Annotated in this window: 211 protein-coding genes, 1 tRNA gene, 12 pseudogenes and 1 riboswitch (2 of these 225 running past the window's edge); of the genes and pseudogenes, 186 read left to right on the top strand and 38 right to left on the bottom strand. The window is 42.5% G+C overall.

The window, feature by feature from the left end; translation table 11 throughout:
- A protein-coding gene (jag, locus tag NQ489_RS17560; RefSeq protein WP_015526551.1) for an RNA-binding cell elongation regulator Jag/EloR crosses the window boundary here: on the top strand, window positions 1-920 show its 3' portion. Its footprint begins 88 nt before the window's first position; 920 of the gene's 1008 nt are visible here — the last part of the coding sequence; its start codon lies beyond the left edge, outside the window; the stop codon is at window positions 918-920.
- A gap of 81 nt (window positions 921-1001) precedes the next feature.
- On the opposite strand, the pseudogene NQ489_RS17920 reads toward jag, so the two are convergent.
- A pseudogene (locus tag NQ489_RS17920) lies at window positions 1002-1223 on the bottom strand (DUF6783 domain-containing protein).
- On the opposite strand from NQ489_RS17920, the pseudogene NQ489_RS17915 reads away from it, so the two are divergent.
- The 8 genes and pseudogenes from NQ489_RS17915 to NQ489_RS17525 form a co-directional block, all read left to right on the top strand.
- A pseudogene (locus NQ489_RS17915) lies at window positions 1161-1298 on the top strand (DUF6783 domain-containing protein); the annotation flags it as partial. The pseudogenes NQ489_RS17920 and NQ489_RS17915 sit on opposite strands and share 63 nt — an antisense overlap.
- Before the next feature lie 117 nt (window positions 1299-1415).
- Window positions 1416-2792, top strand: coding sequence for a tRNA uridine-5-carboxymethylaminomethyl(34) synthesis GTPase MnmE (gene mnmE / locus NQ489_RS17555; protein ID WP_021651307.1), 1377 nt, complete (start codon window positions 1416-1418; stop codon window positions 2790-2792).
- Between the two features lie 846 nt (window positions 2793-3638).
- The gene (mnmG, locus tag NQ489_RS17550; RefSeq protein WP_021651030.1) at window positions 3639-5528 is read left to right on the top strand and encodes a tRNA uridine-5-carboxymethylaminomethyl(34) synthesis enzyme MnmG; all 1890 of its coding nucleotides are present in this window, start codon (window positions 3639-3641) and stop codon (window positions 5526-5528) included.
- A 45-nt stretch (window positions 5529-5573) separates the two neighbouring features.
- Entirely contained in the window at window positions 5574-6293 is a 720-nt protein-coding gene (gene rsmG, locus NQ489_RS17545; RefSeq protein ID WP_021651031.1) for a 16S rRNA (guanine(527)-N(7))-methyltransferase RsmG, read from the top strand.
- Between the two features lie 303 nt (window positions 6294-6596).
- Window positions 6597-7667: an ABC transporter ATP-binding protein gene (locus NQ489_RS17540; protein WP_021651032.1), complete on the top strand. Its 1071-nt coding sequence runs from the start codon at window positions 6597-6599 to the stop codon at window positions 7665-7667.
- Complete coding sequence (locus tag NQ489_RS17535; protein ID WP_015526545.1) at window positions 7664-8527, top strand: ABC transporter permease; 864 nt, start codon at window positions 7664-7666, stop codon at window positions 8525-8527. Before NQ489_RS17540 ends, NQ489_RS17535 begins: the two co-directional genes overlap by 4 nt.
- A gap of 13 nt (window positions 8528-8540) precedes the next feature.
- Window positions 8541-10070 carry a GldG family protein gene (locus NQ489_RS17530; protein WP_044961237.1) on the top strand — a complete coding sequence of 510 codons (1530 nt, stop codon included), beginning with the start codon at window positions 8541-8543 and terminating at the stop codon, window positions 10068-10070.
- On the top strand, window positions 10070-11626 hold the full coding sequence (locus tag NQ489_RS17525) for a DUF4340 domain-containing protein (RefSeq protein ID WP_021651034.1): 1557 nt from the start codon (window positions 10070-10072) through the stop codon (window positions 11624-11626). Before NQ489_RS17530 ends, NQ489_RS17525 begins: the two co-directional genes overlap by 1 nt.
- 147 nt (window positions 11627-11773) lie before the next feature.
- Here the strand turns inward: NQ489_RS17525 and NQ489_RS17520 are convergent, their stop codons facing one another.
- Entirely contained in the window at window positions 11774-12061 is a 288-nt protein-coding gene (locus NQ489_RS17520) for a hypothetical protein (RefSeq protein ID WP_021651035.1), read from the bottom strand.
- 232 nt (window positions 12062-12293) lie between these two features.
- Window positions 12294-15959 (bottom strand): YhgE/Pip domain-containing protein, encoded by a 3666-nt coding sequence (locus tag NQ489_RS17515; protein WP_227945559.1) that lies wholly within the window; start codon window positions 15957-15959, stop codon window positions 12294-12296.
- Between the two features lie 581 nt (window positions 15960-16540).
- Between NQ489_RS17515 and NQ489_RS17510 the strand changes: the two genes are divergently transcribed.
- The gene (locus NQ489_RS17510; RefSeq protein ID WP_015526541.1) at window positions 16541-17131 is read left to right on the top strand and encodes a TetR-like C-terminal domain-containing protein; all 591 of its coding nucleotides are present in this window, start codon (window positions 16541-16543) and stop codon (window positions 17129-17131) included.
- A gap of 247 nt (window positions 17132-17378) precedes the next feature.
- On the opposite strand, the gene NQ489_RS17505 is transcribed toward NQ489_RS17510, so the two are convergent.
- On the bottom strand, window positions 17379-18332 hold the full coding sequence (locus NQ489_RS17505) for an alpha/beta fold hydrolase (protein ID WP_015526540.1): 954 nt from the start codon (window positions 18330-18332) through the stop codon (window positions 17379-17381).
- Window positions 18333-19098: 766 nt separating this feature from the next.
- Complete coding sequence (locus NQ489_RS17500; protein ID WP_044962418.1) at window positions 19099-19548, bottom strand: SseB family protein; 450 nt, start codon at window positions 19546-19548, stop codon at window positions 19099-19101.
- Window positions 19549-22866: 3318 nt separating this feature from the next.
- Between NQ489_RS17500 and NQ489_RS17495 the strand changes: the two genes are divergently transcribed.
- The 28 genes and pseudogenes from NQ489_RS17495 (at window position 22867) to NQ489_RS17355 (ending at window position 46683) form a co-directional block, all read left to right on the top strand.
- Window positions 22867-23634 carry a ParA family protein gene (locus tag NQ489_RS17495; RefSeq protein WP_015526537.1) on the top strand — a complete coding sequence of 256 codons (768 nt, stop codon included), beginning with the start codon at window positions 22867-22869 and terminating at the stop codon, window positions 23632-23634.
- Window positions 23634-24566, top strand: coding sequence for a ParB/RepB/Spo0J family partition protein (locus NQ489_RS17490; protein WP_021650157.1), 933 nt, complete (start codon window positions 23634-23636; stop codon window positions 24564-24566). Before NQ489_RS17495 ends, NQ489_RS17490 begins: the two co-directional genes overlap by 1 nt.
- An 8-nt stretch (window positions 24567-24574) precedes the next feature.
- Window positions 24575-25096: a DUF4446 family protein gene (locus tag NQ489_RS17485; RefSeq protein ID WP_015526535.1), complete on the top strand. Its 522-nt coding sequence runs from the start codon at window positions 24575-24577 to the stop codon at window positions 25094-25096.
- Between the two features lie 44 nt (window positions 25097-25140).
- Complete coding sequence (serS, locus tag NQ489_RS17480) at window positions 25141-26436, top strand: serine--tRNA ligase (RefSeq protein ID WP_015526534.1); 1296 nt, start codon at window positions 25141-25143, stop codon at window positions 26434-26436.
- 33 nt (window positions 26437-26469) lie between these two features.
- On the top strand, window positions 26470-27345 hold the full coding sequence (locus NQ489_RS17475) for a DUF3881 family protein (protein WP_021650156.1): 876 nt from the start codon (window positions 26470-26472) through the stop codon (window positions 27343-27345).
- Window positions 27346-27447: 102 nt separating this feature from the next.
- Window positions 27448-27521: transfer RNA gene (locus tag NQ489_RS17470), tRNA-Arg, on the top strand.
- 285 nt (window positions 27522-27806) lie between these two features.
- Window positions 27807-28232: pseudogene (locus NQ489_RS17465) on the top strand (GNAT family N-acetyltransferase).
- Window positions 28233-28260: 28 nt separating this feature from the next.
- Entirely contained in the window at window positions 28261-29139 is an 879-nt protein-coding gene (locus tag NQ489_RS17460) for a LysR family transcriptional regulator (RefSeq protein WP_021650153.1), read from the top strand.
- Window positions 29140-29265: 126 nt separating this feature from the next.
- A complete protein-coding gene (locus NQ489_RS17455; RefSeq protein ID WP_005426704.1) occupies window positions 29266-29736 on the top strand; it encodes a flavodoxin in 471 nt (156 codons plus the stop codon).
- A 28-nt stretch (window positions 29737-29764) separates the two neighbouring features.
- Window positions 29765-30532, top strand: coding sequence for a carboxymuconolactone decarboxylase family protein (locus NQ489_RS17450; RefSeq protein ID WP_015526521.1), 768 nt, complete (start codon window positions 29765-29767; stop codon window positions 30530-30532).
- A gap of 10 nt (window positions 30533-30542) precedes the next feature.
- Window positions 30543-31547 (top strand): aldo/keto reductase, encoded by a 1005-nt coding sequence (locus NQ489_RS17445; RefSeq protein WP_021650152.1) that lies wholly within the window; start codon window positions 30543-30545, stop codon window positions 31545-31547.
- Window positions 31548-31568: 21 nt separating this feature from the next.
- Window positions 31569-31760, top strand: coding sequence for a hypothetical protein (locus NQ489_RS17440; RefSeq protein ID WP_015526519.1), 192 nt, complete (start codon window positions 31569-31571; stop codon window positions 31758-31760).
- 387 nt (window positions 31761-32147) lie between these two features.
- Window positions 32148-32874, top strand: a pseudogene (locus NQ489_RS17910) (DUF6017 domain-containing protein); the annotation flags it as partial.
- Window positions 32875-32883: 9 nt separating this feature from the next.
- Window positions 32884-33180 carry a hypothetical protein gene (locus NQ489_RS17425; RefSeq protein WP_021650148.1) on the top strand — a complete coding sequence of 99 codons (297 nt, stop codon included), beginning with the start codon at window positions 32884-32886 and terminating at the stop codon, window positions 33178-33180.
- Between the two features lie 7 nt (window positions 33181-33187).
- Window positions 33188-33592, top strand: a complete 405-nt coding sequence (locus NQ489_RS17420) for a hypothetical protein (RefSeq protein ID WP_021650147.1) — start codon at window positions 33188-33190, stop codon at window positions 33590-33592.
- Between the two features lie 134 nt (window positions 33593-33726).
- Window positions 33727-34704 carry a choloylglycine hydrolase gene (gene bsh, locus NQ489_RS17415; protein WP_044960396.1) on the top strand — a complete coding sequence of 326 codons (978 nt, stop codon included), beginning with the start codon at window positions 33727-33729 and terminating at the stop codon, window positions 34702-34704.
- 38 nt (window positions 34705-34742) lie between these two features.
- Entirely contained in the window at window positions 34743-35423 is a 681-nt protein-coding gene (locus NQ489_RS17410) for a GTP pyrophosphokinase (RefSeq protein ID WP_005360232.1), read from the top strand.
- Window positions 35424-35458: 35 nt separating this feature from the next.
- Complete coding sequence (gene cls / locus NQ489_RS17405) at window positions 35459-37018, top strand: cardiolipin synthase (protein WP_021650145.1); 1560 nt, start codon at window positions 35459-35461, stop codon at window positions 37016-37018.
- Window positions 37019-37216: 198 nt separating this feature from the next.
- The gene (locus tag NQ489_RS17400; RefSeq protein WP_015526513.1) at window positions 37217-38650 is read left to right on the top strand and encodes a phospholipase D family protein; all 1434 of its coding nucleotides are present in this window, start codon (window positions 37217-37219) and stop codon (window positions 38648-38650) included.
- 18 nt (window positions 38651-38668) lie between these two features.
- Complete coding sequence (locus NQ489_RS17395) at window positions 38669-39340, top strand: response regulator transcription factor (protein ID WP_021650144.1); 672 nt, start codon at window positions 38669-38671, stop codon at window positions 39338-39340.
- Window positions 39340-40383 (top strand): HAMP domain-containing sensor histidine kinase, encoded by a 1044-nt coding sequence (locus NQ489_RS17390; protein WP_021650143.1) that lies wholly within the window; start codon window positions 39340-39342, stop codon window positions 40381-40383. The genes NQ489_RS17395 and NQ489_RS17390 overlap by 1 nt, the downstream gene beginning before the upstream one ends.
- 33 nt (window positions 40384-40416) lie before the next feature.
- The gene (locus NQ489_RS17385) at window positions 40417-41481 is read left to right on the top strand and encodes an FUSC family protein (protein ID WP_021650142.1); all 1065 of its coding nucleotides are present in this window, start codon (window positions 40417-40419) and stop codon (window positions 41479-41481) included.
- Window positions 41471-42043, top strand: coding sequence for a CDP-alcohol phosphatidyltransferase family protein (locus tag NQ489_RS17380; RefSeq protein ID WP_021650141.1), 573 nt, complete (start codon window positions 41471-41473; stop codon window positions 42041-42043). The genes NQ489_RS17385 and NQ489_RS17380 overlap by 11 nt, the downstream gene beginning before the upstream one ends.
- 221 nt (window positions 42044-42264) lie before the next feature.
- Entirely contained in the window at window positions 42265-42675 is a 411-nt protein-coding gene (gene tnpA, locus NQ489_RS17375; RefSeq protein WP_180211310.1) for an IS200/IS605 family transposase, read from the top strand.
- Window positions 42676-42692: 17 nt separating this feature from the next.
- Window positions 42693-43949 (top strand): RNA-guided endonuclease InsQ/TnpB family protein, encoded by a 1257-nt coding sequence (locus NQ489_RS17370; RefSeq protein WP_015526510.1) that lies wholly within the window; start codon window positions 42693-42695, stop codon window positions 43947-43949.
- 650 nt (window positions 43950-44599) lie between these two features.
- A complete protein-coding gene (locus tag NQ489_RS17365) occupies window positions 44600-45625 on the top strand; it encodes a molybdopterin-binding protein (protein WP_021650138.1) in 1026 nt (341 codons plus the stop codon).
- A gap of 106 nt (window positions 45626-45731) precedes the next feature.
- Entirely contained in the window at window positions 45732-45977 is a 246-nt protein-coding gene (locus tag NQ489_RS17360; RefSeq protein WP_044960393.1) for a hypothetical protein, read from the top strand.
- On the top strand, window positions 45946-46683 hold the full coding sequence (locus NQ489_RS17355) for a molybdopterin-binding protein (RefSeq protein ID WP_015526508.1): 738 nt from the start codon (window positions 45946-45948) through the stop codon (window positions 46681-46683). The genes NQ489_RS17360 and NQ489_RS17355 overlap by 32 nt, the downstream gene beginning before the upstream one ends.
- A 117-nt stretch (window positions 46684-46800) precedes the next feature.
- Here NQ489_RS17355 and NQ489_RS17350 read toward each other — a convergent pair whose 3' ends face one another.
- Window positions 46801-47505: a formate dehydrogenase accessory sulfurtransferase FdhD gene (locus tag NQ489_RS17350; protein ID WP_227945558.1), complete on the bottom strand. Its 705-nt coding sequence runs from the start codon at window positions 47503-47505 to the stop codon at window positions 46801-46803.
- 222 nt (window positions 47506-47727) lie between these two features.
- Between NQ489_RS17350 and NQ489_RS17345 the strand changes: the two genes are divergently transcribed.
- The 5 genes and pseudogenes from NQ489_RS17345 to mobA all read left to right on the top strand — a co-directional run bounded on the left by NQ489_RS17345 (window position 47728) and on the right by mobA (window position 50799).
- Complete coding sequence (locus tag NQ489_RS17345; RefSeq protein WP_015526506.1) at window positions 47728-48183, top strand: MOSC domain-containing protein; 456 nt, start codon at window positions 47728-47730, stop codon at window positions 48181-48183.
- Window positions 48173-48658: pseudogene (gene moaC / locus NQ489_RS17340) on the top strand (cyclic pyranopterin monophosphate synthase MoaC). The gene NQ489_RS17345 and the pseudogene moaC (NQ489_RS17340) overlap by 11 nt, the downstream one beginning before the upstream one ends.
- 1 nt (window position 48659) lies before the next feature.
- Window positions 48660-49634, top strand: a complete 975-nt coding sequence (gene moaA, locus NQ489_RS17335; RefSeq protein WP_044960389.1) for a GTP 3',8-cyclase MoaA — start codon at window positions 48660-48662, stop codon at window positions 49632-49634.
- 6 nt (window positions 49635-49640) lie between these two features.
- Window positions 49641-50129: a MogA/MoaB family molybdenum cofactor biosynthesis protein gene (locus NQ489_RS17330; RefSeq protein WP_015526502.1), complete on the top strand. Its 489-nt coding sequence runs from the start codon at window positions 49641-49643 to the stop codon at window positions 50127-50129.
- The gene (gene mobA / locus NQ489_RS17325) at window positions 50116-50799 is read left to right on the top strand and encodes a molybdenum cofactor guanylyltransferase (RefSeq protein WP_049946973.1); all 684 of its coding nucleotides are present in this window, start codon (window positions 50116-50118) and stop codon (window positions 50797-50799) included. The genes NQ489_RS17330 and mobA overlap by 14 nt, the downstream gene beginning before the upstream one ends.
- A gap of 162 nt (window positions 50800-50961) precedes the next feature.
- Here the strand turns inward: mobA and NQ489_RS17320 are convergent, their stop codons facing one another.
- From NQ489_RS17320 to NQ489_RS17305, 4 genes are read right to left on the bottom strand one after another with little or no spacing between them, the layout of a single operon-like run.
- Window positions 50962-51825, bottom strand: coding sequence for a TylF/MycF/NovP-related O-methyltransferase (locus tag NQ489_RS17320; RefSeq protein WP_021650132.1), 864 nt, complete (start codon window positions 51823-51825; stop codon window positions 50962-50964).
- Entirely contained in the window at window positions 51822-52847 is a 1026-nt protein-coding gene (locus NQ489_RS17315; RefSeq protein WP_021650131.1) for an XdhC family protein, read from the bottom strand. The genes NQ489_RS17320 and NQ489_RS17315 overlap by 4 nt, the downstream gene beginning before the upstream one ends.
- A gap of 31 nt (window positions 52848-52878) precedes the next feature.
- On the bottom strand, window positions 52879-53952 hold the full coding sequence (locus NQ489_RS17310) for a histidine phosphatase family protein (protein ID WP_021650130.1): 1074 nt from the start codon (window positions 53950-53952) through the stop codon (window positions 52879-52881).
- Window positions 53945-54877, bottom strand: a complete 933-nt coding sequence (locus NQ489_RS17305; protein ID WP_021650129.1) for an NTP transferase domain-containing protein — start codon at window positions 54875-54877, stop codon at window positions 53945-53947. Before NQ489_RS17305 ends, NQ489_RS17310 begins: the two co-directional genes overlap by 8 nt.
- A 208-nt stretch (window positions 54878-55085) precedes the next feature.
- Between NQ489_RS17305 and NQ489_RS17300 the strand changes: the two genes are divergently transcribed.
- The 8 genes from NQ489_RS17300 to NQ489_RS17265 all read left to right on the top strand — a co-directional run bounded on the left by NQ489_RS17300 (window position 55086) and on the right by NQ489_RS17265 (window position 64252).
- Window positions 55086-55346, top strand: a complete 261-nt coding sequence (locus tag NQ489_RS17300) for a hypothetical protein (RefSeq protein ID WP_021650128.1) — start codon at window positions 55086-55088, stop codon at window positions 55344-55346.
- 36 nt (window positions 55347-55382) lie between these two features.
- The gene (locus NQ489_RS17295) at window positions 55383-58145 is read left to right on the top strand and encodes a molybdopterin-dependent aldehyde oxidoreductase (protein ID WP_021650127.1); all 2763 of its coding nucleotides are present in this window, start codon (window positions 55383-55385) and stop codon (window positions 58143-58145) included.
- 101 nt (window positions 58146-58246) lie between these two features.
- Window positions 58247-60541 (top strand): pyridine nucleotide-disulfide oxidoreductase/dicluster-binding protein, encoded by a 2295-nt coding sequence (locus NQ489_RS17290; RefSeq protein ID WP_044960384.1) that lies wholly within the window; start codon window positions 58247-58249, stop codon window positions 60539-60541.
- On the top strand, window positions 60541-60762 hold the full coding sequence (locus NQ489_RS17285; RefSeq protein ID WP_005427475.1) for a DVU_1557 family redox protein: 222 nt from the start codon (window positions 60541-60543) through the stop codon (window positions 60760-60762). Before NQ489_RS17290 ends, NQ489_RS17285 begins: the two co-directional genes overlap by 1 nt.
- Window positions 60763-61296: a class I SAM-dependent methyltransferase gene (locus NQ489_RS17280; protein ID WP_021650125.1), complete on the top strand. Its 534-nt coding sequence runs from the start codon at window positions 60763-60765 to the stop codon at window positions 61294-61296.
- A 3-nt stretch (window positions 61297-61299) separates the two neighbouring features.
- Window positions 61300-61734 carry a DVU_1555 family C-GCAxxG-C-C protein gene (locus tag NQ489_RS17275; protein ID WP_021650124.1) on the top strand — a complete coding sequence of 145 codons (435 nt, stop codon included), beginning with the start codon at window positions 61300-61302 and terminating at the stop codon, window positions 61732-61734.
- Complete coding sequence (gene trsS, locus NQ489_RS17270; protein ID WP_021650123.1) at window positions 61731-63056, top strand: radical SAM (seleno)protein TrsS; 1326 nt, start codon at window positions 61731-61733, stop codon at window positions 63054-63056. Before NQ489_RS17275 ends, trsS begins: the two co-directional genes overlap by 4 nt.
- A gap of 20 nt (window positions 63057-63076) precedes the next feature.
- Window positions 63077-64252 (top strand): DVU_1553 family AMP-dependent CoA ligase, encoded by a 1176-nt coding sequence (locus NQ489_RS17265; RefSeq protein WP_015526491.1) that lies wholly within the window; start codon window positions 63077-63079, stop codon window positions 64250-64252.
- A 33-nt stretch (window positions 64253-64285) separates the two neighbouring features.
- Here NQ489_RS17265 and NQ489_RS17260 read toward each other — a convergent pair whose 3' ends face one another.
- Complete coding sequence (locus NQ489_RS17260) at window positions 64286-65017, bottom strand: DUF5714 domain-containing protein (RefSeq protein WP_044960380.1); 732 nt, start codon at window positions 65015-65017, stop codon at window positions 64286-64288.
- A gap of 330 nt (window positions 65018-65347) precedes the next feature.
- On the opposite strand from NQ489_RS17260, the gene NQ489_RS17255 reads away from it, so the two are divergent.
- Window positions 65348-65590 (top strand): cation-transporting P-type ATPase, encoded by a 243-nt coding sequence (locus tag NQ489_RS17255; RefSeq protein ID WP_015526489.1) that lies wholly within the window; start codon window positions 65348-65350, stop codon window positions 65588-65590.
- A gap of 30 nt (window positions 65591-65620) precedes the next feature.
- Here NQ489_RS17255 and NQ489_RS17250 read toward each other — a convergent pair whose 3' ends face one another.
- Window positions 65621-65824, bottom strand: a complete 204-nt coding sequence (locus tag NQ489_RS17250) for a hypothetical protein (RefSeq protein WP_044960377.1) — start codon at window positions 65822-65824, stop codon at window positions 65621-65623.
- 177 nt (window positions 65825-66001) lie between these two features.
- Here NQ489_RS17250 and NQ489_RS17905 point away from each other — a divergent pair.
- The 5 genes and pseudogenes from NQ489_RS17905 to NQ489_RS17230 all read left to right on the top strand — a co-directional run.
- A pseudogene (locus NQ489_RS17905) lies at window positions 66002-66070 on the top strand (LPS biosynthesis protein); the annotation flags it as partial.
- A 123-nt stretch (window positions 66071-66193) separates the two neighbouring features.
- Window positions 66194-66631, top strand: coding sequence for a radical SAM mobile pair system MarR family transcriptional regulator (locus NQ489_RS17245; RefSeq protein WP_005608550.1), 438 nt, complete (start codon window positions 66194-66196; stop codon window positions 66629-66631).
- Window positions 66628-67317, top strand: a complete 690-nt coding sequence (locus NQ489_RS17240) for a radical SAM mobile pair protein A (protein ID WP_021650119.1) — start codon at window positions 66628-66630, stop codon at window positions 67315-67317. The genes NQ489_RS17245 and NQ489_RS17240 overlap by 4 nt, the downstream gene beginning before the upstream one ends.
- The gene (locus tag NQ489_RS17235) at window positions 67305-68213 is read left to right on the top strand and encodes a radical SAM mobile pair protein B (RefSeq protein WP_021650118.1); all 909 of its coding nucleotides are present in this window, start codon (window positions 67305-67307) and stop codon (window positions 68211-68213) included. The genes NQ489_RS17240 and NQ489_RS17235 overlap by 13 nt, the downstream gene beginning before the upstream one ends.
- 63 nt (window positions 68214-68276) lie before the next feature.
- The gene (locus NQ489_RS17230; protein ID WP_008392833.1) at window positions 68277-68486 is read left to right on the top strand and encodes a DUF6219 family protein; all 210 of its coding nucleotides are present in this window, start codon (window positions 68277-68279) and stop codon (window positions 68484-68486) included.
- 262 nt (window positions 68487-68748) lie between these two features.
- Here NQ489_RS17230 and NQ489_RS17225 read toward each other — a convergent pair.
- From NQ489_RS17225 to NQ489_RS17210, 4 genes and pseudogenes are all read right to left on the bottom strand, one after another.
- Window positions 68749-68997 (bottom strand): annotated as a pseudogene (locus tag NQ489_RS17225) (ATPase); the annotation flags it as partial.
- A gap of 36 nt (window positions 68998-69033) precedes the next feature.
- Window positions 69034-70794, bottom strand: coding sequence for a diguanylate cyclase domain-containing protein (locus NQ489_RS17220; protein WP_084449113.1), 1761 nt, complete (start codon window positions 70792-70794; stop codon window positions 69034-69036).
- A gap of 163 nt (window positions 70795-70957) precedes the next feature.
- Window positions 70958-71176, bottom strand: a complete 219-nt coding sequence (locus NQ489_RS17215) for a hypothetical protein (RefSeq protein ID WP_021650115.1) — start codon at window positions 71174-71176, stop codon at window positions 70958-70960.
- Complete coding sequence (locus NQ489_RS17210; protein ID WP_021650114.1) at window positions 71173-71457, bottom strand: transposase; 285 nt, start codon at window positions 71455-71457, stop codon at window positions 71173-71175. Before NQ489_RS17210 ends, NQ489_RS17215 begins: the two co-directional genes overlap by 4 nt.
- 106 nt (window positions 71458-71563) lie before the next feature.
- On the opposite strand from NQ489_RS17210, the gene NQ489_RS17205 reads away from it, so the two are divergent.
- The 9 genes from NQ489_RS17205 (at window position 71564) to NQ489_RS17165 (ending at window position 77133) form a co-directional block, all read left to right on the top strand.
- Window positions 71564-71956, top strand: a complete 393-nt coding sequence (locus NQ489_RS17205) for a hypothetical protein (protein ID WP_021650113.1) — start codon at window positions 71564-71566, stop codon at window positions 71954-71956.
- 25 nt (window positions 71957-71981) lie between these two features.
- Window positions 71982-72587 (top strand): DUF1349 domain-containing protein, encoded by a 606-nt coding sequence (locus NQ489_RS17200; protein ID WP_021650112.1) that lies wholly within the window; start codon window positions 71982-71984, stop codon window positions 72585-72587.
- Window positions 72588-72681: 94 nt separating this feature from the next.
- Complete coding sequence (locus tag NQ489_RS17195) at window positions 72682-73494, top strand: alpha/beta fold hydrolase (protein WP_044960374.1); 813 nt, start codon at window positions 72682-72684, stop codon at window positions 73492-73494.
- A gap of 72 nt (window positions 73495-73566) precedes the next feature.
- Entirely contained in the window at window positions 73567-74322 is a 756-nt protein-coding gene (locus NQ489_RS17190; RefSeq protein WP_021650110.1) for a 4Fe-4S binding protein, read from the top strand.
- 298 nt (window positions 74323-74620) lie between these two features.
- On the top strand, window positions 74621-75091 hold the full coding sequence (locus tag NQ489_RS17185) for an LURP-one-related/scramblase family protein (RefSeq protein WP_021650109.1): 471 nt from the start codon (window positions 74621-74623) through the stop codon (window positions 75089-75091).
- 45 nt (window positions 75092-75136) lie between these two features.
- A complete protein-coding gene (locus NQ489_RS17180) occupies window positions 75137-75355 on the top strand; it encodes a hypothetical protein (RefSeq protein ID WP_015526477.1) in 219 nt (72 codons plus the stop codon).
- Between the two features lie 26 nt (window positions 75356-75381).
- The gene (locus tag NQ489_RS17175; protein ID WP_015526476.1) at window positions 75382-75744 is read left to right on the top strand and encodes a YccF domain-containing protein; all 363 of its coding nucleotides are present in this window, start codon (window positions 75382-75384) and stop codon (window positions 75742-75744) included.
- A gap of 434 nt (window positions 75745-76178) precedes the next feature.
- A complete protein-coding gene (locus NQ489_RS17170; protein WP_021650107.1) occupies window positions 76179-76448 on the top strand; it encodes an AAA family ATPase in 270 nt (89 codons plus the stop codon).
- Window positions 76449-76515: 67 nt separating this feature from the next.
- On the top strand, window positions 76516-77133 hold the full coding sequence (locus NQ489_RS17165) for a sugar O-acetyltransferase (RefSeq protein ID WP_015526473.1): 618 nt from the start codon (window positions 76516-76518) through the stop codon (window positions 77131-77133).
- 129 nt (window positions 77134-77262) lie between these two features.
- Here NQ489_RS17165 and NQ489_RS17160 read toward each other — a convergent pair whose 3' ends face one another.
- Window positions 77263-78099, bottom strand: coding sequence for an AIM24 family protein (locus NQ489_RS17160; protein WP_021650106.1), 837 nt, complete (start codon window positions 78097-78099; stop codon window positions 77263-77265).
- A 227-nt stretch (window positions 78100-78326) separates the two neighbouring features.
- Here NQ489_RS17160 and NQ489_RS17155 point away from each other — a divergent pair, with 227 nt between their 5' ends.
- The 10 genes from NQ489_RS17155 to NQ489_RS17110 all read left to right on the top strand — a co-directional run bounded on the left by NQ489_RS17155 (window position 78327) and on the right by NQ489_RS17110 (window position 83991).
- Window positions 78327-78455 (top strand): hypothetical protein, encoded by a 129-nt coding sequence (locus NQ489_RS17155; RefSeq protein WP_021650104.1) that lies wholly within the window; start codon window positions 78327-78329, stop codon window positions 78453-78455.
- Window positions 78456-78493: 38 nt separating this feature from the next.
- Window positions 78494-78709 carry a hypothetical protein gene (locus NQ489_RS17150; RefSeq protein ID WP_015526469.1) on the top strand — a complete coding sequence of 72 codons (216 nt, stop codon included), beginning with the start codon at window positions 78494-78496 and terminating at the stop codon, window positions 78707-78709.
- A gap of 21 nt (window positions 78710-78730) precedes the next feature.
- On the top strand, window positions 78731-79147 hold the full coding sequence (locus NQ489_RS17145; protein ID WP_021650102.1) for a hypothetical protein: 417 nt from the start codon (window positions 78731-78733) through the stop codon (window positions 79145-79147).
- Window positions 79148-80114: 967 nt separating this feature from the next.
- Window positions 80115-80525, top strand: a complete 411-nt coding sequence (locus NQ489_RS17140; RefSeq protein ID WP_015526465.1) for a peptide deformylase — start codon at window positions 80115-80117, stop codon at window positions 80523-80525.
- 56 nt (window positions 80526-80581) lie between these two features.
- The gene (locus NQ489_RS17135) at window positions 80582-80950 is read left to right on the top strand and encodes a VOC family protein (RefSeq protein WP_021650100.1); all 369 of its coding nucleotides are present in this window, start codon (window positions 80582-80584) and stop codon (window positions 80948-80950) included.
- Window positions 80951-80960: 10 nt separating this feature from the next.
- Window positions 80961-81416: a YaiI/YqxD family protein gene (locus tag NQ489_RS17130; RefSeq protein ID WP_021650099.1), complete on the top strand. Its 456-nt coding sequence runs from the start codon at window positions 80961-80963 to the stop codon at window positions 81414-81416.
- Window position 81417: 1 nt separating this feature from the next.
- A complete protein-coding gene (locus NQ489_RS17125; RefSeq protein WP_021650098.1) occupies window positions 81418-81759 on the top strand; it encodes an arsenate reductase family protein in 342 nt (113 codons plus the stop codon).
- A gap of 18 nt (window positions 81760-81777) precedes the next feature.
- Entirely contained in the window at window positions 81778-81987 is a 210-nt protein-coding gene (locus NQ489_RS17120; protein WP_021650097.1) for a DHHA1 domain-containing protein, read from the top strand.
- A gap of 42 nt (window positions 81988-82029) precedes the next feature.
- Complete coding sequence (locus NQ489_RS17115; RefSeq protein ID WP_044960399.1) at window positions 82030-83556, top strand: Y-family DNA polymerase; 1527 nt, start codon at window positions 82030-82032, stop codon at window positions 83554-83556.
- A gap of 15 nt (window positions 83557-83571) precedes the next feature.
- Window positions 83572-83991 carry a hypothetical protein gene (locus NQ489_RS17110; RefSeq protein WP_021650095.1) on the top strand — a complete coding sequence of 140 codons (420 nt, stop codon included), beginning with the start codon at window positions 83572-83574 and terminating at the stop codon, window positions 83989-83991.
- A 116-nt stretch (window positions 83992-84107) separates the two neighbouring features.
- Here the strand turns inward: NQ489_RS17110 and NQ489_RS17105 are convergent, their stop codons facing one another.
- Window positions 84108-84989, bottom strand: coding sequence for an AraC family transcriptional regulator (locus tag NQ489_RS17105; protein ID WP_021650094.1), 882 nt, complete (start codon window positions 84987-84989; stop codon window positions 84108-84110).
- Window positions 84990-85099: 110 nt separating this feature from the next.
- On the opposite strand from NQ489_RS17105, the gene NQ489_RS17100 reads away from it, so the two are divergent.
- From NQ489_RS17100 to ilvD, 5 genes are all read left to right on the top strand, one after another.
- Complete coding sequence (locus tag NQ489_RS17100) at window positions 85100-86455, top strand: MATE family efflux transporter (RefSeq protein ID WP_021650093.1); 1356 nt, start codon at window positions 85100-85102, stop codon at window positions 86453-86455.
- A gap of 3 nt (window positions 86456-86458) precedes the next feature.
- On the top strand, window positions 86459-87088 hold the full coding sequence (locus NQ489_RS17095; protein ID WP_021650092.1) for a sugar O-acetyltransferase: 630 nt from the start codon (window positions 86459-86461) through the stop codon (window positions 87086-87088).
- Between the two features lie 595 nt (window positions 87089-87683).
- Window positions 87684-88688, top strand: coding sequence for a zinc-binding dehydrogenase (locus tag NQ489_RS17090; RefSeq protein WP_161206385.1), 1005 nt, complete (start codon window positions 87684-87686; stop codon window positions 88686-88688).
- 1 nt (window position 88689) lies between these two features.
- Window positions 88690-91254 carry an alpha-L-rhamnosidase gene (locus tag NQ489_RS17085; RefSeq protein ID WP_044960367.1) on the top strand — a complete coding sequence of 855 codons (2565 nt, stop codon included), beginning with the start codon at window positions 88690-88692 and terminating at the stop codon, window positions 91252-91254.
- 129 nt (window positions 91255-91383) lie between these two features.
- Window positions 91384-93066, top strand: a complete 1683-nt coding sequence (gene ilvD / locus NQ489_RS17080; RefSeq protein WP_021650088.1) for a dihydroxy-acid dehydratase — start codon at window positions 91384-91386, stop codon at window positions 93064-93066.
- 143 nt (window positions 93067-93209) lie between these two features.
- Here the strand turns inward: ilvD and NQ489_RS17075 are convergent.
- Window positions 93210-94328: pseudogene (locus tag NQ489_RS17075) on the bottom strand (IS110 family transposase).
- Window positions 94329-94622: 294 nt separating this feature from the next.
- On the opposite strand from NQ489_RS17075, the gene NQ489_RS17070 reads away from it, so the two are divergent.
- The 14 genes from NQ489_RS17070 to NQ489_RS17005 all read left to right on the top strand — a co-directional run bounded on the left by NQ489_RS17070 (window position 94623) and on the right by NQ489_RS17005 (window position 108280).
- Window positions 94623-95285 carry a bifunctional 4-hydroxy-2-oxoglutarate aldolase/2-dehydro-3-deoxy-phosphogluconate aldolase gene (locus tag NQ489_RS17070; RefSeq protein WP_044960365.1) on the top strand — a complete coding sequence of 221 codons (663 nt, stop codon included), beginning with the start codon at window positions 94623-94625 and terminating at the stop codon, window positions 95283-95285.
- Between the two features lie 7 nt (window positions 95286-95292).
- Complete coding sequence (locus NQ489_RS17065; protein WP_044960363.1) at window positions 95293-96390, top strand: sugar kinase; 1098 nt, start codon at window positions 95293-95295, stop codon at window positions 96388-96390.
- 27 nt (window positions 96391-96417) lie between these two features.
- Complete coding sequence (locus tag NQ489_RS17060) at window positions 96418-97164, top strand: amidohydrolase family protein (RefSeq protein ID WP_021650083.1); 747 nt, start codon at window positions 96418-96420, stop codon at window positions 97162-97164.
- 6 nt (window positions 97165-97170) lie between these two features.
- Window positions 97171-98334 carry a HAMP domain-containing protein gene (locus NQ489_RS17055; RefSeq protein ID WP_021650082.1) on the top strand — a complete coding sequence of 388 codons (1164 nt, stop codon included), beginning with the start codon at window positions 97171-97173 and terminating at the stop codon, window positions 98332-98334.
- Window positions 98335-98478: 144 nt separating this feature from the next.
- The gene (tnpA, locus tag NQ489_RS17050) at window positions 98479-98892 is read left to right on the top strand and encodes an IS66 family insertion sequence element accessory protein TnpA (RefSeq protein WP_198013380.1); all 414 of its coding nucleotides are present in this window, start codon (window positions 98479-98481) and stop codon (window positions 98890-98892) included.
- Window positions 98886-99230, top strand: coding sequence for an IS66 family insertion sequence element accessory protein TnpB (gene tnpB, locus NQ489_RS17045; RefSeq protein ID WP_009246070.1), 345 nt, complete (start codon window positions 98886-98888; stop codon window positions 99228-99230). The genes tnpA (NQ489_RS17050) and tnpB overlap by 7 nt, the downstream gene beginning before the upstream one ends.
- A 150-nt stretch (window positions 99231-99380) precedes the next feature.
- Entirely contained in the window at window positions 99381-100997 is a 1617-nt protein-coding gene (locus NQ489_RS17040; RefSeq protein ID WP_021650231.1) for an IS66-like element ISRgn2 family transposase, read from the top strand.
- Window positions 100998-101045: 48 nt separating this feature from the next.
- Entirely contained in the window at window positions 101046-101687 is a 642-nt protein-coding gene (locus NQ489_RS17035; RefSeq protein ID WP_021652528.1) for a sensor histidine kinase, read from the top strand.
- A 2-nt stretch (window positions 101688-101689) separates the two neighbouring features.
- Window positions 101690-103279, top strand: coding sequence for a response regulator transcription factor (locus NQ489_RS17030; RefSeq protein ID WP_021652527.1), 1590 nt, complete (start codon window positions 101690-101692; stop codon window positions 103277-103279).
- 205 nt (window positions 103280-103484) lie between these two features.
- Complete coding sequence (locus NQ489_RS17025; RefSeq protein WP_044962128.1) at window positions 103485-104783, top strand: ABC transporter substrate-binding protein; 1299 nt, start codon at window positions 103485-103487, stop codon at window positions 104781-104783.
- Between the two features lie 2 nt (window positions 104784-104785).
- Entirely contained in the window at window positions 104786-105667 is an 882-nt protein-coding gene (locus NQ489_RS17020; protein WP_021652525.1) for a carbohydrate ABC transporter permease, read from the top strand.
- A 13-nt stretch (window positions 105668-105680) separates the two neighbouring features.
- Window positions 105681-106532, top strand: coding sequence for a carbohydrate ABC transporter permease (locus NQ489_RS17015; RefSeq protein WP_021652524.1), 852 nt, complete (start codon window positions 105681-105683; stop codon window positions 106530-106532).
- A 4-nt stretch (window positions 106533-106536) separates the two neighbouring features.
- Entirely contained in the window at window positions 106537-107619 is a 1083-nt protein-coding gene (locus NQ489_RS17010) for a Gfo/Idh/MocA family protein (protein ID WP_021652523.1), read from the top strand.
- 463 nt (window positions 107620-108082) lie between these two features.
- Window positions 108083-108280 (top strand): ThiF family adenylyltransferase, encoded by a 198-nt coding sequence (locus NQ489_RS17005; protein ID WP_227588502.1) that lies wholly within the window; start codon window positions 108083-108085, stop codon window positions 108278-108280.
- A gap of 96 nt (window positions 108281-108376) precedes the next feature.
- On the opposite strand, the gene NQ489_RS17000 is transcribed toward NQ489_RS17005, so the two are convergent.
- The 3 genes from NQ489_RS17000 to NQ489_RS16990 form a co-directional block, all read right to left on the bottom strand.
- Entirely contained in the window at window positions 108377-108781 is a 405-nt protein-coding gene (locus NQ489_RS17000) for an HI0074 family nucleotidyltransferase substrate-binding subunit (RefSeq protein WP_021652518.1), read from the bottom strand.
- Window positions 108762-109043, bottom strand: a complete 282-nt coding sequence (locus tag NQ489_RS16995; protein WP_021652517.1) for a nucleotidyltransferase family protein — start codon at window positions 109041-109043, stop codon at window positions 108762-108764. Before NQ489_RS16995 ends, NQ489_RS17000 begins: the two co-directional genes overlap by 20 nt.
- A 137-nt stretch (window positions 109044-109180) precedes the next feature.
- Window positions 109181-109696: a helix-turn-helix domain-containing protein gene (locus NQ489_RS16990; RefSeq protein ID WP_015526458.1), complete on the bottom strand. Its 516-nt coding sequence runs from the start codon at window positions 109694-109696 to the stop codon at window positions 109181-109183.
- Window positions 109697-110175: 479 nt separating this feature from the next.
- Between NQ489_RS16990 and NQ489_RS16985 the strand changes: the two are divergent.
- From NQ489_RS16985 to NQ489_RS16945, 9 genes and pseudogenes are all read left to right on the top strand, one after another.
- A pseudogene (locus NQ489_RS16985) lies at window positions 110176-110499 on the top strand (GNAT family N-acetyltransferase); the annotation flags it as partial.
- 160 nt (window positions 110500-110659) lie between these two features.
- Entirely contained in the window at window positions 110660-111472 is an 813-nt protein-coding gene (locus tag NQ489_RS16980; RefSeq protein ID WP_022427082.1) for a purine-nucleoside phosphorylase, read from the top strand.
- A gap of 37 nt (window positions 111473-111509) precedes the next feature.
- Entirely contained in the window at window positions 111510-112700 is a 1191-nt protein-coding gene (locus NQ489_RS16975; RefSeq protein WP_015526454.1) for a phosphopentomutase, read from the top strand.
- Between the two features lie 12 nt (window positions 112701-112712).
- Window positions 112713-113381, top strand: a complete 669-nt coding sequence (gene deoC / locus NQ489_RS16970) for a deoxyribose-phosphate aldolase (RefSeq protein WP_021652514.1) — start codon at window positions 112713-112715, stop codon at window positions 113379-113381.
- Window positions 113382-113639: 258 nt separating this feature from the next.
- The gene (locus tag NQ489_RS16965; RefSeq protein ID WP_021652513.1) at window positions 113640-114329 is read left to right on the top strand and encodes an MBL fold metallo-hydrolase; all 690 of its coding nucleotides are present in this window, start codon (window positions 113640-113642) and stop codon (window positions 114327-114329) included.
- Window positions 114330-114344: 15 nt separating this feature from the next.
- Window positions 114345-116975: an SF1B family DNA helicase RecD2 gene (recD2, locus tag NQ489_RS16960; protein WP_021652512.1), complete on the top strand. Its 2631-nt coding sequence runs from the start codon at window positions 114345-114347 to the stop codon at window positions 116973-116975.
- A gap of 266 nt (window positions 116976-117241) precedes the next feature.
- Window positions 117242-117376: pseudogene (locus tag NQ489_RS16955) on the top strand (hypothetical protein); the annotation flags it as partial.
- Entirely contained in the window at window positions 117339-118436 is a 1098-nt protein-coding gene (locus tag NQ489_RS16950; RefSeq protein WP_114002953.1) for an RNA-guided endonuclease TnpB family protein, read from the top strand. The pseudogene NQ489_RS16955 and the gene NQ489_RS16950, both read left to right, overlap by 38 nt.
- A gap of 242 nt (window positions 118437-118678) precedes the next feature.
- Window positions 118679-120034 (top strand): MATE family efflux transporter, encoded by a 1356-nt coding sequence (locus NQ489_RS16945; protein WP_044961387.1) that lies wholly within the window; start codon window positions 118679-118681, stop codon window positions 120032-120034.
- A 232-nt stretch (window positions 120035-120266) separates the two neighbouring features.
- Here the strand turns inward: NQ489_RS16945 and NQ489_RS16940 are convergent, their stop codons facing one another.
- A complete protein-coding gene (locus NQ489_RS16940; protein WP_021651233.1) occupies window positions 120267-121463 on the bottom strand; it encodes an MFS transporter in 1197 nt (398 codons plus the stop codon).
- Between the two features lie 307 nt (window positions 121464-121770).
- On the opposite strand from NQ489_RS16940, the gene NQ489_RS16935 reads away from it, so the two are divergent.
- The gene (locus NQ489_RS16935; RefSeq protein ID WP_227945556.1) at window positions 121771-122646 is read left to right on the top strand and encodes an AraC family transcriptional regulator; all 876 of its coding nucleotides are present in this window, start codon (window positions 121771-121773) and stop codon (window positions 122644-122646) included.
- A gap of 82 nt (window positions 122647-122728) precedes the next feature.
- On the opposite strand, the gene hcp is transcribed toward NQ489_RS16935, so the two are convergent.
- On the bottom strand, window positions 122729-124303 hold the full coding sequence (gene hcp, locus NQ489_RS16930; protein WP_021651230.1) for a hydroxylamine reductase: 1575 nt from the start codon (window positions 124301-124303) through the stop codon (window positions 122729-122731).
- 149 nt (window positions 124304-124452) lie between these two features.
- On the opposite strand from hcp, the gene NQ489_RS16925 reads away from it, so the two are divergent.
- The gene (locus NQ489_RS16925) at window positions 124453-125145 is read left to right on the top strand and encodes a Crp/Fnr family transcriptional regulator (RefSeq protein ID WP_022427006.1); all 693 of its coding nucleotides are present in this window, start codon (window positions 124453-124455) and stop codon (window positions 125143-125145) included.
- Window positions 125146-125302: 157 nt separating this feature from the next.
- Window positions 125303-125773, top strand: a complete 471-nt coding sequence (locus NQ489_RS16920; protein WP_021651228.1) for a GNAT family N-acetyltransferase — start codon at window positions 125303-125305, stop codon at window positions 125771-125773.
- 60 nt (window positions 125774-125833) lie between these two features.
- Here the strand turns inward: NQ489_RS16920 and NQ489_RS16915 are convergent, their stop codons facing one another.
- Window positions 125834-127594 carry a diguanylate cyclase domain-containing protein gene (locus NQ489_RS16915; RefSeq protein WP_084449148.1) on the bottom strand — a complete coding sequence of 587 codons (1761 nt, stop codon included), beginning with the start codon at window positions 127592-127594 and terminating at the stop codon, window positions 125834-125836.
- A gap of 254 nt (window positions 127595-127848) precedes the next feature.
- On the opposite strand from NQ489_RS16915, the gene NQ489_RS16910 reads away from it, so the two are divergent.
- Together NQ489_RS16910 and NQ489_RS16905 are read left to right on the top strand one after the other, a co-directional pair.
- The gene (locus tag NQ489_RS16910) at window positions 127849-129204 is read left to right on the top strand and encodes an MATE family efflux transporter (RefSeq protein WP_021651226.1); all 1356 of its coding nucleotides are present in this window, start codon (window positions 127849-127851) and stop codon (window positions 129202-129204) included.
- A 28-nt stretch (window positions 129205-129232) separates the two neighbouring features.
- Window positions 129233-130570 (top strand): MATE family efflux transporter, encoded by a 1338-nt coding sequence (locus NQ489_RS16905; RefSeq protein ID WP_044961383.1) that lies wholly within the window; start codon window positions 129233-129235, stop codon window positions 130568-130570.
- 84 nt (window positions 130571-130654) lie between these two features.
- Here NQ489_RS16905 and NQ489_RS16900 read toward each other — a convergent pair whose 3' ends face one another.
- Together NQ489_RS16900 and NQ489_RS16895 are read right to left on the bottom strand one after the other, a co-directional pair.
- Window positions 130655-132796 (bottom strand): HD domain-containing phosphohydrolase, encoded by a 2142-nt coding sequence (locus NQ489_RS16900; RefSeq protein ID WP_227945555.1) that lies wholly within the window; start codon window positions 132794-132796, stop codon window positions 130655-130657.
- On the bottom strand, window positions 132721-133446 hold the full coding sequence (locus NQ489_RS16895; RefSeq protein WP_021651223.1) for a hypothetical protein: 726 nt from the start codon (window positions 133444-133446) through the stop codon (window positions 132721-132723). The genes NQ489_RS16900 and NQ489_RS16895 overlap by 76 nt, the downstream gene beginning before the upstream one ends.
- Before the next feature lie 306 nt (window positions 133447-133752).
- Between NQ489_RS16895 and NQ489_RS16890 the strand changes: the two genes are divergently transcribed.
- The 6 genes and pseudogenes from NQ489_RS16890 (at window position 133753) to NQ489_RS16870 (ending at window position 136691) form a co-directional block, all read left to right on the top strand.
- On the top strand, window positions 133753-133974 hold the full coding sequence (locus NQ489_RS16890) for a hypothetical protein (protein WP_015526439.1): 222 nt from the start codon (window positions 133753-133755) through the stop codon (window positions 133972-133974).
- Window positions 133975-133976: 2 nt separating this feature from the next.
- Window positions 133977-134189, top strand: coding sequence for a hypothetical protein (locus NQ489_RS16885; protein WP_021651222.1), 213 nt, complete (start codon window positions 133977-133979; stop codon window positions 134187-134189).
- A pseudogene (locus NQ489_RS17900) lies at window positions 134188-134272 on the top strand (branched-chain amino acid transporter AzlC); the annotation flags it as partial. The gene NQ489_RS16885 and the pseudogene NQ489_RS17900, both read left to right, overlap by 2 nt.
- Window positions 134248-134511 (top strand): branched-chain amino acid transporter permease, encoded by a 264-nt coding sequence (locus tag NQ489_RS16880; RefSeq protein WP_021651221.1) that lies wholly within the window; start codon window positions 134248-134250, stop codon window positions 134509-134511. The pseudogene NQ489_RS17900 and the gene NQ489_RS16880, both read left to right, overlap by 25 nt.
- The gene (locus NQ489_RS16875; protein WP_021651220.1) at window positions 134433-134840 is read left to right on the top strand and encodes a hypothetical protein; all 408 of its coding nucleotides are present in this window, start codon (window positions 134433-134435) and stop codon (window positions 134838-134840) included. The genes NQ489_RS16880 and NQ489_RS16875 overlap by 79 nt, the downstream gene beginning before the upstream one ends.
- Window positions 134841-135173: 333 nt before the next feature.
- Complete coding sequence (locus tag NQ489_RS16870) at window positions 135174-136691, top strand: CoA-acylating methylmalonate-semialdehyde dehydrogenase (RefSeq protein WP_021651218.1); 1518 nt, start codon at window positions 135174-135176, stop codon at window positions 136689-136691.
- Between the two features lie 152 nt (window positions 136692-136843).
- On the opposite strand, the gene NQ489_RS16865 is transcribed toward NQ489_RS16870, so the two are convergent.
- Window positions 136844-137608, bottom strand: a complete 765-nt coding sequence (locus NQ489_RS16865; protein WP_015526435.1) for a DeoR/GlpR family DNA-binding transcription regulator — start codon at window positions 137606-137608, stop codon at window positions 136844-136846.
- Between the two features lie 210 nt (window positions 137609-137818).
- Here NQ489_RS16865 and NQ489_RS16860 point away from each other — a divergent pair, with 210 nt between their 5' ends.
- The 8 genes from NQ489_RS16860 (at window position 137819) to NQ489_RS16825 (ending at window position 145818) form a co-directional block, all read left to right on the top strand.
- Window positions 137819-138235: a Fur family transcriptional regulator gene (locus tag NQ489_RS16860; RefSeq protein ID WP_015526434.1), complete on the top strand. Its 417-nt coding sequence runs from the start codon at window positions 137819-137821 to the stop codon at window positions 138233-138235.
- Window positions 138232-139182 (top strand): metal ABC transporter substrate-binding protein, encoded by a 951-nt coding sequence (locus tag NQ489_RS16855; RefSeq protein ID WP_021651217.1) that lies wholly within the window; start codon window positions 138232-138234, stop codon window positions 139180-139182. Before NQ489_RS16860 ends, NQ489_RS16855 begins: the two co-directional genes overlap by 4 nt.
- Window positions 139183-139220: 38 nt before the next feature.
- Window positions 139221-139883 (top strand): metal ABC transporter ATP-binding protein, encoded by a 663-nt coding sequence (locus tag NQ489_RS16850; protein ID WP_015526432.1) that lies wholly within the window; start codon window positions 139221-139223, stop codon window positions 139881-139883.
- Window positions 139880-140677, top strand: coding sequence for a metal ABC transporter permease (locus tag NQ489_RS16845; RefSeq protein WP_015526431.1), 798 nt, complete (start codon window positions 139880-139882; stop codon window positions 140675-140677). Before NQ489_RS16850 ends, NQ489_RS16845 begins: the two co-directional genes overlap by 4 nt.
- A gap of 96 nt (window positions 140678-140773) precedes the next feature.
- Window positions 140774-142243 (top strand): S1C family serine protease, encoded by a 1470-nt coding sequence (locus NQ489_RS16840; protein WP_021651215.1) that lies wholly within the window; start codon window positions 140774-140776, stop codon window positions 142241-142243.
- 214 nt (window positions 142244-142457) lie between these two features.
- Complete coding sequence (locus NQ489_RS16835) at window positions 142458-142664, top strand: hypothetical protein (protein WP_021651214.1); 207 nt, start codon at window positions 142458-142460, stop codon at window positions 142662-142664.
- Complete coding sequence (locus tag NQ489_RS16830) at window positions 142661-143218, top strand: TIGR00730 family Rossman fold protein (protein ID WP_015526428.1); 558 nt, start codon at window positions 142661-142663, stop codon at window positions 143216-143218. Before NQ489_RS16835 ends, NQ489_RS16830 begins: the two co-directional genes overlap by 4 nt.
- A gap of 80 nt (window positions 143219-143298) precedes the next feature.
- Window positions 143299-145818 (top strand): beta-mannosidase, encoded by a 2520-nt coding sequence (locus NQ489_RS16825; protein WP_021651213.1) that lies wholly within the window; start codon window positions 143299-143301, stop codon window positions 145816-145818.
- A 126-nt stretch (window positions 145819-145944) separates the two neighbouring features.
- Here NQ489_RS16825 and NQ489_RS16820 read toward each other — a convergent pair whose 3' ends face one another.
- A complete protein-coding gene (locus NQ489_RS16820; protein WP_044961378.1) occupies window positions 145945-147357 on the bottom strand; it encodes an alanine/glycine:cation symporter family protein in 1413 nt (470 codons plus the stop codon).
- A 1-nt stretch (window position 147358) separates the two neighbouring features.
- Window positions 147359-147466, bottom strand: a riboswitch (glycine riboswitch).
- A 170-nt stretch (window positions 147467-147636) separates the two neighbouring features.
- Window positions 147637-148536 carry a LysR family transcriptional regulator gene (locus NQ489_RS16815; protein ID WP_044961377.1) on the bottom strand — a complete coding sequence of 300 codons (900 nt, stop codon included), beginning with the start codon at window positions 148534-148536 and terminating at the stop codon, window positions 147637-147639.
- Between the two features lie 331 nt (window positions 148537-148867).
- Between NQ489_RS16815 and NQ489_RS16810 the strand changes: the two genes are divergently transcribed.
- The 16 genes and pseudogenes from NQ489_RS16810 to NQ489_RS16735 all read left to right on the top strand — a co-directional run bounded on the left by NQ489_RS16810 (window position 148868) and on the right by NQ489_RS16735 (window position 165866).
- Complete coding sequence (locus tag NQ489_RS16810; protein ID WP_021977661.1) at window positions 148868-150133, top strand: SLC13 family permease; 1266 nt, start codon at window positions 148868-148870, stop codon at window positions 150131-150133.
- 220 nt (window positions 150134-150353) lie between these two features.
- The gene (gene ttdA / locus NQ489_RS16805) at window positions 150354-151259 is read left to right on the top strand and encodes a L(+)-tartrate dehydratase subunit alpha (protein WP_021651209.1); all 906 of its coding nucleotides are present in this window, start codon (window positions 150354-150356) and stop codon (window positions 151257-151259) included.
- Window positions 151260-151279: 20 nt separating this feature from the next.
- A complete protein-coding gene (ttdB, locus tag NQ489_RS16800; protein WP_021651208.1) occupies window positions 151280-151912 on the top strand; it encodes a L(+)-tartrate dehydratase subunit beta in 633 nt (210 codons plus the stop codon).
- A gap of 341 nt (window positions 151913-152253) precedes the next feature.
- A complete protein-coding gene (locus NQ489_RS16795; protein WP_044961376.1) occupies window positions 152254-152895 on the top strand; it encodes a YczE/YyaS/YitT family protein in 642 nt (213 codons plus the stop codon).
- A 540-nt stretch (window positions 152896-153435) separates the two neighbouring features.
- Window positions 153436-154731, top strand: coding sequence for an aminotransferase class V-fold PLP-dependent enzyme (locus NQ489_RS16790; protein WP_021650073.1), 1296 nt, complete (start codon window positions 153436-153438; stop codon window positions 154729-154731).
- Between the two features lie 75 nt (window positions 154732-154806).
- Window positions 154807-155199 carry a beta-galactosidase trimerization domain-containing protein gene (locus NQ489_RS16785; protein ID WP_044960345.1) on the top strand — a complete coding sequence of 131 codons (393 nt, stop codon included), beginning with the start codon at window positions 154807-154809 and terminating at the stop codon, window positions 155197-155199.
- A gap of 101 nt (window positions 155200-155300) precedes the next feature.
- A complete protein-coding gene (locus NQ489_RS16780) occupies window positions 155301-155822 on the top strand; it encodes a cysteine hydrolase family protein (protein ID WP_044960348.1) in 522 nt (173 codons plus the stop codon).
- Window positions 155823-155853: 31 nt separating this feature from the next.
- Window positions 155854-157854, top strand: a complete 2001-nt coding sequence (locus tag NQ489_RS16775) for a CHAP domain-containing protein (protein ID WP_021650076.1) — start codon at window positions 155854-155856, stop codon at window positions 157852-157854.
- Between the two features lie 208 nt (window positions 157855-158062).
- Window positions 158063-158179 (top strand): annotated as a pseudogene (locus tag NQ489_RS16770) (sugar phosphate isomerase/epimerase); the annotation flags it as partial.
- 251 nt (window positions 158180-158430) lie between these two features.
- Window positions 158431-158910, top strand: a complete 480-nt coding sequence (locus tag NQ489_RS16765; RefSeq protein ID WP_015526406.1) for a PTS sugar transporter subunit IIA — start codon at window positions 158431-158433, stop codon at window positions 158908-158910.
- Window positions 158911-159023: 113 nt separating this feature from the next.
- Entirely contained in the window at window positions 159024-160496 is a 1473-nt protein-coding gene (locus NQ489_RS16760) for a PTS transporter subunit EIIC (RefSeq protein WP_021650078.1), read from the top strand.
- A gap of 191 nt (window positions 160497-160687) precedes the next feature.
- Window positions 160688-161788: a YibE/F family protein gene (locus NQ489_RS16755; RefSeq protein WP_044960354.1), complete on the top strand. Its 1101-nt coding sequence runs from the start codon at window positions 160688-160690 to the stop codon at window positions 161786-161788.
- Window positions 161785-162531, top strand: coding sequence for a YibE/F family protein (locus NQ489_RS16750; RefSeq protein ID WP_021650080.1), 747 nt, complete (start codon window positions 161785-161787; stop codon window positions 162529-162531). The genes NQ489_RS16755 and NQ489_RS16750 overlap by 4 nt, the downstream gene beginning before the upstream one ends.
- A 418-nt stretch (window positions 162532-162949) precedes the next feature.
- Complete coding sequence (locus NQ489_RS16745) at window positions 162950-163387, top strand: Hsp20/alpha crystallin family protein (RefSeq protein WP_021650081.1); 438 nt, start codon at window positions 162950-162952, stop codon at window positions 163385-163387.
- A gap of 489 nt (window positions 163388-163876) precedes the next feature.
- Window positions 163877-164839, top strand: a complete 963-nt coding sequence (locus NQ489_RS16740) for a nucleoside hydrolase (RefSeq protein WP_021650274.1) — start codon at window positions 163877-163879, stop codon at window positions 164837-164839.
- A gap of 70 nt (window positions 164840-164909) precedes the next feature.
- Window positions 164910-165866: a 3'-5' exonuclease gene (locus NQ489_RS16735; protein ID WP_021650273.1), complete on the top strand. Its 957-nt coding sequence runs from the start codon at window positions 164910-164912 to the stop codon at window positions 165864-165866.
- Here the strand turns inward: NQ489_RS16735 and NQ489_RS16730 are convergent.
- A complete protein-coding gene (locus NQ489_RS16730; protein ID WP_021650272.1) occupies window positions 165843-167132 on the bottom strand; it encodes a D-alanyl-D-alanine carboxypeptidase family protein in 1290 nt (429 codons plus the stop codon). The two genes, NQ489_RS16735 and NQ489_RS16730, sit on opposite strands and share 24 nt — an antisense overlap.
- Before the next feature lie 792 nt (window positions 167133-167924).
- Between NQ489_RS16730 and ileS the strand changes: the two genes are divergently transcribed.
- Complete coding sequence (gene ileS / locus NQ489_RS16725) at window positions 167925-171089, top strand: isoleucine--tRNA ligase (protein WP_044960556.1); 3165 nt, start codon at window positions 167925-167927, stop codon at window positions 171087-171089.
- The gene (locus NQ489_RS16720) at window positions 171089-173551 is read left to right on the top strand and encodes a glycogen/starch/alpha-glucan phosphorylase (protein WP_021650270.1); all 2463 of its coding nucleotides are present in this window, start codon (window positions 171089-171091) and stop codon (window positions 173549-173551) included. Before ileS ends, NQ489_RS16720 begins: the two co-directional genes overlap by 1 nt.
- 99 nt (window positions 173552-173650) lie before the next feature.
- On the opposite strand, the gene NQ489_RS16715 is transcribed toward NQ489_RS16720, so the two are convergent.
- On the bottom strand, window positions 173651-174145 hold the full coding sequence (locus NQ489_RS16715) for an HD domain-containing protein (protein ID WP_021650269.1): 495 nt from the start codon (window positions 174143-174145) through the stop codon (window positions 173651-173653).
- 288 nt (window positions 174146-174433) lie between these two features.
- Between NQ489_RS16715 and NQ489_RS16710 the strand changes: the two genes are divergently transcribed.
- The 3 genes from NQ489_RS16710 (at window position 174434) to ltrA (ending at window position 177604) form a co-directional block, all read left to right on the top strand.
- The gene (locus NQ489_RS16710; protein ID WP_021650267.1) at window positions 174434-175000 is read left to right on the top strand and encodes an HD domain-containing protein; all 567 of its coding nucleotides are present in this window, start codon (window positions 174434-174436) and stop codon (window positions 174998-175000) included.
- Window positions 175001-175070: 70 nt separating this feature from the next.
- Entirely contained in the window at window positions 175071-175730 is a 660-nt protein-coding gene (locus NQ489_RS16705) for a hypothetical protein (RefSeq protein ID WP_021650266.1), read from the top strand.
- A 482-nt stretch (window positions 175731-176212) separates the two neighbouring features.
- Window positions 176213-177604 carry a group II intron reverse transcriptase/maturase gene (gene ltrA / locus NQ489_RS16700; protein WP_021650934.1) on the top strand — a complete coding sequence of 464 codons (1392 nt, stop codon included), beginning with the start codon at window positions 176213-176215 and terminating at the stop codon, window positions 177602-177604.
- A gap of 85 nt (window positions 177605-177689) precedes the next feature.
- On the opposite strand, the gene NQ489_RS16695 is transcribed toward ltrA, so the two are convergent.
- The gene (locus tag NQ489_RS16695) at window positions 177690-178235 is read right to left on the bottom strand and encodes an NADH peroxidase (RefSeq protein WP_015526390.1); all 546 of its coding nucleotides are present in this window, start codon (window positions 178233-178235) and stop codon (window positions 177690-177692) included.
- A gap of 107 nt (window positions 178236-178342) precedes the next feature.
- Window positions 178343-178747, bottom strand: a complete 405-nt coding sequence (locus NQ489_RS16690; protein WP_015526389.1) for a Fur family transcriptional regulator — start codon at window positions 178745-178747, stop codon at window positions 178343-178345.
- 381 nt (window positions 178748-179128) lie between these two features.
- Here NQ489_RS16690 and NQ489_RS16685 point away from each other — a divergent pair, with 381 nt between their 5' ends.
- The 15 genes from NQ489_RS16685 (at window position 179129) to NQ489_RS16610 (ending at window position 195824) form a co-directional block, all read left to right on the top strand.
- Window positions 179129-179722, top strand: a complete 594-nt coding sequence (locus NQ489_RS16685) for a DUF3793 family protein (protein WP_022426572.1) — start codon at window positions 179129-179131, stop codon at window positions 179720-179722.
- Between the two features lie 30 nt (window positions 179723-179752).
- Window positions 179753-180178, top strand: coding sequence for a flavodoxin (locus NQ489_RS16680; protein WP_021653092.1), 426 nt, complete (start codon window positions 179753-179755; stop codon window positions 180176-180178).
- Window positions 180179-180430: 252 nt separating this feature from the next.
- Window positions 180431-181186, top strand: a complete 756-nt coding sequence (locus NQ489_RS16675) for a threonine/serine exporter family protein (RefSeq protein WP_021653091.1) — start codon at window positions 180431-180433, stop codon at window positions 181184-181186.
- Between the two features lie 145 nt (window positions 181187-181331).
- Window positions 181332-181778, top strand: a complete 447-nt coding sequence (locus tag NQ489_RS16670) for a threonine/serine exporter family protein (RefSeq protein WP_021653090.1) — start codon at window positions 181332-181334, stop codon at window positions 181776-181778.
- Window positions 181751-181960, top strand: coding sequence for a hypothetical protein (locus NQ489_RS16665; protein WP_044962486.1), 210 nt, complete (start codon window positions 181751-181753; stop codon window positions 181958-181960). The genes NQ489_RS16670 and NQ489_RS16665 overlap by 28 nt, the downstream gene beginning before the upstream one ends.
- A gap of 314 nt (window positions 181961-182274) precedes the next feature.
- The gene (gene metG, locus NQ489_RS16660; protein WP_044962484.1) at window positions 182275-184242 is read left to right on the top strand and encodes a methionine--tRNA ligase; all 1968 of its coding nucleotides are present in this window, start codon (window positions 182275-182277) and stop codon (window positions 184240-184242) included.
- Window positions 184243-184254: 12 nt separating this feature from the next.
- Window positions 184255-184734 (top strand): cyclic pyranopterin monophosphate synthase MoaC, encoded by a 480-nt coding sequence (moaC, locus tag NQ489_RS16655; protein ID WP_021653088.1) that lies wholly within the window; start codon window positions 184255-184257, stop codon window positions 184732-184734.
- Window positions 184734-185723 (top strand): GTP 3',8-cyclase MoaA, encoded by a 990-nt coding sequence (gene moaA, locus NQ489_RS16650; protein ID WP_044962482.1) that lies wholly within the window; start codon window positions 184734-184736, stop codon window positions 185721-185723. Before moaC (NQ489_RS16655) ends, moaA (NQ489_RS16650) begins: the two co-directional genes overlap by 1 nt.
- Before the next feature lie 3 nt (window positions 185724-185726).
- Window positions 185727-186215 carry a MogA/MoaB family molybdenum cofactor biosynthesis protein gene (locus NQ489_RS16645; protein WP_227945553.1) on the top strand — a complete coding sequence of 163 codons (489 nt, stop codon included), beginning with the start codon at window positions 185727-185729 and terminating at the stop codon, window positions 186213-186215.
- Window positions 186216-186589: 374 nt separating this feature from the next.
- A complete protein-coding gene (locus NQ489_RS18010) occupies window positions 186590-187798 on the top strand; it encodes a TatD family hydrolase (RefSeq protein ID WP_021653059.1) in 1209 nt (402 codons plus the stop codon).
- Window positions 187799-188145: 347 nt separating this feature from the next.
- Window positions 188146-189150, top strand: coding sequence for a glycosyltransferase family 2 protein (locus tag NQ489_RS16630; RefSeq protein WP_044962450.1), 1005 nt, complete (start codon window positions 188146-188148; stop codon window positions 189148-189150).
- Window positions 189147-190793 (top strand): glycosyltransferase, encoded by a 1647-nt coding sequence (locus tag NQ489_RS16625; RefSeq protein WP_021653057.1) that lies wholly within the window; start codon window positions 189147-189149, stop codon window positions 190791-190793. Before NQ489_RS16630 ends, NQ489_RS16625 begins: the two co-directional genes overlap by 4 nt.
- On the top strand, window positions 190786-192630 hold the full coding sequence (locus tag NQ489_RS16620; protein ID WP_021653056.1) for a glycosyltransferase: 1845 nt from the start codon (window positions 190786-190788) through the stop codon (window positions 192628-192630). Before NQ489_RS16625 ends, NQ489_RS16620 begins: the two co-directional genes overlap by 8 nt.
- A complete protein-coding gene (locus NQ489_RS16615) occupies window positions 192627-194972 on the top strand; it encodes a polysaccharide pyruvyl transferase family protein (protein WP_021653055.1) in 2346 nt (781 codons plus the stop codon). The genes NQ489_RS16620 and NQ489_RS16615 overlap by 4 nt, the downstream gene beginning before the upstream one ends.
- Before the next feature lie 6 nt (window positions 194973-194978).
- On the top strand, window positions 194979-195824 hold the full coding sequence (locus NQ489_RS16610; RefSeq protein ID WP_021653054.1) for a UDP-galactopyranose mutase: 846 nt from the start codon (window positions 194979-194981) through the stop codon (window positions 195822-195824).
- 40 nt (window positions 195825-195864) lie between these two features.
- On the opposite strand, the gene NQ489_RS16605 is transcribed toward NQ489_RS16610, so the two are convergent.
- Window positions 195865-196953 carry a pyridoxal phosphate-dependent aminotransferase gene (locus NQ489_RS16605; protein ID WP_021653053.1) on the bottom strand — a complete coding sequence of 363 codons (1089 nt, stop codon included), beginning with the start codon at window positions 196951-196953 and terminating at the stop codon, window positions 195865-195867.
- Between the two features lie 294 nt (window positions 196954-197247).
- Here NQ489_RS16605 and NQ489_RS16600 point away from each other — a divergent pair, with 294 nt between their 5' ends.
- The 15 genes from NQ489_RS16600 to NQ489_RS16530 all read left to right on the top strand — a co-directional run bounded on the left by NQ489_RS16600 (window position 197248) and on the right by NQ489_RS16530 (window position 212238).
- Window positions 197248-198192 (top strand): ketopantoate reductase family protein, encoded by a 945-nt coding sequence (locus tag NQ489_RS16600; protein WP_021653051.1) that lies wholly within the window; start codon window positions 197248-197250, stop codon window positions 198190-198192.
- A 115-nt stretch (window positions 198193-198307) separates the two neighbouring features.
- Window positions 198308-198874 carry a LemA family protein gene (locus NQ489_RS16595; protein ID WP_021653050.1) on the top strand — a complete coding sequence of 189 codons (567 nt, stop codon included), beginning with the start codon at window positions 198308-198310 and terminating at the stop codon, window positions 198872-198874.
- 56 nt (window positions 198875-198930) lie between these two features.
- Window positions 198931-199872 carry a TPM domain-containing protein gene (locus NQ489_RS16590; protein ID WP_049947034.1) on the top strand — a complete coding sequence of 314 codons (942 nt, stop codon included), beginning with the start codon at window positions 198931-198933 and terminating at the stop codon, window positions 199870-199872.
- A gap of 274 nt (window positions 199873-200146) precedes the next feature.
- Window positions 200147-200821, top strand: coding sequence for a TMEM165/GDT1 family protein (locus tag NQ489_RS16585; RefSeq protein WP_044962442.1), 675 nt, complete (start codon window positions 200147-200149; stop codon window positions 200819-200821).
- Window positions 200822-200910: 89 nt separating this feature from the next.
- Complete coding sequence (gene spoIIID / locus NQ489_RS16580) at window positions 200911-201168, top strand: sporulation transcriptional regulator SpoIIID (protein ID WP_021653046.1); 258 nt, start codon at window positions 200911-200913, stop codon at window positions 201166-201168.
- Window positions 201169-201351: 183 nt separating this feature from the next.
- Window positions 201352-201756: an ACT domain protein gene (locus tag NQ489_RS16575; RefSeq protein WP_021653044.1), complete on the top strand. Its 405-nt coding sequence runs from the start codon at window positions 201352-201354 to the stop codon at window positions 201754-201756.
- Between the two features lie 484 nt (window positions 201757-202240).
- Entirely contained in the window at window positions 202241-204763 is a 2523-nt protein-coding gene (locus NQ489_RS16570; RefSeq protein WP_021653040.1) for a YfhO family protein, read from the top strand.
- 203 nt (window positions 204764-204966) lie between these two features.
- The gene (gene rpsL, locus NQ489_RS16565) at window positions 204967-205386 is read left to right on the top strand and encodes a 30S ribosomal protein S12 (RefSeq protein ID WP_015526360.1); all 420 of its coding nucleotides are present in this window, start codon (window positions 204967-204969) and stop codon (window positions 205384-205386) included.
- Between the two features lie 229 nt (window positions 205387-205615).
- Window positions 205616-206086, top strand: coding sequence for a 30S ribosomal protein S7 (rpsG, locus tag NQ489_RS16560; RefSeq protein WP_059086633.1), 471 nt, complete (start codon window positions 205616-205618; stop codon window positions 206084-206086).
- A 75-nt stretch (window positions 206087-206161) separates the two neighbouring features.
- Complete coding sequence (gene fusA, locus NQ489_RS16555; protein WP_044962444.1) at window positions 206162-208228, top strand: elongation factor G; 2067 nt, start codon at window positions 206162-206164, stop codon at window positions 208226-208228.
- Window positions 208229-208354: 126 nt separating this feature from the next.
- Window positions 208355-209548 carry an elongation factor Tu gene (gene tuf, locus NQ489_RS16550; RefSeq protein ID WP_015526359.1) on the top strand — a complete coding sequence of 398 codons (1194 nt, stop codon included), beginning with the start codon at window positions 208355-208357 and terminating at the stop codon, window positions 209546-209548.
- A gap of 328 nt (window positions 209549-209876) precedes the next feature.
- On the top strand, window positions 209877-210548 hold the full coding sequence (locus NQ489_RS16545; protein WP_227945552.1) for a hypothetical protein: 672 nt from the start codon (window positions 209877-209879) through the stop codon (window positions 210546-210548).
- Between the two features lie 52 nt (window positions 210549-210600).
- Window positions 210601-210822, top strand: coding sequence for a hypothetical protein (locus tag NQ489_RS16540; RefSeq protein ID WP_044960621.1), 222 nt, complete (start codon window positions 210601-210603; stop codon window positions 210820-210822).
- A gap of 56 nt (window positions 210823-210878) precedes the next feature.
- On the top strand, window positions 210879-211490 hold the full coding sequence (locus tag NQ489_RS16535) for a class I SAM-dependent methyltransferase (RefSeq protein WP_021650335.1): 612 nt from the start codon (window positions 210879-210881) through the stop codon (window positions 211488-211490).
- A gap of 142 nt (window positions 211491-211632) precedes the next feature.
- The gene (locus NQ489_RS16530) at window positions 211633-212238 is read left to right on the top strand and encodes a helix-turn-helix domain-containing protein (RefSeq protein ID WP_227945551.1); all 606 of its coding nucleotides are present in this window, start codon (window positions 211633-211635) and stop codon (window positions 212236-212238) included.
- Window positions 212239-213067: 829 nt separating this feature from the next.
- On the opposite strand, the gene NQ489_RS16525 is transcribed toward NQ489_RS16530, so the two are convergent.
- Window positions 213068-213610 carry an SMI1/KNR4 family protein gene (locus NQ489_RS16525; RefSeq protein WP_015526348.1) on the bottom strand — a complete coding sequence of 181 codons (543 nt, stop codon included), beginning with the start codon at window positions 213608-213610 and terminating at the stop codon, window positions 213068-213070.
- Between the two features lie 225 nt (window positions 213611-213835).
- Between NQ489_RS16525 and NQ489_RS16520 the strand changes: the two genes are divergently transcribed.
- From NQ489_RS16520 to NQ489_RS16485, 8 genes are all read left to right on the top strand, one after another.
- Window positions 213836-214624: an electron transfer flavoprotein subunit beta/FixA family protein gene (locus tag NQ489_RS16520; protein ID WP_021650628.1), complete on the top strand. Its 789-nt coding sequence runs from the start codon at window positions 213836-213838 to the stop codon at window positions 214622-214624.
- A gap of 13 nt (window positions 214625-214637) precedes the next feature.
- Window positions 214638-215828, top strand: a complete 1191-nt coding sequence (locus NQ489_RS16515) for an electron transfer flavoprotein subunit alpha (RefSeq protein WP_015526346.1) — start codon at window positions 214638-214640, stop codon at window positions 215826-215828.
- 3 nt (window positions 215829-215831) lie between these two features.
- On the top strand, window positions 215832-217250 hold the full coding sequence (locus NQ489_RS16510) for an FAD-binding oxidoreductase (protein WP_021650627.1): 1419 nt from the start codon (window positions 215832-215834) through the stop codon (window positions 217248-217250).
- Between the two features lie 18 nt (window positions 217251-217268).
- Window positions 217269-218438 carry a YkvI family membrane protein gene (locus tag NQ489_RS16505; protein WP_044960932.1) on the top strand — a complete coding sequence of 390 codons (1170 nt, stop codon included), beginning with the start codon at window positions 217269-217271 and terminating at the stop codon, window positions 218436-218438.
- A 290-nt stretch (window positions 218439-218728) separates the two neighbouring features.
- Window positions 218729-219580, top strand: a complete 852-nt coding sequence (gene licT, locus NQ489_RS16500; protein WP_015526343.1) for a BglG family transcription antiterminator LicT — start codon at window positions 218729-218731, stop codon at window positions 219578-219580.
- A gap of 123 nt (window positions 219581-219703) precedes the next feature.
- On the top strand, window positions 219704-221590 hold the full coding sequence (locus tag NQ489_RS16495; RefSeq protein WP_021650624.1) for a beta-glucoside-specific PTS transporter subunit IIABC: 1887 nt from the start codon (window positions 219704-219706) through the stop codon (window positions 221588-221590).
- Between the two features lie 70 nt (window positions 221591-221660).
- A complete protein-coding gene (locus NQ489_RS16490; protein ID WP_015526340.1) occupies window positions 221661-223088 on the top strand; it encodes a glycoside hydrolase family 1 protein in 1428 nt (475 codons plus the stop codon).
- Window positions 223089-223269: 181 nt separating this feature from the next.
- Window positions 223270-224940, top strand: a complete 1671-nt coding sequence (locus NQ489_RS16485) for a diguanylate cyclase (RefSeq protein WP_021650623.1) — start codon at window positions 223270-223272, stop codon at window positions 224938-224940.
- A gap of 170 nt (window positions 224941-225110) precedes the next feature.
- Here the strand turns inward: NQ489_RS16485 and NQ489_RS16480 are convergent, their stop codons facing one another.
- Window positions 225111-226601: an RNA-binding domain-containing protein gene (locus NQ489_RS16480; protein ID WP_021650622.1), complete on the bottom strand. Its 1491-nt coding sequence runs from the start codon at window positions 226599-226601 to the stop codon at window positions 225111-225113.
- A gap of 157 nt (window positions 226602-226758) precedes the next feature.
- On the opposite strand from NQ489_RS16480, the gene NQ489_RS16475 reads away from it, so the two are divergent.
- From NQ489_RS16475 to NQ489_RS16460, 4 genes are all read left to right on the top strand, one after another.
- Window positions 226759-227256: an RNA polymerase sigma factor gene (locus NQ489_RS16475; RefSeq protein WP_044960930.1), complete on the top strand. Its 498-nt coding sequence runs from the start codon at window positions 226759-226761 to the stop codon at window positions 227254-227256.
- Window positions 227240-228028, top strand: a complete 789-nt coding sequence (locus NQ489_RS16470) for a zf-HC2 domain-containing protein (protein ID WP_021650620.1) — start codon at window positions 227240-227242, stop codon at window positions 228026-228028. Before NQ489_RS16475 ends, NQ489_RS16470 begins: the two co-directional genes overlap by 17 nt.
- A 108-nt stretch (window positions 228029-228136) precedes the next feature.
- Window positions 228137-228490, top strand: a complete 354-nt coding sequence (locus NQ489_RS16465; RefSeq protein WP_015526336.1) for an arsenate reductase family protein — start codon at window positions 228137-228139, stop codon at window positions 228488-228490.
- Complete coding sequence (locus NQ489_RS16460; RefSeq protein WP_015526335.1) at window positions 228487-229341, top strand: YitT family protein; 855 nt, start codon at window positions 228487-228489, stop codon at window positions 229339-229341. The genes NQ489_RS16465 and NQ489_RS16460 overlap by 4 nt, the downstream gene beginning before the upstream one ends.
- Before the next feature lie 63 nt (window positions 229342-229404).
- Here NQ489_RS16460 and NQ489_RS16455 read toward each other — a convergent pair whose 3' ends face one another.
- On the bottom strand, window positions 229405-230686 hold the 3' portion of the coding sequence (locus tag NQ489_RS16455) for an NCS2 family permease (RefSeq protein WP_015526334.1). It continues 101 nt past the right edge of the window; the window shows 1282 of its 1383 coding nt (coding positions 102-1383); its start codon lies off the right edge, out of view; it ends in the stop codon at window positions 229405-229407.

Raw genomic sequence — 230686 nt, 5'->3', positions numbered from 1 at the left:
TTGATATTCAGGTTATCAGTGAAGGCAGCTCCGGATTCTTCGGAATCGGCAGCAAACCTGCCGTGATCAAAGTTCGCAGAATCGAGCCAGTTTCTGATATGCAGGAAATCGATGAACTGGTAGAGTCCGTGAAACTGGACGCTATCAAAGAAGAGAAGAAATTAGAAAAGCCTTTTACTCCGGATGTAAAGAAAGAATCTGCACCGAAAGCAGCTCCTGCAGAGGAGAAGAAGCCGGTGAAGAAAGAAGCTGTACAGGTGGAGAAGGCATCCGAAGAAGCACCTGCAAAGGCAGCAGCACCAAAGGAAAGACCTGCAAGGGATTTCCAGGGCAAAGCAAAGCCTGCACGTGAGAAACAGCCAAGAGCTCCAAAGGAGCGTCAGCCGAAGGAAACACGTGAGAGAGCACCGAAGCAGGGCAGACCGATAGAAATCCTCAGCGATCCGGAGAAGATCAGAGAGGTTGAGGAGAGAGCAGTCGTATTTCTTCGTGACGTATTCGGCTCCATGGATCTTGGAGAAGTGGAGATCACATCGAAATACAACACTGCAGACGGTTCTCTGGATGTGGATTTTGAAGGTGAGGATATGGGTATCCTCATCGGAAAAAGAGGCCAGACACTGGATTCTCTTCAGTATCTGACAAGCCTTGTGGTAAACAAAGGCGAGTCTACCTACATTCGTGTAAAACTCGATACCGAGGACTACAGACGCCGTCGTAAGGAAACTCTGGAGAACCTTGCAAGGGGAATCGCCTTCAAGGTAAAGAAAACCAGAAAACCGGTAGTTCTGGAACCGATGAATCCGTACGAAAGAAGGATCATCCATGCATCTCTGCAGGGCAACCGCTATGTAGAGACAGTCAGTGAGGGAGAAGAACCTTACAGACATGTAGTAGTAAAACTGAAACGCAATAATTGATGATCCGCCGGTAAAGCCATAAGCCGTATCCCGGAGCGTAAGCTCCGTGGGTACGGCTTTTTTATATGGAACTGAAAATTATCATTGCAATCTCTGTAACAATTCTTTATAATCATTGAAGAGCAAATAACAAAAGATATTTCTGCAGCGGACATCCGGAATGCAGAGATTAGAGCGTATTTGAAAAATCATTCCCGCAATCTGCACGCCCCACTTTGCGGTATATTTTGCCCGAATTCAGTTGCCGTAGCCCGCTACGGCGCCTTCATCCGGACAAAATCTCCCACAAATTGTGACGCACATCTTGCAGAAAGCCTTTTTCAAACACGCTCTAGCATTATAAATATGGAAACTGACAGAAGATGTTATTCTAGGTGAAAGCGTGAATAACACGTGTTTTTTGCGTGTAAAAAGCTTTTCCGGAGTAACATTTTTGCGTTTAACCGGATGCTTTTATCCGAATGCTTTTATCCGTTTGACAAAGGAGAGTGAAAAATGGAAGAGACAACGATTGCTGCGATTTCCACAGCCATGAGCGCATCGGGAATCGGGATCGTCAGGATCAGTGGCCCGGAGGCTTTTGAGATCGCATCCGGAGTATACCGTTCCAAGGGTGGAAAAAAATCTCTGAAAAACGTCCCAAGCCACACCATCCATTATGGATATATTTATGATAACGAAGAAATGGTAGACGAAGTGCTGGTCATGGCCATGCGCGGACCACGGACATACACAGGAGAAGATACCATAGAAATCGACTGCCACGGCGGCGTTTTAGCCATGAAAAAGGTACTGGAAACTGTGTTGAAAAACGGAGCCATTATTGCCGAGCCGGGAGAATTTACCAAGCGTGCATTCCTCAATGGAAGGATCGATCTTTCCCAGGCGGAGGCCGTTATGGATGTGATACAGTCCAAAAATGAGTACTCATTAAAGAATTCTGTAGGACAATTAAAAGGTTCAGTCCGAAATACTGTACAACAGATCAGAGAAAAACTACTGTACCATATAGCGTACATTGAATCGGCATTAGACGATCCGGAGCACTATGATCTGACAGGATATTCGGAAGAATTAGGACAGATCGTAGCAGAAGAAAAAGAAAAAATACAGAACCTGTTAAAAACAGCCGGAGACGGAAAGATCATACAGGAAGGTATCCGGACCGTGATCCTGGGTAAGCCGAACGCAGGGAAATCTTCTCTGCTGAACCTGCTTCTGGGAGAGGACAGAGCCATCGTGACCGATATCGCAGGAACCACCAGAGACGTACTGGAAGAGTATATCAACCTGCATGGGATCACATTAAAGATCGCTGACACAGCCGGAATCCGCCAGACAGAAGACATCGTAGAGAAAATCGGCGTATCCAAAGCCAAAGAAATGGCAGCAGACGCAGACCTGATCCTCTATGTCGTAGATTCCTCCGTACCGTTAGATGAAAACGACGAAGAAATCATAAAAATTTTGCAAGAGAAAAAGACAATTGTCCTCTACAGCAAGACAGACCTTGAATCTGCTATAGATATAGAGGATTTAAAGAGCAGAATAAACCAGCCGGTGATCCCAATCTCCGCAAAAGAAGAAACCGGGATCACAGACCTGGAAGAAAAAATCCGGGAAATGTTCTTCAGTGGGGAGATTGACTTCAATGATGAAGTCTACATCACCAATGAACGCCACAGACAGGAGCTTTTAAAAGCACAGGAAAGTCTTTCTCTGGTAGAAAATAGCATAGAAAGCGGAATGCCGGAGGATTTTTATTCCATAGACCTGACAGATGCATACGAAAGTCTGGGACGGATTCTGGGAGAATCACTTGGGGAAGACCTTGTTAATGAGATATTTTCTAAATTTTGTATGGGGAAATAATAACCGCATGGGCTGCGGAGGCCCCGGCCGAATGCCCGCATAGATTGCGGAACTCCGGTCGTATAACCGCATAGATTGCGGCTCCCTGCTGTATGCCACATGGACTGCGGAAGCCCGCAGAGGGTAGATCACATTGGAATGTGAGAAAACCGCAAAGGGGCACAAGGCCGCGCCCCTCTGCACACCCCTGGGCCTTTTTTATATAGTGCAGCGATTGTGGAATGCTGAAAGAAACTAACTTGTGTCTGTATGCTTCTGTATCGGCAATTCGACACTGAGCCGAAATGTATCAAACGGAACTTTGTATATTTCTGTAGGATATATTGTTGCATAATATAGATTGCGGAGACCTCGCCGCATATGCCGCATGGGCTGCGGCTCCCTGCTGTACGCCACATGGACTGCAGAATTCCGCAGACGTGCATCGCACGTCGAGAACCTCATTACAGTTCCACTGCAACCCCCTCGGCACAACGTTCCGCATCCAATACCGAAGCATACAGACAAAAGTCAACACCGTACCCCACACCACAACCCAAGAACTCAAAACAACCTCGGCACAACGTTTCACATCCAACACCGAAGCATACAGACAAAAGTCAGCACCGTATCACACACCACAACCCAAGAACTCCTAAAAAAAAGCCCGAGGGGTGTGCAGAGGGGCCGTGGCTTTACGGCCCCTTTGCGGTTTTCCACAGCTTCCCAAAGCAAAAAAACCAGGCCTTCTGCCAAGCAAGAAAGTAAAAATAAAACCAAAAATCAACCACACAATAAACAAAGAAAAAGAAAATCACAAAGAAAAATAAAGAAAAAGAATAAGAGAAAAAATAAAGGAGAAAAAGCATGAAAAATCTGGAACAGTTTTTCGACATCATAGTAGTAGGCGCCGGCCACGCAGGCTGCGAAGCATCACTGGCATGCGCCCGCTTAGGGCTCAACACAGTCATGTTCACAGTCAGCGTAGACAGCATCGCCCTTATGCCCTGCAACCCCAATGTAGGCGGCAGCTCCAAAGGGCATCTCGTCCGTGAGCTGGATGCTCTCGGTGGGGAAATGGGTAAAAACATAGACAAAACCTTCATCCAGTCCAAAATGCTCAACCAGTCCAAAGGCCCTGCAGTTCATTCCCTTCGTGCACAGGCCGATAAACAGGCCTACAGCACAGAAATGAGAAAGACACTGGAAAATACAGAGAACTTAACCATCCGCCAGGGTGAAGTGACCGAGCTTCTGGTAGAAGACGGGCATATCACCGGTGTAAAAACCTTCTCAGGAGCCACCTACCACGCAAAAGCTGTAGTCCTCTGTACAGGAACCTACCTCAAGGCCCGCTGCATTTACGGCGACGTCAGCAACTATACAGGACCGAACGGCCTTCAGGCAGCCAATTACCTTACGGATTCCCTGAAAAAGCTGGGGATCGAAATGTTCCGCTTCAAAACAGGAACTCCGGCCAGAATCGCCGGAAACACCATTGATTATTCTAAGATGGAAGAGCAGTTCGGAGATGAAAGAGTCGTACCGTTCTCTTTTTCCACAGACCCGGAAGCTGTACAGATCGAGCAGAAATCCTGCTGGCTGACCTATACAAACGAAAAAACACACGAGATCATCCGTGCAAATCTGGACAGATCCCCCCTTTATTCCGGAATGATCGAAGGAACCGGACCACGTTACTGTCCGTCCATTGAGGATAAAGTAGTTCGTTTTGCAGACAAAAAACGCCATCAGGTATTTATCGAACCGGAAGGTCTTTACACAAATGAAATGTACATCGGCGGAATGTCCAGCTCTCTGCCGGAGGATGTTCAGTACGAGATGTACCATTCCGTACCGGGTCTGGAGAACGCTAGGATTGTAAAAAATGCTTACGCTATTGAGTATGACTGCATCAATCCGCGCCAGCTCTATCCCACACTGGAATTCAAAAAGATCAAAGGCCTTTTCAGCGGCGGACAGTTTAACGGAAGCTCCGGATATGAGGAAGCAGCCGCTCAGGGCCTCATAGCGGGAATTAATGCAGCTATGGAGGTAAAAGGCCGGGAACAGCTGATTTTGGACCGCTCAGAGGCATATATTGGCGTTCTCATCGATGATCTGGTAACAAAGGAGAACCATGAGCCGTACCGAATGATGACAAGCCGTGCTGAGTACCGTCTGCTGCTCCGCCAGGACAACGCAGATCTTCGTCTTCGCAAAAAAGGCTGGGAGGTCGGCCTGATCGATGATGAGACATACCATAAATTACAGGAAAAAGAGCGCCGGATCCAGGAAGAGATCGAGAGAGTGGAACATGCAACCGTAGGTGGTTCTGCAGAGGTACAGAGCCTTCTGGAATCTCTGAACAGTACCCTTCTGAAATCAGGAACCACCATTGCAGAGCTGATCCGTCGGCCGGAGCTTAACTATAAGGTGCTTGCACCCATCGATAAAGAAAGACCGGAGCTTCCGGAAGATGTATGTGAGCAGGTAGAGATCAACATCAAATATGATGGCTACATCCGCCGCCAGATGAAGCAGGTAGAGCAGTTTAAGAAACTGGAGCAGAAAAAGCTTCCGGAAGACATTGATTACGAAGATGTAGGAAGCCTCCGCATTGAGGCACGCCAGAAGCTGGAAGCCTACAGACCGGTGTCCATCGGCCAGGCGTCCCGTATCTCCGGTGTATCCCCGGCTGACATTTCCGTGCTTCTTGTATATCTGGAAAGCAGATCCGAACATAAACACAGATAATACAAAGAATAACAATAAAACACAGAAAATAAGAGAGGAAGCTGCATGTACAATTTAGAAATCCTGGAAAAAGGCTGCGAGGAGCTTGGGATCACACTCAGTGACACGCAGAAAAACCAGTTTATCCGGTTCTACGAATATCTTGTAGAAAAAAACAAAGTCATGAACCTCACCGGTATCACAGAATTTGACGAGGTTCTCGTGAAACATTTCCTGGACAGCCTCTGCTGCGTCAAGGCTGTAGATATGGGTAAGATAAAAACCGTTATGGACATCGGAACCGGTGCCGGATTCCCGGGTGTTCCCCTGAAGATCGCCTTCCCGGAGGTGGAAGCCTGCCTTCTGGACTCCCTTAATAAAAGAGTAAAATTCCTGGAAGAAACCTTTGCGCTCCTGGGCCTGGAGGGGATTTCCGCCATTCACGGAAGAGCTGAAGAATATGCAAAAAACAAAGTCTACAGAGAAAAATATGATCTCTGCGTATCCAGAGCAGTATCCGGACTGGCAACCCTGTCTGAATACTGTCTCCCGTATGTAAAAGTCGGAGGGCTTTTTGTTTCCTATAAATCCGGTTCTGTAAAGGAAGAAGCAGAAGCAGCAGAGAAAGCAGTAAAAATCCTTGGTGGAAAGATCAGGGATATTCAGTACTTTGACCTTCCGGGATCTGAGATCGGCCGCTCCCTGGTCATTATCGAGAAGGTAAAGAACACCCCGGGCAAATATCCGAGAAAAGCCGGAACACCGCTCAGAGAGCCACTGGCATAAGATACCTCCTGTCGAACAAAGGCAAAATCTGTCCGACAGGAGATTTCTTTGTCCGGGAGTTTCACAAAATTATCACAAATTTATCCTACTTTTATCACAAATTACTTTTACACTATAATCCGATAGAGATGCCCCTGGATTTCCCCCATTCTCTGTTTCATCCAGGGGCATTTTCTATTGGTGTTGAAAAGACGCCAGAGTCAAGGGCTTCAGTTTCAGGACCTTTTGCCTCTGGCATCTTATAAAATGGGAAATCGATAATTAAAAAAAGTATTTCCCTGAAAATAAAAGGAGGAGAGTAAAGTGATCGAAGTAAGTAATCTGGTCAAAAAGTATGGCGATCATACTGCAGTTGACCATCTTTCCTTTCAGATCGAAAAGGGGAAAATTTACGGATTCCTGGGCCCCAACGGTGCAGGAAAATCAACAACTATGAACATGATCACAGGATACATTGCTTCCACAGAAGGAAAAGTGATGATCGATGGTCATGATATTCTGGAGGAACCGGAGGCAGCCAAGAAATGTATCGGCTATCTGCCGGAAATGCCGCCGCTCTATTTTGACATGACTGTTCTTGAGTACATGAAATTTGCGGCTGATCTGAAAAAAATCCCAAGAAACCAAAAAGACAAGCAGATAAAAGAAGTCATGGATATGGTAAAGATCACAGACATGAAAGACCGTCTGATCAAAAACCTTTCCAAAGGTTATCGCCAGAGAGTGGGTCTTGCACAGGCAATCCTAGGATATCCTGAAGTGATCATCCTGGATGAGCCGACAGTAGGACTTGACCCGAAGCAGATCATCGAGATCCGTGACCTGATCAAAGGCCTGAAGCAGAAGCACACGGTTATCCTAAGCTCCCATATCCTTTCCGAGGTAAGAGCAGTGTGTGATTATGTTCTGATCATTTCCCATGGAAAGCTGGTAGCCAGCGATACACCGGATAATCTGGAACGTCTGGCAGCAGGCTCCAACAGCCTCCTTATGAAGGTAAAAGGCGAGAAAGACACGATTCGAAAAGCTCTGGAAACGATCGAAGGCGTAACCGGAGTGGAAATGTCCTATGACAGCGATGAAAAATTGTGGAAAACAAAACTTTCCATTCAGGAAAATGTGGACATCCGTGAAAAAGTCTTCTACGCTATGGCAAAAGCGAACTGTCCAATCTACGAGATGCAGGTTAAGAGAGTTTCCCTTGAGGATGTATTCCTTGAGCTTACCGAAGGAGAGAAAAAATCCGCCGGAAAACCGGAAAGCTCACAGTGGAAACCGGTAGAAGACAGATCATCGGAAGAAGAAAAAACTCAGGAAGAAAAAAACGGGGAACCAGAGAAGGCTTCTGATGAGAAAGAGGGGGATCAGTCATGACAGCGATTTTTAAAAGAGAACTGAAAAGCTATCTGACCTCCATGGTTGGATATCTCTTCATATTTTTTGTCCTGGTGCTGACCGGAATTTATTTTTCCGCATATCAGCTTTCAGGCGGCTATTCAAAATTTGAAACTACCTTAAGCGCACTGACCTTTGTGTTCCTGATCGGTGTGCCGATCCTTTCCATGCGTGTACTTGCAGAAGAGCGCAAGCAGAAAACGGATCAGCTTCTTTTGACCGCACCGGTATCTGTATGGGATATCGTATTTGGAAAATATCTTGCACTGGTAGCTGTGTTTGCCATTCCGGTTGTGATCATGTGCGTTTATCCGCTGATCATGAGTAAGTTCGGAACGATTTCCTATGCTTCCGCATACACCGGGATCCTGGGATTTTTCCTTCTGGGATGCGCGAATCTGGCGATCGGTGTATTTATGTCAGCACTTACAGAAAGCCAGGTAATTGCAGCAGTACTTACTTTTGTATTCCTGTTCGCCTTCTATATGATGAACGGAATTTCCTCATTCTTTTCACAGACCTCCATGTCAACCGCAGTGGCATTCGGACTTCTGATCGTGGCGATCGCTATCATCATTTATACCATGATCAAAAATGTCCTGATCTCTGTAGTGATCGGAGCTGTGGGAGAGATTGCCCTTGTGATCGTATACGTTGTAAAATCCAGTATTTTCCAGGGTGGTATCCAGAAGGTACTGAACGTATTTAACCTGAGCGGACATTATGATAATTTTACAAAAGGCGTGTTTGACGTGACAGGAATCGTTTATTTTATTTCTGTTATTGCGATCTGCCTGTTCCTTACCATGCAGTCCATTCAGAAGAGACGCTGGAACTAGGGGGTGAATGGAAATGAAATTCAGTGAGAAATTTAAGAAAAATAAAGGCGAGGCAGCCGTACCGGAGACCGCACAGGACTCCGGCAAAAAGAAACATAAACCGGATCCGAAAAAGCTGGTAGGCACCATCAGCAAAAAACATATCAAAAATGGTTCCTACAGCATGGCTATGGCAGCAGTCTTTATCGTGATCGTGGTTGTGATCAATATGATCGTCGGTGCGATCCCATCCAAATATTCACAGCTGGATGTAAGCTCATCCAAGCTTTACACCATCGGTGATGAAACAAAGAAGGTACTGAAGGCACTGGATAAGGATGTTACCATTTATCAGATCGCGGCAAGCGGTTCTGAGGACGACACGATCTCCAATCTGCTTTCACGTTATAAAGATGAGTCCAAGCATATTAAAGTTGAGGTAAAAGACCCTGTTGTAAATCCGAAATTTGCATCGGAATATACAACCGATGATCTTGCGTCAAACAGCTTGATCGTAGTCTGCGGCGACAGAAACAAGGTTATCAATTACAACGATATGTATTCCTCTTCAGTAGACTATAATACCTGGCAGCAGACTACTACCGGATTTGATGGAGAAGGACAGATCACAAGTGCGATCGGCTATGTGACATCCGAGGATCTTCCGATCATGTACACCTTATCCGGACACGGAGAAAAAGATCTGGATTCCAGCTTTAAAGAAGATATCCAGAAAGCAAACATTGATATCAAGGAGCTGAACCTTCTCACAGAGGGAAAGGTTCCGGATGATGCAGACTGCCTGATGATCGTATCTCCGACCAGCGATATTTCCGAGGAAGAAAAAACAGAGCTCCTGGATTATCTGGAGGCAGGCGGAAAAGCTATGATCTTCTCGGATTATACACAGGATGATCTGCCGAACTTTGATGCGGTTCTTGAAAACTATGGTGTAAAGTGTGCCGAGGGAATCGTATTTGAGGGTGATAATCAGCATTATGGAATGCAGATGCCATATTATCTTGTACCAACAGTCAACAGCACAGATGCAAGCTCTGAGACAGCTTCTGCAGGCTCCTATGTACTGGCACCATATGCGCAGGGCATTCAGAAAACAGATGATGTAAGAGATACCGTAACCATCGACAGTATCCTGACAACCTCTGACAAGGCTTACTCCAAAACAAATATGCAGAGCAGCAATATCGAAAAGGAAGACGGAGATGTAGACGGACCGTTTGATCTTGGGGTTGCCATCACTGAGAAACTGGATGATGATAAGGAAACACAGATCGTTTACTACTCCACAGCAAATCTGATGGAGAGCCAGATAAACCAGATGGTATCCGGCGGAAATGAAAAGCTCCTTCTGGAGTCCTTAAACTGGATGACCAGCACAGACGACAGTAATTCCGTTTCTATTCCATCCAAGAGCCTTGAGTCCACAAGCCTGACAGTAACCGATTATGATGCAGCCTTCTGGAAGATCTGTACCATTGGTCTGATCCCGGGAGTGTTCCTTGTTGCAGGATTCCTGATCTGGCTTAAGAGGAGAAAAGCATAATGAAAAAATCGACCAAACTTGTTTCAGCAGTTGTTGTTCTGGCAGTTCTCGGCGGCGTTTATGTGGGACTGAACACCTACGTATCCAAAGAAGAAAAGACAGAGAGCAGCGAAGAGGAAAGCAAAACAGAAGTGTTTTCCGTGAAAACGGATGACATTAAATCCCTGGAATTTATCGTAGACAAGAAGGAAGTGACCTTTGAGAAAAAAGATGATTCCTGGGTGAAAAAGGATGAGACTGCTTTTCCTGTAAATCAGACAACTCTGGATTCCGCAGCTTCCGCCATCGAAACGGTGGAAGCGGACAGAGTCCTGGAGGATGTGGAGGATCTTACGGAATACGGACTGGATTCTCCATCGAACACAGTAACCGTTGATACCGCTGACGGGACAACGAAGTTCAACATCGGAGATGAGAATACGTCTACGAATCAGTATTACATTTCCAGGGATGATGATGACAGCACGGTATATGTAGTGGCAGCGGATACAGTGTCTCCGTTTATGAATTCCCTTTACGATTATGCACAGGGAGAAGATTTCCCAACAATTGATTCTTCCACAGTGAAAAAGGTCCAGGTCAGTGAGAATAAAGATTCCTATGTCTTGGAAGAAAATTCCGACGGAGCTACCTGGAATGTTTCCGGTGACGGAAGCAGCGATAAAGAGTCTGCCGATACAACGGCAGCAGGAAATGTAACCTCCGGACTTGGAAGCTTTGCATTTGACCAGTTTGTAAACTACGATGCAGAGGATCTTTCCCAGTATGGCCTTGATAAGCCCTATGCGACGATTACAGTGGATTATCAGGAAGAGGTGAAGGATGACAGCGCAGACAGTACAAAATCCGGAGAAAACGATTCTACGGCCTCTGAGAGCGATTCTGAGAGCGGTGACACTACTGACACGGGCAGCAGCTCAGAAGATGCAGACAGCAAGACAACCACAGTGGATAAACAGCTTGTCATTTATGTTGGTGATGAGGCAGGAGATGGCAGCAGATATGTAACGGTAGATAACAAACAGATCTATACAATGTCAACGGATACACTGAGCGCAGTTATTGACAAGACGCCGTCAGATCTCTGGTCACTGATCGTCAATTATCTGTCTGTAAAAAATCTGGATCAGCTCCAGGTTACTTACGGTGAAACAACAAGTACTGTAAATGTTTCACGTGAAACATCCACAGATGATGACGGAAACGAGAAAGAAACAACAACTTATCAGCTGGATGGTAAGGAAATAGAAAGTACAACCTTTACCACCTTTTACAACAAGCTGATAAACATGGCAGGACAGAAGAGACTGACAGACGCTTATACACCGGCTGCAGATTCGGAGATGACCGCTGTATTCACAGACTCTGACAAGAACCAGACAACCGTTACCTTCTACACATATGACACAAACTATTATGCAGCTGTCGTTGGAGACAAGGTATTTCTTGTAAACAAAATGACAGTAAAAGAAATGTTCAATGCATATGAAACCATGGTAAACGGTGAAACAGAGACAGAAGCCACAGCAACACCAACAGCTGAGACGGAAAAATAAAATATTAAGAAAATAAATAAAAACACCTTGGAGATCCGTAAATAATAAGGTGATCTCCGAATATCCGCTTGATGATCAGATATTCGGAGACACCACACAGATCAGGATTTTCCGGGGTGTTTTTATGTTGCTATTATTTTACGGTCCTTACAGATGAATAAGGTCCGTATATTTTTTTACCGTTTGTGATGCGGTATGCACGGATACGGTATTTGGTTGCGGTGCCTGGCTTTTTATCGGTGTAGGTTGTATTTTTTGTATTGCCGATAGCTTTCCAGGTTTTACCATGAAGACGGTAAATGGTGTAGCATAGGTGATGATTCCGTCTGTTTTTGCGGTCAGTGGATTAGATGCATACCAGGTTGCTTTTCCATTGAAAACCGCAGGCTTGCAGTCAGAAAGAGCTCCGGTTTGTGAGTAGATCTGAGAAGTCATATTGCCGCTTCTTCTGAATCTGACAGGAGTGTTTCTGAACTGAAATCTGCTGCATAGGTCAGGCACGGTGTACTGGCGAGCTTGATTTTCTATAACTGCTATAATTATAGCGTGGAGAATTGACGAGGACAATATAAAAAAACTGTACAGAAGCTCATCTGAGCAACTGTACAGTTTTAATTTTTCTATATCTAACAGAAGGTTCGGGGGAGCTTCTGTCAGTAACTAAGTATTATGCAAGACCTCTTTCTTCCAGCCAGTCGAAGAGAACAACTTTTTCTGCTTTCTTTCTCTTGGTCATGTGATTGAACTGAAGGATCGTCAGGATCGTGAAGATCACTAACAGTGCAACCATTACAATGATGGAAGTGGTAATGCTTCGGCCACCGCTGATCGTTGCACGGAATGCGTCGACCGTATAAGTAAACGGAACGTATGCATGGATCTTTGCAACGAATGAAGGTGAAACCTCAACCGGATAAGTTCCGGCAGATCCTGCAAGCTGAACGACCATGAATACCAGCATCAGGAAGCTTCCTACTTTACCAAGAGTAATGTTGAAGAAGTACATGATAGAGGTAAAGGTCATTGATGTCAGGCAGGCGAAGAGTACGGTTTTGCCCATCTCTGCAGGTGTGAATCCGTTAAATGCACGTAACAGCAGGATCAGGCAGATTCCCTGAAGGATCGCTACCGGATAAAGGACGGAAGCCTTGCTTGCCCACCATGCGAAACCGGATTTCAGTTTGCCCTTATACTGAGCCAGAGGATACATCAGGCAGAATGCCAGTGCGCCGACCCAGAGGCCTACAGACATCATGTAAGGTGCCATTGCGTGTCCGTTATTCGGGACATCGGTAAGTTTTGTTTCATCGCTTACAACAGGAGTTGCGAACATTTTGATCGTTTCATCACTTGCTGAATTGTCTTTTACAGTGGTAGCTCCATCGCTGAGGCTTGTGGTCAGTGTCTTGGAACCGTCTTTCAGTTCTTTCATACCGCTTCCAAGCTTCTTGGATCCATCATACAACTGAGAGGAACCGCTCTGGATCTGGGCAGCGCCATCTGCAAGCTGTTTTGCACCATTGTTAAGTGTGCTGTTGTTGCTTACAAGCTTCTCGGTACCGCTGAGAAGCGTTGAGGTACCGTTTGCTAATGTCTTAGTTCCGTTTGCAAGAGTAGTAGCACCGCTGGAAAGGGTTTTGGCTCCTGTTGAGAGCTTTTTGGTACCGTCTGTAAGAGCGGAGCTGTTTTCGGAAAGCTTAGCAACACCATCGGTGTAGGTTGTGATTCCGGTTGTCAGTGTTCCGGAACCATCGGCTAATGCTTTTGTTCCATCTGCAAGAGTAGCAGCACCGCTGGAAAGAGCATTGGCTCCTGTTGCCAGTTTCTTGGTGCCGTCTGTAAGAGCAGCACTGTTTTCGGAAAGCTTTGCAATACCATCGGTGTAAGTTGTGATTCCATCTGTCAGTGCCTTAGAACCATCTGCCAGCTGACCTGCACCGGATTTGATATCCGGAAGTGCGTCAGTGATCTGTTTGCCGGCTGTTTTCAGATTCTTTGCACCGTTGTTGAGCTGCTTATCATAAGATGTCAGTTGGTCAAATCCATCGTTCAGAGCTTTGATTCCTGCTGCTGCAGCCGGGAAGGCTTCGACTGTGCCGTCTTCCAGAGACTGAAGTCCTGCGGAAACGTTCTTGGTTCCTGTGTTTACAGCCTGTGCACCCTGATACAGCTGGGTAACACCTGCAGAAAGCTGAGCGATCAGATCTGTAGGAAGCTGACTTGTAGCTGCAGATAACTGCTCTGCACCTGCGCTCATGGTTGTTGCACCTGCACTCATCTGGTTTGCACCATCTGTCATGGTTGTTGCACCCTCAGAAAGTGTGCCGGCACCCTGAGTCAGTCCTCCGGAGATCTGAGTCAGTCCGGAAGCTGCTTCGTTAAGCTTGGAAGCAACAGCATTCAGATTTTCCTGAGTAGAAGAGAGCTGACCGGATACACCAGCTGCAAGCTGTGAAACCTGATCAGAATAGCTGCTCATGTAAGAACCGTCCACGCCAGTCATTCCACCGGCTACGCTGTTTAAAGCGTTGATCACATCATTCAGAGCTGCTGCGGAAATGGTTCCGTCCTCAGAAGCGGTTGCCTGAATCGCCTGAAGCTGTGCTGCTAAATCGGTCATTGTCTGTCCGGCAGTACCGATCTTGGTATTTGCATCAGTAAGTGCCTCCGTTGTCTGCTGTCCGTATCCTGTAAGGATGTTGCTGACCTGATCACCTACCTGTGAGAACTGTGTGCCTGCATTCTGGAGAGCAGGGATCAGACTGTCTGTGATACTGCTGCTGGTCTGACTTGTGATACCTGCGGCCTGAGTGATATATCCGGCTGCGTTGTTGATTCCGTCTGCCGCATTGTTCATACCAGCTGCAGCACTGTTCATACCAGCTGCGGCTGTGTCCATACCATCCTTTGCGGAAGTAAGGCCGGCTGCAAGCTTGTTGATGGATTCCTGTGTTGTTCCCTCTTTCAGAGCAGAAACCTTATCGTTCAGGGCTTTCAGTCCATTTTCCAGCTGCTGTGTTCCGGATATCAGTGACTGTGAGTCATCGGTTCCTTTGGTAACACCGGTATTCAGCTGAGAGATACCATTGGAAACTGTTGTGAGTCCGTCTTCAAGTTTTGCAAGCTCTTTGGCACCGGCTGCGAGTTTGCCAGCACCAGCCACATAGGTGGTAGTTCCATCTGCAAGAGTGTCAGCACCAGCTACATACTGTGTTGCTCCGTCGGAAAGAGTATCAATACCTGCACTTAATGCATTTGCACCGGATTCCAGGCTGCTTGCGCCGGATTTCAGCGTATCAGAATTTTTATTAAGCTCATCCACACCAGCGGTGTACTGCTGAACACCTTCATCCAGAGTATCTACACCGGTTGTCAGCTCAGGAACCTTTTCTGTCAGAGCTGCAACGCCGCTGTTCAGCTGGTTTGCACCGGATTCCAGGCTGCTTGCACCGGATTTCAGTGCATCAGAATTTTTATTAAGCTCATCCACACCAGCGGTGTACTGCTGAACACCTTTATCCAGAGTATCCACACCGGTTGTCAGCTCAGGAACCTTTTCTGTGAGGGTTGCAACGCCGCTGTTCAGCTGATCTGCACCATCGTCCAGGCTCTTTGCACCATCGTTAACCTTTGCAACACCATCGGTGTAGGTCTTAAGACCTTCGGTGAGACTGTCAGCACCGCTTACGAAAGTAAGAGTACTGGTGGAAAGCTTCTTAAGGTTTTTGGTAATTGTTTTGTTACCATCAGCTGCTGTATTCAGTCCGTCTTCGATCTTTCCGGATCCGTCTGCAGCTTCCTGCATTCCGTCACCTGCTTCTGAGATAGAATCAAAAACGGTTTCTGTATAGGTTTCCGTAACCTTGGAAGCAATGTTATCACGAAGCTTCAGCATTGCTGTTTCACTGAGCTTGGAGGCGATATAGTTGGTTCCAGGGTTTGTCTCATAGGATAGCTCCATTTGCTTTGGCTCGTTGTCCATTACAGTGGCTGCGTTTGCGGAGAAATTTTCCGGAATTTTGATAACCATGTAATAGGTTCCATTGGCCAGACCGTCCTCTGCTGTCTTGCTGTCTACAATGTTAAATGCCATTGAGTCGTTGTCTTTCAGCTCATCCGTCATGTCCTTACCTATGCTTAAGGTCTTGCCATTATACTCGACAGGTTTGTCTTCGTTTACCACGGCCACTGGCAGGCTGTCTACGTTTCCGTAAGGATCCCACATGGATTTCAGAAACAGACCTGCATAGATGATCGGGATTACGATAATGGCGATTACGACGATAAGCATGAGCTTGTTACGAAGTAAGCTTTTCCATTCGTTTTTGATCATATTACCTATCCCTTTCTTATTAAATTGTATTATCAAACATAGTTGATTAATCAAACTTTATTCCAGTAATGGCGACGAGATCTATTAATCATATTAAAATCTATTAATAGCTTTATATTCCATTATCAAACAAAGTGTTGATTTTCTTTACGTGATGTATTATACTAAACACATACCACAGATACAACCATTAAATCTTTACTGAATGTATATTAATAGACGGAAATAATGGAAGTGTCTATTACAAATAAAAAACTGCATAATAGACAAAAAGTACGTTATTTCCTTTGAATTTATGTGCAGTTGGTAATATTAAATGCAGACAGGATTCCTATGTTTCAACACAAATATGCAGCAGATATCTGGTATCGTGTAGGTCGGCGTCGTTAACAATTTTGATCTTGTCAATTCTTAACAACAGCAGATATCTGGTATCATACAGATCGGCGTAGAGAAAGCGAATGCTTTTATTCGTTTGAAGGATGCATTATCATTGTATGACAGTTGCAGAGTATCGTAAGTGACAGGTGATTGAGGCGGAGGAAACGTGCTTGCTTTTTTGAATTGCAGGGGGAATTAAGATGGCGGAAAAAGTTGACAGAAGAGTACGTAAGACCAAGGCACAGTTGCGAGCGGGGCTTGCCCGTCTTATGCAGAAGAAGAGCATTAAGGAGATTACGGTAAAGGAACTGGTGGAAGAAGTTGATATCAACCGCTCCACATTTTATCTTCACTATACAGATATCTATCAGATGCTGGAATCCATTGAGGCTGAATTGATGGAGGAAATCACGCATCTGGTGGCAGACTATCCTCTGGATCCTCTTAATAATAAGGAGAGCTCGTATCCTTTTATTGAGCAGATATTTACGATCCTGGATCATAATAAGGATATTTGTATCGCACTTCTTGGAAAGAATGGAGATATGGCTTTTGTGAATCGTATAGAAAAACTGATCGCAGATACAGTGCTGCATCGCTTGTCAATTCGTCTGCCGAAAGACAACCGTGATATTGAGTATGCGTATGCGTTTTGTCTGAATGGATGCGTGGGAATGATCAAGACATGGCTGTCTTCTGAGAATCAGGAGAGTACACAGCATATGGCAGAGCTGACACATAAGCTGATCGATAATACAACACACATGTATCTGGAGCAGGCACTTAGATAAGAGAAATGTCCGGATGCATGCTGTGAGTCTGGTAAAAAATAAAGAGTATTGTTTCACGTTTGTTTGAGGGAAAACTCATGTTTCACGTGAAACAGTACTCTTTTTTTATTGGCTTTTTGTTGGTTTATAGCATTTCCACAAATTACTGCATGAAGCTCAACGGCTCCGAACATGAACAATGTTCTTTTGATACGTTGATTTCCAAAATTACTATAGATAAATTTTGATGCCGGATCATAAGTTGTTTTTACAGGAAAATAGCTACCTGTTCCAGGAAATGTTCCGGATCTTCCAGATGAGGAAGATGTCTGGTTTCCGGGATCACAGCGGTTTCAATGGAAGAATTCAGCTTCTGGTATTCCTCTGCGATAAGAGAAGCGGAAGCTTCTTTTTCTCCGGAAATAATATAGATGCATGCATCGGAAGATTCTACGGCATTATTAATGCTGATATTCAGGTATTTGCCAATGTAGCTGGAATACAGATATTTGGCGTTGGAACCACCCTTGTGAGCGGATTCATAATAGGTGTCTACCAGTGTATCTGTTACATGGAAGGGATTGTAGAACAGCTTTTCCATAAACAGACTGCTGATGGATTCGCGGGAAGCTACCATATGATAGATCAGAGTTCCGAAAATCGGAAGCTCGATAAAATACTTAAAGAGCTTGTTGTCTTTGCAAGGTGCCTGCTTCAGGGAACTGAAGCTTGGTGGATTGACCAGCATGATCTTGCGGAAATGGTCGGAATTGTTACGGTAAGCCATGATCGCAAAAGAACCTGAGAAACCACTGGCAATAACATCGGTTTCCTCACGAATCACATTCTTGGCAAAATCACAGAGTAACTGAGCAAATACAAAATTGGTATAAGTAATATCCGGTTTTTCGGAACGTCCACATCCAAGAAGATCAATGGTGTAAACTGTATGTTCGGTTGCGAGCTGCTTCTCTATGGCATTCCATTCATAACCGGAAGCGCCTGGCATGATATCATGAATAAGAAGAATAGGGGTGCCATGTCCCTGTTTTGTATAAAAAATCTTTCCAAAACGCCAGTCATAGGTTCTACTGTGTGGCTGTTCCAGCATATCTTTAAGCTGAGATGTGGCATCTATGAAACGGTTAGCAATATGAATAACACCTGCGGCAGTTCCGACTAAAGCTGCAAGAGTAAGTAGTCTGTGTCCATTTTTCTTCATTAAAAAGCCTCCTGGAATTCGTAAAAATAATCAGGACAGATGTAACGTAATTCAGGTATCTGATCTGATTTTTTCTGAATATTTCTTTGCTTTATTATACGACAGGAACGAAAAATTTACAATGCTTTTGTGGGAACCCTAACCTTGTTATTGTATGCTGACGCTACTGTCCATTCTGTTCTTGGCGATGATTGCTAAGTTGCTGTTCGTTCTGCTTTCAGTAACGCGCTTCGCAATGCAAAGAATTTATGTTGATCGCATAAATTGGTGCGGTATGGCTTCGGGCTTTCTGCGGCCTTTGTTCACAAAAAAAACTTACGGAATTTATCGTTGAACAGTAACGCTCGCTAAGTTGCTGTTCATTCTGCTTTCAGTAACGCGCTTCGCAATGCAAAGAATTTATGTTGATCGCATAAATTGGTGCGGTATGGTCTCGGGCTTTCTGCGACCTTCGTTTATAAAAAAACTTACGGAATATTATCAGTGAACAGTAGCATAGCCAATATGCTTCATGATACATAGAAATCAGATTTCGAACCGAATCAAGTAAGTTCCTTGCTTTAATTGCGAAGAGCAATAAGCAGAGGGTGGGGACTTACTTGTATCAGGAGAAAGAAAAACTCCTTCTGATAAACGGCGAAGCAGTTATTTGGTTATGAGCAAGTAGCGAAGCGGATGCTGTTATCCGCTGGAATGCTTTTATACTTCAGTAAAATACCAAGTGTTTCACGTGAAACATTGGACTTGTTATCCGACAGAGCTGATGCTATACAGGATTACCGAGGATGATGTTGATAAGGGTTTTGTTCAGCATCAGTGTGCGGTTCCATGGATTGAGAATTACTCCCTCAACAGACGGCTCTTGCAATGCAGAAGCAAAAATCTTATCAATATCTGCGGTAAATGTGGACATGATCTTATCACTGCCTTTTAACTCTTCGTCAAAGCTGGTAAATGCAGCCCACCATTGCTTTCCATCGTTGGTTTTGATCGCATGAAGAGAAATTTTTCCATCACCTTTTGGAGGTTCTACAGCAATGATCAGCTGTGCCTGCTCCTGCATTCTGTGACGAATCACGGTGAGAGTATGAGCAAGCATTTCTTCGGTTGCTTCTTTTTGGAGTGCTGCAATGGCAGTTTCGATCTTTTCATTGCCATTTAAAGTCTTGTCTAATTGTTCTTTATAGAAATCGTTGCGATTATTTGTGGTGTTCATGTATAAAATATTCCTTTCGATCAGATGATAAATGACTAGTACATTGTTTTCGAAATAACTATACCAATTACTTATTGGTGAATCCGACTGCACAGCTCTAAAAGCCTCAGCATAGCCAGCTACGCCTGCATTTTTATACCTGCACACTCGAATCCACATCCCACGCGATTGGTATAGTTATTTACGAAACAATGTATTAGCCGCAAACTGCAAGGAGTTTGCGAATGCTTTCTTTATGGATTATAGCATTTCAGGGGAAAATGAGGCAAGAGAAGAAGTGTTTTTAACTGAATCAAATAAGTCCCCTGGTTCGATTGCGAAAAGCAATAATCGGGGGAACTTGCTTGCATCAGGAGAAGTGCAGGCTCCTTCTGATAAACTGCGAAGCACTTATTCGGTTATGAGCAAGTAGTGAAGCGGATGCTTTTATCTGCTTGAATTAAATCAAAAAGTTTCCTGATTACTGATCACTTCGTTCTTGGTAATACACTTCGCGATGCACAGAAATTATGCTAATCACATAAATTTGCATGGTATGTCCAGGGCTTTCAGTGGTCTTTGCGCACAAAAAACTCGGAGGATAATATTACCAGTTAACAGTAAGTCCCCTGCTTCAATTACGAAAAAGTAATAAGTAATAAGCAGTGGGGGGCGTGTATTAGGAAGAATGCAACGGCGTTTAGAAGCAGGGAAAGGAATAGTGGGCATGTCTGAAAACAAGGTACTGCACTAATTCATGTGGCCATTGTTATGGATACATTGTAAGCAGGTCCTGATAAATTGTAAAGTAGCTATTGGGCGTAGAACTGCGTAGCGAATACGGGTATTTTTATTCGTTTGATCCCAAATTGGATAGATATGTTTGCGCACTTGAAGGTGAGTTCCCAGATACTGTCATCAGTATTCTCCATGATTTCGGTCAGATGCTTTTGTGAACTGGATGGGAAATTAACAAGTTAAGTGAATGTAGTAAAAATGTGTATTTATATGAAAAATGGAGGGTAAGGCGGAAAATATGGGGGATTTTATAGAAGAACAATATAAGAGTAAGGATGAAATAAAGAGAAATAAGAGATTATTTCTGTGAAGAGAACACTATGATAATGATAATAACACAAACGTTAAGTACGATAAAAAGGACTTTATAAAAGAAAATACTGGCAAATAAAGAGAAATAATAGGATATTTACGAATAAAAAAGCATTAAAGTACAAATTATAGTACTTTAAATAAAAAAAGTACGATAAAACGCACTTTGCACGTATACACATATAAAAAAGCCTTAAAATGCAAAATGTGCACCTGCACACATGTAACAAAAAGATAAAATATAGAGCCGTTCCTACTTTAAACATGTAAAATTTTGATTGATCGAATAAAAGAAAGCAGCTGCTTCGATTACAAAAAAACAATAAGCTGTGGGTGGGAAAATACTTGTACTCTTCCTGATAAACTGTAAAACAGCTATTTTGTGTAAAACTATGATCGAATGCAAAAATTTTTGTCCGCATGACTGGGATAAAGGGAAGACAGGGAAGTCTTTTACGGCTTGATTTAGAAGAAAAAGCCTATTAAGTGAAATTTATTTTATGCCAGTTCTATGCCGGAACTTTATTCAGATACATTTTATATTGGATATTACAAAATGAAACTATGCTTGAAAAAGCCTTTAGTTAACATGTACATAACGAATATATAACAGGATTGGAAGAAAAATGAAATAAATACGCAAATCTTTCGTAAACATAATAAAATAAACAAAAATCGAAAATTTCAGTTTCATAATATTACATTTTTTTCACGAGAGATACATGCATTTCACGCTATAAAAACACTCCGGGAAAAGAAGTTTCCATTTACTATATATAGATGCTTTTGGGGAATATAAAGATAACAGCCACATTATTTTGTGGATGGAGTTTCTTGTATTTTTTACATGCTTTCGTGATACAGATAATGCCAGAGAGAATATATCGGAGTATTTTTTTGATATTTCTCATTGATTTTATAATGTGTTCGTAACTGTTCAGTACCCTTGCAGTTACAAGTCAAACCGTGTCCTGGATCGATTTCGTTGATGGCATTTTTAACCGGATCGAGGAAGTCACTTGCTTCAATTATGAATATTGGTTTGATAATCTGTCTTCGGATGTTTCACGTGAAACATCCGAAGACAGATTAAGAATAAAGAGTTATAACCCCATCTTTGACAATTGCAGAAATAAAAAACAGCTGTAGTTCGTGCTTATGTGTTTTATGGTAGGCTTAATATAGATTTTAATCGAATCAAGTAATTCACCTGCTTCAATTGTGAACTACAATAAGCAGTGGTTGGGGACTTGCTTGTATCAGGAGAAGTACAGTCTCCTTCTGATAAACTGCGAAGCATTTATTAAGCTATGAGCAGTAGTGAAAAGGATGTTTTTTTACGCTTGACTTAAAAAATGTTTCGCAACAATGACAACTCATATGCGCTTTACGGTAGCGAGATATAGTTTTTAATCGAGCCAGGAGGTCCCCTGCTTCAAGTGTAAGAAGCAATAAGCAGTGGTTGGGGACTTGCTTGTATCAGGAAGAGTACAAGCAAGTTTTAATAAACTGCGGGGCAGTTATTCGGTGTAAAGCTGCGTAGCAACTGCGGATACTTTTGTTTGTATGACTCGAATCAGGAGTTTCCCCCTGTTTTTTGCTTCAATTGCAAGAAACGATAAGCAGTGGTTGAAGAACTGCTTCTTATCAGGGAAGAGTAGCTTGTAGTCCTTTTTGGTAAATCGCGAAGCTATTCAGTGTAGAACTGCGAATGCGTTTACAGATGCTTTTATTCACTTGATAATAATAGTAATGTTTTTAGTGTTCAGATAAAATTTGAAAATGCTATAAATGCTGTAAAAGAAAGGGATTTCGATGCCTATGTAGTAGTGTGCAAGGTTCCATAAAAGATAATATCTATACCGAGAAAATCGAATTATTTTCGAGATTACGATAAATCAGAACAATTTCAGCAAAATATCTATAAATGGGAACTTCATTTCTCGGTACGTTTTTATGGCGTAATGGCGTAAAATATATAGTCTGATTGACAGCAAATAAAACTGGAAGTTTATGCGGAGTTGATGGACTTTATAATCGATGTACTGTTACTGTCAAACTTTTGTTTAGTCCGGAATGAGTTTGGGTATACTACACAATAAATAAAATAATTCAAAACCTATTTTCTATTGTTTCACGTGAAACATTATGTGGCAGTTTAAAAATAAAAGTGTTATAATGATATCCAATGAGTAAAAATCCCTTAAAAAAATAAAAAGGAGGGGTACAATGGGACGAATCATTGCAGTTGCCAATCAGAAAGGCGGGGTTGGAAAATCAACGACAGCCATCAATCTATCGGCCTGCCTTGCTGAAAAAGGGAAAAAGGTTCTTGCCATCGACATTGATCCGCAGGGAAATACGACCAGTGGACTTGGCGCAGACAAGAATGCAGTAGAAAACACCCTTTATGAGCTGCTGCTTGGAGAAGCAGAGACCAAGGATACCATTATAAAGAACGTTGTAGATAATGTTGACCTGATACCATCGAATATGAATCTTTCCGGTGCAGAAATTGAACTGGTTGATCTTGAGGATAAAGAATTTATTCTGAAAAAGATCACGGATAAACTTCGCCGGAAATATGATTACATAATCATGGATTGTCCGCCGTCACTGAGTATGCTTACAATTAATGCTTTGACAGCCGCAACCTCCGTTCTGGTGCCGATTCAGTGTGAGTATTATGCATTGGAAGGTTTGTCACAGTTGATACATACCATCGAACTGGTAAGAGACCGATTGAATAAGAGACTGAAGATCGAAGGCGTGGTCTTTACTATGTATGATGCCAGAACAAATCTGTCACTTCAGGTTGTAGAAAATGTAAAAGAAAACCTGGACCAGAATATATACAAAACGATCATACCGAGAAATGTACGACTTGCAGAGGCACCAAGCTATGGAAAACCGATCAATCTGTACGATTCACGATCTACAGGAGCAGAGAGTTATCGCCTCCTGGCAGAAGAAGTTATAGGCAGGGAGGACGAGTGATGGCTGGAAGAAGAACAGGAGGCCTTGGAAAGGGTCTTGACGCACTGATCCCGAACAAAGCAGGCGGTCCGTCAAAGGAACCTGCAAAAAAGACAAGATCTGCAGTTGTAAAAAAAGACAAAACAACTGAAAAAGATAATCCGGCCGCAGAACGACTTGTGAAAATTTCCAGCGTAGAACCAAATCTGAATCAGCCCAGAAGACATTTTGATGAGGATGCGCTGCTGGAGCTTTCGGAATCCATTAAACAGTACGGTGTTCTTCAGCCGTTGTTGGTATCCGATAAGAAGGATTATTTTGAGATCATTGCAGGCGAACGCCGCTGGAGAGCTGCCAAGATGGCAGGGCTCAAGGAAGTTCCTGTTGTTGTAAAAGAGTTTACAGACCAGGAAATCGTAGAAATTTCCTTGATCGAGAATATTCAGCGGGAAGACCTGAATCCTATAGAGGAAGCGATGGCATACAAACGTCTGATGGAAGAGTTTCACCTGAAACAGGATGAAATCGCAGACAGAGTTGCCAAAAGCAGAACTGCAGTAACTAATTCCATGCGTCTTCTGAAGCTTTCTTCAAAAGTTCAGGAAATGGTAATTGCAGATATGATCTCAGCTGGTCATGCGAGAGCACTTCTGGGAATTTCTGATGAAGCTCTTCAGGAAACAACAGCCATGAAGGTTTTTGATGAAAAACTCAGTGTTCGTGAGACGGAAAAACTTGTAAAGAATCTGGTTTCTCCTGCGAAAAAAGTAAAAACAGAGAAAAACACAGCAGAAGATGCCATTTATGAGAGCCTGGAAGAAAAAATGAAAGGTATCATGGGAACAAAGGTATCCATTCAGCGAAAGAAAAACAACAAAGGTAAAATTGAAATTGAATATTATTCCAGAGATGAACTGGAGAGGATCATTGATCTGTTCGAATCTATCAGATAGGAGGCAGAATGAGCGGGATTTTTGAAAGCATGGGAATTGATTCCGGGATTGTGATCATTGTTTTGCTGATCCTTACCATCATTCTTCTGATCAATGTGGTGAGTAGCAATATGCGTCTCAGCCGTTTGGAACGGAAGTACAAGATGTTTATGAGAGGCGGAGATGCACAGTCACTGGAAAAAGTTTTTGTAAGAAAATTTGCACAGATCGATCGGCTGTATGAAGCAAAGGAAGATCATGATCATGACATCAGCTTTATCAAAAAAAATATGAATGTAATGTTCAGCAAATATGGCGTTGAAAAGTATGATGCATTTGATGATGTAGGTGGAAAACTCAGCTTTGCACTGGCGCTTCTTGATAAAAACAATACGGGTCTGATCTTGAATGCGGTTCACAGCCGCGATAACTGTTTCCTTTATTTAAAGGAGATCGTAAAAGGTGAGTCCTATGTTGTACTTAGTCAGGAAGAAGTGGAAGCTTTGAGAAAAGCAGTAAACTTTGGCCTTGGTGAGATTGAGAAGGAATAAAAAACTGCAAAGAGTAAGAATATTTTTAATACAGGAGGAATATCATGTTAGACATTAAGTTTGTGAGAGAGAATCCGGAGGTTGTAAAGCAGAATATCCGCAATAAGTTCCAGGACAGCAAACTGGAGCTGGTTGACAAGGTTCTCGAACTTGATAAAGAAAACAGAGAGATCAAGCAGGAGGTTGAGGCTCTCCGTGCTGAGAGAAACAAGATCTCCAAACAGATCGGTGCTCTTATGGGCCAGGGAAAAAGAGAAGAGGCAGAAGAGGTTAAAAAACAGGTTGCTGCATCCGGAACTCGTATTGAGGAACTTTCTCAGAGAGAGAAAGAGGTTGAGGAAGAGCTTCTGAAAGATATGATGGTGATCCCGAACATCATCGATCCTTCTGTACCGATCGGTAAAGACGACAGCCAGAACGTAGAGATTGAGAAATTTGGTGAGCCGGTTGTTCCGGATTTTGAAGTTCCGTATCATACAGATATCATGGAGAATTTTGATGGAATCGATCTTGACAGCGCAAGACGTGTTGCCGGTAACGGATTCTATTATCTGATGGGTGATATCGCACGCCTTCATTCCGCAGTAATTTCCTATGCAAGAGATTTCATGATCAACCGGGGATTTACTTACTGCGTACCGCCTTTCATGATCAGAAGCAACGTTGTTACAGGCGTTATGAGCTTTGCGGAGATGGATGCTATGATGTACAAGATCGAAGGTGAGGATCTTTACCTGATCGGAACAAGTGAGCATTCCATGATCGGTAAATTCATTGACCAGATTATTCCGGAGGAAGAGCTTCCGAAGACACTTACAAGCTATTCTCCGTGCTTCCGTAAAGAGAAAGGTGCTCATGGACTTGAGGAGAGAGGTGTTTACCGTATCCATCAGTTCGAGAAACAGGAGATGATCGTTGTCTGCAAGCCAGAGGAGAGTAAGATGTGGTTCGACAAGCTGTGGCAGAATACAGTAGATCTGTTCCGTTCTCTTGATATTCCGGTTCGTACGCTTGAGTGCTGCTCCGGTGACCTTGCTGATCTTAAGGTAAAATCCCTCGATGTTGAGGCATGGTCTCCACGTCAGAAGAAATACTTTGAGGTAGGAAGCTGCTCCAACCTTGGAGATGCACAGGCACGTCGTCTGAAAATCCGTGTAAACGGCAAAGATGGCAAGAAATATCTTGCTCATACATTAAACAATACAGTAGTAGCACCTCCGAGAATGCTCATTGCTTTCCTGGAGAATAACCTGAATGCAGATGGATCTGTAAACATTCCAAAAGCTCTGCAGCCATATATGGGCGGTATGACAAAGATTGAGAAAAAGACACGCGCGTAAGAGAAACGCAGGCTTTTTCAGGGAGGTGTTCTTGTGCACAGTTATTTAAAGACCGTTGGTTTTTCACAGATTACCAGAAGAAGTGAAATAAAAGAGATCATCCGTGATGTGATCGCAAGCTACGATGAAAAGGTTTGCGTGGAAAATCATCCGGAAGGCGTATTTGTACAGTTTTCCAAGAATTATGGCTGTGACTGTGGAATCAGCGTTTGTGGTCAGTACGATGAGAACGGTGAGTTTCACGTGGAATATTATTTCCCATTTTTCAGGGGAACAGGAATCACATCCAAGGAAAAAGTGACTGTTGAACGTCATACAGATAAGGAATCTTATGCAGGAGCATGTGATGATTTGCGTATTGGCGTGACTATGATCTTTTATCTGCAGAATCTGGCAGAATATATGCAGGAGAAATACAAAGGCCTGAAAGACCCGGGGGACCGTCCGGTGACGGTTTCCGGTCTGGCTTCTGAGGGAAAGATCCTGTTTCCGCTGCAGAAGGATAAGGAAGCGGTAAAGGTGGAGAGAGAGCTTTCCAAAAACAGGACTAATCTGATCGCAGCAGCGCGTAATGGTGATGAGGAAGCTATGGAGAGCCTTACAATGGAGGATATGGATACTTACTCCATGATTTCCCAGAGAATTGTTACAGATGATGTTCTCACGATCGTGGATTCTTATTTCATGCCTTATGGAATCGAATGTGATCAGTATAATGTTCTTGGTGAGATTCTGGATATCATGAAATTTAAGAATATCCTGACAGGTGAAGAAATCTGCCAGATGACTATAGAGAGCAATGATATACAGTTTGATATCTGCATCAACAGCAAAGATCTTCTCGGTGAACCGGCAGTTGGACGCCGCTTCAAAGGAACAATCTGGCTGCAGGGTCAGCTGCACTATTAAGTTTTCGAATTTAGAATTAATTCTTGTAATTTCAAAATAAATATAGTAAAATAATGGTTGTGAAACTTTTGGAAGTGTTCGAAATGTTTCACAACTATATATGTCCATATAGCTCAGCTGGATAGAGCACTCGCCTCCTAAGCGAGGGGTCGGAGGTTCAAATCCTCTTATGGACGGGCTTCAAAGCGTTCGAAAATGTTAGCTGGATTAGCTGACAACGAACGCTTTTGTTATTTTCTAATCACGTTCGTGACACAAAATTCCATTCAAAAGGATCAATTTCCAGCTAACATTTTAGTTTTGCTCTGTATGTGTACCCCTCTATATAACGAAACGCTCAGAGGCTGTTTTACAGTGGAGGAAAAGAAAAAATATCAAAAAAATGATGATTAATGGTGAGCTTGTGATAGAATAGATAAAAGAGAAAAGCATAAAGGATGTTGTTGTGGAGAATATTTGTTATGATTAGAAAGTTGCTGAACAGAGATATCGATAGAGTCGCTGACATATGGTTAAAGACAAATCTGAAAGCACATTATTTTATTTCCAATCAATACTGGAAAAGTAATTATGAATTAGTGAAAGAAATGCTGTCACAATCCGAAGTTTATGTGTTTGAAGCAGATAAAATGATACAAGGATTTGTAGGACTAAATGATGAATATATCGAATGTATTTTTGTCTCTGATGAAATGCAGTCATGTGGCATAGGTAAGCTTTTATTGGATTATATTAAGGATAAAAAAGTCAGCTTACGATTAAATGTATATCAGAAGAATGCCAGAGCAATTTCTTTTTACCAAAGAGAAGGGTTCATTATTTAATGTGAAGGTTTGGATGAAGATACTGGTGAAAAAGAGTACACTATGCTATGGAAACAAAAATAGAAATCGGAAGTTGTGGGAATAAAAAAATATGGAATTAAGATTATTGCGCTATTTTCTGACGGTGGCAAAAGAACAGAGCTTTACAAAAGCAGCAGAACAATTGCATATTACCCAGCCAACGCTATCCAGACAAATGGCGGCATTTGAAGAGGAGCTTGGAGTAACATTATTTATTCGAAGCGGGAAGAAAATTTCGCTTACTGAAGAGGGGATTTTATTAAAAAGGCGTGCCCTGGAGATCCTTAATCTTGAGGAAAAAACACTTGAGGAACTGAAAGGAAAAGAAGATGTTGTAGAGGGAAATATAACCATTGGATGCGGTGAATTTGCAGCGGTGGAGACATTGGCGGAGATATGTAAAACATATAAAGAAAAATACCCGCTGGTTCAGATTGTATTGCATACTGCAACAGCAGATGCAGTGTATGAGATGATGAACAAAGGACTTGTAGATATTGCATTATTCATGGAGCCGGTGGACACCGAAGGGCTGGATTATATCCGGATCACAGATTGCGATCACTGGTGTGTTGGAATGCGGCCGGATGATCCGCTGGCAGAAAAAGAGTTTATAAGAAAAGAAGATCTTATTGGAAAACCATTGATCCTGCCGGAAAGAGTAAATGTTCAAAGTGAACTTGCCAATTGGTTTGGAAAAGACTTTTCGAAACTGCAGATTGCTTTTACAAGTAATCTTGGAACGAATGCCGGAGTTATGGCAGCAAATGGACTGGGCTATCCGGTATCCATCGAAGGTGCTGCAAAGTATTGGCGGGAGGATATTCTTGTACAGCGAAGAATTTCTCCTGAAATCACAACAAGTACTGTGATTGCCTGGAGACGAAACATTCCATATTCTCTGGCGGTCAGTAAAATGATAGAAGAAATAAATGCTTTTCAGGCATAGAATGGAATTCAATATAAGCATTAGACATAATAAAAATATCAGGTATAAAATAGATGTATAAGAGAAATTCAAATCTTATACATCTATTTTTATACGAAAAATTCGCAAAGAAAGGGGATTTTTATTATGAGTAAAAATTTAGTCGCATTTTTCAGTGCAAGCGGGACAACAAAAAAAGTAGCAGAAATGATTGCAGAGGAAGCAAAAGCGGATTTATTTGAGATTGAGCCAAAAGTTCCATATACAAAGGCTGATCTTGACTGGATGAATAAAAAATCCCGCAGCAGTGTGGAAATGAGTGATAAGAAATACAGACCGGAGATTATGAAGAAAAAGATGGATATGAGTTCTTATGATGAGATCCTTCTGGGATTCCCAATCTGGTGGTATGTAGCTCCGACAATTGTCAATACATTTTTGGAAGCCTATGATTTCAGTGGCAAAAAGATTGTGCTCTTTGCAACATCCGGTGGAAGTGGATTCGGTAATACTGTAAAGGAATTACAGCCATCTGCACCGGATGCGGTTATCACAGAAGGCAGCCTGTTAAACCGTGGAACAAAACAGGAAATCAGTGAGTGGGTAAAATCTTTATAAATAACAGTGCTATGGAGGTATACAGAAAATGGGAAAAATAGTACAGACAGCAGGAAGAAATACACTTGGTGAATTCGCACCGGAATTTGCACATTTTAACGATGATGTACTTTTCGGCGAAAACTGGAATAACCAGGACATCGACGTAAAAACAAGAAGTATCATCACAGTGGTTGCTCTGATGGCTTCCGGAATTACAGATTCTTCTTTAAAATATCATCTTCAAAATGCAAAAAATCATGGTGTAACACAAAAAGAGATTGCCGCAGTAATCACACATGTCGCATTTTATGCAGGATGGCCAAAAGCATGGGCTGTTTTCAATCTTGCAAAGGAAGTGTGGGAGGCAGGTGAAGGAGATTTACCATACGAAGAGGAAGCAATGCGGGCGCATGCAAAAGAGATGGTATTTCCAATTGGTGCACCAAATGATGGCTTTGCACAGTATTTTTCTGGCAGAAGTTTTCTTGCACCGATTTCCACTTCTCAGGTTGGCATTTTCAACGTGACATTTGAACCCGGATGCAGGAATAATTGGCATATTCATCATGCAAAAAGCGGTGGCGGGCAGATCTTAGTATGTGTAGCCGGCCGAGGGTTTTATCAGGAAGAAGGCAGGGATGCGGTAGAAATGAAACCGGGTGACTGTATTAACATTCCGGTAGATGTAAAGCACTGGCATGGGGCCGCTCCGGATGAATGGTTTTCCCATCTGGCAATTGAGGTGCCGGGAGTGGATTGTTCCAATGAGTGGTGTGAGGCGGTATCGGAGAAAGAGTACGCTGGATTAAGATAAGGAGAGCACTATGGAATACGGTAAACTCGGAAATACAGATATAGAAGTGTCAAAATTATGTGTGGGCTGTATGAGTTTTGGGAAAGCTGGAACCATGCATGACTGGACGTTGGATGAAGCTGAAAGTGAGAATGTTATCAAGCATGCACTTGATTTGGGATATAACTTTTTTGATACAGCAAATGGATATTCAGCAGGAACAAGTGAGGAATATTTAGGTAAAGCATTGAAGAAAAATGTAGCGAGAAATCAGGTTGTGATTGCATCCAAGGTATATTTTAATGAAGGTCGTTTATCAAGACAGGCAATCATGAGGGAAATAGATGGAACTCTGTCACGTCTTGGAACCGACTATCTTGATTTATATATCATCCATAGATTTGACTATGATACACCAATTGAAGAAACTATGGAGGCACTGCATGATCTGGTAAAAGCAGGAAAGGTCAGGGCACTTGGTGCATCTGCCATGTATGGATATCAGTTTTATAATATGCAGTTAGCCGCAAGAGACAATGGATGGACACCATTTTCTGCGATGGAGAATCATTATAATTTGCTTTACAGAGAGGATGAGAGAGAATTGCTACCAATTTGTAAGCAAATGAAAGTTTCGTTAATGCCGTATAGCCCTCTTGCAGCCGGACATCTGGCAAGACCACAGTGGAAATCAGAGTCTCTTCGTGGAACCACGGATAGGGTTGCCATGGGAAAATATGATAAGACTGAAGCGGAAGACATGCAGATAGTTAAACGTGTAGCGGAGCTTGCCGAAAAGTATAACTGCAAAATGTCCCAGATAGCCATTGCATGGCAGTGGGCAAAGGGAATTCTATCGCCTATTATTGGGGCAACCAAAACGCAGTATCTGGATGATTCAGCCGGAGCATTTGACATTAAATTAACTGCCGAAGACCTTGCATATCTTGAAGAGCCATATGTTCCACATGAGATAGTTGGTGCAATTGATAAAAATCCGGCACAAGGTGTTATTTTGCTTGATGAAAAGAAATAATAAAGAACTAGGTGTAGCCATATGAAGAAATATTTATCAGTTATTCTGGAAATTATCCTCACAGCCTGTCTGGTTGCATGTGGTAGTTCTAACAAGGATTCCGTGAACGATGATAAACAAGAGGTAAGACTGGGAAAAATGAATATGCCAGAGCGTGAGGTTGTAGAATTGCTGAGTAACGGAGACGTAGAATTAAAAATTTCGAAAGAATGAAATTACTGTTTTTCTATACGAAGAGCTCGACAGATTTTAGATAATTGCGATCTGTGAAGGATTTGCAATTTTAGGAATGATATTTTTGATTATCAGTTGATAGTCAACTTCCAGTTTGTTGAATTAAAAATGAAATAAAGTTTCAGTAATCATAGAGTGTATGGATTCAATTCCATATGCTCTTTTTCTTTTACTTAATTTCAAGAAAATGCAGAAATCTAATGTTACGAGCTTCTTACGAGTGGCATTAAAAAAACTCGCAAGAAAACTCGTAAGAAAAAAAGTAAAAAAATTTGCTTTTGACCACTGTAAAACAGGCTCTGAGCGTTTCGTTATATGAAGGGATAATTTTTCTTTCATAATTCAAAGAAAAGAGGACAAAGAAATGTCAGAGAACTGGATGACGAAACAGGAATTGGTCTGATTGAGAAACGCAGACAGGGATTTGGAAAGGTGAACGTTATCTACGTGAAAACCTTTATGCCTGAGAAAACAGATAAGAAAAAATTTGAAGAGGAATTAAAGAAGTTTAGAAAACAAACTTCTGTGGAAAATGAGGAATCTACAGAAGTTTACATTTCAAACTTCGTGAAGTCCCAAAATCAAACTTCTAGAAATCCCGAAAACAAACTTCAAGAAGTTTACATTTCAAACCCTAATAATACTAATCTATACTGAAATGAATGATAATAAATCTAATCAAATCGTATCTGCAGATGAGAATCGATCCGATGGCGATAATTCCACTGAGGAATATCAGGCTTATGAAAAACTGGTCAAAGAGACTGTTGATTATGAATCACTGGAAGTAACCCATCATGACGATATGCGACAGGTAGATGAAATCGTGAACCTGATTGTAGAGACTGTGATGTGTAAAAATGACAAGATCTTGATTGCCAGCAACTGGTATCCGGCATCACTGGTGAAGAAAAAATTTCTGATGCTGACCTATTCACATATCGAGTATGTCTTACACTGTATGAGTGGTAACACCACAAAGGTGAAGAACATCAAGAAATATTTATTAGCAGCCCTGTTTAATGCACCGTCAACGATGAACGGGTATTATCAGGCAGAGGTGAACCATGATATGCCAGGACTGGTAAGATAGGAGGTGCACATGTTTATTTTAAAACTTGCTGGAAAGATATTATTACTGCCGGTATGGCTGATCCTTTTTGTGATCGGCCTGGCAGTGAAGATGACAGTACAGACTTATGCGGTTGTAAGGGGAATCCTTGGTTTTATATTCGCTTTGTTGATTATAGCAACTGCATACTGTTACCATGACTGGGTACAGGTTGTATTCCTGTTTGCGCTGAGTGTTATTCTGTATCTGATCCTGTTTGCAGGAGTGTTCGTAGATACTGTACTGGACATGACAAGAGAACGTATTATTGATTTTATTATATCGTGAGGAGGATATGAAAATGAGCGAAAACAATGATTATATTCAGTTACCACCACTTAAAAAAGACACACCGTCCGATGTGGTAGCATTTATGTGGGAGTACATGAAAGTACCGGAGAATTCAAGAGAAAAAGTTAAGAATCTGCTTAAAGATGCAAATGAAAATGGCGTAAAATTAAGTCATCAGGCACCAACACTGTATGATGTTGTCCCAAAAGAAGAAATTGCTGAATTTGAAGAGCTTATGCGCAAAACCATAGCTGACATTGTATCAGAAGCCAGTAGCGTTGCCTGTTGGGTGTATGTGCAGAAATATGTGAAGCACAAAACCCTAAACGAAATGCTGCAAGAATTGCCAGACGTAGGTCAATTCATCCTAGCTATGGATACCTGGTTTGAAAAACTGATGGAGAAATAATCTAGGAAAATAGTTTAAAGTTTACATGTTATGATCATGTATGAAGTTGGAACAGAATAAAAGATTGTGCTATACTATTGTTCAAGAAAAAAACTCATTGACATATTTCAATCTATTTAGGAGGATAAATGATCATGTGTACAGCAGCAACTTATAAAACAAAAGATTTTTACTTTGGACGAACCCTCGATTATGAATTCTCTTATGGTGATCAGATAGTAATTACACCACGTAATTATGCGTTTAATTTTCGCCATGTTGACGATATGAAAAATCATTATGCAATTATTGGAATGGCTCATGTTGCAGAGGATTATCCTTTGTATTATGATGCTATGAATGAAAAAGGAGTGGCAATGGCAGGACTGAATTTTGTCGGAAATGCTGTTTATGCCGCGATTAAGCCAGATGTGGAAAATATTGCACAGTTTGAATTTATTCCGTGGATTTTAAGTCAGAGTTCTTCTTTAGTTGAAGTTCGCGAGCTTCTTGAACGAATTAATATTGTTAATACTCCTTTCAGCGAGCAATTACCATTAGCACAATTACACTGGATCATTTCTGATGAGAATGAGTCAATTACGGTAGAATCTATGTCGGATGGTTTGCATATTTATGACAATCCAGTAGGAGTGCTTACGAATAATCCGCCATTTCCACAGCAGATGTTTCAACTAAATAATTATATGCATTTATCTCCTAAACAGCCCAGAAATACTTTCTGCGAAAATTTGGCTCTTGATGCATATAGTAGAGGTATGGGAGGATTAGGTCTTCCGGGAGATCTCTCATCTGCCTCACGCTTTGTACGTGTAGCTTTTACAAAGGTAAATGCAATTTCAGGTGAATCAGAGGAAGAAAGCGTTAGCCAATTCTTCCACATTCTCGGATCTGTGGATCAGCAACGAGGATGTTGCGAAGTAGCGGATGGAAAATATGAAATCACATTGTATACGTCGTGTTGTAATGTTACAAAAGGTATTTATTATTACAATACTTATGAAAACCATCAGATCAGTGCAGTAGATATGCATGTAGAAAATCTGGATAGTGATAAAATGATTTGTTATCCAGTAATTCAAGGAGAACGAATCAACTATCAAAATAAATAATGTTTTGAAATCAGGGATGAGGTAGAAAGGAAAGTTCCATGACAAAAGATGAAGTAAAAAAACTCAGGATGAACAGTCCGGAATCACTACAGTTTTTAAATAATGCTACAAAATTTTATAATTTAATGATGATGTATCGTTGTGCTATTAGGGAGATACAAACTAAACTTGAGGTTTTGGATGATGAATTTTCAGTTGAGAACAATCGAAATCCTATTTCTTTTATAAAAACAAGAATTAAGCAGCCCAATAGTATTTACGATAAATTGCAGAAGATGGGATATGAATTTACAACAGAAAATATACAGACATATCTCAATGATGTAGCAGGCGTTCGAATAGTTTGTGCGTTTATTGACGATATTTATATGATATCAGATTTGATTACCCAACAGGATGATATTAAAGTTATTGAAATAAAAGATTATATAAAAAATCCAAAATCGAATGGTTATCGAAGCTATCATATGATTGTCGAAATACCAGTATTTTTTGCTAAGGGTAAAACACCTATGCGTGTAGAATTACAGATTCGAACCAATGGTATGGATTTCTGGGCAACATTGGAACATCAACTTCGCTATAAAAAAGGAATTGAAGAAATGCCTGGCTATGATGAGATAAGTGAAGAATTACTTCATTCTGCAAGAGCTATCATTGAAGCAGATAATGAAATGCAGAGAATAAAAGACAAAATTGGTATGTTCCACGAAATTTAGGGAGAAAACTGAGCAAGTAGGAAGGTGGAATATATATGAAACAAGATACTTTAGAGGGCAAAGCAAAAACAAAAAATGGGGTAAAACGACTGTGTTTTTCTATAATCTGCATTCTTCTGGAAGTGATTTTTATTATTACTATCGTAACACGCTTGAATGAATATGCAGAAATCATAAATTTATTTACAAGGATTTTGAGTGGGATCTTGGTTTTGGGATTGTACGCATCAAATAAGACATCCTCTATGAAAATGCCTTGGGTCATCTTAATTCTAATTTTCCCAATTATGGGTGTAGGCCTGTATTTGTTGATTGGTTTGAATGGTGGCACACATAAAATGCGTGAGCGATATGCAGAAATTGATAGCAAATTGTTACCAATGCTTCCGGACGGTCAGGAGTGTTTGAGCAAAATAAAAGAAACAATTCCGAAAGCAGGAAATATAGCAAGTTACATACAAAGAAATTCGCAGTATCCAATCTATCAGAATACGGATATTGTGTATTTTGATGAAGCAGTGAAAGGATTAGAGGCACAGCTTAAGGATTTGGAGAAAGCACAGAAGTTTATCTTTATGGAATATCATGCGATAGAAGACGCTGAAGCATGGCATAAGATTCAAGATGTTCTGGAAGAGCGAGTAAAAGCAGGTGTGGAAGTTAGAGTATTCTACGATGATATGGGTTCTATAGGCTTTATTAACACAGATTTTGTGAAAAAGATGGAGGCAATAGGAATTCATTGCCGTGTATTCAATCCGTTTGTGCCAGGTTTAAATCTGTTTTTGAACAATCGTGATCATAGAAAAATAACAGTTATTGATGGAAAAGTCGGATTTACAGGTGGATATAATCTAGCAAACGAATATTTTAATTACACACACCCGTATGGACAGTGGAAAGATACAGGTATTCGTTTAGAAGGAGATGCTGTTCAGTCGCTTACGGTGACATTTTTGGAAATGTGGAATGCAGTAAGTGATAAGGATGCTAATGATTCTGATTTTAGTAAATACCTTTTCCACTATGATTATGCGGCACAGCAAACTGGGTTTGTTCAACCTTATGCAGACAGCCCTATGGATAATGAGCAAGTAGGAGAAGAAGTTTATATCAGTATGATAAATAAAGCTGAAAAATATTGTTGGTTTATGACTCCATATCTAATCATAACAGATGAAATGACGCATGCGTTATGTCTGGCTGCTAAGCGAGGGGTAGACGTAAGAATTATCACACCTGGTATCCCTGATAAAAAATTCATTTATAATATAACTCGTTCTTTTTATCATGGATTAGTTAAACATGGTGTTCGTGTTTATGAGTGGACTCCTGGTTTCTGTCATGCAAAAATGAGTGTGGCAGATGACTGTATGGCAACTTGTGGAACAATTAATCTGGATTATCGAAGTTTATATCACCATTTTGAAAACGGCTGTTTTATGGCAGATTGTCAGGCAGTTGTGGAAATAAAAAATGATCTGATAAGAACGCTGGGAGAATGTCGTGATGTGACAGACCAATATCAAACCGGACGAAGTGCATATTTGCGACTGGGACAATTATTTATGAGATTATTTGCTGGATTGCTATAAGAATCTGATGAAACGACCTTTCAAAAAACAGTTGATTTAGAAGTTAACTGTTTTTGAAAGGCCGTTTTTGCTATATCTAACAGTCTGTTGTACAAAGAAGATTTTGCATGGATGAAAAAAACAAACCTTGTTGAGGTTAAATTGAGATTGACTTTGTATTGTATAAGTATGAAATAAAAAGGAATCAGGTGATGTACAATGAAAAAGCATAAAATATGTAAAATCCTTCTTGTTATACTGGCAATTTTTTTATGTGTGGCTTTTTATGAATTGCTCGGAATCTGCGTTGCATATAAAAAGCAGCCGGAAGTGTCCAATACAACCAAAAAAGAAACAAAAAATGGGTCATGGAACGAATGCAGTGAAAATACAGAACGGGCAGTAATCATAGAAAAGAATCCAGAAGCACTTTTACAAAGAGTGCGTTTGATCAAGAATGCAAAAAAGGAAATTATTCTTTCTACTTTTGCATTTCAATCCGATGAAAGTGGAAAATTGATTTTAGGAGCACTGCATGATGCGGCAGACAGAGGTGTACATATTCGTCTGTTAGTAGATGGAATGGAGAGCTGGATTGATATGGAAGGAAATCCGTATTTCTATGGATTATCTTCCCATGAGAATGTTGAAATTAAACTGTATAATAAGGCCAATCCGTTGAAACCGTGGAAAATGATGGGTAGAATGCATGATAAATATTTGATTGCAGATGGAAAGAGATATATTCTTGGGGGAAGAAATACATACAATTATTTCCTGGGTGATTTTCCGGGACATAAGAACTATGACAGAGACGTGTTAGTGGTTTGCGATGAACCTGAGAAAGAAAATTCAGTTAACCAGTTGTCAGAGTATTTTGAAACCATATGGAATCAGGAAGACTGTGGTTATTTTCATAACAATAAAAAACTGGCAAATAGAAAATCTGTAAAGAACGCAGTTTTAGAGCTGCAGAACAGCTATCAGAAATATTTTGAAGAGAATAAGGAAAGAATCTGCGAGACCAATTATACGGACGAAACTTTTGAGACAGAAAAGATTACATTAGTGTCAAATCCTATTCACACAGGTTCCAAAGAACCAGTAGTGTGGTATCAGTTGGGAGAATTGATGAAAAATGCAAAAAATCGTGTGAAGATCCACACGCCATATATTATCTGTAATGATATGATGTATAATACATGGGAGGAAATTGCAGAGAACGTTTCAGATTTTTCTATCATGACAAATTCAGTTGCGAATAATGGGAATCCATTTGGGGCTGCCGATTATGCGAAAAACAGAAATAGAATCTTAAGTACAGGAATTAATATCTGGGAATATGAAGGCGGTTATTCATACCACGGAAAAAGTATTCTGATTGACGATGATCTGTCTGTAATCGGTTCCTTTAATATGGACATGAGAAGTGCATATCTGGATACGGAACTGATGCTTGTAATTCGCAGTAAAGATATTAATAAACAGTTGGAAGAGGGCATGATGGAATATGAAAAAGTGTCCCGCCAGATATTAGAAGGCGGAACTTATAATGATCCATATCATGTAGAGCCAATCGAATTAACAAAGAAACGTCAGAGAAACGTACTTTTGGTACAGCATCTGCTTGGATGGGCAAGATATCTGTTCTGATAAAGGAGGAAGAAGATCGTGTTTCAAATATTAATTGTAGAAGATGATAAAGAATTAAGCCAGCTATTCCAAAAAGTGCTTGAGAAGAATGGATATCAGGTCAAAAGTGCATCGGATGGAGCACTGGCATTAGAAATATTGGATAAAGAGTATATTGATCTGATCATTTCCGATATTATGATGCCGGTTATGGATGGCTATGAACTGGTGTCAGAACTTCGTTCAGCAGGATATCAGATACCGGTACTTATGATCACTGCGAAAGGTTCCTTTGATGATATGCGCCAGGGATTTCTTTCGGGAAGTGACGATTATATGGTAAAACCGGTAAATGTGAATGAAATGGTTTTAAGAGTCGGAGCACTGCTTCGCCGTGCACAGATACTGAATGAACACAAAATTGTGATCGGTTCAACAGAGTTTGATTATGATGCAATGACGATTACAACTGATAAGGAAAGTCTTGTTTTGCCTAAAAAAGAATTCCTGCTTTTATATAAGCTTGCAGCTTCGCCAGGCAGAACATTTACAAAACAACAGTTGATGGATGAAGTATGGGGATACGAGACGGAGGCAGACCCACATACAATAGAGGTACATATAGGAAGAATCAGAGAGCGTTTTAAAGATACCCCGGATTTTGAAATCGTAACAATGCGTGGAATTGGATACAAGGTGGTGAAAAAATAATGGAACAAAAGAAAGAAAAAGGATTGCGGATCCGATCCTGTCTGACTGGTGCAATCTGGCTGGCACTTGTATTTTCAACAGTCATATCTGCGTTATTATTTGCTTTTTTGAATCATTTTTTTAATCTGCCTGGCAGCATACCTGTGCTTGGCTGGCTTTTGATTTTCAATACATTGATTGCAGGGCTGATTACTTCCTTTATCAATGCAAGGTTGCTGGAACCAATTACCAGACTCAGTAAAGCAATGAAGGAAGTTTCGCAGGGAGATTTTGAACAGCACTTGGAAACGAACAGCCGTATCGCAGAAGTTGGAGAATCTTACCAGAGTTTTAATGTGATGACAAAAGAGCTTCGTGCAACAGAAGTACTGCAGATGGATTTTGTCTCCAATGTTTCTCATGAGTTTAAGACCCCGATCAATGCCATTGAAGGGTATACAATGCTTCTTCAGGGAGAAGAATTGTCTCAGGAGCAAGAGGAATATGTAGAAAAAATCCTGTTTAATACCCAAAGGCTTTCCGGATTGGTTGGAAATATTTTGCTGTTATCCAAGTTAGAGAATCAGAATATACCAATGAAAAAAACAGAATATCGTCTGGATGAACAGATCCGCCAGGCATTTCTTTCATTGGAAACAAAATGGACAGAAAAAGAAATTGGTTTTCAGGTAGAATTGGAGGAAGTTAAATATACTGGGAATGAAGGACTTTTTATGCATATCTGGATAAATCTTTTGGATAATGCGATTAAGTTCAGCCCTTCAAAGGGGACAATTACGATGTTTCTGAAACAAGAACAGGATTCTGTTAAGTTCATTCTGGAAGATGAAGGACCCGGAATAGAGGATGATGTAAAATCCAGAATATTTGACAAGTTCTATCAGGTAGATGGATCTCATAAAGCAGAAGGAAATGGCCTAGGTCTTGCACTTGTAAAACGGATTGTAGATAGTGCCGGAGGAACAATCAAAGCAGAAAACCGTGAATATGGTGGATGCAGATTTGTTATAGAGCTGCCAAAGCAGAAAGATGAGATTATATAGTTTTAAGATAAATTAGAAGATGGGAGGATTTATATGACATTTTATCAGGAGTTGCAGTTAAATCAGGCAGGTTCTAAAAACCTGTTGAAAAAGAGTGAAACACTAAAAGAAAAATTATATCATATGTGGGTATATCTAGTGAAGATAGCTGTTACAATGGCATTTTGTTTTTTCTTTGTTAGTATTTTCAGCATCCTATTTGGAAATGAGAACAGCATTGTAGGTGTAGTAGTCTTATTATGTCTCATGGTGTTTAGAAATGCGGATCTGGGGATCCACACCGGACAATCTACGATGCTTTTGGCTTTGTTCTTTGTAATTATGACTGTATGTCCGCATTTAGCAAACCAGCTTTCACCGGTATTGGGAATGCTGTTAAATATTGCGGCACTGGCTGTGTTGATTCTGTTCGGATGCCATAATCCATTTATGTTTAATCAATCTACATTGGTTCTTGGGTATCTGCTGCTATATGGTTATGATGTTACGGGAAAAAGCTATCAGATGCGATTAGTCGGAATGGCTTTAGGTGCAGCACTTACCTGCTTCGTATTTTATCGAAATCATAAAAACAGAACTTATAAAAGAAATCTGAAAGATCTGATACAAGAATTTGATATCACTTCTTCCAGAACAAAATGGCAGATATGTCAGATTTTATGCGTACCGATTGTCCTTTGCATTGCAGAACTTTGTAATATGCCACGTGCAATGTGGGCTGGTATTGCGGCCATGTCCGCGATTTTGCCGTTTATGGAAGATATGCACTACAGAGTCCGTAAAAGGATTGTCGGAAATATTGCAGGTGTTATATGTTTTACAGTATTATATTTTCTGCTTCCTTCGTCAATCTATGCATATATAGGAATTCTTGGTGGAATCGGTGTAGGATTTTCAGCACAATATGGCTGGCAGGCAGTATTTAACACATTTGGTGCTTTAGCCATTGCTGCAGAGACTTATGGACTACAAGGAGCGGTTAGTCTTAGAGTGATTCAAAATGTTTTTGGTGTTGTGTTTGCTTTAGCATTTTGTGTTATATTTTATTGGTTTATGTCTAAAAAAAAGGAAAGTGAGATGACCGTACATGCAGAGTGAAGTGAATCAGGAAGAAAATTTGAATAGAATTATTACGGTTCCTAATCTTCTTTCTTTTTTTCGGCTTTGTCTGATTCCGGTAATTATATGGAGTTATTGTGTAAAGAAAAATCCTCTGTTAGCTGGTGAAATCTTATTGCTGTCTGGTCTTACGGATCTTGCTGATGGATATATCGCAAGAAGATTCCATAGGATTAGTAATTTAGGAAAAATACTTGATCCGGTGGCTGATAAGCTGACACAGGCAGCGATGTTAATCTGTCTGTTTACTCGTTTTCCGCATGTGCTTCTTTTAATCGTAATAATGGCAGGTAAGGAGCTGTATATGGTAGTCAGTGGATGTCTTGTGATACGAAAGACAGGAAAAGTACATGGTGCAGACTGGCATGGAAAGATAGTAACCTTTTTATTATATGGAACTGCAGCGGTGCATATTATATGGTTCCACATTACACCGATGGTATCAGATCTGTTGATTGGTTTGTGCGCTATAGTGATGGTCATATCGGTCGCTCTGTATATTATCCAGAATACCAGGACTCTTAAGGGAGAGACTGTATAAGCAATTTTATATTGCAATGACTAGAAAAATATTTAGGAAGATAAGCGGGAATCCTCGGTAATTCAATTGCCGAGATGAAAGCGTAAACTGTGCATATCTGCACATTATAAGTAAAATATATTTATTTTTTTACTAAAAAATGCTGTATCCAGCTTTATTAAAAAAGAAAATATGTTCGGCATTTTATTGTGATATTCTTAATACTATGCTATACTATATGTATGAAGGAGAATCTTATACATTACCGCACTTGTGTGTGCAATATTAATTACCATATGGTATGGTCAGTGAAATACTGGCGGAAGATATTGAATGCGGAGATTGAAGCATATCTTCAGGAGCTGGTGCAGGAGATCGCAGCGGATAAAGGTTTTACCGTCCATTTGTTTGAATGCGGGGAAGGAGACCATGTGCACTGTTTTGTGTCTGCTCCTCCCAAATTATCCATAACTGCGATCGTGAAATATCTGAAAGGGATCACCGGCAGGAAATTATTCGAACGTTTTCCGGAAATAAGAGAACAGCTTTGGAAAGGAGAGCTGTGGAACCATTCCTATTATGTGGAAACGGTCGGGTCTGTGTCGGAAGAAAACATCCGCAGATATATTGAGCATCAGAGTAAAGTTTATTGAGATCATAGAGGTGGGAAATGCTGCTGTCAAAGAAAACATCCATAAAGGTCAGTCAGGAATATGCAAACGTCATCGGACATATGTGTTATGCGGCATCCAAGCTCTGGAATGTCTGTAATTACGAACGTCAGCATTACAAAGAAATGGGAATGGAGAAATACCCGGACTGGTATTATCAGAAAAAATCCCATAGAGAGGATCTGTGGTATAAACAGCTTCCATCTCAGACAGCCCAGGAAGTCTGCAAGCTGCTGGATAAAGCATGGAAATCTTTTTACGCCTTGAAAAGATCCGGAGGGATTGAGAATCCCAGACCACCGCGGTTTAAACAGGAAAGTATCCCCATTACCTATATGCAGATGGGAATTGTACATGAATGGGACACAGAAAAAGTCCGTCTGTCCCTTCCAAAAGCATTAAAAAGATATATGGAAGAAACGTATCAGATCCATGAGAACTTTCTTTATCTTGAAAATAAGATTTTCAGGGGCATGGATCAGATCAAACAGTTGCGGATCTACCCACCGGAAAAAGGTGAATGTAAAGTTATTGTTGTTTATGAGATTTCAGAGAGGGAAGAACTTTCGCAGAATGGACACTATCTGTCAGTTGATCTGGGACTTCATAATCTTATGACATGCTATGATTCCGGGAATGGGAATACATTTATCCTGGGCAGAAGATATCTTGCATTGGAAAGATATTTTCATAAAGAGATTGCAAGGGTGCAGGCACAATGGTATGGACAGCAGTCTGTGAAGGAAATAAAACATCCAGTCACATCAAAACATATTCGCAGATTATATCAGAAAAAGCAGAACTCGGTAACGGATTATCTGCACAAGATCACAAGATACTTTGCAAAATACTGCCGTGAACAGGGAATTACCTGTGTTGTGGCAGGGGATATCCGGAATATCCGGAAAGGAAAAGACCTGGGACACAGAACAAACCAGAAGTTCCACAATCTGCCGTATAACAGGCTCTATAGCATGATGGAATATAAGCTTAAGATGTACGGGATCCGTTTTGTAAGACAGGAAGAAAGCTATACCAGCCAGTGCAGTCCGCTGTCACCAGAGGTGGAAAAAAGATATGCACAGCCATGCAACCGAAAACAAAGGGGACTGTACAGGGACAGAAACCGGAAGTATAACGCAGATGCTGTAGGTGCATATAACATCCTGAGAAAATATCTCTCCGTATCCGGAGAGAAAAAGGAACTGTCCGTAACCGGACTAAAAACGCCAGAAATAATAAAAGTAGCTGTATAGCTCTAAAGAGCAAACAGTAGTGGTGTCATGGACGCACCCTGAAAAGGCGGTATCCCGCCTTAATTCAGATGCTCTGGTAACTCAGTTGCCGAGTAGTTCACATAGAAAATAAATCATTATAAAAAGATCCTGTTCATACTATGATATATGCGATGATTATGGAGATAACAATTATGACTGCCAGTATGGAAAGCCAGAAATAATCTATAATTCTTTGATTGCAAGGTATTTTGTTGTATTGCGTGTCTTGGTCAGGTTCACCTCCTCTCTATTTCGTCGAGTTTTTTAAGAAATCAATCTCCATTTGTTGCTGCTGTGTTTGAGCTTTTAGTAGTCGGTTTTCAGCTTTCAACTTCTCAATATCTGATAATTGAGAAATCGCTTTGTTCTTACCTCGTCGATCATATAATCCTTCGATTCCTTTATCTTTATATTTTCTAACCTATGCATAAACTTGTCCGTAGGAGCAACCATATTTATTCGCTGTAGAAGAATAATTACATCCCGTGTTCAAGGCTTTGCGGTATTTTTTCGGATTTCAATGTGTCAAACTCCCGTGTTTATGAAAGTTGTGTTTTTCTTGGCAATATGTTACAATTACTCCATATAAATTTATAACTTTTCTAGACAGAAAGTAAAAGGGGAACGTCATGAAGTGTATTAAAACAACGGACGCGGTAGGACATGTACTGTGCCATGATATTACCAGAATTGTGAAGGATGTGGTAAAAGATACAGCCTTTCGTAAAGGACATATTGTACAGGAAGAAGATATTCCGGTTTTGCTATCTCTGGGAAAAGACCATCTTTATGTGTGGGAGAAGGATGAAAATACTTTGCATGAAAATGAAGCAGCGCAGATTCTGTGTGATGTGTGCATCAATGAGAATATGCATCCAACGGATGTAAAAGAAGGAAAAATTGAGTTGATTGCAGATTGTGACGGAGTATTTCAGGTGGATGTGCCGAGGCTGGATGCTATTAATGAGATCGATGAGATTATGATTGCCACCCGTCATACAAATTTCCCGGTAAAAAAAGGTGACCGTCTTTTAGGAACCCGTGTGATTCCGCTGGTGATTGCAAAAGAAAAAATGGATTTGGTGAAGAAAACAGCAGGAGAAAAACCGCTGGTATCGCTGGCACCTTATAAGAAACGGAAGGTAGGAATTGTAACCACCGGAAATGAAGTATTTTATGGAAGAATTAAGGATACTTTCACACCGGTAATCATCGAAAAAATGAAATCTTACGGTGCTGAAATTCACGGACATATTCTGTGCAATGATGATATGGAAAAAATCACTGCCGCTATTATGAAATTAAAAGAAGAAGGGGCAGATCTGATTGTCTGTACCGGTGGTATGAGCGTGGATCCAGATGATAAGACACCGGGCGCGATCAAAAATACAGGAGCGAGAATCGTATCTTATGGTGCTCCGGTACTTCCGGGAGCGATGTTCCTGTTATCCTATCTGGAAGATGGCACACCGGTAATGGGACTGCCGGGATGTGTGATGTATGCAAAAGCCACCGTATTTGATCTTGTTCTGCCACGTATTATCGCAGGTATAGAAGTGACAAAAAAAGATCTGGCACATATGGGAAATGGCGGATTCTGTCTTGGCTGCAAAGAATGTCATTATCCGAACTGCAGCTTTGGAAAGGGCGTATAAGAGCAGGACAGGAGGAATAAGCATGGAAAAGCTTACGGTAGAGTAGGCACTGGAAGCACTGCTGGAACATACAAAAGTAATAGAGGAAACGGAAACTGTACCACTTTTGCAGGCATGTGGAAGAGTGTTGGCAAAGGATATGATTGCAGGATTTGATAACCCGCCGTTTGACAGATCACCTGTGGATGGTTATGCCTGCAAAGCGGAGGATATAACGGATGCATCAGAAAGTCATCCGGTACAGTTGACGGTATTGGAAGAGATTGATGCGGGGCAGTATTCCAGAGTCACAGTGGAAAAGGGGGCAGGCGGTTCGGATTATGACAGGCGCAGCTATTCCGAAAGGCTGTGACTGCTGTGTCCGTCAGGAGGATACAGATTATGGAGAAGAGACTGTCAGAATCTTCCGTCCGACCGGACAGTGGCAGAATTACTGTTATCAGGGAGAGAATTTTAAAAATGGAACGGTTCTTTTGAAAAAGGGTGACAAAATCGGATTTATTGAAGCAGGTATACTGGCCAGTATGGGAGTCATAAAAGTGAAGGTTTATCGTCGGGTAAGAGCAGCTGTTCTGACTATCGGAGATGAAGTAATGGCACCCGGAAAAAGATTGATTCCGGGGAAGATTTATGATTGTAATCAGGGACTTCTGGCGGTTCGCATGAAAGAATTTGGTGCAGAACTGGTGGAAGTGGCAGCCATAGAGGATCGCCCGCAGGCTATGACAGCAGCAGGCGAAGTCATGGCTCTGGACTGGGGAATTACATTGCAGTGTGATACCACAGGAAAAGAAGACGCCAGCAGTGTAGGAGTGCGAAGTCACTTTATACATCCGGTACTACCGGAAGCAGATGGCACAACGAAAAACGTATTTCCATGTAAAGTGGAAAGAGTGATTGAGGACGTGTTTTCGTATATCTTGATCGTATCTACGAAAGAAGAAGCCAGGATTCGCGTAGATGTGACGAAAGAACAATGGCAGCAGTACCAAAAGCATATTTCTGGAAATAAGATATGGATTGGGATAGATGAAAAAGATGTGATGTTATTAAAATAAATGAAAGAATCACCGTATCAAGGTTGAGGTAATCTATGATACGGTGATTCTTTCGTGAAAAATGCGAAAAAGCTTTCAATATCCAGTTCCGGTGGTTTAATATGCGGTTGTCAAACATTATTTCGTAAATACTTTCATTCGATCCCTTCTGGCTGCACAGATCAGGGTCAGGTGATATTTTTTTGCAAGATCAATTGCTTCAGAAGTAGGAGAAGCCTTGCTGGAGAGAATTGGAATCCCTGCATGGATGACCTTTAAAGTCATATCAGTTGGTATTCTGCCGCTGGAATATACCATACATTGATGCAGGTCAATATTGTGCCGCAGAGCGTAGCCGATCACTTTATCCAAAGCATTGTGCCGTCCGATATCTTCGCAGGAAAACAGAATGTGATCTTTTTGAGCGAGAATGCAGCTATGTGTGGCAAAGGTAATGCCATGGAGAGGAGAACCATCCGCAAAGGCATCCGCCATATGAAAGATCCATTCTGGTTTCCAGAAAATCGGTGTAAGTGACTGCGGCTCTTTGGATGTAACAAAGTAATCATTTAAAATATGATTGCCGGTACAGCAGGTAGGAGTTACTTCTACAAAGGCATCCGATGAGGATTGTGTGCTGCGTGCCGAATTTTTTAAATAGACTTTTGCACGTTTTCCATATTCACAGATATAGATATGATCTACATCTGTGAATATGGAAAACGTGATGATTTGTTCTGTCAGCAATCTTCCAAGAACCAGTTCAGTCAGATGCTGGGGCAGGCAAACAAGTTTCATAGTCAGATGATCATTTATATAGACATCCATCATATGTTCGTTCAATACTTCTTCTTGTTCCGTACGGGATTCTCCATTTCTTCCGATATATTGATATGTTTTTGTCTCTAGCAGAGACAGATTTTGTTATTGTTCGTTAATATACATAATTTCTCCAATTGAAAAAACAATTCTTTTATCATGTTTACTATGTGTTATACTAGATTTAGTATAACAGACATCTCTTTATTTCGAAAGAGTGAATTGAGGGATGAAGGAGGAAATAAAATGGGAAAGATTATGGCGGTAAATATCAGTGAGAAGAAAGGTACACAGAAAAAGAATGTACATAGTGCCAGACTGATGGAAGAATTTGGAATCGAGAAGGACGCCCATGCCGGCAAGTGGCATCGCCAGGTGAGTCTTCTTTCTTATGAAAAAATAGAAGAATTCAAGGCAAAGGGAGCACCGATCGAAGACGGAGCATTTGGAGAAAACCTGATTGTAAGTGGATACGATCTGAAGGCATTGCCGGTTGGCACCAGACTTCGCAGCGGAGAGGTATTATTAGAAGTGACACAGATCGGGAAAAAATGTCATAGTGGATGTGAGATTTATAAAATTATGGGTGACTGTATTATGCCAAGAGAAGGTATCTTTACCAGAGTACTTCATGGTGGCGTATTGACAGAAGGCGATGAAATTGTGATAGAGAAGGCAGCAGGTGAGGCAGATGGAGAATAAGCTGAATCATTTTGATCAGAAGGGTAACGCTGTTATGGTGGATGTGTCCGGAAAGATACCGACATCCAGAACAGCAGTAGCAAAAGGCAAGATTTGTGTCTGTCAGGCTGTGATGGATGCAGTGAAACAGGGGACTGTGAAAAAAGGAGATGTACTTGGAATAGCAAGAGTGGCTGGCATTATGGCGGTAAAACAGACATCTCATCTGATTCCGATGTGTCATCCGCTGATGATTTAGAAGTGTTCGGTAGATTTTGAACTGGATGAAGAAAATCTTGAAATTACGGCAATCTGTACAGCCAAAACGGAAGGTCAGACCGGTGTGGAGATGGAGGCGCTTACTGGTGTGAATGTGGCACTTTTGACAATTTATGACATGTGTAAGGCAATTGACAAGTCCATGGAGCTGACGGACATTCATCTGGTAGAAAAAAGCGGAGGAAAAAGCGGGTTATATCGAAACCCGAAAGAATAGTATGAAGGATAGATTTGGAAGAGAGATTGACTATCTGCGGATATCCATTACAGATCGATGTAATCTCAGGTGCGTCTATTGTATGCCGGAAAATGGAGTTGTGCAGATCCCGCATGAAGAAATTCTGACTTATGATGAGATTACCAGAATCAGCAGATGTATGACTGGTTTAGGTATACGTAAGATCAAACTGACCGGAGGAGAACCGTTAATTAGAAAGAATTGTGCCACACTGGTTCGAATGTTAAAAGAACTTCCTGGCATCGAAAAAGTGACATTAACGACCAATGGTGTATTGCTCGAAGAACAGATAGCAGATCTGGCAGAAGCGGGGCTTGATGATATAAATATCAGTCTGGATACTTTAAATGCAGCAGAGTTTGCAAAGGTAACCAGGAGAGAAAGTCTGGATCGGGTGCTGGAGGGAATCCAGGCGGCATTACAGTATCCGCAGATTGGATTGAAGATTAATTGTGTGCCGGTAGTGGAAGAGCAGGAAAATCTGGTATCGATAGCGAGACTTGCAAAGCAATATCCGATTCATGTTCGTTTCATTGAAATGATGCCGATTGGATATGGAAAGGATTTTCAGTTTCGGGGAGAAAGTGAAATATGCGAAATATTAGAGAAAGCATATGGAAGAATGACTCCAATAAAAGAACGATATGGGAATGGACCGTGTCATTATTATAAAATAGAAGAATTTCAGGGTAAAATAGGATTTATCAGTGCGATGACGCATAAGTTTTGCGACCAGTGTAATCGTGTGCGTATGACAGCAGAAGGATTTTTAAAAGCCTGTCTGCAATATCAGACTGGAACGGATTTGAAGAATTTGATGCGTTCAGGATGCACAGATGATGAACTGACAGAGGCAATACAGAAAGTAATATGGGAAAAACCGGTCAGTCATCATTTTACATCGGAAGAGATTGAGACAGATGAATGTAAATTAATGTCCCAGATAGGAGGATAAGGAATTATGAAAGCTGCGATTATCACATCCAGTGATTCCGGATATGCAGGAGAGAGAGAAGATAAAAGTGGTTCGGTAATCCAGGAAATTTTGGAAGCGAACGATTACGAAGTGGTGCATACCATTCTTTTGCCGGATGACAGAAAGATGCTGGCAGATGAGATGGCTCGTATAGCAGATGAGGGAATAGCAGAGATGATTGTAACTACGGGTGGAACCGGATTTTCGCCGAGAGACTGTATGCCGGAGGCAACAAAGGATATTATAGAACGTGAAGTGCCGGGGATTCCGGAAGCAATGAGAGCATATAGTATGACGATTACACCAAGAGCTATGCTCAGTCGTGCAGCAGCAGGTATTCGAAAAGGAACACTGATCGTGAATCTGCCGGGAAGCCCGAAAGCAGTCAGAGAAAGTCTGGAATATATTATTCCAGCGCTGGAACATGGATTACAGATCCTGACCGGGGAGGCAACGAACTGTGCCAGAAAATAATCGGAAAATGCAGACTGATATATCTGAATTAGAAAACGGTCAGTTGGCAGAACAGCAATTGCCATCAGATTTTACGCTGGTAGTCCTGGCAGGTGGTGCCAGCAGCCATATGGGAAGGGAGAAGTCAGATCTGCTTTTAGATGGACAGACATTTTTGGAGATACAGATCGGAAAAGGATGTCAGTTGGGAGCAAAACAGATCTTAATTTCTGGATATCGTGGAACACAGTGTGGGGAAGAGATTGTGCCGGATCGAATTTCCGGTCAGGGTCCACTTGGCGGTCTGGAGAGCTGTTTTCGAAGGGCAAAGACAGAAAAATGCCTGGTGCTGGGGGTAGATACGCCGCTGGTACCTGTGGAAGAACTTCAAAATCTGTTGAAGTTCGCAATGGAAAAAGCCGACCAACCGGTGACTATGCTGTGTCATAATGGAAAAGAAGAATCGCTGATAGCGGTATATGATGCCAGACTTTATAAAGAGATCACAGATTTTCTGGAATCAGGAAGATCATCGGTGTATCGTTTTTTAAATACAGTGGGATATTCCCTATACCATACCAGTGCACCGGAAAACTATTTTCAGAATATCAATGATCCGGAAATCTATAAGAAAGTCTGCACGGAATGCGAAATTGCTGATATTTTCATAAAGGAATCCGTTAAACTATAGATTTTTAAATACTGTAGGAATTTTTGTTTGTTATACGGAATCCAATGAGGGATATTTTCAGAATATTAACGATTCTGATACATATTTAAAGACTGAAGGGTATCTCGTAAAATAGTATAATACAGAAGGCGTATAGGATTATGAAAGGCTTCCAATTAGGTTTTAAATGATTTTTCGGATAATAGCACTTCCATGCAGATCGCATACAGGATCTGCAAACAGGTGGTGTTTCAGGCAGAATTCGTCTACAGCTTTGTTACATCCGGAAAACTGGGTACTGTATACGTCATGGATCAGGAGAACTCCGCCGATAGACAGACGTTCATAAAATAGAGGTAATGCAGCAGCAGTTGGAGCATAGAGATCTGCATCTAATGATACGAAACAGAAAGTTTCATCGGTAATATCGGAAAAAGTATCCGGAAACCATCCTTTATGGATGATCACATGTGATGGATCAGGCATGATGCGAAGAACAGAGTCTACATCTGTAGAAGAAAAGTCACCTGTTTTAGCGCGAGACAGATGCCTGGAGGTTTCTACGGCAATATCTTTTTCTGAAAAGCCTTCAAAAGTATCAAAAAGATGTATTTTTCGATCCGGAAAGGCCGTACTGATCAGGCAAGAAAAATCACCCTGGAAAACACCAAGTTCTGCCACATCTCCAGGGATATTTTGTTGATGTATTTGTTCGGCTAAAAGGCGCATAACCGCAACCCGTGCATCAAACATGCGAAGTGCAGAAGGATCACAAAATGAACCGTGATAGCCCAAGTGCTCCATCTGCTGCATCATAGAACCACGCCGCTCTTCATCCAATACACCAAGAATAATCAGATCAGGAAGAAGAGCAGCGGCCTTTGATGGAGAACAGATTGGGATATTACCAATAAATTGTCCATGTTTGCGCGGATCATTATCGGCAAAGCACATGATCTGATAGGAATTTCCAAGAAGTCGGGCAGTCATCTGCCCAATCTGTCCGGCACCGAATATAATAGTTTTGTAGATATGTTTTGTCATCATTTCATAGCAGCCTTTCTTTCAGCTCGAACCTGAATCATTTGTCCTGTGATAGATATTGCGATTTCAGCAGGTGTTTCTGCTTTAATATTAAGTCCCACAGGCGTGATAATACGGTCTAATTCTCGCTCATCGATTCCATACTCTTCTACGAGACGATGAAATACACCAGCTCTTTTGGCGAGACTTCCAATGACGCCGATATAGCATGCAGGTGTGGCAAGAAGTTGTGCCTGCACAATCGTATCATAGGCATGACCTCGTGTCATGACACAGCAATAATCAGCATCTGTGATAGAAATGCTCTGATCCAGATGATCAAAATCGCAAAGGATTGTCTCCGCTGCATCCGGGAAAAGAGCAGGATCTGTAAATTCCGGACGGTCATCCAGAACGATGCAGTGAAAGTCAACACTTGCAAGTATTGGTACCAGCTTTTGTGAAACATGCCCGCCTCCAAATACATAGACAGTTCCGGATGTACCGATTTGTTCTGTAAACAGGTCACAGGTTTCATTGCGATGACGGCATGGTCTTGCAGATAAGGAAGATAAGATGGAAGAAGGAACATCAGCATTTCCAGTCAATCCATAGGATGCACTGTACAGACTCATACCGGATGTAGCATGAAGATCACAGATCAGCCAGAAATCTTTTCGTTCTTTATATAATGTTTCAGCAGTTACTGCAAGTTCCATAATAATAGGGTCATTATGGTCCAGATACTGGAAAAATACGGTAACATCACCACCACAAATCATACCGATATTCTCAACATCTTTGCGATTCAACCGGAATTCATGTTCACAGGATTCTTTCTTTTCAAGAATATCAAGTGCCATAAGCTCTGCACGATGTTCGACAGAACCTCCGCCTATGGTTCCGGCAACTCGGCCTTTTTTTCCAACCAACATACGGGAACCGGCACCTCTTGGCGTTGATCCTGAGGAAGCAACGATGGATGCAAGCACAAGGTCGTTTTCTTTTTGAAATTCTTGTTGTATGATCTGAAATAAAGTTCTCATATATAAAACACCTCCTGTAATTTTCTATAAGTCATATCGTCATGTGACAGATGGTCTGTATCATATTTTGCAGATCAAGAGCCTGTTTAAGCTGTCGTTCATGAGATTTCAAAGCTTCGGGACTGTTACACTTACACAGACTGTCCGCAAATCGTTTTTCGATGGTTACACGTTCGGTTTCCTGAATCAGTTTATCTGATAAAAAGACGATAGCCGCTTCATTCAGAAGTGTCTTCTGTAAACCATGATGTTGTGAAATAATCTGACTGATTTCAGTATAGCCTAATTGTAAGAAAAGATCACCACCTGTTTTGGTGTGATGTTTTTGAAGTCTGGCAATATCGTGAAGGAGTGCTCCGGAGCGAATCAGTTTTTTATTAAAAAAGTAACCATGAGATTCCAGCAGATCGCAGAAATGGCAAGCCAATTCAGTCACTGCATCACTGTGCGCTTGTACATGATGAGGAAGAGACACCGAATCGCGAAGCATCCGGCATAGTTCGTCATGCAAGTCAGGATGAGGCAGCAGGTAAGTCGAATCAGATAAGGCAACATGATCGTTATCGTCTGCGTTCAGATGATAATAGGAACCACATGGAAGACGAAAATACTGTCTGGCATGCTGTTTTGAATCAAGCAAATACAGATAAGAAGAAATTACATCTGTATGAGAAACAATCGCAATATCACCCTCAGAAGAACGAAGAATCTCATAAATTGCTTGCGAAAAACGCATGCCAGATGCGAAAGGAGTTTCTGCTCCTGGAATCGGGTAATCAGGATTCATTCCACGTGCTTCATATATGTCCGGCCATCTTTTGCGTATCTCATCAAATGAAAGACCATCCCATTCTCCCAGATTTCGTTCTGTTAAATCTGAGATAGTGATATGTGGAAGATCAGGTGTGATATGTGCAGCCGTTTCCATAGCTCTTGATAAAGGACTGCAGTAAACAGCAGTTATTTTATCATCCAGTTCTCCGTGAAGAAGGACTGACTGCAGATGTCCAAGCATAGATAAAGAAAAATCAGTCTGACCGATACAGTAAGAATGTTCATCTGGATATTGTGGTTTTCCGTGTCGAATAAGATAAAGATTACGCATTGAAAAATCCTCTGAAACACTTTTCAAATATTGCTTCGGAACAGGTACGTGTTTCCTCTGAAAAACGGGCATATCGCTTCAAAAATTCTTCTCCGTATGGTGTCAGCTCACTGTGACTGCCCTTTACACCGCCCTGACTTCGAATAATCAGCGGTTCATGAAGCTGAGATTCTAATGTATGGATCAGATTCCAGCTGGTGGAGTAGGAAATGTGCATGCGTTCGCAGGCATCACGAACAGATCCTGTTTCATGAATCAGTGTAAGCAGCGAATAAAGCTGTTCATCAAAGAAGACCTTTTCCCGTGCCAGCTGAATCTGAATCTCTGAACGGATCAGACTTTGATTGTGTGCACGAAGAAGTTCTACATAATCCTCTGGTGTATCCGCATCATGAATGATTCCAGGATCTTCTACATTTAAACAATACATGGGAGTTCCACAATGTTCTACAGCACCCTTCAGACCAGTGTTTCCATCATTGCTTAAAATGGACTCAATTAATGAGGAACGAATCAGGATCGGATGACCTGGAGTTCCGTTACAGACCGGAGTGACAAGAGGCTGTCCAAGAGAAAGCATTTGTGTAACGGTATGTGCTGTGAATAGTGGAACATCTACAGGTGTAAAGAGTACCGTATCCACTTTGTCTTTTAAATATTCCAGTCCAATCCTGACAGAATCAAACATATGAGTAGTTTCATAGTCCTCATTTCGAAGAAAAATAACATGATTGGAAGCAAGGTGGCGTTCCAGAGCATCCGCATTGTATCCGGTTACCACCACTATTTTAGAGATTCCGGCCTGCCGGAAGTTATTAATCACACGCTGCGCGATGGAAATGGATCCAAGCTGAAGCATGGGCTTGAAGTCTCCCATTCGTGACGATTTCCCTGCAGCTACGATGAGAGCACCTGTCTGCATCATAGATACCTCCTAAAAATAACATTGTACAAATTTGATATTATTATAGCATGAAAAGTGAGGATAAATAGTAAAATTTTCGACAAAGTAATAAAACGATATAAAAAATAGCAAAAAATAGCCAACTAATAATTATTTACAATTTGTAAAACTGTACAAAAATATGATAACATGAAATTATACAAAATAATGTAAACAGGAGAACGTTTCCATGGATAAGATTTTTGAAATTACCGCAAAAGAAGTTACGATACAGGTAAAAGATGAGCGCACAGGAGAGCAATACAGTCGGACACTTCCGATTGATTATTATGAGAATGCGAATGTTTTAAAACTCAGCGGTGAGAATCTGGACGGAAGCAGCTCTTCCATTGTTTTCTATTCTGTCAGAGGAATGGAAAAACTTAAAGATCTGACGGGTAAGGGAGCCGATCATGATCCATGCGGAACACATAAGTCAGAAGATTTGTAACATCGGAACGTGTATTTTTTAAAGGAGGAATGAAACATGATTAAAAAGGCATTGAAGATCAATGGTGTGGAGCGAATCCTTATTCTTGATAAGGATGAGACACTGGCTCAGGTACTTCGTGAGCATCTTCTTCTTACAGGATGTAAGATCGGTTGTGGAGAAGGTCATTGCGGAGCATGTAATGTTATTATGAACGGAAAAGTTACAAGATCCTGTATTTACAAGATGAGCCGTGTTCCGGACAATGCAGAGATCACAACAATCGAGGGTGTGGGAACAATTTCTGATATGCATCCGATACAGGTTGCATGGATGGCATATGGATGTGCACAGTGTGGTTTCTGTTCACCAGGTTTTATTATTTCAGCAAAGGTTCTTCTCGATAATAATCCGAGCCCTACCCGTGAAGAAGTGAGGGACTGGTTTAACAAGCAGCGTAATCTCTGTCGTTGTACAGGTTACAAGCCGCTTATCGATGCGACCATGGCGGCAGCAGCAGTTATGCGTGGCGAGATGACTAAAGAAGACCTCGTATTCAAGCAGACAGGTGATTCTATCGTCGGTACAAACTATATCCGTCCATCAGCAGCACAGAAGGTAACAGGTACCTGGGATTTCGGTGCAGATGATGCATTAAAGATGCCGGAGGGAACTCTTCGTCTTGCACTTACACAGGCCAAGGTTTCTCACGCAAATATTCTCAGTATCGATACAACAGAAGCAGAGAGTATGCCGGGAGTTGTTCGTGTTATTACAGCGAAGGACATTAAGGCAGCAGGCGGAACCAACAAGATCAATGGTCTTGTAATGCTTCCGAAACACAATAAGACAGACGGATTTGAGCGTCCTGTACTCTGCGACGAAAAGATCTTTCAGTTTGGTGATGCGATTGCGATCGTAGCTGCCGACACAGAAGAGCATGCACGTGCAGCAGCAGATGCAGTTAAGGTGGAGATCGAAGAACTTCCTGCATATATGAACGCAATGGATGCAATCGCACCGGATGCAGCAGAGATCCATCCTGGTACTCCAAACGCATTTTTTGAGACAAACTGTATCAAGGGACCGGACTTTGACTGGGACAGCATTCCGGATTCACAGCAGGTTGAGATCGAGTCCTACTGTTCACGCCAGCCTCATCTTCACCTTGAGCCGGACTGTGGTTATGGATATATTGATGAAGACGGTATGATAACAGTGCATTCCAAATCTATCGGTATACATCTTCATATGCCTATGATCGCAGATGGTATCGGTGTACCAATGGAAAACTTAAGACTTGTTCAGAACCATGCAGGCGGAACATTTGGTTACAAGTTCTCACCGACAAATGAGGCTCTGATTGGTGCAGCTGTTAAGATTCTGGAACGTCCGGTATCGCTGGTATTTAATCAGTTCCAGAACATTACTTATACAGGAAAGAGATCTCCTGCATTTATGAATATTAAGCTTGCAGCAGATGAAAATGGTAAACTCTTAGCACTTTGGGGTAACAACTATGTAGATCACGGTCCATATTCAGAATTTGGCGATCTGCTTACCATGAGACTTTCTCAGTTTACAGGCGCAGGTTATGGAATTAATTCTATTCGTAATAAATCAACAACCGTATTTACAAACCATGCATGGGGCTCCGCATTCCGTGCTTATGGTTCACCACAGTCTTATATGGGATCTGAGATTGCGATTGACGTGCTGGCAGCTAAGATGGGAATCGATCCGTTTGATATCCGTGAAATGAACTGCTATAAAGAATCAGAGGGCACTACCATCCCGACAGGTTATCCACCGGAGGTATATTGTGAGGAAGATTTGTTTAAGAAAGCACGTCCATTGTATGAAGCGGCGAAAAAACGTGTTGCCGAAAAGAATGCAGCTTCTGACGGAAAGATGAAATATGGTATCGGTGTATCTCTTGGAGTATACGGTTGTGGTCTTGATGGTGTTGATACATCAAATGCATTTGCAGAATTAAATCCGGATGGAACCGTTACGATGTATGCTGCATGGGAAGATCATGGACAGGGGGCTGATATGGGTGTTCTTGTATCATCTCATGAAACACTGCGTCAGGCAGGAATCAGACCGGAACAGATTAAACTGGTTATGAATGATACGAAGACATGTCCGAATGCAGGACCTGCAGGAGGATCACGCTCACAGGTTATGTCAGGTAATGCATGTCGTCTGGCTGCAGAAAATCTTGTAGCAGCAATGAAGAAAGAAGACGGAACATTCCGTACTTATGATGAGATGGTAGCAGAAGGGCTTGCAACAAAATATGAAGGTAACTGGGTAACTACATTCTGTGCAGATCATCCGATCGATCAGGATACCGCACAGGGCGATCCATTTGCAACTTATATGTATACTATCTTCCTGCCGGAAGTTGCTGTTAATACAGAAACAGGTAAAGTTACCGTTGAGAAATTTACTTGCGTAGCTGACGTAGGTACGATCATGAACAGACTTCTTGTAGAAGGTAATTTCTATGGTGGTCTTGTACAGGGTATCGGTCTTGCTCTTTCGGAAGATTTTGAAGATTTGAACCATGACACCACTTTGAAGAATTGTGGTATTCCATATCCAAAGGATGCTCCGGATGATATTGAACTTCACTTCAATGAAACATATCGTCCAAGTGGTCCTTACGGTGCGGCTGGTTGTGGTGAGGCTCCACTGGATGCTCCACATCCTGCAATCCTGAATGCAATCTTTAATGCGACAGGTGCACGTATTACACGTATCCCTGCCCGTCCGGAAAGGGTTCTTGCAGCATTAAAAGAACTTGAGAAATAAGCTTAATTCATAATGTGGTTGGAGTAAAAGCTGCCAACTGTGATATAATCAGGGGAGACGGGAAACTGCCTCCCCTTTACAGACGAAAGGAGTATCAGGTTATGACATACATACAGGAGAGGGGTTCTACTCACGTTTATCATGTAAATCGAATGTCAAAAGAAGAGATGGATCATATGATCAGTCTCTGCGTCCATGAACAGCCGGCCTACTGTGTTGCAGCCTGTCCTTTCAAAATGGATACAAAAGAGATGCTGTATTATGCTGCAAAAGGAAATTTTAAGAAAGCGTTGGCAATTTATGAGAAAATTACACCATTTCCAATGATTCTCTGTGATGGATGTACGGCACCTTGCGAAGATAATTGCAAGCTTTGTGAACTTGGTGATGGTGTCTCCATACGAGAAGTAGAACGTGCGATTGTCCGGTATGGAGAACCGGGAAGAAGAAGCAGTGTATTCCGCATGAGAAAGAAGAAAAAGGCAGCAATCTTTGGTTCTGGATTATTTCCACTGTTTCTTGCGGGGGAACTGGAAAAGAAAATGTATCCTACGACGATTTATTGTAAGGAAGAAGATTATGAAAGCTATATTGCAGCGGCAACCGGACATCTTTTGGAATCAGACCGCAGCAATGAAGCGAAACGTCTGAAATCTATGGATCTTTCTTTTGAATTTGGATGCAGTTTGAATCTTTCGTTTATCAGAGAAAAAATGGAACTGGCAGATGTGGTATGCGCATCAGAAGAAGTGGCAAAAATGTTAGCTCCGGAAGAAGCAGCAGATGTCGAGATTATGTTAAGAGAACAGGCAAAGATTGTCAGCGGACCTGCGGAATCTGTGATGGATGCGGCTTTTGCCGCAAAGCGGGCAGCTTTGACAGTGGATCTTCTGGTACAGAATTTATCGCCGCACAGCAACAGAGGCAGTGAAGGAGCAGTGACTACCAAGCTTTATACGAACATGGAAGGAATCCATGGATCGAATAAGATTTTCTGTGGTCAGGATGGGTATTCAAAAGAAGAAGCTGTAGAAGAAGCAAAACGATGTATTCAGTGTCATTGTGACGAATGCATGAAAGGCTGTGTGTATTTAAGTGAATATCAAAAACATCCGGGTTTATTAGCCCGTGAGATCTATAATAATACGCAGATTATCATGGGAGATCATCCGATGAACAAACCGATGAATGCCTGTGCCCTCTGTGGACAGTGTACGGTGATCTGTCCGAATGGATTTGATATGAGTCAGGTGTGTAAGTCAGCAAGAGAAAATATGGTATCCACAGATAAGATGCCGCTGGCGCCACATGAATTTGCACTGATGGACATGTTATTTTCAAATTCAGAGGCTTTTTTGAGCAGACTCCAGCCGGGATATGAAACTTGCAGATATGTATTTTTCCCGGGCTGTCAGGCAGGTGCGATAGCGCCGGATGTGGTTATACAGGCATACGAAGATTTAAGTAATCGGGTAGCTGGAGGCGTTGCTCTGATGCTGGGATGCTGTGGTGCAATCAGCGAATGGGCGGGTCGCTATGAAATGACAGAAAAAGTAAATGAGCAGCTGAAACAGGAACTGGCCAAGCTTGGTGATCCGATCATCATTGCAGGCTGTCCAAGCTGCATGAAGCAGCTAAAAGAAAGTATTGGAGCACATGTTATAGGAATCTGGGAAATTTTGAGAAAAATCGGACTTCCACAGCAGGCGAAAGGACTGGAGATACCGGTTGCCATACATGATGCCTGTGGTGCCAGAGGGGATGCACAGACACAAGATATGATACGACAACTTTTGTCGGATATGGGATGTATCGTTGAAGATACAGAATATTCCAGAGATTTGTCTCCATGTTGTGGATATGGAGGTCTGACGGCATATGCCAATAAAGATATGGCAGCGAAAATGACAGAAAAGTGTCTGGAACGTTCCGATGCACCATATATTACATACTGCATGGCATGCAGAGACCGATTTGCCAGAGAGGGAAGAGAATCCCGACATATACTTGAACTTCTGTATGGGGCAAATGCCAGCAATATGCCTGATATCAGTGAGAAACGCTACAACAGGCTCATATTGAAACAAACACTTTTAAAAAACATCTGGAATGAGGAATCGGTCATGGAGAAAAAAGACTATACTGTTGCCTATACAGAGGAGGCAATCCATATGATGGATGAGCGCATGATACTGAAAAGTGATGTGGAACGTGTGTTATCAGATTACAGAGAAAATCAGGAGGCAATCCTGGATGAAGAAACAAAAGAACTGGTGACAAGAAGCAGACTGGGAAATGTCACATTCTGGGTGCGGTTTGTGGAAACAGAAGACGGATATCTGGTACACAGAGCATACAGTCATCGAATGAATATTATGAAAAGGGTGGGACAGTAATGGCAGTAGAAAGAACATATTATACGATTGATCCGGAAGGAAAGCTGACCTGCATGAAATGTAAGGTTCCTCTTGTAAAAGGAAAAGCAAAATTTATGTACCTGGAAAATGGGTTTCCTGTGGAAATGCCTGTCTGTCCAAAGTGTGGGTTTGTGTATGTTCCGGAAGAACTCGCACTTGGAAAAGTGCTTGCGGTGGAGCGTGCACTGGAGGATAAATAGATGAACAGGCATCCGGGAGGGGAAGCGCAGACGCTTCATCTTCTGGAGAACATAGAATGGAAAAAAGAAATGAAAGCACTGGATCTTGGAGCAGGAGAAGGAGACACGGTTCGAATCCTGAAATCATTTGGGCTGGAAGCACATGGCGTGGATCTTTTCCCACGGGGCAGTGATGTGGAAATTGGCGATTTTCTGCATTTGCAGTATTCATCAGACAGTATAGATCTTTGCATCAGCCAGTGTGCATTTTTTGTCAGCAGAGATCAGAAAAATGCACTATCTGAATGTTGGCGTGTTTTGAAAAAGGGAGGTTTTCTTTTACTGTCAGATCTGGATACTGGAAATCTTTTGGAAATGGCAGAACAGACAGGATTTACCATTCTCCGACAGGAGGATCAGACGTTACTTTGGCGGGAATATTATCTGGAAGCAATCTGGAATGATTCGTTCTGCTGCGAAGAGTATACGATTCTGCAGAAAGAATATAAAGGAAAGAAGCTGCGCTATACCATGTTGGTTGGCAGAAAGGAGTAGCACATGGATCTTTATGAAAGAATCATAGAACTTAGCAGTATGGGTTATCATTGCTCACAAATGGTTATGATTATGACACTGGAAGCCATAGGTGAGGAAAATCCACAGCTTGTAAAGGCTTTGGGAGGTCTTGGCGGTGGGATCGGTTACTGTGGAGATACCTGTGGCTGCCTGACAGGAGGAGCCTGTGCGATAGGTTTGTTCCTTGGCAATCTGGCTCCGCAGGAGAAAGAAGATATACAGATGAAACCGGCTGTGCAGGAATTATATCAGTGGTTCCATAAGAAGACCGAAGAAGAATTTGGTGCTTTTTATTGTAAGGATATCACTTCTAATTTGGATTGGGGAGTGATTATGGAGCAATGTCCTGCGCTGATTGCAGATACTTATACGAAAGTGATAGAAATACTGACAGAACGGGGAATATTGGAACTATGATTACGCTGGGTAAAACAAAAAGTGTATGCCCGATATGTATGAAAGTACTTACGGCAAAAAAATGTATTGGTGAAGATGGCATTTATCTGGTGAAAGAATGTGATATCCACGGAAAGTTTCAGACACTGATCTGGGAAGGAACGGCAGCAGAGTATCTTTCCTGGGGAAGAGAAAACCTGTCTGCGGAGACTCCGGTAAATCCCAAAATCAAAGAGAAATCCTGCCCGGATAATTGTGGACTCTGTGAGGAGCACGAACGAAAAGGCTGTTGTATGATACTGGAAGTGACAAAGCGCTGCAATATGCACTGCCCGGTCTGCTTTGCTTCGGCAGGAGAATGTCTGGAAAACGGTGATTTTTCAATTGATGAAATAGAAAAGCAATATGATTTTCTGATGGATCATGGAGGACCATTCAATATTCAGCTCTCAGGTGGAGAACCAACCATGCGGGAGGATCTTCCGGAGATCATACATATGGGTAGAGAAAAAGGGTTTACATTTTTTCAATTGAATACCAATGGAATCCGTCTTGCGCAGGAAGCAGGATATGCCAGAAAACTAAAAAAAGCAGGACTGAATACAGTATTTCTTCAGTTTGACGGTGTCACAGATGATGTGTATCAGACATTGCGCGGACGCTCTATGATAGAACTGAAAGAAAAGGCTGTGTTAAACTGTTCGGAAGCGGAACTGGGAATTGCCCTGGTACCTGTCATTGCGCCAGGAGTAAATGACATGCAGGTTGGAGATATTCTGAAGTTTGCGATGGATCATATGCCATTTGTAAGAGGAGTACATTTCCAGCCGATCAGCTATTTTGGCAGATGTTCTCAGCAGCGTCCACAAGCTCCGATTACCATACCAAAGATGTTGAAGCTGATCGAGGAACAGACTGACGGGCTTATGAAAAGCAAGGATTTCGCCGGTGGTGGAGCAGAGAATCCATACTGTTCTTTTCATGCAAGTTATCTGAAAAAAGGTGAGAGGGAACTGAAACTTTTGGAAAAGAAATCAGGCAGAGGATGTTGTTGTACTACCAGCGATAATTCCAGACAGTATGTGGAAAATCAGTGGAGCTATAGCACAAAAAAATTTGATGATGGAGAAATGACACAGACAGATGCGCTGGATGAATTCCTGATCCGGGTTCATAATGAAACTTTTGCAGTATCAGGGATGATTTTTCAGGATGCATGGAATCTGGATCTTGAACGTCTGAAAAGATGTTATATCTGCGAGGTGGATTCTGATTATGGAATGGTGCCGTTTTGTGCATATAATCTGACGAATTCGAAAGGAATATATTTATACAGAAAGTGAAACGATCGAATATAGATGCAATGATCTGTAAGCAGGAAGGTATTACAGAGATTACAAGAGATGAAATACACAGAATACAGCTGGAGAAATTAAATATTGTACTGAAGAGAGAGAAAGAACGAGAGGGTTTTTACCGAGATTTGCCGGAAAGACTGGAAAGCCTGATAGATTTGAGAAGCCTTCCTTTTACGACAGAAACAGATCTGGCACGAGATGGAGGCAGGATGCTGCTTTGCTCCCAGGGGGAAGTACAGAAAGTGATATCAGAACAGACAAGCGGAACTACCGGTGCCGGTAAACGTGTATTCTATACAGAGGGAGACTGTGAACACACCATAGAACTTTTTATGGCAGGTCTGGGTGAATTTATTTATCCTGGAAGTATAACGATGGTGGCTATGCCATTTTCAGGTCCTTTTGGATTAGGAGAACTGATCGCGGAGGCAATCAGACGTCTGGGAGCAAAACCTCTTTCAACCGGGACAGGAAGAACTTATGGCGAACTGAACAGGATTCTGGAAGAGGAGCAGCCGGATACGTATGTGGGAATGCCGACGGCATTGCTGTCCATGCTTCGAATGTGCGGAAAAGGCAGTATAAAAAGAGCACTGGTATCCGGAGATGCCTGTCCGAAAACTGTCATGAAAGCAATCGAAGAAATTCTGCAAACACGACTTTGGCCGCACTATGGTTCCAGAGAGATGGGGCTTGGAGGTGCCATTTGCTGCACGGCGCATGAGGGCATGCATATGCGGGAAAACCATTGTATTACAGAGATTATAGATGAGAACGGAAATGTGCTGCCGGACGGTAAATGGGGAGAACTGGTGATTACAACCATTGGAATGGAAGCACAGCCGTTGATTCGATATCGAACCGGTGACTGGTCAAGGATCATTCCAGGAAGATGCCTCTGTGGAAGTGAAATAAAACGCCTGGACTTTGTAAAGCGGATGGATCCATTGGGAAGTATCAGAGAGATGGATGAATTACTGTTTGAGATTCCGGAACTGGTAGATTATTGTGTGAAAATTGTAGATGGAAAAAAGGAAATTACAGCGCTTTTTACATCGGACAATGGAGAAGAACGAATCAGGAGTGTTTTGGAAGAGAAGGATATTCGTTCATGGAACTGCAAAAAAGCAAAGTGGGAAGATGGGGCGCTGTATCCTGGCAAACGAGTTACAAGGCAGTGATTTCGTGGTATCATGGAATCACTGCCTTGCCTGTTATTCAGGATAGTATGGACAATCTTCCTGGATGCATTCGCGATTATCTTCGCAGTATTTACACGTTATAGAAGACAACGGAATGTTTACAGAACAAAACTGACTGTAAAAATGAACGGCTTCTTCGATGGCAATTCTGCTGGTACGTTTGCAGCAGCGAGGTCCACCAACATCTGCCAGTCTGGATAAAATAATGGAAACAAGTTTTTGAGGAAACGGCCATGCATCTTTGTGAAGTGGACTGGATCCAGTCATAACGGACATGAAAATACCGGCTCCGGCAGCAGCTCCACAGACACCCCAGTAACCACAGGTACCGCCCGGAACCTGCTTCGCTCTTTTACAGATTTCAGATAGTGCAGCATCGTAATCCATATGTTCTCCATTATTGCGAAACGCTGTCAGAAGAATACATGGGACAATTGCATGATGCTCCGGTCCATGCATATGTACAGATGGAAGATCCATAATTTTTTCCAGAAGAAGCAAAGCATCTTTTTCGGTACTGTCTCTGAGCGCTGCGATTACCGGAGCATATGTGCCATAGCTGTGACAGGCATCACAGATAAAGTGACTATTTTCACAGACCGCATTGGTTAATTGCTCTTTATGGCAGATACTACACGTCTGAATAGAGCTTTCAGCACGATACGTAATAGGAGCACCACAAATCAGACATCCGGAAAAATGTTCCGCTTCACCACAACAACAGGAATTATTCGTATGATCCATTTGATTCACCTCCGGAGAATTTATTTTAATAGTGTTAACGATGTAAAAAGTATAACATAAAATGAAAAAGTAATGATAAAGTATCTTGACAATCATGTTACTTTGGGTATATGATTTGATCCAATAAAGGGGAGTAACCTGCGCTTAACAAATTGCGTTTGTGATGTTGTCAGTACGGTGGAAGCATCCGGTATCATAAGGAAATGGTGAGACTTTTATTGCATTTTTTATTATGCAATGAAGGTCTTTTTTTTATATTTTTTTCAAAGAGGTCTTTCATTGCATAAGAAATTCAGGTAGTAAATACTTAGAAACGATGAGGCGGAAGTGATGAAGGAAATTTATCAGCAGACGGTAGAAGAGGTTCTTGAAAGGGTGAATGGCAAGAAATCTGGGCTTACAAGTGAACAGGTGAAAAGATCCAGAGAAAAGTGTGGGTGGAATGAACTTACAGAAGGAAAGAAGAAAGGTATCCTGCAGATTTTCTTTGAAGGAGCTGTCTATTTCCCGACAGCTCCTTTTCTTGTATTCATTCGGCTGATACAAAGCGACAAAGCCGGCACAATATCATAAGTAATATATAAAACTCTGATGTACATGTGATTAAAAAGAATCAATCATATGCATTAGCCGCTCATGAAAAATATCTCTTTCTTCGTAAATTTTTTCTAACTCTTTTTCAGTAAACAATGCATAGGCGCTATCAGGAACAGCTGTTAATCCATCACAGGTAAATGGTATACGTCGCCCACCTCTGAAAATGGCTGCTTCCCAGTACTTTTTTCTAAAATATTTAATTATTCCCATGTAGTACCATCTCTTTCCCATATTTGTTATTGACGTTCTGGCAAATAAAATACTTCTGTTCTTACTATATTATCATCAAAATCCATTTCTACATAATAATCTCGGACAAAATATGATCTCCAGTAATCATGTAGTGAGTAAATTTCCAATGTTTTGAAATCAACAATGCACAATGGAATGTCAGAGTTAACAGAGCATACCTTGGCAAATGAAATAGAAGCTCCACATGAGATTTTAAGAAAATAGGCAAGTCAAATTCCAGTTTGGAGAATTGAAAAAATGGAATTTACCTATTAAGACATATAAACTCTTGACAATAAAGCTCCTATATAGTATGTTTTTAATAAACTACTATATAGGAGATTTTGCATGGAAATGAATGGAGGATTTCTTGTCACAAAAATAAAACAGCTTGGAGACCGGATTTTTGAGAAGATTCTCAGTGAAAAGAATATTGATGCGTTTAATGGAGCCCAGGGACGTATTCTTTATGTGCTGTGGCAGGAGGATGGTATCTCAATCAGGTCACTCTCGACTAAATGCGGATTAGCGATAACATCTCTTACTACGATGCTGGAAAGAATGGAAAATCAAGGGCTGATAAGCCGTGTTCAGTCTGAAACGGACAAAAGGAAAACACTCCTGTTTCTGACTGAGAAAGCACATGCCTTAAAGGGCGAGTACGATTCTGTATCTGATGAGATGGGCAGTATTTACTACAAAGGTTTTTCAGAGGAAGAAATTACCCGGTTTGAGAAATGTCTCGACCGCATCAGAAAGAATCTTGAGGAGTGGCAGAAGTCATGAGTATTTGTATCAAAGATCAGATTCAGAACATGAATATCGTCATTGGCTGCACAGTGGGGTGTACATATTGCTATGCCCGCAACAACGTGAAACGCTGGCATATGATTGATGACTTCGCTGACCCTGAATTCTTTCCGGGTAAGCTCAAGATGATGGAAAAGAAACGTCCGCAGAACTTTCTTCTTACCGGGATGAGCGATCTCTCCGGATGGAAGCCGGAATGGAGAGACGAGGTATTTGCAAAGATCCGTGAAAATCCACAGCATCAGTTCCTGTTCCTTACCAAGCGACCTGATTTGCTGGATTTTGATACCGATTTGGAAAACGCATGGTTTGGCGTTACGGTGACGAGGAAAGCAGAACTGTGGCGTATCGACGCCCTTCGGAAAAACGTCAGAGCAAAACATTACCATGTTACCTTTGAGCCGTTATTCGACGATCCCGGCACAGTTGACCTTTCCGGAATCAATTGGATCGTTGTGGGCACCATGACCGGAGCTCAGAGCAGGAAGATTCATACGGAGCCGGAATGGGCATGGTCTCTGGCGGACCAGGCACATAAGCTTGGCATTCCGGTGTTTATGAAGGAAGACCTTGTCCCTATCATAGGGGATGAAAATATGATTCAGGAAATGCCGGAAGAATTTAATAAAGTGTTAGAGGTACAGAAATCATGGAAGAAGTAATAAATGGAATCCTCATTCGTGAGGTGGAAACAAAGAACATCATGACTAAGTCTAGTCTGCCGGTAGGCGGTTACTCGGTCAATCCCTATGTGGGCTGTACACATGCCTGCAAGTATTGCTATGCTTCTTTTATGAAGCGCTTTACCGGGCACAAGGAGGAATGGGGCACTTTCCTTGATGTGAAGCATTGGACGGAAATTAAAAATCCGAAGAAATATGCCGGACAGCGGGTGGTCATCGGTTCTGTGACAGATGGCTACAATCCACAGGAGGAGCAATTCGGGAATACCAGAAAACTTTTGGAGCAGCTGATCGGCAGTGACGCAGATATTCTGATCTGCACAAAGTCGGATCTTGTGGTACGAGATATTGATTTACTGAAGAAGCTTGGACGTGTAACCGTTTCATGGTCAATCAACACACTAGATGAAAATTTTAAGAACGATATGGACTCTGCTTCGAGCATTGAGCACCGTATCGCTGCTATGAAGCAGGTATATGAGGCAGGTATCCGTACAGTCTGTTTCGTATCCCCGGTATTTCCCGGTATCACGGATTTTGAAGCAATCTTTGAGCGGGTAAAGGATCAGTGCGATCTGTTCTGGCTCGAAAATCTCAATCTTCGAGGCGGTTTCAAAAAGACAATTATGAATTATATCGCCGGAAAATATCCTGATCTTGTACCACTTTACGACGAGATCTATAACAAGCATAACCGCAACTACTTTGAAGCACTTGAAGTAAAAGCTGAGAAAATGGCTAAGAAGTATGATTGTGCCTTTGTGGATAATGAAATGCCTTATGGCAGAGTCCCGCAGGGACATCCGGTGATCGTAGATTATTTCTATCATGAGGAAATCCGTGGGACAGAGAATACCGGAAAAAGAAATCGCTAACTTCCAGTTTGTATATATCTTTTAAAAGGTATATGATTAAGAAAAACGGCAGGAGGTATCTGAATGAAATCACATAAATATTGGTCTATCGGTGCACTGATTACAATGCTTGGAACTTTTTATACAGGTTATAAGGGATCAAAAGAAGGCCATAAGTACTTTGCAGCAAGTTCTTTGCTTTGCATGATTATGGCTATTTATACAGGACACAAGATGATTTCTGGTAAAAGTAGGAAGAAAAAAGAAGTTTCAGTAGAGAGTGTTGAAGATTAAAAAACAAAATATTTTAATAAATAACGCCGGTGCGGGATTTTTGATATCCAGTACTGGCGTTATTTATTCTACAGGGGCTTGGGGGGTGTAGCCACCAAATAGTCAGTTTGCATTCCTTGTCAAAAGACATCGGATCACAGTTCAGTACATCCATATAAAACTCTTTTCATAGGATGCTTCGTCTGAATTCATCTGCAATCTCCGTCATAATAAAAATATCTCCATCATTTCAAAAGAGAATGCTGGAGATATTTCGCCTTGCTTATTCTTGTAGTAACCAATCGGCTATATCGTAAATTACGATTCCTTCATAGCTATATTGGGGATGTTTGGTTCTAGCAATAATCATTTTCGGATAAGCATCTCGAATCTGAAGCCGAGGAAAGCATTCTCTCTCAAATGTTTACTGCCCGGAAATGTTGTCGCTGATCTGAATATAAAACTTCTCGTTGCTTCTCTGAGCAATAAAGTCGGTTTCCTTTTGATAGAGCTTGCCGACATAAACATTATATGAAAATAGATCATACGCTCTGTTTTTTGCAATATTTTATCTTGCGAATTTATCATTGTAACGAATATGCATATCTTCCCAATCCATGAACAATACATAAAATACTTTCCCGTATTGCGGGCTCTCTACAATTCTTCCATGATCAAGAACAGAAAAATAAGTTCCGTCAGCTTTTCGAAGATGAAAGTGAGTATAGTCATTTTCATTGCCGTTGTCAATCTGTTCCCAGATACTTGATTCTATCTGTTGCTGTTCATCTTCACGAATCAAGTTGCGAAAACTTTTCTCAGTAAGTCTGAACAGTTCATCTATATCTTTATATCCGGACATATGAAGAAATTCATCATTTGCAAAAATTAGTTCATCATCTTCTTTGTCAGCTCTGTATATGATGAATGCACCTGGAAGATGTTCAGAGATATCCTTGAATGCGAATCCAAGTTGTTTGCGGGCACCTGACGGAAGTCCTTCTCTGTAGACCATACATCCATTTTTTCCATGAAGCTTTATTTCATAAAGAGCGGCATCTGCGCAGCGCATGAGTTGTGAACGATTGGATGCAAATGTTGGATATTCTGCATATCCTAGAGAAATATAAAATGCATGTTCCTTACCATGGTATGAGAATGATTTAGGGAGTTTGGTGAATTTCTGCAGCTGTATATCTGCTTCTGCAAAGGTACAATTTGGTAAAAGAATGCAGAATTCGTCACCACCATTTCTTCCAAGTAATGCATCGGATGGGAAAAAAGTCTTCATGCTGTCTGCAAGATTCTTTAGTGCCCTGTCTCCGTAATTATGTCCATAGATATCATTAATAAACTTGAAATCATCGATATCAAGGAGCGCAGCCACAAAATGTGTTTTTGGATTTTTTTGAATCATTTTTTCTGCAAATTCATCAAATCCATAGCGGTTATAAATATTTGTAAGAGAGTCTGTGCGCGCCAGTATCTGAAACTTTTTCTTATGTTCTTTTGCTACTAACCATACTCTGGTAAGAACTGACAGGAGAAGGCTTATTGTAAGAAAAATTCCGATGATGATTACCAGTAATGTGGCATTTCTCCATCCACTTTTAGGAGTTACTTCAAATTTCCAGTTTTCGTCTCCTATTGTAAATGTATAAGAAACAGGACGATTTATTTGCCCATCTGATTGATAAACCACTTTATAAGTATCACTCCATGGAGCGTCTGTTTTTGAAATTTTGTATTCGTATCCAAAATTTGAAAGTGCACTGATTGAATCTGAAAAAATATCCGGAACACGCAGGATAACAATAGTAAATCCCCAGAAATACTCATGTCCGTTTTTATCTTTCAGGTATATGGGATTGCGGACTGCAATTCCATATCCTCCCTGTTTTAATTTGAAGGGGCCCTGCGTAATGATTGTATGGTTGTCTCTTGCGTAACAGGAAATTTTTCCGCGGTCTTTATCATGGATCAAATCAATCTTACCTGCCTCATTTTCATTAGCCGGATAAATATCTGTAACAACACCATTAGGAGCGAGCTGTACACTTTCAATAGAATCAGACATAAGATTTCCTGCAATTGTTTCAAACTGACGGATTTCGCCATCTTCACTTATTAAGATTTGCTTCAAGGTATCTGTGATCTCAATTCCATTTGTAATTTCATTCTTTATTTGTTCGCCATAGGTGGCTACGTTTAATTGTGCTGTTATGTGTCTCTGCTCTTTTTCGTGGGTGTCTGTTTTGTATACAATCAAACTAATAAGGCATATGCCCAGTAAAAAAGTGATAAGAGGCACAAGTGTTTTCTTTTTCACTTGGTTCACCTTATTCTGTTCATGGGAATTATTATAATAAAGCATTATATCACAGAAGTTGAAAAACAGAATAAGTTTTATGAAAAAAACGAACTGTGCAAAATCTTTATACATCTATGACAGAAGAATATATATCGATAGGGATTTGTGAAATCTATATATTTTAAGAAGGAGCCTTGGAATCATCATAAATATCCTGTATTTTTGCTTTTACAGCTTTACGACGTTTTTCTGTATCAGAAGGTACGTGGTGGAGCCATGCAAGATATCCTGAGCGAGAGACACCTAAAAATTTCAACATTCCGAAGACGGAAACCCGACGTCCAGCCTTTTTGGCAGCTTCCGTCTTCTCAGACACTTCAAGATAAATGGCTTCCGTCATTTTCCCAGAATGTTGATTGCTTTTTCTAACACATCAAGTGCATCTTGGGCATCACGTAATTCACGTCTGAGACGGGCAATTTCCTTCTGCTCATCAGATGCATAATTACCAGAACCACGAACAGGAATATCACCTGATTCCCGGAAGTCTTTTAGCCATTTTGTTAATGTGCTGTATCCGATGCCAAGATTTTCTGCACATCCACGTACTCCGAGATCTTTGTGATCCTGATAGTACTGGACTGCATCAAGTTTAAATTGTTTGTCATGTTGCTTTGCCATATGAGATCTTCCTTCAGCATGCCTCTATTGTATCATGCTTATGTGTATTTGGAATTTCTCATTTTGGTTTGTACTATTTATATTCTAGCACCAATACCTGCAATCTATGAAGGCAAATCTGAGAGAAATTATTCACTATATTGACGAGTCAACACTTGAAAAAGCGAAGAACGAAAAAGTTCAAAAGCAAGAGTCTCCCTCAAAGATGTCAAAAGACGTAGAGGAGTCTGTTGATAAGATGTTCTCCAATCGTATGAGCAAAGCATATTCTGAATGTAAATCAAATCAAGATACACAGCCATTTAATGAAAATATAGAGAAGGAATACCAGAAGCTTTTGGAAACACTGTCTCCGGAACAAGAGGAAGTGCTTACGAAGTATTGTGATGAAATATTTGCCAGCGGAGCAGAGACAGAAGAGTTTTTTTATCGCCTGGGTATAAAGGATGGACTGAGATTAAAAAGTACGGTAAAATCTGTATTAGAAATGATGTCGTGAAATCGGAATTTGGAGGGATAATGAGATGAATATAAAAGATTTTAAGTGGACGAGAGAACCTGATGATTACACGCTGACAGATGACAAAATTGAGATTATCACACAGCCTGGAACTGATTTGTGGCAAAGAACTTACTATCATTTCCGCAATGATAATGCTCCGGTTTTGCAGATAGAAACAGAGGAAAAGTTTTTTTCATTTATGGTGAAAACAGATTTTAAGGAAAGCCATCATCGCTTTGATCAGTGCGGTGTGGTTATGTATCTTGACAGTGAGAATTGGTTGAAAGGTTCTATAGAATATGAGAATGACAATTTTCAGCACCTGGGAAGTGTTGTGACAAACAATGGATATTCAGATTGGGCAACTACGGAAATTGATGCAGAGATTAAATCTATGTGGTATCGTCTCAGTAGACGTGAAGATGATTATTGCATTGAATGTTCTGAGGATGGAATACGGTTTAAGCAAATGAGGATTTGTCATATGTGGGCTGGTGCAGGAAAAATCAAATTTGGAATTTATGCATGCAGTCCGGAAGATTCATCGTTTAAAGCGGTATTTACAGATATGAAATTGACGGAGTGTCAATGGAAAGCCCACGATGGTCAAAAGCCGGATGAGATGTAGCAGACTGTATTTGATATAAAAAACCAATATGAAAATAGTTAAAGTTTTTCAGGTTGTGTAACTGAGAAAAATGAAAATTGCGGAGGTGGATTTGTTGAAGGAAAGTACATATCAAACTCCTTGCGGAACAATTCACTATTGGTCAAATAATCTGAGTTTGGATACAACGACGCTTGTATTTTTACCAGGGCTGACTGCTGACCATAGATTATTTGATAAACAGGTTGAGTACTTCGATGGAAAATATAATATTATTGTATGGGATGCACCGGCTCATGCCTCTTCCTGGCCGTTCCGCTTTGACTTTGATCTGTTTGATAAGGCAAAATGGCTGAATGGGATTCTTGAAAAAGAAGAAATCATAAAACCAATTATAATAGGTCAATCAATGGGAGGATATGTGGGACAGGCTTATGCACAATTGTATCCTGACCGGCTGGCAGGTTTTATTTCCATTGATTCAGCACCGCTCCAGAGGAACTATGTGACAGCAGTGGAGATCTGGCTTCTGAAAAAAATGGAACCAGTATATGCACATTACCCATGGAAGTTGCTTTTGAAATCCGGAACTGAGGGAGTTGCAACTTCTGAGTATGGCAGAAATCTGATGAAGGAAATGATGCTGGTCTATGATGGTGATCAGCATCGTTATGCCCAAATTGCCGGGCATGGATTTCGTATTCTGGCAGAGGCAATGGAAAAGGATCTGCCATATGAAATCAAATGTCCTTCCCTGTTGATATGTGGTACAAAGGATCATGCCGGTTCATGCATAAGGTATAACAGAGAATGGCATCGAAAAACGAAAATTCCTTTAAAGTGGATTGAAGGGGCCGGTCATAATTCTAATACAGATAAACCGGAGATGATAAATAGTTTGATAGAAGAATTCCTTTCAAACATATAAAGACTATTGAAAACAATTGGTCAACCGTTATAAAAGGACAATAAACAAATCGGAATCAGTAGGAGGATCATTATGAGATTTTATAACATATTTTTCAGCCCGACAGGAGGTACAGAGAAAGTAGCAGATATTGTTGCGAAAGGGACGAAGCTGGATGCTGAAGAAATCGACCTAATTAAAGAACCAAATAAACTCATGAAGGTGAAATTTGAAAAAAAGGACCTATGTTTGGTTGCTGTACCGTCTTACGGTGGACGCATTCCATCAGTTGTAACGGATATGTTCCGCAAAGTAAAGGCAGATGGTACGAAAGCAATTCTTGTGGCAGTATTTGGAAACCGTATGATTGATGATACTCTATTGGAACTACAGGATGTTCTGGAGGCATCAGGATTTGTATGTATCGCAGGAATGGAGGCAGTCGCAGAGCATTCCCTGATGCACCAATTTGGAACCGGACGCCCGGATCAGCAGGATGAAAAGGAATTGCTGGAATTTGCCGCAAAGATTATGCAAAACAGCGAAGCACAAAGGACACCTGCATTTCCGGGAAACAGACCATATCGAGAATATGGTGGTGTTCCACTCAAACCTGTTGCAAATGGAAAATGCACTTCCTGCGGTCTGTGCGCAAAAGAATGCCCGGCAGGTGCCATTCCGTTGGACAATCCGAAGATGACCGATAAGGATAAGTGTATTTCTTGTATGCACTGTGTAGCAGTCTGTCCGAAGAAAGCAAGAAATTACAGTAAGCTTGTCAGTTTTATCGCTGGACTGAAAATGAAAAAGGTTTGTTCCAGTAGGAAGGAAAACAAATTGTATTTATAATAGGGCGAGCAATACAATGAGAAACATGTAAATTGATACGTGAACAATCGGCTCAGTAAGATATTTAATTAAATATTGCAATGAAAAGATCATTTACCGTAAACAAGCAGTAGATGGTCTTTTTTATATCTTTTTGTGAACAAGTAGAGATTTATAGCTGGTAATATGTGTTTTATCATAATCCGTGAAATAAGATGAGTTAATTCTTCGATTTACATATTTTTTAAGGTGTTCCGGCATGGTATTATGATACTTATAAAGAACCAATTATATCTGTTGGAGAGAGCGGTGAAAAGTTATGAAGTTATTGTTTAAACAAAGGCTGTTTTCATGGTTTGACAGCTATGATATCTATGATGAAGCAGGCAACACTGTTTATGTAGTAAAAGGCCAGTTGTCCTGGGGACATAAACTTGTAATTTATGATGCCTATGGAAATGAAGTAGGAATGGTTGTTCAGAAAGTACTTACTTTTCTTCCTAAATTTGAAATTTATAAAAACGGCAGTTATATCGGATGCCTGAGCAAAGAATTCTCATTCCTGACGCCACATTATAATATTGATTACAATGGATGGCATATTGATGGAACCATTATGGAATGGGACTATAGCATTCTTAATCAAAGCGGTTATTCAATTGCACGGGTTAGTAAAGAACTGTTTCATATGACTGATACATATGTTATTGATGTGCAGGATCCAGGAAATGCATTGGATGCGTTGATGTTCGTACTTGCGATTGATGCAGAAAAATGTTCCAGGAATTAGATAGTTGATCTTGTTACCGAAGATATTCGGAGATGGGGAGGTAGCATGGGATTATTTAAAAAGAAAATCGTGAAAAAAACATATGACCGAGAACATATGAAACCAGTTATTCGTGCAAGCATTTGTACTGGAGAAGAAGTAGCAGGATTCAAAGACATACGGACTGGAAAAATCGAAGAAATCATGCTGATCAGATCTCCAGAGGACTTAGAAAAATTCAAAGAGATATATGAGATAACAGAGGAAATTGCAAAAGAATATTAGACATTGGATGAGGAGGAGATGTTGTCATGAGAACTATAGGTAATATCCTTTGGTTTATATTTGGAGGATTACTGGGCGGTTTGGCCTGGGTTTTTGCAGGTTGCATATGGTGTATTACAATTATTGGAATTCCGGTAGGTCTGCAATGTTTTAAATTTGCAACCTTGGCATTTTGGCCGTTTGGAAAAGAAATCGTGTATGGAAATGGCATGTTTTCATTTCTGGTAAATCTTATATGGATTATATTTTTTGGATGGGAAATGGCACTTGGAAACCTGATAGTGGGTTGTATTTGGTGCATTACGATAGTTGGAATTCCATTTGGAAAGCAGTTCTTCAAGATGGCAAGACTCTCTTTCATGCCATTTGGTGCGAGTGTGATAGGGTAGAATGTGTAAGGTCTTATTGATGAAAAATGAAATAATATTATTCACGGATGGTAATATTAATATTGGAGTTCAAATAAAACCTGAACAGGAAACAGTCTGGTTGACACAGAAGTATTGTTTGATGTTAAGCATATGCAGCAGCCGGTCACTGATAAGGAATTTAAAAATTTCACAGACTGTGCGGTTAAGAAAAGTAACGAAAATGCCCTGATTTTCACAACTGAAGATATGGAGAAGCCTTTCATAAGCTTTAATGAAGGAATGTGGAATTTCTTTGAACCGGAGCTTCAGAAGAGATTGTATGAAATGGAAAAAATCTTTTAATATATATTGATCAATGATATAATATTCTAAAATTTTGATGATAAAGGAAATATAGTAATTAAAAATGTTACAAAGTTGTTCTTGATAAAAATATTATTTGGTAACATGAGATGTTTTATGTTAAAAAGAAAAGTGACGCATTACATAAAAAATGGGTAGATTCAAAAAATAAAAAATGTCTTGTAATTCAGGGAGCCAGACAAACAGGAAAAACATATATAGTTGAAAGATTTGCAGAAGAGAACTATGAAGAAATTGTTGAAATTAATTTTAAACAGATACCTTCTGCGATGGATATTTTTTCCGGTGATCTAAAAGTAGATGATATGGTTATGGCTATGTCCGTATTTGATGACGGAAAGTGCAAAAGCATTAGATAAAATATTGCAGACCATGAGAGAGTGGGGAAACTGATATTTATAACTTTGAATTTGGAGGTTATCGGAAATGACTGAAAGAGAAAAAATGCTAAGTGGAGAGTTGTACGATCCAACGGATAAAGAATTGGAGCAATTACGTGTGAATGCACGTAAATTAGCAAGAAAATACAATTCGACGGATGAAGATGATCAAGAAGAACAAGCACAGATATTGAGGGAATTATTGCCAGCAACAGAGGAACTCCCCTATTTACAGGCGCCTGTTTATTTTGATTACGGATGTAATACGTTCTTTGGAAGATTCAGCTCTGCTAATTTTAACTTTACATGTTTAGATGTATGTGAAATACATATAGGCGATAATGTGATGATTGGTCCAAATGTTACATTGGCAACTCCTATGCATCCATTATTACCTGAAGAACGCAATATTAGGAAAAGAGAAGATGGAAGTTTCTATAATCTTGAATATGCGAAGCCAATAACTATAAAGGATAATTGCTGGCTGGCATCCAATGTGGTTGTTTGCGGTGGTGTCACCATAGGAGAAGGGTGTGTAATTGGTGCAGGGAGTGTTGTAACAAAAGATATTCCGCCGTATAGTTTGGCAGTTGGAAATCCATGCCGGGTCATTCGAAAAATAACTGAGAAAGATCATATGCCAGATGGAATTGAAAAGAATTAAAAATTTGCATTGATGATAAGCAGTTCATCTGAATAAAGAAAATAAAATGATCACAATTAATAACGCCGATGCAGGATTTTTATAATCCTATATCGGCGTTTGTTGGTTATAAGAGAATGTATTTTACACTTATTTTCCAAATGTATTGCTGGATTTAGCAGCAGCTTTAGCTGCCATGGTGTTAGTGGACTCAAACAAGGAAGTTGTCGGTGCGACCGGACACATCAGTACCCGTCCTGTTCCACGATAAACATTTACCAGACCCTCTCCGCTAACTGCAGATCCGACAAGTGTTTTTGTAGATCTTTCTACGGTAAATTCAAGATTTGATGACCAGCATACAGCAAGGTTTCCATCAATTTTCAGTTCATCATTTTCCAATATGACTTCAATCAATTCATCTTCGGGAACATTAGACTCCAGTGCAGCTACACCATTTCCCTGCAAACTCAGATTAAACAGACCTTCGCTACCTAATACTGCTGATGAAAGGTTCTTTCTGGCTACAACTTTACTTTTTACATTTGCATCACAAGCCAGGAACATGCCATCTTCAATTGTCATTCCGGCTGGTCCCCATTTGCCAATGTCTGTAAGGATAATATATTTGTATGTCGGTTCTAATACCAGACAGCCTTCACCAACATATTCCGGTTTAACTGCGGTTTCTTTTGTAACCGCACCCTTGAATGCCTTTCCAAGGAAATCTCCGATACCTTTTACACCAGATGTGGCTTGTACATTACCACCCATCCATTGCATGGCACCAGCCTGGATAACAGCTGAATGGTCTTTATCAATATCAATAACAACCTGTCTTCTTCTGACATGCATTTTACTCATGAAATACTCATTCATTGCATTCATAGGTGAAACGCTGGCATCCTGCACATATTCAAGCACGTGGAAGTTTTCGATACTTTTCGCATATTTTCTGTTTTCATTTTGCAAGTTTTCAATTCGCATAGCATAATCTCCCTTTTAATAATAATTTATGATGTTGCTCGGATATGCTTATTATAAAAGAGGCAGCATAGATAGGAAACAATTCGTGCAGAGAAATATAAAGACAGAATTCTCAAAATTCGAGAAATATAAAGATGCAATTCTTCATGGTGGCTGTGTATTATGAAAAATAAATTTGTTATAGTGACAATATCAACAAAAAAACAGAATATAAATGGGGTGATCAGATGGAAGTGGCACAGAGAATTCGATTAATCCGGATAATAGAAAAGATGGAGAAAAATCCGGCATTCAGTAATAAGCTTGGCATAAAGAACACATCTGAATATTTAGCAGAAAAAGAACAGAAAAAATGAAAGACACATATCAGAATGAGTTTCAGAAGGAGTAAAAAATGTTATCGTTATTATTTGCAATTTGTATGATTTGGTTTGTTGGAAAATTTTTTGTTTTTGGGTTAAGAGCATCCTGGGGAATTATGAAATTACTTTGCACAGTTATTTTCTTCCCGGTGATATTGATTGGTATGGTTGTAGGTGGACTGATGTACATTGCTTTTCCATTGTTGATTGTCGGTGGCATTATAGCATTGGTGACGTCACATTCATAATCGATCAGGAGGAGAAAACGTATGGGATATGATATTGAAAAAGAAAAAAGAGAAGCAATTGAAGCTGGACGTAGAGCTTTGAACAGTCTTCAGGCAGCAAAAGAAAATTTAAACAGTGCAAAGAACTGGGGACTGGTAGATATGTTTGGCGGTGGTTTTTTCACTACGATGCTAAAACATTCTAGAATTGATCAGGCCAAACGGAATATGGAACAGGCAAAGTATGATCTTCGTAATTTCAGTAGAGAATTAAATGATGTAAATATGGTATGTAACTTGAATATCGATACTGGAGATTTTCTTTCTTTTGCGGATTATTTTTTTGATGGATTTGTTGTGGACTGGGTGGTCCAGGATCGAATCAATAATGCACAAAGACGGGTAGAAGAAGCAATTCGAAGAACAGAAAGTATAGTCAATCAATTACAGCGTATGTAAAGGAAAAGGCAATGAGTCAGAAATGGTTCATTGCCTTTCGTCGCGTTATGGCTTATTTTAATTTTTCTTTTTTGGCATTTAAGAGCTCAAGATTCTTGGTGAAGGTGCTTTCTCCGGAACCTTGATACCAGCTTTGCGGATCATAGCATCAAAATTTTTTTCAATTATATGCAGGGTATTCTGTTGCTTCTGGAGATCCTGCTTTTCTTTTTTTGCTGAGGACAGTTCTTCTTCCAGTTCCATCTGTTGGCGCTACAGTTTTTCAGCCGACGGAAGTTTGTGAATACTAAATTCTGAGCACGTATGATGTCACGACAGGCCCGATAGACTTCACAGTGTTTCTGAATTACTTGTTGATTTTGAATTGCCAGTCTCGTTTGCTGAATCTTATTATCGGTGGCATGAATGGAAGCCTCCAAATCTGCAACATGATTTTGGAATTCTTTGTAGTTTAGTTGGCAATTAAAGGCCTTTAATCAGCGTTTAATCTGCCATAGAGCCCAATTATCTCCGCCATAGAACCAGTTGGTTGTCGGGATTTTCGCACAGCCATTTATTGTAAGATGATAACATCAAAAAAGAAGAAAAATCCAAGGAGGACTGGCAGATGAAAGGTTATAACACAAGGTCAGTATAGATAATATCAGCAGAAATAAGGTATCTGCTGTCGGAACAGAAAAAGTTTCAAAATAAATCAAAAAATATTGATGAAGTCTATCAATCAGTGTTTTTTCGTTGTATAATGTTTTTGTCGTACAAGGTCACTTTCCTTTGTAATGTTTTGGGTCAAATTCATTATACATCAGAAAGTCCTGTACGATATTTTTTTATGAAAAAGTTGTAAAGTGGTGTTAGATAATAAAATATTGGAACAATGAAAGAGGAACAGGAAATATTTGAGCGAATTGTTATGACGAGAAAGATTTCTGGTCAAGATAGATAAGAATTAGAGTACAGGAGAAAGTAAATGGTAAAACAAATAGTAAGAGATGTTTTCTTCTTAGGCCAGCCATCTGAACCGGCCACGAAAGCTGACATCCAGGTTGGAAAGGATCTGCAGGATACGCTGCAGGCGAACAGAGAACGTTGTGTTGGTATGGCGGCGAACATGATTGGTGTAAAGAAGAATATCATCATTGTGAATATGGGATTCATAAATGTTGTGATGTTCAATCCGGTGATTGTTTCAAAACGTGACATGTATGAGACAGAAGAAGGCTGTCTGTCGCTGGATGGTGTTCGCAAGACGACCAGGTACCAGGAAATAGAAGTAGAGTATTATGACTTCAAATGGAAAAAACAGCGCCAGAAATTGTCAGGATGGACAGCACAGATCTGCCAGCATGAAATTGATCATTTGTCTGGAAAGATTATTTAACCGCATGCGGATTGCGAATATTCGCTTGACTCAAAGCGGATTGTGAGGTGACGGATATGCTGAAAAACGTACTGATCGTGGTGGATGATATAGAAAAATCCATAGAGTTTTATAGGGACTTATTTGGACTGCAAGTGATTCTTAAGAATGAAGGCAATGTGATCTTATCGGAGGGACTTGTTTTGCAGGATGCCGACGTATGGGGGAAAACATTGAATGAAACTTCTACGCCATTCAATAACATGATGGAACTGTATTTCGAGGATTTTGATATAGATGGATTGCTTGTAAAATATGAATCCGGTAAGTATTTCGTCCGATATGCCACTGAACTAACAGAACTTGCAGGTGGGCAGAAGCTTGTAAGGCTGTATGATCCGAGTGGTAATCTCATCGAGGTTCGTACGCCATTTATGTGTAATTAAAGGAGAAGATATGCAGATTTTTGTTGATGCAGATGCCTGTCCGGTAGTCGGTATTGTTGAAAAAGTTGCAAAAGAGCACAGTATTCCGGTAACGTTGTTGTGTGATACCAATCATGTGTTATCTTCTGATTACAGTGAAGTGATCGTAGTTGGAGCCGGAGCAGATGCCGTGGATTATAAACTGATCAGCATTTGTCATAGGGGCGATATTGTTGTATCACAGGATTATGGAGTTGCGGCAATGGCACTTGGAAAAAATGCGTATGCGATTCATCAATCTGGGAAATGGTATACCAATGAAAATATTGACCAGATGCTTATGGAGCGGCATCTGAATAAGAAAGCACGAAGGGCATCCGGAAAGAAGCACTTAAGAGGCCCACGAAAACGAACATCGGAGGATGATGAGCATTTTAGAGAATCCTTTGAGAAAATGATACATATGGCAATGGATAAGGAGAATTGATTTGAACGTACAGATTTTTGGAACAAAGAAGTGCAATGATACAAAGAAAGCAGAACGTTTCTTTAAGGAACGTGGGATCAAGTTTCAGTTTATTGATATGAAAGAAAAAGGCATGAGTAAGGGTGAATTCAATTCGGTTGCCCAGGCAAATGGTGGACTGGAAAATATGATCAACTGGGAGGGCAAGGATAAGGATCTGCTTGCGCTCATTAAGTACATTGCAGAGGAAGATAAACTTAAGAAGGTGTTGGAAAACCCGCAGGTGATTAAGACACCCGTAGTTCGTAATGGAAAACAATCCACTCTTGGATATCAGCCGGATATCTGGAAAGCGTGGAAGTAAGAAACAGGATGTTTTACCATGTATGAGGAAGAAGAAAATCGCTGGCGTTGTTCCTTCCGGTCTGATGGAAAATGGATCAATGTAAATGAACTCCTGCAGACATTTGGCGGAGGTGGAGATGCTGCAGCAGCTGGTGTGCGCAAACGGACGAATGATGTTGAAAAATTCAGGCAGGAAATCCTTGAGCGGATTGTTATGATGAGAAAGTTTTTCGGGCAGGATAAATAAGAATTAGAAACAGAACACAGGAGAATCGTGAGGTGTAGAATGATGGAAAAGGAAAGAACCTATATTGCAATCGATCTTAAGTCATTCTATGCGTCTGTGGAATGTAAAGAACGAAATAGGGATCCTTTGACAACCAATCTTGTGGTTGCAGATAAAAGCAGAACAGAAAAGACAATTTGTCTTGCGGTATCTCCAGCTTTAAAGTGTTATGGGATACCAGGAAGGGCTCGTTTATTTGAGGTTGTTCAAAAAGTAAAAGAAGCCAACAGCGCCCGCAGGTGGAAAGTGCCGAACAGAACTTTTATCGGAGCCTCTGATGACAGCACAGAATTAGATACCAATCCGGAACTGGAGATTGATTATATTGTTGCTCCTCCCCGGATGGCTCTCTATCTGGAATACAGCACCAGAATTTACAGTATTTATCTGAAATATATTGCGCCGGAAGATATTTTCCCGTATTCGATCGACGAAGTATTTATGGATGTAACGGATTATCTGCATACTTATAATATGACAGCAAGAGAACTTGCAATGACCATGATACAGGATGTGCTGAAAACGACAGGTATAACGGCAACTGCTGGAATCGGAACGAATATGTATCTGTGTAAGATTGCGATGGATATCGTGGCGAAGCACATTAAAGCAGATAAAGATGGTGTACGAATTGCAGAACTGGATGAAATGTCATACCGAAGGAAACTCTGGGGTCACAGACCACTTACTGATTTTTGGAGAGTAGGAAAAGGATATGCAAAGAAGCTGGAAGAATACGGGCTTTATACAATGGGAGATATTGCCAGATGTTCCATCGGAAAAGAAAATGAGTTATATAATGAAGACCTGTTATATAGGTCGTTTGGTGTTAATGCAGAGCTGCTGATTGACCATGCCTGGGGATATGAGCCCTGTACCATGGAAATGGTCAAGGCTTATAAGCCGGAAACGAACAGTGTTTGTTCCGGGCAGGTACTTCATTGCCCTTATGATTTTGAAAAAGCAAAATTAGTCGTTAAAGAGATGACAGACCAGATGGTTTTGGATTTGGTGGATAAGAAGCTTGTAACGGATCAGATCGTGTTGACGGTTGGTTATGATATTGAGAATCTGAACAATGCCGACAGGAGAAAACAGTATCATGGAGAGGTTACGATCGACCGTTATGGAAGAAGAATTCCGAAACATGCACATGGAACGACTAATCTGAAACGGCAGACTTCCTCAACCAAGATGATAACGGATGCAGTAATAGAGTTATATGACAGGATCGTTGACAGAAACCTGCTTGTCAGAAGAATCAATATCACAGCGAACAGGCTTGTGGATGAAAGTTCTGTCAAGAAAGAAGAAGTATATGAGCAGCTGGATCTTTTTACGGATTATGAGGCGCAAAGGAAAAAGCAGGAAGAGGAAGAGGCTGCGCTGGATCGCGAAAAACGTATGCAGGAAGCAATGCTCAGTATCAAAAAGAAATTTGGAAAAAACGCTGTACTGAAGGGGATGAATCTTCAGGAAGGTGCAACCGCCAGGGACAGAAATGAACAGATTGGCGGTCATAAGGCGTAAAGGAGTTGAAAGAGGATGAAAAATAATTCTTATGACGATATCATTAATTTACCGCATCCGGTCTCTAAGAATCATCCGCAAATGCCACTTCGGGATCGGGCAGCGCAATTTGCTCCTTTTGCAGCCCTGACCGGACATGATGCTGCGATAAAGGAAACGGCAAGATTAACCGATGAAAGATTGGAACTGAGCGAGGAAGCGATTGCTCAGCTGAATGAAAAAATCAATATAATCAGAAATAATATCGGTATAGAACAGAAAGTATCGATAACTTATTTTATTCCCGATGCAAAAAAAGCAGGCGGCTCCTATGTTACGTGCTCTGGTATTGTAAAAAAGATAGACGAATACGAGCATACCATCATTATGACGGATCAAACGGTTATTCCAATCGAGCAGATAAGTGATATTAAATGTGAAGAGTGGCAAATCTGAGAGTTGGATGGCGGAAAGTATCGCATTCCGATGTTATGTGAAAGACTGGCTGGAAAAACAGGGATACTGTTAAAAAATACCCATTATAATTATAAGCCAAAGAATATGAATAGTGCTTATCTATTACTGTTTCGAAACTTCCCAGGGGTGGTATTATAATACTTATGAAAAAGTTCACAAAAATAACTGCTATTTGAAAACCCGCAGGTATATGCTATCTCAGTAACAGACATTGTAGTATTTTGAAGAAGAAAAACAGATTTTTCCAAACGATAGCGATTTAGATATACCATTGGGGAAGTATTCAAATATTTCTGAAAAAGGGAAGTGCATTTTGTCTTGCAGCAATTTCCTGAGGATGAAATATCTTTAAGCATAATTTTTTGGGAATAATTTTTTTGCACATATCCGATCATTGTAGTAAGAGCCAGAGTATCCTCTGTATCTTTATCATAATCTGGAAAATAGTTCATATTTTCAGCAAGGAGGCGAAAAATATGAACGGTTTTTTCCAGCGTAATAAATGGCTGTATTTCATCCACATTTTTTTTGTAAAGCATTTCAAGGTCACGAAGAATAGAATTCTGCCACAGGATAGACGGATTCAGTGGCTGATAGGGAAAATGAATATTCTGTATCAGGGGATTTAGACATTTTTCCACAAAATAAGTATTTACAGAAAGCAACTGCGGAGATAACATAATACAGGTAAAGAGACATTCTGTATGAGTATCGGAATAGCCATAATGAAAGCAGCGGCTGTTTACAAAAATTCCTTCACCTGCTTGCAAAGAAATCTTCTGACCATTCACATCATAAAACATCTGTCCCTCTAAAATCAGAATAAATTCCAGATCGTCATGCCAATGACTGACTGCACGAAAATCAGGATAGCGTGAAAGCTGTCCCTTTTTTATATATGCAGGAAAGTCTGGATTGTTATAGGCAACATTTTCAGATGCATCTGAATTTAAAACAATGCTTGGACATACTTCCATCAAAATAATCTCCTTTTCGAACGTTTGTTATATTATTATAGCTGATTATGGTATAAAAATCAATAAAATTGGTTTATTTTTATATTGTGCACAGAAAGGAAAAATTGTAGATGGGAAACGAATTCACAAATAAGATTTTGAAACTTGCTCTGCCCATTACAGCACAACAATTTATGTTAGCACTTGTAAGTGCATGCGATGCTTTTATGTTGGGAGGATTAAATCAGAACTCTCTGTCAGCAATTTCGCTGGCTTCGCAGATCACCTTTGTTTTTAATTTGATTTTAACAGCACTTACAATAGGGGAAAATATGTTTGTTGCACAGTATTATGGAAAAAGAGATTTTGATGGATTACGGACATCAGCAGGACTTGTATTAAGATATGTATTCATAATTTCCATTCTCTTTCTGCTTGCAACATTCTTTATTCCTGAAATGCTCATGCGACTGTTTACAAACGATACTATATTGATTGATTATGGTATTAAGTATTTGAAAGTGATTGGATTATCCTATATCTTTTCAGGGGTTCTGCAGGTTTTGCAGGGAATCTTGAAAAATTGTGGTTATGCAGGTAGATGTACCATAATAAGTGCAGTTGTTGTCTGTGTTAATATTATACTGAATGTTATTCTGAATGTTATTCTGATTTACGGATACATGGGCTTTCCAAGAATGGAGATTGCAGGTGCGGCACTGGCTACTGTCATTGCAAATGGACTTGGTCTGGTTATTACGATTTATATTTTGCACCTGAAAAAGGAATTTTGGATTGGAGTAAAAGACATAAAAAGCAGGGAAGTCCATATAACGAGGAAATTCTGGAAACATGTCTATCCGGTACTTTTTAATGAACTTGCCTGGGGCGGTGGATTTACGATGTATTCTGTCATACTTGGACATCTTGGTTCCGATGCTATCGCAGCCAATTCTATTGCAAATATAACCAAGAATCTTTTAATCTGTGGTTGTACCGGTTTTGGATATGGTGGAAGTATTATTGTCGGAAATCTGCTTGGTAAAGGGAACTTATCTGAAGCAAAGAAAAACGGAAATATTTTATGCAAAACTTCGGTATTTTTGGGCGTGGTGACGGCTGGAGTGATTTTTCTTGCGACACCTGTAATCCTGCATTTTACGAATCTGACTGATATAGCAACAGGATATTTAAAGAATATGCTGTTTATAAGCAGCTATTATGTAATAGGAAAATCAATTAATTCTATGACAATAGGTGGTATTTTTCCAGCAGGGGGAGATACAAAATTTGGATTAATATGTGATGTGGTTACCATGTGGTGCTTTGCAGTTCCACTGGGATGTATCGCAGCATTTGTATTTAAATTGCCAGTAATGATGGTGTATTTTGTCTTAAATCTGGATGAACTGGTAAAACTTCCGGCAGTATTTAAACATTATAAACAATATAAATGGTTAAAAAATTTAACAGAAATGGAGAATTAAATTATGGATATGAAAAAAAGAAGAGATATGCAGCTTGCTTACATTTCAGATGAAGCGGTTATGGAAGAACAGAGGATAGGTAGAAAAATTCTGCAAAAACTTAATTTTGCAGATCGGTCGGATTTTGATGGGATTGCAGAAATAGTAAAAGAACTTTTGGGAAAATCGGAAGGTGCATGGATTAACCCACCTTTTTACTGCGATTATGGTTCGCATATAGAAGTAGGTAAAAATTTCTTTGCAAATTATAACTGTACAATTATAGATGTGGCAAAGGTAAAAATCGGTGATAACTGTCAGATGGCACCCAATGTATCTATTTATACGGCAGGACATCCAATTTATCCAGATACGCGCAATTCTGCTTTTGAATACGGAAAAGAGGTTACCATCGGGGATAATGTATGGTTGGGAGGAAATACAGTAGTGTGTCCGGGAGTACATATTGGAGACAATGTGGTAATTGGTGCAGGAAGTGTTGTAACAAAAGACATTCCGGACTGGTCCATTGCAGCTGGAAATCCATGTCGTGTGATTAGAAAAATAACAGATGAGGACAGGAGAAAATTGTTTCACAATGAAGAAATTGATGATGAAGCATGGGATATGATATGTGCACAGGCGGAAAAATAATATGATCATGAGAGAACGGATTGCAGCCGGATAATTATCAGCAGATTATTGTGAAGGGCTTCCGGAAGATCGGATAAACTGTAAAAAAGGAATGATTCAGTTTAATTCGGGAGTTTTTTTGGGTATAAACATCAATGCTGTTGTATTGCGGGTTATATTTTGCAAATATTGTTCTCATCGTATCATATCTCCCTAAAGCCAATTGAGTCTGTAAAATGCCTTATGAATTATAAGATTTTGATCAGTCTTTTTCTTCATAACTTCATGGTTCCTTTAACAAAAAAACATAAAAAATCAGAATAAAAATCCATCGAGTTCGATAAATGCATGACTCGATGGATTTTTTTCTATTGGTTAATCAAAACTTTACTGCCCATAAAAGAGGAATTGCAATGATGTTTTTTGTCTAAAACTGTATTTTAAATAATGCAGTTTTTTAAATGTGTAGAATATCAGATTATGAAAGACAAAAAAATATACAAAACAGGTAAAAATACTGAGAAGAAAATAGAAAGAACAAATGTATAATAAAGTTACTAAAAAATACAAAAAAATAAACAGAAAACAAACAATTTAATGAATGGAGGAAGGGAAAATGAAAAGTAATACTGTTATTTTTACTGAACCATATAAGGCTGAAATACAAGAAATTGATTGCCCTAAGCCAGGAAAATCAGAGGTTTTGATTCGAACGGAACAAACCTTAATTAGCACAGGAACGGAATTAACTTTCTTGACTGGGGAATGTCCGGAAAAATCAAAATGGTCAGAATATATTCACTATCCGCAAAAGAGTGGTTACTCAAATGTGGGTATTATTGAAGAAGTAGGTGAAGGTGTTTCAAAGGATTTAATTGGAAAACGTGTAGCAAGTTTCAGTGGACATTCACAGTATGTCATTGTGAATGTAAATGAGCTTCGTATGATTAATTATGAAATTAAACCAGAAGAAGCAACATTTTTTGCACTTGCAGAAACAACGATCAATGGAATTCGAAGAACTGGTATCGAATTAGGAAACAGGGTTGTAGTATATGGAGCTGGTATTGTAGGTCAACTGGCGGCCAGGTTTTTACTTGCAGGAGGATGTACAGAAATTTTTGTGGTAAACAGGAGTGAAGCAAGACTGAAGCATTTACCTGATCAGAGGGCAATTATTCCGATTTGCTCCACAAAAGAAGATCCAATCTCGATTATAAAAGAATATACATATGGGGATATGGCAGATATTGTTATTGAAACAACGGGAAATGCAGATGCGATTCCGGAAGAATTTTTAGCTTTGCACCAGCAGGGAAAGCTTTGTATGTTGAGTTCACCTAAGAAAAAGACCTTAATTGATTTTCATGATTGTTGTAATGCAGTAAGTGTAAACATTATTGGCGCACATACATCTTCACAGGCACCGGTAAAAACTTATGACAATCCGTGGACATGTGAAAGAAATAGTGAAACATTTTTTAAGTTGATTTACAACAAACAGGTAGATATGTCAGAAATGATTACACATCGTGTAAGCTATAAAGAGGCACCGCAGATGTATCAGATGCTGTTAAAGGATCGCACGCAGGCAATGGGTGTTGTTCTGGATTGGAGATAAGATGAAGGGTAGTAAAGAAGAAATTAAGGCAATCGATTTACGTAGCGATTATAAAGTAAATCCGATAGGAATTCACAATGTAGCTCCACGCTTATCCTGGAGAATGACGGCGTATGGAAAAAACCGCAAACAGAGTGCCTACCAGATTCAGGTATTTAAAAAGGAGTCGGATATTAAGGAAGTTCTTGTCTGGGATAGCGAAAAAGTTTATTCCGGCGAATCTGTGAACATTCCGTATAAAGGAAAGCAGCTTGCATCCAGAGAGAGGGTTTATTGGAAAGTTCGTATATGGGATGAAAAGGAAAATGTTTCTGAATGGAGTGAGGAGGCTTTTTTTGAAGCCGGTTTATTAAATAAGACGGATTGGGAAGCAGAGTGGATTTGTGCGCCAGAGAAGGCAGCAGCGGTTTATTTTAGAAAAGTCTGCAATATAGAGAAGCAGCCGAAATCCGGGCGGTTGTATATTTCCGGGTTAGGGTATTACGAAGCTTATCTTAACGGAAAAAAATGTGGGGAAGATGTTCTCACGCCGAATCGAACGCATTATACGGAACGAGTTTTTTACCATACATATGATATAACAACTGCGGTTGTTCACGGAGAAAATGTTTTTGGTGTTGAGCTTGGTAATGGATGGTATAACCAAAAAGATAAAATTAACGAAAAAAAATTATGGTATGGATATCCAAAGCTTTTGTTCCAGATTGAAATAGAATATGCAGATGGAGACAAAGATGTATTTATAAGCGATGAAAATACGAAATGGCATGAAAGCCCTAGAATTTATAATAATATTTATTTTGGAGAAATATATGATGCACGTAAGGAGAGTATAGGCTGGCGAGAAAAAGATTTCGAAGACCTGGATTGGAAATTTGCAGGTAAAGCAGAGAAACCAGGCGGAGAATTAACCAAACAGAAAGCTCCGTCAGATCAAAAGATTTGCGAACTTTTTCCAAAGAAGATCAGTGAAGTAACGCCCGGAATGTATGTGATTGATTTTGGTCAGAATATGACTGGCTGGGTTAAAATGAGGGTATCTGGCAAAGAGGGAGATAAGGTTCAGTTACGGTTTGGTGAAGAACTATGGCCGGATGGGAAAATAAATTATTATAGTACTGGAAGCGGGTGGAAACAGCAAAAAGATATTTATATTTTAAGTGGAAAAAAAGAAGAATATTATGAACCGGCATTTACGTGGCATGGATTTCGATATGTAGAGGTACAGGGATATCCGGGAATCCCAAAGAGGGAAGACTTTGTGGCGGTGCATATTCGGGCAGGTGTCGAACGGTCAGGTAAATTTATATGCTCTAACGCATTGATCAATCAGATTCAGAAAGCAAGTCTGTGGTCGATGGAGAGTGGTTTACATGGAGGCATTCCACTTGATTCTCCTCACAGAGAACGGCAGGGGTATGGAGGGGATGCATTGATTACAGCAAAAGCTATGATGTATAGCTATGACATGCACGAATTCTATTCCGACTGGATGGATGACTTTATAGATGCACAGGACAAGACAACAGGATTTTTGCCACACACAGTACCATGTCAGGACGGCGGTGGTGGTCCGGCCTGGGGCAGTGCTTTGATTATTATCACATGGCTTATGTACCGTTACTACGGAGACACGAAGAGTGCAGAAGAGTATTTTGATAATATGATTCATTGGATGCAATTCCTGCAGACCGGAATGGAAAAAGGAATTGTTGAGGGTGAAGGTACAGATAAGGACTGTCTTGGAGAATGGTCGACACCTGGAGAAATTTTAATACCTCCGCGATTTGTTAATACTTTTTTCTATGCATATAATGCGAAACTTATGACAGAATTGGCAGAGGTGCTTGGCCGGTCAGCAGATGCAGAGTATTTTCAGAATCAGTATAATGAAACAGTGCTTAGCTTTAGAAACGAGTTTTATGATTCTAAAAATGGTAGGTACAGTATTGGGGCACAGGGAACGGAAGCATTTGCGAATAAGTTGGGTGCTATCAGAGAAAGAGAACTTTGCGAAGTAAAACAGTATTTGGAGAAACATATTACCAAGGAGTGCGAAGGAAACTTAGATACAGGAATTTTTGGGACACCATTATTATTTGAAACACTTGTTGAATTTGGCCTTGGTGAAGTAGCCTATCATATGATTACTAGCGTAACGTATCCAAGCTATGGATATATGATTACAAATGGAGCCACTACATTATGGGAATACTGGGAAAAAGAGTATGGATTTTATCAGTGTCCTGCGAATCATAATCAGCCGATGTTCGGCAGTATAAGCAGCTTCTTTTACGAAAAGCTGGCTGGAATTAAGCCATTAAAGCCGGCATACAAGAAAATTGAAATTAAGCCGGCAATGATAGGAGATCTCAGATTTGTATCATCCAGTGTAAAGACACCGTATGGAGAAGTCTGCATAGATTGGGAGAGAAACGAAGACGAAATTTTAGTGTCTGTGGTAATTCCGCCAAATACGGAAGCAGTTTTGCTGATTCCAGGACAAGAAAGAAAAGAAATTGGATCTGGTAACTATCAGTTTAGATATGTTGCATGTGAGAAATAATAAGAAATACAGCTTGCCTTTTTTAGCAGGCTGTATGACTATGAAAAACTGGAGTTAACACGATAAAAGTTTTAAGTTTATCAGTATGAAGATTGTGAGAGATTATAATTTATGGAAGGGTGATAAAAAATGTCTTACAGAAGTCATGAAATTTTACAGGGTCCCGGGTATGCAAATGTAAGAGCTTTATATAAAGCAGACGGATATGCAGAAGAGGAACTGAAACGCCCAATCATTGGGATTGCAAATGCATATAATTCGATTTGTCCGGGTCATATTGTCCTGCGCCAGATGGCAGAAAGAATTCGTGAAGGAATTCAGGCGGCAGGGGGGATGCCAATTGAATTTGGAACAATTGGTGCCTGTGATGGAATTGCAATGGGACACGAGGGCATGCGTTATATCCTTCCGGCAAGAGAAATGATTGCAAATGATGTGGAGGCAATGGTGCAGGCTCATCGTTTAGACGGCATTGTATTACTGGGAAGCTGTGACAAAATTATTCCGGGAATGTTGATAGGAGCAATGAGGGTAAATTTGCCTGCAATTTTTATTAATGGAGGACCAAGTCTTCCGGGACATATGGCAGATGGAAATCCCTATGGAGGAGAGTGGATCGACCATTCCTGTATTCAGCAGTCGGAAGGAGCTTTACAGGCAGAAAAGATTACAGAAAAAGAGTTTAAGTGGATAGAGGATAATGCAATGCCGACAGTTGGATCCTGCGCGATGCTTGGTACAGCAAATACAATGGGATGCCTTGCAGAAGCTATGGGAATCATGCTGCCAGGTTCAGCTACGATTCCGGCAGTATATAGTAAACGTATGGCCGCCGCTTACAATAGTGGAAAAGCAATCGTTGATTTGGTACATAAGAATATAAGGATTCAGGATATTATTACAAAAAGGGCGCTGGCAAATGCAATAATGGTAAATTCAGCGATGGGAGGGTCAACAAACGCTGTATTGCATTTGCTGGCAATTGCACATAGCGGAAAAATTAATTTAACAATAGATGATTTTGAAACGATCAGCAGTGGGATTCAGCATTTGGTGGCTATGATTCCGGCTGGAAAATATACATTGTTTGATTTCTTTGAAGCTGGCGGCGTACAGGCTTTGATGAAAGAGATGGAAGAAAAACTGTATGTGGATGCATTAACATGTACAGGAGATACATTATATGAGAATTTGATGCATGCAGAGAATAGATCTCGGGAAGTAATTCATGCAATTCAAAATCCAGTACATAAGCGAGCAGGTATTAAGATCCTGTATGGAAATATAGCACCCGACGGTGCGGTAACGAAGCCGTCAGCAATTCCAGAAGAGGCAGTACACTTTTGTGGAAAAGCAAAGATTTATGAAAGTGAAGAATCGGCGTTGACAGGAATTCGGAATGGAGAAGTACAAGGTGGGGAAGTTGTTGTGATTCGAAATGAAGGACCCAAAGGTGGACCAGGGATGCCGGAAATGTATAAAGCTATGAAGCTGTTAGTTGGCTTAGGCTTGGGATCGAAGGTATGTCTGATTACAGATGGCAGATTTTCAGGATCAAACAACGGGTGCTTTGTGGGGCATATTTGTCCTGAAGCTGCAGACGATGGAGCGATTGCATATTTACAGGATGGGGATATGATATCAGTCGATGTGGAAAATGGAAAAATTGATGCAATAGATGTAGATTTTGAAGAACGAAGGAAAAAGAAATACATATGTCATCAAAAGGTAGAAGGATATTTGTACCAGTATGCAAAAAATGTGACATCTGCATCAAAAGGAGCAGTGATTCCCACTTATGAGAACGAATGATAGATGCAGCATCGTTAATAATTGAGGGAAAGAGGCAGTAGTGTAGTGTGAAAGAAAGTAGAGGAAGACCATAAATTGACGCACTTGAATAAGCTGTCTAAGGCAGGCAACTTTTTAAAGTGTTATAGAGTTAGAAAATTAAATCAAGAAGCTAATGGTTCATCAGGAGGAAATAATCCCTCTCGTTGTAATAGTTTCTTGGCTTGCTTGATAGCTTTTGCTTTTTGTTTTTCAACAAGAGCTACAGGCATATCGATTTTGTAAAGATCGCTCGGATTCCACTGCTCACCAGTAGACAGCATCTGATAGATAGCAGTAAGAATCATACGGGCAATAGCGATAATGGCTCTTTTCTTGCCACGGCGTTTGACAAGAGAATCATATTTCTTTTTGTAGTAAGGAGATTTGTCAGATTTTACGGCTGCATGAGCACACTGTACTAATGCAGGTTTGAGGTAGATACCGGCACGTGTAATCCGAACAGACTTCTTCTTACCAGCAGACTCATTGCTGCCTGGCGTTAAACCAGCCCAGCAACACAAACGTTTAGAACTTGAGAACTGAGACATGTCAGTACCGATTTCGGAGATGACAGTGATTGCACTATCACGTTTGACACCCGGAATGGTACAGAGAAACTGGACAGCATCTTCTTTGGATTTGAGCCTCCTAAGAAGCTTAGATGCGATTTCTTCGTGGTTAATAGATGTACCCGATTGTTCAAGCAGATAGTCGATAATGGATGTGGATGACTTCCCAAAGATATCGGAAACAACAGAATCTAATGCAACATTACAAACGGTAAGAGCATTCTGATATCTATTCTTTTCACTTGAACGGCAGGAAACAAGCTTGTAACGATAGCGAGTGTATTCCCTAAGAATACGGACTTTCTTGCAAGTAATATAATTGCCTTTGACAAGTCCAAGGCGGAACAAATCTCCAATCCATTTAGAATCTTTTGTATCATCTTTGTTGCCTTTCACCGCCTTTACCCATTTAGGATTGGCAATGACAACATTGATATCATCTTCCAGAAGATTAAAGACAGGAACTCAGTATTTACCTGTGGATTCCATGCAGACATTATGGCAATCATTGTCGAGAAGCCATTGCTTGAATTCAAGAATTGAATTGTTAAAGGTGGAAAAGCGCTTCTTTTGGTAAGAAGGCTCAATGCCACCAGTGGTTTTTACAATTGTGGCAACGAGAAAAGATTTGTGGACATCGACACCACAACAGGTTTGATAAGTAACTTTCATAGTCAGACTCCTTTCGTGAATGATAAGAAGCCATTGACTGAACTGCCACACAATTAAACGAAAGGCTTAAACAATTCTTAGTGTACGGATTCATGATGTCACTTATTTGTGCTTGAAAAGGCAGAACTTACACTGATTAGTATGCTGTCTAAAACGAAGAAAGTTATTACAACTCCTCCTCCCGTGCTTTGTAGTGTAGCTTCTTGCAAACTATTTTACAGCACAGTGTAGAGAGTTGGAACACTTTCATTACTATTTGCGCCGCCAGCCGAAGGCGGCGGAATGGAGATTAGTATGAAGGATTTTCAGGAAAAAATTGAAAAAATAGGAGTTATTCCGGTTATCGTAATCGATGAAGCAAAAAATGCAGAACCGCTTGCAGAAGCATTAGTGGCGGGTGGGCTTCCGTGTGCGGAAATTACATTTCGAACACAGGCTGCGGAAGAAAGTATCCGCATTATGACGCAAAAGTATCCCGAGATGATAGTTGGAGCTGGGACTGTTTTAAATGTAGAACAGGTTGAACGTGCGATGAATGCAGGTGCACGATTTATTGTTTGTCCCGGGTTTGATTCAAAAGTGGTTGACTATTGCCTGGAACGAAAAATTCCAGTTTTACCTGGATGCGTTACACCATCTGAAATAATGCAGGCGATCGCCTGTGGTTTAAAAATGGTGAAATTTTTCCCGGCGGTTCAGTTTGGTGGGGTGGCAATGATTAAAGCGTTGGCAGCACCGTATAATGAAATGAAATTTGTGCCGACCGGTGGAGTAAATAAAGAGAATTTAAAAGAGTTTCTTTCGTATAAGGCAGTAGCAGCTTGCGGGGGGAGCTGGATGGTAAAAAGGGAATGGATTCAGAACGGTGAATTTGACAGAATCCGAAGTCTGGTAATAGAAGCTGCAAAATTAAAAGGTGAAATCAGGTCAGAAAATAGAAACGAAAAAAGGAGATAATGAAAAAATGGATTTACATCTAAAGGAATCGTGTGAATGTAAATATGATGCAGTTTCACTTGGCGAAGTAATGCTGCGACTGGATCCGGGTGAAGGAAGAATTCGCACTGCGCGTTCATTTCGAGTTTGGGAAGGCGGCGGAGAATATAATGTGATTCGAGGCCTGAGTAAGTGCTTTGGGTTAGATACAGCAGTTATTTCTGCATTTGCCAAAAATGAAGTGGGAATGTTGTTAGAAGATCTGATCTGTCAGGGAAAAGTAGATACATCATTGATTAAGTGGGCAGATACTGATGGAATAGGACGGGTATGCAGAAATGGCCTGAATTTTACAGAACGAGGATTTGGAATCCGCGGAGCGTTAGGATGCTCGGATCGTGCGAATACTGCAATTTCCAAGGCAACTTCGGCAGATTTTGATTTTGAATATATTTTTGGAAAGCTTGGTGTACGCTGGTTTCATACAGGAGGAATTTATGCAGCACTTTCAGAAAAATCATGTGAAACGGTAGTGGATGCAATAAAAATTGCCAAAAAATATGGTACAATTGTTTCGTATGATTTAAATTATCGCCCATCTATGTGGTCTGCAATTGGTGGTATTGAGAAAGCGCAGGAAGTAAATAAAGAAGTGGCAAAATATGTAGATGTAATGATTGGAAATGAAGAAGATTTTACTGCGTGTTTGGGATTTGATGTAGATGGTAATGATAATGAATTAAAGAAATTAAATCTTGAAGGATACGAGCGCATGATTAATAATGTAGTAGAGAAATATCCAAATCTGAAAATGGTGGCAACGACGCTTAGAGAGGTAAAGACGGCCACTGTGAATGATTGGGGTGCTATTTGCTGGGCAGAAGGTCGAATTTATAATTCAAAAAGGTATGAGAATCTTGAGATTTTAGATCGCGTAGGCGGTGGAGATTCTTTTGCATCTGGTCTGATTTATGGGATGTTGACGACAGGAGATCCGGAAACAGCACTTGAATTAGGAGTGGCACATGGAGCGCTTGCAATGACAACACCTGGAGATACGAGTATGGCAAACCGAAAAGAGGTTGAGGCGGTTATGCGGGGGGCTGGCGCACGAGTGAAGCGATAAAATGACAGGAAGGAGCAAGGGTAAAATATGAGAGCACTGGATGTACATGCTCATTTGGGCAAAGATGTTGTGTTTGGACATGTAATTACAGAGGAAAATTTACTGGATGGCTATAAGGATACGATCGTACAGGGAGCAATTGTACAGCCATCGTTACCACGTTTTTCATTAAAGGCAAATAAAGAAATCCATGATAGAATTTTTGAATTTTCGAAGTGTGATAAAATGAAAATCTGGGGGATGGCATCTATTTATCCGCATTTTACACAGGAAGAATATAGAGAAGAAGCTATTCGGTGCGTAAAAGAGCTTGGTTTTGTAGGATTGAAATTAACACCAATTGGTCACGCCTGTGATCCTGAATCAGAGGATGGCATGTATGCTTTTTCTGTGGCAGCTGAGTTGGGTGTGCCGATGATGGTTCATACCGGATCAGGAATACCATTTTCAAGTCCGATGCATATTTTGAAAGCTGCAAAAGAGTATCCTGAATTAAAAATTGTAGTGGCACATGCGGGAATGGGAGTGATGGCCAGAGAAGCGGTTATTTTGGCGCAGATTTGTGAAAATGTGTATCTTGAACCGACTTGGACCGGTGTTGCAGATATGGGCATGATTTATAAGGAACTGGGGGCAGGGAAGATAATGTTTTCTTCAGACCACGTAAACAATGTTACTGTGCAATATGAAACAATAAAAACCGTTGTGCCAGAAAAAGAAATGGAACAAGTGTTATATAAAACAGCAGAAAGTGTGTATAAAATCACGTTATAGAGGGATATGAATATACGTAAATTAATGAAAGAGAAAGTAAGCAGAGTAAGTATTTCCAGCAAAATGTCAATTGTTATGACCGTGTCGATTGTTTTAATCCTCACGGTCTTTCTTGGCGTAAACAGATATTATAATTCATTTTTCGTGTATCAAAAACTTGAAAATGCGTCTTTGACATATTTGGATAGTATAGATAGGATGATGGAAAATTTAGTAGACACTTTGGATGGTTATTCAAGAATTTGTTTTTCCAATGCAGGAGTTCAGGAGTTACTGGATAAAAATTCGAGTGGGCAGGTTGATTTTTCATTGCAGGACAATGTTAATAATTATCTGTGGGAACTGGTTGTAAATGTAAAGCAGATAGAATCTATTTATTTGTATAGTAATAATGGACTGGTAGCCTCAGCAGATAGGCAGGAGCTGCATTATCCACGATATCGTTGTATTAAAGATTATGAATGGTATGATGAAGAGGAATATGGGGAATATCATGTTGATTTTTCGAGCGATGATTTTTACAGAAAAGGTGATATGCCGGAGATTAGTTTCAGAAGAGCAGTAAGAAGTACGACTAATTTTAAAAAAATCGGTTATATGATTATGACGGTCTCTTCCGATGTATTAAAGGATTTTTTAGTGGCGGATAATGCGGACAAATATGAAAGGGTATTTTGTCTTTTGAATAATGAGGAATCTGTAATTGTGATCTCTGATAATGTGTATATGGACGAAATGCAGAAAATCGGAAAAGACATGATTCAGAATGAAAAAGCAATGGTGCTCCGGAATATGTTTGATGAAAAATATATGTTTTGTATTTTGAAATCGGAGGAAGGATATTATATGGATGCTATTTCGGTAGAGGATGCCTATCAAAGAAATCGAGAGAAAAGTTTAGTGGATATTGCATTGATTATTTTACAGGCTATGCTCACCCTGGTTTGCATTGTTATGATTTCTAAACTATATACACGACCGATAAAGGAGCTGATGATTGCGATGCGCTGTCTGCAAAACGGTGTATTTCAGCCAGTGAAAATGAATTCTGCTCATTACGAAATACAGGAACTAATACATGTTTACAATGAAATGGTAAAAAAAATCAATGAATTGCTGGAAAAAACAAAGGAGGCAGAACGATTAAAGGGAAAAGCAGATTTAAAGTAAGCGCAAAATAATTCGACGGATTGTGTTGCCCTAAAAATCATTCCATAATAATCATTAGAAAATGCAAGCATTTCACTTTATCTTCTCTTGCCAGAAATGATAGATGCGAGCATTTTACTCTATCCGATTTATGGAGGTGTGCTCATGAGAAGCAAAAGAATACCTGCCGAAGAACAATACCGTCTCATCATGGAATGCCGTCAAAGTGGATTGACCGATCATCAATGGTGTGTGGAACACGACATCAAACCGGGGACTTTTTACAACTGGGTAAAAAGGCTGCGTCAGAAAGGTTGTGTGGATTTGCCAGCGTCAACCGGACGCAGCTATCGTGCACCGGAAAGCCAGGAAGTTGTCAGAATGGATTTTCATGATACTGACCCGCTCCCATATGAACAGCCATTCAATGTGATTCCGGTAGCTACGGAAAGAAATAACCTTTCCGTAGCAGAGCCAATGAAGCTGTCTGTAGGAAGCTTCCATCTAACAATACCAAATGGAACAGATCCTCAGCTTCTGGCTCAAACGCTCCGCATTGTGAAGGAGTTGGAATGTTAGGGGATATCACAGCCGCCGATGAAATCTATATCGTAACAGGCAGAACGGATATGCGGAAATCCATTGACGGGCTGTGTGCTATTGTAGAGGATCAACTCCATATGGATCCAAGGCGAAGTGCCCTGTATCTTTTCTGTGGAAAACGTTGTGACAGGATCAAAGCTTTGCTCTGGGAGTCTGACGGATTTGTGCTGCTGTATAAACGCATGGAAGTCCAGGGCAGGTTCCGCTGGCCCAGAAATCAGCTGGAAGTAAAGCAACTGACCTGGCAGCAATTCGACTGGCTCATGTCCGGGCTTGAAATCGAACAGCCAAAGGCATTCAAACCTACGGAATGATCGCGTAAAACATCTATGCCAACCAACAGAAAGGGAGGGGGTTCTCACCCTATATCATGTCTGAAATCCCTTGTAAATACTGGGTTTTCTGCTTCTTTTTCATTGCTTTTTATGGTATAATAAGAGCAGTGAAAAAGGAGCAGAAAACATATGGCCGGTAATTCAAAAGATTCAAAAATCCTCGCGTACAAGGACCTGATCAACCAACTGAATAAGACGATTTCCACACAGACAGAACTGATCCAGTCTTTACAAAAAACATTGGAAGCAGACCGTCTGGAAAAAGAAAACCTTCGTCAGCAGATTGAATATCTCACGAAGAAGCTTTTTGGTACTTCCAGTGAAAAACGGAAAGATATCGATGGTCAGCTGAATCTTTTTGATGAAGCCGAGCAGGAAGCAGATCCGACATGGAAACAGGAACTTCCTGATGACATCACTGTTCCGGAACATAAGCGAAAAGCACGACGGACACATGCAGATCTCTTTAAAAATGTTCCTTCCTGCGACGAGATCATTTCTCTTCCGGAGGAGGAGCGGAACTGTCCAACCTGCGGAACACAGATGGAATGTATTGGGAAAGAATTCGTCCGCCATGAATTCCGGTTTACCCCTGCCAAAGGGAAAGTAGTAAATATCTATCGTGAAACCTATAAATGCCCGGAATGTGCCATATCAGAGGAACACCCGGATGATCAGACATTTGTCAAAGCGCCTGTCCAGGAACCATTGATCCCAGAAAGTTATGCATCGGAATCCGTTGTAGGATGGGCAATGCACCAGAAGTACCAGAATGGCCTGCCATTAAACCGGCAGGAATCGGAATGGAAGCAGCTGGGTGTCCCATTAAGCCGGGCTACGCTTGCTAACTGGATCATTTACTGTGCCGAGAATTACCTCTGTCATGTTTATGATTATTTTCACCGTCAGTTACGGATGCGTAAATATCTGATGGCAGATGAAACCCGGGTTCAGGTACTGAATGAGCCGGAGCGCAATCCTGAAACAGGTTCCTGGATGTGGCTCTTCCGCAGTGGAGAAGATGGGCTTCCGCCGATCCTGCTCTATCATTACACAGAGACAAGGGCAAAGTTCCATGCAGCATCTTTCTTGCAGGGGTTCAGCGGATATCTGGAGACTGATGGATACCAGGGTTATAACAATCTGCCGGATATCAAACGCTGCTCTTGCTGGGCACATGTGAGACGTTACTTCACAGATGCCATACCGAAAGGGAAAGAGTATGATTACAGCCTTCCGGCAGTGCAGGGAGTACAGTTCTGCTCCAAGCTGTTTGATTGTGAGCGGTACTCAAAAGCAAAAAATCATACTGCGGAGCAGAGAAAACAGTTCCGTCTTGAAAAGGAGAAGCCGATACTGGAGGCATTCTGGAATTGGCTGGATCAACAGCGTCCAAATAAGGGAACCCGTTTGGCGAAAGCGGTGAACTATGCCCAAAATCGGAAAGACACCCTGATGACCTATCTGGAAGACGGTCATTGCAGTTTATCCAATAATCTTAGCGAGAATGCAATCAGACCATTCACTGTTGGCCGGAAAAACTGGCTGTTCAGTGCCAGTCCGAAGGGAGCTGCCTCTAGCGCTATTGTGTATACAATGGTTGAGATGGCAAAAGCGAATGACCTGAATACCTACAAATATCTGACATACCTCTTATCACAGCGGCCAGACGCTAAAATGTCAGATGAACAGCTGGAACAGCTTGCCCCATGGAGCGAGACTGCGAAAGCGAACTGTCAAAACTAAACATAGAGTAAAACGCTTGCATCTATCATTTTGGTGCAAGCGTGATTCATGGGCAGCGTAGCAATATTTTGCGCTTACGATTTAAAAGTGCTTACTGCACAGATAAATCCTCATTTTTTATATAATACATTTGACTCCATAAAAGCGTTGTTTGTTTTGAAACGATATGATGATGCATATGCAATGATAGATGCGCTCTCCAGATTTTATAAAATTAATCTCAGCAAAGGAGATGATTTTATAACAATAGAGAAAAACCTGGTGATGTTAAAAAGCTATATTGATATTCAACAAATGCGTTTTGGTGGAGAGTTTGAATACATATACTCGGTTGATCCGGAAATTATGCAGTGGAAAATTTTGAAATTTGCTTTACAGCCGTTGGTGGAAAACGCAATTAATCATGGCATACATGGGTTTACGACAGAAGGGATTATTAATCTTGATATAGTCCGGACAGGAGAAAAGAGTCTTAAAATCACATTAATGGATAATGGACGCGGAATGTCTAAAGAAGCTCTGAAAAAAGCTATTTCAGGAGAAGAGGGAAGAAATGGCAAATCTTTCGGATTATTTGCAACGCTTCATCGACTTCAGTATTGTTATGGTGATCGAATTTGGTGGAGTATTGAGTCGGAAGAAAATGGTGGTACTACAATTATAATGAAAATTGAAGTGGAGGAGTGTTGAATATGCTAAGGCTGATTATTGTAGATGATGAATATTTACTTAGACAATTAATCAGAAATATAATCGATTGGAAAGCATTAGATATTGAAGTCGTAGGAGAAATGGCATCAGCAGAGCTGGCAATGCGGCAGCTTGAGTCTTTAAAGCCGGATATCATTTTGACGGATATCTGTATGCCAGATATAGATGGTCTGACTTTTGCAGAAAAAATAAAAGGTAGAAATCCAGACACAAAAGTGATCGCAATTACCGGCTATGATAATTTCGAATATGCGAAAAGGGGAATTTGCATAGGGTTGGACGGCTATATTTTAAAGCCGATCAATGAGGAAGAACTTACAGAATGTATTGTTAAGATCAAGAAAAAAATTCTGGAAGAAAACAGAAAGAGAAATGAAATAGAAACTCTTTCGATATTTAAAAGAGAAGCAGAGGAAATCGTTAAAAATTATTATTTGACAAAGCTTCTGGAATCAGATGTGCCGGAAAAAATTGTGAATAGCCAGTTGATGGAGGAATTGGCTTTGGAAACAAGCCCAATGGTATGGATAGTTGTTTTTCAATGGAAAACAAACCTGATTGCCAAAAGGACTGGGAATGAAGAACTTTTAGATTGTGAGATGTGGATTGTCAATTATTGTAAAGAAAAATTAAAAAAAATGGTTTGGGTTCATGGAACGGCTAATAGGTTGATTATTCTTGATCCTGAAAAAGATATCATGCCTGAGACAATATTAAAGCAGCTGCAAGAGGAATGGAAAAAGGAATTTGAGTGTCCGTTGTATTACGGGACAGAGGTTATATATAATCAGGAAAAGAGTATTCATGAGGGCTATATAGAGGCGGTTAATCAATTAAATATCGAATTGGTTAATGGAGAAAATAAACCAGAAGATATATGGAGATGGAAACAGCAAAAAAAAGAAACTAAGCAGTTATGGGATCTCAACGAGTTGAAAAGGCTGCAATATTGTGTTGAGGCAGAGGATTTAGAAGAAGTAGAAAAAGTAATTGATAGTTATTTTCTGAAATGGAAAGATGTTACGTTAGATGATATGGAACTGTTGCAGGTGCAATTATTGAATATCTATTTTTATTTTTACACTTCATTTGGAGATCGTTGCATTGATGCAGTTGCAATGCAATATATGAATTTTTATGAAAATGTAAAACATGCGGAGAATATACTTGAGTTAAAAAATGCATTTTTAATAGGATGTCAGGCACTGCAGGAGATGTTAAGGGGGAGGGAGACAGCGGCAGACAGTTACAAACTCATTTATTCTATGAAACAATACATAAAAGAAAACTTAGATGACCCGGATTTTTCATTAGGCGCATTGGCAAAGGCATATTATATGAATAGCAGCTATTTAAGCCGTTTTTTTAAAGAGAAGGTAAAAAGCTCATTTGTAGAGTATTTGACAGAACAACGTATTGATAAAGCAAAGCAGCTTTTGCAATATGGGAACTTTAAGATTTACGAAGTGGGCGAAAAAGTGGGAATTTATAATGCAAATTATTTTGGGATTTTATTTAAAAAGAAAGTGGGCGTAACGCCAGCTGAGTACAGAAAACAATACGAAAAATAGTGCAAAACAGATACAGGAAATGGAAAAATGGAAAAAATAAAAGGAAAAATAACTAATAAACATAGAATATAAAGCAAAAAAATATCAAAAACAGCTAACAGGTAAAATAAGTGTTGAAAAATGTAAAAAGTGTGAGATTGGAAGAGATAAGCTTTTGTTATAATAAAACCATCAAAAACAAAGGAAAGGAGAAGTTATTATTCATGTGAAGAATAATAACAAAAGGCAAATGAAAAAGCATTTAAAAAAGGCTGCAACAGTATTGGCATGTACGGGAATGGTTGCAGGAGCATTTACAACCACGGCTTTTGCAGAGGATGCAGAGCAGATCACATTAAACGTGTCCCATATCTTCGTGGATCAGACAGATGGGCAGTGCAGAGGATGGTATAAGGCATTGGATGAATATAAGGAATCTCATCCCAATATTACGATTGTAGAAGACACTGCAGACAATGATGCATATAAAACTAAGCTGAAGACGCAGCTTGCAGCAGGTGCAGTTCCAGATGTATTTTATGCTTGGGGAGGTGGCTTTACAAAGCCATTTGTAGAAGCAGGAATGGTAGAAAATCTTGATCCGTACGTGGAAGATGGAACGATTGATCTGGATGCTATGATGCCGGATATTTGTAACAACTTTTATTATGATGGCTCATTGTACGGCCTTCCATTGGATAGCTTCATAGGAGTGCTGATGTGCAATCAGTCTCTGTTTGATGAATATGGTCTTGAAATACCAAAAACAATGGATGATTTATATGCCGTGTCCGCCACCTTTAATGAAAATGGAATTACGCCAATTGCGATGGGGGAAAAAGATAAGTGGCCGGGACTGTTTCCATTTGGTGCATTGGCACTTCGATATGGCGGTGTAGAAAAAACAATAACGATGTTGAATGGCGAAGGAAACTTTGATCAGGAATTTGTGCAGAAAACTGCGGAAGAACTTCAGAAGATGGTTGATGAAGGTGTATTTGCTTCGGACAGTGTTGCTCTTACAGATGATGAGGCAACAGAGGAATTCCGTCAGGGAAGAGCGGCTATGTGGTATAGCGGAAACTGGAAGGTAGATTTACTTTGCGAAGAAGGATCTCCGCTTGAGGGCAAATTAACCATGGTAAACTGGCCGGCAGTTTCTGGTGCAGACGGAGACCAGAATTCATTTGTCGGAGGCGCAAGTGCAACGCTTGTAGCATCAGCGACGAGCGCTCATAAAAAAGAAGCAGTTGAATTTATGACATTTATGAGTGAGCATTTTTCCAATTACGCATATGAAGAAGGAGCGATCCTTCCGACATGGAAATATAGTGGCGATATGGAATTGAAACCATTTCAGCAGACATTACTGGATTTGATGCAGGGTGCAGATGGGTTCTGCCTTGCATGGGATACATTGCTGGATCCGGAAACAGCAGATGTTCATTCTACGTCACTGCAGGGAATTTATGCACAGCAGATGACAGCAGATGATTATGTTGAAGCTATGGCAGCTACGAGGTAAGTATGAATAAGATATTGGGAAATAAAACAGCGATTGCTGCATTTGTGGCACCTTCCCTCATTCTGTTCGGTGGCATTATCTTTTATTCGATTATTATGTCTTTCCGGTATAGTTTGCTTGACTGGAATGGATTTGGAGAAGGAATCTTTGTTGGGTTTTCCAATTACGCGAAAATGTTTCAGGATAAGGTGTTTTTAAGATCCGCTGTTAATTCACTGCTACTCGGATTTGTGACACTGGTTACGCAGCTGCCGCTGGCGCTTTTGCTGGCGTTGCTGCTCACCAGCGGCATTAAGGGAGAAGGATTTTACAGGACAGTGTTTTTTATCCCGATGACATTATCTTCGGTTGTAATTGGACAGCTGTGGTTGAAAATTTATAACCCGAATTATGGAGTACTGAATACTCTGTTGGGAGTATTGGGACTGGAAAGCTTACAAAGAAGCTGGTTAGGTGATGTAAATACAGCTTTATTTAGCGCTTTTGTTCCAATTATATGGCAGAATGTCGGATACCATATGTTGCTGCTTTATACATCTATTAATTCTATATCAAAAGATATATTGGAAGCAGCAAAATTGGATGGAGCAAGTGGAGTTAAGGCAGCGCGGTATATTACGATTCCATTAGTGAAACCAATGCTCAGAACATGTGCGATTTTTGTGGTAATTGGATCTTTAAAGGCGTTTGACATGATTTATGTATTAACAAATGGTGGACCGGCTCATATGACAGAAGTTCCAAGCTCCTTAATGTTTAGCAGTATATTCAATCTTAATAAATATGGCTATGGAAGTGCTATTTCTATATTTATCGTTGTTGAATGTATTGTTATGGCAGTTATTTTGCAGAAAGTATTTCTCGTGAAAGAGGAATCGGCTTGAGGAGGGAAAGAAGATGTATGCCAAACTTCATTCAAGAAAAGGAAATCTTTTAATACGGCTTATCATTACGGCTTTTTTGGTTTTTTGGGCCGCTGTGCAGATTTATCCGCTTATATGGCTTGTTTTCTTTTCCTTCAAAAGCAATGAAGAAATTTTTGGAGGAAATATTGCCGGGCCTCCGCTTGTATGGAAAGTTGAAAATTATAAAAATGCGTTAATGGGTGGAAATGTTTTTCGCTATCTTTTTAATAGCGTTTGGGTGTCTATGGCTGTTGTTATTGTTGCGTGTATTTTAATTGCAACATCGGCATATGCACTAAGCAGAATGAGATGGAAATTAAAGAAAATAGTTTACTGGATTTTTATTTCAGGAATGACAATCCCGCTTCATGCAACACTTCTGCCGTTGTTTTTACTTTTCCGAAAGATGCATATCATTAATAATCCTCTGTCAATTTTGATCCCGTATATTGTATTTGCATTACCGACAGGAATTTTGATTTTGACAAATGCCTATGCGTCTCTTCCTATAGAGATGGAAGAATCAGCCTGTATAGATGGATGCAATATATATCAGTTATTTTGGAAAATTATGTTTCCGCTTGTAAAGCCAACGGTAGCGGCAATTGCGTTATTTACATTCTTATCATCATGGAATGAGCTGATGTTCGCAATGACGTTTATAAGTGAACCCAAGTGGAAGACATTGACGATCGGATTACAGAGTCTTTCAGGAATGTTTTATACGGAATGGGGGCCAATTGGTGCAGGAATGGTAGTAGCAACAGCACCTGTTCTGATTATTTATTTGTTGCTGAACAGACAGGTACAAAATGCGCTTATTATGGGCGCAGTGAAAGGATGAGAACATGAAATTAAGAATAGGAATTATTGGATGTGGAGGAATCGCGACAGGAAAGCATTTATCAGCATTAAAATCAAATGGTGATTTGTGTGAAGTAGTAGCATTTTGTGATGGCATACTTGACAGAGCAAAAAAGGCGGCACAGGAGTATGGAGTAGAAAATGCACAGGTTTGCCAGAATTATAATGAGCTGCTGGCGAATCCGAATGTGGATGTTGTATATGTCTTAACGCCAAACATTAGCCATAGCCCAATTGCAGTAGACGCTTTTCATGCGGGAAAGCATGTGATGTGTGAAAAGCCGATGGCAATTAATACTGCAGAGGCGGAAAAAATGATGACCGCCTGGAAAGAGTCTGGTAAAAAATTTTCTATCGGATACCAGAATCGTTATCGTGCGGATGTCCGTCATCTCCGCAGCGCGTGCCAGAATGGTGATTTGGGTGAGATATACTATGCGAAAGCATATGCAATTCGCAGAAGGGGAGTTCCGACCTGGGGAAGTTTTATACAGGGAAGTCAGCAGGGTGGTGGACCGTTAATTGATATCGGAACACATTCGCTTGATCTTGCGTTGTGGTTGATGGACAACTATGATGTGGAATCTGTGACCGGGACAGTATTTAAAAAACTGGGAAAACTGCCGCAGGCCACAGATGGGAACTTATGGGGAGCATGGGATACATCAAAATATGATGTAGAAGATTCTGCGATTGGTTACATAAAAATGAAAAGTGGAGCACTGGTTGTTCTGGAATCCAGTTGGGCTTTAAATATACTGGAAGCGCGTGAAGCAGAGGTTACACTTTGTGGAACGAAAGCAGGAGCGGAACTTAGAAATCAAAAAGAAGTGATTTATAATCGTGGAAAATACGGTCGGCTGACAGAAGAAGTGCTTACACCGGGAGAGCCACATGACTTTTTTGGAACACGGTATGATGCGCCGTATCTGGAGGCTAAGGAATGGTTGACTGCCATTTTGGAAGACAGGGATCCACTTGTACGACCAGAACAGTCATTGGTTGTGACACAGGTATTGGATGCAATTTATGAATCAGCGGCTAAAAATGAGACCGTGTGGTTTTAATAGTAGTAACAGTTACAACAATTTTTAGATTATGCTACAAAGATATTCAGTTTTTCGATGGATGCGCCCGACAAGTTCTTTACAAAACGGTCGTACTGGTACTTGCAAACAGGGATCAGATGCGATATAACGAGTCGAAATGGGGAACTCAAATGGATGGGCTGAGAGTAGACGTTATAGTCTTGACCTGAAACCTGATTCGGATAACGCCAACGTAGGGAAATACATGTCGGAAATGATTGGATTTTGTGTCCGTGCTCCCTGTTTTTTATGTGAACTGGGGGCACCACTTTTCACAGATGCAGACAGGCGCCGGATGATACAGATATTGTATCGTCCGGTGTTTTTTGTATCATGAAGAAATTTTTTTGAATCACAGGTGTCCTGGAAAGGAGAGCTTGGCTATGGTAAAGATCAACGGAGAAGAAAAACAGCTTGACGGAAGAAATCTTCTCTTTTGCTGGTGGATTTCTACGTGGTGGATGTGACGAATCTGAATCGTCAGATGTATTTTGTTTCACAGCTTGGAAAACCAAAGGCAGAGGCTTTGCCGGAGGTGCTGTATCGGATAAATCCATATCTGGTCTGTGAGTCGAGATGCGAAAAAGTAACGCCTGAAAATGTCAGAGAATTATTTGCGGACTATCCGATCGTATGCTGAATAATTCTTATTTAACTAATATATATTGTTTTATGCGGTCATGGTAAGATATATAATCATGACCGCCAGTTTTAACATTCTTCTACAAAACACAGTTTACTGTTTATAGTATTTCGCAACATCGTTTTTGAATTTTTCAAAAAGAGGATAATAAATATTTATAATATCCTGAAATTTCTCTGCGGCGAAAGTACCATCGTAATCATGAGACAAATGATTTCTGGATTTCAGCATTTGCAGCCAGGTGTCATCATCAATAATACCATTGGTAAATGCCTGCTGCAGAGTTTCGCGTGGAGAGCCAACTGCAAAATCAAGAATTCCCATTTTTTTGATCAGAATATCTTTCATAACTTTCCAGGAGATGTCGAAAGTAAGACTGAAATTGAGAACAGTTCCTTCGAGAACAAAATCGGTCTTGGGGTCGGCTGTTTTGCTTTTTGCAAGATTGGAGAGACTTTTACAGAAAGTGTTATAGAGGTTAATAAATTTGTTTTCCATATTTTTTTATATCCTCCAATAAATACTCATTTTTTATACTGTCAAAGTCAAAAATATCAATTTTCCTTAGCGTTTCAATCTGCAGAAGATCATCTTCTAACTGCATTAGATTATCACAGCCGTATACTACAAAATCAATATCACTGGTGGGGGTCGCAGTGCCTGTGGCGAAGGAACCGAATAAATCAAGGCGCTTTACATTATTTTTTTTGCAAATCATGGTTACTTTTTCGATGATTTCGGAAATTGGCATTACGTTCATGATCCACTCATGTCCTCCTTTACTTGGAAAATTCTGATAAAAATATGATAGCAGTTTCTATAGATTAATTCAACTTTAAAGACACTGACTGCGGTTGGTGTTATTCTATAGTCGTAATCCTTTCGTGGCGTTATGGATTATTTTAATTTTTCTTTTTCGGCATTTAAGAGTTCAAGATTGAGCCCTTGTTCTCCAGCTGTTTTATCTACCCAAAGATTCAAAGAGTCTATGGCTAAAGAAATTTCATCAAGTTTTTTACTGATATAAGCAAAATCTTTCATTTCATCATCACTGATCTTACCGTCACGGGCAATTTGGATCAGACGACCGGTAAGAGGATTGATTTCATTTAAACTGGCAATTGTCTCCAAAATGATATTTGACAGATCGGTCATTTCTATTTCTGGAACATAACGATAGCCGATTTCGCATTTGTGAGAGCAATAATAATTGCAAAGATCTGGTCTTTTATAGGCATCTGCCATCTGGAGGATATCATAAGGCGTAGGTTCTTGTGTTTCATATTCAAATTTTTCAATTTTTGAATCAGAGACAGCATCCATTTTTTCACTGGCTTCTGCTCTTGTAAGTCCTGCCGCTTCTCGGCAAAGCTGGTAAATTGTTTTGTTTTCCCTGGTGGATTGTTTACCCATGAGAATTTCCTCCTCGTATATCGCTAAACTCGCGGATTATTTATGTTCCAGGCCGCATGCTGAGCGTGTATTTCTTATATTAATTTTATTATACATAAATTATGAATTAACAACAAGTAATAGACTTTGTAAAATTACCTATTTTATAAAGCATTTCACGGGAATTTTTTACAATTAAATAATCCATTCCAAGGAAAAGCCAGCCCAGCTATTCATTGGAAAGACCATAGAAAAGACAGGTTCAGATACACTGATTAACCTCAGTATGTCCGGAACTGTTTTTTTGTTGCTATCGTTACTTTCGGGTGTCTTTGCCACGCTTGCTTCCTGGAGATTTCAATGACAAACCCTCTCCCATAAGGTATAATAAAGCAGAGTATTCAGCCGGATGCTTTTGAGGATGATCTGATTTTCAAATGGGATTCTCAGATTGGGAAAGGCCTGGATAGTTCTTATATGAAGGATGTACTTGAAGCACAAGTAATTATGAATTAGTGAAAGAAATGATGTTACAGGCGGAAGTCTATGTGTATGAAGATGATAAAATGATTCAGGGGTTTGTCGGATTAAGTAACGAATACATGGAAGGTATTTTTGTTTCTGATGAAATGCAGTCATGTGGTATAGGTAAGCTTTTATTAGACTATATCAAGAATAAAAAAGTTAGATTGCGATTAAACGTATACCAGAAGAATGCCAGAGCCCTCTCTTTTTATCAAAGAGAAGGGTTCGATATTCAATGTGAAGGATTCGATGATGCTACTGGTGAAAAAGAATACACAATGTTGTGGCAACAGAAATAGAAAGCGGATTTTTGGGGAGGATTTTATATGGAGTTTAACAATAAGGTAGTGATTGTGACGGGAGGCGCGCAGGGCATTGGAAAGACCATTGCAGAGGAATTGCCTTTATGAAAAAAGCATAAATATAATGACAACACCCAAAAGAAAGGAAGAAGTAATCATGTATAAAAAATTAATGACATGCCTGGAAAGCGTAAGAAAGAAAATTGATTTCAAACCAGAAGTTGCACTGATCCTTGGATCCGGACTTGGAGATTTTGCAGATGGAATTCAGATTGAACAGACCATCGACTATACGGACATCGAGGGATTTCCGGTTTCTACTGTAAAAGGACATAAGGGACGTTTTGTGTTTGGGTATGTGGAGAAAACACCGGTTGTAATCATGCAGGGACGTGTTCATTATTATGAAGGATACGCAATGTCAGATGTTGTTCTTCCAACGCGTCTTATGGGAATGCTCGGTGCGAAAAAAATCCTTCTCACTAATGCAGCAGGAGGAGCTAATCCTTCCTATAAACCGGGAGATTTCATGATGATCACAGATCACATTACAACGGGAGTTCCAAGCCCTCTGATAGGACCGAACATGGATGAGCTGGGAACCAGATTTCCGGATATGAGTGAGGTATACAGCCGCCGTCTTCAGGATGTGATCCGCAAATGTGCAAAAGAATGTGACATCAAACTTCAGGAAGGTGTTTATGTACAGTTTACAGGACCAAATTATGAGACTCCTGCAGAAGTAAGACTTGCACAGAGATGGGGTGGAGATGCAGTTGGAATGAGCACCGCATGCGAAGCTATGGCTGCCCGGCACATGGGAATGGAAATCTGTGGAATTTCCTGCATCACAAATATGGCAGCAGGAATTTCCCAAAAAGAGCTTAACCATAAAGAAGTGCAGGAAACAGCAGACCGCGTAGCGAAATCCTTCAAGGAATTAGTAACAAAAGTTGTTGTAAATATGTAAGATCCATAAGTAAGACATCAGAAAGGAGACAAAAATTATGAAGAAATATAAGAGAATATTTACTATTGTAATAGACTCCTTTGGGGCAGGAGAAATGCCGGACGCAGCCCAGTACGGGGATGAAGGAACAGATACTATGGGACATATTTCCCAGAATGTAGATGAATTTACGATTCCAAACCTTCAGAAGCTTGGAATTGCAAATCTTCATCCGTTGAAACAGGTTGCAGCAGTGGAGCGACCAATGGGTTATTATACATTTTTAAAAGAAGCCAGTACCGGAAAAGATACTATGACAGGACACTGGGAAATGATGGGGCTTCACATCACAAAACCGTTTAAGACTTTTACAGAGACCGGATTTCCAAAAGAGCTGATTGATGAGCTTGAGAAGAGAACGGGACATAAAGTAATTGGAAACAAGAGCTCCAGCGGAACAGAGATCCTGGATGAACTGGCTGAGGAAGAAATCGCTACCGGTCATATGATCGTTTACACATCTGCTGATTCTGTATTGCAGATCTGCGGAAATGAGGAGACTTTCGGACTGGATGAATTGTATCGCTGCTGTGAGATCGCTCGTGATATCACCATGAGGGATGAGTGGAAAGTCGGACGTGTTATTGCAAGACCTTACCTTGGCAAGAAAAAAGGTGAGTTCAAACGTACCAGCAACCGCCATGATTATGCACTGAAGCCTTACGGAAAAACTGCGCTTAATGCATTGAAGGATGCAGGTTATGATGTGATCTCCGTTGGAAAGATTTTTGATATTTTTGACGGCGAGGGACTGACAGAGTCTAATAAGTCAAAAAGCTCTGTTCATGGAATGGAGCAGACAATTGACATTGCGAAAAGAGAGTTTGAGGGGCTTTGTTTTGTAAATCTTGTAGATTTCGATGCTCTTTGGGGACATCGACGCAATGTAAAGGGATATGCAGAGGAACTTGAAAGATTTGATGTAAAACTTGGTGAACTTCTTGATGAGCTTCGTGAGGATGACCTTCTGATCATTACAGCTGACCACGGAAATGATCCGACGCATACAGGAACTGATCACACAAGAGAAAAAGTACCATTTTTTGCTTATTCCCCATCTATGGAGGGATACGGAAAACTGGAAGATCAGAATACTTTTGCAGTAATCGGTGCAACGATCGCAGATAATTTTGAAGTTAAGATGCCGGAGGGAACAATTGGAAGTTCTCTTCTGGATGAACTGAAGTAAAAGGAACGTAAAATGGATAAAAAAGATATATTAAAAAAGGTGGATCACACATTACTTGGACAGACTGCAACATGGGATGATATTCGAGGAATCCTGGATGATGCCATGAAATATGAGGCTGCATCTGCATGTATTCCGGCTGCTTACGTAAAACAGGCAGCGGAATATGTAGCGGGAAAACTTCCGATTTGTACAGTGATCGGTTTTCCGAACGGATATAATACAACTGCTGTAAAGGTATTTGAGACGAAAGATGCCATTGCAAATGGTGCTTCAGAAATCGATATGGTTATTAACATCGGATTTTTAAAGGATGGAAGATATGAGGAAGTAGAGAATGAGATTCGTGCGATCCATGAAGCTTGTGATGGAAGAATCCTCAAAGTTATCATTGAGACATGTCTTCTTACCGAAGAAGAGAAAATTAAAATGTGTGAGATCGTTACAAATGCAGGAGCAGAATTTATCAAAACTTCTACCGGATTTTCTACAGCGGGAGCAACTTTTGCAGATGTAGAGCTGATGAAGAAATATATTGGAAAAAATGTAAAAGTTAAGGCAGCAGGTGGAATTTCATCCTTCGATGATGCAGAAAAATTTATCAGTCTTGGCGCAGAGCGTCTTGGAACAAGCCGTCTTATTAAGATCCTGAAAAATACGGACACTGGTGCAGGATATTAACACTGTGAAAGAGGACTGTCAAAGACAGGATTATACATAAATTATGAACTAACAACAAGTAATAGAATTTGTAAAAGTATCATTTCACATTTTTCTACCAGCTGTGGATAAAGGATGGACGGAATCTAAAAAATACGATAAAATCTGCATTAGAAATGCTGTTGTCGTGAAATTTACAAACGCTCGAAAAAGGAAAAATAAACATGGCAAAGAAAGATTTGCTATCCGGTACCGGCGTTAATTTATATAGGTGATATTATGAAAATTACTTACATTAACCACAGTGGATTTTTGGTTGAGACCAGAGACTGCTACTATATTTTTGATTATTACAAGGGTGAATTACCGAATCTTGACAAGGAGAAAGAAGTGATCGTTTTTTGCAGTCACTTCCATAAGGATCATTTTAACCCACAAATTTTTGGGATCCTTGATGATATGGGAATGACTTATCAGGCAATCCTGGCGAATGATATACGAAAAAGGAATCATTTGTCGGATATGAAGATCACATATGTTTATCATGATCAAGCTTATAGTTTGGATAATGAAACCAAAGTTGATACATTGCTATCTAACGATAGTGGTGTCGCATTTATTGTCAAAACAAAGGAAGGTACCATTTATCATGCCGGTGATTTAAACGACTGGTATTGGGATGGTGGGTCGAAAGCTGATAACCAGAGACTTACTTCAGCATATCGCGCGGCGATCAGGAAAATCAAGGGTATGCATTTTGACGCTGCATTTGTTCCTTTGGATCCGAGACAGGGAGATCACTATGCTGACGGGATCCTGTATTTCCTTAAAAATGTAGATTGCAATGTCATTTTTCCAATGCATTACTGGAATGATGCCAATGTAATTAAGCGGTTTATTACTGAATATCCGCAATATAAGTCACGCATTAGAAACACAGAATGTACAAAAGGAGAAGAAATTTCATGAGAGAAGGAGACGGGCATGGAGCACTTACGTTGTGTAGTTGAGAGAATTACATATCAGAATGCCGACAATGGCTACACGGTTCTGAAATGTGCGGTGAAGAATTACAGTGATCTTGTCACAGTAGTTGGCACGATGCCGGATACCCATGTTGGTTCTGTGCTGTCTCTGGAAGGTATGTGGAAGATGGATGCCAAATATGGGCGGCAGTTTTTGGTGGAGAAATTTGAAGAGACACTTCCTGCCACAGTATATGGAATCGAAAAATATCTTGGTTCCGGTCTGGTGAAGGGCGTTGGTCCAAAGTTTGCAAAAAGAATTGTGGAAAAATTCGGGAAGGATACACTGGATGTTATTGAAGAGACACCAGATGAACTGCTCAAAGTATCAGGTATAGGAAAAGTACGTGTAGACCGGATCAAAACAAGCTGGCAGGAGCAGAAAGAGATCAAGAATATCATGCTTTTTCTGCAGAGTCATGAGGTCAGCACCTCTCATGCGACAAAGATTTTCAAGACGTATGGAAGTGAGAGCATTGCAATCGTAAAGGAGAACCCATACCGGCTTGCAGATGACATCTGGGGAATTGGATTTAAGACAGCGGATTCCATTGCACAGAAGATGGGGATTGACAAAGGCAAATTTGTCCGTCTGCGCAGTGGTATTTTTTATACATTGAATAAGCTGGCAGAAGCAGGTCATTGTTATACAACAAGAGAACAGCTGACTGGAAGGGCAAAGGAACTTCTGGAAGTGGAAGAACCGGAGCTGGAGATCACCTTGGATGAGATGATCCGCACGAATGATGTGATCAGAGATGAAGCAGAAGATCGGGAAGCAATCTATCTGCCCCCATATTATTTTTCAGAAAGTGGCTGTGCAAAGCGGCTGCTTCGGTTGATGTCCTGTGGAAAGAAGAAATCTGAGGATACGGAAGAAATATTGGAGAAAGTAGCAGCTTCATCAGAAATTACTTATGACGAGATTCAGTGGCAGGCGGTAAAGACAGCAGTTTCTTCTAAGGTCATGGTGCTGACCGGTGGACCTGGAACCGGAAAGACTACAACAACTCTGGGAATTATTTCTGCATATAAGCAGGCTGGATGTCAGATCATTCTTGCTGCACCGACTGGAAGAGCAGCAAAGAGAATGTCAGAAGCAACTGGAATGGAAGCAAAAACGATTCACCGGTTATTGGAATATAAACCTCCGGAAGGCTATCAGAAAAATGAAGAGCATCCGCTGGAAGGAGATGTGCTGATACTGGATGAATGTTCCATGATCGATATTATGCTGATGTATAATCTTTTAAAAGCATTGCCGCAGCAGATGTCTCTGATTCTGGTAGGCGACATTGATCAGCTGCCAAGTGTCGGAGCGGGCAATGTTCTCAGAGATATCATTGATTCCGGATGTGTTCCGGTAGTTCGTCTGACACGGATTTTCCGTCAGGCACAGGGAAGTCGGATCATCATGAATGCACACCGGATCAATAAAGGGGAAGGCATTGATATGAGAGGCGGGAAAGATGCCGACTTTTTCTTTGCCACCAAAGAGAGTAATCAGGAAGTGGTGGATACTATCGTCCAATATTGTAAGACGAACCTGCCGAGATACTACCATGTAGATCCACTGCAGGATATTCAGGTGCTGACTCCGATGCAGAGAGGCGAATGTGGGGCAGTAAATCTGAACCAGGTGCTGCAGGAAGCCATGAATCCGTCAAAGATCTTTCTGCGGAGAGGCGGCACACAGTACCGGCTGAAGGATAAGGTGATGCAGATCCGGAATGATTACGATAAGGAAGTATTTAACGGAGATATTGGGACTGTCACAAAAGTTGACGTGGAAGAACGGGAACTGACAGTTCTGTTTGATGAACGGAAAGTAGTCTATGATGTGACAGAGCTGGACGAACTGGCGCTTGCCTATGCAGTGACGATCCACAAATCCCAGGGAAGCGAATATCCAATCGTTGTCATGCCATTTACCATGAGTCATTTTGTCATGCTGCAGAGAAATCTCCTTTATACGGGTGTGACCAGGGCGAAAAAGATCCTGGTACTTGTCGGAGAGAAGAAAGCTGTGTATTATGCGATAAAAAATGAAACGACAACTGGCAGAAATACATGTCTGGCAAGACGTCTGCAGCCGGACAGCAAAGAAGCACAGGAAGTGAAGGCACAGCTTTTGAAAGAAGCAGTAGACGAGACCGCAAATGAGAACGGAAGTGACAGTAAGAAGATGATCGTCTATAAGGGCAGCATCCAGCCTTCTATGGTATGTGAGACACCGGCAGTTTATGAGGGAAATCTCTGGAAACGTCTGTCGCAGTCAAAGTTCAGAAGCAGTTTTTCCCTGAAGGCAAACGATCGGAGTTATGTATCAGAAAAGGGAATGGAGAAAGTACGTGAGCATGCCTGTGATTTTATCAGAAAGCGTCTTGCACCGGCAGAAATACCAAATGATGGAAAACAGACACCGATGAGAGGGCATCCGGTTTTTGTAGCCCAGCATGCCACAGCTACCTGTTGCAGGGGATGTCTGGAAAAATGGCATCATATTCCGAAAGGACGGGAATTGACAGAAGCGGAGCAGGAATATATTGTAAATGTGATCATGGAATGGATCGGTCGGGAAATTCATTGAGAGAATGTCTCAGCTTTGGGGCCTGATTTCTATAGCCGCAACCCTTTAATATCTTTAACAAATGTAGCAAGAATTCTCCCACCTCTTCAGGTGGTGAGATGAATTGCACATCTGAGCATATCTGCTCAAAAAAAATCTCTATAGTATAAAAGAAACACTCGTTCTCCCTTCCCTGATGTAGTATACTGAAAAAGAACAATTAGTTCATAAATACATATCCGTCGATATAAGAAAAAAGATGATAAATATAATGGAGTTAGACCATGAAAGATGCATTCTGGGGTCAGATATTCTGTCTGCTCAGTGCAGGCGGAGCAACGATTGAAACGATACGGCAGTATATAGAAAGCCAGGGTGAGAAGAATGAACCGCGCCGTAAAAATAAGGATCTATCCAAATAAAGAGCAGAGAGTTCAGATAGAGCAAACAATCGGCTGCAGCCGCTTTATCTATAACCAGATGCTTGCAGATAAGATCAGCTATTACCAGAAAGAAAAAAAGATGCTCCGGAACACACCGGCCGGATATAAAAAGGAATATCCATGGCTGAAGGAGGTGGATTCCCTTGCCCTGGCGAATGCGCAGCTGCATCTGGAAAGTGCGTTCCGGAAGTTTTTTCGGGAACCAGCCTGCGGATTTCCACGTTATAAATCAAAGAAGCATGCAAGAAATTCATATACGACCAATGCACTAAACGGAAATATCCTTTTGCAGGATACCCATCTGAAGCTTCCAAAGATGTCCGTCATAAGGATAAAACTTCACCGTCAGATTCCATCAGACTGGAAACTGAAGTCTGTAACTGTGAGCCGTGAGCCATCCGGGAAATATTTTGCCAGCCTTTTGTTCTGCTGTGAGAACCAAACAGTGGAAAAAAGACCGGCAGAGAGATTTCTTGGGATCGATTTTGCCATGCAGGGAATGTGTGTATTTTCTACAGGAGAAAGAGCCGGGTACCCTATGTTTTACAGAAAAGCAGAGAAAAAACTTGCAAGAGAACAGAGAAAGCTCTCCCACTGTGAAAAAGAAAGCCGGAACTATCAGAAACAGAAAAAAAGGGTAGCTTTATGTCATGAAAAGATAAAGAACCAGAGAAAAGATTTCCAGCATAAGCTCAGCAGGGAGCTTGCGGAAAGATATGATGCAGTATGTGTGGAAGATCTGAATATGAAGGGAATGTCCGGAGGGCTGCACCTTGGGAAAGGTGTGCAGGATAACGGGTACGGGCAGTTTTTGTTCATGCTGGGATACAAGCTGGAAGAATGCGGAAAACATCTTATAAAAGTAGACCGTTATTTTGCATCCAGCAAGATCTGCAGTGTATGCGGACATAAGAAAAAGGAACTGGCATTGTCGGATAGAATGTATGTTTGTGAATGTGGAAATAGGATGGACCGGGATGTGAATGCAGCAGTCAACATCCGTGAAGAAGGAAAAAGAATCTATAAAGAATGTGCCTGACGGCACAAGAAAAAAATCCGTAACCGGATAAACATAAAAAACAAAACCGCGGGACACGCGGGGATAGCCTGTTTTAGCTTTGCCCTAAAGGGTAATCGAGCAGGAAGCCCCCACTTCAAAATCGTAAGATTTAAGTGGTGGGAGCATGTCACTACGTGATAAGATCGTATTGCAGCTGCAGCTGATAACGCCGGGCAGTGTAGCAATAAGTGAAATTATGAAACCTGTGGAGGAATATGATAATGTCAAAAGATGAATATTTGATCACAGATGCGCCTCTTAAAGCGCTGACGGTTTTTGCAATGCCAATGATTTTGGGCAGCTTTTTTCAGCAAATATACAATATGGCTGACTCTATCATCGTCGGCCAATTTGTTGGTTCCTCCGCACTTGCAGCTGTCGGGGCCTGTGCAGCGCTGACCAATGTTTTTATTTGTGTGGCACTGGGGGCAGGTGTCGGTGCCGGTGTGCTGGTGAGCCGCTATTTCGGTGCCAGGGAGTATGGAAAAATGAAGACCATCGTGTCAACATCCTTGTTTAGCTTTTTAATTCTAAGTATAGTCCTTGGGGTTTTTGGATTTTGCTTTTCCCACTGGATGATGAGTGTGTTACAAACCCCTGGCGATATACTGGATGATGCAGTGTTATATCTGCGGGTCTATTTTGTGGGATTTCCGTTTCTGTTTATGTATAACATTCTTTCCAATATGTTTACTTCCATAGGCGAATCAAAAATCCCGCTGGGGCTCCTGATATTTTCGTCAATCTTAAATATTTTTATGGATCTCTGGATGGTGGCCGGACTTGGTCTCGGTGTGTTTGGTGCAGCCCTTGCGACTCTTATAGCACAGGGAATTTCTGCGGTGTTTTCACTTTTGCTTTTCCTTAGCCGGATGCGTCGATATAAAAGTCGTTTTGACTGGTTTGACAGGCAGGAGTTACATTCCATGCTTCAAATTGCTGTACCTTCGGTTCTTCAGCAGTCTACAGTGTCCATTGGTATGATGATCGTACAGGCTGTTGTAAATCCCTTCGGTACACAGGCACTTGCGGGGTATGCGGCGACGATGCGGGTAGAGAATGTTTTTTCATTGATTTTTGTATCCATTGGCAATGCGGTTTCCCCATATGTTTCCCAGAATCTTGGCGCAAAGAAAATTGAACGGATCAAAAAAGGATATCACGCTGCACTGGTGTTAGATGTATGTTTTGCAGTTCTTGCTTTTATAGTCATTGAAACACTGCACACGCAGATTTCCTCGCTATTCCTTGGTAAAGATGGAACTGCCCTGGCCTATCAGGTATCCGAGGGTTATATGAGATGGCTTGGTTACTTCTTCATCTTTATGGGAATCAAAATGGCAACCGATGGGGTTCTTCGTGGTCTTGGGATCATGCGCCCGTTCCTCATTGCAAATATGGTGAACCTGGCGATCCGCCTGTCTGTTGCTTTGATCTGTGCACCGCGTTTTGGCATTGTATTTGTCTGGCTTGCTGTACCAGCCGGTTGGTTTGCAAACTTTTTAATATCCTATGTGGATCTTCGGAGATCATGGCCGACTGATAGCAGCACGGAAGAAGGGGATTACAGTTTGTAATATCCTGGCATACAGCACAGAACGTGTGGCACGTACTGCGATCATGATGATATTAAATCTGAGTTTTGCAATGCGGGTACAGATGAAGATGCTGGCATGCGGAAATCATGACAATTTTACCAGAAATCTTCAGGTTCCGCTCAATGCTGTATCAGGTCTATAGTATCTGGCAACAAGTGATGATACAGCTTCCGGGTTTGCAGAGTGAAAAAATATAATTACAATCAATAAGTCAGTGCTTTGATATCTTCTTCCGATACAGCAGGAATAACATAAACAATAGAATTACTGGAAAAATAAGTCCGAATCCCATGCCAATCTTAATATTATTTCCAGCATTCTGAGTGATACGACCAACAATTCCAGGTCCAATGCTGCCACCTAAATCTCCTGCCATGGCAAGAAGAGAGAACATAGCCGTTCCACCTGTTGGAAAAGTTTTTGAGGAAATACTGATGGTTCCAGGCCACATGATTCCAACTGAAAATCCACATGCAATACAACCGATCAGTCCGATGATCGGGTTGGATGACAAAGCAGTAAGCAGATAACAGACAACGCATAATATGCCTGAACCACTCATAAACTTCATTAAATCTAACTGCTCTCCATATTTACCAAAAATTATACGGCTGATTCCCATTGTTACTGCAAACATACATGGACCTGTTAGATCTCCCAGAGCTTTTGATAATCCCAGAGCTGATTCTGCATAAGCAGATGCCCATTGAGCCATTGCAAGTTCAGAAGCTCCGGAACAGATCATCAGACATATTGCAACCCAGAAAAATGGCTTGGAAAACAGATCCTTAATTTCCATTCCAGAACCATTGTCAACCAGAGATTCAATGGGACAGGTCATGAAGTTATAAGTATTAATTGCAGGAATGATTGCCCATATTACGGCGAGCCACTTCCAACTGTCTATTCCAAATATCAGGAAAAATAAGCTGGAAATCAAAATTGTCCCAACAGCTCCCCAACAGTAAAACGAATGGAGCAGACTCATAGTTGCTTCTTTGTTTTCAAACGGACAGGCCTCGATAATAGGACTGCAAAGTACTTCTATTAAACCGCTTCCGATGGCATAAACAATAACACTACATATAATTCCAATAAAAGGATCAGGTAAAAAATCAGGTAAAAATGCCAGTCCAAGCAGACCCAATGCAGCAAATATTTCTGATGCAACAATGCACACACGATATCCGATATGATCTACGAATTTGGCACAGAACAGATCAACCAGAAGCTGTGTGAAAAAGAAGAAAGTGGATATCAGAGCAATGTTACCGAGAGAAATATGGTAGTCACTGTGAAATTTCAAAAAAAGAAGCGGTGCGAAGTTTGCCGCAATAGCCTGTGTGATAAATCCCATATAACAGGCTATTTTTGTCTTATGGTAGTTAGTTTTTTTTACAGCATTCATTTTTTATTTTCCTCTCCGAATGTTTTTAACAGTTTTATGTTCAATCTTCACATTCATCAATACTTTCACAAAAAAGTCTGTTCTGGGTGGTGCGGTTATTTCAATTTTGTCGCCCTCAATGTTGATCTCACTTTCATTCATCCATTTAAAAATCATAAGAATACCTCTTTTCTTTTTTTACTTGATTATATAGCAAATATCAGATATATACATTGAATTAAATTGTAGAAATACTGTATAATATCGTAAAAAAGAAAGAACGTGATATGGGATGGATTATAATAAAATACTTACAGATGAGGAGTTCATGGAAATTAAACAGCATGGAAGCAGTGATTATCCATTCCAGTATTATTATGATAATCTGGAATTGTTTGATTTTCATTGTATTGAGTGGCACTGGCACAGAGAATTTGAGTTTTTATATGTCGAGTCCGGACAAGTTACATGCGGAATAGGAGAAAAACAGATTATATTGTCAGAAGGAGAAGCAATTTTTATTAATTCTAAAATATTGCACCGCTTTTACGCATCATCAGGTGGTATCATTCCTAACTTTGTATGTATGCCGGAATTTATTGCGCCGGAGAACAGCCTGATCTATAAGAAATATATCTTGCCAATCATTTCATCGAATATATATTTCCAGCGTTTTCAGCCTGATGAACTATGGCAAACAAAGATCATACAAACTATGATAAAAATAATGGAAATACAGAGGAATGAGAAAATAAAAGAGCTTGCTACTTTGGCATTGCTGCAGGATTTATGGCTGACTTTTTATGAAAATGTAAAGTTATCTGATAAAGGAGATGTACAGACAGTGGATGAAGTTGCACAGAAAAGAGTGCAGTTGATCATGCAATATATACATGAAAACTATAATCGCAATTTGTCTCTGGATGAAATTGCTTCGCATATAGGAATCAGCAAAAGTACTGCACTTAATTTGTTCCACCGTTTTTTACATACTACACCGGTTAATTATCTGATAGGATATCGACTTCAGGCAGCTTCCTGGTTATTGAAAAATACGAATAAAAAAGTAAAAACGATCGCTTATGAAAGCGGATTTCATAACGTTGATTATTTTTGCAGATTGTTTAAAAAACGTTATCATTTAACTCCATCAGAATATCGCTGCACATGTTTAAAAGTGTTGTCGGCTGATCCGAGTCTTTAGACCTGTAAATAAAGCCGATGCAGGACTTTTGGAATCCTGTATCGGCTTTGTTGATTTTGTAAAGGCTTTGAAAAATTTACTTTTACTGGTTCATCAGTGCTTTGATATCTTCTTCCGGTGTGGTGATAGGTGCAATGCCATAATTTTCAATCAGAAAGTTCAGAATATTAGGAGAAAGGAACGCCGGAAGAGAAGGACCAAGACGGATATTTTTGATACCCAGATGCAGGAGGGTTAACAGGATGCAGACTGCTTTCTGTTCATACCAGGAGAGTACGAAGGAAAGCGGAAGCTCATTTACAGAACATCCAAATGCATCTGCAAGTGCCACAGCAACCTGGATCGCACCATAAGCATCATTACACTGACCCATATCCATCAGTCGTGGAAGACCACCGATCTCTCCCAGATCGAGATCATTGAAACGGAATTTTCCACATGCCAGGGTGAGAACGATACTGTCAGAAGGTGTCTGCTTTACAAATTCCGTATAATAGTTTCGACCTGGCTTGGCACCATCACAGCCGGCAACCAGGAAGAAATGGCGGATCGCACCTGATTTTACAGCCTCTACTACAGTACCTGCATGGGACAGGATGGCTGCATGACCAAAACCGGTTGTCACTTTTTTTCCGCCGTTGATACCGGAGAACATACGATCTTCTTTGTAACCGCCCAGCTCCAGTGCTTTTTCAATAAGTGGTGTGAAGTCTTTCTTCTCGTCAATATGGACAGCTCCCGGGAAGGCAACCACTTCTGTTGTAAATACTCTGTCAGCGTAGCTGCTTTTTGGAGGCATCAGACAGTTGGTAGTGTAGAGGATAGGGGCCGGAAGATGGTCAAATTCTTTCTGCTGATTCTGCCATGCAGTTCCGAAATTGCCTTTCAGGTGAGCGTATTTCTTTAAGAATGGATAGGCATGGGCAGGGAGCATTTCACCATGTGTATAGATATTGATTCCTTTTCCCTCAGTCTGTTCAAGCAAAAGCTGCAGATCTTTCAGGTCATGTCCGGTCACGACAATAAAAGGCCCTTTTTCTACTGTAAGTGTAACATCAGTTGGCTCTGGTGTTCCATAGGTTTCTGTATTTGCCTTATCAAGAAGTGCCATGCACTTCAGATTGATCTCTCCTGTTTTGAGTACTGTGGAAAGCAGTGCTTCTGTGCTTTCTTCATAACCGATCTTAGATAATGCCTCGCAGAAGAACTGATTCACTTCGGCATCTTCATAATTCAGAACATTTGCATGATAGGCATAGGCAGCCATTCCGCGGATACCAAAGAGAATAAGAGATTTCAAGGAGCGGATATCTTCATTGGCATTCCACAGCTGCTGAAGATCATATTCCTTTGTTCTGCAGTCAGGAGCCAGTCTTTCTTTTTCAGCTCTGACTTTTTGTATCATGTTTTCGATTGCTGCATTGTCAAAACTTACATTTGTAACTGTAGTAAACAGTCCTTCGATTATGATCTGTCCGGTTCTTTTTGAAATAGTTTCCGTGCTGTCGGCAGCTTTAGCCAGACTGATCAACGCACCTGTCAGTTCATCCTGTAATTTCGCTGTATCTGCTTTTTTTCCACAGACACCGGCATTTCCGGTGCAGCCGGTACACCCGACAGTCTGTTCACACTGAAAACAAAACATTTTTTTATCCATTATTGTATTCTCCTTTTATTCTGTGATTTTTTCGAAGGATCTTTCTTATTATTTTATCCTCGACCAGTAGTATTTATCCTTGGTTTCTGTTAGGAGTATAGTATAATAATTACAACGTGTATGTTTGATTTCCAACAGGAGGATTAATTTTGAAAAAATATTTACCCATTCTAAGAACGAGCCCTTTCTTTAAAGGTCTTACTGATAATGAGATATTATCCATACTGCATTGTGTAAATGCAGCAACGATCTCCAGAAAACGGGATTCTTATATTTTCAGAGCCGGAGACTCTACCGAAGTAATGGGACTTGTGGTGGCAGGCTGTGTTCTTGTTATTCAGGAAGACCTGTGGGGACATCGGAATATTCTGTCAAAATGTCATGCGGGAGATTTTTTTGGTGAACCATATGCAGCAAGTCCGGGAGCTGTTCTGAATGTCAGTGTGGTAGCAGACGAAGATTGTGAGATTATTTTATTAAATGTTCAAAGGCTTCTGGTTTCCTGCCCAATAGTATGTGAGCATCATCAGAAGCTGATCCGTAACCTGGTCGGTGTCCTGGCAAATAAGATCCTGATCCTCAACGATAAGATCACACATGTTGGCAAGCGAACGACAAGGGATAAGCTGCTGTCCTATCTGTCGTCGGTATCTATCAGACAGGCATCGTTATCCTTTGATATTCCTTTTGACCGGCAGCAGCTGGCAGATTATCTTTGCATTGACCGTGCGGCAATGTCTTCGGAGATATCAAAGCTGCAAAAAGAAGGGCTTATAAAAACAAACAGAAACCATTTTGAGCTGACTGTCTGTAATGATACGGATTCAGGAATAAAAATGTGATATACATCACGGAAAACGATAAACTTTTTCATTATAATGCAAAAGGAAAGTGAGACTGCTTAAAGAGATTCTATTGTTATAAGCGTTCACACGATGGTATTATGGTGTATGTATAAAGAATCTATGAAATCAGTTATTGAAAAACAGGAGGAAAAAAATGCTCATCAGAAAAGCAGAAGAAAAAGATATTCCGAGGATCCTGGAATTGTTAGGACAGGTGCTGCAGATCCATGCAGATATAAGGCCTGATATTTTTATTCCGGGCACAACAAAATATACGACAGACGAATTGACAGAGCTTTTGAAAAATGAAGAAAAGCCAGTATATGTTGCAGCGGATGAGGCTGATGTTTGTGTGGGGTATGCATTTTGTCAATTAAAGGAGCAGCCTTTTTCAAACAATATGGTACCGTTTAAATCTCTTTTTATAGATGACCTGTGTGTCGATCAGGAGACACGAGGACAGCATATTGGGGAAAGCCTGTTTGAATATGTAAAAAAAGAAGCAAAGCAGCTGGGATGCTATGAAGTGACATTGAATGTGTGGGCAGGAAATACTTCAGCAGAAAAATTTTATGAAAAAATGGGAATGCGGACAAAAGAAAGGCAGATGGAATACATATTATAAGATGTTGAATTGTTTAGGAAAAAAACAGCCGGCTAAGATACAGACTGAGATGTCTGTACCTTAGCCGGAAAATTTATCACTGTAATGAATATGCATAGCTTCCCAGTCCATAAACAATACATAAAATACTCTTCCGTATTGCTGGCTGTCTACAATCCTTCCGTGATCAAGAACAGAAAGGTAAGTGCCGTCCGCTTTTCGAAGATGAAAGTGGATGTAATCATTTTTATTGCCGGCATCGATCTGTTTCCAGATGCTTGCTTCTATCTGCTGCTGTTCATCCTCACGGATCAGGTTGTGGAAGCTTTTATTTGTAAGGCTGAAGAGGTTATCTATAGTTTTATATCCGGTCATTTGAAGGAACTCATGGTTTGCATACAGGAGTTCATCATCATCTTTGTCCGCTCTGTATATGATAAATGCACCCGGAAGGTGTTCAGAGATATCCTTGAATGCAAATCCGAGCTGTTTGCGGACTCCTGACCGGAGCCCCTCCCTGTAAGCCATACATCCGTTTTTTCCGTGAAGCTTTATTTCATAAAGTGCTGCATCTGCACAGCGCATGAGCTGTGAGCGGCTGGATGCAAAGGTTGGATATTCTGCATATCCGAGAGAAATAAAAAACGGATATTCTTTTCCCTTGTATGAAAATGTCTTTGGAAGCTTGGTAAATTGCAGCAGCAGTTCTCCCGCTTCTTTATAGGTATGATCCGGCAGAAGAATGCAGAACTCATCGCCACCGTTTCTTCCCAGTAATGTGTTTTTTGGGAAAAAAGCCTTCATGCTATCTGTAAGACTCTTTAGTGCCCTGTCTCCATAGACATGTCCGTAAATATCATTAATAAACTTAAAGTCATCAATATCAAGGAGTGCGGCCACAAAATGCGTTTTTGGATTTTTAGTGATCATCCTTTCGGCTAATTCATCAAATCCATAGCGGTTGTAAATATCGGTGAGAGAATCTGTGTGTGCCAGTATTTGAAATTTGTTTTTATTTTCTTTCGATACTAACCATACCCGGGTAAGACCTGAGAAAAGTAAAACGACAGTAGTAAACATTCCGCCGACGATTACCAGTAATCTAAGGTCTCTCCATCCGCTTTCAGGAGCTACTTCTAATTTCCAGTTCTCTTCCCCTATCGTAAAACCATAAGAAACAGTATGAGTTAATTGGTCGTCTGACTGATAAACAACTTTATAAGTATCGCTCCAGGGAGCGGCGGTTTTTGAGAGTCTGTATTCATATCCGAAATCCGAAAGTGCACTGATCGCATCTGAAAAAATGTCAGGAACACGTAGGATAACAATGGTAAATCCCCAGAAATATTCCTGGTTGTTTTCATCTTTCAGGTAGACTGGATTGCGGACAGCAATTCCACAGCCGCCCCGTTTTAAATCGAAAGGACCTTGTGTAATGATCACGTGATTGTCTCTTGCGTAACAGGAAATTTTGCTGCAATCTTTATCCTGGAGCAGATCGATCTTACTCGCTTCCGTTCCCTCAGAAGGATAAATATCTGTTACATTACCATCCGGAGCAAGCTGTATGCTTTCAATAACGTCAGACATAATATTTTCCGCAATTGTGTCAAACTGACTGAACTTTCCGTTTTCACTGATCAGGACCTGCTTTAGCGCATCTGTGATCGCAATTCCATTTGTAATCTCATTTTTTATACGTTCGCCGTAGGTTGTTGCATTTAATTGTGCTTTTATGTGTTGTTGTTCAGTTTCATGTGAGTCTATTTTGTATACAATTAAACCAACAAGGCATATGCCCAGTAAAAAAACGATAAGAGGTACAATTGTTTTTTTCTTCACCTGGTTCACCTCGTTTTATTAGTTTCACAATAAAATATTATATCATAGAAGTGAAAAAATAGAATGATTTTTTGCGTTAAAGTGATATTGTTTTTTTTATGTACAATGGAAATATGACCAGAGGGTGAAATATAGTATACAATTGAGGATTATATTGGAAAGAGTACTGAAAAAACCTCGCGGTTTTGTAGGGTATATGATATACTATTCTTCATAAGTAAATATCTTATCGGAATTCACGGAGGATCTGACCGATGCTGAATAAAAAAGATTTTTTAAAATATGCATCAAAATTAGCATTTCCGATCATGATCCAAAATCTGATCGGAACATTAGTAAATGTTGCGGATACTGTAATGCTGGGATATGTAAGCCAGACTGCCATGTCAGCTTCATCTCTTGCCAACCAGTACACATTTATTCTTTTCTGTTTGTATTATGGCATGGCTACAGGTACTTCGGTTTTATGTGCCCAGTACTGGGGAAAGGGTGATAAAAAGACAGTAGAAAAGATTCTCGGCCTGGCGGAGCGGATCTCACTGATCGTTTCTCTTGTATTTTTCGTTATCTCCTTTTCCATGCCGACTACGATCATGAAGATTTTTACAAACAGTCCGGATACGATTGCTGCCGGCAGCGAGTATTTGAAGGTGATCTCGTTTTCCTTTATGTTTATGGGATTCTCTCAGGTTTTCATGAGTGCCCTTCGAAGTGTCGGAAAAATAATGCTGCCTTCTGTTACATACATTGTATCGCTTTGTGTCAATGTATTTTGTAATGCCACCTTTATCTTTGGCCTGTTTGGACTTCCAAAGCTTGGTGTTACCGGTGTTGCCCTTGGTACTGTTATTGCCAGGATCGCAGAGGTATTGATCTGTCTCATCTATTCATTAAACAGCTCCGATGTCAGATTCCGGATAAAATATTTCTGTGCGAAATCCGGTATTCTGTTCAGGGACTTTATGAAAATTGCTTCTCCGGCTGTGATAAATGATGTTGTCTGGAGCTTTGCCAGTTCAGCATTCGCAGCGATCCTTGGCCACATTGGCGATGATATGGTTGCTGCAAATGCAGTTGCTGTTATGGTGGTAAACATTGGTGCCATCGCCTGTCGCGGTTTTGCCAACGCTACTACCATCATTATCAGCCAGGAGCTTGGTAAAGATCACAAGGATACAGCCAGAGAATATGGAAAACGTATGCTGAGAATAACAATTATCGTAAGTCTCATCGGATGTGCCATTATTCTGGCAGTCCGCCCTATGATACTGGACTTCTACCGGGATAAACTGACAGAGACAGCCATTTATTATCTTGGTATTTTTGTAATCATGACAACCTGGCGTCTTGTAGGAGAGGGTATCAATACCTGTCTTATATGCGGATGCTTCAGAGGAGGTGGCGATTCCAGGTTCGGAATGATCGTAGATTCCATATTTATGTGGCTTGTTGCAGTTCCTCTCACCTTCCTTGCCGCATATGTGTTAAAACTGCCGCCTGTCTGGGTATATTTTATAATGACCCTGGATGAGTTCGAAAAAATGCCTGTGGTGTTCATCCACTATTTCAGAAATAAATGGCTTACGAACATTACCAGAGATTTTGACTGATCAGGGGATTAAGCAGGAGACTAAAAAAATGAAATATTTTGAAGCAAAAATGTCTTATCCTCAGTTTTTAAAATATCTGGTCCCATCGGTACTGACTATGATCTTTTTGTCATTTTATACAACGATAGATGGATTTTTTGTATCCCGGTATGCAGGCTCTGACGCGCTTGCAGGAATTAATATTGTTATTCCGATCACCTGTGTTATTTTCGGAACGTCTGTCATGCTTGCAACGGGATCAGGTGCCATCATAGGAGAGAGGATGGGACAAAAAAGAGAACAGGAAGCAAATGAGATATTTACTTTTATGACGATCGTGCTGCTCGTACTTTCGGTTGCTTTTACAGCTGTGGGAATCCTTTTCCTGAAACCGATCTGTATTTTTTTGGGAAGCAGTGAGCGCCTGATGGAGCATGTGGTGCCATACGCATTTGTCATATTTTTAGGATCGGTTCCGATGTCATTCAAGCTATTTTTCGAATATCTTGTGAGGACGGATGGGAGATCGTACATCGGAATGATCATGTCTCTGACAGGTCTGGCTTTTAATATTGTTTTCGACTATATTTTTGTGGCTGTATTCAGACTGGGAACGCTTGGAGCTGCATGGGGAACATTTCTCTCCATTACAGTAAGCATGTTGATCGGCTTTATCTATTTTCTGAAATACAGCCATATAAGGTTTTGCAGACCGAAGACCGACATGAGTGTTCTTCTGAAATCCTGCACCAATGGAAGCAGTGAAATGCTGACGGAGATGTCTACCGGGATCACTACATTTTTATTTAATCTTATTATCATGCAATATTTTGGTGAAGATGGAGTTGCGGCTGTGACGATCATTATGTATATTTACTATTTCTTTATTGCTTTTTATATGGGAATTGCCGTTGCAGCGGCTCCGATCATAAGCTATAATTATGGCGCTGAAAATCATGACAAGATCAGAGAAATAACACGATATAGTTTTATTACGATTGCCATCAGTTCAGTATTGATTCTCACGGTATCACTTGTATTTGGAAAACAGATCATCCATTTATTCGTTGGGGAGGGAAATGTATTTACATTGACATGGGATGGCCTGAAGCTGTTTAGTCCGGTTTTCCTGTTTATTGGTTTAAATGTATTTCTTTCCGGATATTTTACTGCCCTGGGAAATGGTTTTATTTCGGCATTGATCTCATCAATGCGTTCTTTGATCCTGGTGGCTGTGTTCATATTGATCCTGCCAAAGCTTATAGGGGTTGCAGGCATCTGGATGACGATGCCGCTGGCAGAAGCCGTGACTATTTTCATGGCGGTTTATCTGTATCGAACATACGGAAAAAGTTTCATGCAGGAAAATTCCAGAGCCACGTCTTAATGATATTTTGCAAAACTTTAACAAAAAAGAGGCCGTCAAGTACGACCTCTTTTTTGTTATGGCTTTATCATGTCATGGGAGTATTTATAACTCCTGTGGAGATATTTCCAGGTATTCATAGGATGGCTGGAAATCATTGCTGTCACACTGACGGTAATATTGGGTAAAAATACGTTCTATGATGTCCGGGATATGCGTTTCGTCAGGCTCAAACAGTATGATGAGATACTGCAGGGAGCTGTAGCGTGTACAGATATCCACACGGCGGATATTCTGCCGAATGGCCTGTTCCATATACTCCAGAGCCTGCTCAATGGATTCGATATCAGGAACTGTATCCACAAGTGTCTCGATGGTGAGCATCGCCAGATAACATCTGCACTGGCTGCGTGTGACAAGCTGGCTCATGTATTCATACTGGCGTGCGAAATCCCGGTAATTCAGATCAAGAGCACCTACATAGATGCCGCTTTTCTGAAGGGACTCTGCCACAAGCTTCAGATCCTTTCCGGAACCGGATGCCGCAAGAGTGCTGCGGTCGATCTGCTGGTAGAAAAAGAACTGGTTTTTGCCGTTTTGTTTTACGTAATACAGAGCTTTATCTGCTTTGGAATAGCAGTCTTCAAAGGAATCATCGGTGCTGCACAGACACAGGCCTGCGGACAGTGTGGCAAACCGGAGTTCCGGATCATCGGTAGTGATGTTGTGAAATTTCTGGAACAGATCGTCCATCTGCAGAGACAGGGAATCAGGATCTGTGTCCGAAAGGAACATCAGGAATTCATCTCCGCCAAGTCTGCAGGAAATTCCCTGATCTGCCCGTTTCTGGAGCAGCTTTCCAAGACATTTCAGTGCGCGGTCGCCGGCTTTGTGGCCATAGATGTCGTTGATCTTTTTCAGGTTGTCCATATCAAGGAATACCAGACATCCATCATGTGTCTGCATAAATTCCGCGGTAAGACGTTCGCCCAGGTTACGCATGGGAAGACCGGTAAGGAAATCATAGCTTTTTGCGTCTTCCTGACTTTTTATGGTGGCCATTATGTCCGAGATGAATTTGCTGACGGTAAGCTGCATATCCGGAAGGTTATAGGTGTCCGGTTCTTCCTGGGAAGGATCCCACTGAGGCAGCCGTTTTTCATTGAGCAGTTTCAGAAAAATGTTTGTGATCTCCGGGTCGAACTGTGTACCACGGTTTTTGCGGAATTCTTCGTAAACAACCTCCGGTGGAAGCGCATTACGGTAGATTCGGCGGGAGTTCATGGCATCGTAGCAGTCGGCAACAGCCACGATCCGGGCATGGATGGGGATTTCTGTTCCGGCCAGCCCGTCCGGATAGCCTTTTCCGTCATAACGTTCATGGTGACTTCTTGCGATTTCTGCCGCATGTGGGATCAAGGTTATATCCTTCAGGATCTCGGCACCGATAACGGTGTGTTTTTTTATAAGGTTGTATTCATCATCGGTCAGCTGTGCAGGTTTGTTCAGGAACGGATCCGGGATACCGATCTTTCCGATGTCGTGAAGGTGAGTAGCACGTTTCAGATTCAGGATCTCCTCCGGTGTCCAGCCCAGCTCCTCTGCGATCAGGGCTGCATATTGTGCAACCCGGTAGGAATGGCCGCGGGTGTACGCATCCTTTGCCTCAATGGTGGTGGAAAGGGTCTGTATCATCTGCAGAGACATTTTTTCATTCTGTTCCTGGTTTTTGCGGATTTCGCTTTGCTGGCGTTTCAGTTCTATATCCTGGACATTTTTGATGGCTCTTACAATATTGACAAAGAGCAGGATCAGCATGCCGGCGCCCACAAACAGTCCGGACATCAATGTGACAAAGTATACGGAGGTTATTTCAACGGCAATACACAGGATCGCTGCCAGCAGACCAATGAGCAAAAGCCGGTCGGTCTTGTTTTTTTCGGTGCGTATATATTGGAAAAGGTGTACAAATATTGTGGCAACGGTGATCGCCAGGATTCCGTGACTTACAGGCATGGTTTCGATATAATCCGCGATGCCGGCAGCAGTGAGGATCGTACAGACTGCAAAGTTTATCATTGCGATGCTTCCAAGACAGACATAAAACCTGTGATGCAGCCCTTTTTGGAGACTGTCCGCAAAAAACAGGATCGGGATCGGACACAAAAGGATCATAACGAAGCATAGAGATCCGAGAGCGGAAGCGTTGGGGACCAGGATCTGCCGGAACTTGGATTCACCCAGCATCCAAGATATTCCATGTCAAATCGTGTATGATAGACCAATCCCAGAGCGAAACTGAACAGGATCGTGACGATTCCGGCAAACAGGATAAAAAAAGCAATGTAGGTTTCCAGTCCGTATCTGCTGAAAATATATATCCAGATATCTGCCTTGTTTCCGCAGTAAACAGGATTGACAACTCCGGTGTAATTGGAGGTGTAGGTGGTCAGTTCAATACGGAGCTCTTTGCCGGCATCGGAAGCATAAACCGGGCAGAAAACATAACGGCTGGCGGAGTTTTTGCCCACAAGCCTTGTTTTATGCGTGGAGTAGCTGGTCCTGAGGTCGTCCCCTACATAAAAATCCACATCCTGCAGTGAAGAACGGATGGCAAAGCAGGTATCTGTAAGATCATCGGGAAGCTGGATGGTGAGGACCATCGTGTCACCGACGGGAACCTTGTAGGTGCCCGGAACGGAGATTTTCTGGGTGGTTCCATCCGGTTTCTGCCAGGTAACGGTACCGGAATAGATCACAGAGGCTGCTGAGGTGTCGGAAGAACGTTCATTCGCACCAAAGATCTGCATAAAAATGAACCAGCCAAGGATGGCGAACATCAGAATATAAAAGAAATATCTTTTTCCCTGGTTAAAGGTTTCTGTTTTTTCTTTCATGGCAATATGCCTCCTTGTAATGGGAAAGGAGTGTTTTGTAAATTGAAAAACTCCTTTAGATCGATTATACCAGACCGGAGTGGAAAAATCAGTATAAACAGACTAAGACGGGTAATTTGGTAAGATTTTACCAAATTTTTTATGATTTCGGTGGTATTATATAAAGCAGATAGAAAACATATCCGATGCATCTGCGTGCAGGATATGATACAATGGGTAAATGTGGAGTATGACATGTAAAGCATGATATATGCAGGATAAAGGATCAGAATAAAGAATGAGAGTAAAGCGACAGGAGGAAGGATCATGAGTAAGATCGTAAATATCACATCAAAAGAGGATAAAGATCAGAAGCTGCAGGACATTGCAAATTCACTGGAAGAGCTGAAGGATGTAATGGCTGAAGTGATAGAAGCCTATGAGGAAGAAAATGCGGACAGCCGGAAGATGGACACGCTGACAGAGGCACTGGATGCGCTTGAGGACGCTTATGAGGCTGTTAACGATGTGCTGCTTGAGGAAATCTGATCATGCAGTACAAGGTTCTGAAGATAGAAGAAGACATGGATTTCGGCTGTGAAGAGCGGCAGCCGGGTGAAGCACTTATGTCAGTAGTGCTGGTGGAAGATGAGAATGGAAATGAAACAAGTCTGCGACATGATGACGGACTTCTGTATGAAAGAGATATCAATGAGGGAGATCTTGTTACCATGGACGGGCAGCATCAGATGTGGAAATTGTAAAAATACCGGATGGAAAAAGTTTTATCTTATTTTTGGAATGTGTGATGAGTCATTTACTGTGAACTGCACGGTAGATCCACCGGAAGGAAAGGAACCGCCGGCTGTGATCACCTATCTGGGAAAAGTGCTGCCCTGTGCAGTGATCGGATTGCTGGTGGTATTTTGTCTGAAGGATGTGCCGGAAAGTACGCATTACGGACTGTCGGAGATGATCGCAATACTGTTCATTGTGGTATTACATAAATGGAAGAAGAGTACATTGCTCAGCATAGGAGGGGGAACGGTGTTTTATATGGTGCTGGTGCAGACCATATTTGGTTAGGCAGAAATATGCGAAAAACAGAAAATGAAAAGCTAAGGCAGGATACGATAACCGTATCCTGTTTTTTGATTGCAGCAGTAATTTATGAAAATGCTGTAGATCAGATAAGCAGGCGCAGGATTGTATGTAAAGGTGCAATAAGCCGTGAAAAGAAGCGAGCGGTCGTGAAAATGAGTGCGTCCGCAAGGGACGCACAGATGTATTTCCTTGTTCCTGGAAAATACAGAGGAAATATGCCGGGATCAGAGGAATCTGTAATTGTAACAGAACAACGATCCCCCTTACTTGTCTGTGAATCCGATTGCACAGGTCTAAAAGCCTCAGCGTAGCTGGAGACAATAAATAGTGTGTGTGGAATGGTGTGTTATGAAAATAACAAAAATGAGTAACTTTTGCTCTCACAATGGAATAAAAAACGACAAGACACTATGCGGCTTTATGGCTGTAAATGCATGCGTTTCAAGAGTTTATACAGGGAACATGGAATACCATGAAATGTGAATAAATTAACACATAATTTTGAGAAATATACTCAAAATATAACCATACTATATTGACAAAATTAAAAATAAATGATAATCTGTGACCAGAACAAAACGAGAATGACTAAAATTTTTATGAAGTTAAGAATAAAAAGGTAAGCACGAAAGGAGTATCCTAAAATGGCTGAGATCAAAAAAATGGGTTACTGTGTAAACGGTGAGTGGAAAGAGTCAAAGGCAGAGAAATACATGGATGTTACAGATTCCAGTACAGGTGAGGTGATCGCGCAGGTTCCCTGCTGTACACCGGATGAGGTAGAAGAGGCGATCGCTTCCGCACAGGCTGCATTCCCGGAATGGTCCTCACTTTCTCTTGCAAAGAGACAGCAGTATATGTTCAGATGGAGAGATGTTCTTTATGCTCATAAGGAAGAACTTTCCGTACTTTGTGCAAAAGAGCTCGGAAAGAACATCAAAGAGGCAAGAGGAGATGTTCAGAAAGCAATTGAGCCTACAGAAGAGGCATGTGCACTTCCGACAATGATCCAGGGCGATGCTGCAATGCAGGTAACTACAGGATATGATACAGCTACATATCGCAAACCACTTGGAGTAACTGCTGGTATTGTTCCGATGAACTTCCCGGCAATGATCCCATGGGGCTGGATGGTTCCACTTTCTATTGCATGTGGAAATACAGTAGTACTGAAAGCAAGCTCCCAGACACCACTTACAGCTATGAGGATCATGGAGCTCTTCTATACAGAGGGCGGATTCCCGAAGGGTGTTGTAAACCTTGTGACCTGCAGCCGTGTAGAGGCTGATATCCTTCTTACAGATGAGAGAGTAAAGGCTGTTACATTCGTAGGAACAACAGGTGTTGGTAAACAGGTATATTCCAAGGCAGCAGCTCATGGCAAACGAGTTCAGGCACAGTGTGAGGCAAAGAACCATGCACTTGTACTTGAGGACTGCAACCTTGAGGCTACTGTTAATGCGATCATCAACTCTACATACGGATGCGCAGGTATGAGATGCATGGCTCTTCCGGTTGTATGCGTACAGGATAGTATCGCAGACGAATTTGTTTCACTTCTTAAGAAAAAAGCAGAGGCTATGAAGCTTGGCTGTGCATATGATGAAGATACCGATCTCGGCCCGGTTGTAAATGCAGGTCATAAGGAGAAGATCTGCAACTGGATCCAGAAGGGTATCGATGAGGGTGCGGAGCTTGTACTTGACGGACGTAATGTAGTAGTTCCGGGATATGAGAACGGATTCTTCGTAGGACCGACAATTCTTGATCATGTAACACCTGAGATGACAGTTGGAAACCGTGAGATCTTCGGACCGGTAACCTGTATCAAACGAGTAAAGGATTACGAGGAAGGCATCGCAGTCATGAATGCCAATCCATTTGCAAATGGTTCCTGTATCTTTACACAGAGCGGATATTACAGCCGTAAATTCGCTATGGAGACAGATGGCGGTATGGTAGGAATCAATGTAGGTATCCCGGTTCCGACAGCATACTTCCCATTCTCCGGAAACAAGGATTCCTTCTTCGGTGATCTGCACGTTCTCGGAAAAGATGGCTATCGTTTCTTCACAAGAGCAAAAACAGTTACAACACACTGGTTCGATGAAGCTGCCGGAAAGAGAAAGGTCGGCACATGGGAAGGAAGTACTGAGGCTTAAGAAAGCTTCATAAATAAATTTATGACACGGAAAGGCAGATCGGGTAAGATCTGCCTTTCAGATAAAATCCTCTAATGAAATGAGCATATTCAAAAACGGTGCATCTGCTGGATTTCCGGCAGATGCACCGTTTTTTAGGGCCAATATCCGATTTAATCGATCGTCATAACACGGATGCCGTGCTCCTGGCAGAAGCTGTCGTATTCTTCAGGAAGTGGCTGGTCGGTTACGATGGCGTCCAGTTTTTCCATGGAAGAATAGGTCATAAGCGAGATCCGGCCGAATTTGGAATGATCTGCAAGAAGGATCATGCTGTTGGCATTCTCTGCAATGGCTTTTTTGGTGATGTATTCCTCGGCGCTGGCATTGGTAAGTCCGCTCTTCATGGTTACACCTGTGCAGGCCATAAAAGCCATGGAAATGTTGTAGGTCTGCAGATAATCATTGATATCCGGTCCTGTGAAGGACAGGGTCTTGCGGTTCAGCTTTCCGGGAACGGAAATGATATCCAGGTTCGGATAGGATGCTGCCTTGTTGAAGATAAGCAGGCTGTTGGTCAGGATCGTACAGTGCTTATCTGCAATAAAATCAACCAGGTTCAGGCAGGTTGTACCTGTATCGATATAGATGGTATCGTCTTCTGCCACAAGCTCTGCGGCACGGCGGCAGATTTCTTTCTTTTCGTCAGGAAAACGTCCGCCACGCTCTTCGTAAGACAGAAGGGGAAGAGTCTGTGGAGTTTCGAGTGCTGCGACACCGCCATATACTTTCATGATACTGCCACGTTTCAGAAGGATATCGACATCTCTTCTGATGGTGTTTTTGGATACGTTGAATTTCTCACATAATGTATCGAGAGAAGCGTTCTTATGCTCCAGCACATATTCTTCGATCATGTCCAGTCGCTGTGATTTCATAGAGGTCTACCTTCTTTCTGTTGGTTAAGTCTTGGTTATATTTTATCATAAAAGAAGGTAGAGATAAAGTACTTTTATAAGAACATACCAAAAATTATTTCCCTTCAAAAATATCTTGACGAAATTCTTATTTGAATGTAATATGAAAACGGTTTTCAAATTCAAATCTGCCATGTAAGGTGCAGTTGATAGAAGAGAGTAGGAAATATAATGGAAGAAAAAATGAAATACAGCACCAGGCAGCAGAAAATAATTCTGGAATGCCTGCAGGAATATGGAGATACATTTTATACCATAGATCAGTTTATGGAGCTCCTTCGTGGAAAAGAGATCCAGATCGGAAGGACAACGGTATACAGAGGACTGGAGCGGCTGCAGAAGGAGGGAGCGGTGCTGAAGGTTCCGTCTGTGGAGGGAGCGCCTGCCCAGTATCGTTTTATACGTGATGAGGAGCGGAAGAATTACGGTAAGCTTGTGTGTCTGGAATGTGGGCATACGATTCCTCTGCAGTGTGGATGTATCGATCATTTTGTGGGACATGTGCTGGATGAACACGGATTTGAGATCGATCAGAGCCGGACGATCTTTTATGGATATTGTGACAGCTGCAGGAGGCTTAAAAAATGAATGTTAACAGAGGGAAGATGATAGCGGCAGCAGTTCTGGCGGTGACGCTTCTTGTTGTGGGCGGTGTGACCGGATATGGTTTGCACAGGGCCGGAACGGTGGGACAGCCATTTGTGGAGGATGGCCGACTGAAGGTGATGGCCAGCTTTTATCCCATGTATGATTTTGCCCGGAAGGTAGGGGGCGACAGGATTCAGGTGAAGGATATGGTTCCGGCGGGAACGGAGCCTCATGACTGGGAGCCGGCGGCAACGGATATCCGGAATCTTGAGGATGCAGATGTGTTTGTCTATAATGGTGCGGATCTGGAGCACTGGGCGGAGGATGTACTGGATACTCTGGAGAATCAGGATCTGGTTGTGTCTGTGGCATCGGATGGTGTGGAGCTTCTGGATGGAGGACATGATCATGCTCATGGTGATGAAGGAAAAGATCCTCATGTCTGGCTTGATCCTATGCGTGCAAAGCAGGAAATGAAGAATATCAGGGATGCTTTGGTAAAGGCTGATCCTGGGAACGGTGATTATTATGAAGCAAATTATGAGAAATATGCCGGTGAATTTGATGAGCTGGATCAGGAGTTCAGAGATGGTCTGAAAGGTACGAAGAGCCGGGATATCATAGTGGCGCATGAGGCTTTTGGATATCTGTGCAATGCCTATGATCTGAAGCAGCTGGCTATCGAAGGGCTGACACCGGATTCAGAGCCTGATCCTGCCAAGATGCAGGAAGTGATCGAGTATGCGAAAAAATACGACATCCATACCATATTTTTTGAGGAGCTGGCAAGTCCCAAGGTGGCGAAGACAGTGGCGAAGGAAGTGGATGCGGTGACGGCTGTGTTGAATCCGATCGAGGGATTAAGTGAGGAGGATATCGAGGCCGGAGAGGATTATTTTTCTGTGATGAGGAAGAATCTGGAGGCACTCAGGAAGGCATTGAACTGAAGGTGCAGGACAACAGCTGTAATAAAAAAGGAGAAATTATGGGAATTTTGATAGAAAATCTTTCGTTTCACTATACAGGGACACCTGTGCTGGATCAGGTGAACCTGGAGGTGAAGGATGGCGATTATGCCATCCTTACCGGTGAAAACGGAAGTGGAAAAAGTACATTTCTGAAGCTTCTTCTGGGCGAACTGAAGGCGCAGGAGGGAAGTATCACTGTAAATGGAAAAGATATTTCTGCCACATTCGGAAAGGGAGATCTGGGATATGTTCCACAGAACAGTATCAGCAGAAACCAGAATTTTCCGGCGACTGTGGAAGAGATCATGATGACAGGTGTGTATTCCTCTTCCTGGAAGGCACGTTTCCGGGCAAAAAAAGAGATCCCGCGTTTGAAAGCCGCACTTGCGGAAATGGAAATGGAAGAGTTCTGGAAAAGAAGGATCGGAGATCTTTCCGGAGGACAGCAGCAGAGGGTTATGCTGGCACGTGCACTGGCAGGAAAACCGAAGATCCTGATCCTGGATGAGCCTACCACAGGAATGGATATGGTTTCTGTGAAAACACTTGCAGAAGTTCTGAGGAAGCGGAATGAGGAACAGGGGCTGACGATCCTTATGGTTACTCATGGAAATTCCGGTGAGTTTAAAGGAGCAAACCGGTTCTTTAAAGCGGAAGAGGGGAGGATCGACGAAGTATGAGTATTTTACAGTATGGATTTATGCAGAGGGCTTTTCTGGTGGGAATCCTTCTGGCTGTGATCACGCCCTGCATCGGAATCACCATTGTTCTGAAACGGATGTCCATGATCGGAGATGCGCTTTCCCATTCTTCACTGGCCGGTGTTGTGCTGGGACTGATACTTGGAGTGAATCCGGTAGCCGGTGCAGTAGTGATGTGCATCGTAGCTGCTCTTGGAATTGAGGCTATCCGCAAAAAAATCCCGCGTTATTCGGAGGTGGCGATCTCCATCGTCATGTCTGCCGGGATCGGACTGGCCGGTGTGCTGTCCGGCTTTGTGGAAAACGGTGCCAGTCTGAACAGCTTTTTGTTCGGAAGTATTGTGTCCATCAGTGAAGGAGAGCTGGCGCTGGTAGTTGTGATCAGTGTGCTGGTGCTGGCAGCAGTGCTGTTTTTTTACAGGGAACTGTTTTATATCGGATTTGATGAAAATGCGGCAAGGATCTCCGGTGTTTCCGTGCGGAATATTAATTTTCTTTTTACTATTCTGACGGCTCTGACAGTTTCCATTGCGTCCCGTACAGTAGGGACCCTGATCGTTTCCTCCATGCTGGTAGTTCCGGTGGCGTGTGGGATGCAGATGGCAAAAAGCTATAAGGGTACACTGATCTGTGCCATTATCGTGGCGGTATGTACCACCATTGCCGGACTGTTTCTTTCCTATTATGCCGGACTGAAACCAGGTGGAATGATCGTTCTTCTTGAGGTTGCGTGGTTTGTAGTTGTGATGACAGTGAAAAGTTTTAACAAATAAAACACATTTTTCCCACAAAGTAAACACAATTAACCCATATACTTTGAAGCATCAAAAGGAAACAGAGAAGAATTTTTTCCTAGGGAGGACTTAACCATGAACAATAACAGAAAATTAAAAATAAAGAAAATGATGAAAAAGGGTGCAACCATCAGCCTGTGTGCAGTACTTGCCGGCGGCATTGGAGTTGGTGCATATGAAGGTATAAATTATTTCTCCGGTGCACAGTCCGTACAGGCGGCAACCGATAGCTCCGAGAATCTGACTCTTATGAAGTCTGATAAAAAATCAAATAAAGACAGCGAAGATACAGAGGCTACAAAATCCTCCGATACAAAGGGCAGTCTGGATGTATCAGATGTTGCTGAGAAGGCAATGCCTTCTGTAGTTGCCATCACAACCAAGTCCGTTCAGGAGGTTCAGGATTATTACAGCATGTTTGGTTCCCAGTATGCGCCGAGCCAGGAGCAGGAAGTTGAAGGAAGCGGTTCCGGTATTATCATCGGAAAAACAGATTCTGAGCTACTGATCGCCACAAACTATCATGTTGTGGATGGTGCCGATACCTTGTCCGTTGCCTTTGCAGATGGTAATGCTTATGAGGCTACGGTAAAGGGCTTTGATGAAAGCGAGGATCTTGCAGTTGTTTCTGTTGCAACGAAGGATGTTTCAGATGATACAATGGATGCAATTTCTGTTGCAAAGATCGGAAGCTCTGATGATCTGAAGATCGGTGAGCAGGTTGTTGCCATCGGTAATGCACTTGGCTATGGCCAGTCCGTTACTACTGGTATTGTCAGTGCTAAGAACCGTAAGACAGATGCATCAGGACAGATCGAGGGTGATTCTACAGATAACAGCAGCAGTATCAACAAGGGCGTGAACCTGATCCAGACAGATGCGGCTATCAATCCCGGTAACAGTGGCGGTGCGCTTCTGAATATGGATGGTGAGGTTGTTGGTATTAACTCTTCCAAGCTTGCTTCTACTGAGGTTGAAGGTATGGGGTATGCCATTGCAATTTCTGATGTTGCGGATTCTCTTGAGAACATGATGAATGCCAAGGCAAGAGATAAAGTGGATAATCATGGTATCCTTGGTATCACAGGCAGTACAGTAAGTACGGAGGCAGTACAGATTTATGGTATCCCGCAGGGTGTATTTGTTTCGAAGGTAACCGAGGGCGGCCCTGCCGATGATGCAGGTATTACCAAGAATATGGTCATTACAGAGTTTGATGGTAAAACGATCACCAGTATCGATCAGCTGGTTGAGCTGCTTCAGTATTATGAGCCGAAGGAAAAGATCGATGTGACGGTTGCAGTTCTGGATGGCAATGAGTATAAGGAGAAGACACTCACTGTAAAACTTGGTAAAGATGACAGTTCCAGCAAGGATAGCAAGGACAGCTCTGAGGATAGCACGTCCCAGGATTCCCAGGATGCAGATATCCCAGATATCCAGGGAGGACAGGATGATTCCGATCAGGGGGATGCAGATGCATTTGCTGATGATGGAGAAGCCAGCCTGTTCAGAGATTTTGAGCAGAATGGCTTGTATGACTGATCAGTCCTAAATTATAGATGGAGAGCATTTTCGAGGTGAAGAACCGCAATCAGTTCATCCCCTCCATGAATCCGCAGGAAAGAAACCAGAAATACAGCGGATGGAAAAACGCAGTAGAAAAAGTTCTCGTATAATAAAACGGGAGCTTTAGGCAGCGGCAATTGCTTGACCCCATGTGTATGTCAGATTATAATAAAATAACAGGCATTTCCGGATGCATTCCAGATGTATCGGAAATGACGGAAAGCCGGTCTTTGCCAGTATCATGTGCAGAGGCCGGCAAAAGTTATATTCAGAGATAAACGATCATCCATTTGCAGTAGCTGTGCAGTGGCATCCGGAGATGATGTATGATTCTTCAGAACAGCTGAAGCTTCTCCGGGCATTTGTGGAGGCAGCAGGGAAGGAGACAGGATTATGAATATTTGTATATATGGAGCGTCCAGTGCAGAGCTGAAAAAGATCTATTATGAGAAAACGGAAGAACTGGGACAGCTGATGGGAAAGCGAGGACATGGCCTGGTTTTCGGAGGTGGAAAAGAGGGGCTGATGGGGGCGGCAGCCCGGGGTGTTGACAGAGAAAAAGGCTATATCCTGGGTATCGCACCGAGATTTTTTGACCAGCCGGGAGTGTTGTATGAGCATTGTACAGAGTTCATTTTTACTGAAAATATGCGTGAGAGGAAGCACCTGCTGGAAAGCCGCTCGGATGCGACTATCGTGGTACCTGGGGGAATTGGTACTTATGAGGAGTTTTTTGAGATTCTGACATTGAAGAGTCTGGGACGGATCGACAGGCCGATCGTTCTTTATAATATTCAGGGATATTACGACAGCATGCAGGCACTCCTGGAATACACAGCCGGGGAAAAATTTATGTCCAGAGATGTTGTGGGTATGTGCCGTTTCATGAAAGATCCGGAGGAGATCCTGGATTATATTGAGAATTACCGGAATTATGGGGGAAGGCTATAAATAAAATACAGTACGGCTAATACAACAGCCCTGTATATAAGATCGTGCGAAGGGGATTTTTACAGGAGAAGGTATATTTTATGAGGAAAATAATGTTAAATGGCCAGTGGGAGCTGGCGGAAGCAGGAAATGACAGATTATGTGAGGTACAGGTTCCGGGATCTGTGCTTTCCGGGCTCTATGGTGCCGGGAAGATCGAAGATCCTTTTTACCGGACAAATGAGGATGTGACAAGGGAACTGTTCCGGAAGGATTATGAATTCAGCAGAACATTTGTGGCTGCAGAGGATATCCTGAAAGAAGAAAAAATAATACTGGTCTGTGAGGGGCTGGATACTCTTGCAGATATTTATATCAATGGGCAAAAAGCCGGATCTGCAGATAACATGCATCGTACCTGGAAGCTGGATGTGAAAGAATTTCTTCATTCCGGGGAGAATCAGATCCGGATCGTATTCCGGTCGGTATTCAAGTATATCGAAGCTTATGAGTATGAAGATAATAAAGAGATCCACTATGTTCCCTGCGGTGGAATGAAAGGAAACCAGCTGATCCGGAAGGCTCATTGTATGTTTGGATGGGACTGGGGCCCCCAGACCATTGATGCCGGGATTTTTCGGGATATTTATCTGGAAGCATACAGTCATCCGAGAATTGAGGATGTGAAGATCATACAGGTGCATGGGGATAATGCTGTGGATGTGTGTACAACTGTGGCTGTAAGCGGAGATGCTGTGGATAAGTGTCAGGTGAGGGTGACGATCCAGGAGGATGCAGAGAGCGTCTGTGGACATAGAACAGGTGCTAACGACCGAAAAACGGAAGCCCATGTATGCAAAGTGGGGGAGACTGTATCAGCGAATAATAATCCAGCAGTGCTGACATCCTCGATCCACAACCCGAAGCTCTGGTGGCCAAACGGCTACGGCGATCAGCCGTTATATAAAGTTCAGGTGGAACTTCTGGACGAGTATGGCACAGTTCTGGAAACCATAACGAAGCGCATCGGTCTCCGTACCCTTACCATCAGCCAGGAAAAAGATCTCTGGGGAAAAGAGTTCGCGTTCTGTGTCAACGGCGTGAAAATTTTTGCCATGGGGGGAAATTATATTCCGGAGGATTGCATCTATTCCAGGATCACACCGGAGGTCCAGAAGTATATTCTGGAATCCTGCAAACGTGCCAATTTTAACTGTGTCCGTGTGTGGGGCGGCGGTTATTATCCTTCGGATCATTTCTATGATCTTTGTGATGAGATGGGACTGATCGTATGGCAGGATCTGATGTTCGCATGTAATGTTTATGATCTTACAGAAGAATTTGAAGATAATATCACGAAGGAGATCACGGAAAATGTAAAACGTCTCCGTCATCATGCATCCCTTGGCCTGTGGTGCGGAAACAATGAGATGGAGTCTGCCTGGGATCACTGGCCGGAGGTACAGAGTGAGTCGAAATATCTCCGTGCGGACTACATAAAAATGTTTGAGTATGTGATTCCGAAAGCAGTGAGGGCGGCAGACAGCGAGACCTTTTTCTGGCAGTCTTCCCCAAGCTCCGGAGGCTGCTTTGATGATCCGGACGATGAGAACAGAGGAGACTGTCACTACTGGGATGTATGGCATGGTCAGAAGCCTTTTACAGATTATCAGAAGCATTATTTTCGTTTTTGCTCGGAGTTTGGCTTCCAGTCTTTTCCGTGCCTGAAAACTGTGGAGAGCTTTACGGAAGAGAAAGATAGGAATATTTTTTCCAGGGTGATGGAGAACCACCAGAAAAATCCTGCAGCTAACGGAAAGATCCTGTATTATCTTTCCGAGAATTTCCGTTATCCGGAGAATTTCCGCAAGCTTCTCTATGTGAGCCAGATCCTTCAGGGAATGGCCATGAAGTATGGAGTAGACCACTGGAGACGTCACAGAGGCCGCTGTATGGGTACCCTTTACTGGCAGATCAATGACAACTGGCCGGTGGCATCCTGGGCAAGTATCGACTACTTTGGCCGTTGGAAGGCACTTCATTATATGGCAAAAAAATTCTATGGGCCACAGGCGGTGAGTATGTGCATGGATGGGGATATCATGCAGGTGTATCTGGCAAATGAAAGTATGGACGCACAGTCATATCAGGTTGCCTTTTATGTGAAAAATATGGAATGTGAGATTCTTGAGAAGCTTACCGGAACGGGCACTGTGGGTGTGCAGGAGTCCGCTCCGATCCTGACGGTGGATGTTTCCGGATGGGAAGATAAGAAGTATGAGATTTTTCTTGAGGCGGAAGTGACACTTGCTGACGGAGATGTGCTCTGTGATGTGGAGACCCTTGTTCCGTATAAATATCTGGAGCTGGATAAACCGGAGATCACTGCCGAGGTGGAGGAGCAAGGTGATGCATTTGTGATCCATTTAAAAAGCAGCTGCTTCAGCCCGTTTACAGCTATTGGATTTACTGATGCGGATGTTACTCTGGAGGATAATTTTTTCCATATGACAGATGGAGAGGAAATGTGTGTCCGGCTTGATAAGAAAGATATCCGAAATGGAGAGATTCTGGATGCAGCGGATCTGACACAGCAGATGGAGATCCTGACGCTGGCATAGAAAGCTTTTAAATAAAAAAGACGCGGCCTTTTATCGGAGGATAAAAAGGTTCGCGTCTTTTTTTATATGATATTAGGGGATCATCATGGGTTTGCGTGTGTTTACATTTGATTACGATATTGGGGATCAGAATTCGTAATTTTTATGTCTTTTGAAGAAATCCTTAGTTTCCTTTACAACCACACCGCTCAGGGCAAGAAGAGCGATCAGGTTCGGGAATGCCATCAGGGCATTGAAGATATCTGCGATGTTCCATACAGCTGCTACAGTCATATATGGTCCGATGAATACGCAGATGATGTACAGCCAGCGGTATGTTGTAACTGCGGCTTTGTTTCTGTTGAACAGGTATTCCAGACATCTTTCACCGTAGTAATCCCATCCAAGGATCGTTGTGAATGCGAAGAATACCAGGCACAGCATCAGTGAGAAGGATGCTACAACCGGCGGGAAAGGAAGACCTTTCTGGAAAGCTGCTGTTGTGATGGCAACACCCTCAAGACCTGTGTTCCATGTCTCTGTAATGACGATGGAAAGACCTGTCATGGTACAGATCACGATAGTATCAATGAATGTACCTGTCATGGATACAAGACCCTGACGTACCGGCTCCTTTGTCTGAGCTGCAGCGGCTGCGATCGGGGCACTACCAAGACCGGACTCATTGGAGAAGATACCGCGGGCGATACCCTTCTGCATAGCTACGACCATGGTTCCCATTGCGCCACCTGCAAGTGCGCTTCCTGTGAAAGCAGATTTTACGATAGTTACGATCGCTGCAGGAACTGCAGTGATGTTTGTGATCACGATGATCAGTGCCAGTACAACATAGAGAACTGCCATAAACGGTACAACGACCTGGGATACCTTTGCGATTCTCTTGATTCCGCCGAGAACGACAAGTCCTACACATACGGTAAGTATCAGACATGCGACTACAGTTGCCCAGGAATATGTATTTCCGAAAAGTGCTACTGTGTGTGCTTTATCCGGGTCAAAGAAATTGGTAACTGCAGATGCGATACCGTTTACCTGTGTAAAGGTTCCGATACCGAAAAGTCCCACACCTGCTCCGAAAAATGCGAAGATCTTGGCAAGCCATCTCCACTGTTTTCCCATACCGTTTTCGATGTAGTAGAAAGGTCCGCCGAGAACGTGGCCTTCTTTGTCAATGGTACGGTACTTGATCGCCAGAAGTCCTTCTGCGTATTTGGTTGCCATTCCGAAGAATGCGGCTACGATCATCCAGAAAAGTGCTCCTGGTCCGCCAGCTGCGATAGCAGTTGCGACACCTACGATATTTCCGGTTCCGATGGTTGCTGAAAGCGCAGTACACAGAGCTCCAAAGCTTGTGACCTCACCATCGCCGCCTTCTTCATTTTTTACCATGAATTTCAGTGCCTTTCCGAGGTGCCTTACCTGTAAAAGACCTAACCGAGTGGTTAACAGAATTCCTGTGAACAGGATCAGAATGATCAGCGGAAGTCCCCAAACGACTCCGTCAAACCATGTGATAAAGTTGTTGATTTGTGTAAACATTACTCTTTCCTCCATCCTTTTGCCTGAGAGATTTACAGCATTTTGTGTGCTGCGTACACCTTCGGCGCTCTTCCCTTTTGATTTGAAGAGACTCTCCTGAGTTTTTTTATTTTTGAATGATGCCAGGACCTTTTGTGTACGGTGGTGGCGGTCATTCGTTTCGTGTAGAAAAACACTGTAACACAGAGTATCACATGAATTGATGGATTTCAATGGTTTTTTAAAAAAAATTGCATTTATTAGAAAAATTAATCGACATATAATTGGAAGTTTTGGGATTTACTTTTCTATCAGCGGATGTTCTTTGTAATACATGCGGGTGAAATGCAGAAATGTCAGCATATCGCCGCTGATATATTTGCTTTTTTTCCATACCATGCCGATTTTTATGCGGACAGGTGGATTGAGCGGGATACCGGTAACATTGGAAGTGGAAAAGTTATCGGTCATGCTGGAGTAGAGAAAGCAGCCATATTTTCCGGTTTTTACAAATTGTAGGGTGGTGTAGATCTGGCTGCTCCGCATAACGATATTGGGGGTGTGGCCATCCATCTCAAAACGCATTTTCAGGATCTGATTCTGGACGGAGTCAGCATTGAAAAAGATCAGCTGCTCTTTCGCCATATCTTTTGTTGTGACTGATTTTTTTTCTGCCAGCCTGTGGTCGTTGCTCACACAGAAAACCACCTGGTCGTTGGCCAGGACAGTGTTGTGAAATTTATCTATATTATACTGTTCCATATTGACCAAAGCTACATCCAGGGTGTCATCCTGTACCAGATTGCAGGCACGGACAGATCCGTATTCTTCCAGTACTACGGCAATTTCCGGGTGCTTTTCGTGAAACGCCGTAAGCAGCTCCGGAAAAAATACGGTACTCAGCATGGGAGGGATCCCGATGCGAAGAGGGGGCTTTATCCTGGACATGCTGGAGTAATCGGCCTGAAGCTCATTACAATATTGAAGGATATAGGTAGCTTTTTGGTAGAAGGACTCTCCCTCCTGGGTCAGACTCAGCTGATTTCCTTTTCTGGAAAAAAGACTGATCCCGAATTCAATCTCCAGATCGCGGATAGCCATGGAAATGGTGGGCTGGGTCACATATAATTCTTCGGCTGCCTTTGTGATGCTGTGGCAGCGGCTGGCTGTGCAGAAATAGCGTAGTTGATTCAGTGTCATGATAAACCTTCTCTCGATGTATTGTCAGATTAAATTTTTTAGTAAAGTTTTTCATTTCCGTCCGGAAAAGATGTGACAGAGTATTTGGGTGTCTACATAAAAATAGCATAGAAATATAATATTTGCCAGATTCATTTGCTAAGATGCTGCTTTTATGTTAGTAGTGCACAAAAATTATCATTAAAAACTGATACTATAAATATTTTTTATGCGGATATATGTTTCATTAATTTGTTTTTTTATATGTACATCGGTTATAATGGAACCATCAAAAGAAACGTGTACGGCCTATACTTTTCAGGAAAAAACCAAATGGAAGGAGAGTACAGAAATGTCTCAGACAACTATAACATTGCTGTTTCTTGTGTTCACCATTATCAGTTTCATCCTTGAAAAAATTCCTCTTGGACTGACTGCTTCAATCTGTGCCATCGGTCTGACACTCACAGGAGTTGTGGATGCAACAACAACATTTTCACAGTATGTAAACAGTAACGTAATCCTTTGCGTTGGCATGTTTGTAGTAGGCCAGGCATTGTTTGAAACAGGAATGGCAAACAAGATCGGAGGCCTGGTCACAAAATTTGCCAGAACAGAAAAAACACTGATCATTGCGATCATGGTAATCGTAGGTGTAATGTCCGGGTTCTTATCCAACACAGGTACCGCAGCAGTGCTGATCCCGGTCGTCTGTGGAATCGCCGATGAGTCCGGGTATTCCAGAAGCCGTCTTCTGATGCCATTGGTATTTGCGGCAGCTCTTGGCGGAAACCTTTCCATTATCGGTGCGCCGGGAAACCTGATGGGTGTCAATGCTCTGCAGGAGATGGGGCTTTCCACAAGCTTCTTTATGTATGCGCCGGTTGGAGTTCCGATGCTTGTTCTTGGAATCCTCTATTTTGTTTTTATCGGATATCGTTTCCTTCCCAATGGAAACCATGCGGCCGGGGAAGCGCTTGAAGATCAGCAGGATTTCAGCCATGTACCGAAGTGGAAACAGACGGTTTCTCTGGTAGTTCTGATCCTTGTGATCCTTGCAATGATCTTTGAAAAAGAGATCGGTATCAGCATTGAGGTTTCTGCATGTATCGGAGCCATCGTCCTGGTTTTGACAGGAGTTATTTCCGAAAAAGAAGCACTGAAATCTATTGACCTGAAAGTTGTATTCCTTTTCGGCGGTTCTCTGACACTTGCAAAAGCGCTGGATACAACCGGAGCCGGAGAACTGATCGCAGATAAGATCGTAGGACTTCTTGGAGCAGATCCGAGTCCGATCCTTCTTCTTCTGGTGATTTTTATTGTAACCTGTGTGCTGACAAATTTCATGTCAAATACAGCAACCACAGCACTGATGATTCCAATTGCGGTATCTCTTGCAAACAACCTCGGAGCAGATCCGAGAGCCGTTGTTATCGCAACTGTTATCGCAGGTTCCTGTGCATATGCAACACCGATCGGTATGCCGGCAAACACCATGGTAGTCGGTCTTGGAGGATACAAATTCAAGGACTATGTGAAATCCGGTCTGCCGCTGATTCTGGTATCCTTTGTGATCTGTATGATCCTGTTACCGATCCTGTTTCCGTTCTATCCGTAAGGAGAGAAACTTTTGAGTTACTGTTCACTTTGTGACCAGCAACACTTTTGATCAATTAAGTTCATTCCCTCCTGTACTGATCATACAGTACAGGGGAAGTGATAAATAAGCCAAAAAGCCATCTTAACCATTAATCAGCCAAAATTAATGATGAAACAACCAACAAAAACCTATGTAACTAAAAAACATTAAACCATCGAACCATATCAGGAGGTAAATCATGACTAAGGAAAATGGAGTTAAAGTATTAACAGACATGGTAGCAGATTTTGTTGCCCATATTGGAAAAAAATTACCGGATGACGTAGTTAATAAACTTGAAGAGCTTGGTTCACAGGAAACAGCTGCACTTCCAAAGGTTCTTTATGAGACAATGACAAAGAACCAGGGTCTTGCTGTAGAGCTGAACCGTCCAAGCTGTCAGGATACAGGTGTTCTTCAGTTCTGGCTGAAATGCGGAACAAATTTCCCGTATATCAATGAGCTGGAAGCACTTCTGAAAGATGCTGTTGTTCAGGCTACTTTTGCAGCACCGTTAAGACATAATTCCGTTGAGACTTTTGATGAGTACAACACAAAGAAAAACGTTGGTAAAGGAACCCCGACTGTATGGTGGGATATTGTTCCTAACAGCGATAAATGTGAGATCTACGCATATATGGCAGGCGGCGGATGTACCCTTCCGGGAAAAGCAATGGTTCTGATGCCGGGGGCAGGATATGAAGGTATTACAGATTTCGTTCTTGATCAGATGACAACCTACGGACTGAATGCGTGTCCTCCACTTCTTGTTGGTGTTGGTGTAGGAACATCTGTAGAGACAGCTGCTCTGAACTCCAAGAAAGCGCTGATGCGTCCGATCGGTTCTCACAACGATAACGCAAACGCAGCAAAAATGGAGAAGCTTCTCGAGGATGGTATCAATGCCATCGGCCTTGGACCGCAGGGTATGGGCGGAAAGTATTCTGTAATGGGTGTTAACATTGAGAATACTGCACGACATCCATCTACCATCGGTGTTGCAGTAAATGTTGGATGCTGGTCCCACCGTCGTGGACATCTGGTTGTAAATCCGGATCTTACAGTAACCTGTGATACTCATTCCACATGGAAATTTAATGCATAATATAAACGGAGGGAAAAATCATGATCGAAATCAGAGGAGATAAAAAAGTTCTTATTACACCTGTAAGCGCAGAAGACCTGGCTGATATCAAAATCGGTGATATTGTATGGCTGGACGGAGATCTGATGACCTGTCGTGACGTTGCTCACCGTCGTCTGGTTGAGTATGGAAGAGAGCTTCCGTATGATATCCGCAACAAAGCTATTTTCCATGCCGGCCCGATCGTTCGCAAGATCGAGGGTACAGAGGATGATTATGAAATGGTTTCTGTAGGACCGACAACCTCTATGCGTATGGAGAAGTTCGAGTATGAGTTTACAAAACTGACTGGTGTCAGAGTGATCGTTGGTAAAGGTGGTATGGGCCCGAATACGGAGCGTGCTTGTAAAGAGTTCGGTGCTATCCACTGTGTTTTCCCGGCTGGATGTGCAGTTGTGGCTGCTACAGAGGTTGAGAAGATTGTTGAGCATCACTGGGATGAGCTTGGAATGCCTGAGACTTTATGGTGCAACAAGGTTAAGGAGTTTGGACCGCTGATCGTATCTATCGATGCACAGGGACGTAACCTGTTTGAGGAGAACAAGGTTGTATTTAATGAGCGCAAAGAGGCTGCCAAGCAGGCAATTTATCCTGAGGTTAAGTTTATTAAATAATATTGGATATTGGAAAAATTTTTCGGGATATCTGAAATAACGAGGCTCTGCCATGAGAGCTTCGGGATTGACTGGTGATTGTGAAATTGAATTAACAGCGTGATATGAAAAAGAGAGATGTCCGGCAGATCATATAATGTGGTCTGCAGGATGTCTTTTTTTGTTGCTTTTTGTTGTTTCTTGGGGTTTTTGTGTTTTACAGGGGTGAGGGGGTGTGATAGAATATAAGCGTTGCAGCAGGCTGGTTATTAAGGTATTATCTGGTATGGATCTTGCGCAGTGAAGGTGGATCGTGGATATCTGCCTGACAATATTTTCAGAGAGGATGAGGTATGAGGTTTATGGGGGATTTTTTGAAGAACATTAACTGGAAGCATGTTCTGATCATGTGTATCGGAAATGTTTTTGCAGGTATGGGGATTGGAATTTTCAAGCTTGCCGGGCTTGGAACGGATCCGTTCAGTGGAATGAATATGGCGGTTGCGGATATGATTGGTATGGCGTATGGTAATTTCCAGCTGATTGTAAATATTGTGCTGCTGATCATTGAGATTGCTTTTGGCAGAAGGTTCCTGGGGATCGGTACGGTTGTGAATGCGGTTTGTCTGGCTTATATTACTACTTTCTTTTATAATATTTATACTGGTGTTTTGGGATTGGAGCTTGTGGCGCTGCCGGTACGTTTGGTGGCACTGTGTGTGGGTGTTGTGATCTGCTGTCTGGGACTGTCGATGTATCAGATGCCGGATGAGGGGGTTGCGCCTTATGATAGTCTTTCGCTGATCATGACAGAGAGATGGCCGAAGATTCCTTATTTCTGGCACAGGATGTCTAATGATGTGCTTTGTGCGCTGATCTGTTATCTGACTGGTGGTGTTGTGGGTATTGGTACACTGGTGACGGCTTTTGGGCTGGGACCGGTGATCCATTTCTTTAATAGGGTTTTTACCGGGAAGCTGCTTGCCTGGGTTGATGGTGAGTGAGTTTGTAGTTGTATGGGGTGAGCTGAACTGGCTGCGGGATGTGGCTGGTTCGGCTTTTTTTGGTGAAAAGGGACGCCCGTGAGGCGTGTGCTGCCTGCCGCCGGGGCTTCGTCGGGGGCTGGCTTCTAGGCTGCCGGGAATCTGCTAAAAGCGTTTTACAAAAGTCCGAACTCGCGTCTTGCAGCCGCTCAGACAGCGGACTTTTGTAAAACAACGCAGATTTCCGCCAGCCAAGAATCAGCTCCCCTCCTGCAGAGTCCGGCGACAGGCAGCACACGCCTCACGGGCTGGCTTTTCAGGGCGGTAGGGTAGTGTGGCTGCTCGGGAGTTGGATGAGCTATCAGTGCTACGCTGTGTTAAAATATAAACAATGTTAATATAATACAGTTACATTATTCATTTTATAACTATTTGTAAATGTGTTATGCTATCTTCTGATGAGAGATATATACTGAACACAGTCGTATGAAATAAGAGTGTTCATGAATAGCTGGCTGTCCGGGTTACCGGGGCTTATGTGATGAAGGAGAGGATATTATTATGGAATTTAATCATGGCGTTTTGTTTTCAGATACATATCAGAAGAAGCTGAAGTCTCAGTTTTATTATGCAGATAAGGATCCACAGTATGGCGCGAGACTTTTCTTTGAGAACTCCGGTGGTTCTCTGAGACTTAAGAAGGCTGTTGAGGCTAAGGCTGCGATTGAGGAATTTCCGGATTGTCCGGAGCGTGCCCGCGGCAGGGGCTTTGATCTGGCGGATTATGTGAAGAATGGTACGCAGGAGATCCTTGAGGTTATTTTTGGTGCAAAGAGTGGTGCACTTATCACTGAGCTGACTGCTTCTCAGACCATGTTCCATGCGGTTGGTACGATCATGGAAGGTGTTGACTGGGGTAAGAACGCAGTTACTTCTGCTCTGGAGCATCCGTCTGCTCATGATGCGGTTGAGTATTACTGTAAAAAGACCGGCAGAGAGTTTCGTGAGGTTCCGGCTAATAAGGTGACTGGTGGCCTTGATCCGGATGAGATCATGAAGTATGTAGATAAGGATACGGTTCTTCTCAGTATTATGGCTGCTTCCAATATTTCCGGTAATATCATGGATATCAAGGAGATCGCACGTCGTGCAAAAGAGATCAATCCGGATATCTACATTGTAAGTGATGCAGTTCAGCATGCTCCTCATGCAGTGATCGATGTTGAGGACTGGGATGTGGATGTCTGCAACTTTGCACCGTATAAGTTCTTTGGTGTACGTGGCTGCGGTTATGCTTATGTTTCTGACCGTGTTGCTGTGATGCCGCATATCAAGCTGACCTGCAAGGATGATAATGTATGGGCTCTTGGTACTCCAGCTCCGGCTAACTTTGCGGCTATGATGGCGGTTATTGATTATGTTTGCAGTATCGGTAAGCATTTCCTGGGTGATTCCGCACAGAAATATAATAAGCGTGAGCTTTTTGTTGAGGGTATGAATCACATTCATCTTCAGGAGAGAGCGCTTCTGTACCGTATGCTGGAAGGTACCGATAAGGTTCCGGGGCTTCGTCATATTCCGGGGGTTCAGGTTTATGTGGATATGGAGGATCTTACTTATAAGGATCTGATCGTTGCCATGGGTATCGAGGGTATTGAATTTGCAGAGTGTGCAAGAAGATATCTTGAGCATGGAGTTACTCTGTTCGAGCGTGTAAAGAGCAGCCCGTATTCCAAACGTATTGTTGAGACTCTTGGTCTTGAGGGTGCACTTCGTGTTTCTCCGCTCCATTGCCATGGAACAGATGATATCGATAAATTCCTGAAGATCACTAAGGACATTGCTGAAGGTAAATAAAACAGTTTTTGTAAAAAATGAAACAGGAACCGCCCTTTTCTCATGTTTTGGCATGGAAGAAAAGGGCGGTTTTTTATGGAACTTCTCAAACCGGAAGGCGCAGAGGTGCTTGCAGAATATGAACATTATAACTGGAAAGGATATGCTGCAATAACCAGAAACCAGTATGGAAAAGGTATGGCATACTATCTGGGATGCATGACAGATAATGCCACACTTCAGAATGTGATAAAAGCTGCTCTTGGCGATGCAGGGGTAAAGTTATCCGGTTACGGATATCCGGTGATCGTTCGTGAAGGAACGAATGATCTTGGAAAAACTGTCTGGTATTTTCTGAATTATTCTGCAAAGGAGCAGTCTGTTGCGTATAAATACAGTGATGGAGAAGACGTACTTACCGGTGAGACGATCAAAGCGGAGTCACAGCTGATCATTCCTGCGTGGGATGTATGGATCGTTGAAGTCTGAGAGACTTTTCTTTACCTTGACATCTTCCGTGAGAGTATGCACAATAAGAGTATCATAAACTTGTCGTACAGAAATAAATTATGAAACAAGGGGTGACAAACATGCAGAACATTCTCATTGTAGTAGACATGCAAAATGATTTCATCGACGGTGCACTTGGCACGAAGGAGGCAGCTGCCATTGTTCCGAAGGTTGAGGAGAAGATCCGGAATTTTGAAGGAAAGGTATTTTTTACAAGGGATACCCATGAAACGTATTATCTGGAGACACAGGAAGGGAAAAACCTTCCGGTTCCTCACTGTATCCGGGGCACAGCTGGATGGCAGATCCGGGAAGAGCTGGACGCCTTAAGGAAAACAGAACCCATTGATAAAGAAACCTTCGGCTCCACCGATCTTGCCGGGGAATTGACTATGATCGATGAAGATGAAGGAATCGGAAGTATTACTCTTGTGGGACTTTGCACAGATATCTGTGTGATCTCCAATGCTCTGCTGATCAAGGCATCCCTTCCGGAAGTGCCGATCTGTGTTGATGCCACATGCTGCGCAGGTGTAACACCGGAGAGTCATGAGAATGCACTGAAAGCCATGGAGGCGTGCCAGATCAGGATTATCCGGTAAGAAGGATGAAACCGCAGGAAAGGAGAAAACTATGAAAAAGAAGCTTCTGAAAAAATTAATGGTCCTTGCGCTGTCCGCAGTAACTGCCTTCAGTGCGGTACCGGCAGCAACGGTAACAGCAGCAGGTAATCCTTATCCTACAACACAGGATGTGGATCGAGATGGCTTATACGAGATCCCCTGCACACGCTTTGCATGGCAGTGCGTGTATGACAGACAGGGAATCGCATTGCCTGCATGGGGAAATGCGGTAAGCTGGTGGCAAAATGCTATCAATCAGGGCTATGCAGTAGGAAATGAGCCTGTTCCCGGTTCTATTGCTGTATGGAGCGGAGATTATTACGGACATGTTGCTTATGTAACAGCTAATCTTGGAAACAACAGATTTACGGTAGATGAGGGAGGAAGAACGGACAAAGATCAGACCTCCTCTCATGGAGTTGCATATGGATATACACTGACCAATGCAGTCGGAGGAAGGCGCCCTTATGATTCCAACAAGGTGCTGCTTGGCTTTATCTATCCGGGCGTTCGTGTACCGGGCAAGCCATATGTGAGCGTGAATCCGGGAAAAGCGAATCAGACCACAACGTTTTCCTGGAATGCAACAAGCTATGCCAGATATTATGATGTATATGTGTATAAAGCAGGAGAATCCAATCCGACGCAAGTTCAGTATGGAGTGAATGGAACAAACTGGTCCTGCACACTGCCGGCGGGGAATTACAGAGTAGCGGTGGCATCTGTGAATCATGCACAGTATGCATATACATTTTCGGATTCTGTGAATTTCACTGTCCAGGCAGCTCCGGTCACACATACACATAGCTATCAGAGAGTAACAGTAAAGGCAACCACCACTGCCAACGGATATACACAGGAGCAGTGCAGCTGCGGAAGTATACAGAATAAACAGATTATCTATTATCCGAAAAAAATACAGCTTTCCAGAACAAGCTATACTTATAATGGAAAAGTAAAAAAGCCAACGGTAAAGGTTACAGACAGCAACAACAGGGTGATCAGTGCAGACAACTATACAGTTACCTATTCTGCCGGAAGAAAATATGTTGGAACTTACCGGGTAACAGTTCGGTTTAAAGGCAATTACTCGGGAACCGTTACAAAAACCTTTAAGATTACCGGAAAAGCTCATAAACACAGCTACAAAAAACAGGTGAAGAAAGCAACTACATCCAGGAACGGATATGTCCAGTATCTTTGCTCCTGCGGTGCGGTGACCGGAAAGAAAACAATCTATTATCCGAAGACAATAAAGCTTTCTGCAACAAGCTATACATACGACGGAAAAGTAAAAACACCGAAGGTAAAAGTAACTGGTGCGAATAATAAAACCATCAGTTCCGGCAATTATAAGGTGTCATATTCCCGTGGAAGAAAAAATGTTGGTACTTATAAGGTAACGGTGAAGTTTAAGGGGAATTACAGCGGAACCGTAACAAAGACTTTTAAGATCAAGGCGAAACCTAAAAACTGGGTTTATGTGGATACGCTTCCCAAGAATATCACTTCCGATAAATATACGATCCAGTATAAACACACCTATCAGAAAACAACCTCCAGCTATGTCAATGATGGTGGTGTTTATGAGTCTGTAAGACCACTGGAGACATCTGCTTCCAGACAGCTGGTGGGCTATTATTACTATCATTTCTGCGGACCGAATACCGGACAGAATGTAAACTTTGCGCAGACGGGCTCTTATGTACATTTTGACAGTGTGGCAGCCAGTCAGGTAACCGTAGCTGCTTCCGGCGCAGATGGAGATGACCCGAGCATTACCTATTATCTGCTGAACTGGAACGGGAACGGCAGCCGGGTATGGTGCTCCAGCGGAACTACCTGTAACGGCGCCTACGGAAGCCACGGAGCCAGAGGCCAGGCCTGGTACCGCATGAACCAGTACCAGAACAAAAAACTCCAGACTCAGACCACAACCTCCGAAAGTGATTGGACAAATGGTAAAGACAGCACAGCAGTAAAAACCGTTTACCGTTATAAAGCAAAATAGATCATAGATCAGTCATAAATCACAGTCATAAATCAGAAACTCCCTCATGTATCAGAAAAAACTGATATGTGAGGGAGTTTTTTGGGATAAATGTAAAGAAACTTATTTCAAAACGGATCAAAATTTTGCAGTAAGCGACCGACAAAGCTTTACATACATTGTACAATTTGTGAAATACAGGAAAAAAATGACGGGATATCTGCAGCTTGCATCGAAGGTGGGCGGTGACAATATCGCCTGTGTATCCATGTTCGGCTTCCCGGAGAAGATGAATAAACAGGCTCCGGAGGCAAGAGAAAGGAGTGAAAAAGAACTGCTGAAGTAAACTGAATATTCTCACATAAGCTGTCGCGTTAATGTGCTACAGCTTATTTTTTTGAAAAATACCGATAAAAATGTGAACAAAACCGAAAATAATGGTTAATATATACACATGCCTAAAAACCAAAAAATGAAAATTATACGAAATATATAATATAAACTCGGAACGGATAAAAAATATATAGACATATTTACAAATCGACATCGCGGATATCAATACCGGAAGAAGTGGTGAAATAACGGGAGGAAGAGAATATGCTGAAATTTTTTAAAGGAAAAGATAAAGGAAATTTAATCTATGCACCCTGCAAGGGTAGAGTGGTTCCCCTTGCGGAGGTTCCGGACCCTGTCTTTGCGGATAAGGTACTGGGTGACGGTTTCGCCGTGATCCCGGCAGACGGCAGGATATATGCTCCGGCAGACGGTGAGGTGGCAATGGTATTTGATACGCTTCATGCAGTTACGCTGACAAGCACTCAGGGCGCGGAAATACTGATACATATCGGACTGGATACAGTCACACTTAAGGGCGAACCCTTTAAAGCCCACGTTGCAGCAGGTGACAAGGTTAAAAAGGGTGATCTTCTGATAGAGGCTGATCTGGACAAAATTGAGAAAGCTGGTTTAAACACAATTATTCCGGTTCTGATCTGCAACACAGATGATTACGGAAAGATAAGCCTCCAGAAGGAGGGGGATGTTTCGGCGGATGAAGCCGTCCTCAAGCTTTCATGATCATCTTCATGCAGCTGACAGGCTTATAGCAGCCCGGAGATAGTAGCAATTTTCGGGGTGTTATAACCGGAGTGATCCGGTCAAATATATTTATTTTAAGGGAGGGGAAATATATGAAATTTCTTCAAAAACTGGGAAAAGCGTTAATGCTTCCGGTGGCAGTACTGCCAATCTGTGGTATCCTCATGGGTATCGGATACTGGTTATGTCCGGCAACTATGCAGGGTGGAGACATTCATGGCGCAGCCAATCTGATCGGTCTGTTTCTGGTTAAGGCAGGCGGAGCTCTGATCGACAACATGGCAATCCTTTTTGCTATCGGTGTCGGTGTCGGTATGTCAGAAAAGAATGACGGAACCGGCGGAATTGCTGCACTTGCATCCTGGCTGATGCTCACAACACTTCTTTCTACAGGATTTGTTACAACCATCATGCCATCAATCGCTGACAGTGCAACAAAGACTCTTGCATTTGACAAAATTGCGAATCCTTTTATCGGAATCCTTGCCGGTATCATCGGATCTACATGCTATAACAAATTCAAGAGCACCAAGCTTCCTGACTGGCTGTCATTCTTCAGCGGCAAGCGCTGCGTAGCGATCATCGCAGGAGTGGTTTCCATTATCGTATCTGCTGTATTACTGTTTGTGTGGCCATTACTTTTCAGTGCACTTGTAGCATTAGGAAAAGCAGTTGCAGGTATGGATGTTGTTGGTGCAGGTATCTATGCATTCCTGAACCGTCTGCTGATCCCTACCGGATTACATCACGCACTGAACAATGTATTCTGGTTTGACACCATCGGACTTGGTGATCTTCAGCACTTCTGGGCAGGTGAAACCTCTGCAGATGTATCCTGGAGCCTTGGAATGTACATGTCCGGATTCTTCCCATGTATGATGTTTGGTATTCCTGGTGCAGCACTTGCAATGGTAAGATGTGCGAAACCTGCAAAGAAAAAAGTTGCCATCGGTCTTGTTGCATCTGCAGCGATCTGTGCATTTATCTGTGGTGTAACTGAGCCGTTCGAGTTTGGATTTATGTTCCTTGCTCCTGGCCTTTATGTAATTTATGCATTACTTTACGGTATCTTTACCATGATCACAGTTGCTCTTGGATTCCGTGCAGGCTTCAGCTTCTCCGCCGGTGCGATGGATTTACTTTTCTCATCCTCACTTCCGGCAGCACAGAAGACATGGCTCATCCTTCCTCTTGGAATTGCAGCATTTATCGTATTCTATGTTGTATTCCTTTTTGCCATCAAGAAATTTGATCTGAAGACTCCGGGAAGAGAAGACGATGATGATCTTGAGGCAGAGAAGAATATTGAGCTTGCAAATGATGACTATACTGCTATTGCCGCAAAGATCCTGGAAGGCTGTGGCGGAAAAGAGAACATCACAAGCATCGATAACTGCATCACAAGACTGAGACTTGAGGTTAAGGATATTACAGCTGTAAATGATAAGGTGATCAAATCTGCAGGTGTTGCAGGCGTGATCAAACCTGGAAAAACTTCTGTACAGGTTATTATCGGAACCAAGGTTCAGTTTGTTGCAGATGCATTTTCTGCGCTTTGTAAATAATGGCTTTTTTGGAGTTAGGTATTTGTTAAAATAATTATGGGGGCAGCAGAACTGTGAAAACGGTTCTGCTGCTGTTTTTTGTATACCTTATATTGACCAATACTTTCAAAAAGCGTAGAATGTTACTTCGATAAAAAGCAACCGGTCAGTGCGTTTACAATTGCAATATTTCTACAGGGGGAATGAAGTTAATGAAATCCTGCATATTTCACAAAAAATATCTTTTAGCCGGCATATATATTATTTTTGTTCTGTTTACCTGCTGTAATTCCCGATTTTATCATACACCGCTGGCAAAAATATGTTCCGTAACAGAAAAACAGACTCTGAGCAGAGAAGGAACCAGGGGCTCAAAAGAATATTATTATACTCAGAATATTACGGCACGGATATTAAACGGTTCGCATAAAGGGGAAAAAATAACGGTCTCTAATGAATATACATCTTCTCAGGTTCAGACCAAGAAATATCATAAAGGAGACACCGTTCTTTTAAGCGGTTCAAAGGAAAGCCCCGGAAAAACGATACGTTCTGTAAAAAGGGATGGGTATCTGGCATTACTGGCAGGAGGATTATTTTTTCTTCTGATCTGCATTACAGGAAAGCAGGGATTTTACACGATCATATCACTGATACTGAATACAGTCATATTTGCGTATGGATTTCAGGCTTTTACAGAAGGCAAAAATATTTTAAATATCTGTAATGTCATCGCAGTTCTTTTTTCACTGACTACATTGATCTGCTTAAATGGAATTCATAGAAAAACATTTTCCTCAGTTCTTTCAACACTGTGTGTTCTGTTTCTGATCATGGCATTGTTTGAATTTTCTATTTATATGTACGGAGATCTGGATTATTCCAATCTGGAATACCTTGGAAGTACAGGCAATTCAGCAGATATATTCTGGGCAGATATTATGCTGACAGGACTTGGTGCAATTATGGATGTGACGGTGACGATCAGCGCAGCAGTAGGAGAGATCGTGCGGAAAAATCCATCGGTTTCTCTGAGAAGACTGATACATTCCGGTCGTGAAATCGGATATGATATTATGGGAACCATGATAAATGTACTGCTGTTTGTTCTGGCAAGCGGCATGATTCCCATGTTCATACTTAAGATGAATAATGATATAAGTTTTATAACGATCGTGAGATACCACATTCCATATGATATCTGTCGTTTTCTGATAGAAAGTATTGGAATTGTACTGGCAATACCGGTATCTGTTTTTATTGCTTCAGCGATTATGAAAATACCATCACGGAAAAGGGGTGTCAGAGAATGATCATTTTTCTTGCATTGATTTTAATTTTTCTGGTGATCTTGATTGGCGGAGAGCGTGGAGCCATGTCAATTATGACACTGGCGGGGAATATTGTAATTTTATTTTTTTCAATTATGCTGATGTCTGCCGGTTTTCCTGTACTGCTCCTGATATTGGTGGCAGGTGCAGGTGTCTGTTATATTTCTCTGTTTTATCAGAACGGAAATAATCCAAAGACGCGGGCGGCTTTTCTGGCTACACTGCTGGTAATTTTACTTTTGTTTATTCCGATTTATATTATTACGTGGAGATCAGGAAGTTACGGGTTAAATGAGCTGCAGATTTCGGAAGACGATTTTATGTATTATTACAGTACGGACCTTCATATTAACATGCTTCATGTAGGAATATTTGTAACTGTTTTCAGTACTCTTGGGGCTGTTATCGATACAGCATTATCTGTAACATCTTCTGTATATGAAGTCTGGACTCATAAAAACAGTCTGACAGCGAAAGAGCTTACAGCTTCCGGCTATCAGGTTGGGAAAGAAATTATCGGTACAACGGTAAATACGTTGCTGTTTGCTTATCTTGGAGGAACTATTTTATTATTTTCATACATTCAGACACAGCAATATAGCCTAGAGATCATTCTTAATTCCCAGTTCCTATTCCAGGATGTTGCAGCCATGCTATCTGGTGCGGTAGCCTGCCTTATTACCGTCCCGGTATCGATTAAATGTATTATTCGACAGATCTCATGAAGCATATCTCCACTGCACTGAATACGGAATCCATGGTCCCGATACAGATGTTCTTTTCTGTATTCAGCAGACGTGGGCTCTTTTTTATGAAAGCAGTTATTATATTTATGTATTTATGGGAGTGTTTTTACAGGCAGTTCCATTTCTGATCCTGGGAGTCCTTCTATCTTCGGCGCTTCAGACATATGTATCGGAAAAATGGATCGTAAAATTACGTGAAATGTGAAGAAAGTGTGAAATTAGCACTCGCCTATTGACAGTGCTAATAATGCGTGTTATAGTACATACAGAACAAAGGAAGAGAGAAAAAAGAAATCTTCCGGAGAAAGTTCTTACAGAATTTGCAGATGTTTTCAGAAACAGTAAACTAAAAACGCCTGCGCAGCACGCAGCGAATATAGATCAGGAGGAATGAGTTATGTTAATGCCAAGTATTTTCGGAGAAGATTTATTTGATGATTTTATGGGATATCCGACAGGCCGTCAGGCAGCTGCCAATGCTTATCCTCAGGTGAAGGATATGATGAAGACAGATATCCTTGATGTAGATGGCAATTATGAACTGGAGATCGATCTTCCGGGATTTAAGAAAGAGGATGTGAAGATCCAGCTGAAGAATGGTTATCTGAACATTCAGGCAACCAGAGAAGAGAAGAAGGACGAGAAGGATGATAAAGGTAAATATGTTCGCAGAGAACGTTATACAGGAACCTGCAACAGAAGCTTTTATGTAGGCTCGAGCATTAAGCATGAAGATATCCATGCGAAATATGAGAACGGAATCCTTCATGTAACCTTCCCGAAGGAAGAAACCAAGAAAGAAGCAGAAGAGAAGAAATTTGTTTCTATTGATTGATCAGCATTTATTGTGAAGCGCCGGTACTGGATTGCAAGCTCCGGGTGATGGAATATAGCATAATAACAATATCCGGAACAACCCAAACGGATATTGCAAATATTAAAGCTCCAAATTGCACATTGCATTTGTTTATATAAATGAATATAACCCCCTTTTTTCCACCCCTCTGCCAATGTCCGGCAGAGGGGTTCTTTACGTTTCAGCCTGAAGTACAGAGGTGAATTCTGATTACTGTTTACTGATAATATTCCGCGAGGTGTTTTGTGTGAGCGAAGGTCACAGAAAACCCGAGACATACCGCGCGAATTTATGCAATCAGCATAAATTCTGTGCATCGCGAAGCGTGTTGCTGAGAACGGAGTGAACAGTAACGAATTCTGATTAACTTTACACTCTTTCCTCACTCTGTTATACTTGGAACAGGTAAACAGCGGAAATTCGGCAATACTATAAAATTGGGGAAAGAGTTTTTACAGAGGTGAATATATGGGAGATAAGATCAAGGTTATCATGGACTGTGATCCCGGAATCGATGACGGGATCGCACTGGCATATGCGGCAGCACATCAGGATGAACTGGAGCTGCTTGCAGTGACGACATCTGCAGGAAGTACCAGGATAGAAAGAGTGACCAAAAATGCACTGGAGCTGGTGGATTTTTACGGACTGAAGGTTCCGGTGGCAGGAGGCCAGGACCGTCCTCTTGTGAAAGCGGCAATTTATGCGGAAGAATTCCACGGAGAGACAGGGCTTGGCCATTGCGTACTGCCGGAAGCAAAATCAGAGGCTGCTTCTGATAATGCAGTGCTTTTTATACGTGACATTCTGAATGCCATTCCGGAGGGCGAGCAGGTAGTAATGATCGAAACTGCACCAATGACTAATCTTGCACTTCTGTTGAAGGTTTTTCCTGAAATAAAGAATAAGATCAGAAAAATCGTATTTACAGGCGGCGCAGCAAAAGGCGGAAACATCACACCGGCAGCGGAATTCAACATCTACGCAGATCCGGAGGCGGCAAAGATTGTATTCGATTCCGGAATCCCACTGATCATGTGTGGACTGGATGCTACCCTGAAATGTAATCTCACCAGAAACCAGATCATGAAGCTGTGCCAGTCCGGTGATCCGGCAGCCAGAGCCTGTGGAGATATGGCTGGCTACGTACTTGAAAATTTTTCTAAATATCGCTGCGTTGCAAGTATCCATGCTGCTGTACCGTTTATGTATCTCATCCATCCGGAGTTCTTTAAAACAGAAAAAGTATTCCTGGATGTGGATTGTTCAGACGGTGCCGGACGGGGTGCCACATTATGCGATTTCCGCTGGTGGCTACACGAAGAAGACGAAATGAAAGATATGATTCTGACAGATGCAGATACAGAAAGCTTCCAGCAGGAGCTGTTTGAAGCGATTTATTCTGTGTCCGAATGCAAAAATATGAAATAGCCGGACAACGATCCGGAAACAGCTGCATTTATGAAGCAGCTGAGCAGTCAGATAAGAGGACAGAAAACCCATGAACTATATTGTATTTGACCTGGAATGGAACCAGAATCCGGATGGAAGAAGACATCCGGATAGTCGGCTCCCGTTTGAGATCATAGAGATCGGGGCAGTAAAATTAAATGAAAAAAGAGAGATCGTTGATACCTTTCAGTGCCTGATCAAGCCCAAAGTGTACCACTGGATCCACGACAGTATCCATGAAGTGATCCACGTAGATTATCATGAACTGGAAAAAGGCATCCCTTTTCCAAGGGCAATCCGCAGATTTCTGGAATGGTGCGGGGAGGAGTATCGCTTTTTTACCTGGGGAGACCAGGATGTGATGGAACTTCAGCGCAATATGAAATACTATAATCTTCTGAAGCTGATGCCAGGGCCGGTGCATTACTACGATGTGCAGAAACTTTTCAGCATAAAATTCGAGGATGGAATATCCAGGCGTTCCTTGGAATATGCCACAGACTACCTGCAGCTTCCCAAAAACCGGGATTTTCACCGGGCACTGGCAGACGCCAGCTATACTGCCAGGATACTCCTGGAGATCGATGAAGCCTGCATGATCCGCCATCCGTCCCTGGATGTATATCAGAATCCAAAATCCAGAGACAGCGAGATCTATATTTCCTATACAGACCATGACAAGTTTGTGTCCAGGGAATTTGTATCAAAGGAGCGTCTGATGAAGGATCGTACCATGGTAAGTACCATGTGTCCTATTTGCAGATGCCCTGCCAAGAGGAAGATCCGCTGGTTCAGTACCAACAATTCCAAGGTGTATTACAGCCTTGCCCTTTGCCATGAGCATGGACCTGTTGCCGGAAAGATCCGGATCCGAAAAACCGATGAGGGAAAATATTTCGGGGTGAAGACCCTGAGAGCAGAAGATACAGAAGCGGCGGATGAGATCCGTGAAAAGCACGAATCTCTCCGCCGCAGGAAAATGTTACGAAGTCAGGAGAAGATCTGATACGATGTTTCGTTCGTATTGCATTCCCCATCCGACCATTTGTTTCTTATAATAATATTTGCTTTTCAGACGCAATGGGCCGACAGCATTCTGAAGAACGGCCTGGCGTTTGTTAAGCTGTGATTTTTTGATACCTTTTGGAAGAGTCACATAAACCTTTGTCTGATAATAAAACGGATAGGTGTTTCCGTTATTCTTAAGGATATATTTGTCACAAGGGAGTACCTTAAACGGGACTGGCTCCATGGACACCTTCATATCCACCTTTTCAAAATTTTCAAAACCATAATTAAAAAGAGAAGCGGTATCGCTGTAAGCATTTGCCGCGGAAGTAGAATTCAGGATCACGGCTACCAGCGTTATATTTCCTCGTTTGCAGTAGGTGACAAGTGTGTTGCCGGATGCATCCGTGTAGCCTGTTTTTCCGCCACGGACGCCTTCATAATAATATTCGCCGTTTTTCATCATCTTGTGATGATTGAGCAGCTGGCGGGCTTCCGCAAATTTATTGGTAGGCGGGATCTCGTAATAACGTTTGGTGCAGTATCGCCGGAAAAGAGGATTCAGCCAGGCGGATTTGGCGATCTTTGCCATGTCGGAGGCTGTGGTGTAATGATTCTCATCCGGAAGACCGTTGGGATTATTAAAGTGTGTGTTCTTGCAGCCAAAAAGCTTGGCGCGCCAGTTCATGAGTTCTGCGAATTTCTTTACAGAGCCGGAAACTTCTTCCGCAACGGCGACAGACATTTCATTAGCGGACTGGAGCATGACAGCCATCAGGGCCTGATCCCTGGTGAATTTTTCACCGGGAGCAGCATAAATACTGGAATCTCCGGCAGTTACACTGGTGGAAGCTTTTTCAGATACGGTAATGTTTGTCTTAGCGTTCAGATTTTCGCAGGCAAGCAGTGTAGTCAGGATCTTCGTGATGCTGGCAGGGTAGAGCTGTGTGTCCGCATTTTTGGAATAAAGAACGGCTTCTGTATTTACGTCCATAAGGACTGCAGCCTGTGCTTCGATGCCGGGACCTTTGGGCCACCCGTCAATGGAATCGGTGTCGGCAGCCTGTGAATAATAGCTGGAGTGAGCAGGCGTGACTGCTGCGGCCTGACCATCAGGAACCGGTGTGGCAGTGACGATAGGATCACCATATTCATCGTATCCATAGGCAGCAGCCGCGCAGGGAGCTGCGCCTGTGAGCAGGATCCCTATGCCGAGAATGCCTGCAAAGATCCGGCGCAAGGATCGTTTTTTCATATTTTTCATAACAAGATACCTTTCAGTGATAAATCCGGGCGAGAAGGTTATTATTCATTTGAGGATCAGTAACCGAAAAAATCTTGCCCGTTTTGTGATGAGGTGCAGTATTTCATTAATTATAGCATTGTATTAATGAAACGCTGTATTTTTGCCCTCAAGATTCTGTAGTAGTATACCACTTTCCTCCCGGAAAAACCACTTGCAGTCTGTGAAAATTCCATTAAGAAGAAGTGAACATACATATAATAAGAAAAAATCCCTGAAAACACTTGACATATGGATTTTCCCCAACCTATAATAGACAGCGTATATAGAAAAAGCTGTGATGGAGACAGTAGGCCATATGGAAAGCTTGCAGCGAACCGGGGATGGTGGGAGCCCGGGACGAGTAAATATGGCGGAATATCACTCCTGAGCTTCAGTTCCGAAGTTGTCCGGCAGTAGCCGGAAGAATATCTGATATACAGATGATCATTAAGTAAGAACTGACGGATTTCCTCCGTTACAGGGAACATATATCGGCAGATACAAAGAATTGTCCGCCATGAACAGACATGGAACAACAGCCCGCGCCATAACACAGAGCATAAGAACACAGCAGAAGACGCAGGGATCCGGACACAGGCCCGTATAATGTAACAGGTGGTACAGCGAATCAGACTTCGTCCTTTTACAGGATGGGGTCTTTTTTTATAAGTGCCCGAAGCATTGGCACGAACAGGTATCTGTGAAGAAACAATCCGCTGTGGCCTTACAGATGAGGCAGCAGCCAGTAATCAGACACAGGAGGTAAATATTGTGTATCGTAAAGTTGACACGAATCTGAATTTTGTTGACCGTGAAAAAGAAGTCGAGAAATTCTGGAAAGACAACAAGATTTTCGAAAAGAGTATGGATAGCCGTAAAGAGGGCGAGACATACACATTCTATGACGGACCGCCTACCGCAAATGGTAAACCACATATCGGACACGTTCTGACACGAGTTATCAAGGATATGATCCCGAGATACCGTACAATGAAGGGGTACATGGTTCCGAGAAAAGCAGGATGGGATACTCACGGACTTCCGGTTGAGCTTGAGGTTGAGAAGAAGCTTGGCCTTGACGGCAAGGAGCAGATCGAGGAGTACGGAATGGAGCCGTTCATTCAGCAGTGTAAGGAGAGCGTATGGAAATACAAGGGAATGTGGGAGGATTTCTCATCTACCGTTGGTTTCTGGGCTGACATGGAGCATCCGTATGTAACATACGACAACAATTTCATCGAGTCCGAGTGGTGGGCGCTGAAAGAGATCTGGGAAAAAGGTCTCCTTTATAAAGGCTTTAAGATCGTTCCTTACTGCCCACGCTGTGGAACTCCGCTTTCCGCACAGGAGGTTTCTCAGGGCTACAAGACTGTTAAAGAGCGCTCTGCGATCGTGCGTTTCAAGGTTGTTGGTGAGGACGCATACTTCCTGGCATGGACAACAACACCATGGACACTTCCATCCAACGTTGCACTTTGTGTAAACCCGGATGAGATCTACTGTAAGGTAAAAGCAGCAGACGGCTATACCTACTACATGGCAGAGGCACTTCTGGACAAGGTTCTCGGCAAGCTTGCAAAGGATGATGAGCCTGCATATGAGATCCTTGAGAAATATAAAGGAACAGACCTTGAGCGCAGAGAATATGAGCCGCTTTTTGCATGTACAGGAGAGGCTGCAGCAAAACAGCACAAAAAAGCTCACTTCGTAACCTGTGACAACTACGTTACCATGAGTGATGGTACTGGTATCGTTCATATCGCACCTGCATTTGGTGAGGATGACAGCCGTGTCGGACGTGAGTATGACCTTCCGTTCGTACAGTTCGTAGACGGACAGGGTAACATGACCAAAGAGACACCATACGCAGGTGTATTCGTAAAGAAAGCGGACCCGATGGTTCTCACAGACCTTGACAAAGAGGGCAAGCTTTTTGACGCACCGAAATTCGAGCATGATTATCCGCATTGCTGGAGATGTGACACACCGCTTATCTACTATGCACGTGAGTCCTGGTTCATCAAGATGACTGCAGTAAAGGATGATCTGATCCGTAACAACAATACTATCAACTGGATTCCGGAGAGCATCGGTAAGGGACGTTTCGGTGACTGGCTTGAGAACGTTCAGGACTGGGGTATTTCCAGAAACCGTTACTGGGGAACACCACTGAATATCTGGCAGTGTGAGTGCGGACATATGGAATCCGTGGGAAGCCGCCAGGATCTCTATGAGAAGAGTGGTGACGAGCGTGCGAAGACCATCGAGCTTCACCGTCCATACATTGATGATATCACCATGAAGTGTCCGGATTGCGGCAAGACCATGCACCGTGTACCGGAGGTAATCGACTGCTGGTTCGATTCCGGAGCAATGCCTTTTGCACAGCATCATTATCCATTTGAGAATAAAGACCTGTTCGAGCAGCAGTTCCCGGCAGACTTCATCTCCGAGGCTGTTGACCAGACAAGAGGATGGTTCTACTCCCTTCTTGCTGAGTCCACACTGCTTTTCAACAAGGCTCCGTATAAGAATGTAATCGTTCTGGGACATGTACAGGATGAGAACGGACAGAAGATGAGTAAGTCCAAGGGAAATGCCGTAGATCCGTTTGACGCACTGAACAAATACGGCGCAGATGCGATCCGCTGGTATTTCTACATCAACAGTGCTCCATGGCTTCCGAACCGTTTCCACGGCAAGGCAGTTGTAGAGGGACAGAGAAAGTTCATGAGCACTCTGTGGAACACCTACGCATTCTTCGTACTGTATGCGAACATTGACAATTTTGATGCAACTAAATATACTTTAAATTACGATAAGCTTCCGGTTATGGATAAATGGCTGCTCAGCAAGCTGAATACCATGGTGAAGACTGTCGATGCGGATCTTGATTCCTACAAGATTCCGGAGGCTGCAAGAGCACTTCAGGAATTTGTTGACGATATGAGTAACTGGTATGTAAGAAGAAGCCGTGAGCGTTTCTGGGCAAAGGGCATGGAGCAGGATAAGATCAATGCTTACATGACACTTTACACAGCGCTGGTAACAGTTGCCAAGGCTGCAGCTCCGATGATCCCGTTCATGACTGAGGATATCTACCAGAACCTTGTAAGAAGCATTGATGCAGACGCTCCGGAGAGTATCCATCTCTGCGATTACCCGGAGGTAAACGAAGCATGGATCGACAAGGATCTTGAGGCAAACATGGAAGAGCTTCTTGAGATCGTTGTTCTCGGACGTGCATGCAGAAATACCGCAAACATCAAGAACCGTCAGCCGATCGGAACCATGTATGTAAAAGCTGAGAAAGCTATGGATAAATTCTACACAGATATCATCGCAGATGAGCTTAACGTAAAAGAAGTGAAATTCGCAGATGATGTAGAGTCCTTCATTTCTTACAGCTTCAAGCCGCAGCTTCGTACAGTAGGACCGAAATACGGCAAGCTTCTGAACGGCATCCGTACTGCACTCTCCGAGATCGACGGAACCGCAGCAATGAAAGAGCTGAGAGATAATGGTGTTCTCGTTCTTGATATTGCCGGAAACAGAGTCGAGCTTGCAGAGGAAGACTTATTGATCGAAACAGCCCAGAGCGAGGGCTATGTGACAGAGACAGACGGTGAGACATCCGTTGTCCTTGATACAAACCTTACACCTGAACTGATCCAGGAGGGCTTTGTCCGCGAGATCATCAGCAAGATTCAGACTATGCGTAAAGAGGCTGGTTTCGAAGTCATGGACAAGATCATTGTCTATGCAAAAGATAACGATAAGATCATGGATATCATGAAAGCAAACCAGGATGAGATCAAACGTGAAGTACTGGCAGAAAACATTATTCTGGGAGAAGCAGAGGGTTACACCAAGGAGTGGAACATCAACAAAGAGGCTGTAACACTGGGAGTATCCAAAGTACAGGAGGAAAACTAATGATTGACAAGCAGTTTGAGAAAGAGGAATTCAAAAAAAGTGTAAAAGAAAACGTAAAATTCCTTTATCGAAAAACACTGGAAGAGGCTACACAGGAGCAGATCTTTCAGGCTGTAAGCTACACTGTGAAGGACGTGATCATTGACAACTGGCTCAAGAGCCAGAAGGCGTATGAAAAACAGGACCCGAAGATCGTATATTATATGTCCATGGAGTTCCTTATGGGCCGTGCCCTTGGAAACAACCTGATCAACCTTGGTGCATACGGCGAGGTTAAGGAGGCTCTTGAGGAGCTTGGACTTGACATTAACTGCATTGAAGACCAGGAGCCGGATCCGGCTCTTGGAAACGGTGGACTTGGAAGACTGGCAGCATGCTTCCTGGATTCTCTTGCAACTCTGAACTACTGTGCATACGGATGCGGAATCCGTTACCGTTATGGTATGTTCAAGCAGGAGATCCGTGACGGTTATCAGGTAGAGGCACCGGATAACTGGCTGAAGAACGGCTATCCTTTCGAGCTCCGTCGTCCGGAGTATGCAAAAGAGGTTCATTTCGGCGGATATGTACGCGTTGAGTGGGATCCGGTGAAGAACGAGAATAAATTCATCCATGAAGGATATCAGGCAGTTAAGGCTGTTCCTTACGATATGCCGATCACAGGTTATAACAATGATGTTGTAAACACACTTCGTATCTGGGATGCAGAGCCGATCGTAGACTTCAACCTTGACTCTTTTGACAAGGGTGATTATCACAATGCAGTAGAGCAGGAGAACCTTGCACGTACTATCGTTGAGGTACTTTATCCGAATGATAACCATATGGCAGGTAAAGAGCTTCGTCTGAAACAGCAGTACTTCTTCGTATCTGCCAGCCTTCAGGCAGCGATTGCCAAATATAAGAAAACACACGATGACATCACAAAGCTTCATGAGAAGGTTGTATTCCAGATGAATGATACCCATCCGACAGTTGCAGTTGCAGAGTTGATGCGTATTCTTATCGATGAGGAAGGTCTTGGCTGGGATCAGGCATGGGATATCACAACAAAATGCTGTGCTTACACCAACCACACCATCATGTCCGAGGCACTTGAGAAATGGCCGATCGAGCTGTTCTCCAGACTGCTTCCGCGTGTATACCAGATCATCGAGGAGATCAACCGTCGTTTCATTCTTGAGATCCAGCAGAAATATCCTGGAAACTTCGAGAAGATCAAGAAGATGGCGATCATCTATGACGGACAGGTTAAGATGGCTCACCTTGCGATCGTTGCAGGCTACTCTGTAAACGGTGTTGCACGCCTTCATACCGAGATCCTCAAGAATCAGGAGCTGAAGGATTTCTATGAGATGATGCCTGAGAAGTTCAACAACAAAACAAACGGTATCACACAGAGACGTTTCCTTGCTCATGGAAACCCGCTTCTGGCTGATTGGGTAACAGACAAGATCGGACCGGACTGGATCACAGATCTTTCCCAACTTTCCAAGCTTAAGGTTTACGCAGACGATGAGAAGGCTCTTCAGGAGTTCATGACCATCAAGTTCAAGAACAAAGAGCGTCTTGCAAAATATATCCTGGAGCACAATGGTGTTGAGGTTGACCCGCACTCTATCTTCGATATCCAGGTTAAGAGACTTCATGAGTACAAACGTCAGCTTCTTAACATCCTGCATGTGATCTATCTGTACAACCAGATCAAGGCACATCCGGAGATGGATTTCTATCCAAGAACATTTATCTTTGGTGCAAAAGCTTCCGCAGCTTACGCACGTGCAAAGAAGATCATCAAGCTGATCAACTGTGTGGCAGATGTTGTAAACAATGATGCTTCCATCAACGGCAAGCTGAAGGTTGTATTCATCGAGAACTACCGTGTATCCAACGCTGAGATCATTTTTGCGGCAGCAGATGTTTCCGAGCAGATCTCCACAGCAAGTAAAGAGGCTTCCGGTACAGGTAACATGAAATTCATGCTGAACGGTGCTCCGACACTTGGAACCATGGATGGTGCTAACGTTGAGATCGTACAGGAGGTTGGCGAGGAGAATGCATTTATCTTCGGTATGAGCTCCGACCAGATCATCAACTATGAGAACAACGGCGGTTACGATCCGGACTTCATCTACAACACAGATCCGGAGATCCGTCAGGTACTGATGCAGCTGATTAACGGAACCTTCTCCAGCGATACAGAGATGTTCCGTGACATCTACAATTCACTTCTCGACAAACGCAACATGCCGAGACCTGACCAGTACTTCATCCTTGGCGACTTCCGTTCCTATGCAGAGGCACAGAAGCGTGTTGAGGAAGCATATAAGGATGAGAAACGCTGGGCTAAGATGGCACTTCTCAATACAGCATGCAGCGGTAAGTTCACATCCGACAGAACTATCCAGGAGTATGTAGATGATATCTGGCATCTGGATAAGGTTGTTGTGAAAGAGAACTAAGATATAGAAAGTAATCTGCAAAGTATTACCATAAAATAAATTTCCACACAAAAACAGGGCGCGTCAGAAGTGGCGACGGCCCTGTTTTTTGTGTGAAAATTATGCCGGATTGATGACGATCCGGTTCCGCCTGGCCAGTGCAATGGCGATATGGCAGCCTTCCGCGATGGCGCAGGCTTTATCGGCAAAGCTGATGATCCAGGCTTCCCTGTTGCGTGGAAGAGGTCCCAGAGGGAACATATGTGAGAGTATCGCATCCAGCTCTCTGTCTGTGACATCAAAGTGTGCGGCACTGTTGTCTGCGGCAGCCTTCGGGTGATAAAACGCCTGATGCTCACCGGTCGGTGTCTTCGCCCTGAAGTCATAGGGACAGAAATCGTGGAGAAGTCCTGCCCTTGCGGCGGCTTTCTCGTCACATCCCAGCTTCCTGGCAATGAACCAGGAGAGGTAAGAAACATTGATACTGTGCATGAGCCGTGTGGTCCACTGGTGGTGGGTGTACAGGCTCAGCTTCAGGAACTCTCTGTTACAGAGGATGTTCTTCACAAGCTCATGATATTCCTGTGAGACCTCATCCGACACCGTGATATCCATCGGCAATCACCTTCTTTCTTTTGTTTATAATTTCATTATGACGATTATGGAGAAAAATGCAATATGGTTTATAGTTTTTTTAGAAATTAGCTTGGACAAATTTATTTGGGATGGGAAATGTCAGCGCACAGAAGTAAGGAGAATGTTTTTTGGGGGTCTGTTCTTTGGGAAATTATGGTATAGTAAAGTGAAAACGCTATAACGGTTTTATGGACAGCTATATAAGATAGGCTGAAAATAGCTGATTTAGATGGTTGACATAATAAAAAGAAGAGGAGCGTAATATATATGAAACCAGAAAAACTGATTGAAGTACTTTCCGTTGCAGAGCGGTTAAAGGATGCAGTGCGTCATAGTTATACTTCCGGTGGCAGACATGAGAGCGTTGCAGAGCATTCCTGGAGGATCACGCTGATGGCATATTTTGTCAGTGATGAGTTCCCTGAGGCGGATCTTCTGAAAATTATGAAAATGTGCCTCATCCATGATTTGGGAGAAGCTTTTACCGGAGATATCCCAGCCTTTGAAAAAACGGATAAAGATTCGAAGAAGGAGGCGGATGTACTGGGCGAATGGGTGAAAATCCTGCCGGAGCCATTCAGTAAAGAAATGTCAGAACTCTATCAGGAAATGGAAGAGCAGCAGACTCTGGAGGCCAGGATCTATAAAGCTCTGGACAAGTTGGAAGCCCTGATCCAGCACAATGAATCTGATATTAAAACCTGGATTCCGCTGGAATATGATCTGCAGATGACTTACGGAAATGAACAGGTGAAATTCTCAGAATATCTGACAGAGCTTCGTGCAAAGGTTCGGGAAGATAGTGTACAGAAAATTCAGAAAAAAGGTTGTTGAATATGAATAACTCATGTATATTAATATGTATGGAATAAGTCCAAAATGCTTATAAAAGGGGGAAAAAGTAATGAAAAAAGCAGTAAAGAGATTATTGGTGTTATTTCTGGCACTTACATTTATCGTGACAGATCTTGCAGTAGCACCGGTCACAGCGCAGGCGGCGGGTACACTCAAATTTCATAAGTCGATCGCTCTTATGAAGGGTGAGGAAACCGGATATGTAATCATAAACTCTGTCAGATCTGACAAAGTTCTGGGGCTGAAATCCAGTAATACCAGTGTGGTATCAGTAAAAAAAATGCCGTTTCTGGATGATTATACCCTTACGCTGAAGGCAAAAAAAACAGGAACTTCTATCATATCCTTCAAAGTAAAAAGAAAGAATGGAAAAACATATTCTTTCAAATCTAAAGTTACGGTACATAATTATTCAAATCCGTTAAATGTGTGCAAATTCGGAAGAAAAGATTATAAAAAATCCTTTGATAAAAAGACCATGGTTCCGGTTGCGAAAGGTTATTCCAGAAAGGCAAAAGTATGTATCACTGCAAAGAAGGGCTACAAGATAGTTGCAATCTATTACAGTGAACACGGAACCGGAAGACAGAGAAAGATCAAAAATGGAAGCACAGTCACTTTGGATGGAGAACATTATCTGCAGATATTGTATAAGAATACCAGCAAAAATTATGTATCATCGGTATATCTGGATGGATATAGTATGTAGAGATGATGAAAAAAAGGAACCGGGAGACCGGTTCCTTTTTTCGTGTGTGCGCCCGGCGGCGCACGTTTCTAACGGGGGCAAGTCCCGAATCCGCCTGGTAGTGGGAAGGATATAGCCGAAGGCAAGGGTGTCCATCGTGAGGTGGAATCTGAAGGAAGCCGGATGTGGGAATAAACTAACCACGGGCAAATCTCTGGTCTGACGAACAGAAATCACATATAAGGTTTTGCATGAGGGTAAGGCTGCACAACAAGTCAAAGCCCAATAACTACACGGAATCATGCGGAATAGATGTGGCAGATAGATGGAGAGAAAGAAGCGTGTGATACCCGGGGAGGTCTGCGCGACATGCCTCGAAAGAGGTAACCACTGCCAAAAGCAGTGCTGAACGCACAGAAGTCAGCAGAGGTCATAGTAGCCGAGAGGTGAAGGACTGAATCAATAGGAGTCTCAAGTATGACCCGGAAAGGAGAAATGAGCAGATGGATGCAGAAAACAAGGAAAGCTGCTTGCAGAGAGATAGCGCGGAACGTAAAGGGTATGTAAGAGCGCACCGCTCATTCAACCGGATATGGAAAGAAAGGGACAGTGCAGAGCCGGATATCTTAGGTAAGATACTGAATAAGGACAACCTAAACAGAGCTTACAAAAGAGTGAAGGCAAACAAGGGAGCGCCGGGAGTAGATGGGATGACCATTGAAGAGGCGTTCCAGTGGATAAAGGAACATAACCACGAACTGACAGAACAGATTCGAAAGGGGCATTATACCCCATCGCCTGTGAGACGAGTGGAAATTCCCAAATCAGACGGAGGAGTACGAAAACTTGGTATTCCGACTGTCATAGACCGTATCATCCAACAGGCAATGTCACAACAGCTGATACCGATTTATGAGCCAAAGTTTTCGGATGGAAGTTTCGGATATCGTCCGGGACGGAGTGCGAAAGACGCAGTTCAGAGGATAGAGGAGTATGCAGAACAGGGATATACAAAAGCAGTAGTCCTAGACCTGTCAAAGTATTTCGATACACTGAACCATGAGTTACTTGTAAATATCCTGCGCAGAGATGTAAAGGATGAACGTGTAATACAGATGATAAAGAGGTATCTTAGAAGTGGAGTGATGGAAAACGGTGTAGTCATTAAGACGGAAGAAGGATCACCACAGGGAGGAAATCTCTCCCCACTGTTAGCCAATGTATATCTTAACGAGTTTGACCAGGAGTTCAACAAAAGAGGAGTACCGTGCATTCGCTATGCAGATGATATCGTATTGCTAGCGAAGAGCGAACGTGCATCCGAACGGTTGTTGGAAAGCAGTACGAAATATCTGGAAGGGACACTGAAACTAAAGGTGAACCGAGAGAAAAGTCGTACGGTCAGTGTGTTTGCAATAAGAAATTTTAAGTACCTTGGCTTCTGTTTCGGGAAGAGCGGAAAAGGAATCTATGTCCGTGTCCATGGAAAGTCATGGAAGAAAGCCAAGGAGAAGCTGAGAAAGCTCACTTCCCGGAGCAGGTGCGGAAGTATAGTAAAGACCATGGAACGTATAAAAGAATATATGCGAGGATGGCTGAACTATTACAGTATGGCAGACATGAAAAACAACGTCGAAAGGCTGAACAGGTGGCTGTATCGAAGGATACGAATGTGTATCTGGAAACAGTGGAAACTGCCAAAGACACGAAAACGGAAGCTGATGGGGTTGGGAATGCCAGAATGGGCAGCCTGTGAAGGAGCCTACAGCCGAAAAGCTTATTGGAGAATGGCAAATGCAGGAGTGGTCAAACGAGCACTAACAAAAGAAAGACTGATAAACTGGGGCTTTTATGATTTAGCCACAGCCTATCAGTCCATGCACGTCAACTATTGAAACCGCCGTGTACCGAGCGGTATGCACGGTGGTGTGAGAGGACGGCGGTTAGTCACCGCCTCCTACTCGATTTGTGTTTGGGTTATTATTTACCGAAGTATCTCTTAAGCAGACCAGCGAATGCTTTTCCGTGTCTTGCCTCGTCCTTAGCCATCTCATGTACCGTGTCATGGATTGCGTCAAGGTCAGCTGCTTTCGCACGTTTTGCAAGGTCGAATTTACCTGCTGTAGCGCCGTTTTCAGCCTCTACACGCATCTGAAGGTTCTTCTCTGTGCTGTCTGTTACAACCTCACCAAGGAGCTCTGCGAATTTAGCTGCATGCTCTGCTTCCTCGTAAGCAGCTTTCTCATAGTACATACCAACTTCCGGATATCCTTCTCTGTGAGCAACTCTAGCCATTGCAAGATACATACCAACCTCAGAGCACTCACCCTCGAAGTTCGCTCTCAGGTCTGCAAGGATGTCCTCGCTAACGCCTTTAGCTACACCTACAACATGCTCAGCTGCCCATGAGAGCTCGCCTTCCTGTTTCTGGAATTTAGAAGCTGGTGCTTTACATACTGGACAGGCTTCCGGTGCCTGCTCGCCTTCATAAACATATCCACATACTGTACATACCCATTTAGCCATAGTAATGATCTCCTTTTCTTTTTTGAAATATATTGTTTGTTTTTGTTTCTTCTAAATTAAAAATAGTAATTATTACTATTTTATGATACCATGTGATCTTTGTTTTGTCAAGCTTGTTTTTCTTCTTTTTTCAGGCATTCCTTGCAGATCCCATAGAAGCTTGCATCTACGTCAAAGACTTTTCCGTGGATAAATTCTGCAGCTGCCTGTTCAAGAATTCCGTTAAGGCTGTCTGACTGCATATCGATCACCCGGTTGCATCTGGTACACATGAAATGTGAGTGTGGTGCGACCCTTCCATCGTAGCGATCCGCGCTTCCGAAATTGGTCAGCTTCCGGATCTCACCGATGTCACTGAGAAGAGAAAGATTACGGTAGACAGTTCCGAGACTGATGTTCGGGTAGATCTGTCGAAGATTCTCGTATACTGTATCTGCCGTTGGATGATCTGTTCTGGATCTCAGAAATTCCTTGATGGACTCTCGCTGACGGCTGTATTTAAGTGCTGCCATAATGTTTCCTCCTATCAGTAATAGTAATTATTACTGATATTATAATACATGACAGAGGGAGATTTGTCAAGAGGTTTGGATATGATTATCCTGAAATATTTTCATTTTATGAGTTGGATGTAAATGAGTATTTTTACGCTGCAGGTGTAGGGGATATTTGCAACCCTGCAGAGGACTTACTTGATTCGGTTAAATGGTGAGAACTGGCAGTCGGATGTCTGACAGAGTGTTTGTTATAAGGAATATTGTGCCCTTAATGATAGGATTTTATCAGTAAAAATTCTCGGTGAAAATTTATAAAAATAAGTTGACATAGACTAACTTTGGTAGTATATTTACAACAGTTAGAGAAATCTAACTAATATGTAAAGGAGAATGCAAATGACTTGTGAAAAATTTGAATCTGTCATGGGTTATCATTGTTCCCCTGTATTAATGGGAATGAAACCGGCGAATCTTGTTTCCTTTTCCAAGGAAAAAATGCCGGAGCTGCCGGAGATCATTTCGGATTATGAGGAGAGTCTTGAACGGGAAGGTATCCGTATGGAGATCATCTGTGGATGCAGGAAGCATTATCTTCTTCTGGTGTACCGGCCGGATATGCTGCAGGAATATCTTAAGCAGGATGAAGCCAGGAAACTTTTGCTTCAGGATGGGTATAATATAGATAGTTCTTTGGATGAGATGATCGCCCGTTTGAAGGAGAGATTTTTTCATAAGACGGAGTTTCCTCATGAGATCGGACTTTTCCTGGGTTATCCCATTGAAGACGTGAAGGGCTTCCGGAAGTTCGGAGGCAGTGGCTGCAAGATGTGTGGTTACTGGAAGGTTTATGATGATGTGGAGCAGGCTCGCAGGATTTTTGACAGCTACGATAAGTGCCGGGAGTTTACTGCGGCGCAGATTCGTGCGGGGTATTCGATTTTGCAGGTTGTTGGTATGAAGCATCTCTGTACATCTCAGATGTGCGTATAATATAAAGTTTAAAAACAGGAGGTTTTTAAGATGAGCAAGGTAGGAATTATTTACTGGTCTTCTACAGGTAACACAGAGGCTATGGCGCAGGCTGTTGAGGAAGGTGCAAAAGCAGCTGGTGCGGATGTTGAGATCATGGAAGTTGCAGATGCAGATGTAGATAAAGCTCTCTCTTATGATGTTTTGGCACTTGGTTGTCCGGCAATGGGAGATGAGGAGCTTGAGGATGGTGAGTTCGAGCCATTCTTCTCTGATCTGGAAGGCAAACTTTCCGGTAAGAAAGTTGCGCTTTTCGGTTCCTATGACTGGGGCGACGGAGAGTGGATGAGAACCTGGTGCGGCAGAGCAAAAGACGCAGGCGCAGAGCTTGTTGATGATGAAGGACTCATTGTAAACAACACACCTGATGATGAAGGACTTGCAGCTTGCCGTGAACTTGGCGGAAAACTTGCATAAGATCTATTAGATTTCAAATAAATAAAAACTGAGCAGAGCATTGGATTTTCAAACACAAACACCATCCGGACAGAAGGGATAGATATCTTTTTTGTCCGGGTGGTGTTTTATTTTGAGCGAAAATATCTGCTTATTACTTTGAGGAAATATAGAAGAAATGAATATTAAGACAAAAAATCCTTGTTGATTTTAATATTTACGTGTCCTAAAATAGATAAAAATGAAATAAAGCAGGAAAGTGAGGGATGCCGGATGACGCGGGAGGAAGCGGAACAGTATTTATATTATGCGATGACAATTGGTGAACAGCTTCTTTGCTGCGGAGCAGAGGTTGGACGTGTGGAAGATACCATACGGCGGATCTGCCTGGCATATGGAGCCACCCGGGCAGATGTTTTTTCTATCACATCCAGTATTGTGACGACTATTTATGGAGAGGATTTCGGTATTTGCACCCAGACGCGGCGTGTGCCGGGAATGTCCAATGATCTGGGACGGCTGGATGACCTGAACCAGCTTTCCAGATACATCTGTGAGTATCGGCCGAAGCCGGAGGAGATCCAGAAGGGGCTGGAAAAGATCCGGGATAAACAAGGATATTCTTTTAAAACGCAGATTTTGATCTATGCTGTAATTTCAGGTTCTTTTTCCGTGTTTTTCGGAGGAGATGTCAACGATATGATTGCTTCTGCGCTGATTGGTATCGCTCTGAAGCTGTTTGAGGCTTTTGTAAAAAAAGGTGCATTAAACTCGCTGCTGACAGTGCTTCTTTGCTGCGGAGCCGGCGGAGTACTTTCCAATCTTACAGTTCTGATCGGGCTTGGACATCATGCGGATCTGATCAGTATCGGAAATATCATGCTTCTGATACCGGGAATTGCATTTACCAATTCATTGCGCGATATGTTTTCAGGAGATACCATTACAGGTTTGATCCGATGTATGGAGGCGCTTTTGCTGGCACTGGTCGTGGGCCTTGGTTTCACGGTGGCGAATCTGTTGTTTTAACCGAATCAGGGAAGTTCTCTTGAAGGTTACGAAAAGCAATAAGCAGTGAATGAGGAGTTTACATACTGTATCAATTGCGGAGTAGCGAAATGCAGCAGATAATGGGAGCATTTGATAGTAGTTATGATTTATTCAGGAGGAAAATATGCGGGAAATCATACAGCTGGTTGTATCCTTCACAGGATCCCTCGGCTTTGCGGCATTATTTAATATCCATGGAAAAAAACTCTGGTTTGCGGCATTGGGTGGATGTCTGTCCTGGGCTGTATATCTGGCAGTAGAGTTCATAACGCCAAGTCCGTATGTGTGCGGTTTCTGGTCAACAGTAGCTATTACTTTGTATGCAGAATGTATGGCAAGAATTCATAAAACGCCGGTAACTGTATTTCTGGTTTCCGCGACAATTCCGCTGATTCCGGGAGCAGCACTTTACCGGACAATGAACTGGATGTTGATGAAGGACTGGGCGAAATTCCAGAAAGACGGAATCTATACGATCCTTTTTGCGGTGAGCATGGCAGCAGGAATGACGCTGACAACCATTGCGTTCCGGATGGCGTGGCGGTGGATGTACAGGCAGAGGAGAATGTAATACAGTATCGAAATTCCCCGTTTACAAACCATCGGAAATGTGTTACGATTTTCCCATATGGAAAACTCATGGAAGAAGAGAGTACATGTGTACACCGTACTACAGGGAAATCCCCGGAGAACTTTTTAGATGTAGGCTGTGACGCAGTTGATGTCATAGATCTGCGGCAGAGTGAATGGTAAAGGTTCACTTTATGCAGGAGTTCCGAGACTGAGAGGGATGTGCAGGCGCAGATGGAAGATGGCTTCGGAGAGGCATTGCTGAACCGGTTTAAACGCGATAAGCGAAGTGCGAATGTCCGATTTAACGGACCCCGGCAGGCAGTGACAGGACCGCCTGTTATAGCGGAAGGGTATAGAGCTTGCTGTACCTGATGAGGTTTTTGCCGCGAGGCAGGAACGAAAAGAAGTGGTAACACGGGTAATAACTCGTCTTCTCATATCGTTATGGTATGAGAAGGCGTTTTTTATTTTTATATTTATGGAGGAAAGAAAAGATGGAAAAGCAGAGATATTATATCAGCACTGCCATTGCGTACACATCCGGTAAACCGCATATCGGAAATACCTATGAGGTCGTTCTTGCGGATGCGATCGCACGTTTTAAAAGACAGCAGGGTTATGACGTATATTTTCAGACAGGTACTGATGAGCATGGCCAGAAGATCGAGCTGAAGGCTGAGGAGGCTGGTGTTACACCAAAGGAATTCGTAGATAACGTTTCCGGTGAGATCAAACGCATCTGGGATCTGATGAACACATCCTATGATAAATTCATCCGTACAACAGATAAAGACCATGAAGAGCAGGTCAAAAAAATCTTCAAAAAAATGTATGCAAAGGGAGATATCTACAAGGGTCATTATGAAGGAATGTACTGTACACCATGTGAGTCCTTCTTCACAGAGTCCCAGCTTGTAGACGGCAAATGTCCGGACTGCGGACGTCCATGCGTACCTGCCAAGGAAGAGGCATATTTCTTCAAAATGAGTAAATATGCAGATAAGCTTATTGACTACATCAACACACATCCGGATTTCATCCAGCCGGAGTCCCGTAAAAACGAGATGATGAACAACTTCCTTCTTCCGGGACTTCAGGATCTCTGTGTATCCAGAACATCCTTTAAATGGGGAATCCCGGTAGATTTCGATCCGAAGCACGTTGTATATGTATGGCTGGATGCCCTGACAAACTATATCACAGGTATCGGCTATGACTGCGACGGAAACAGCAGCGATAAATTCAACAAATACTGGCCGGCAGATCTTCACCTGATCGGAAAAGATATCATTCGTTTCCATACCATTTACTGGCCGATCTTCCTGATGTCTCTGGATCTTCCGCTTCCGAAACAGGTATTCGGACATCCATGGCTGCTTCAGGGCGATGGGAAAATGAGTAAATCCAAAGGAAATGTAATCTATGCAGATGAGCTGGTTGAGTTCTTCGGTGTAGATGCTGTCCGTTATTTTGTACTCCATGAAATGCCATTTGAGAATGACGGTGTGATCACATGGGAGCTGATGGTTGAGAGACTGAATTCCGACCTTGCAAACACACTTGGAAATCTTGTAAACCGTACAATTTCCATGTCTAACAAATATTTTAACGGAGTCGTTGAGAATAAGAATGTTACTGAGCCGGTTGATGAGGATCTTAAGAGCTTCATCCTTCAGGTTCCGAAGAACGTTTCCGCAAAAATGGACAAGCTTCGTGTGGCAGATGCTATCACAGAGGTATTCTCTCTGTTTAAACGCTGCAACAAATATATCGACGAGACAATGCCATGGGCACTTGCAAAGGATGAGACAAAGCAGGATCGTCTTGCAACCGTTCTCTACAACCTGGTTGAGGGAATCTGCATCGGCGCATCTCTTCTGAAATCCTTTATGCCGCGTACAACAGAGCGTATTCTTGTACAGCTCAACGCAAACGAGAGAACTCTTGAGGAGATGGAGCAGTTTGGTCTTTATCCTTCAGGAAACCGCGTAACCGACAAACCGGAGATCCTTTTTGCGAGACTTGACCTGAAGGAGGTTCTTGAGAAGGTTGAGAAGCTTCATCCGAAGAAAGAAGAGCCGAAGGAAGAGGTAGAAGAGGAGAAAACAGAGAACGTGATCGATATCGAGGCAAAGCCGGAGATTACTTTCGATGATTTTGAGAAGCTGCAGTTCCAGGTTGGTGAGATCATCGCCTGTGAGGAGGTTAAGAAATCCAGAAAACTTCTCTGCTCTCAGGTTAAGATTGGAAGCCAGGTTCGTCAGATCGTATCCGGAATCAAGGCTCATTATTCCGCAGAGGAAATGGTGGGCAAAAAGGTTATGGTCGTTACAAACCTGAAGCCTGCCAAGCTTGCCGGAATCCTCAGCGAGGGTATGATCCTCTGTGCAGAGGATGCAGAAGGAAATCTTTCCCTGATGGTACCGGAGAAAGAGATGCCTGCAGGCGCTGAGATCTGCTAAGTATAGACAGATATGGAATTGAATCATTTTGATAAAAACGGCAATGCTGTTATGGTGGATGTGTCCGACAAACCGGTCACTCACCGTACGGCAACAGCCACGGGTTCCATTCAGGTAAGCCCGGAGATCATGGCCGCGGTAAAAAGCGGAAATGTGAAAAAGGGTGATGTACTTGGTGTGGCCCGTGTGGCAGGTATCATGGGTGTGAAGCGTACTTCTGAGCTGATCCCCATGTGCCATCCACTTCCCATCCAGAAGTGTTCTGTGGATTTTGAGACCGATGAGGATGCGGGAGTGATCCGTGTATTCTGCACGGTAAAAACAGAGGGAAAAACAGGCGTGGAGATGGAGGCCCTGACAGGTGTTCAGGTGGCGCTTCTTACCATTTATGACATGTGCAAGGCAATTGACAAGCACATGGTCATGTCTGATATCCATCTGGAAGAAAAAACAGGAGGCAAAAGCGGAGATTTTCGTTTTGAGGAAAAATAATGATAGACAGGTGCGGAAGAAATATTGATTATCTCAGGATTTCCGTAACTGACAGATGTAATTTGCGGTGTATTTATTGTATGCCGGAGGAGGGAGTGCAGCATGTGGAGCGCTCCCTCATTTTGCAGGAAGAGGAAATTTTGAGGATCTGCCGGGTGATGGCAGAGCTGGGTATCCGGAAGATCAAGCTGACCGGCGGGGAACCGCTTGTACGGCCGCGGATGCCTCAGCTGGTGGAAAAACTGAAAAATATGCCGGGGATCGAGAAGGTGACTCTGACTACAAATGGTGTGCTTCTGAAAGATCAGATGAGTGATTTTGCCCGGGCGGGACTGGACGGATTGAATATCAGCCTGGATACGCTGGATGAGGCCTGCAGCAGGAGGATCACGCGGCGGGATGAACTGGGGCGGACGCTGGAAGGGATTTCGGAGGCAATGAAGTATCCGGAGATTTCGCTGAAGATCAATTGTGTGCCTCTTGGGATCCCGGAGCAGGATCTTTGCCGGGTGGCGCTTTTTGCCAGGGATCACAGGGTGCATGTGCGGTTTATTGAGATGATGCCCATTGGGATGGGAAAAGAATTTCATGGGGTGTCGGAGGAGGAACTGCTTCGGATCCTTGGGGAAAAGCTTCCGCGGTTTTTGCCGTATGTTGGGGAGCCCCTTGGGAATGGACCGTGTCATTATTATGATGTGGATGGTTTTTCCGGAAAGATCGGGTTTATCAGCGCGGTGAGCCATAAGTTCTGTGGGGAGTGTAACCGGATCCGGCTGACTTCTCAGGGCTTTTTGAAGACTTGTCTGCAGTATGCGGCGGGAAGGGATCTTCGGGAGGTGATCCGCAGTGGTGGTTCGGATGAGGTGCTGAAGGCTGTGATCCTGGAGGCTCTGGCGGAGAAACCGGACGGGCATGCTTTTGGCGTAGGCCTGGAGAAACAGAAGGATGATAAGACGGAGAAGCTTTGTATGGCTCAGATCGGAGGTTGAGTGATGAAGAGAGTTGCTGTGATCACTTCTAGTGATAAGGGTTACAGAGGAGAGCGTGAGGATCTTAGTGGTCCTGCTGTGAAGGAGATTATGGAGGCGGTCGGGTATGAGGTTGTTTCTGTGGATGTTTTGCCGGATGACCGTGGGATGCTTGGGAGCCGGATGGCTGAGATCGCAGATCTGGGACTTGCGGAGCTGATCCTGACTACGGGTGGTACCGGGTTTTCTCGGAGGGATGTGACACCGGAGGCTACGGAGGATGTGATTGAGCGGCGTGTGCCGGGGATTCCGGAGGCGATGCGGGCGTTTAGTCTGACGATCACGAAGCGGGCGATGCTGAGCCGGGCTACGGCCGGGATCCGGAAGGGGACGTTGATCGTTAATCTGCCGGGGAGTCCTAAGGCTGTCAGGGAGTGCATGGAGGTTATTATTGAGGCGTTGGGGCATGGGATTGAGATTTTGACCGGCGATGCTGGAGAATGCGGCCGGTAGTGTGTGGGGTATACTTAGACTAACGAACGGACGCCCAACGGAGGCAGGGCCAGTACGGTGACACGCTGCGCGGCCTGTTCGGCTGCGTCGCTGGTTTGCGGCCATTCGCGCCAACTCGCCTGCGGCTCAAACAGGGCGCTCGGTGGCAGCAGCTATACTCGCCTCTCGACGGCCGCTCCGCTAACGTCACCGTACTGGCCCTGCCTCCGTTGGGCTGGCTGTTGGATGTGGTAGGTTTTATGATTAAAATTCATCTTCAGCGATTCATAATTCCTGAGGCTTGAGAGTTACATGTGGTAGGTTTTGGAAATCAATATTGCTGGTGTGATATAGGAATAAATTTGGTAATGATGTGTGATTAATAGGAGTTTGCTATGGGAAAAGTACTTGCGGTTTGTATCAGTGAGAAGAAAGGAACACAGAAGAAGAATGTCGGGTCTGCGGTTTTTGTGGAGGACTGGGGGCTTGAGGGGGATGCTCATGCTGGGAAGTGGCATCGGCAGGTGAGTCTTCTTTCCGGTGAAAAGATCGATGCATTTCGTGCAAAGGGCGCAGAGGTTGAGGATGGTGCTTTTGGTGAGAATCTGGTTGTGGAAGGGATTGAGTTTGCAAAGCTTCCGGTTGGCACCAGATTTCGCTGTGGTGAGGTTGTGCTGGAGCTGACTCAGATCGGAAAAGAGTGCCACAATGGCTGTGCCATTTTTCAGAAGATGGGTGAGTGCATCATGCCCCGGGAAGGTGTGTTTACAAGAGTGCTGAAAGGTGGAAAAGTTTCCGTCGGTGACGAGATGACTGTGGATAAAGCTATGATTTTTGATACCCATGCACATTACGATGATGAAGCTTTTGATGAGGATCGTTCTGACATGCTGGATAGCATGCAGGAGAATGGGATCGGGCATATTGTGGATGTGTGTGCTTCTGTGGGACATTTTGATCGGGTTTATGATCTGGTTGAGAAATATCCTTTTGTTTATGGCGCAGTGGGTGTTCATCCGGATGATGCGGATAAGGTGGATGCAGCTGTGCTGGATGAGATCCGCAGATATTGTGACATGGAAAAAACGGTAGCTGTAGGCGAGATCGGCCTAGATTATTACTGGCATAAGGAGAAGGAAGAGCATCTTCTCCAGCAGAAGGTATTCCGCCAGCAGATGGACATCGCCCGTGAGAAAAAGCTTCCGTTTATGATTCACAGCCGTGATGCAGCAGAGGATACGCTGAATATTGTGAAAGAATATATGCAGGATGGGATGTATGGCGGAGTTATCCATTGTTTTTCCTATAGTAAGGAGATTGCAAGGGAGTATCTGAATATGGGACTTTATCTTGGAATCGGCGGAGTGGTTACTTTTAAGAATTCTCGGAAGCTGAAGGAAGTGGCAGAGTATGCACCGCTGAATCAGATCCTGCTTGAAACCGACTGCCCCTACATGGCACCTGTGCCGAACCGTGGAAAAAGAAACAGCTCCCTGTATCTGCCGGAGGTTGTGAAGACCATTGCGGAGATTAAGGGAATCAGCTGCGAGGAGGTTGTGGCTGTGACGGAGAGTAATGCGTTGAAGGTGTTGGGGTTGATATGATAAACTGCAGAGATATGCTATTCAATTATGGGCAAGTGGCGAACGTCCACTCGACCTTAAAAAATATGAAATGAAAAAAGAGCTGTTGTATGGCAGATGTGCGTGATCATCTGTTCAACAACAGCTCTTTTTGCGTCAACAAGAACAATCCCCCTCTCAATGTTAACCCCACGTTAAATCTTCATTCAACCTTCGCAAAGTCCATTGTATTCCATTTTTTCCATCCCTATAATATACGCAGATAAAGCAATTTCAGGAGTTGATGAGATCTGAATCTGAAGAAGCTGGCTGGCAGATCAGAATTCATGTATCAGAGCTCGTGTAAGGGAAGAGAGATGGATAGCAGTATGGACAAAGTTCTGACGGTGATCGTACCTGTCTACAATATGGAAAAATATATCCGGCAGTGTCTGGAATCTCTGGTGATCGGGGAGGTGTTGGACCGGATCGAGGTGCTGGTGGTGCTGGATGGTTCAAAGGATGGTTCTGCGGAGATCGCGTATGAGTTTGTGGAACAGTATCCGGATACCTTCCGGATCATTTATAAGGCGAATGGGGGTCATGGCTCAGCAATCAATACAGGTCTTATGATGGCGTCCGGTGAGTATGTGAAGATCCTGGACAGTGATGACTGGGTGGAAAGGGATGCTTTCTGCAGGTTGGTGGATTGCCTTGAGACGGAAGGGACAGATATTGTCTGGAGCAATTATTACTGGGTTTATGAGATGGATGGAGAAAAAGCGATCCAGTATCGGGATCCTTTTCCGGAGGTTGTTTATGGAAAAAAATACCGGTTTAAGGATATTGCGGATAAAACCTTTATCAAGATGCATTCCATGACGATCCGGACGGATCTTGTCAGACAGGCAGGGCGGAAGATCGATGAAAATTGCTATTACGTTGATGTGGAATTTGTTATGTATCCCATCACTGAGGTAGAGACGATCATTTTTCTGGATGAATTTGTTTATATGTACAGGCTGGGGCGTTCCGGTCAGAGTATGTCCATGGAGCAGATGCGCAGGAACCACAGAAATCATGAACGGGTACTGAACAGTCTTCTGGATTTTTATGATGAGCAGAAATTCAGACATCTGGATCAGGCGCATCTGGATTATCTGGAAAAGGGAATTGCAAGGGTAGTCAGCAGTCATTTTAAGATCTATCTGAGTTTTCCCTGCTCCGGAAAAGTGTTTGCAATGATGAAAGCACTGGATGAAAAGATCCGGGAAGAGTATCCGGATGTTTATAAGAAAGTAGAGAATAAGGTTGTGTGGGCGATCCGGCGAAGTGGTTATCTTCTGTATTATCCGGGACATTTTTGCATGAGCCTGAAAGAGAAAAAAGTATGAGCGGCGAAGTGATACGGATTCAGCAGATGATCTTTCCGGAGGATGAAAAAGAAAATCATAAGCTATATTATTCGGGGACCGGGTATGAGCGTACAGAAGCCGGACTCTATGTAACAGAAGGCGGGAGGGTCGAGCTGTTTACGTATTTTAACGGATTTTTCGTGAAACAATGGAAGCGTTATACGCAGATCAGGAACCCTTTTGCAGAACTTTTGGTGCAGGGAAACTGCAGGCTCTCTCTTTTGTACAAGGATCAGAACGGGAATACGGTCATTGAAGAAAAAACAGAGCTCCATGCAGCGAAAAAACCGGAAATCCTGCGTATAAGGATGTGCTCATGGAAAGAAGCAGAGGTTTACTGGATCCGTGTGGAAGGCTTTGAGGACGGTGCTCTGCTGAGGGATTTTTCCATTTATGCAGAAGTGGAAGAGGTTCGCAGAGTAAACTGTGCAGCAGTGATCTGTACCTGCAGGCGTGAAAAGGATGTCACAGCTAATATCGATCAGATCCGGAAGCTTTCCGGGGAGAAGCGGCCGGAGGTTTTTGTTGTTGACAATGGAAACACCCTGCAGGAGCATGTGTTTCCGGAGTTTGTGAGATATATTCCCAACAAAAACTGCGGTGGAGCAGGTGGCTTTACCAGAGGAATGCTGGAAGCAGTAAAGCAGAAAAAATTTACTCATGTGATCCTGATGGATGATGATATTTCTCTGGAACCGGAAGTTCTGGAACGGACCAGATGTTTTCTTTCGGTGCTGAAGAAAGAGTATGAGGATGCTGAGCTGGCAGGCTCGCTTCTCAGAAAGGATATTCCATGGGAACAGTTTGAATGCGGAGCAGACTGGAACCGGGGGCGTATCAAAGCTTACGGAAAAGGCTTTGATCTTCGTGACAGGAATACATTGCTGGAGAATGCAGAAGAGAACAGTCCGGAATATGGAGGCTGGTGGTATTGCTGCATTCCTGTAAAGGAAATCCAGAAAAAGGGATATCCGCTTCCGCTGTTTATTCACAGGGATGATATTGAATACGGGATCCGTATAGGAAAGACGATCACTGTGAATGGAATCGGTGTGTGGCATGAAGCTGTCACAAGAAAGCTTTCCCAGGCTGGGGAATATTATGACATTCGAAATATGGCCATTGTGAATGCAGTGCATCTCCGGGATTTTACAGCAGCAGAATGGAAAAAATTCCTTGTTAAATGGACTCTTGGAAATATCCTCAGAGGAAGATACCAATATATCAGGCTGAATTTTCTGGCGGTACAGGATTTTCTGAAGGGAGAATCATGGCTGGCAGAGGAGGACGGTGTGAAACTGAATGGAAGGGTCAGAAAGCTTCTCCCCCAGCTTGAAGAGGTGGAGAAAAAAACAGAGAAGGCTTTTCTGGTTCCGGCAGATATCAGCGTTTATACCGTGGCAGTCAGAAAAAGAGTGATCTATCAGGACCCGTCCGGAAAATGTCTCAGAACGGATAAAACCTTTGGGAAAACGGTACGGGCACTTGCTGGTCTGATGCGTATGCTTCCAGTGGTGGACCGGGATTTTGAAAACGCGAAAACCAGCTACAGAACAAAATGGAAGGAGCTTACTTCAGAAAATTTCTGGAACGGATATCTGGAGTGTAAAGAAGATGAATAACTATTTTAAGCTGCAGAATGTTCTATTCTGTGAAGATGATAAAATTGCAACACACTGGAAAATGTTTTTTCACGGAAGCCAGCCTGCATATGACAGACAGAACCGATGTATTGTGATCGGAGCCGGACAGGTGGTGGATTTCTGCACATATTTTAATTCCATCGCTCTCCGGAAATGGAGAACCTATACCTGGGCAGACAAACTGATCCTGAAGCTGAGAGTACAGGGAAAAATGGAGATCTGCCTGACCGGATACGAAAAAGAAGACAATCGTTATATACGAAGGATCGTTGCCAGAAAGAAGATCGTTGCAGAGGAGGAAAAGGAGATCAGGATCCCATATCCGGATAAACCGATGGAGCTGGCAGGATTTGAAGTTCATGCACTGGAGCATTCCACGATCTTTGAGGGGGAATATGGTACAGAGGTTCCGGCAGATAAAAGAACCCATGTGTCGCTGCATCTGGTAACAACGACCTTTAAAAAAGAAGAATATATTTTGCCGAATATTGAGCTTCTGAAAAAAACAGTGCTTACGGAAAAGCGCCTGGAAGAGATATCGGACAGAGAATCTCTGGCAAAAAATTTCTGGATCCATGTGGTGGATAATGGCCGTACGCTTTCTCCGGAGCAGATTGAAGCGGATCATGTGCAGCTTCATCCTAATCTGAACACCGGAGGTGCTGGAGGATTTACAAGGGGAATGTTGGAAAGCTTGGAGCACAGAGAAAAGCCTACCAATGTTCTTCTTATGGATGATGATGTGCTGGTTCTTCCGGAAAGTATCATACGTACGTATCAGCTGCTTCGGATCCAGCGGCCGGAATATAAAAGACATTTTATCAGCGGAGCCATGCTTTATTATGAGGAGATGGAGCGCCTTCATGAGGATGTGGGATATGTAAACAGGACGGGTGAATATGGCCCTTTGAAACCGCGGATCAATACAGCCAGAATAGAAGAGGTCCTTCGCCGTGAAGAACAGAAACAAAATTCGGATACCGCATATGCGGGCTGGTGGTATTGCTGTATCCCTGTGGAATTTGTAAGAAAGGATAACCTGCCGCTTCCGTTTTTTATCCGTGGTGATGATGTGGAGTACAGTCTGCGTAATAAGGCGGAGTTTATTACAATGAATGGGATCTGTATCTGGCATAAAGGCTTTAACAACAAGTTCAACGGAGCAATGGAATTTTATCAGGTGCACAGAAACAGCCTGATCCTTCAGGCGGCCAGCGGAGTATGCCGGAATATAGACTTTATGGACAGGATCAGCAAGCTTGTGCGGGTGAATCTGCTGCGGTTTAATTATGACGGGGCTGAGCAGCTTCTGGATGCAGTGGAAGATTATCTGAAGGGCTATCATTTCCTGATGAAGAATCAGGGCGAAAAGCTCATGAAGGAGGAGTCTTCAAAAAATGAGAAGCTGATCAGTCTGGAGCATTTCCCGGAGGCACCTATGAAGCCTTATGAGGTATATAATGATCCGCCCAGAAAACCACTGGAAACTTTTTTGTACAGGCTCACTTACAACGGACATTTCTGGCCATCTTGGTTACTGAAAAAACAGGTTGTTCCGGTGGCCTATGACTGGTTTTATTCGCCGCATCTGTATTTTTTCAGAAGAAAATTGCTGGTTGTGAATCCTGCAATGGAGACCGGAGCGTACCGTGAAATGGACAGAAAACGGTTTATCCGTATTCTTCGAAGAAAACACCGGATCATGAAGCAATACAAAGAAACACATACCCATGTAGAACGGGAATTCAGGGAGCACAGAGATGAAATGACATCGGAGAGCTTCTGGAGAAAATATCTGGAGATCGATCAAAAATGAAAAAGAACCATATAGGAAATCTGAATAAAACACAGTGTTTCGGATGTACCGCATGTGAGTATACATGTCCATTCGGAGCAATTATCATGGAGCGTGACCAGGAAGGATTTTTTTATCCAAGGGTGGACGAACAGAAATGTACGGACTGCGGACGATGCCGGAAAGTCTGCCCGTCTGTAAATCCAAAGGATATGACAAATTCACCGGAACCGGAAACCTATGCAGTGCGTAGTGAGGATGCTGTTCGCAGAAAAAGCAGTTCCGGTGGAAGCTTTACACTTCTGGCCCGGAGTGTACTGGACAAGGGCGGTGTTGTCTGTGGCGTTGTTATGAATGAGAAATTTCAGGTGTTCCATACATTTGCCCGGAATGAAAAAGAACTGGAACCTATGCGGCGTTCCAAATATGTAGAAAGTGATCTTGGTGATATTTTTCCGAGGATTCGTGAGTTGCTGGATAAGAAAAAGAAGGTTCTTTTTACCGGTACACCCTGTCAGGTAGCTGGTCTGAAGGCTTATCTCGGCAAAAACAGAGAGGGGCTTTTTACCGCGGATCTGATGTGTCACGGAGCCACTTCTTCCATGGTATTTCACCGTTATCTGGAGGAAACCTACGGAATCGAAAATGTGAGGACCTATTATTTCCGTACAAAAAAATACGGTTACAACGGAACTACCAGCGTGGCAGTACTGAAGAATGGCAGATCTTATATGTGCAGTGATGATAAAGATCCTTTTGTGAAGGGCTCTTACAGGAGTCTTTTTCTCAGAAGATCCTGTGAAGACTGTAAGTTTGCATCGCTTCCCAGACAGGGTGATCTTACGATCGGTGATTTCTGGGGATTACGAGCATATGATAAAGAGCTGCACAGTGAACTGGGGACATCTCTTGTGCTTGTAAACAATGACAGGGGAAAAGAGCTTCTTGAGGATGCTCTGAAGGATGCCGGATTTGTCAAAAAGCTTCCGTTTGAGGCAGCAAAGAAAAATCGTTTCCGGGAAAAAATGCACGTGCATTCCCAGAGAGACCGTTTTTTTGAGATGCTGCAATATACCAGTATGCACAAGGCAGTGGAATACTGTACGGAAGGCAGATATGACGTTGGTATGCTGGGTGTGTGGTTTGGCTGTAATTACGGAAGCATTGCCACATATTACGGCTTGATGAAGCAGCTTCAGGGACTGGGCCTTTCGGTGCTGATGATCGACAAACCAGGCTATACAGATGAGGACAGAGAACTCAACGGAGAAAATCACAGTCGGATTTTTGCAAACTCGCATTTTCATGTAAGCCGGAAATATGCGCTGAGTGAGATGCATCTTCTGAACCATAAGTGTGATTCCTTTGTGATCGGGTCAGATCAGGTATGGAATTATGGGATCTGCCGCAATTTCGGAAGAAGCTTTCTGATGGATTTTGTCCGTGATGAAAAGAAAAAAGTAGCAGTTGCGGTGTCCTTTGGTCATGGGAAGGATTTTCGACCGGAGAGAGAACGGCTGGTTTCGGCAGAATATCTTAAGCGATTTGATGAGATTTCAGTAAGGGAAACCTCGGCAGTCGATATTCTGGATAAAACCTTCGGAGTGTCTTCTGTCCGTGTTTTGGATCCTGTTTTTTCCACAGACAGAAGTGTTTATGATGCGATCGCAGAGGAATCTTCAAGGAAAGAAACAGAACCGTATCTTCTTACTTATATTTTGGACCCGACTCCGGAGAAAAAAGAGGCGATCCGTTTTCTTTCCGAAAAACTGGGACTGCGGGCAGTGCATATCCTGGACGGAACGCCATGGAATTATGAGTCCAATAAGGAAAAAATGGGGATGGATGGAATTCTGGAAAATGTGAAATTTCAGGACTGGATCTATTATTTCAAAAACAGCAGCTATGTGCTGACAGATTCCTGCCATGGTGTCAGCTTTGCGCTGATCTATCATAAACCCTTTGCCGGGATCGGAAACCGTCACAGGGGCATGGAACGGTTTAATTCTCTGACTCATCTTTTTCAGGTGGAGGACCGGGTTGTCACAGATCCGCTGGAGATCACAAAGTCTGACCGTTTTCTCAAACCGGTAGATTATGACAAGGTTGCAGAGATCATGGAGAGGGAAAAGGAGATTTCTTCCAGATGGCTCAGAGATGCGATGTTTAAAGAAAAAGAATCCCATACCAGTCAGACCTATGCCGCTCAGATCACTCCGGTCCGGAAGGAGGATATCCGGATCGTGGCGCAAAGGGTTCAGGCACCGCCTCAGCCTTTGTGGAAAAAGATATTCAGCAGACTGCCGGAGAGCGTGCAGAAAGGTATCAAAGAGAAAGCTGGGAAATACAGACAGAAGAGGTGACTGGAAATGTATGATTTTCTGATTGTAGGAGCAGGTATCTCCGGAGCTGTTTTTGCCCATGAGGTCCATAAAGCGGGAAAAAAATGTCTGGTCATTGATTCCCGTGGTATGATCGGAGGAAGCCTTTACTGTGAAAATATGAGAGGAATACCGGTGCATTGTTACGGATTGCATATTTTGCAGACGGATGATCGCAGGGTATGGGAATTTCTGAACAGTTTCGGAAAATTTGTTCCGTGCAGGGAAAGAGTTTCAGAAAAACAGTATGAAGGAGTTCCGGAAAAAGGATATACACAGATCATCCGAAAGCTTCTGAAGGATTGTGATGTATATCTCAATACAGATTATAACAGGTTTCGGAAAGAGAAACCGGATATCGCAGACAAGGTATTTTATACAGGCAGGCTGGATGAATATTTCGGGGAAGAGTACGGCAGACTTGTCTATGAGCTTCGCAGTTATGAAACAGAATTGAGGTTTCAGAAGCATTACCAGAAGCGCATGCTGGAGAAAGTCCGGGGAAAAAATGCTCAGATCATAGAGCATAAATATCTGACAGATATTTATGATAAGAAAGATATGCCTTTTACTGTGATCACAAAAGAGTCCTGGGGAAAAAATCTGAAGGATGGGATTCCTGGCATGCTGGAAGGCACGGAAAAGAATCGGATGCTTTTTCGAAAATACCGGATGCTTGCGGAAAAAGAAAAAAAGGCTATCTTTGGTGGAAGAATGTTTCATGAGGGAAGCTACGGGATCGACGAAGCAGTAAGGGATGCTATGATCCTTGCAGAAAAATATGCAGGTAAAAAAATGCCTGACAGAAATGTCTGTCAGGCACCGGAGGTATAAAACAGAGGATCCTGAAATCCAGGATCATATGGTATTGTTTTTACAGTGACTTCAGCACTTTAACAAGCCGTGAATTATCCTCCGGCATCATAATACAGAATCGTACAAATTCCCCGTCCAGGCACTGGAAGGAAGAACAGTCACGGATCATCATGCCTTGTCTGATACAGGCTTCAAATACGTCATAGGAGGTCAGTCCGTTTTTCAGAATCCGGAGCAGGATAAAGTTTGCATAGGCGGGATAGATTTTGTAGGTGTCTGTATCCTTCAGCTCCCGGATCATCCGGTCGCGTTCGGAAAGGATCAGATTTCTGGTTTCTTTAATATAATCTTCATCCTGCAGCATGATCTCTCCTGCAAAGGCACCAAGGCTGTTAAGTGACCAGGGTGTCTGTTTTTCGCGCATTTTTGCAAGAAAGTCCCTATTTCCGGTGATGCCGTAGCCCAGGCGCATTCCGGGAGCAGCGAAGAATTTGGATACGCCGCGGAGTACCATGAGATTGGTGAATTCCCGTGTCAGCGGAACTGCGGTGATGGCGTTGATATCCGGGGCAAATTCCACATAGGTTTCGTCGATCATCACGAAGATATTTTTTTCTGCACAGAAACCGATAAGTCTGCGAAGCTCTTCCTGGGTGATGGCAGAGGAGGTCGGATTGTTGGGATTGCAGAGGATGAGAAAATCATAGCCCTGCTCCAGCTTTCGGCAGAGATCCGGAATGTCCGGCTCGAAATCATTGCTTTCCTGAAGGTGGTAGTATTCCTGGGTACTTCCGGAGAAAGAGAGCTCTCTGGAGTATTCAGAATAGGTAGGTCCAAGGATCAGAGTATGCTTCGGGGCACGCTCCTGGATCAGAAGGGAGATCAATTCGCTGGAGCCGTTTCCCGGAAGGATGAAATCAGCGGGAATATTGCAGTAGCTGGAAATCGTATTCCGAAGGGATGTGTATTCTCTGTCCGGGTAGGAGGAAAGGATATCCACGTGTTCTGCAATGGCTCTGCCGGCTTTTGGGGAAAGTCCCAGAGGATTGACATTTGCACCGAATTTGACGATGTTTTCTTTTTTCAGATTGTAGTAGCTGCAGATCTTTTCTATATCACTTCCGTGAAAAACGGGTTTGGTATCCATTTTTGTCACCTCACATTTTTATTTTTTTCGTAAAAAATTTATATCCAGTATACACCAGAATCCGGGACAAAAAAAGACGGGATAAAAAGTTTCTGTATTTTTCTATATTTTTTGAACAGGATATTACTGAAAATTGCTTTCTGGAAATGTATGGGAATATTTGATACAATGAGCAGGTAGCGAATGTAGATTGTGAATATCCATGCTGTTTGTTAATGCGGACCGCGAATATCCACATTTTTTCCGGGGCGGGTAAGTTTTCAGGGAGAAACAGCAGGAAAGGAAACAGAAAATATGAATACAGAAGAGAAAAAGATCGCAGTGATCGGAATTGGTGGTGTTGGTGGTTACATAGCCGGGCTGCTGGCGAAGGCGTATCCTCATGTGACGATGGTTGCACGTGGCGCCAGGGCAGAGAGCATCCGGAAAAAAGGCCTGGTGCTTCACAGTGATTATAAGGGTGAGATCGTGGCAAAGCCAGAGCGGGTAGTTCCAATTCAGGATATGGGACAGCAGGATTATATTTTTATCTGTGTAAAAAATTATTCACTGGCGGAGGTGTGCGAAAGTATCCGGGACATGGTCACGGATGATACAGTGATCATTCCGGTGATGAATGGTGTGGACCCGGGAGAAAACATCCGCCGTCTGGTTGGTAAGGGAACGGTTGTGGATTCGCTGATCTATACGGTGGCTTTTGCCAATGAGGATTTTTCCATTTCCCAGCAGGATACGTTTACGTGGCTTTGTATTGGAATAAAAGATGCGGATGAACGGCAGCAGAAGAAAGTTGCAGAAGTGGCAGGGATCCTGAAAGGTGCGGATATTGACTATAAGGATCAGGGGGATATCGAGGTGGAAATCTGGAGAAAGTATATCCTCAACTGTGCCTTTAATGTGATGACTGCTTTTTATGATAATACCATCGGGGAGCTCCGTAGAGATCCGGTGAAAGCGCAGCAGTATGAGAAGCTTGTATGGGAAGCTGCCAGTGTAGGTCAGGCCAAGGGGGTTGCGTTGACGGATGAGCACATCAATGAGGTAATCCATAAATTCCGTTATGTACATGCAGATAATGCAACCAGCTCCCTGCAGAGAGATTTTCGCATCCGGAGAAAACAGACGGAGCTGGAAACCTTCAGCGGCTATATTGTGAAAGAAGCGAAGAGACTTGGTGTTTCCATTCCGCTTTCCGAAAAAATATATCAGGGACTTATGGAAATGGCAGAAAAATTCTGACCGAAAAGGTGAGTTTTTCTGGTGGAATCCTGTATGCTCTGGTACAATGGGAATATAAAAAATCCTGTATTGCAGGCTGAAAGGTTATCTGTGATATCGGAAGGGAGGAAAAGAGATGAAGAAAGTATTTTTTGCTGTTATTGCAGTGATCGTGGTCCTTGCCGGAGGACTTATGCTCAGTTACAACGGGCTTGCTGGAAGTAAAGAAGCTGTGGAAACTGCAGAGGCTGATGTGGATACCATGCTGCAGAGACGTGCAGATCTGATCCCGAATCTTGTCAGCACGGTAAAAAGTTACACGAAGCATGAGACGGGGGTTGTTGACAGGGTTCTGGAGGCGCGGGACCAGCTGATGAATGCAGATACCGTGGAAGAGAAATCTGAGGCAGATCAGCAGATGGACAGTGCACTTTCCGGTCTGAAGGTTGTGGTGGAAAATTATCCGGAACTGAAAAGCAATACTACTTATGTGGGCCTGATGGATGAACTGTCCGGAAGCGAAAACCGGATTTCTGTAGCGAGAAAAGATTATAATGAGGCTGTGAAAGCTTATAACACAAGGCTTGTGAAATTCCCAGGGAATGTATTTGGTTCCATGCTTGGCTTTGAGAAGGCGTCATATTTTGAGGCTGATGATTCAGCAGCAGATACGCCGGATGTAGGGGATATGCTGGCAGAGTGATAAGATCAGACTATTGTTCTGATGAAATGAAAGAATGGATAGAGGGAGAATATCCTATGAAAAAATGGATCGGACGGATGGCTGTGCTGCTGGCTTTTGTATTGACGCTGTCCGGAAGTACGCTGGCAGCTTTCGGGAAGATCCCGTCTGCCACAAAAGAATTTTATGTTAATGATTATGCAGGGGTTTTCAGCGATACCTGGAAGGAAGAGCTTTGCAAGGCTGGTGAGCAGCTGTATGAGGATACCACAGCGCAGCTGGTTGTCCTTACCGTGGATACCACCGATGGGGAAGACATCAGTGATTATGCAGTGGAAACCGGCCGCAAATGGGGAATTGGTTCAAAGAAGAAAAATAATGGTGTCCTGATCGTCCTCTCGGTTTCGGACCGTAAAGTCTGGGTATCTGTCGGCTACGGTCTTGAGGGAAAGCTGCCTGATTCAAAGACCGGACGACTTCTGGATGAATATGCAGTTCCTTCCTATAAAGACAATCAGTTTGAAAAAGGTACCGTGGAGCTTTATTATGCACTGCTAAATGAGATCCGTGAGGAATACGGCCTGGAGAAGATAACAGCTCCCAGGTATGAGAAGGTGCAGCAGGATGTGGACGACGATGAGGATGAGGGAACTGTCTGGGAGATCGCGCTGGGGCTTGTGATGATCGTTTTGCTCATGGTGGGCGCATATCTGCTGTGCGTGATGCTGCCTGTATTTCTTATCGTAACTATGGTTCTGGTTCTGAAGGGCCTGATAATGAAATTGTCGGGAAAGGATACCGCAGACTACTGGAAAAAGAATTTCAGCCGTATGAGTGTACTGCACCGGCTCTTTAATTCCCTGTTTCCGCTGAGCTGGATCCTGGGAAGAGGGGGAAAAAGCAGCGGCGGAAGTTCCGGTAATGACGATGACAGAGATGATGATTATGACAGCTACGACAGCGGAAGCTCCGGAGACGGAGGAAGCTTCGGCGGTGGCGGTGCAGGCAGGGATTTCTAGTGGTGTCGGCATGAATCGCCGGTTCTCTTGTACAGCACAGGCGGAGCTTTCTAATGCTCTTGACAAAATTTCTCAACTTTGCTACAATGACGAAAATCAATTCCGTGAGGGAGTAATTCGCGTGTAGACGTGGTTTGTCAACATACTGGTGCATGCACCTGGCAAATCTTAAAGAATGAGACTCATGTATATTTTATTTCTGTTACAGAGATAGAGTATACGTGGGTCTTTTTTTATGGCTCCGAAGCGGATGAATATGCAAAGGAGAAGAAAAATGCTGTTATTTATGAAAGTGCTTTTTACCCAGTTTATTGCGGAAATGGGTGACAAAACACAGCTGATGCTGGTGGCAATGACTTCCAGGTTCAAGCTGAAGGATATTTTGCTTGGAACCGGTGTTGCTGTCCTGGTGCTCAACGGACTGGCAGTGCTTGCAGGAGGTATTATCAGTACCGTGGTCCCTACCTGGCTGATCCGTCTGATTGCAGGTGCAGCGTTCCTGTTTTTTGCGGTGACAACACTGAAGGGTGACGATGATGAGGAAGAGAATGTTAAGGATCGTAAGATCAGATTTGCACCGCTGTCTGTATTCTGCACATTTTTTGTTGCGGAGCTGGGGGATAAGACACAGCTTACCGCAATTACATTTGGTGCCAATGAGGGACTGAGTTCAGCGGTTGTGGTATGGCTTGCCTGTTCACTGGGACTTTTTGCAGCGGATGTGATCGGACTTCTGATCGGATATCTTCTGAAAAGCAAGGCACCGGAGGGAATCCTCAATACAGTTGCATTTGTTATTTTTTCCATCTTTGGAATCCTGACGCTGAGACAGGGATTTGGCCTTCTGCTTGGGGCGGGCTCTTCTATGATCCTTCCGCTTACCGTAGCGGTTACGGTTGTGTTTGTGATCGTCTGTCTTGTGCTTTATAAGCAGGCGAAAAAGAATTAAATTATTATAAGGAGCTTTGCATAGAATAGGGCTCATACCTGAAAAAGCCTCCGCATACACTGTAAAAAAGCGTCTTCGGGGGCTTGGCAGTGAAGGATTATATTGAAGAACGTGCAGTTGAGATCGCAGGATATATTGTTGAAACAAAGGCTACGGTGCGGCAGGCAGCTAAGAAATTCGGGATCAGTAAGAGTACGGTACATAAGGATTGCGTAGAACGCCTGAAAGTGATCAATCCGGCTCTGGCCATAGAAGTTCGCAAGGTACTGGATGTAAACAAGCAGGAGCGACATATCCGGGGAGGTATCGCTACCCGGGAAAAATATCTCCATGCTCACATGCGGTGAACAGGCGGGCCGGGTTAAATGTTGATCATAAAATATCAGTATTTATGGAGCCGGGTAAACTAAAATATGAATGTCTGTGTTATTATCCGGCTTGCTCTGGTTGACATACCTGATAAGATGTGCGAAGATTTATCATACGATAGAACAGCAAAATAAAGCACATAGGAAAGAGAGGATTTTATCATGCTGAAACAGTTATCCATCTATGCAGAAAATAAAAAGGGTGTTATGCAGAACATTACCGGTATCCTGAAGGACGAGGATATCAACATTCTGGGCTCTGTGACCAATGACAGCGCAGAGTACGGAATCGTACGAATGGTAGTTTCGGAGCCGGATAAGGCAATGGAGGCTCTGATTGCTGCAGGATATCTCTGCCACGTGATCGAGGTGATCGGAGTGGAGGTTGAGGATAAGACCGGAAATCTGAATGATCTGCTTCTTACACTGAAGGACAGTAATGTGAGCGTGGATTATCTGTACCTCTCCTTTAACCGTGATTCCGGCAAGCCGATCATGGTATTTCACACCGAGGATATCATGGAAGTGAGAGCCTGCCTGAAATCCAGAGGCTATACCGTTTTATAAAAACAGAATTTTACCGTGTGGTAGAGGCTTTTATCCGTTTGATAAATATTAAAATATTCTATATTATAAACACGAAATATCCATTTTACAAATGTATATGGCCATGCTATCATATATCCATAATAGTTCTTAACCTGTAAACAGCCACCTCAGGATATGTGAATATCCGTATCATACAGGCCGGGAACTAAAAACTCATCACATAAAGTTAATAATTACACCCATGAAGAGATCTGTGGATCAGCGTACACAGATTCCTTCAGAAAGAAGCTGTTACGTCGGCGGAGTTTTCTGTGTCTCCAAGGATGTGACAGCTTTTTTCTTTTGCTCTGAAAAAATTCGCAGTAATTTCACAAAAACATGATACAGTAGGAAAAAACGACGGAAAAGAAATAACAGTATTTCAGAAAATAACAGCCGATAGATAATTCAGCTGTCCAGAACAGAACGGCCTGGAATTGCTGCAGACAGACGAGGAAATGAAATGAGACCAATAAGAATACAGAAAGCGGAAAAAAACAAAAAACAGGGAAACAGAGGGTGGATCTATCTCCTGGCGTTTCTGTTTCCGGTGCTGATCTTTACGCTAGGCTTTGCATTGAAGGGTGTTTATCCTTTTGGAGAGAATTCGGCGCTGGTGGTAGATGGAGTCCATCAGTATACAGCCTTTTACAGGGAACTTTCAGAGCAGCTTGGAAAGGGAACGGGCTGGACCTGGTCCGCACATGCCATGGGATATAATTTTTACGGATTGTTTTGCTATTATCTCTGCAGTCCGTTCAGCTTCCTAATACTGCTGTTTATGAAATTCATGTATGTAAACGAGGCTGTCACTGCGGTGATTCTGATCAAGGCAGGGCTTTGCAGCGTATCCATGGCATGGTATTCCGGGAAAAAATATCCGGGCAGAGGAAGTATGGCAGTTTCTCTTGGCTGTATGTACGCACTGTCTAATTTTCTTATAGGCTATTACAGCAATGTAATGTGGCTGGACTGTATCATGCTTCTTCCGGTGCTTGCATATCTTATTGAACAGCTGGTGCATACCGGAAAATGGCGAGGGTATTGTCTGGTGCTGGGGTACTGTATTTTAACCAGCTATTATATGGGATTTATGTTATGCACATTTGCTGCTTTTTATTATCTGGCAGAGCTGGCTGCGGCAGGATCCGGTCGACGGCCGGAGAAAATCCGTTTTTCATTATTGAAATTTGCCGGGGCGTCTGTTGCCGGAGCCGGACTTGCAGGAATCACACTGATCCCCGGAATTGCTGCGGTATCCAGAACTGCAGCGGCGGAAGAGGCAGGCACCGGACTTTCGGGAGTGTACGGAGATATCTGGAAACAGCTGGGTGCATTATTCGAGGATTCCCTGTCCTTTGTAAAATCCGGCGACCAGGGAGATGTGAACCTTTACTGTGGCTGTGCAGTGCTGCTTTTGGCCGGAATTTATTTTCTGAATAAAGAAATCCGCACAGCAGAAAAAATCGTAACAGGTATATTGATCGTTTTGTATTTTGCGGGGATCCATATCACAGCGCTGAATCTGCTTTTTCACGGATTGCATAAACCTGTGGGAATCCCCAATCGTTTTGTGTTCATCCTGATATTTCTGCTGTTGAAAATGTCCTGTGATGCATGGGGAAATGTGGAAAATGAAAGCACAGGAAGAATTTTTGCCGGACTGATCGCTGCAGAGGGCTTCTGTATCGTTGTGGGGATCAAAAGCGGAAATATCTGGGGACTTCTGCTTACAGCAGGGGTTCTTGCAGTATTCTTTCTGGTTATGTGGACGGAACGGTGTATCTGTGGAAAACTGTCCGGTCATGCCTTTTGCTGTGTGGAGATCCGAAAGCTGGGATGTCTGGTGCTGGCAGTGCTGATCCTTGCAGAGACAGGAATTCACGGAATCGTCAGTATTACAGATAATGGAACCGCAAACCGTGATATTTATGTGGAAAGTGAGCAGGAGGTTTGTGGATTACTGGAGTCTGCCGGTGTGGATCAGGTGGATTACCGTGCCGCCATCGTAAATCCTCTTGTGAGAAATGAAGAGATGCTGTATCAGCTGAACGGGATATCTATGTATTCCTCTACTAATACAGAGGAAATGTGGGATTTTGTAAAAAACATGGGCTTTGAAAATCTGGAAAATCGTTTTCAGTATGCGGGATCCACGGAAGTGACGGATATGCTTCTGGGAATACGATATCTGTTTTGTAGGAATACAAGAAAGCTTCATACTGTTTATAAAAAAATCGGAGAAAGCCAGTCCTTTGATCTCTATGAGAATCCGAGAGCACTGAAAGCCGGATATATGGTCAGTGATTCCGTACTGGACTATGCAATGGAAGGAACAGATCCGCTTGAGGTTCAGAACCGGCTGCTCAGCGGTATTGCGGGAAAAAGACTGTACAAAATGCAGACGGTGTCTTCAGAAGCAGTATGGGCCGGGACTGTGGATTTTGATATTTCGCTGAAAAAAGGGGAGCATGGGTATCTCTATATTCCGGGGACAGAGCCGGAAACTGTAACGATCAACGGCCAGGAGCAGAAATCCGATTACTGGAATAATAATTTCCTGGATCTTGGCACTTATGATACGGATACGGTTGTGCATGTAACTGCGGAAACCGGAATGCAGGAAGCGGTTCTGGGAACTTACCGGGAATTGGACCTGGATGAGATCTATGAAATGCTTTCTTCCCGGCAGATGGATCTGAAGAATGGAAAGGGTACCATAGCTGCAGCAAAGGATGAAATGCTCCTTCTCAGCATATTTTATGATCCTGATATGCAGATTTATGTAGATGGGAAAAAGGTCGATGGGAAAAGCATCCAGGGGCTTACCGGTGTAAAGCTTTCGGCCGGGACACATACGGTTACTGTGAAATATCGGACTCCGCGGCTGCAGGCGGGAGCAGTTCTTTCTATATTAATAGCAGGAATACTGGGAATACTCTGGTATATCAGTAGAAGAAAAATGGGTATTTCCGGCAGGTTGTGACATCTATGGAGAAAACCGTGTAAAACCCCTGTAAAATCAGCAAAAATTCTTTATAAAACACCTTGACAAGCCCTGTATTTACGGTCTATAATGAGCAAGCGTGCGAATGAAACGTTATATTTTCGCATGCCGTAATTTGTAAATAGCAACCGCAAGGCCCCATGGGAAAGCCCATGGAGAAATAAATCGGGAGGTGAAATGGAATGCCAACATTCAACCAGTTAGTAAGAAAGGGCCGTCAGACAGCTGTTAAAAAATCTACAGCACCGGCTCTGCAGAAAACATACAACTCTTTAAGAAAGAAAGCAGTTGATCAGGCTGCTCCACAGAAACGTGGTGTTTGTACTGCTGTTAAAACAGCTACTCCTAAAAAGCCTAACTCAGCTCTTAGAAAGATCGCCAGAGTTCGTCTTTCCAACGGTATCGAGGTAACAAGTTATATTCCAGGAGAGGGTCACAACCTTCAGGAGCATAGCGTTGTTCTTATTCGTGGAGGAAGAGTTAAGGACTTACCTGGTACAAGATACCACATCATCAGAGGTACTCTTGATACCGCAGGTGTCGCTAACAGAAAACAGGCTCGTTCCAAATACGGAGCTAAGAGACCTAAAGTTAAAAAATAATTTTTGTAGATCAGAAATCTACGCCGCTTCCTGATTGCAGATAATCAGGAGGATTACAAAGATATTATTCATCTAATGTATTACAGCGGAAGACTATAAGGATTTGTACGGTATTCCATATACCCTGTCGGTTGCGGGTTAAATATAGGACCTTACCAGTGCGAACATGCAATAGTTTTACTGCGTGAGTACCGATGATATAATCAATATGATTAAGGAGGGAAGTAACGTGCCACGTAAAGGACATACTCAGAAAAGAGACGTTCTGGCTGACCCGATGTACAATAACAAAGTGGTTACCAAGCTTATCAATAACATCATGTTAGACGGTAAGAAAGGTGTTGCTCAGAAAATTGTATACGGTGCATTCACCAGAGTAGAGGAAAAAGCTGGTAAACCAGCAATTGAAGTATTTGAAGAGGCTATGAACAACATCATGCCAGTTCTCGAGGTAAAAGCAAGACGTATCGGTGGTGCTACTTATCAGGTTCCGATCGAGGTAAGAGCAGACAGACGTCAGGCACTTGCTCTTCGTTGGCTTACAATGTTCTCACGTAAGAGAGGCGAGAAGACAATGGAAGAAAGACTGGCTAATGAGCTTCTGGACGCAATGAACAACACAGGTGCATCCGTTAAGAGAAAAGAAGACATGCACAAGATGGCTGAGGCAAATAAAGCATTTGCTCACTATCGCTTCTAATTCGAGGAGGAAAATTCATTGGCTGGAAAAGAAGGAAGAGAATATCCATTAGAGAGAACCAGAAATATCGGTATCATGGCGCATATCGATGCTGGTAAAACAACTCTTACAGAGCGTATTCTTTATTACACAGGTGTTAACTACAAGATCGGTGATACTCATGAAGGTACAGCGACAATGGACTGGATGGAGCAGGAGCAGGAGCGTGGTATCACAATCACATCCGCTGCTACAACATGTCACTGGACTCTTGAGGAGAACTGCAAACCAAAGCCAGGTGCTCTTGAGCATCGTATCAACATCATTGATACACCAGGACACGTAGACTTCACTGTTGAGGTTGAGCGTTCCCTTCGTGTACTTGATGGTGCTGTCGGCGTTTTCTGTGCTAAGGGTGGTGTTGAGCCGCAGTCAGAGAACGTATGGCGTCAGGCTGATACCTACAATGTACCTCGTATGGCATTCATCAACAAGATGGATATCCTTGGTGCAAACTTCTACGGTGCAGTAGAGCAGATCAAGACTCGTCTTGGTAAAAACGCTATCTGCCTTCAGCTTCCGATCGGAAAAGAGGATGACTTCAAAGGAATCATCGATCTTTTCGAGATGAAAGCATACATCTACAATGATGAGAAGGGTGATGACATCTCCATTACTGATATCCCGGAGGATATGCAGGAAGATGCAGAACTTTATCATACAGAGCTGATCGAGAAGATCTGCGAGCTGGATGATGACCTCATGATGGAGTATCTTGAGGGAGATGAGCCTTCTGTAGACAGACTGAAAGCTGTCCTCAGAAAAGCTACATGTGAGTGTACAGCAGTACCGGTTTGCTGCGGTTCCGCTTACAGAAACAAGGGTGTTCAGAAGCTTCTGGATGCAATTGTTGAGTACATGCCGGCTCCTACAGATATTCCGGCTATCAAGGGTGTTGACCTTGACGGCAACGAAGTTGAGAGACATTCATCTGATGATGAGCCGTTCTCCGCTCTTGCATTCAAGATCATGACTGACCCATTTGTAGGAAAACTTGCTTATTTCCGTGTTTATTCAGGAACAATGAACTCCGGTTCTTATGTTCTGAATGCCACAAAAGATAAAAAAGAGCGTGTAGGACGTATCCTTCAGATGCACGCTAATAAACGTATGGAGCTGGACAAGGTTTACTCCGGTGATATCGCTGCAGCAATCGGATTCAAATTCACTACAACAGGTGATACAATCTGTGACGAGCAGCATCCGGTAATCCTTGAGTCTATGGAGTTCCCGGAGCCAGTTATCGAGCTCGCGATCGAGCCTAAGACAAAAGCTGGACAGGGTAAACTTGGTGAGGCACTTGCTAAGCTTGCTGAGGAGGACCCGACATTCCGTGCTCATACAGATCAGGAAACTGGACAGACCATTATCGCTGGTATGGGTGAGCTTCACCTGGATATCATCGTTGACCGTCTTCTTCGTGAGTTCAAGGTTGAGGCTAACGTTGGTGCACCTCAGGTTGCTTACAAAGAGACAATCACCAAGCCTGTTGATGTAGACAGCAAGTATGCTAAACAGTCTGGTGGTCGTGGACAGTATGGTCACTGTAAAGTTAAATTCGAGCCTATGGATGCCAACGGAGAAGAGCTGTACAAGTTCGAGTCCACAGTTGTTGGTGGTGCTATTCCGAAGGAATACATCCCGGCAGTTGGCGAAGGTATCGAGGAAGCTATGAAAGCTGGTATCCTCGGAGGATTCCCGGTAGTTGGTGTACATGCAAATGTATACGATGGTTCTTACCATGAAGTCGATTCTTCTGAGATGGCATTCCACATTGCAGGTTCCCTTGCATTCAAGGATGCTATGCAGAAAGCAGCTCCGGTTCTTCTTGAGCCAATCATGAAGGTCGAAGTTACTACACCAGAGGATTACATGGGTGACGTTATCGGTGATATCAACTCCCGTCGTGGACGTATCGAGGGTATGGAAGATATCGGCGGCGGTAAGATGATCCGTGGATATGTTCCGCTTTCCGAGATGTTCGGATATGCTACAGACCTTCGTTCCAGAACACAGGGACGTGGTAACTACTCTATGTTCTTCGAGAAATATGAGCAGGTTCCGAAGTCTGTACAGGAGAAGATCCTTTCCAAAAAGGACTGATCTGATATAAAATAATAAAATGCTTGCAAATAACCTTGGTTTGCAATATAATCAAGGTTAGCAAGTTTAAATCTGAAAAAATGCTCTAATTTTGATAGAGCCAAGTTTTAAGGAGGACATTTTAAAATGGCAAAGGCTAAGTTTGAGAGAACAAAACCGCATTGTAACATTGGTACCATCGGACACGTTGACCATGGTAAAACAACATTAACAGCAGCTATCACTAAAGTTCTTGCAGAGAGAGTTCCAGGAAACGTAGTAGAGAACTTTGAGGATATCGATAAAGCTCCAGAGGAAAGAGAGCGTGGTATCACAATTTCTACAGCTCACGTTGAGTATCAGACAGAGCGTAGACATTACGCACACGTTGACTGCCCAGGACATGCTGACTACGTTAAGAACATGATCACAGGTGCAGCTCAGATGGATGGTGCTATCCTTGTTGTTGCTGCTACAGACGGTGTTATGGCTCAGACTAAAGAGCATATCCTTCTTTCCCGTCAGGTAGGTGTTCCTTACATCGTTGTATTCATGAACAAATGTGATATGGTAGACGATGAGGAGCTTCTTGAGCTCGTTGAGATGGAGATCCGTGATCTTCTTTCCGAGTATGACTTCCCAGGAGATGACATTCCGGTTATCCAGGGTTCTGCTCTTAAAGCTCTTGAGGATCCGGCTGGCCCATGGGGAGACAAGATCATGGAGCTTATGGATGCTGTTGATGAGTACATTCCGGACCCACAGCGTGACACAGATAAACCGTTCGTAATGCCTGTAGAGGACGTATTCTCCATCACAGGACGTGGTACAGTTGCAACTGGTAGAGTTGAGGCTGGTGTTCTTCACGTATCTGAGGAAGTTGAGATCGTTGGTATCAAAGAGGAGACTCGTAAAGTTGTTGTAACTGGTATCGAGATGTTCCGTAAACTTCTTGATGAGGCTCAGGCTGGTGATAACATCGGAGCACTTCTTCGTGGTGTTCAGAGAAACGAGATCGAGCGTGGACAGGTTCTTGCTAAACCAGGAACACTTACATGCCATACAAAATTCACAGCTCAGGTTTACGTTCTGACTAAAGACGAGGGTGGCCGTCATACACCATTCTTCAACAACTATCGTCCGCAGTTCTACTTCAGAACAACAGACGTAACAGGTGTTTGCAACCTTCCAGAGGGAACAGAGATGTGCATGCCTGGAGATAACATCGAGATGACAATCGAGCTGATTCATCCGATCGCTATGAGCCAGGGTCTTACATTCGCTATCCGTGAAGGTGGACGTACTGTAGGATCAGGACGTGTTGCTACAATCATCGAGTAATCGTTAATTAGTATAACATCCTAATTTAATATATATTGAGTACCGCAAGGTACATTGTGTCCAAACGTAAGATACCCCGGAACCGTAAGGTTTCCGGGGTTTTTCTGTTGGGTGGAAAGTAAAATCATCTATGAATTTTCAATGCGGAGATTAAAGGAAATTTATCAATAAGACTAAGTAAAGATAAATTTAAAATTGAAAAATAAGACCAGCGGTGCCAAAACGGTGCCAAAAAAACTCCTGCGAATGTTTGCTATTCACAGGAGTAATTTTTTTACCAGCCTTTGATCTGTTTGATCTGTTCAGCACGTTCCGGATCACGATGATATTGCAGTTTCAGACGGATTGTTACCACAATATCCAGCTTTTAAAAGATGACAAGGAGCAGGCAGTTAAAGATAAAGAGGAAGCTGAGAAGTGTGCGGAAAAAGCCGAGAAAGATCTGCATAGCCTGGAAGAACGCAGAGAACGGTTACAGCCGGTAATGGATAATGTCAGCAAAGAAATAAAGGAATATGGAACAGTGAAAACTCTACTTCCAGAAGCTGGTGCATTGGAACGTGCAACAACCTACCGGGATAAGAAAATAAAACCACTGTTTACTCAGGTGAAAAATAAAATTGCTGCGATGGCTGCACAGGTTAAAGAACTTGCCGAAGAAGTAGAAAAATGGAAACACAAATATCAGAAAACAAAGCAAGCATATAACCAAATACAAAGAGAGTTAGATGCAGTGCGTGAAGAAAAAGAGCAGTTATTTGATGAAAAACAACAATTGCAGGATGTTTCTGATAGATATGACCGGGTAGTGCGTGTTCTTGGAGAAAATGCTGTAGATGATGCGGTACAACAGGATATACAGGAGCAGAAGGCATTAGAAGAAAAGCGACAAATGGAGCAAATGCCAACAGGAAGTATTCACGAAAGACTTGCCTGGGGAGCCAGAAAGAGCAGTCGGAAGGCTGCTCTTTGGCAATCTAAGAATAGAGTTTTGGGATAGAATATGATAAAATGTAAGAGATAAATCGGTATTTAACGAGGAGGTAATGATTATGAGTAGAAATATAAAAGGTGGTTTTTTAACATTAAGTAGTGTTGTTGGTATTGTAGGAATGATAATAGCGGCAATGCAAAATCCAGCAACTGCATGGGTAACGCCACCTGGAAGAATGATTATAAGTATTTTAGAAAATGGATTATTGATTCCTACGGTTTTATTCCTTGTTCTTTTTATTTATGGATTGTATATTCTCCTAACGGAGAAAAACGATTGAGCAATACCGGTTTGTCGAATTAAGAAAACCGGTATTTGTGGAGGAGGAATTCTGTAATGAGATTTTTTGAAAATACCCGTAAGCCACAAGGCTTCGGCGGAAAATTGATGACGAAGATGATGAACAGCGGTCACGCCAAATTATCGCAATGGGGATTCTCAAATATCTCCACGAAGTCTGATGCTGAAGTTCTTGACGTCGGCTGTGGCGGCGGAGCAAATATTGCGGTCTGGCTTGATAGATGTAGAAATGGCCACGTGACAGGAATGGATTATTCTGAGGTTAGTGTGGCAAAATCTCAAAAATTGAACGCCCTCGCCATTAAACAAGGGAAATGTAATGTAGTTCAAGGAGATGTATCTGCTATACCCTTTTCTGACGCGACTTTTGATTATGTTTCTGCCTTCGAAACAGTTTACTTTTGGCCAGGATTAGTAAAATGCTTTTCCGAGGTCAACCGTGTGCTGAAAAGCGAAGGCATATTCCTGATTTGTAACGAGAGTGACGGAACGAATGCCGCAGATGAAAAATGGACAAAGATGATCAATGGTATGAAGATTTACACATCTAAACAACTTGTTGCCGCTTTGAAAGAAGCGGGTTTTACAGAGATCAAAACGTATTCAAATGCAAAAAATCATTGGATAAGTATTGTTGCAACGAAATAGCCAAATTCCAGTTTGTATAATTGAAAAAATGAAAAACGCATAGACAACGGTGTCTATTAGTGAAAATACGACATTTCTCGCTTTGTGTCGTGTTATTTGTAGATAACAGATTCTATATTTGATGATGAAAGGAGGAGTTGAGGTGGACCAAGTAAAAATCGGGAATTTTTTAAAAAAACTTCGCAAAGAAAAAGGCATTACACAGGAGCAGTTGGCAGAAATATTAAATGTCTCTGGAAGGACCGTATCCAGATGGGAAACCGGAAACAATATGCCGGATATCAGTATTCTTGTGGATATTGCAGATTATTATGATATCAGCATTCCTGAGATTATCAGTGGAGAAAGGAAAAGCGAGATGATGAACGAAGAAGAAAGAAAAATTGCTAAAACAATGTCAGATTATGCAACTACAGAGAAAGAGAAGATTTTTAAGGAAATGAAGCTCCAAAGTGTCATGGGAGTTTGTGCATTGGTTCTATACTGGATTCTGCATGAAACAGGTGCATATATGTATAATGATGTGTTAGGAAAGCTTGCCGGCTATTGTGAGACCTTGGTATCTGTGTCAGTCATAATGATGGCAGCATTTACGACAGGATCTTTAAGCAAGGTGCGGAGCAAGAGTAGGAAAGTTTTTGTGTTCGAAAATTTCCCAAAACCTATGCAATTAGTTGTAACTGCAGTTGTTGCCTTTGGTGGAGCTGCTGTGATCAAGCTGGTACTGGTGTATTTTTTCGGCTTATAAGTATTTTCAAATTCGTATTACATACTATGGAAAAAGAACTTTTTGACATTCTTACAGATGCGTGATAATATGCTTATAGAAAAAAGAGTGCTACCGATAGACGGTTAGTCCGTTTTACTATTTAGAATATCTATCAAAAATAACCGCTTAGTTTGCAGACTGGGCGGTTATTTTTGTGGTTTATGATTATCCTTGCCTAATGTATATCCGATACTAAAGCAGGTTAGGCCGAAGCTCACTACTGCTATGAAGTCAACAATACTCATTGGCTTAGTTCTTCTTTCCAGTGGATTCCCTTTTGGGTTTCTATGTAATCAGAGGGTCACAGGTCTCCGTTTCACTTCGGTCGTTGCAAAACGAGTGCCAGTGGCACTCTGCAACCCTCTGTTGAAGGACTAACCGCCTACCGTTATGGTAGCACCCATATTCTGATTATAACCGCCTGAAACTGTCGGCGCAATATGAAGTTGACAGATGAGAGTAGGGCAACTGTAGAAAAGAATCTTTTCGACCAGGGATTCCGGTGCCAAAACGGTGCCAAGAAATCAGGCAAATAAAAATAGATGGTGCAAATCAGCCGTTTTTCACTGTATTTTGGATAGAAAACCATAAAAAATATGAGGTAAAACGGGATTAAAGTATCGCGAGGGTGGACGTACTGTAGGATCAGGACGTGTTGCTACAGTTATCGAGTAACCGTTAATTAGTATAACATCCTAATTTAATATATATTGAGTACCGCAAGGTACATTGTGTCCAAACGTAAGATACCCCGGAACCGTAAGGCTTCCGGGGTATTTTTACGAAAAATATTCATAAAATTTCTGTTTTATGGATTCAAGAAATACCAGAATTCATGCCCCTGGCATACGATATATCTTTCCAGCCATTCATTAAAAGGGATATTAAAACGATCAGTATCTGGAGCCGGATAGCATAGGTAATCGTCTCTGCCTTCTGATACAGCCTGAAGATCCATGGTTATATCGCCGATGTCCTGTAAGCAAAGAACAGGAAGATGATATGTAAACTCCGGATCAGATAAAATAGGCGTACTATTCCAAGATTCCTTTTCTTTGAGCGCTCTTTTTAAAGAATAAATGGTACAGCTGACTAAAGAACTGCCTTCCTCTCCGCAAAAAAGTTCCATGCCATTTGAGCAGGATAAAAAAGCTTTGTATGAGGCAGGAAGTTTCATATTGGGAAAATATTTTTCAAACAGCTGAAATTCTTCAGGTGTTACAGGAGGGTTAAATTTATGAGTTACTTTTATAGGTTCATCGCCTAAATGCCACTGATAGACCCATCCATTATTTTCCATTTCATATTTTAGATTGTTGAAAATTCTGTAGATTGCACGGATGTCTTCCATTACATATATGCTCCTTGATCGATGTGATATTGTAAAGATTCATATGTCTGCTTTATTTGATAACGGAGAGTAATTATAGCATGCTTAAAAGTTTTTTCAATGCTTTTTTGTGCAGAATTTACCAAAACCCTCTCGACTTTACATCACGTTAATGCTATACTTATACAGTTGTTTAACGTTTTAAAGCAAAAAATAAAAGCGAAAATACAGGAAAGAAGATAGAAAATGAAGATCGTTGTATGTATGAAGCAGGTACCGGCAACTTCCAAGGTTGATATTGATCCGGAAACCGGTGCCATGAAACGAATGTCCGGTGAGACAAGGACTAATCCATATGATCTGTTTGCATTGGAAACAGCCCTTGCGATCCGGGAAAAAACAGGCGGAACTGTAACCGTTCTTACTATGGGACCGCCTCAGGCGGAAGAGATGATCCGGGATGCTTATACCATGGGTGCTGATGAGGGCGTGATTCTTTCAGACCGAAAATTTGCGGGAGCGGATGTTCTGGCAACCTCTTATGCGTTAGCACAGGGAATCCAGGTGATCGGCGGTGCAGATCTGATCATCTGCGGAAGACAGACCACAGATGGTGACACAGCCCAGGTTGGACCGGCCATTGCAGAGCATCTGACCATCCCACATGCTGCATGGGTAGCTGAGATCATGGACGTCAATGAAAAAAGCATTCAGGTCCGTCAGGATCTTGTCAGTGTTTCCCAGGTTTCCGAGATTCCGTATCCATGTCTTTTAACCATTGACAAGGATACCTGCGTGCCACGTCTGCCATCCTATTTATTAAAGAAGGCAACTTCAGACCGTCCGGTACGGATCTTAAGCTTTGAAGATATGCCGGATCAGGATCTGAGCCGTTACGGACTGATCGGTTCCCCCACCTCTGTGGAAAAAATGTTTGCGCCGGAGGAAAGTGAAAAACAGGTTTATCTGGAAGGAACTGCAAAGGAAAAGGCAGACAAGCTTGTTGCTCTCCTGACCGGAAAGAAGATCATATAGGGGGAAGCGGAACATGGAATTTTTAAAATTTGATATAAACAAATGCGTACTCTGCGGAGTATGCGTGGAGAAATGTCCTTTTGGGGCCCTTACCATAGAGGGAAATGGAATTGTTGTAGGCGATGCCTGTCGTATGTGTGGGCTTTGCGTTCGTAACTGCCCGGAGAAAGCTATCCGGTTTGAGCAGAAGGCGAAATCCTTTGACAAGGATAAATGGAAAAACTTTCTTATCTATGTGGAGCAGGAGAGAGGAGAGATCCATCCGGTTACCTTTGAGCTGATCGGAGAAGCAAGAAAGATGGCTGTCAAAGTCGGTTATCAGGTTAACTGTGTGATCGTCGGAGGAAAAGGAACAAAGGAAAATGCGGAAAAGCTTCTGCCGTATGGCGTAGACAATGTGTACGTATATGAGCATGAAGGCTTCGAAGGCTTCCGCGCAGACTGTTATACAGACGCAGTTGCAGACTGTATCGCAGCAAACAAACCAAGCTCTGTGCTGATCGGAGCTACTGCGCTGGGGCGTTCCCTTGCACCGAGGCTTTCCACCAGATTCCATACGGGACTGACTGCAGACTGCACAACTCTGGATATCCGTTCCAACACCGATATGATCCAGATCAGACCGGCTTTCGGCGGAAATATCATGGCTCAGATCGGCATCACCAAATCAAGGCCACAGTTTGCCACGGTCCGTTATAAGGTTATGGACAAGGCAGAAAAAGTAAAAAATCCGCATGGTCAGGTGGTTGTATGTCCGGTAAACGAAAAAATGGCAGATTCCAGGATCAAGATTCTGTCATCCAGGGTCATTGATAAGGTAAAGAGCCTTGAGGAAGAGGATGTTCTGGTAGTAGCAGGCCGTGGTGTCCGGAATGAAAAGGATGTGGAAATGTGCCGGGAACTGGCAGATGCCCTTGGCGGACAGCTTGCCTTCACCCGTCCTATGGTAGAAAACGGATTCGGAGATGTTGCACATCAGATTGGACTTTCCGGAAGAACTGTCCGTCCGAAGCTGATCATCACCTGCGGCGTATCCGGTGCTATCCAGTTTACCTCCTGCATGACAGGATCTGACTGTATCGTAGCGATCAACAATGATCCGGAGGCACAGATCTTTAATGTTGCCGGTTACTGCATCGTGGACGATTTGTATCAGGTTGTACCGGAGCTGACAGAACTGATAAAGAATCGGAAGGAGGATTAAGTCATGGCATATCCCTATAAAAAAATGACTTCAGAAGATTTTGACTACATCCGTTCTGTGACTGCTTCAGATCGTGTATGGGTCGGCGATGAGATCGCAAAAGAATATTATCGTGATGAGATGCCGGAGTACGGAGTTTTTCCTCCGGAGCTTTATGTGGAGGTTTTAAATAAAGAAGAGATCTCAGCCATCATGGCTTACGCATATAAAGAAAATATCCCGGTGGTATGCCGTGGCGCAGGAACCGGACTTGCAGGCGGAGCAACCTGTAAATATGGTGGAATCATGCTTTCTGTGATGCGCATGAACAAGATCTTTCCGATCGACAGAAAGAACCAGACCATCACAGCGGAGCCGGGAGCACTACTCATTGATATCCAGGCGGCAGCAGCGGCAGGCGGACTTTTTTATCCGCCGGACCCAGGCGAAAAAACAGCTTCCATCGGCGGCAATGTTATCACAAATGCCGGTGGCATGAAAGCGGTACGATATGGACTGACCAGGGATTTCGTCCGTTGTATCGAGGCAGTTATGCCGGATGGTTCCATCATGAATTTTTCATCCAACGTTGTGAAGAACACAACGGGATATGATGTAAAAGATCTGGTGATCGGCTCAGAGGGAACCTTATGTATCCTGACTCAGGTAACGCTGAAGCTTCTTCCCGCACCGACCTGCACCTGTACCCTTGTAATGCCGTTCAGGAGTCTTGAGGAATGTGCAGACATGGTCCCGAAGGTTCTGGAGCTGCCGTTTGTGCCAACAGCCATCGAGTTTCTGGAAAGAGAACTGATCGATATCGTAGAACGCAATCTGAACAAAATGTTCCCAGTAAAACAGGGAGAAGCAGTGCTGATCGTTATGTATGATGCTTCCAGTAAACAGGAACTTGACAGCGCAGTAGAGGCAGCAGCGGAAGCAGCCCTGGCAAACGGAGCCCTGGACTGCTGTATCGCAGGCACACCGGAGCGTGCCGGAGCTGTATGGAGTGTCCGGGGCGGGATCTTGGAAGGAATGAAAGCAGATTCTGTCGCACAGGAGGAGTGTGACGTGGTTGTTCCGCGTGCAAGGATCGCAGAGTATGTAAAAGCAGCCAAAAAGATCGCAAGTGCACATGGCATTCGTGTAGAGCCCTGCGGACATTGCGGAGACGGAAACATCCATACAGAGATGCTCCGTGGACCGGAAATGAGTGACCAGGAGTGGAAGGAAGCCACTCACGCAAGTCTGGTAGAGCTGTATGCACTGTCCAAGGAACTGGGCGGACAGCTTTCCGGTGAGCATGGCATCGGAAACGGACGTCTGGAATTCCTGGAAGAATTTGCGGGACCGAGAATGATCGCTCTTTATAAAGCCATCAAGCAGGCTTTCGATGATAAACTGATCCTGAATCCGGGAAAAGTCATCGAATATAATAAATAAAAAATGGGGGAAAGAGAGATGAGTCAGAATAAATCATTACAAAGTAAAATGCCTCTGGCTATGGGACTTGCGTTCGTCGCATTTACCACACAGTTCGGAGGCGGATTCGCATCAGGAGCGCAGATCTATCAGTACTTTATCAACTACGGTATCTGGTGTCTGATCCTGCCGGCAGTGACACAGGGATTGTATGCATTGTTTTTCTGGTATGGAATGCGCTATGCTTATAAACACAAAACCTACGATTACAGAAGCTTTTCCGACAGTCTTTACGGAAAAACGAAACCGGTTATGTCCAATCTCTATGAGATCTGTTACCTGATCATGATCGGAACTGCATCAGCAGCAGCCTTTGCAACCGGCGGTTCCACACTGCAGACACTGTTCGGGATCCCATACTGGCTCTGTACACTGATCATTGCAGCATTTATCTTTGTGATCGCGCTTTTCGGAACCAATGTCGTAAGAAAATGTGCTTCTACATTAAGTGTGCTGATCATCATCGGTCTTGTACTGGTACTTGTTCCGAATATCATTGCACAGTGGGGAGATATCACAGCTTCCATCCATACTATGTCCTCCGGAGAAATGACTGTACTTTCCTCCGAGAGCGGAGCCTTTGGACCGGCTCTCTATTCAGCTGTCCTTTATTTCTTCTTCCAGCTGGCATCTGTTTCTGTTATGTACCAGCACATGGAGGATGTAACGGACGAAAAACAGATCAACAAAGCAGCGATCTGGATGTTTGTATGCAACTTCTGTGCAATGGAGCTTTCCATCCTCGGACTTCTTGCCATTGCATATGTAAGTGAACTGGCATCTGCATCGGTACCGATGCTGGTACTGGTCCAGAACGGTGTAGGCGCCGGTATCCTGACACCAATCATTTCTCTGCTGATCATTCTTGGAGCTATCTCCACAGCAGTAAATATGATCTCCGGTATTGTGACCCGCTGCGTAAATGCAGTGGAGCGCCGTATGGACAGCTCGGCAAAAAAAGCGCAGGGACACCTTGGAAGAAATGCAGTTTTTACAGCAATCTTTACATTCCTGGCATTTGCCATCGCACAGTTCGGTCTGATGACAGTTGTTAAGAAGGGATATGCATACCTTGGATATGCGGCGTTTATTACATTGTTTGTACCGTTTGTTGTACATGCCGTTGCGACAAAGGGAAAAGAGATCTGAAGAATAAAAAGCTGAACAGAAAATCCCCTGTTGATCCGTATGGCAGGATCATCAGGGGATTTTGTCAAAGTTCACAAAAATATTATAAATATTTTATTAAATATTCCAGATAGACAACATATATTTTTTCTGATACTATTACGTACAGTTATTAAATAGTTACGAATCAGAAGGATTGTTACTGAAATATTTATTTATCGTCAGGCAAGACCTTATAGTAGTATAGGAATAGGTTTTCTATATACTGTAATGGTCTTTTTTTATTTGTTTGGCATCGGGGGAACAGGACTATGGTTATCCATAAGATTTTGAATAATAATCTGATACTGTCCAGGGATGGACAGGGACATGAAGTTATTGTAAAGGGCTGCGGAATTGCCTTTCAGAAAAAGAAAGGACAGCAAGTGGAGGAGTCCAGGATCGAGAAGATCTTTACTGCGGAAAATGCCCAGATCAGCAAGGAGATACAGGGTTATCTGACTGCTATTCCGGAAAAATATCTGGATTTTGTGGAAGCTTTTGTAAATGATGTGAAGGAAAAAGAGGGGATGAAATTAAATGACAGTATTTATTTTTCCCTTAGCGACCATATCATGGGTGCGATCTCCAGACTTGAAAACGGGATCCGCCTTCAGAATATGCTGCTTCTGGATATCAAGCAGCTTTATCATAAGGAATATGAGATCGGCTTGGAATTACTGAAAAAGGTAAATGAGATGTTCGAGGTAGATCTTTCTGCAGATGAAGCAGGATTTTTTGCATTGCATTTTGTGAATGCGGAAGATGGCGGCAAGACGGACAGCTATCAGATTTCCATTATCGTACATCAGATCCTGGACATCGTGGAGAAGTATTATGACAATATGGAATTTCAGGAGGATAATCTGTATTATCAGCGGTTTCTCACGCATCTGAAATATTTTGCCCAGAGATTCCTTCATAAAGAGCTTCACTATGATGAGAATCAGGAGCTTTTCAAGATCATCAAGGAGCAGTACAGAGAAGCTTACGGCTGTGTAAAAATGATCTATCTTATGATGGAAGAGGAATATAAATACGCTATGACTGAGGACGAAATGCTGTATCTGACGATTCATATCCAGAAGATCACAGAAGACCATAAACGTCTGAAAAATCTGTGAAAAGAGATTGTTTTATAAATTAGGTGTTAATGGATTGTTACTGAAATACGTGCCATGTGCGTATCTTTTCAGGCAAGACCTTTAATATAAATTTCAATATTTATTATTAAAGGAGGTCCCCAAATGAAAAAGGACTATGCAAAAACTGCAGACACACTGATTGCAGCGCTGGGCGGAAAAGATAATATCACCCGTCTGTTCCACTGCATGACAAGGCTTCGTTTCTATGTGAAAGACAGATCGAAGATCAACGAGAAAGAGATCTTAAAGCTTTCTGAGATCTCCGGCGTTAACTGGCATGAAGATCAGTTCCAGGTTATCGCAGGAAACGAAGTAAACGCTGTTTACAAGGCATTGGAAGACAAAGGCGTTCCTACCGATGATGCACCGGCAGCGAACTCTGACAGCTCAAAGAGTGTTGTTTCAAAAGTTATCGATGCCATCACCGGATGTATGACCCCGATGATCCCTGCCCTGACTGCAGCCGGTATGATCAAAGTTGTACTTACCCTGCTGACAACTTTTCATCTGGTATCAGAAACAAGCAGTACCTACCAGGTGATCAGTTTTATCGGAGATGTTACTTTCTACTTCATGCCGTTCCTGATCGCAGCAAATGCTGCCAAGGTTTTCCGCGTGAACCAGTCACTGGCGCTGTTTATTGCCGGTGTTTACTTAAGCCCTACCTTTGTAACTATGGTAGCTGGTGATGCGGCCATCACACTGTTTGGTCTGCCGATCACAAAAGCAACTTATTCTTATTCCGTTATTCCGGTTATCCTGATGGTATGGATCACACATTATATTGAGATTCTGGTTGATAAGATCACACCGAAAATGGTAAAACTGATCCTGAACCCGACACTGGTAATTCTGATCAGTGCACCGATCGCCCTGATCGTAGTTGGACCGATCGGAACAATTATTGGTAACGGACTTGCGGTAGCCATCAACTTCCTGTCCGTAAAACTTGGTTTCATTATTGTAGGTATCCTTGCAGCAACCTTCCCGTTCATCGTTATGACCGGTATGCACCATGCGCTGACACCGATCGGACTGAATGCCATTGCAACCGGTGGTACCGATACACTGATCTTTGTATCTCAGGTATGCTCTAACCTTGCACAGTCCGGAGCTTCTCTTGCAGTAGCTGTAAGATCCAAGGACAGCAACATGAAACAGCTGGCAAGTGCAGCAGGTGTTTCCGCTCTTATGGGTATCACAGAGCCTGCTCTGTATGGTGTTACACTGAAACTGAAAAGACCGGTTGTAGCAGCTTCTATCGCAGCCGGAATCGGTGGTATCGTAGGAGGACTTCTTCAGGTTTCTCTTTACATTGCACAGAATTGTATCATGGCGATCCCGGCGTTTATCGGCGAGAAGGGATTAATCAATCTGATTTATGGAATCATTATGATCGTGGTATCTTTTGTAGCTGCTTTTGTTCTTACGCTTATCTTCGGATTTGAGGATGTAAAGGCTGAGACAGAGGATGAAGTACAGAACACAGATACAGAAAAACAGCCGGCACAGCAGAACGCTCCGCTTGTAGATAAGATCGAGCTTTGTGCACCGGTAGCAGGAACTGTAAAAGCACTTTCCGATGTTCCGGATAAAACTTTTGCGGATAAGGTTTTAGGTGACGGAGCAGCAATCGTTCCATCAGAAGGAAAGGTTTATGCACCGGCAGATGGTACGGTGGCAAATATCATGGACAGCAAACATGGAATCATGTTTGTGACAGAAAGTGGAGCAGAAATTCTGATCCACATCGGACTTGATACTGTAAATTTAAATGGTAAATATTTTAAATCCCATGTTTCTGATGGAGATAAGGTAAAAAAAGGAAAGCTTCTTGTGGAATTCGATATGGATGCCATTAAGAAAGAAGGATATGATCTGATCACACCGGTTGTTGTGACCAATATTTCTGATTATATCAAAGCAGTATGCATGGAAAAAGAAGATGCAGCTGTAAATGCAGGAGATAAATTCCTGACTATTGTATAAGAATAACAACGAAACATCAGGCGGAGATAACAGATCCGCCTGATGTTTGTAAAAAGGAGAAAATTAAAATATGAAAAATTATAACCGTATGCCGGAAAACTTTCTCTGGGGCGGAGCAACTGCTGCAAACCAGTATGAAGGCGGTTGGGATGAGGATGGCAGAGGCCCGTCCATTGCAGATGTCCTAACAGGAGGAAGTGTGGATAAGGAACGTCGTCTTACACCGCCGGCACCGTTACCGGAAGAATTTTATCCCAATCACCAGGCAACTGATTTTTATCATCACTGGAAAGAGGATATTGCTCTTTTTGCAGAGATGGGATTTAAGGTATATCGTTTTTCTATTTCTTGGTCCAGAGTGTTCCCAAATGGGGATGAGGAAACTCCAAATGAGGAAGGCCTTAAGTTCTACGACAATGTGATCGACGAACTGAGAAAATATAACATTGAGCCGCTGATAACGATCTCTCATTATGAGAATCCCCTTCATCTTTCTCTGGAGTATGGCGGATGGAAAAATCGTAAGATGATCGATTTCTATCTTCGATTTGCAAAGGTTTTATTTGAGAGATATAAAGGTAAGGTAAAATACTGGCTGACTTTTAATGAGATCAATATGCTGACGCAGGACTTTGGTGCGGTATTCTGTGCAGGAATGCTGGACCCGAAGGATGTATGTGAGCAGAGCCGTTATCAGGCAATGCATCACCAGCTGGTAGCAAGTGCACTTGCAGTTTCCATGGCTCATGAGATCGATCCGGAGTTTATGCTTGGCTGTATGCTTGCTTATCACAATGGTTATCCATATACTTGCCATCCGGATGATATCTTATATGCACAGCAGTTTGGGCAGATCCACAATTCCATTGCCGGTGATGTTCATGTAAGAGGATATTATCCGGGATTTGCAGCGAGATACTTTGAGGAGCACGGAATCCAGCTGGAGGTTCTTCAGGAGGATAAAGAGATCCTCAAGAAGGGTACGGTGGACTTTTTCACTATCAGCTATTATTCCAGTAGCTGTGTCAGCGTGACAAAGGACGGAGAGAAAACGGCCGGAAATGGAAGTGACAATCTGAAAAATCCATATCTGAAAGCTTCCGACTGGGGCTGGCAGATCGATGCAACTGGTCTTCGCTATGTTCTGAACCAGATCTATGACCGCTATCAGATTCCGATCATGATCGTGGAAAATGGTCTTGGGGCGGTGGATCAGCTGACAGAGGATGGAAAGATTCACGATGATTACCGTATTGAATATATGCGCCGCCATATAGAGCAGATGAAGGAAGCAATCCATGACGGAGTAGATCTGATCGGCTACACCTGCTGGGGCTGTACAGATCTTGTCAGTGCCTCCACTGGAGAATTCAAGAAGCGTTATGGGCTTATCTATGTAAATAAAAATGATGACGGGACCGGAGACTTTTCCAGAATCCGCAAAGATTCTTTTTACTGGTACAAAAAAGTGATTGAATCCTGCGGGGAAGAGCTTTAACTGAATCAACTGCGAAGCAGTTATCTGGTGTAGAATTATGTAGCGAATGCGGTTGCTTTTATCCGGTTGACGACAAAATCCTGGAGTATGACAATGTACTCCGGGATTTTTTTGAAAGGTTGACTTTTACACGGTAAAGTGTAATACTTATTGTAAGTGACGAATGTGAGGAGTGTTTTTTATGCCGGATGAAAAAGTACTGCAGGTAGCGATACTTATATGGGGATGTGCATTTTGTGCCATAGCTGCATTATGTATATTTCTGAGCAGTAATTATGACAGGGAAAAGCGTCGGTATCTTATCCTGATGGAGAGTTTTGCTTCTCTATTATTGCTGATGGATGCCATGGCGCATATTTTCAGCGGATATCCCGGAGTTCCGGGCAGTGTGATGGTCCGTATCTCGAGTTTTCTCGTATTCCTTTTAAGTGACGTAGTCCTGCTGTGTTTTCACATTTATGTGTGTGTTTATCTGTTTTCGAAGAGGGAGCGGAGAACATTAAAAAGAGTAAAAGCCGGATATGTTATTGCTGCCGCAGAGGTTGCTTTTGTGGTGATCTCGCAGTTTACTCACTGGTATTATTACATAGATGGGGATAATTGTTATCATCGGGCACCGTTATATATTATGTCAATTCTTCTTTCGGCAGCAGGCTTGCTCATTGATCTTACGCTTCTGCTCCAGTACAAAAAGAGAGTCAGCAGGAAGCTCCTGTTCTCTATGCTGTCATGCATTGTACTTCCGGCAGTGGCGGCAGCTGTGCAGGCATTCAGGTATGGAATGTCGCTGATCGATTTTTCTGTTGGTATTTCCATGATCATTATGTTTATCGTGACGATGACGGAGCTGAATCAGGAAATGTATCAGCTGATAAGCAGAGAGGGCAAGATAAAGGAAAGACTTGAGATCGCAACGATACTGAATAAATGCATTGCTGAGTTGATATCAGGAGAAGATGAAGATGCGTCGATCTCCAATCTGCTGCGTATTATCAGTGGGTATTTTGACGGAGATCGCAGTTATATTGTTCAGATCGATGAAAAGAGTAATGTCTGTACAAATACCTATGAGTATGCCATGAACGGAGTGACTGCTGAGAAGGATAATCTTCAGGAGGTTCCCATGGAAATGCTGGATATCTGGATGGACAGCTTTCGGAAAAATGGCCTGTATTATATTCCGGATATTGAGGAGGAGCAGGGGCAGCCGTATTATGAGACTCTGAAGATGCAGGACATTACCAGGCTGCTGGCCGTTCCTTTAAACAGTGACGGAAAGATCATAGGATTTCTCGGGGTAGATAATCCGAGACTGCATTATGAGGATCATACGCTGCTGTCATCCATACAGTATTTTTTAACGGACAGCCTGAAAGCCAAGGAGCGTAAGGCGTGTCTGCAGTACATGAGTTACCGTGATATGCTGACGACCTTGTATAACAGGAATAGGTATATTCAGGTTCTGGAAGGTATGAAGGCAAAAACAGTGATAAAAACAGGAGTAGCATATATTGATATCAATGGTCTGAAACGGGTGAATGATCTTTACGGACATGAGGCCGGAGACAGGCTGATCATAAATACAGCGAGTTCCATGCTTGCGATTCTGCCGGAAAATGCTTACCGGGTAGGTGGCGATGAATTTGTACTTATCTGTTTTGACATGGATGAGAAGATTTTTCGGAGTAAGGTTCGGGATATCTGTGACAGCATTGCTGCCAAAAGGATCAGTGTTTCTGTTGGTGTTGTCTGGGAGGAAAGCTCTTCGGAGCTTGAGACAATGCTGAGAAGAGCAGATGATCTTATGTATGCGGAAAAAAAGAAATATTATGAAAAGCATGGAACGATGTGAAGGTATGTAGCAGAGAGCAGAGTGTACGAGGAATGTCCGAGATACTGCAGCTGATTGATCGTCAGATGTAAGGTTACCGGCCGTCGGAAATTACGCATTGGTTTTGAATAAAAAAATAAAGCTCCCTGTTTTGCGATTGTGAAACAAGGGGCTTTATTTATAAGAAACGTTTATTTCAAAAAATATTTTCTATTATTATTAGGACCATCATGTGATACGTCAGGCATTTCGTTTAATATAGCTCTGGTTCGTGGAGAGCTTAATTTTATATAAGAAGCGATATCGCTTGTTTTTGAAGGCCCGTTTTTGGACAGATATTTTTTTATTTTATTCATATGTTGAAAGGTTTTATTGCTTGTTTTATTGCTTGTTTTATCGCTTGTTTTTATCGCTTGTTTTTTACTGCTTGTTTTTGTACGGCGCTTTTTCTTAATAGTAAGAACTAAGATAGTGCGGTCTGGATCAAATTCTTCTTCAATGATTGGCTCAGGCCATCCCTGATCTGCCCAAGTATTAAAAATATTTGGAACACCACTTCCGGCACGTTCACCTATATTGATGAGATTAAACATTTTCATCAATATTTTATTTCGAGGGTCTGATATTCCACCTTTACGCATCTGTTGTTTACCAGTTCGGGAATAACCAGGGTTTTCAAATATTATTTTTTCAGTATTTTTTCTGATAACAATACCACGTACGCCATAAAAATCAGCGTTTATTAAACAATTGGCTAATGCTTCTCTGAGGGCTTCGTGAATAGGGGTATCATCGATACGATTTCCATCAACAGTCTTAAAAGGGATTTTTATATCCGTGATAAGTTTGTTATAAACTCTGAAATAAAAATCACAGATATTACCAGACCATTCTCCAGAACTGGATTGTAAGCGGTCTGTCCAGCGTATTGAAGGATCAAGTATTTCCTGATAATCGAGAAAATACTCAGGAAAATGACGAACAATATTATATTCATCTCCAAACATAAGCATTCCGGCAGCTGTTGGATGTAATTGCTTATCGATATTTGAAATAGCGGCAGCTCCTATGCTGCGAAGATACTCAAAATCATCCAGGCGGCCAAAAGGATGTGCTGGTTTCAATGATCTGTGACGGTTTCTGTATCCCTGTATGGTTTCATAGTTCAGATCAGTCATAGGAACGTCATCAAGAACACTCATATCCATAGTATTATCAGTTTGATCTCGAATCATTGTTTTAACCTGGAGTTTGGTACAGTGATAATCTCCTTCGTGATTTCTGCGAAAAGTTCCATTAAAAATATCATCATTAATATAAACCGGTTTTTGTTCACGGCGAGCCATTGGAACATAAATTACAATGATCATATCATCATTGAGTTTAAAGGTTTCTACATCAGTGTCGGTGAGAAGATTTATATTTACCTTTTTTCGATTGTTTATAGTATCCCAGAATTCTTTTAATAATTTGCCTTGATTTTCTGCTTTTAATCCTGTAGTTCTCCAGCTTCCGTCTTTATTTTCAGCAACTCCCAGGATGATTACTCCGCCATAGCAGTTGGCAAATGCAGAGTAGGTATCCCATAAAGAAGATGGTAATCCACCATTGGATTTCTTTACTTCGCGGCGATTATCTTCTTTGTACAAGTCGAATTTAGTAATATCAAAGATATTGGACATTGTAATCACCTCATGAAAAATATATTATTATTTTTATATAATTGGATTAATCGTATCAAAGTAAAAAAGAAAAATCAATTAAAAGACTAGAAATTTTCTGTAACGTTTTTGAGATCAGTGCGTCTTATAAGTGAGAAGGGAGGAAAAGAAAGAACCGATGAATATTGAGGAACTTTACCGGACATATTTTGACATTGTATATCGGTATATCCGTTCTGTCTCACGGGATGGAGCGCTGGCTGAGGAAGTGACCCAGGAGACATTTTTTAAGGCGCTGAAAAAAGCAGATCAGTTCCGTGATGACTGCGATGTGCGGGTGTGGCTTTGCCAGATTGCAAAGAATACGTTGTACGACCATCTGAAAAAGCAGAAAAAGCAACTTCCCGGAGAGGAGCAGCCGGAAACAGCAGAAAGCCATGGTGGAGAAATTTTTGAGGAAAAGCTGGCACAGCGGAGTCAGGCTATGGAGATCCACAAAGTTTTGCATGGCCTTTCGGAACCGTATAAAGAAGTTTTTTCCCTGCGGACATTCGGAGAGCTTAAGTTTAGTGAGATCGGAATGCTTTTTGGAAAAAGTGAAAACTGGGCGCGGGTGACTTATTACCGTGCAAGAGTAAAGATCAGAGAGGAGCTGGAATATGAAGATTACATGTGACGTAATACAGGATCTGATGCCATCTTATATAGATGGGATATTAAGCGAAAACAGTCGGGCGCTGGTGGAAGAACATATGGGAACCTGTCAGGAATGCAGAAAAATGTTGGAGATCATGAAAGAAGAGCAGGGAAAAGAGCAGGCCCGGATAAGATCATCTGTAGCTTCTGTAGCAGGATGTGGAACTGGTGGGACGGAAAATACTGAAAGTAATGCAAATACCGGAAGCGTAGCCGCACTGAAAAAAATCCGGAAAAAATTAATAATACGCAGGGTGCTGACAGCAGCAGTGGCAGTTATCTTGACACTCATCGCTGCGGCAGCAGGCTACGACCACTGGTATTTCAACGAAAAATATATGACCCTGGAAAACAGCGGAATGTACGTAAAAAATAACAGTTTGTATTCTTCCAATAATCTCATCAATCGAATGAAAGTACAGTACACAGAAGATGGAAAAACAGAGTTCATCTACGCCATTGACGCGCCATATGCAGGAACTCTGGAACTGAAAGGCGATGACATGCTGCTTCAGGATTTTTCCAAAAAGACAGAGGAAGTATCACCGGAAGACGACAGCACCCCGGAAACGGTGAAGGAAGTTTATTACATGAGTGAGGAGGCCGGAAAGAAGAGCCTGGAATTAACAGAGCTGGAAGCAAAGGGAGAGCTGGAAGCAGCGGAGAAAATTGTGGATGAGATGAAACAGGAATCGAAGCTGATATGGTCGGAACAAGAGGATAGAAATACCGCATCGTCTATGTTAAAATAAAACCTGGACAGTACAGTGAAAAAGTTCTATAAAAATTCTGTGCTGTAGGCAAAAAAAAAGACAGCAGTGAATTTACGTATTTACTGCCGAAGAACAGGGGGACATAAGATGTTATTTGTATGCTATCCAAAATGCAGTACTTGCAAAAAGGCTCAGAAATGGCTGGATGAGAGTGGCGCAGAATATACTTTGCGTGATATTAAGACGGACAATCCAACTGCAGAGGAACTGAAAGCCTGGTGGGAAAAAAGCGGTCTTCCGCTGAAGCGTTTCTTCAATACCAGTGGAAATATTTATAAAGAGATGAAACTGAAAGATAAACTTCCGGAGATGAGTGAGGAAGAGCAGCTTGCGCTTCTTGCAACAGACGGGATGCTTGTGAAACGACCAATCCTTGTTGGGAAAGACAAGGTGCTGGTGGGCGCTAAAGAAAAAGAATGGGAAGAGTATCTGAAATCATGAAAAAGAAACTGAATTATGCGGATATCGTTAAGGAAACCGTGATCCTCACCGTAGCAGTGGCGATCATTGCAGCGGCGGTATATTTTTTCCTGGTGCCAAGCCATACGTCGGTCAGCAGTATATCCGGTCTTGGAATCGTGCTTTCCAACTTTGTGCCGCTGCAGCTGTCGGCGATTACCATGATCCTGAATGTGGTATTGCTGATCATTGGATTTTTTACCTGTGGAAGAGAGTTTGGAGTTAAGACGGTTTATACCAGTGTAATGCTGCCGTTGTTTCTGGGATTGTTTGAGATCATTTTTCCAAATTTCGGTTCCATGACAGACAGCCAGGAACTGGATGTTCTGTGTTATATTCTGGTAGTGAGTGTGGGACTTAGCATTCTTTTTAACAGGAATGCATCCTCAGGCGGACTGGATATCGTGGCGAAGATCATGAATAAGTATCTCCACATGGAACTTGGAAAAGCCATGTCTCTTTCCGGTATGTGCGTGGCACTTTCCGCGGCGCTTGTGTATGATAAAAAGACGGTGGTCTTAAGTATTCTGGGAACGTATTTTAACGGAATCGTTCTGGATCATTTTATTTTTGACAATAATATCAAGCGGCGTGTCTGCATCATCACGAAAAAGGAAGAGGAGCTGAGGCAGTTTATCATTCATGACCTGCACAGCGGAGCCACGATCTATGAGGCCATCGGAGCCTATAACATGGAAAAACGCCGTGAGATCATCACCATCGTAGATAAAGGTGAATATCAGAAGCTGATGAAGTTTATAAACCAGGAGGACCCGAAAGCGTTTATCACGGTTTATAATGTATCGAATATGCGGTATCAGCCGAAGAAATAAGAATATTTTGCTGGAATAAAAAAACTCCCGGGACAAAAGGCCCGGGAATTTTTTTGCCATATTTTACAGGAAAATATATTTCAGGATAAACAGCACTGCCAGTACATACATCAGAGCGCTGATCTTCTTTTCTTTTGCCTTACCTGTGATCAGGTTGATGGCTACGTATGTGATAATTCCCATGGAGATACCTTCGGAAATGCTGTAGAAGAACGGCATTGCGATGATACATACATAACATGGGATCGCCTCGGACATATCGCTGAAATCAATGCTGATAACATTGCTGAGCATGTACAATCCAACGATCACCAGAGCCGGAGCTGTGGCAAAGGACGGGATTGCCAGGAAGATCGGAGACAGGAACAGGGACAGGCCAAATAAGATGGCAGTTGTCACTGCGGTAAGTCCGGTTCTTCCGCCTTCGGATACACCGGAAGCACTTTCTACGAAGGTAGTGGTTGTGGATGTACCGAGAACAGCACCTGCAGTTGTTGCAACTGCATCTGCAAGAAGTGCGCCCTTGATGTTAGGAAGCTTGCCATTTTCATCCAGCATGCCTGCTTTAGAAGAGACACCAACGAGAGTTCCAAGAGTATCAAAAAGATCTACAAATAAAAATGCAAACAGGATAACAAGGAAATCCAGTGAGAAAACTCCGTCAAACTGCAGCTTCGCAAAGATCGGAGCAAGACTCGGGATAGAGAGTCCGTTGCTGAAATCCGGGAGCAGGCTGTAGAAGCCGATTTCCGGGTTCGGAACATAAAGTCCGGCGAACTGACAGATGATTCCAAGTCCCCATGTAATCAGGATACCCCAGAGGATGTTTCCCTTTACATTCTTAACAACCAGGATTCCAGTTACGATGATACCGATCAGAGCCAGGATAACGGTGATTCCCACATTGTTGAAGGAAGCCTCTACACCCTTGGCTGCGTTGTAGCCATCCACAGAGAAAAGCTGCAGCAGAGTGGAGCCGCCGATCACGATATTGGCATTCTGTAATCCTACAAATGCGATGAAAAGACCGATACCAACGCTGACTGCGGATTTCAGGTTCAGAGGGATCGCATTGAAGATCGCTTCACGTACATTGGTAAGTGAAAGAACGATAAATACGATACCTTCTGCAAAAACTGCAGTCAGTGCATACTGCCAGCTGTATCCCATACCGATAACAACGGTATAGGCAAAGTATGCGTTCAGACCCATTCCGGGTGCCAGTGCGAACGGGTAGTTGGCGAAGATCGCCATCAGCAACGTTCCCAGGAAGGCTGCCAGTGCGGTAGCTGTGAATACAGCTCCGGAATCCATGCCGGTCGCGGACAGGATGTTCGGGTTAACT

The sequence above is a fragment of the Blautia sp. KLE_1732_HM_1032 genome (genome assembly GCF_025147905.1).
Taxonomy (GTDB): Bacteria; Bacillota; Clostridia; order Lachnospirales; family Lachnospiraceae; genus Blautia_A; species Blautia_A fusiformis.
The sequence above is the reverse complement of the archived record's forward strand: the minus strand, read 5'-3'. Positions and strand labels throughout refer to the sequence as shown.

Bases quoted from the DNA above. Each gene is read 5' to 3' on its own strand.
- mnmE (WP_021651307.1), top strand. From the start codon at position 1,416: ATGGAAGAGACAACGATTGCTGCGATTTCCACAGCCATGAGCGCATCG.
- mnmG (WP_021651030.1), top strand. From the start codon at position 3,639: ATGAAAAATCTGGAACAGTTTTTCGACATCATAGTAGTAGGCGCCGGC.
- rsmG (WP_021651031.1), top strand. From the start codon at position 5,574: ATGTACAATTTAGAAATCCTGGAAAAAGGCTGCGAGGAGCTTGGGATC.
- NQ489_RS17535 (WP_015526545.1), top strand. From the start codon at position 7,664: ATGACAGCGATTTTTAAAAGAGAACTGAAAAGCTATCTGACCTCCATG.
- NQ489_RS17530 (WP_044961237.1), top strand. From the start codon at position 8,541: ATGAAATTCAGTGAGAAATTTAAGAAAAATAAAGGCGAGGCAGCCGTA.
- NQ489_RS17525 (WP_021651034.1), top strand. From the start codon at position 10,070: ATGAAAAAATCGACCAAACTTGTTTCAGCAGTTGTTGTTCTGGCAGTT.
- NQ489_RS17520 (WP_021651035.1), bottom strand. From the start codon at position 12,061: ATGACTTCTCAGATCTACTCACAAACCGGAGCTCTTTCTGACTGCAAG.
- NQ489_RS17515 (WP_227945559.1), bottom strand. From the start codon at position 15,959: ATGATCAAAAACGAATGGAAAAGCTTACTTCGTAACAAGCTCATGCTT.
- NQ489_RS17510 (WP_015526541.1), top strand. From the start codon at position 16,541: ATGGCGGAAAAAGTTGACAGAAGAGTACGTAAGACCAAGGCACAGTTG.
- NQ489_RS17505 (WP_015526540.1), bottom strand. From the start codon at position 18,332: ATGAAGAAAAATGGACACAGACTACTTACTCTTGCAGCTTTAGTCGGA.
- NQ489_RS17500 (WP_044962418.1), bottom strand. From the start codon at position 19,548: ATGAACACCACAAATAATCGCAACGATTTCTATAAAGAACAATTAGAC.
- NQ489_RS17495 (WP_015526537.1), top strand. From the start codon at position 22,867: ATGGGACGAATCATTGCAGTTGCCAATCAGAAAGGCGGGGTTGGAAAA.
- NQ489_RS17490 (WP_021650157.1), top strand. From the start codon at position 23,634: ATGGCTGGAAGAAGAACAGGAGGCCTTGGAAAGGGTCTTGACGCACTG.
- NQ489_RS17485 (WP_015526535.1), top strand. From the start codon at position 24,575: ATGAGCGGGATTTTTGAAAGCATGGGAATTGATTCCGGGATTGTGATC.
- serS (WP_015526534.1), top strand. From the start codon at position 25,141: ATGTTAGACATTAAGTTTGTGAGAGAGAATCCGGAGGTTGTAAAGCAG.
- NQ489_RS17460 (WP_021650153.1), top strand. From the start codon at position 28,261: ATGGAATTAAGATTATTGCGCTATTTTCTGACGGTGGCAAAAGAACAG.
- NQ489_RS17455 (WP_005426704.1), top strand. From the start codon at position 29,266: ATGAGTAAAAATTTAGTCGCATTTTTCAGTGCAAGCGGGACAACAAAA.
- NQ489_RS17450 (WP_015526521.1), top strand. From the start codon at position 29,765: ATGGGAAAAATAGTACAGACAGCAGGAAGAAATACACTTGGTGAATTC.
- NQ489_RS17445 (WP_021650152.1), top strand. From the start codon at position 30,543: ATGGAATACGGTAAACTCGGAAATACAGATATAGAAGTGTCAAAATTA.
- NQ489_RS17440 (WP_015526519.1), top strand. From the start codon at position 31,569: ATGAAGAAATATTTATCAGTTATTCTGGAAATTATCCTCACAGCCTGT.
- NQ489_RS17425 (WP_021650148.1), top strand. From the start codon at position 32,884: ATGTTTATTTTAAAACTTGCTGGAAAGATATTATTACTGCCGGTATGG.
- NQ489_RS17420 (WP_021650147.1), top strand. From the start codon at position 33,188: ATGAAAATGAGCGAAAACAATGATTATATTCAGTTACCACCACTTAAA.
- bsh (WP_044960396.1), top strand. From the start codon at position 33,727: ATGTGTACAGCAGCAACTTATAAAACAAAAGATTTTTACTTTGGACGA.
- NQ489_RS17410 (WP_005360232.1), top strand. From the start codon at position 34,743: ATGACAAAAGATGAAGTAAAAAAACTCAGGATGAACAGTCCGGAATCA.
- cls (WP_021650145.1), top strand. From the start codon at position 35,459: ATGAAACAAGATACTTTAGAGGGCAAAGCAAAAACAAAAAATGGGGTA.
- NQ489_RS17400 (WP_015526513.1), top strand. From the start codon at position 37,217: ATGAAAAAGCATAAAATATGTAAAATCCTTCTTGTTATACTGGCAATT.
- NQ489_RS17390 (WP_021650143.1), top strand. From the start codon at position 39,340: ATGGAACAAAAGAAAGAAAAAGGATTGCGGATCCGATCCTGTCTGACT.
- NQ489_RS17385 (WP_021650142.1), top strand. From the start codon at position 40,417: ATGACATTTTATCAGGAGTTGCAGTTAAATCAGGCAGGTTCTAAAAAC.
- NQ489_RS17380 (WP_021650141.1), top strand. From the start codon at position 41,471: ATGCAGAGTGAAGTGAATCAGGAAGAAAATTTGAATAGAATTATTACG.
- tnpA (WP_180211310.1), top strand. From the start codon at position 42,265: ATGAAGGAGAATCTTATACATTACCGCACTTGTGTGTGCAATATTAAT.
- NQ489_RS17370 (WP_015526510.1), top strand. From the start codon at position 42,693: ATGCTGCTGTCAAAGAAAACATCCATAAAGGTCAGTCAGGAATATGCA.
- NQ489_RS17365 (WP_021650138.1), top strand. From the start codon at position 44,600: ATGAAGTGTATTAAAACAACGGACGCGGTAGGACATGTACTGTGCCAT.
- NQ489_RS17355 (WP_015526508.1), top strand. From the start codon at position 45,946: ATGACAGGCGCAGCTATTCCGAAAGGCTGTGACTGCTGTGTCCGTCAG.
- NQ489_RS17345 (WP_015526506.1), top strand. From the start codon at position 47,728: ATGGGAAAGATTATGGCGGTAAATATCAGTGAGAAGAAAGGTACACAG.
- moaA (WP_044960389.1), top strand. From the start codon at position 48,660: ATGAAGGATAGATTTGGAAGAGAGATTGACTATCTGCGGATATCCATT.
- NQ489_RS17330 (WP_015526502.1), top strand. From the start codon at position 49,641: ATGAAAGCTGCGATTATCACATCCAGTGATTCCGGATATGCAGGAGAG.
- NQ489_RS17320 (WP_021650132.1), bottom strand. From the start codon at position 51,825: ATGATGACAAAACATATCTACAAAACTATTATATTCGGTGCCGGACAG.
- NQ489_RS17315 (WP_021650131.1), bottom strand. From the start codon at position 52,847: ATGAGAACTTTATTTCAGATCATACAACAAGAATTTCAAAAAGAAAAC.
- NQ489_RS17310 (WP_021650130.1), bottom strand. From the start codon at position 53,952: ATGCGTAATCTTTATCTTATTCGACACGGAAAACCACAATATCCAGAT.
- NQ489_RS17305 (WP_021650129.1), bottom strand. From the start codon at position 54,877: ATGATGCAGACAGGTGCTCTCATCGTAGCTGCAGGGAAATCGTCACGA.
- NQ489_RS17300 (WP_021650128.1), top strand. From the start codon at position 55,086: ATGGATAAGATTTTTGAAATTACCGCAAAAGAAGTTACGATACAGGTA.
- NQ489_RS17295 (WP_021650127.1), top strand. From the start codon at position 55,383: ATGATTAAAAAGGCATTGAAGATCAATGGTGTGGAGCGAATCCTTATT.
- NQ489_RS17290 (WP_044960384.1), top strand. From the start codon at position 58,247: ATGACATACATACAGGAGAGGGGTTCTACTCACGTTTATCATGTAAAT.
- NQ489_RS17285 (WP_005427475.1), top strand. From the start codon at position 60,541: ATGGCAGTAGAAAGAACATATTATACGATTGATCCGGAAGGAAAGCTG.
- NQ489_RS17280 (WP_021650125.1), top strand. From the start codon at position 60,763: ATGAACAGGCATCCGGGAGGGGAAGCGCAGACGCTTCATCTTCTGGAG.
- NQ489_RS17275 (WP_021650124.1), top strand. From the start codon at position 61,300: ATGGATCTTTATGAAAGAATCATAGAACTTAGCAGTATGGGTTATCAT.
- trsS (WP_021650123.1), top strand. From the start codon at position 61,731: ATGATTACGCTGGGTAAAACAAAAAGTGTATGCCCGATATGTATGAAA.
- NQ489_RS17265 (WP_015526491.1), top strand. From the start codon at position 63,077: ATGATCTGTAAGCAGGAAGGTATTACAGAGATTACAAGAGATGAAATA.
- NQ489_RS17260 (WP_044960380.1), bottom strand. From the start codon at position 65,017: ATGGATCATACGAATAATTCCTGTTGTTGTGGTGAAGCGGAACATTTT.
- NQ489_RS17255 (WP_015526489.1), top strand. From the start codon at position 65,348: ATGAAGGAAATTTATCAGCAGACGGTAGAAGAGGTTCTTGAAAGGGTG.
- NQ489_RS17250 (WP_044960377.1), bottom strand. From the start codon at position 65,824: ATGGGAATAATTAAATATTTTAGAAAAAAGTACTGGGAAGCAGCCATT.
- NQ489_RS17245 (WP_005608550.1), top strand. From the start codon at position 66,194: ATGGAAATGAATGGAGGATTTCTTGTCACAAAAATAAAACAGCTTGGA.
- NQ489_RS17240 (WP_021650119.1), top strand. From the start codon at position 66,628: ATGAGTATTTGTATCAAAGATCAGATTCAGAACATGAATATCGTCATT.
- NQ489_RS17235 (WP_021650118.1), top strand. From the start codon at position 67,305: ATGGAAGAAGTAATAAATGGAATCCTCATTCGTGAGGTGGAAACAAAG.
- NQ489_RS17230 (WP_008392833.1), top strand. From the start codon at position 68,277: ATGAAATCACATAAATATTGGTCTATCGGTGCACTGATTACAATGCTT.
- NQ489_RS17215 (WP_021650115.1), bottom strand. From the start codon at position 71,176: ATGACGGAAGCCATTTATCTTGAAGTGTCTGAGAAGACGGAAGCTGCC.
- NQ489_RS17210 (WP_021650114.1), bottom strand. From the start codon at position 71,457: ATGGCAAAGCAACATGACAAACAATTTAAACTTGATGCAGTCCAGTAC.
- NQ489_RS17205 (WP_021650113.1), top strand. From the start codon at position 71,564: ATGAAGGCAAATCTGAGAGAAATTATTCACTATATTGACGAGTCAACA.
- NQ489_RS17200 (WP_021650112.1), top strand. From the start codon at position 71,982: ATGAATATAAAAGATTTTAAGTGGACGAGAGAACCTGATGATTACACG.
- NQ489_RS17190 (WP_021650110.1), top strand. From the start codon at position 73,567: ATGAGATTTTATAACATATTTTTCAGCCCGACAGGAGGTACAGAGAAA.
- NQ489_RS17185 (WP_021650109.1), top strand. From the start codon at position 74,621: ATGAAGTTATTGTTTAAACAAAGGCTGTTTTCATGGTTTGACAGCTAT.
- NQ489_RS17180 (WP_015526477.1), top strand. From the start codon at position 75,137: ATGGGATTATTTAAAAAGAAAATCGTGAAAAAAACATATGACCGAGAA.
- NQ489_RS17175 (WP_015526476.1), top strand. From the start codon at position 75,382: ATGAGAACTATAGGTAATATCCTTTGGTTTATATTTGGAGGATTACTG.
- NQ489_RS17170 (WP_021650107.1), top strand. From the start codon at position 76,179: ATGTTTTATGTTAAAAAGAAAAGTGACGCATTACATAAAAAATGGGTA.
- NQ489_RS17165 (WP_015526473.1), top strand. From the start codon at position 76,516: ATGACTGAAAGAGAAAAAATGCTAAGTGGAGAGTTGTACGATCCAACG.
- NQ489_RS17160 (WP_021650106.1), bottom strand. From the start codon at position 78,099: ATGCGAATTGAAAACTTGCAAAATGAAAACAGAAAATATGCGAAAAGT.
- NQ489_RS17155 (WP_021650104.1), top strand. From the start codon at position 78,327: ATGGAAGTGGCACAGAGAATTCGATTAATCCGGATAATAGAAAAGATG.
- NQ489_RS17150 (WP_015526469.1), top strand. From the start codon at position 78,494: ATGTTATCGTTATTATTTGCAATTTGTATGATTTGGTTTGTTGGAAAA.
- NQ489_RS17145 (WP_021650102.1), top strand. From the start codon at position 78,731: ATGGGATATGATATTGAAAAAGAAAAAAGAGAAGCAATTGAAGCTGGA.
- NQ489_RS17140 (WP_015526465.1), top strand. From the start codon at position 80,115: ATGGTAAAACAAATAGTAAGAGATGTTTTCTTCTTAGGCCAGCCATCT.
- NQ489_RS17135 (WP_021650100.1), top strand. From the start codon at position 80,582: ATGCTGAAAAACGTACTGATCGTGGTGGATGATATAGAAAAATCCATA.
- NQ489_RS17130 (WP_021650099.1), top strand. From the start codon at position 80,961: ATGCAGATTTTTGTTGATGCAGATGCCTGTCCGGTAGTCGGTATTGTT.
- NQ489_RS17120 (WP_021650097.1), top strand. From the start codon at position 81,778: ATGTATGAGGAAGAAGAAAATCGCTGGCGTTGTTCCTTCCGGTCTGAT.
- NQ489_RS17115 (WP_044960399.1), top strand. From the start codon at position 82,030: ATGGAAAAGGAAAGAACCTATATTGCAATCGATCTTAAGTCATTCTAT.
- NQ489_RS17110 (WP_021650095.1), top strand. From the start codon at position 83,572: ATGAAAAATAATTCTTATGACGATATCATTAATTTACCGCATCCGGTC.
- NQ489_RS17105 (WP_021650094.1), bottom strand. From the start codon at position 84,989: ATGGAAGTATGTCCAAGCATTGTTTTAAATTCAGATGCATCTGAAAAT.
- NQ489_RS17100 (WP_021650093.1), top strand. From the start codon at position 85,100: ATGGGAAACGAATTCACAAATAAGATTTTGAAACTTGCTCTGCCCATT.
- NQ489_RS17095 (WP_021650092.1), top strand. From the start codon at position 86,459: ATGGATATGAAAAAAAGAAGAGATATGCAGCTTGCTTACATTTCAGAT.
- NQ489_RS17090 (WP_161206385.1), top strand. From the start codon at position 87,684: ATGAAAAGTAATACTGTTATTTTTACTGAACCATATAAGGCTGAAATA.
- NQ489_RS17085 (WP_044960367.1), top strand. From the start codon at position 88,690: ATGAAGGGTAGTAAAGAAGAAATTAAGGCAATCGATTTACGTAGCGAT.
- ilvD (WP_021650088.1), top strand. From the start codon at position 91,384: ATGTCTTACAGAAGTCATGAAATTTTACAGGGTCCCGGGTATGCAAAT.
- NQ489_RS17070 (WP_044960365.1), top strand. From the start codon at position 94,623: ATGAAGGATTTTCAGGAAAAAATTGAAAAAATAGGAGTTATTCCGGTT.
- NQ489_RS17065 (WP_044960363.1), top strand. From the start codon at position 95,293: ATGGATTTACATCTAAAGGAATCGTGTGAATGTAAATATGATGCAGTT.
- NQ489_RS17060 (WP_021650083.1), top strand. From the start codon at position 96,418: ATGAGAGCACTGGATGTACATGCTCATTTGGGCAAAGATGTTGTGTTT.
- NQ489_RS17055 (WP_021650082.1), top strand. From the start codon at position 97,171: ATGAATATACGTAAATTAATGAAAGAGAAAGTAAGCAGAGTAAGTATT.
- tnpA (WP_198013380.1), top strand. From the start codon at position 98,479: ATGAGAAGCAAAAGAATACCTGCCGAAGAACAATACCGTCTCATCATG.
- tnpB (WP_009246070.1), top strand. From the start codon at position 98,886: ATGTTAGGGGATATCACAGCCGCCGATGAAATCTATATCGTAACAGGC.
- NQ489_RS17040 (WP_021650231.1), top strand. From the start codon at position 99,381: ATGGCCGGTAATTCAAAAGATTCAAAAATCCTCGCGTACAAGGACCTG.
- NQ489_RS17035 (WP_021652528.1), top strand. From the start codon at position 101,046: ATGGGCAGCGTAGCAATATTTTGCGCTTACGATTTAAAAGTGCTTACT.
- NQ489_RS17030 (WP_021652527.1), top strand. From the start codon at position 101,690: ATGCTAAGGCTGATTATTGTAGATGATGAATATTTACTTAGACAATTA.
- NQ489_RS17020 (WP_021652525.1), top strand. From the start codon at position 104,786: ATGAATAAGATATTGGGAAATAAAACAGCGATTGCTGCATTTGTGGCA.
- NQ489_RS17015 (WP_021652524.1), top strand. From the start codon at position 105,681: ATGTATGCCAAACTTCATTCAAGAAAAGGAAATCTTTTAATACGGCTT.
- NQ489_RS17010 (WP_021652523.1), top strand. From the start codon at position 106,537: ATGAAATTAAGAATAGGAATTATTGGATGTGGAGGAATCGCGACAGGA.
- NQ489_RS17000 (WP_021652518.1), bottom strand. From the start codon at position 108,781: ATGGAAAACAAATTTATTAACCTCTATAACACTTTCTGTAAAAGTCTC.
- NQ489_RS16995 (WP_021652517.1), bottom strand. From the start codon at position 109,043: ATGAACGTAATGCCAATTTCCGAAATCATCGAAAAAGTAACCATGATT.
- NQ489_RS16990 (WP_015526458.1), bottom strand. From the start codon at position 109,696: ATGGGTAAACAATCCACCAGGGAAAACAAAACAATTTACCAGCTTTGC.
- NQ489_RS16980 (WP_022427082.1), top strand. From the start codon at position 110,660: ATGTATAAAAAATTAATGACATGCCTGGAAAGCGTAAGAAAGAAAATT.
- NQ489_RS16975 (WP_015526454.1), top strand. From the start codon at position 111,510: ATGAAGAAATATAAGAGAATATTTACTATTGTAATAGACTCCTTTGGG.
- deoC (WP_021652514.1), top strand. From the start codon at position 112,713: ATGGATAAAAAAGATATATTAAAAAAGGTGGATCACACATTACTTGGA.
- NQ489_RS16965 (WP_021652513.1), top strand. From the start codon at position 113,640: ATGAAAATTACTTACATTAACCACAGTGGATTTTTGGTTGAGACCAGA.
- recD2 (WP_021652512.1), top strand. From the start codon at position 114,345: ATGGAGCACTTACGTTGTGTAGTTGAGAGAATTACATATCAGAATGCC.
- NQ489_RS16950 (WP_114002953.1), top strand. From the start codon at position 117,339: ATGAACCGCGCCGTAAAAATAAGGATCTATCCAAATAAAGAGCAGAGA.
- NQ489_RS16945 (WP_044961387.1), top strand. From the start codon at position 118,679: ATGTCAAAAGATGAATATTTGATCACAGATGCGCCTCTTAAAGCGCTG.
- NQ489_RS16940 (WP_021651233.1), bottom strand. From the start codon at position 121,463: ATGAATGCTGTAAAAAAAACTAACTACCATAAGACAAAAATAGCCTGT.
- NQ489_RS16935 (WP_227945556.1), top strand. From the start codon at position 121,771: ATGGAAATTAAACAGCATGGAAGCAGTGATTATCCATTCCAGTATTAT.
- hcp (WP_021651230.1), bottom strand. From the start codon at position 124,303: ATGGATAAAAAAATGTTTTGTTTTCAGTGTGAACAGACTGTCGGGTGT.
- NQ489_RS16920 (WP_021651228.1), top strand. From the start codon at position 125,303: ATGCTCATCAGAAAAGCAGAAGAAAAAGATATTCCGAGGATCCTGGAA.
- NQ489_RS16910 (WP_021651226.1), top strand. From the start codon at position 127,849: ATGCTGAATAAAAAAGATTTTTTAAAATATGCATCAAAATTAGCATTT.
- NQ489_RS16905 (WP_044961383.1), top strand. From the start codon at position 129,233: ATGAAATATTTTGAAGCAAAAATGTCTTATCCTCAGTTTTTAAAATAT.
- NQ489_RS16900 (WP_227945555.1), bottom strand. From the start codon at position 132,796: ATGCTGGGTGAATCCAAGTTCCGGCAGATCCTGGTCCCCAACGCTTCC.
- NQ489_RS16895 (WP_021651223.1), bottom strand. From the start codon at position 133,446: ATGAAAGAAAAAACAGAAACCTTTAACCAGGGAAAAAGATATTTCTTT.
- NQ489_RS16890 (WP_015526439.1), top strand. From the start codon at position 133,753: ATGAGTAAGATCGTAAATATCACATCAAAAGAGGATAAAGATCAGAAG.
- NQ489_RS16885 (WP_021651222.1), top strand. From the start codon at position 133,977: ATGCAGTACAAGGTTCTGAAGATAGAAGAAGACATGGATTTCGGCTGT.
- NQ489_RS16875 (WP_021651220.1), top strand. From the start codon at position 134,433: ATGGAAGAAGAGTACATTGCTCAGCATAGGAGGGGGAACGGTGTTTTA.
- NQ489_RS16870 (WP_021651218.1), top strand. From the start codon at position 135,174: ATGGCTGAGATCAAAAAAATGGGTTACTGTGTAAACGGTGAGTGGAAA.
- NQ489_RS16865 (WP_015526435.1), bottom strand. From the start codon at position 137,608: ATGAAATCACAGCGACTGGACATGATCGAAGAATATGTGCTGGAGCAT.
- NQ489_RS16860 (WP_015526434.1), top strand. From the start codon at position 137,819: ATGGAAGAAAAAATGAAATACAGCACCAGGCAGCAGAAAATAATTCTG.
- NQ489_RS16855 (WP_021651217.1), top strand. From the start codon at position 138,232: ATGAATGTTAACAGAGGGAAGATGATAGCGGCAGCAGTTCTGGCGGTG.
- NQ489_RS16850 (WP_015526432.1), top strand. From the start codon at position 139,221: ATGGGAATTTTGATAGAAAATCTTTCGTTTCACTATACAGGGACACCT.
- NQ489_RS16845 (WP_015526431.1), top strand. From the start codon at position 139,880: ATGAGTATTTTACAGTATGGATTTATGCAGAGGGCTTTTCTGGTGGGA.
- NQ489_RS16840 (WP_021651215.1), top strand. From the start codon at position 140,774: ATGAACAATAACAGAAAATTAAAAATAAAGAAAATGATGAAAAAGGGT.
- NQ489_RS16835 (WP_021651214.1), top strand. From the start codon at position 142,458: ATGCATTCCAGATGTATCGGAAATGACGGAAAGCCGGTCTTTGCCAGT.
- NQ489_RS16830 (WP_015526428.1), top strand. From the start codon at position 142,661: ATGAATATTTGTATATATGGAGCGTCCAGTGCAGAGCTGAAAAAGATC.
- NQ489_RS16825 (WP_021651213.1), top strand. From the start codon at position 143,299: ATGAGGAAAATAATGTTAAATGGCCAGTGGGAGCTGGCGGAAGCAGGA.
- NQ489_RS16820 (WP_044961378.1), bottom strand. From the start codon at position 147,357: ATGTTTACACAAATCAACAACTTTATCACATGGTTTGACGGAGTCGTT.
- NQ489_RS16815 (WP_044961377.1), bottom strand. From the start codon at position 148,536: ATGACACTGAATCAACTACGCTATTTCTGCACAGCCAGCCGCTGCCAC.
- NQ489_RS16810 (WP_021977661.1), top strand. From the start codon at position 148,868: ATGTCTCAGACAACTATAACATTGCTGTTTCTTGTGTTCACCATTATC.
- ttdA (WP_021651209.1), top strand. From the start codon at position 150,354: ATGACTAAGGAAAATGGAGTTAAAGTATTAACAGACATGGTAGCAGAT.
- ttdB (WP_021651208.1), top strand. From the start codon at position 151,280: ATGATCGAAATCAGAGGAGATAAAAAAGTTCTTATTACACCTGTAAGC.
- NQ489_RS16795 (WP_044961376.1), top strand. From the start codon at position 152,254: ATGGGGGATTTTTTGAAGAACATTAACTGGAAGCATGTTCTGATCATG.
- NQ489_RS16790 (WP_021650073.1), top strand. From the start codon at position 153,436: ATGGAATTTAATCATGGCGTTTTGTTTTCAGATACATATCAGAAGAAG.
- NQ489_RS16785 (WP_044960345.1), top strand. From the start codon at position 154,807: ATGGAACTTCTCAAACCGGAAGGCGCAGAGGTGCTTGCAGAATATGAA.
- NQ489_RS16780 (WP_044960348.1), top strand. From the start codon at position 155,301: ATGCAGAACATTCTCATTGTAGTAGACATGCAAAATGATTTCATCGAC.
- NQ489_RS16775 (WP_021650076.1), top strand. From the start codon at position 155,854: ATGAAAAAGAAGCTTCTGAAAAAATTAATGGTCCTTGCGCTGTCCGCA.
- NQ489_RS16765 (WP_015526406.1), top strand. From the start codon at position 158,431: ATGCTGAAATTTTTTAAAGGAAAAGATAAAGGAAATTTAATCTATGCA.
- NQ489_RS16760 (WP_021650078.1), top strand. From the start codon at position 159,024: ATGAAATTTCTTCAAAAACTGGGAAAAGCGTTAATGCTTCCGGTGGCA.
- NQ489_RS16755 (WP_044960354.1), top strand. From the start codon at position 160,688: ATGAAATCCTGCATATTTCACAAAAAATATCTTTTAGCCGGCATATAT.
- NQ489_RS16750 (WP_021650080.1), top strand. From the start codon at position 161,785: ATGATCATTTTTCTTGCATTGATTTTAATTTTTCTGGTGATCTTGATT.
- NQ489_RS16745 (WP_021650081.1), top strand. From the start codon at position 162,950: ATGTTAATGCCAAGTATTTTCGGAGAAGATTTATTTGATGATTTTATG.
- NQ489_RS16740 (WP_021650274.1), top strand. From the start codon at position 163,877: ATGGGAGATAAGATCAAGGTTATCATGGACTGTGATCCCGGAATCGAT.
- NQ489_RS16735 (WP_021650273.1), top strand. From the start codon at position 164,910: ATGAACTATATTGTATTTGACCTGGAATGGAACCAGAATCCGGATGGA.
- NQ489_RS16730 (WP_021650272.1), bottom strand. From the start codon at position 167,132: ATGAAAAATATGAAAAAACGATCCTTGCGCCGGATCTTTGCAGGCATT.
- NQ489_RS16720 (WP_021650270.1), top strand. From the start codon at position 171,089: ATGATTGACAAGCAGTTTGAGAAAGAGGAATTCAAAAAAAGTGTAAAA.
- NQ489_RS16715 (WP_021650269.1), bottom strand. From the start codon at position 174,145: ATGGATATCACGGTGTCGGATGAGGTCTCACAGGAATATCATGAGCTT.
- NQ489_RS16710 (WP_021650267.1), top strand. From the start codon at position 174,434: ATGAAACCAGAAAAACTGATTGAAGTACTTTCCGTTGCAGAGCGGTTA.
- NQ489_RS16705 (WP_021650266.1), top strand. From the start codon at position 175,071: ATGAAAAAAGCAGTAAAGAGATTATTGGTGTTATTTCTGGCACTTACA.
- ltrA (WP_021650934.1), top strand. From the start codon at position 176,213: ATGGATGCAGAAAACAAGGAAAGCTGCTTGCAGAGAGATAGCGCGGAA.
- NQ489_RS16695 (WP_015526390.1), bottom strand. From the start codon at position 178,235: ATGGCTAAATGGGTATGTACAGTATGTGGATATGTTTATGAAGGCGAG.
- NQ489_RS16690 (WP_015526389.1), bottom strand. From the start codon at position 178,747: ATGGCAGCACTTAAATACAGCCGTCAGCGAGAGTCCATCAAGGAATTT.
- NQ489_RS16685 (WP_022426572.1), top strand. From the start codon at position 179,129: ATGACTTGTGAAAAATTTGAATCTGTCATGGGTTATCATTGTTCCCCT.
- NQ489_RS16680 (WP_021653092.1), top strand. From the start codon at position 179,753: ATGAGCAAGGTAGGAATTATTTACTGGTCTTCTACAGGTAACACAGAG.
- NQ489_RS16675 (WP_021653091.1), top strand. From the start codon at position 180,431: ATGACGCGGGAGGAAGCGGAACAGTATTTATATTATGCGATGACAATT.
- NQ489_RS16670 (WP_021653090.1), top strand. From the start codon at position 181,332: ATGCGGGAAATCATACAGCTGGTTGTATCCTTCACAGGATCCCTCGGC.
- metG (WP_044962484.1), top strand. From the start codon at position 182,275: ATGGAAAAGCAGAGATATTATATCAGCACTGCCATTGCGTACACATCC.
- moaC (WP_021653088.1), top strand. From the start codon at position 184,255: ATGGAATTGAATCATTTTGATAAAAACGGCAATGCTGTTATGGTGGAT.
- moaA (WP_044962482.1), top strand. From the start codon at position 184,734: ATGATAGACAGGTGCGGAAGAAATATTGATTATCTCAGGATTTCCGTA.
- NQ489_RS16645 (WP_227945553.1), top strand. From the start codon at position 185,727: ATGAAGAGAGTTGCTGTGATCACTTCTAGTGATAAGGGTTACAGAGGA.
- NQ489_RS18010 (WP_021653059.1), top strand. From the start codon at position 186,590: ATGGGAAAAGTACTTGCGGTTTGTATCAGTGAGAAGAAAGGAACACAG.
- NQ489_RS16630 (WP_044962450.1), top strand. From the start codon at position 188,146: ATGGACAAAGTTCTGACGGTGATCGTACCTGTCTACAATATGGAAAAA.
- NQ489_RS16625 (WP_021653057.1), top strand. From the start codon at position 189,147: ATGAGCGGCGAAGTGATACGGATTCAGCAGATGATCTTTCCGGAGGAT.
- NQ489_RS16620 (WP_021653056.1), top strand. From the start codon at position 190,786: ATGAATAACTATTTTAAGCTGCAGAATGTTCTATTCTGTGAAGATGAT.
- NQ489_RS16615 (WP_021653055.1), top strand. From the start codon at position 192,627: ATGAAAAAGAACCATATAGGAAATCTGAATAAAACACAGTGTTTCGGA.
- NQ489_RS16610 (WP_021653054.1), top strand. From the start codon at position 194,979: ATGTATGATTTTCTGATTGTAGGAGCAGGTATCTCCGGAGCTGTTTTT.
- NQ489_RS16605 (WP_021653053.1), bottom strand. From the start codon at position 196,953: ATGGATACCAAACCCGTTTTTCACGGAAGTGATATAGAAAAGATCTGC.
- NQ489_RS16600 (WP_021653051.1), top strand. From the start codon at position 197,248: ATGAATACAGAAGAGAAAAAGATCGCAGTGATCGGAATTGGTGGTGTT.
- NQ489_RS16595 (WP_021653050.1), top strand. From the start codon at position 198,308: ATGAAGAAAGTATTTTTTGCTGTTATTGCAGTGATCGTGGTCCTTGCC.
- NQ489_RS16590 (WP_049947034.1), top strand. From the start codon at position 198,931: ATGAAAAAATGGATCGGACGGATGGCTGTGCTGCTGGCTTTTGTATTG.
- NQ489_RS16585 (WP_044962442.1), top strand. From the start codon at position 200,147: ATGCTGTTATTTATGAAAGTGCTTTTTACCCAGTTTATTGCGGAAATG.
- NQ489_RS16575 (WP_021653044.1), top strand. From the start codon at position 201,352: ATGCTGAAACAGTTATCCATCTATGCAGAAAATAAAAAGGGTGTTATG.
- NQ489_RS16570 (WP_021653040.1), top strand. From the start codon at position 202,241: ATGAGACCAATAAGAATACAGAAAGCGGAAAAAAACAAAAAACAGGGA.
- rpsL (WP_015526360.1), top strand. From the start codon at position 204,967: ATGCCAACATTCAACCAGTTAGTAAGAAAGGGCCGTCAGACAGCTGTT.
- fusA (WP_044962444.1), top strand. From the start codon at position 206,162: ATGGCGCATATCGATGCTGGTAAAACAACTCTTACAGAGCGTATTCTT.
- tuf (WP_015526359.1), top strand. From the start codon at position 208,355: ATGGCAAAGGCTAAGTTTGAGAGAACAAAACCGCATTGTAACATTGGT.
- NQ489_RS16540 (WP_044960621.1), top strand. From the start codon at position 210,601: ATGAGTAGAAATATAAAAGGTGGTTTTTTAACATTAAGTAGTGTTGTT.
- NQ489_RS16535 (WP_021650335.1), top strand. From the start codon at position 210,879: ATGAGATTTTTTGAAAATACCCGTAAGCCACAAGGCTTCGGCGGAAAA.
- NQ489_RS16525 (WP_015526348.1), bottom strand. From the start codon at position 213,610: ATGGAAGACATCCGTGCAATCTACAGAATTTTCAACAATCTAAAATAT.
- NQ489_RS16520 (WP_021650628.1), top strand. From the start codon at position 213,836: ATGAAGATCGTTGTATGTATGAAGCAGGTACCGGCAACTTCCAAGGTT.
- NQ489_RS16515 (WP_015526346.1), top strand. From the start codon at position 214,638: ATGGAATTTTTAAAATTTGATATAAACAAATGCGTACTCTGCGGAGTA.
- NQ489_RS16510 (WP_021650627.1), top strand. From the start codon at position 215,832: ATGGCATATCCCTATAAAAAAATGACTTCAGAAGATTTTGACTACATC.
- NQ489_RS16505 (WP_044960932.1), top strand. From the start codon at position 217,269: ATGAGTCAGAATAAATCATTACAAAGTAAAATGCCTCTGGCTATGGGA.
- licT (WP_015526343.1), top strand. From the start codon at position 218,729: ATGGTTATCCATAAGATTTTGAATAATAATCTGATACTGTCCAGGGAT.
- NQ489_RS16495 (WP_021650624.1), top strand. From the start codon at position 219,704: ATGAAAAAGGACTATGCAAAAACTGCAGACACACTGATTGCAGCGCTG.
- NQ489_RS16490 (WP_015526340.1), top strand. From the start codon at position 221,661: ATGAAAAATTATAACCGTATGCCGGAAAACTTTCTCTGGGGCGGAGCA.
- NQ489_RS16485 (WP_021650623.1), top strand. From the start codon at position 223,270: ATGCCGGATGAAAAAGTACTGCAGGTAGCGATACTTATATGGGGATGT.
- NQ489_RS16480 (WP_021650622.1), bottom strand. From the start codon at position 226,601: ATGTCCAATATCTTTGATATTACTAAATTCGACTTGTACAAAGAAGAT.
- NQ489_RS16475 (WP_044960930.1), top strand. From the start codon at position 226,759: ATGAATATTGAGGAACTTTACCGGACATATTTTGACATTGTATATCGG.
- NQ489_RS16470 (WP_021650620.1), top strand. From the start codon at position 227,240: ATGAAGATTACATGTGACGTAATACAGGATCTGATGCCATCTTATATA.
- NQ489_RS16465 (WP_015526336.1), top strand. From the start codon at position 228,137: ATGTTATTTGTATGCTATCCAAAATGCAGTACTTGCAAAAAGGCTCAG.
- NQ489_RS16460 (WP_015526335.1), top strand. From the start codon at position 228,487: ATGAAAAAGAAACTGAATTATGCGGATATCGTTAAGGAAACCGTGATC.